This window comes from Streptomyces sp. NPDC088553, from assembly GCF_044752965.1.
Lineage (GTDB): Bacteria > Actinomycetota > Actinomycetes > Streptomycetales > Streptomycetaceae > Streptomyces.
The window spans coordinates 1-201,611 of sequence record NZ_JBIVMG010000008.1 but is presented as its reverse complement, the minus strand read 5'-3'; the positions used below and the strand labels follow the sequence as shown (position 1 = coordinate 201,611).

Sequence of the window (201,611 nt, the reverse complement as noted above, 5' to 3'; positions counted from 1 at the left end):
CGCAGGCCGGGCCCGGGCGTTCACCCCGCAGGCCGGGCCCGCGTCAGGGACAGCAGGTCGCGGGCCGGGCCCGTCGGGCGGTGGCCGGTGGGCCAGACCGCGCGGAGGTCGCGGCGCAGCTCGACCCCCTCGACGGGGATGGCCACCAGCCGCCGCGAGGCCAGTTCCTCGGCGATCGCGAGTTCGCTGAGGACGGCCGGCCCGGCCCCGCTGACCGCGGCGGCCTTCACCGCCGTCGTGGAGGCGAGTTCGAGGAGCGGTCGCGCGAGCCCGCCGTGGCCCGAGAGCGCCGCGTCCAGGACCTGCCGGGTGCCCGAGCCCCGTTCCCGCAGGACCAGCGGGGTCGCCGCCAGCTCCGCCGGGTCCAGCGGGCCGCGGCGGCGGGCCCACGGGTGCGAGGGCGCCGCGACGATCACGAGCCGGTCGTGCGCGACGACCACCCCGTCGAGGCCGTCCGGCACCGCGAGCCCCTCCACGAAACCCATGTCCGCCTCGCTGGCGAGGAGCCGCTCCGCGACGACCGCCGAGTTCCCGGCCTGGAGCGACACCGCCGTGTCCGGACGCTCCGCGCGCAGCGCGATCAGCCAGCCCGGCAGCAGGTACTCGGCGATCGTCATCGACGCGGCCACCCGCAGCCGGGAGTCCCGCCGCCCGCGCAGCGCCTGAGCGCCCGCGTCGAAGGCCTCGGCGGCCTCGACGATCCGCCGCGCCCAGTCGGTGACGAGCGCGCCCGCGTCGGTGAGCCGCGAGCCGCGCGGCGAGCGGTCCACCAGGGCCACGCCGAGCTGCCGCTCCATCGAGCGGATCCGGCTGCTGGCGGCGGGCTGGGTGATGCCGACCTCGCGGGCGGCCGCGCCGAGGCTCCCGTGCCGAGCGACGGCGAGGAGCAGTTCGAGCGCCCCCAGATCCGGGACCCGGTGATGGAGCTGGGCCCTGACGTCGGAGCCGTACGCCTCGGTCCGGCGCCCGCCCGCGTGCTGCTCCTCGTGCCGCTCCCCGCGATGCTCCCCGTTGCTGCCCATAAAGCCAGCTTATGACGTCATAGCCGCAAGATCCCTGGTGGGGGCGGGGGAATCGGACGACGGTGGAGTCATGGCAAGCCTCGCACCTCCCCTTCCGGCCGTCCGCGCCACCACCCCCGGCGCCCGGCCGGCCGCCTCCCCGGCCCGTTCCGTCCGTCACCTCGGACCCAACTGGTACGCCTCCGTGATGGGTACCGCCATCGTGGCCAACGCCGGCGCCGGGCTCCCGCTCGGCCTCCCCGGCCTCCGCACCGCCTGCGCCGCGGTCTGGTCGCTGTCCCTCGCGGTGCTGCTCGTCCTGCTCACCGCCCGCACCGCGCACTGGATCCACCACCGCGACCAGGCCCGCGCCCACCTCCTCGACCCGGCCATGGCGCCGTTCTACGGCTGTCTCTCGATGGCGCTGCTCGCGGTCGGCGGCGGCGCCATGATCGTGGGCCGGGACTGGATCGGCCTCCCCGCCGCCGTCGCGCTCGACACCGTCCTGTTCACCGCCGGCACGCTCGTCGGTCTGGCGGCCGCGGTCGGCATCCCGTACCTCATGGTCGTGCACCACAAGATCGAGAACGCGTCCCCGGTGTGGCTGCTGCCGGTCGTCGCCCCCATGGTCTCCGCCGCCCTCGGCCCCCTGCTCGTGCCCCATCTGCCCGCGGGACAGGCCCAGGAGACGCTGCTCCTCGCCTGCTGGGCGATGTTCGGCGTGAGCCTCCTCGCGACCCTGGTCATGCTGCCGCTGATCTTCGGCAGGCTCGTGACCGGCGGCCCGCTGCCCCTCGCGCTCACCCCCACCCTCTTCCTCGTCCTCGGCCCCCTCGGCCAGTCGACGACCGCCGCGAACAAGTTCGCCGACGTCGCACCGGGTGTGCTCCCCGCCCCGTACGCCCACGGCTTCGCCTCCTTCGCCGTCCTCTACGGCGTGCCCGTCATGGGCTTCGCCCTGCTGTGGCTGGCCCTCGCCGGGGCGATGGTGCTGCGGGCACGCCGGCAGGGCATGGGCTTCGCGATGACGTTCTGGGCGTTCACGTTTCCCGTCGGGACCTGCGTGACCGGCGCCGAGGGACTCGCCCAGCACACCGGGCTCGCCGCCTTCCGGTGGCTCGCGATCGGCCTGTACGTGGCCCTCGTCGCGGCCTGGCTGGTCGCCGGGACCCACACCGTCCGCGGCCTCTTCAGCGGTGCGCTGCTCGCAGGGCCCGCGCCAGCACCCGCGGCGCCTCGACGAGAGACGGCCCGTACCAGGTGAGGTGACGCCCGTCGACGAGCGCGGCGACGGTCCCGGGGAACGCCTCGGGACCGTCGTCGCGCGTGAACCGGTACGGCTCGTCGGGCAGCACGACGAGGCCGGGCGCCGCGGCACGGAGCTCGTCGAGCGACAGCCGCGGATAGCGCTCCGGATGGTCGGCGTACAGGTTGCGGACCCCGAGGCGGGCCAGCAGATCACCGGCGAAGGTGTCACGGCCCAGAACCATCCAGGGGCGCCGCCAGATCGGCACGACCGCCGTGTACTCCTCCTCCGGGGTGACCGCCGCCCACGCCGCCTCGGCCTCGTCGAGCCAGCGGGGCCGCCGGGGCGCGCCGCACGCGGCGAGGACCCGCTCCAGCTCGCTGAGGCCCTGGTCGAGGGTGCGGATCTCGGTGACGAGGACGTCGAGGCCGGCGGCCCGCAGCTCGGCGAGGTCGGCAGCGCGGTTCTCCTCCTCGTTGGCGAGGACGAGATCGGGGCGGAGCGCGGTGATCGCGCGGACGTCGGGGTTCTTGGTGCCGCCGATCCGGGCCACGTCGAGGTCGGCCGGGTGGGCGCACCAGTCCGTGGCCCCGACGAGGAGGCCCGGCGCGGTGACGGCGACGGCCTCCGTCAGGGACGGCACGAGGGAGACGATCCTCCTGACCGTGCCCCTGGCCGCGCCCCGTCCCGCGCTCATTCCTCCTCGGCCTCGACGTGCTCGGCGACCGCGACGACGAGCAGTCGGGTGCCCGCCTCGGTGGCGCGCCAGCGGTGGCGCACCCCGCCGGAGAGATACAGCGTGTCGCCGCGGCCCAGCCGGTACGCGCGGCCCTCGGCCTCGACCTCGGCGGCCCCGTCGGCCACGTACAGCAGCTCGTCGTTCCGGTGCTGGAACTCGCGGCCCGCGTCCTGCTCGCCGGTGAACTCCAGCGCGTGCAGCTGATGGCGTCCCCGGACGATCGCCCGTACGCCGGGGGGCAGCACCGGGGAGGCCTCGTCGGCCCGTACGACATCGACGGTACGGGAGGCCTCGGCGGCGGCCAGGAGGTCGGCGGCCGTGGTCTCCAGGGCGTCGGCGACCAGTTCGAGGGAGCGGTGGCTGGGACGCGCGCGGTCGTTCTCGACCTGGCTGAGGAAGGGCACGGAGAGACCGCTGCGCGAGGAGACGACGGCCAGGGTGAGCTGGAGCGCTCTGCGTCGCCTCTTGACGGCCGCGCCCACGCGGGGTGCTTCCTTCTCGTCCATGTCGGCTCCCTCCCTCGTGCCTCGTGCGTACCCGTACCGGGCGGTTACCTGAACCTTACGCAGCTTTGGGGCGGGGTTTCGCGTCGTGACGAAAAGGGGTGGCCGCCGAACACGTTCGGCGACCACCCCTTTTCGGACAGGAACCGTTTCACCGGTCGCTGTCCGTCGCCCGGAGGCTCGGCCGGGTGAGGCCGCGCTCCTGCCGGGCCACCGGCGGGCTACTGCGGCGCGAGCTTCTCCGCCAGGCCCGGGTTGCTGTCCAGCCAGCTGCGGACGGCCTGCTGCTCCTTGCCCTTGCCGGTCTTCTGGATGACGGCTTCGAGATCCGTGAGCTGCTTCTCGGTCAGCTCGAAGTTCTTCAGCCAGGCGCCGACCTCGGGGTTCTCGGCGGCGAATCCCTTGCGGGCCAGGGTGTGGACGCCGTCGCCCTTGCCCCAGGAGCCCTTGGGGTCGGCGAGCTTCTTCAGGTCGTGCGCGGAGTAGGCCCAGTGCGGCGACCAGAGGGTCACGACGACCGGCTCCTTGCGCTCGTAGGCGCGCTTCAGCTCGGCGAGCATGCCGGGCGTGGAGCCGTCGACGACCTCGTACTCGCCCTCCAGGCCGTACTCCTTGAGGACCTTGTCCTTCAGGATGCCCATCATTCCGGCGCTGGGCTCGATGCCGACGATCCGGCCCTTGAACTGTCCGGCCTTGCCCTTGAGGTCGGCGAGCGAGTCGACGCCCTTCACGTACGAGGGGACGGAGAGCTCCAGGGAGGTGGGGCCGTACCAGGATCCGAGGTCCTCCAGCTTGTTCTTGTACTTCTCCCAGTACTGGGCGTGGGTGACGGGCAGCCAGGAGTCGGTCTGGAAGTCGAGCTGGCCGCCGGCCAGGCCGGTGTAGAGCGCGCCGGCCTCCAGCTGCTTGGTGTCGACCTCGTACCCCCGGCGCTCCAGGAGTTCCTTCCACAGGTACGTGGAGGCGATGCCCTCGTCCCACGGGATGTAGCCGATGCTGATCTTCTTGCCGTTGCCGCCGTTCGCTCCCGAGGCGGTGGCGTCCCCGGAGCCGCCGAGGAAGCCCGTACCGCCGGCGACGAGGGCGAGCACGACGACACCGACGAGCGCGGTGACGGGCTGCGGACGGTGGGCCCAGAGCTTCGCCCCGGGACGCCGGGCGCTCAGCGCGGCGCGGGCCTTGGCGGCGGCGCGGCGGCCCAGCGGGGAAACCTGGCGGCCGAGGGCGCTCGTCATCCGGTCGAGGTACATGGCGAGGACGACGATGGACACGCCGGCCTCGAAGCCGAGACCGATGTCGACGTTGCCGATGGCGCGGTAGACGGCGCCGCCGAGCCCGCCGCCGCCGACCATGCCGGCGATGACGACCATGGACAGGCCGAGCATGATGACCTGGTTGACGCCGGCCATGATCGTCGGCAGGGCCAGCGGGAGCTGCACGCGCAGCAGCGTGTTGCGCGGGGTGGTGCCGAACGCCTCGGCGGCCTCGACGAGTTCACCGTCGACCTGCCGGATGCCCAGCTCGGTCATGCGGACGCCCGGGGGCAGCGCGAAGACGATGGTGGCGATGATGCCGGGGACGACACCGACGCCGAAGAAGATGATGCCGGGGATGAGGTAGACCATCGCCGGCATGGTCTGCATGAAGTCGAGGACCGGCCGGAGCACGGCGCTGACGGACTTCGAGCGGGCCGCCCAGATGCCGAGCGGTACGGCGATCACCAGGGTGACCAGGGTCGCGACGAGAACGAGCGACAGGGTCGCCATGGCCTCGTCCCACAGCTGGACCGAGTCGACGAGCGCGAACCCGGCGAAGGCGAGCACGCCGGCGGCGAGCCCGCGCAGCCACCAGGCGACGACGGCAAGGATGCCGGCGAAGAGCAGCGGCTGGGGCGCGGACAGGACGGCGTCGATGCCGTCGTAGAGGCCGGTGACACCGGTGGTCACGGCGTCGAAGAGCCAGGAGAACTGGGCCTGGAGCCAGTCGACGGAGCTGTCGACCCACTCACCGAGGGGAAGCCTAGGCACGGGCGGTCAGCTCCTTCTTCGGCTGGATGGCGGGCTCGGTGGCGTTCGGTACGTCGACGGGGGCGCGGTCCGGGTCGCCGGCGTCCCTCGCGCCGAGTCCGCCCATGACGGCGAGCAGGCGCTCCGTCGGTACGACTCCGAGGACGGCGCCCTCGGAGTCGCGGACGGTCACGGGGTGCGGGGCGCGGGCGGCGACGGCGCACAGGTCGGCGACGAGCGTGTCCGGTCCGACGGCCTGGCAGGCGCAGCGGGCGGGGCAGTCCGCCGGGGCGGCGCCGGCCGTCATGACGGCGGAGGCGGTGAGCACCCGGGAGCGGTCCACGTCCTGGATGAACGAGGCGACGTAGTCGTCGGCGGGGCGGACCAGGATGTCCTCGGCGGTGCCGAGCTGCACGATCCTGCCGTCGCGCATGACGGCGATCCGGTCGCCGAGGCGCATGGCCTCGTTGAGGTCGTGGGTGATGAAGACGATGGTCTTCTTCAGCCGCTGCTGGAGGACGAGGAGCTGGTCCTGCATGTCGCGGCGGATCAGCGGGTCGAGCGCGCTGAAGGACTCGTCCATGAGCAGCAGGTCGGCGTCGGTCGCGAGCGCGCGGGCCAGGCCGACGCGCTGCTGCATGCCGCCGGAGAGCTCGTCGGGCCAGGACTTCTCCCAGCCGGCGAGGCCGCACAGTTCGAGGGCCTCGGTGGCCCGGCTCTCGCGCTCGGCGCGCGGGACGCCCTGGACCTCCAGGCCGTAGGCGGCGTTCTCCAGAACGTTTCGGTGCGGGAACAGAGCGAAGTGCTGGAAGACCATGCTGATCTTGGTGGAGCGGACCGTGCGCAGATCACGGGGGGACAGCGCGGTGAGGTCACGTCCGTCGAAGAGGACCCGGCCGGCGGTGGGCTCGAGCAGGCCGTTGAGCATGCGGAGCAGGGTCGACTTGCCGGACCCGGAGAGGCCCATCACGACGAAGATCTGGCCGGGCTCGACGGTGAATCCGGCGTCCACGACGGCTGCCGTCGTCCCCTCGGCGCGCAGCTCCTCGCGGTCGGTGTCGCCGGCGGCGAGCCTGCGTACGGCCTCGTCGGGTCGTCTGCCGAACACCTTGAACAGGTGGTCTGCCTGGAGCCTTGACACATGAACCTCACGGGTAGCGACGAAAACGGCCCTCGCCACCCCCGCGTGGTCGGGCCGTGGAGCGGGCGGGATCGGCCCGCGGGCCCGTCGCGTACGGGGATCCTTTTGTTGAATCCCGTACCGGGTTCCGCTCCGGGCTCGCGCCTGCCCTGCTTCACAGGGTGCAAACGCAAAGGTGACGGGGGTCACGTGCGGGGGATCGAACCGCCGGCCCGGCGGAAGCGTCCCCGGGCGCTGCGGGGGATGCGGGCGTACGCGTCCCCGGACGGCGGGGGGCGGCCGGCGAACCCGTCCCGCGGACCCTGGCGGGCGGGCGGCGAAAGGCGTCCCGCGGCCCCCGAGCCCTAACATCGAGCAGGTGACTCGACGCCTCATGCTTCTCGACACCGCCAGCCTCTACTTCCGCGCCTACTTCGGCGTGCCGGACTCCGTGCGGGCCCCCGACGGCTCCCCCGTGAACGCCGTGCGCGGACTGCTCGACTTCATCGCCCGGCTCGTCCAGGACCACCACCCGGACGACCTCGTGGCCTGCTGGGACAACGACTGGCGGCCGCAGTGGCGGGTCGACCTGATCCCCTCGTACAAGGCGCACCGGGTCGCCGTCGAGACGGAGACCGGCCCGGACGAGGAGGAGATCCCGGACACCCTGTCCCCGCAGGTGCCGGTGATCGAGGAGGTCCTGGCGGCGCTCGGCATCGCCCGGATCGGCGCGGCCGGCTACGAGGCGGACGACGTGATCGGGACCCTCGCGGGGCGCGCGCCGGGGCCGGTGGACATCGTCACGGGCGACCGGGACCTCTTCCAGCTGGTGGACGACGCGCGGGGCGTCCGTGTGCTGTACCCGCGCAAGGGCGTCGGCGACTGCGACCTGGTGGACGCCGAGCTGATCCGCACCAAGTACGGCGTGCGCCCCGACCAGTACGCGGACTTCGCGGCGCTGCGCGGTGACGCCAGCGACGGCCTCCCCGGGGTGAAGGGCATCGGCGAGAAGACGGCCGCGCAGCTGATCACGGAGTACGGGGACCTGGCGGGCGTACGGGCGGCGGCCGAGGACCGGACGTCGAAGCTGACGCCGGCCAAGCGGCGCGGCATCGTGGAGGCGGCGGCGTACCTGGACGTCGCGCCGACGGTGGTGCGCGTGGCCGGAGACGTACCGCTGCCGGAGTTCGACGCGACCCTGCCGAAGGCTCCCCGTGACCCGGCGGCCCTCGACGCCCTCGCGAAGCGCTGGGGTCTCGGCGGGGCCGTGGGCCGGCTGCTTCCGGTCCTGGCACGCTGACGAAATCCGGCCACACTGGGTCGACCGCACCTCGGGATGCTAGCTTAGGCATACCTAAGTACCTCGTACGTCGAGTGACGTCTTACGTCGAGTCAGGAGAGCCACTCGTGGCGGAGCAGCCCCGCAAGGCACCGAAGGCCACCGAAGCGCGTGTGGTGCGCACGGAGCGCATCACCCCGCACATGGTGCGGGTCGTCCTGGGCGGCCCCGGTCTCGACGCCTTCGAGGTCGGCGAGTACACCGACCACTACGTGAAGCTGCTCTTCGCCCCCGAGGGCGTCGCCTATCCGGAGCCGTTCGACATGGACCGGATCCGGGAGGAGTTCCCCCGGGAGCAGTGGCCGACGACGCGGACGTACACCGTGCGGGCCTGGGACCCGGTCCACCGCGAGCTGACCATCGACTTCGTGGTCCACGGCGACGAGGGCCTCGCGGGTCCGTGGGCGGCGCGGGCGCAGGCGGGCGAGACGGTGCGCTTCCTCGGCCCCGGCGGCGGCTACACGCCGGACCCGGCGGCGGACTGGCACCTGCTCGCGGGCGACGAGAGCGCGCTGCCGGCGATCGCGGTGGCCCTGGAGCGGCTGCCCGCGGGGGCGCGGGTGCACGCGTTCGTGGAGATCTCGGACGCCGACGAGGAGCAGAAGTTCGCGACGGAGCACGGCATACACGTCACCTGGCTGCACCGGGGTGACCGCCCGGCGGGCGAGGCGCTCGTCGAGGCCGTCCGGACCCTGGACTTCCCCGCGGGCGACGTGCACGCCTTCGTCCACGGCGAGGCGGGCTTCGTGAAGGACCTCCGCCGCCATCTGCGGCTGGACCGCGAGATCCCTCGCGAACGGCTGTCGATCTCGGGCTACTGGCGCCAGGGCAAGTCGGACGAGGCGTGGCGCGCGATCAAGCGCGAGTGGAACGACCAGGTGGAGCGCGAGCAGGAGAGCTGAGCAACGGGCCGGACAGCCGGCTCACGGCGCGGGGCCCGGGGGCGATCCCCCGGGCCCCGCGCCGTTGCCGAGCGTGACGCCGGCCCGGGCCAGGGGCCCTGGCAGTACCGGCGCCAGGCACCACGAGCCCGGCCTGATCGGCGGGACATCCCCTTGGGCCCAGGGACGGGCCGATCAGGGGCGGATACGCCGCGGCCCCGGCCATGACCGGCAGAACACCCGCTAGGTCGCCTGCCCGTACATGCGGTCCGACGTGTCCGTCTGGGCCATCCGCCGCAGCGCCGAGAAGATCGCGTCGCCGATGACCGTGCCGACGACCACGCTCTCCACCAGCTCCTCGCGCGCCACATTGCGCGCCACGAAATCCAGGTCGGCCCGCGCCACCCGCTCCGCCGCGTCCGCGTACGTGTCCAGGACCTCGGTGAACGACCCGTGGCCCGCCTCGTCGACCGCCGCGAGGGCCACGGCGAGCGCCTCCGAGGCCGGGTTGCCCTGGTGCACCCGCCAGCCGCGCGCGGCGATCAGCGCCGCGACCTGCTTCCGCGCGTCCTCGATCCCGGCGTGCGACTCACGGTCGTAGCGCGGCACCAGCCCCGAGGCCACCGTGCCGAGCAGCTTGTGCACCGACCGCTCGGGGTCGTCGATCGCGACGATCACCTCACGGATCGCCGCCACCGACAGGCCGCCCACGTCGAGGAGCGCCCGGATCAAGCGGAGGCGCTGCACATGCGTCTCCCCGTACGAGGCCTGGTTCGGGCTCGTCAGTTCCCCGGCCGGCAGCAGTCCTTCCCGTACGTAGAACTTGATCGTCGGGATGGACACCCCGGTCCTGCGACTCAACTCTCCGATGCGCACCGCGTGTTCACCTTCCTGGTCTTGCTTCGGCCTTGCCGACCGACACCCCCATCATAGATAGTGGCGCTATCGGATAGCGGCTAGTTCCACTATCCATACATCCCACGGGGGGATCCGTATGTCTTCACCGCACAACAACCCACTCCTGCGGCTCCACCGACCGCTGGTCTGGTTCGCCGTCTCCATGGGCGTCCTCGCCCTGGTCTCCGCCGTCGGCATCTACGTCGACGACCGCGTCCTGGTCGGCGTACCGATCTGGACCAAGCCGTTCAAGTTCTCGGTCTCGTTCCTCGCGTACACACTCTCGCTCGCCTGGATGCTCTCCCTGCTGCCCCGCGGCCGCCGGGTCGGCTGGTGGGCCGGAACCGTGGTCGCCATCACCGGCGCCGCCGAGATGGTGCTCATCACCCTCCAGGTGATCCGCGGCAAGCGGAGTCACTTCAACCACGCCACTCCCTTCGACGACGCCGTCTTCCAACTCATGGGCGCCACCGTCCTGGTGCTCTGGCTGGGCGCGCTCGTCATCGCGGTGCTCCTCCTGCGCGCCAAGATCCTCGACCGGGCGATGGCCTGGGCCGTCCGGCTGTCCTCGCTGATCGCCCTGGCGGGCGCCGCGGTGGGCTTCCTGATGGTCCGTCCGACCCCGGAGCAGCTGGAGGTCGACGAGTCGCCCATCGTCGGCGCCCACTCCGTCGGCGTACCGGACGGCGGCCCTTCGATGCCGCTGACCGGCTGGGCGAGCAACGGCGGCGACCTGCGCATACCGCACTTCTTCGGCATGCACGCCCTGCAGCTGCTCCCGCTGCTTCTGCTCGTCCTGGCCGCGCTCGCACCGCGCTTCGCCCGCCTCGCGGACGAACGGGTACGGCTCCGGCTCACCCTCACGGCCTCGGCCGCCTACACGGCGACCTTCGTCCTGCTGACCTGGCAGGCCCTGCGCGGCCAGGCCCTGTTCGCACCGGACGGCGCGACGCTGGCGGGGGCGGGGGCGATCGTCCTACTGGGCGGGGCGGCCGCGGCACTCTCCCTCCGGGGGGCCTCCCCCACCCCCTCCCCCTCCTCCCCTCCCTCCCCGTCCTCGCCCGCCCCCGCCCCCGCGTCCTCCGAGAAAGAGGTCACCTCATGACGGGCTTCCTCTTCGAGCTGACGTTCCTGCTCGCCGCGCCCGTGTGGCTCATGATGATCTTCGCGCCGGCGTGGCGGATCACCGAACGCGTCGCGGCCTCGCCCCTGACCGTGCTGCCGCTCCTGGTGGTCTGGGCGGTCCTGGCCGCCCCGGTCGCAGCGGAGCTGTGGACGGCGGTCAGCAGCCCCGACATCGACACGTTCCGTGACCTCACGGCACTCGCGAACGGTGCCGGTGCGATCTGGGCCCAGGTCATCGCCTGGGACCTGCTGCTCGGTCAGTGGATGTACCGGGAGGCCCGTCGCCTCGGCGTACCGCCCCTTCTGATGGGTCCTCTGCTGATACTGACGATCCTCCTCTCCCCTCTCGGGCTTCCCTTGTTCCTGGTGGTCCGCGCGGTGTGGTCGTCCAGGGCACCGCGGGGACGGACCGAGCCCGCACTACCCTGACCGGATGCGAGCCACCGAACGTTCCGTGGGCGCCGTCCTCGGCTCCGCCGTCGGCGACGCCCTCGGCGCCCCCTTCGAGTTCAGGCTCCCGGGAGCCTTCCGGGAGCAGTTTCCCGACGGCGTCGGGGAGTTGTGCGGGGGCGGCGGCTGGGACCCCGGCGAGGCGACGGACGACACGCAGATGGCTGTCCTCGTCGGCGAGTCGCTCCTCGAACGGGGTGGCCTCGACCTGCCGGACGTCTTCGAGCGGTTCCGCCGCTGGGCGCTGGCCGAGCCCAAGGACATCGGTCTCCAGACCGAGCAGGTCCTGCTCGGCGGGGACCCCTGGGACCTGGCCGCCGCGACGCACTTCCAGATCAACACGCGGGCCGCGGGCAACGGTTCGCTGATGCGCGCCTCGACCTCCGCCGTGTACTTCGCGGCCCGCGGGCGGGCGGAGACGATGGACGCCGCCCGGCGGATCAGCGCCCTCACCCATGGCGACGGGGCGGCCTGGGAGGGTACGGCGATTCTCCACGAGCTGATCCGTGTCGCCCTCCTCGGCGAGGACCCGCTCGCCGCCCTGCCCGCGACCCTCGCCGAGGTGGCCCCGGAGCACCGGGAGCGCTGGGCCACGGTCCTGGCTCCGGGCTGGCACCCGGACGAGGCCACCGAGTTCAACGGCGCGGTGTGGCCCTGTCTCGGTTCGGCCGTGTGGGCGCTCCGTACGACCGGCTCCTTCGAGGAGGCGGTGGCCGCGGCGGTCGACCTGGGCGGGGACACCGACACGGTCGCGGCCGTGACCGGGATGCTCGCCGGCGCCGTGCACGGCGTCGGCGCGATCCCCGCCCGCTGGACGGCGACCCTCCACGTCCCCCTGCCCGGCTTCGGCGACCGGGTGCTGTCCGCCGATGATCTCCGGGACCTGGCGACGGCCCTGACGACAGCTCTGGCGCCCGGACGCCCGCCCGTCTGACCGACCTCCGCCCTGACGTCAGCCCTGGCGTCCGTGCGCCCGCCCGCCTGACCAGTGGCGGCTCAGCTTCGCCCGAGCCCCGCCTCAGGCCGCTTCCGCCGCGCCTGCCGGCCCGGCCGTGCTCCCGTCCCGGCCTCAGCCCCGTGCCCGCACCGTCGCCAGGACGTCGCGGTCCGGCTGGAGGGTGAGGCTCGGGACCGGCAGGATCTGCTCGGTGGTGACGTCGAGGTGGAAGCGTCGGGCCAGGACCGCGAGGATCAGGACCGCCTCCACGAGGGCGAACCGGGTGCCGAGGCAGACGCGGGGGCCGCCTCCGAAGGGGAACCAGGCGTACTCGGGTATCTCCTCGGCGGGTTCGCCGTCCCGTTCGATCCAGCGCTCGGGGCGGAAGGCCTCCGCGTCGCCGTACCAGCGGGGGTCACGGTGGGTGGCCCACTGGCTCGACCAGACACGGGTGCCGGCCGGAACGGCCGCGCCGCCGAGCGTGGCGCCCTCCTTCGCGAGGCCGGTGATCAGCCAGATCGTGGGGTAGAGGCGGAGGGTCTCCTTGATGACCGCCTGGGTGTAGGTGAGGGAGGCGTAGTCGTCGTAGCCGGGTTCGTGGTCGGCGAGGACCCGGTCGAGTTCTTCCGCGAGGGCGTCGCGGACCCGCGGGTTGCGGGAGAGCAGGTACCAGGCCCAGACGAGTGTGGAGCTCGTGGTCTCGTGGCCGCCGATGTAGAGGGTGACGGTCTCGTCGCGTATCTCCTGGTCGGAGAGGGGCGCTCCGGTCTCGTCGCGGGCGGCGAGGAGGCGGCTGAGGAGGTCGGGGCGTTCGGTGTCGCCGTCGCGGTGGCGGGAGACGACGCGGGAGACCTCGGCGTCGATGACGGCGGTGGCGCGCTTGATGCGGGCACGGCCGGGGGTCGGCAGCCAGTCGGGCAGCACTGCTCCGATGCCGCTGAACTCGGCGCCGATCTCCTTCTGCGCGACGTCCATGGCCTGTCCGATGGCTTCGGCGTCGGCGGCGGTGTCGACGCCGAAGATGGTGCGGACGGCGACGAGTTGGGTGAGGGCCGCCATCTCCTTCTTGATGTCGATGTGCTGTCCGTCGGTCCATCGGTCCGCGAGGGCGACGGCGCATTCGGACATGGTCGCCGCGTAGGAGCGGACTTGTTTGGGGCGGACGGAGGGCTGCACGAGGGAGCGCTTGCGTCGCCAGTCGGCTCCCTTGGAGACGATGACGCCGTTGCCGAGGAGGGTGCGGAAGGCGATGCCGAGGTCGGGCTGGTCGAAGGTGCGCTCGACCTCGGTGAGGAGTTCGCCGACGGTGTCGGGGTGGGCGATGAAGAGGGAGGGTTTGCGGCCGAAGCGCCAGCGGACGATGTCGCCGCGGTCCCGGAGCTGTTCGAAGAAGGCCAGTGGGTTCTTTCCGAAGGCGGGCAGGCTGCCGAGGAGGGGCATGCCTCGTGGCCCGTCGACGACAACCGGAACCGCGGTTCGAGCTGCCGTCGGCGTTTCCGACGGTGTCTCTGCCGGTTGCCCTTCGGTGTGCGTCCCGGTGTGGGATCGCCCTTCGTCCTGCGCCCCCGCGTGCGAATGACCGGCTTGCGTGGTCATGTACGTCCCCTCCCCAACTGGCCTTTCCTGCTTGTGAGTCCATGCAATCGGAACGGTCTCGCCCGCGCCACCCCTGTGGATGACGGCCTGTGGACAACTGCTGCGCCGACGACTGGAGTATGACCATCGGATGTCCGGAAAAGGCCGAGTGCCCGTGGCGTGATCGCCACGGGCACTCGGCCTCGTACGGGACGGGCGGGGCCGTCAGCCCACCGAGCTGTAGGCGACGACGCCCCTCAGGAGCGCGTCCACGGCCTTGCGGGCGTTCTTGGCGACGGTGCTGTTCTCCTTGGGGGCCGCTGCCGCGATCTGTCCGAGGACGTCGATGACCTGCTTACACCAGCGGACGAAGTCGCCGGCCGGCATCTCGGCTTCGCGCAGCACCTCGTCGAGGCTCTTGTCGGAGGCCCACTGGTAGGCGGCCCAGGCGAATCCGAGGTCGGGTTCGCGCTGGCCGACCCCCTCCGCCTGGTTGATCTTGAATTCCTCTTCGAGAGCGTCGAGTCGGCCCCAGATCTTGACCATCTCGCCGAGCGCGGCCTTGGCGTTCCCCGCGGGCAGCTTGGGTGCGACGGCGTCGTCGGACTGACGCGCCTCGAAGACCAACGCCGAGACGCAGGCGGCGAGTTCGGCCGGGGTCAGGCCCTCCCAGACGCCGTCGCGGAGGCATTCGCTGGCCAGCAGGTCGAGTTCGCCGTAGAGCCGGGCGAGCCGCTTGCCGTTCTCCGTGACCTCGTTGCCGCGCAGGTAGTCGAGCTCGGTGAGGAGCGCGACGATCCGGTCGAAGGTGCGGGCGATGGTGTTGGTGCGGCCCTCGATGCGCCGCTCCAGCTGCTGGGTGTCGCGCTGGAGACGGTGGTAGCGCTCGGCCCAGCGGGCGTGGTCCTCGCGCTCGTCGCAGCCGTGGCAGGGATGGGCGCGGATCTCGGTGCGCAGCCGGGCGATCTCGCGGTCGTCGGCGGCGGCGGAGCGCTGCTTGTGGTGGCGCTCGGGGTTGATGTGTCCGGCCTTGCTCCGCAGGGCGGAGGCGAGATCGCGACGGGACTGCGGGGAGCGCGGGTTGAAGGACTTGGGGATCCTCATCCGCTCCAGGGCTTCGACCGGGACGGGGAAGTCGATGGAGGCGAGCCTCTTGACCTGCCGCTCGGCGGTGAGGACGAGGGGGCGGGGCCCGTCGTGGTGTTCGAAGCCGCGGTGGCCGTTGGTGCGGCCGGCCGGGATGCCCGGGTCGAGGACGAGGGCGAGTCCGGCGAACTTGCCGGTGGGGACGTGGATGACGTCGCCGGGCTTGAGCTTCTCCAGGGATCCGGCGGCCTGGGCTCGGCGCTGGGCGGCGCCCTGGCGGGCCAGTTCGGTCTCGCGGTCCTTGAGGTCGCGGCGGAGCCGCGCGTACTCCTCGAAGTCACCGAGGTGGCAGGTCATGCCCTCGCGGTACCCTTCGAGGCCCTCTTCGTTCTTCTGCACCTGCCGGGAGATGCCGACGACGGAGCGGTCCGCCTGGAACTGGGCGAAGGACGTTTCGAGGAGCTCGCGGGAGCGGTGCCGGCCGAAGCCTTCGACGAGGTTGACCGCCATGTTGTACGAGGGCTTGAAGCTGGAGCGCAGCGGGTACGTGCGCGTGCCGGCGAGTCCGGCGAGGTGGTCCGGGTCGAGGCCGCGCTGCCAGAGGACGACGGCGTGGCCCTCGACGTCGATGCCGCGGCGGCCGGCACGGCCGGTGAGCTGGGTGTACTCGCCGGGGGTGATGTCGGCGTGCTGCTCGCCGTTCCACTTGACGAGCTTCTCCAGGATGACGGTTCGCGCGGGCATGTTGATGCCCAGGGCGAGCGTCTCGGTGGCGAAGACGGCCTTGACGAGGCCCTTGCCGAAGAGGTCCTCGACGACCTCCTTGAAGGTCGGGAGCATGCCGGCGTGGTGGGCGGCGATGCCGCGCTCCAGCGCTTCGAGCCATTCGTAGTAGCCGAGGACGTGGAGGTCCTCGGTGGGGATGGCGGCGGTGCGCTCCTCGACGATCTCGCGGACGCGGCGGCGTCCCTCGTCGTCGTTGAGCCGGAGTCCGGCGTAGAGGCACTGCTGGACGGCGGCCTCGCAGCCGGCGCGGCTGAAGATGAAGGTGATGGCGGGCAGGAGCCCTTCCGCGTCGAGGCGCTCGATGACCTCGGGGCGGCCGGGGGTCCAGATGCGGGAGCGCTGGCGCCGCTCGCGCTCGCGGTCGGCTTCGCGGACCATCTTGCCGCGCCGCCGGTCGCGCGGGTTGTACGTGCGCGTGTTCTCGGTGCGGGCGAGTCGCTGGAGGTCGGGGTTGACCTCGCGGCGGGAGGCGCCGCGGCCGCCGTGGTCTGTCTCCTCCTCGAAGAGGTCGTACATCCGGCGTCCGGCGAGGACGTGCTGCCAGAGGGGGACGGGGCGGCTCTCCGAGACGATGACCTCGGTGTCACCGCGGACGGTGTCGAGCCAGTCGCCGAACTCCTCGGCGTTGGACACGGTCGCGGAGAGTGAGACGAGGGTGACCGATTCGGGGAGGTGGATGATCACTTCCTCCCAGACGGCGCCGCGGAAGCGGTCGGAGAGGTAGTGGACCTCGTCCATGACCACGTAGCCGAGGCCGGAGAGGGCCTGGGATCCCGCGTACAGCATGTTGCGGAGGACTTCGGTGGTCATGACCACGATCGGCGCATCGCCGTTGACGCTGTTGTCGCCGGTGAGCAGGCCGACCTTGTCGTTGCCGTACCGCCTGACGAGGTCGGCGTACTTCTGGTTCGACAGCGCCTTGATCGGGGTCGTGTAGAAGCACTTGCGGCCCTGGTCGAGGGCGAGGTGGACGGCGAACTCGCCGACGATGGTCTTGCCGGAGCCCGTGGGCGCGGCGACGAGTACGCCCTTGCCCGCTTCGAGGGCCTGGCATGCCTCGATCTGGAAGGGGTCCAGACCGAACTCGTACATCTCGCGGAAGGGGGCCAGCGCGGTGGCCGCATCGGCGTTGCGGGCACGGGCGGCCGCGTACGCCTCGGCTGGGGTGAGGTCCTCTGTCATCTTGTTCTCGAGCCTACCCGCCCCCTGTGACAGTGACGCGATCTTTATCGAGGGGATGTGGAGGGGCCCGTTCCGGGCTCTTCGCCGGGTGTCGGGGCGAGGACGCGCAGGGCGCCGGTGAGGCGGCTCACGGTCACGGGGGGCTGCCGTGGGGCTCGCCGTCGGCGTACCCGGTGGCGCCGGGGCGTCGAGGGTGGTGTCGGTCTCGGTGACCGGCCCGTCGTCGAGGGTGAGGGTGACGAAGCGCGTGAGATCGCTGGTCATGGGTGTCCCCCCGGACGGAGTCCGGGGGGACCTGCAAGATCAGGTGATGTCGTCGTAGCCGTTCGCGCGCTGTACGCCGGCACCGCCCGGTTCGCCGGTGGCCTGCTCGGGCAGGGCGCGGGAGGCGCCGACCGGCTCGATGGCCCCGACGGCCTGCGGGGTCAGGTCCAGCGCCGAGGCCTCGTCGTCGTCGAGCTCGGCGTCGGGGTTGTTGCGCCTGCGTCGCCGGTCGTTGAGGAGGGAGAAGCCGACGGCCCCGAAGTACAGGACGGTGATGGGTCCGGCGAGGGCGATCATGCCGACGGGGTCGGTGGTCGGGGTGATGACGGCGCCGAAGACGAAGACGCCCATGATCACGCCGCGCCACCAGCCGGCCATCCGGCGTCCGGTGAGGACACCGGTGAGGTTGAGCATCACCAGGACCAGCGGCAGCTCGAAGGCCAGGCCGAAGACGAGCACCATGCGCAGGGTGAAGTCGAGGACGTCACCGAGCGAGAGGATGTTCGCGGAGCCCTCGGGCGTGAGGCTGATGAGGACCTTCACGCTGATGGGGAGGATCAGGTACGCGAGGTAGGCGCCGGCGGAGAAGAGCGGCACGGCGGCGCCGACGAAGGCGTACGTGTACTTCTTCTCGCTCTTGTGCAGGCCGGGCGCGACGAAGGCCCACAGCTGGTAGAGCCAGATGGGGCTCGCGACGACGAGGCCCGTGGTCAGCGACAACTGGATCGTCGTGCTGAACGGGGCCATCAGCGTGTTGAAGGAGACGATCGCGCAGTTGCCACCGTTGCTGGTGACGTTCGGGCCGCAGGTGGGCACCGACTTCGTCAGGAACTGCATCAGCTCCTCGCTGTACACGAGGGCCACGATCGTCACCGCTGCGACGGCGAGGAGACCTTTCGCCAGTCGGTTGCGGAGTTCACGCAGGTGCTCCACGAGGGGCATCCGGCCCTCGGGATCCTTCTCCTGCTTGCGGGCAGACTTGGGCAACCCACGTCCTCATCTCGTGCGGCAGGCCGCCGCACGGTGCGGCGGCCGCGGCGGACCGGGTCAGCGCTTGGTGGTGTCCGAGGGCTCGGTCACGGGACGCGCGCTGGTCACGTCACCGGGAGCGGCCTGGATGGTGCGCGGGGCGGGCTCCGGGGCGGCGGTGCCGGCGACGGGCGGGTCGGCGGGGGCGCTCTGCTGGTCGTCGGACTTCATCGCCTTGGCCTCGCTCTTGAGGATGCGGGCCGACTTGCCGAGCGAGCGGGCCATGTCCGGGAGCTTCTTGGCGCCGAACAGCAGGATGATGACGACGAGGATGAGAATGATCTCGGTGGGGCCGAGCCTACCCATAGCTGTTTACCTTCTTCACCGAGGCGACATGGAGTGCGGTGCCCGGCGGGTCGGACAGGTGTCCGGCCACCGCGCTGTCTGCGATCGTAACCCGCAGGAGTAAACGCAGGGCAATGCCCTTGCATACTCCCGATTGCGTCCCGCGCGCCCGGTTCAGGGCCGCTTCACGCAGCGTACGGCACGGACTCAGCGCAGGGACTCGCCCGTTCGGGCCAGACCGACGGCGGCCGTTTCGAGGTCGTCGGCGGCCTGACTGATCCGCTGTGTGGTGTGGGCCACTTGACGGCCGAGGCGCTGGACCTCGAGGAAGACCCTGACGGCGAGGACGCCGAGGACGGCGAGGCCGAGGAAGCCGAGGGCGATGGCGAGCATGGGCCAGAACATGTGCTGAGCCTAGACGTTGGACGCGGCGACCCCGGCGGCCGGGCCGCGCCCCGGGGCCCGACGGCCGTGTCGAGCTCCGGGCTCGGACCGACGTGTCGGGCCGCGGGCTAGGAGGGTCTCGCCGCGCCCCTGGCTCAGACGGTCGTGTGGAGCCTCAGGGTCCGGACGCCGCCGCCGGTGAGGAGTTCGACGATGCGCTCGCCGGCGGGCTTGCGGACGGAGCTGCCGCACTCGGGGCAGGTGAAGGAGTAGAAGGTGGTGCGGCGGCTGGCCCCGATGGCGAGGCGCAGGGCGCTCGCGGAGAGTTCGAAGCGGGAGCGGCAGTCGGGGCAGGCGGCCTTGAAGAGGACCGGGGCCACCGTCGCCGTAAAACCGTGCATCACGGACATTTCCCTCATCTCTCGACTCCCGCACCCCACGCACCACGCGACGCGCGGCACATCCGTCCGCATCCGCCTCGGCGCGCCGTGTCCGTCACCCCGCCGGTCACCACCTCGGTCACCTCAGCAAGGCCACCGCGTCGGTCACGTCACCACGTCAGTAACAGCGTCCCCCGGGCGGGGAACGTCACTCGCCCTCGTACGCGGCGAGCGCCGCGGCCGCCGCCGCCCTGGCGTTGTCGGCGAGCTCCTGCGGCGCGACGATCCGCCCGTCGCTGCCCAGCCGCAGCCCGAGCCGGCGCAGCGAGGCCGGGTCCGGCGTCCGCAGGGTGATCCGCAGCCCGCCGTCGGGCAGCTCATCGGCCCGGTCGTGCGGGTAGTACTCGGCGACCCAGCGCCCGCCGGGACCGACCTCCACGACGACCTCGGGGTCGTCGGCGGAGGGCTGGACCAGACCCGCGGAGAGGTCGCGCAGCTCCAGCTCGGGCGGCGCCGCGTGCTCGTCGAGGATGCGGATCTCGGCCACGCGGTCGAGCCGGAAGGTGCGGCGCGCCTCGGAGAGCCGGCACCACGCCTCCATATAGGTGTGGCCGACGGCGAAGAGCCGGATCGGGTCGACCTCGCGCTCGGTGAGCTCGTCGCGGGCGGGCGAGTAGTAGCGCACCCAGAGCCGGCGGCGCTCGGAGATCGCCCGGTCGACCTCGGCGAAGACGCCGCCCTCGGACTCGAAGGTCACCGAGAGCCGGGAGCTGGCCCCGGCGGCCTCGCCGGCGGCGGCCTCCAGCTTGGCCGTGGCGCGGAGCAGCGCCTCGCGGTCGCTCTCCCGGAGCCCGGGGAGGGTGGCGACGGCGCGGGCGGCGACCAGGAGGGCGGTCGCCTCGTCGGCGGCGAGCCGCAGCGGCGCGGCGACGTCGTCCGGGTTGTGCCACCAGATCCGGTCGCCGTCGGTGTCGATGTCGAGGAGGTCTCCGCCGCGGAAGCTGGTGCCGCACATGGGCAGCACGTCCAGGTCGGAGATCAGCTCGTCCTCGGTGATCCCGAAGGCGCGGGCGACATCGGCGACGTGGGCGCCGGGGCGCTCACGGAGATAGGTGACGAGCGAGAGCATCCGCCTCGTCTGGTCGATCGCGTTGGCAGCCATGCGGTACGTCTCCCCCTCAGCCCTTGGCCACGGCGCGCAGCCGGTCCACCACGTCGGCCCGCAGATCGGCCGGTTCCAGTACGACGACATCGGGTCCGAACTCGACGAGCCAGGCGTCGAGGCCGTGCCCGTACGGGATCTCCAGCTCGTCCCAGCCGCCGGCACCCTCGGTCACGGACTGTGCGCGGGCGCGCAGCGGGTAGCCGCAGCCGGTGCGCAGCCTGATCCGCGCGGAGCGGGTGGCGGTCTCGCCGGCCCAGCTCTCCACGGTCTCGCGGACGGTGACGACGTCGGGCACGGGCGCGGTGAAGGCGCCGGCGCGGGAGCGGACCTTGCCGGTGATGCGGGAGAGACGGAAGACGCGCTCGGCGCCGCGGTCGCGGTCCCAGCCGGCCAGGTACCAGTGGCCGCGCCAGCATTCGAGGGTCCAGGGTTCGACCTGGCGGGCCTCGGGGCGGGCGGCGTTGGCCTTGCGGTAGTCGAAGGACACGGGCCGGCGGTCGCGGCAGGCGAGCATCAGCGGTTCGAAGGCGGTCTCGTGGACGGGGATCCGCGGTTCGAGGGCGCTGGGCTGGGTGTCGTACGAGTCCTCCGCCTCCGGCATGCCGGCGGCGCGGAGCTTCTGCAGGGCGCCGCTGGCGGCCCCGGCGAGGCGGGCCTGCTGCCATACCTTGGCGGCGAGGCCGAGTGCGGCGGCCTCCTCGGCGTCCAGGGTGATGGGCGGCAGCCGGTTGGAGTCGCGGCGGGCGAGGTAGCCGGTCTCGCCCTCCAGGTTCTCGACGGTCTCGATGACGAGGCCGAGCTCGCGGAGGTCGTCCTTGTCGCGCTCGAACATGCGGTTGAAGGCGTCGTCGCCGCTGGCTTCGAGGTAGGCCTCGATGGAGCCGCGGAGCTCCCGCTTGCTCAGGGGCCGGCGTGTCCCGAGCAGGCACAGCGCGAGATTCATCAGCCGCTCGGACTTGGCAATCGCCATCGACGCCCCGCACCCCTTCGCCGGTTCCACTTCTCGGACGTCCGACCGTACCGCCCCGGGGTGTCGGGACCAAAGCCGGGACCGGAGCCCGGACCGGAGCCCGGACCGGAGACGGACCGGAGACGGACCGGAGCCCGGACCGGAGCGGGGACCGAGCGGGGGCCGGGCCGGGAGCACGGCCGAGGGCCCCCGCCGGGGATGGCGGGGGCCCTCGGAGCGACCGGAACCCCGGTCGGGGTGCGCGGGTCAGCGCTTGGTGACGCCCACGAGGTCGCAGACGAAGATCAGCGTCTCGCCCGGGGCGATCTTGCCGCCGGCGCCGCGGTCGCCGTAGGCGAGGTGCGCGGGGATGACCAGCTGGCGGCGGCCGCCGACCTTCATGCCCTGGACGCCCTGGTCCCAGCCCTGGATGACCTGACCGGCACCGAGGTGGAAGTCGAGCGGGGCGCCGCGGTTCCAGGAGGCGTCGAACTCCTCGCCGGAGTCGAAGGACACACCGACGTAGTGGACCTTCACGAAGTCACCGGCTTCGGCGAGGTCGCCGTCGCCCTCCCAGATGTCCTTGATCTCCAGGTCCTTCGGCGGCTCGCCACCCGGGAAGTCGATCTCGGGCTTCTCGATGCTCACTGAACTGCTCCTCATGCTGATGAACTGCGTGATCGGGACAGTCTTACATCTTCGCCAGGATGTCCACGGCGAACACCAGCGTGGAGTTCTTCGGGATGCCCTGCTGCTCCTGGTCGCCGAACGCCTCGGACGGCGGGGCGACGATGAGGACGCGGCTGCCGACCGTCTTGCCGACCAGACCGTTCTTGAGGCCCTTCAGCGTGAGCTGCGAGAGCGGGAAGTTCGCGGGCTTGCCCGAGGTGTACGTCGAGTCGAAGACCTTGCCGTCCTTCCACAGGGCGGCGACGTAGTTCACGACGACCGTGTCGGTGGCCGTCACGGCCTCGCCCTTGGCCTCGAGCACGTAGTTCGAGACGAGCTTGGTCGGCGGGTCGACCTTGGGGACCGTCAGCGAGGGGGCCTTGCCGTCGGTGTTCGTGCCGACCTTCGGCAGGTCCTTGTTGTCCTGGGCGACCGGGGTGCCGGTGGCGGACTTGGGGATCGTGATGGCCTTCAGGATGTCCACGACGAAGACGAGGGTGGCGTTCGGCTGGATGCTCGGCGGCGAACCCTTCTCGCCGTAGCCGAGCTCCGGCGGGATGCCGACCTCGATGCGGCTGCCGACCTTCTGTCCTTCGAGGGCCTGCTCCCAGCCCTTGATGACCTGGCCCTCGCCCAGCGTCACGCTGAAGGGCTGGCCGCGGTCGAAGCTGTTGTCGAAGGGGGTGGTGGAGTCCCAGGCCTGACCCAGGTAGTTCACCGAGAGGGCGTCGCCCTTCTTCGTCACCGCGCCCTTGCCCTCGCTGATGACGTTGACCTTGAGTTCCTTGGGCGGGTCGCCCTCGCCCTTGGCGAGGGTCGGCTTCTCGCCGAACTTGGCCCCCGCGGTGATGGCGGGCAGCCCGTTCGTCATCGAAGCGGAATCGGAGCCCTTGTCGTCGCTGCCGCACGCCGCTGTGGAGAGCAGCAGCAGCGGGACGACGAGAAGGCCGGCAAGTCGGCGCACGTGTTCCTCAGATCTCAGACGGCACAGTAGTTGTCCCGACACTCTAGGGGACCCTCCTGTCACGTCGAGGGCCCCGCACGCCAAACGTGCGGGGCCCACATCACCGGTGCGACCGGCCTACATTCCGGCGATCAGCTTTTCGACGCGGTCGTCGACGGAGCGGAACGGGTCCTTGCACAACACCGTCCGCTGTGCCTGGTCGTTCAGCTTGAGGTGGACCCAGTCGACGGTGAAGTCCCGTCGCTGCTCCTGGGCGCGGCGGATGAAGTCGCCGCGGAGCCGGGCCCGAGTGGTCTGCGGGGGCACCGATTTGCCCTCGAAGATCTTCATGTCGTTGCAGATCCGTGCCGCCTGACCGTTCTTCTGCAGCAGGTAGTACAGCCCACGACGGCGGTGGATGTCGTGGTAGGCGAGGTCTATCTGCGCGACCCTCGGGTTCGACATGGTCATGTTGTGCTTGGCCCGGTAGCGCTCGATGAGCCGGTGCTTCATGACCCAGTCGATCTCGGTCTCGATCCGGTCGAGCCGCTCGCTCTCGATCGCGTCGAGCGTGCGGCCCCACAGCTCCAGGACCTGGGCGACCGTGCCGTTCCGGATCCCGCGGCGGTCGACGAAGTCGACGGCCTTCTCGTAGTACTCGCGCTGGACCTCCAGGGCGGAGGCCTCGCGGCCGCTGGCGAGCCGGACCTTGCGCTGCCCGGTGATGTCGTGGCTGACCTCGCGGATGGCCCGGATCGGGTTCTCCAGGGTCAGGTCGCGCATCACGGTGCCGGCCTCGATCATGCGGAGGACGAGGTCGGTGGCGCCGACCTTGAGGAGCATGGTCGTCTCGGACATGTTCGAGTCGCCGACGATGACGTGCAGCCGGCGGTAGCGCTCGGCGTCGGCGTGCGGCTCGTCACGGGTGTTGATGATGGGGCGTGAGCGGGTGGTCGCGGAGCTGACGCCCTCCCAGATGTGCTCGGCGCGCTGGGAGACGCAGAACACCGCGCCGCGCGGGGTCTGGAGGACCTTTCCCGCGCCGCAGATGAGCTGCCGGGTGACGAGGAACGGAATGAGGATGTCCGCGAGCCGGGAGAACTCCCCGTGGCGGGCGACGAGATAGTTCTCGTGGCAGCCGTAGGAGTTTCCGGCCGAGTCGGTGTTGTTCTTGAAGAGGTAGACGTCGCCCGCGATTCCCTCCTCGTGCAGGCGGCGTTCGGCGTCGACGAGCAGGCCCTCGAGAATGCGCTCACCGGCCTTGTCGTGGGTGACCAGTTCGGTCACGTTGTCGCATTCCGGTGTGGCGTATTCCGGATGCGATCCCACGTCGAGGTACAGGCGGGCGCCGTTCCGCAGGAAGACATTGCTGCTGCGGCCCCATGACACGACACGGCGGAAGAGGTAGCGCGCCACTTCGTCAGGAGACAGTCGGCGCTGTCCCCTGAACGTGCACGTGACGCCGTACTCGTTCTCCAGCCCGAAAATGCGGCGGTCCATGTCTGAACATTACGCCTGACGGCCTGTGCTGAAACCGGGTTGGACGTTCCCGTTTCGATCATTTTCCGATCAGTGCGTGTTCTTTTCCGTGTGTACGGAGGTGGGGGCGCCCGCGGCGACGGCGTGTCGCGGCTCGGCCCCGGGGGTGTCGGGGGCCGTGGGCACGTGGAGGACACGGCCGGTGGCGAGCAGGACGAGGAGGGCGATCAGGCCGCCGGCCCCGGCGACGGCGAATCCGGCGACCGTCCCGGCGAGTTCGATGGCGGGTCCCGCCACGGCGGAGCCGAGGGCCGAACCGACGCCGAAGGTGGTGACGAGCCAGGAGAAGGCCTCGGTGACCGTGCCGCGCGGCGCGTGCCGGTCCACGACGATGAACGCGCAGGCGAGGACCGGCGCCAGGAAGACGCCGGCGAGGGCCGCGAGGCCGCTCATGGCGACGGGGCCGGGGGTGAGCACCAGCGGCAGGTAGCAGACGGCGAGGAGCAGCACGAGGACGCGGAGTCGCCGTTCGGGGGCGCCCGACCACTGCCGGGCGCCGTAGGTGACGCCGCCGACGAGGGCGCCGAGGCCGAGCGCGGCCATCAGCCAGCCGTAGACGGACGGGGTGCCCCGGTCGTCGGCGTACGCGACGGCGGCGACGGTGATGGAGCCGAGCGCGAGGCCGACGAAGAAGAACGAGCCGAGGAGGGCGAGGAGGCCCGGGGAGCGCAGGGCGCCCAGCCAGTGGGCCTCGCGGGGCGCGGAGCGCCAGGTGCGGGAGGGCTCGGAGAGGACGACGGCGAGGGCGCCGAGGACGCCGAGGAGGTTGATGACCAGGAGCGCGGCGGCGGGCGACCAGAGGGAGACCAGGAGGGTCAGCAGCAGCGGGCCGACGGTGAACATGACCTCCTGCGCGACCGCGTCCATGGCGTACGCGCGGTGGACCCGGTCCTCTCGGCCGAGGACGCTCGGCCACAGGGCCCGCAGCCCGCCCTCCAGGGGCGGTGTGAAGAGTCCGGCGAGGACGACGGCCGCGTAGGCGAGGCCGAGGTGGCCGATGCCGGTGAGGGCGAGCAGGGCCATGCCGAGGGCGGAGAGGGCGGCGGCGGGCAGCTGGACGCGGGGCTGGCCCTTGAGGTCGACGGCGCGGCCGAGGAGGGGCTGGCCGATGGCGGTGGCGACGCCGTAGGCGGCGATGAGGCCGCCGGCCAGGGTGTAGCTGCCGCCCTGGTCGCGGACGAAGAGAGTGAGGGCGATGGGGCCGACGCCGTTGGGCAGGCGCCCCACGAGGGTGCCGGCGAGCAGCCGGGCCGCGTGCGGCGCCCGGAGTATGTCGAGATAGCCGCCTCGTGCCGGGGCCTCGGTGGCCATGTGGTCTCCCCTCGCCTCGGACCGCGCCGAGGTTTTACGTATAACTTCCGTGGTCATACGTACCATGTCGCCAGCGCGCGGGTCCACCCCGCGCGCGGTGACCGGTTCGTGGACCGTCCGACGCGGAGGCTTGTGTGCAGACCCCGGAGCCGCTCGGCGGCACCCGCCCCACCAGCCGGGACGTCGCCCGGATGGCGGGCGTCTCCCAGGCCACCGTCTCCCTCGTGCTCGGCGACAAGTGGCGCGGCCGTGTGTCGGAGCGCACGGCCGAGGCGGTGCGCGGGGCCGCCCGGGAGCTCGGCTACCGGCCCAACCTGGCCGCCCGCAATCTGCGCCTCGGCCGCACCCGTACCGCCATGCTCGTCGTCCCGGCCCTCACCAACGAGTTCTTCGCGCACGTCTACACGGGAGCGGCCGCCGCGGCGGCCCGGCACGGCTTCGGCGTGGTCCTCTACCCGTCCCCCGACGGGCTCGGCCCCGCGCGGGACCCCTTCGCGTCGGCACAGGCCGCCCTCGACGGGGTGATCGCCTCCTCGATGGCGACCGGCGCCCTGGAGGCCTTCCGGGGCACCGACCTCCCGCTCGTCATGCTCGACAGCGACCCGGCCGACACCGGGGCAGCCGCCCATGTGAACCTCGACGTCGCCGACGGCATGCGCCGGGTGACCGGCCACCTCCTCGGCCTCGGCCACCGCCGCTTCCTGCACCTGGCCTCCGCGGCCCCGTCCTGGACCTTCGACGTGCGGGCCGCCGTCCTCGCCCACGCCCTGCGCGGCACCGAGGTGCGCACCGTGCGGTCGCCGCTGAACGTCGCGGACGCGTGGGAGGCCGCGGGCCGGGCGCTCACCGCGCCCGGGCCCCGGCCCACGGCGGTGATCTGCGACGACGACATCCTCGCGGCCGGCGTCTGCAAGGCCGCGCGCCGGCTCGGACTGCGGGTCCCCGAGGACCTGTCGGTGACCGGCTTCGACGACATGGCCCTGGCGACGGTGGTCGATCCGGAGCTCACCACCGTGCGGCTGCCCGCCGAGGAGTTCGGCCGGCGGGGCATGGAGGCCCTCCTCGCCGTCCTCGCGGGCGAACGGCCCCGGCCGGACATCCTTCCCGTCTCCCTGGTCCCCCGGGGCTCCTCGGGGCCCGCACCGGCCGTCTGAGGGCGGACACGCCGGAGGGGCCCCGGTCCGCGCGCGGCGACCGGGGCCCCTCCGGGCCGTGCCGACTACTCCTCGGGAGCCTCGTCCGAGGGCTCGTCCGTCTTCGCCACCGCCGCGTCGTCCGCCTCCAGGAGGCGGGACAGCTGACGGCCGACGATCCGCTTGAACTTGCGCTGCTGCGGCCGCGTACGGTCCAGGACCGCCACCTCCAGGCGCTCCGCGGGGATCTCCCGCTCGCTGCCGTTGGTGTCCCGCGAGAGCGCCTGCACGGCCAGCCTCAGGGCCTCGGCCAGGGACATGCCGTCCCGGTGCCGCTGGTCCAGGAAGGAGCCGATCTGCTCGGCGTTCCCGCCGACCGCGACCGAGCCGTGCTCGTCCACGATCGAGCCGTCGTGCGGCAGCCGGTAGATCTGGTCGCCCGACGCCTCGGTGCCGACCTCGGCGACGACCAGCTCCACCTCGTACGGCTTCTCCCCCGCGCTGGAGAAGATCGTGCCGAGCGTCTGGGCGTAGACGTTGGCCAGGCCGCGCGCGGTGACGTCGTCCCGGTCGTAGGTGTAGCCCCGCAGGTCGGCGTAGCGGACGCCGCCGATCCGGAGGTTCTCGTACTCGTTGTACTTGCCGGCGGCCGCGAAGCCGATCCGGTCGTAGATCTCGCTGAACTTGTGGAGCGCGCGGGACGGGTTCTCACCGACGAAGACGATCCCGTCGGTGTACTGGAGGACGACAAGGCTGCGGCCTCGGGCGATGCCCTTGCGGGCGTACTCCGCCCGGTCGGCCATGGCCTGCTGGGGTGAGACGTAGAACGGAGTGGACACCGGCGGTCCGTCCCTTTCTTCTGGGCTTCAGTCGGGCGACGAGTGGTCAGAGCAGCGCGGCGCGGGGCCCGTCGGGCTCCTCGAGACGCCGCTCGGTGACCGACCGGGCCAGCGCGGAGGACTCGGCCTCCGTGAGCCTGCGGTAGCCCTCGTCCGTGATGACCGTGACGATCGGGAAGATCCGGCGTGCCATGTCCGGGCCCCCGGTCGCCGAGTCGTCGTCCGCCGCGTCGTAGAGCGCCTGCACGACCAGCGTGGTGGCCTCCTGCTCGGTCAGGTCGGCGCGGTAGAGCTTCTTCATCGAGCCGCGCGCGAAGATCGAGCCGGAGCCGGTGGCGGCGTACCCGTGCTCCTCGGAGCGGCCGCCGGTCACGTCGTAGGAGAAGATCCGGCCCTTCTCCTTGCCCTCGTCCCAGCCCGCGAAGAGCGGCACGACGGCGAGGCCCTGCATGGCCATGCCGAGGTTGCCCCGGATCATGGTGGAGAGACGGTTCGCCTTGCCCTCCAGGGAGAGCGTGACGCCCTCCACCTTCTCGAAGTGCTCCAGCTCCAGCTGGAACAGCTTGACCATCTCCACGGCGAGGCCGGCGGTGCCGGCGATGCCGACGGCGGAGTACTCGTCGGCAGGGAAGACCTTCTCGATGTCCCGCTGCGCGATCATGTTGCCCATGGTGGCCCGCCGGTCACCGGCGAGCACGACCCCGCCGGGGAACGTGGCCGCCACGATGGTCGTCCCGTGCGGGGCCTCGACGGCCCCCTGGGGCAGCTTCCGCCCGCCCGGCAGCATCTCCGGCGAGTGGTCCGCCAGGAAGTCGATGAACGAGGACGAGCCCGGCGTCAGGAAGGCCGCCGGCAGACGCCCGGTGCTACGAGGGTTGGCTTCCACGCGATTCCTTCCGGGTGGGAGAGTCGGCCCGCCGTGGGAAGCGCCGGCCGATCTTGCTTGCTGTGCACGGACCTTACCCGTGCCACCGCTTGTCATCCGTCCCCGGGCCCACGGCTTTCGCCGGGGCTCCGGGGACGGGGACGACAGACGCGCCGAGCGGCTACTCGCCGCCCTTCTGCACAAATGACCGAACGAAGTCCTCGGCGTTCTCCTCCAGGACGTCGTCGATCTCGTCCAGGACGGAGTCCACGTCGTCGCTCAGCTTCTCCTGGCGCTCCTGGAGGTCGGAGCTCGCCTCCGTGGTGGTCTCCTCGACCTCCTCCGTGGAACGCGTCGCCTTCTGCTGTCCGCCGCCGGTGTCCTTGGTCGCCATATCCCTCACCCCGCTCGAATCGGCCCGCTCGGTTGAGTCCGTACAAGATCAGACCCTATAGGGCGGGTCCGACTTCGGCCCCGCAGTTTCGACAACGCCCGGGCACTGATTCCATGATTCCCAGTGCCGGGGTATTTCAGGCCCCCGCGGGGCCTCCGATCAGCCGCCGGACAGGACCCGCACCAGTTCCTCCGCGGTCCTGCAGCGGTCCAGCAGCGACTTCACGTGGGCTTTGGTGCCGCGCAGCGGCTCCAGGGTGGGGACGCGCTGCAGCGAGTCCCGGCCGGGCAGGTCGAAGATCACCGAGTCCCAGGAGGCCGCCGCGACGTCGTCGGCGTACTGCTCCAGACACCGGCCCCGGAAATAGGCCCGGGTGTCCTCCGGAGGCGCCGTCTCGGCCCGCTCCACCTCGGTCTCGTCCAGGAGCCGCTTCATGCGCCCGCGGGCCGCCAGACGGTTGTAGAGGCCCTTCTCGGGGCGCACGTCCGCGTACTGGAGGTCGACCAGGTGCAGCCGGGCGGCGTCCCAGTCCAGGCCGTCCCGGCGCCGGTAGCCCTCCATGAGCTCCCGCTTGGCGATCCAGTCGAGCTCGCCGGCCAGGCTCATGGGGTCGTTCTCGAGCCGGTTGAGCGTGTCCTCCCAGCGGATCAGGACGTCCTTGGTCTGCTCGTCGGCGTCCGCCCCGTACCGCTCCTCCACGTACTTCCTGGCCAGCTCGAAGTACTCCATCTGGAGCTGCACCGCGGTGAGTGTCCGGCCGCTGCGGAGCGTGACCAGGTACTGGAGGGACGGGTCGTGCGAGACCTGGTGGAGGGTCCGTACCGGCTGGTCGACGGCGAGGTCGACGGTGATGAACCCGTCCTCGATCATCGAGAGGACCAGGGCGGTGGTGCCCAGCTTGAGGTAGGTGGAGATCTCCGAGAGGTTCGCGTCGCCGATGATCACGTGCAGGCGGCGGTACCGCTCGGCGTCGGCGTGCGGCTCGTCCCGGGTGTTGATGATGGGCCGTTTGAGGGTGGTCTCCAGGCCGACCTCGACCTCGAAGTAGTCGGCGCGCTGGCTGATCTGGAAGCCGTTCTTCCGGCCGTCCTGGCCGATGCCGACCCGTCCCGCGCCGGTCACGACCTGGCGGGAGACGAAGAAGGGCGTCAGGTGGCGCACGATGTCCGAGAAGGGGGTCTCCCGCTTCATCAGGTAGTTCTCGTGCGTGCCGTAGGAGGCGCCCTTGTTGTCGGTGTTGTTCTTGTAGAGGTGGATCGGCTGGGCCCCGGGGAGCTGCGCGGCCCGCTCGGCGGCCTCCGCCATGATCCGCTCGCCGGCCTTGTCCCAGCGGACGGCGTCGAGCGGGTTGGTGACCTCGGGCGAGCTGTACTCGGGGTGGGCGTGGTCCACGTAGAGGCGGGCCCCGTTGGTGAGGATCACGTTGGCCAGGCCGATGTCCTCGTCGGTGAGCTGGCTGGAGTCGGCGGCCTCGCGGGCGAGGTCGAAGCCGCGGGCGTCCCGCAGCGGGTTCTCCTCCTCGAAGTCCCAGCGGGCGCGGCGCGCCCGGTGCATCGCCGCCGCGTAGGCGTTGACGATCTGGGACGAGGTGAGCATGGCATTGGCGTTCGGGTGTCCCGGGACGGAGATCCCGTACTCCGTCTCGATGCCCATTACTCGCCGTACGGTCATGCGGCCCTCCTTGCCCGGCGGCGCTCACTGTGCGCGACTCGGCGGTACCGATGAGCCTAGAGCGGCTCCGCGCTGGTGGGGAGATCAGTTGCGTATTTCCCTGTGATGCCGGGGGAAATGCTGGATGGAATGCGTCGGCTGCGGATGCCCGGTTTCCGGACATCCGCAGCCGGGGGCGTTTTACAGGTACTGACCGGTATTGGCCACCGTGTCGATGGAGCGCCCGGTGTCCGCGCCCTGCTTTCCGGTGACGAGGGTGCGGATGAACACGATCCGCTCGCCCTTCTTTCCGGAGATCCGAGCCCAGTCGTCGGGGTTGGTGGTGTTGGGCAGGTCCTCGTTCTCCTTGAACTCGTCCACGCACGCCTGGAGGAGGTGGGAGACCCGGATGCCCTTCTGGTTGTGGTCGAGGAAGGCCTTGATGGCCATCTTCTTGGCCCGGTCGACGATGTTCTGGATCATCGCGCCGGAGTTGAAGTCCTTGAAGTAGAGGACTTCCTTGTCGCCGTTGGCGTACGTGACTTCGAGGAAGCGGTTCTCCTCGGATTCGGCGTACATCTGCTCGACGACGGACTGGATCATTCCGTGGGCCGCCGCCGCCTTGGATCCGCTGTGCTCGGAGATGTCGTCCGAGTGGAGCGGCAGGGTGGCGGTGAGGTACTTCGCGAAGATGTCCTTCGCGGCCTCGGCGTCCGGACGCTCGATCTTGATCTTGACGTCGAGCCGGCCGGGTCGCAGGATCGCGGGGTCGATCATGTCCTCGCGGTTGGAGGCGCCGATGACGATGACGTTCTCCAGGCCCTCCACACCGTCGATCTCGGCGAGCAGCTGGGGGACGATGGTGTTCTCCACGTCCGAGCTGACACCGGATCCGCGGGTGCGGAAGAGGGATTCCATCTCGTCGAAGAAGACGATGACGGGGGTGCCCTCGCTCGCCTTCTCCCGGGCACGCTGGAAGACGAGGCGGATGTGCCGCTCGGTCTCACCGACGTACTTGTTGAGGAGCTCGGGGCCCTTGATGTTGAGGAAGTAGGACTTCCCCGCGGGCTGGCCGGTCACCTCGGCGACCTTCTTGGCCAGGGAGTTGGCCACGGCCTTCGCGATCAGCGTCTTTCCGCAGCCGGGCGGGCCGTAGAGCAGGATGCCCTTGGGCGGCCGCAGTTCGTGCTCCTTGAAGAGGTCCGGGTAGAGGTAGGGCAGCTCGACCGCGTCCCTGATCAGCTCGATCTGGTTGCCCAGGCCGCCGATCTTGGTGTAGTCGACGTCCGGGACCTCTTCGAGAACGAGCTCCTCGACCTCGCTCTTGGGGACCACTTCGTACACGTAGCCGGATCTGGAGTCGAGCAGCAGGGCGTCGCCGGGGCGGATGGTGACGTCCAGCAGAGGCTCGGCGAGCCTCACCACCCGCTCCTCGTCGGTGTGCCCGACCACCAGGGCGCGCTCGCCGTCCTCGAGGATCTCCTTGAGGGTGACGATGTCCCCGGCGCGCTCGAACTCCATGGCCTCGACCACGTTGAGCGCTTCGTTGAGCATGACTTCCTGGCCGCGCTTGAGCTCTTCGAGCTCGATGCTCGGGCTGACGTTCACCCGGAGCTTGCGGCCCCCGGTGAAGATGTCGCACGTGCCGTCCTCATTGGCCTGCAGGAAGACACCGAAGCCGGCCGGCGGCTGCGCGAGCCGGTCGACTTCCTCCTTGAGGGCCACGATCTGGTCGCGGGCCTCACGGAGCGTGTTCGCCAGTCGTTCGTTCTGCGCGGACACGCCGGCCAGGCTGGTCTGCAGCTCGACGATCCGCTCTTCGAGAATCCTCGTGTGTCGCGGAGAGTCGGCGAGCTTGCGGCGCAGGACGGCGATTTCCTGCTCGAGATAGGCAACCTGACCGGCGGGGTCTTCAGACCCCCGCCCCGGCCGGATGCCGCGGTTGATGTCGTCGTCGTGGGCTGCCACGGTCCTCACCTCCTCCAAGGGGAGCTGGACGCTTCCTGACCCTACCTGCGTGGGTGGTGATTGAAACCCCTAGATCAAAAAGACTCCGAGGTGTGTCCGATCTTCACCCTTGCGCTTCCCCTGTCGACAGGGGAATACCCACCCTTCGCGGCTTGAAAGCGGACGGTTGTATCGTCGTCGTGGGTCAACACCCGTCAGGGGTGGCCCGACTTACCCGCGAGAAGCGACACGAGAAGCAGAAACGGCAGGAGATATGACCGTGCAGCACGAGGCTCCGTCCACGGGCGCCGCAGAGGCGCTGGAGGTCTGGATCGACCAGGACCTGTGCACCGGGGACGGGATCTGCGCGCAGTACGCTCCCGAGGTCTTCGAGCTGGACATCGACGGGCTCGCTTATGTGAAGAGCGCCGACGACGAGCTCCTCCAGGACACCGGTGCCACGACGCCGGTCCCGCTGACGCTGCTCCAGGACGTGGTGGACTCGGCGAAGGAGTGCCCGGGCGACTGCATCCATGTGCGCCGGGTCGCGGACAAGGTCGAGGTGTACGGCCCCGACGCGGAGTGACGGGTCAGGCGCCGCGCGCTTCGGCCTGTCCGGTGCGTACGAAGGCGCCGCCCTTCCAGTGCCAGCTGACCTGCTCCTTCTCGTCGGGGCAGCAGCTGGGGACGTCGGGGGACGAGTAGCCGAGCAGGGTGGCGTGCACCGCTCCGTCGTGTACGGAGAAGTCGGTGACGGTCTTGAGGAGCTCGGGCGCGACGAGGGTGGCCACCACGCGCGCGGGTGCGCCGGCCGGCTTGCCCCGGGTGAGGACGTAGACGCCGCTCGGCGGGGTGCCGGAGCCGGCTTCGCAGTGCACGACCGCAACGGTCTCGGGGTTCCCGTCTCCGTCGAGGTCTCCGGAGGCCCGCTTGGCGACCTTGTGGGGCGCTCCCGCGCAGTCCAGGGGGTAGGCGGCGCCGGTGGCTTCGGGAGCCGGGGCGGGGCCCGGTGCCGCGGCCGGGGTCGCGGTGGCGTCGGCGGGGCCGGGCTGGAGCAGGCCCGCGAGGGCGACGACCGCGGCGGTCGCGGTCGCGGTGGCGAGCCAGTGGGCCGGCCGGGCGTGGGTGTGTGCGAGGTCCGCGAGGTCCGGGGCGGCGGAGGGCTGCACGCGAGACGTCTCCTGTGGGGGTGGTGCGGCGGGTTTCCGGCATCGTGCCACACGTCACAGGGGGACGGAACAGTCGGGGTCGGCCTCGTCGGGGGCCGGGTGTTCGCCGAACATGAGGACGCCGCCGTCGAGTTCCCCGCCGTGGCGGGGAAGTCGGCGGCGGCGCACCGTGGGTGTCGGGACGTCAGCCCTTGTTGGGGCCTTCGTAGTCCTCGCCGTAGGCGCCCTTGGCGGGGCGGCGGCGGCGCATGGGGGGCTCGACGCCGTCCGCGAGGCGGCGGGCGGTGACGAGGAAGCCGGTGTGGCCGATCATGCGGTGATCGGGGCGGACGGCGAGGCCCTCGACGTGCCAGTTGCGGATCATGGATTCCCAGGGCTGCGGCTCGGCGTAGCAGCCGAACTCACGGATGGATTCCACGGTGCGGGCGAGCTGGGTGGTGGTCGCCACGTAGCAGCAGAGGATGCCGCCGGGGACGAGGGCCTTGGAGACGGCCTCCAGGCACTCCCAGGGGGCGAGCATGTCCAGGATGACGCGGTCGACGTCGGTGTCGGACAGGTTGTCCTGGAGGTCGCCGACGGTCAGCTGCCACGCGGGGTGGGGGCCGCCGAAGTAGCGTTCGACGTTGCCCTTCGCGATCTCGGCGAAGTCCTCGCGGCGCTCGTAGGAGTGCAGCATGCCGCTGTCTCCGATGGCGCGCAGGAGGAAGCTGCTCAGCGAGCCCGAGCCCACTCCCGCTTCCACGACGCGGGCGCCGGGGAAGATGTCGGCGAAGGCCAGGATCTGCCCCGCGTCCTTGGGGTAGACCACGGCGGCGCCGCGGGGCATGGACAGGACGTAGTCGGGGAGCAGGGGGCGCAGCGCGAGGTAGGCGACGTTTCCGGTGGTGCGGACAACGCTGCCCTCGGGGGCGCCGATCAGTTCGTCGTGCGGGAAAGAACCCTTGTGGGTGTGGAAGTTCTTTCCCTCTTCGAGCGTGAACGTGTAGTGACGGCCCTTGGGGTCGGTCAGCTGAACCTGGTCCCCGACCTTGAAGGGCCCGCGTCGGCGGGCGGCACCGGTCGGTTCGGACATGTGACCAGAGTACAAGGACTACGAGGAGGGTCGTGCCATGGCCCGGACGAAGGCGCGCTCGACGTCGGTGGTGGAGAGGACTCCGTAGATCTCGCCGGTGTCCTCGACGACGAGGTACTCGGTGGCCGGGCTGGCGCGGAGGTGGTCGAGGAGGGGCTGGCCGGTGAGTTCGGCGGGGACCCGCATGCCGTCGGTGAGGTCCTGGGCGAGGGTGCTGACGGCGACCCAGGGGCGGCGGTGTTCGGGGACGGCGGCGATGGCGGTCTCGCGGACGATGGCGGTGGGTTCGCCGTGGCCGTCGACGACGACGAGGGCGCGGGCGCCGGCCTCGTTGGCGCGGCGGAGGGCCTCGGAGAGGGGGGTGACGGGCTCGACGGGGACGGCGCGGCGGGTGAGGCTGCGGGCGCGGAGCTCGGGGAGGTGTTCGCGGAGGCGGGCCATGCGGAGGCTGTTGCCGGCGCCGGTCCAGATGATGGCGGCGAGGATCGCGGCGAGCAGGGCGTCGGTGACGGTGTTGAGGCCGCTGATGTCGTCGGTGGAGTTGCCGAGGAAGCCGGTGCGGGTGAGCAGGGGCAGCCCGACGAGGACGAGGACGGCGAGGGCGCGGCCGACCCAGGCGGCGGCGATGGTGCCGCTCATGGGCTTGCCGGTGATCTTCCAGACGACGGCGCGGAGCATGCGGCCGCCGTCGAGGGGGAGCCCGGGGAGCAGGTTGAAGATCGCGACGATGAGGTTGGAGATCATCAGGCCGGCGAGGAGGACGCCGGGGACCGTGCCGGGCTCGACGGCGTACATCGAGAGATAGAACACGCCGGCGAGGACGAGGGAGAGGAGGGGGCCGACGAAGGCGAGGACGAACTCGCGGCCGGGGGTCTCGGTCTCCTTCTCGATCTCGGAGACGCCGCCGAAGAACTGGAGCTGGATGCGGCGCACGGGGAGCTTGAAGCGGAGCGCGGCGATGGTGTGGGCCAGTTCGTGGACGAGTACGGAGGCGTAGAAGGCGACGGCGAAGAAGAGGGAGACGAGGTAGCGGGCGGCGCCGAGTTCGGGCAGGACGCGCTCGATCTGGTCGCCGAAGACCCAGGTGATGAGGGCGGCGACGAGGAACCAGCTGGGGGCGACGTAGACGGGCACGCCGAAGGGGCGGCCCATGAGGATGCCGCCGCCGGGCTCCTCGGTCCGCTGCGGCTTGGGCTCGTCCTGGTTCACGGGTTCCTTTCGTCGCGGAGGGTGACCCACGTCGGTGTGTCACGGTTCGATCATGCAGTGCGACGGGGTCCCAGGTCGATGGTATTCCGCTCGCTGTCGGTGGCGGGTCGTAGGGTCTTCGTCATGAGTACGAGCGAGCAGGTGCCGGCGGAGCCCCGGGCGCCCATGTCGTTGTCGCCGTCGCGGGCGAGCGATTTCATGCAGTGTCCGCTGCTGTACCGGTTCCGGGTGATCGACCGGCTGCCGGAGAAGCCGAGCGAGGCGGCGACGCGGGGGACGCTGGTGCACGCGGTGCTCGAGCGGCTCTTCGACGATCCGGCGGTGGAGCGGACGGCTCCGCGGGCGCGGGCGATGGTTCCGGGGCAGTGGGACCGGCTCCTGGAGTCGAAGCCGGAGCTGGGTGAGCTGTTCGCGGAGGATCCGGAGGGCGAGCGGCTCGCGGGCTGGCTGGGTGAGGCGGAGCGGCTGGTCGAGCGGTGGTTCACGCTGGAGGACCCGACGCGTCTGGAGCCCGCCGAGCGGGAGCTGTTCGTGGAGACGGAGCTGGATTCGGGGCTGCGCCTGCGCGGGGTGATCGACCGGATCGACGTGGCGCCGTCGGGTGAGGTGCGGATCGTCGACTACAAGACGGGCAAGGCGCCGCGGCCGGAGTACCGGGACGGCGCGCTGTTCCAGATGACGTTCTACGCGCTGGTGGTGTGGCGGCTGCGGCAGGTGATCCCGCGGCGGCTGCAGCTGGTGTATCTGGGCAGCGGGGAGGTGCTGACGTACGACCCGGTGGAGGCGGATCTGCTGCGGGTGGAGCGGAAGCTGCTGGCGCTGTGGGACGCGATCCGGCTGGCGACGGAGACGGGCGACTGGCGGCCGCGGCCGACGAAGCTGTGCGGCTGGTGCGATCACCAGGCGGTGTGTCCGGAGTTCGGGGGGACTCCCCCGGTCTATCCGCTGAAGATCGTTCCCGCGCGCCCGCCGGAGTCGGGCGATTCGGGGCAGGGCAGAATGGGCCTGGCCCCGCCGGCGCCGTAGTGCCGGTGTACCTCGTGAGCTCAGCCCCGTGAAGGAGCCCTTGTGACGATCCGCGTCCTCTTGGTCGACGATCAGCCGCTGCTGCGCACCGGCTTCCGGATGATTCTGGAGGCGGAGCAGGACATCGCGGTGGTGGGTGAGGCCGGGGACGGTCTCCAGGCGCAGGACCAGGTGCGGGCGCTGCAGCCGGACGTGGTGCTGATGGACATCCGGATGCCGCGGATGGACGGGGTGGAGGCGACCCGGCAGATCACGGGTCCCGGCCGGGACGGGCCGGCGAAGGTGCTGGTGCTGACGACCTTCGATCTCGACGAGTACGTGGTGGAGGCGCTGCGGGCGGGGGCGAGCGGTTTCCTCCTGAAGGACGCCCCGGCGAACGAGCTGGTGCAGGCGATCCGGGTGGTGGCGGCCGGTGAGGCGATGCTGGCGCCGTCGATCACGCGCCGGCTGCTCGACAAGTACTCGGCGCACCTGCCGACGGGCGAGGAGCAGGTGCCGGACACGCTGAACACCTTGACGGACCGTGAGGTCGAGGTGCTGAAGCTGGTGGCGCGGGGCCTGTCGAACGCGGAGATCGCCGCGGATCTGTTCGTCAGCGAGACGACGGTGAAGACGCACGTGGGCCATGTGCTGACGAAGCTGGGCCTGCGGGACCGGGTGCAGGCCGCGGTGTACGCGTACGAGAGCGGTCTGGTGCGGCCGGGGGCCAACGGGCAGTAGCCCCGTCGGACACGACGGGAGCGGGTCCGACGGCTGCGGGCTCGGGTACGACGGAGGGGCCCGGTGCGCGTGACGCGCGCCGGGCCCCTCCGTCGTGTCCGGGGGGCGGGTCAGCCCTTGCGGATCTCCCAGAAGCGGAAGACCGTCGAGGCGTCGAGGGTCCATTCGAGGCCCGTGACGTCCTGGCGGGCGACGGCGTACTGCTTGCCCTGCCAGAGCGGCAGGAGGGGCAGCTGCTCGGCGACGAGGTCCTGGAGCGTGCCGTACTCGTCGGCGGTGGCGGCGCGGTCCGGGGCGGCGGCGGTCTTGGGGAGGAGGCTGCCGGTGATGGTGGCGTTCTCGTAGTGGTTGCCGAGGACGTTGCCCTCGCCGAAGAACGGGGTGGTGAAGTTGTCGGCGTCGGGGTAGTCGGGGACCCAGCCCTTGACGTAGACGCCGTACTTGCCGGCCGCGATGTCCTTCTCGTACTGGTCGTAGGCGACGGACTTGACGTCGGCGTCGAAGAGACCGCTGGCGTTGAGCTGCTCGGCGATGGCCTTGAGCTCCTGGTCGGTGGACGGGCCGTAGCGGCTGGGCGTGGACCAGAGGGTGAGCTTCACCTTGTCGGTGATGCCGGCGGCGCGCAGGGCCTTCTTCGCCTTGGCCTTGTCGGGGGCGCCGTAGGTGTCGAAGAAGGCGGTGTTGTGTCCGGCGATGCCGGCCGGGACGATCGAGTACAGCGGCGTGGCCGTCGACTTGTAGACGCCTTCGACGAGGGCCTCGCGGTCGACGAGGTGCGCGATGGCCTGGCGGACGCCGAGCTTGCCCGCGACCGGGTCCTTCATGTTGAAGACGAGGTGCTGGACCTCGGCGCTGCTGCCCTGGACGACCTCGATGCCCTTGTCGTCCGTGGTCTCGGAGGTCTCGAGGGTCGCGATGTCCTCGGCGGAGAGACCTCGGTAGGCGACGTCGATCTCTCCGTCGGTGAGGGCCTTGGAGAGGGCGGAGCGGTCGCCGCCGTAGAGCTTGAGGGTGACGGCGTCGTTCTTGCGCTGCGCGGTGCCCTGGTAGCCGGGGTTGGCGGAGAAGGTGGCCTCGGTGGCGCTGAAGGAGTCCAGCTTGTAGGGGCCGGAGCCGGTGGCCTTGCCGTCGGTGCGCAGGGCGTCGGCGGGGTACTCGCGGTGGTCGACGATGGAGCCGGCGCCGGAGGCGATCTTGCTGGGGAAGGTGGCGTCGGGGACCTTGAGGTGGAAGACGACGGTCTTCTCGTCCGGGGTCTCGATGCTCTTGATGGTGGCCAGCAGCGGCGCGGGGCCCGAGGGGTCGGCGATCTTGAGGGCGCGCTCGAAGGAGAACTTGACGTCCTCCGAGGTGAGCTTGTTGCCGTTGGAGAAGGTGAGGCCGTCGCGCAGGGTGCAGCTGTACACGGTGCTGCCGGTGGCGAAGCCGCACCTGTCGGCGGCCTCGGGCTCGGGCTCGGAGCCGCCCTTGGGGAAGGCCATCAGGGACTGGAAGACGTTGTTGAACAGCAGCCAGGAGCCGGGGTCGTAGCCGGCCGCCGGGTCGGTGGCGACGATCTCGTCGGACATGCCGACGCGTATGCCGTTGCCGGAGTCGCCCGAGCCGCCCTGCTCGGTGCCGCAGCCGCTGAGGAGGGCGGCGGACAGACCGGCGGCGAGGGGGGCCGTCAGCCACTTGTTGTGCGTCTTCACAGAACGTGCCTCGTGATCTCTTGTCAGGCCGGCCGCGCGCGGGTGCGCGGCCGGTGTAACCGATCCAGTCGACGGGGTGGTTATGCGGTACCGCGGCCCAGTTCCCAGAGCAGGAGGTCGGAGGACGTGTTGAGGGCGTACTCGACTCCGTTGAGGTCGTCGCGCGCGGCGACGTACTGCTTGCCCTGCCACAGCGGCAGCACGGGTACGTCCTCGGCGACGATCTTCTGGATCTGGTTGAAGACGGGGCTCGCGGCGGTGCGGTCGGCCTGGCGGCGCGAGCGCGGGATGAGCTGGTCGCGGACGACCTTGTTCACGTACGGGGTGTTGAGGAAGTTGTCGCTGTCCAGGAACGGCGCGATGTAGTTGTCCGGGTCCGGGTAGTCCGGGAACCAGCCGAGTCCGTAGACGGCGTAGTCGCCGCGCTTCTGGGCGGTGCGGAACGTCGACCACTCGGCGCCCTGGACGGTGACGTCGAAGAGCTCGCTGGAGACGAGCTGCTTCTTGAGCGCCTCGAACTCCTCGGCGGTCTCGGCGCCGTAGTGGTCGGTGGTGTAGTTCAGCGTCAGCTTGACCGGGGTCTTGACGCCGGCGTCCTTGAGGAGCTTGGCGGCGCGGGCCTGGTCGGGCTCGCCGTACGTGTCGAAGAAGGGGGTGGCGTGGCCGGTGATGCTGGAGGGGATCAGCGAGTACAGCGGCTCGGCGGTGGTGCCGTAGACCCGGTTGACGAGGGCGCCGCGGTCGACGACGGCGGCCATGGCCTGGCGGACGGCCTTCTCCTGGACGGCGGGGGCCTTGGTGTTGAAGCCGAGGTAGCGGATCTCGAGGCCGGGGACCTCGATGACCTCGATGCCGTCCTTGGGCGTCTCGGTGAGGGCCTTGATCTGCTGCCGGGACAGGGAGCGGGCCATCATGTCGATGTCGTCGCTCTCCAGGGCCCGGCCCATGGTGTTCGCGTCGGCGTAGGGGCGCAGCTCGACCTTCTCGTTGCGCAGGGTGATGTCGCCCTTGTAGGCCGGGTTCTTGGTGAAGACGAAGCGGGTGGCCTTGTCGCCGTCCCGCTCGACCTTCATGGTGTACGGGCCCGAGCCGTCGACGTCGAAGCCGTCGCGGAGCTTTCCGGCCTCGTACTTGTCCTTGCTGAGGATGCCGGCGACCGGGGTGGAGAGCTTGTACGGGAAGGTGGCGTCGGGGGTCTTCAGGTGGAAGACGACCTCGTCGGCGCCCTTGGTCTCGACGGTGTCGATGTTCGAGAGGAGGGCGGCGGTGCCGTTGTCCGACTTGATCTTCAGTACGCGCTCGATGGAGAACTTGACGTCCTCGGCGGTGATCGGGGTGCCGTCGGCGAAGGTGAGACCGGAGCGCAGCTTGCAGCGGTAGCTCTCGCTGGCCTTGTCGGAGAATCCGCAGGTCTGGGCGGCCTCGGGGACGGGCTCGCCGCTGTCGCGGGGCACGTGCATCAGGGTCTGCACGGTCTGCCGCAGGATGTTCCACGCGCCGGTGTCGTAGGCGAAGGCCGGGTCGAGCGGTGCGGGGGCGTCCGCGGTGGCGATGAACTGGTCCGTGGTGCCGACGACGATCGCTCCGCCTTCCTCCGCACCGCCGCAGGCGGCGAGCAGGGGGGCGAGCAGTCCGGCCACGGCCGGCAGCACCAGGGTCTTGCGGTTCATCAGGGACGATCTCCTCATCCGGCACTGGGATACAGCGGTCAGTGGAACTCCGCCGCCGGCCGCCCGGTCTGGGCGGGAGCGATCGGGCCGGGTGTTGCGATCGGTCCTGTGTTCACGGCGACTTGGGTGTGCGCCGGTGCACGCGGGTTATGCGGCGAAGTACTCGCGAAAGATTAGTGGGCGGCGTCGCTATTGCCTGACCACGGACGGCCGTGGGGGTAATCGCACAGTGATCATGAATACGAGGGGCTCGATAGTCATGCGCCGGATGATGCGGACGGCGGCGACCCAATCGGGACACAGGGGGCACCGAAACTCGCACCAATCGGACAGGGGACGCACGAAGGCCACCCGCCGTCCGGCACTCTGCGTGACCAACGTCACGCGGGGGCCTTTTCGGCGAATGGCCTGATCGTTTTCTCCGGGCGTTCCCCGGGTGCACCGCGGGTGTCCCTGGGGTGCTCCCCGGGGGTGCCTCCCGGGGAAATCGCATTCCGCCCGGGAGGAAGCTCAGATAAGGCTCAGATTCCGGTGATCAATGTGCGGAGGAAGGGCACGTCGACCTCTTCGAGGGAGCGCACGACGACCCGGCCCGGGGAGGGTGCGATCGGGGCGACCGAGGGCACCGCGACGACCCGGCAGCCGGCCGCCTCGGCGGCCGCCACACCGGTCGCGGTGTCCTCGATGACGGCACAGAGCAGGGGGTCGGCCCCGACCCCCTGGGCGGCCGTCAGGTACGGCTCCGGGTGCGGCTTGGTCCGTACGACCTCGTCGCCCGCGACGGTGAGCGCGAAGCGGTCGCGGCCCAGCGAGTGGAGGACCTTGTCGATGATCCGCCGGTGCGAGGCGGAGACCAGCGCGGTCGGGATGGAGTGCCGGGCCAGCTCGGCGAGGAGCCGCTCGGCGCCGGGCATGAGGGGCACACCGCGCTCGATGCGCTGCTCGAACTTCTCGTTGAGCAGGACGGTCAGCTCGGCGAGGGTGATGTCGGCGCCGGTGGACTCGATGAGGTAGCCCGCGCTGCGCGTCATCGGGCCGCCGACGACGATGTCCCGCCAGGCCTCGTCCAGCCGGTGCCCGAGGTCGGCGAAGACCTCGACCTCCGCGTCCCACCAGAAGCCCTCCGTGTCGACGAGGGTCCCGTCCATGTCGAGGAAGACCGCCTGCAGGGCGGAGCTTCCGTTGGTACGGATCAGGGACGCGGGGACCGTACTGGTCATCCGGCACACCTCCATGGAGGGACGAGAAGGCCGGCCCCCTCCCCGGTACGGGGAGGGAGACCGGCCTGCACTGGACCGACAAGTGTACGTCCGGATCACCGAAAGGGCGCGGATTTACCCTGGTGGTCCCCCCGGACGGCGTCCGGGGGTGTCCGCCCGGTCACCGAGCGTTGAAGTACTTCGCCTCGGGGTGGTGGATCACGATGGCGTCGGTGGACTGCTCGGGGTGGAGCTGGAACTCCTCGGAGAGGTGCACGCCGATCCGCTCCGGGCGCAGCAGCTCCGCGATCTTCGCGCGGTCCTCCAGGTCGGGGCAGGCGCCGTAGCCGAGGGAGAAGCGCGCGCCGCGGTACTTGAGGTCGAACATGTCCTCGACGGCGTCCGGGTCCTCGCCGCCGAAGCCGAGCTCGGCGCGGACGCGGGCGTGCCAGTACTCGGCCATGGCCTCCGCGAGCTGGACGGAGAGGCCGTGCAGCTCCAGGTACTCGCGGTAGGAGTCGGACTCGAACAGCTTGGCGGTGGCCTCGCCGATCTTCGAGCCGACGGTGACGACCTGGAGGCCGACCACGTCGGTCTCGCCGGACTCCTCCGGGCGGAAGAAGTCCGCGAGGCAGAGGCGGCGGCCGCGGCGCTGGCGCGGGAAGGTGAAGCGGGTCCGCTCGTTGCCGGCCTCGTCGAGGATGATCAGGTCCTCGCCCTTGGAGACGCAGGGGAAGTAGCCGTAGACGACGGCCGCCTCGAGCAGGTTCTCGGTGTGCAGCTTGTCGAGCAGGCCGCGCAGCCGCGGCCGGCCCTCGCTCTCGACGAGCTCCTCGTACGTGGCGCCGCCGACGCGGGCCTGCTTGAGGCCCCACTGGCCCTTGAAGAGGGCGCCCTCGTCGAGCCAGGAGGCGTAGTCCTTGAGCGGGATGCCCTTGACGACGCGGGTGCCCCAGAACGGCGGGGTGGGGACGGGGTTGTCGACGGCGACGTCGGAACGGCCGCCGGGCTCGTCCGCCTCCTCCACCGGGGGGACCGGGGTGTCCCGCTTGGGGACCCGGCGCTGCTTGAGCTCGGGGAGCTTGGCGCCGGGGACGCCGCGCTTGACGGCGACGAGGGCGTCCATGAGGCGCAGGCCCTCGAAGGCGTCGCGGGCGTAGCGGACCTCGCCCTGGTAGATCTCGTGGAGGTCCTGCTCGACGTACGCCCGGGTGAGGGCGGCGCCGCCGAGGATCACGGGGTACTTGGCGGCCAGCTCGCGCTGGTTCAGCTCCTCCAGGTTCTCCTTCATGATCACGGTGGACTTCACGAGGAGGCCGGACATGCCGATCACGTCGGCGCTGTGCTCCTCGGCGGCCTCCAGGATCGCGGAGACGGGCTGCTTGATGCCGATGTTGACGACGTTGTAGCCGTTGTTGGAGAGGATGATGTCGACGAGGTTCTTGCCGATGTCGTGGACGTCGCCGCGGACGGTGGCCAGGACGATCGTGCCCTTGCCGTCGGCGTCCGTCTTCTCCATGTGGGGTTCGAGGTAGGCGACCGCGGTCTTCATGACCTCGGCGGACTGCAGCACGAACGGCAGCTGCATCTGGCCCGAGCCGAACAGCTCGCCGACCGTCTTCATGCCGTCGAGCAGGATCTCGTTGACGATCTCCAGAGCGGGCCGGATCGTCAGGGCCTCGTCGAGGTCGGCCTCCAGGCCGTTCTTCTCGCCGTCGACGATCCGGCGCTTGAGGCGCTCGTCCAGGGGCAGGGCGAGGAGCTCTTCGGTCTTGCCGGCCTTCATCGACTTGGTGTTGACGCCCTCGAAGAGGGCCATCAGCTTCTGCAGCGGGTCGTAGCCCTCGGCGCGCCGGTCGTAGATCAGGTCGAGCGCGGTGGTGACCTGCTCGTCGTCGAAGCGGGCGATCGGCAGGATCTTCGAGGCGTGGACGATCGCCGAGTCGAGGCCGGCCTTGACGCACTCGTCGAGGAAGACGGAGTTGAGCAGGATGCGCGCGGCCGGGTTCAGGCCGAAGGAGATGTTGGAGAGGCCCAGGGTGGTCTGGACGTCCGGGTGGCGGCGCTTGAGCTCCCGGATCGCCTCGATGGTGGCGATGCCGTCCTTGCGCGACTCCTCCTGACCGGTACAGATGGTGAAGGTCAGGGTGTCGATGAGGATGTCGGACTCGTGGATGCCCCAGTTCCCCGTGAGGTCCTCGATGAGGCGTTCGGCGATGGCGACCTTGTGCTCGGGGGTACGGGCCTGTCCCTCCTCGTCGATGGTGAGGGCGATGAGCGCGGCGCCGTGCTCCTGGGCGAGACGGGTGACCTTGGCGAAGCGGGAGTCGGGGCCGTCGCCGTCCTCGTAGTTGACGGAGTTGATGACGGCCCGGCCGCCGAGCTTCTCCAGACCGGCCCGCAGGACGTCGACCTCGGTGGAGTCGAGGACGATCGGCAGGGTGGAGGCGGTGGCGAAGCGGCCGGCGAGCTCCCGCATGTCGGCGACGCCGTCGCGGCCCACGTAGTCGACGCAGAGGTCGAGCATGTGCGCGCCCTCGCGGATCTGGTCGCGGGCCATCTCGACGCAGTCGTCCCAGCGGGCCTCCAGCATGGCCTCGCGGAACTTCTTCGAGCCGTTGGCGTTGGTCCGCTCGCCGATCGCCATGTACGCGGTGTCCTGGCGGAACGGCACGGTCTGGTAGAGCGAGGCGGCGCCGGGCTCGGGGTGCGGCTCGCGCACGGCGGGGGTGAGGTCGCGGACGCGCTCGACGACCTGGCGCAGGTGCTCGGGGGTCGTACCGCAGCAGCCGCCGATCAGGGAGAGGCCGTACTCGCGGACGAAGGTCTCCTGGGCGTCGGCGAGCTCGGCGGGGCTGAGCGGGTAGTGGGCGCCGTCGGAGGTGAGGACGGGCAGGCCGGCGTTGGGCATGCAGGAGAGCGGGATGCGCGAGTGGCGGGCGAGGTAGCGGAGGTGCTCGCTCATCTCGGCGGGGCCGGTGGCGCAGTTCAGGCCGATCATGTCGATGCCGAGCGGCTCCAGGGCGGTCAGGGCCGCACCGATCTCGGAGCCGAGGAGCATGGTGCCGGTGGTCTCGACGGTGACGGAGACGATGAGCGGCACGTCGGCGCCGAGGGCGTCGAGGGCGCGGCGGGCGCCGATGACGGAGGCCTTGGTCTGGAGCAGGTCCTGGGTGGTCTCGACGAGCAGGGCGTCGGCGCCGCCGGCGAGGAGGCCCTCGGCGTTCTGCTGGTAGGCGTCGCGCAGCAGGGTGTACGGGGCGTGGCCGAGGGTCGGCAGCTTGGTGCCGGGGCCGATGGAGCCGAGGACCCAGCGCTGGCGTCCGGTGGAGGCGGTGAACTCGTCGGCGACCTCGCGGGCGATGCGGGCGCCGGCCTCGGAGAGCTCGTGGACGCGCTCGGGGATGTCGTACTCGCCCAGGGCGGCGTGGTTGGCGCCGAAGGTGTTGGTCTCGACGCAGTCGACGCCGGCGGCGAAGTACTCCTGGTGGACCGATCGGACGATGTCGGGCCTGGTGATGTTCAGGATCTCGTTGCATCCTTCGAGGTTCTGGAAGTCCTCGAGGGTGGGGTCCTGTGCCTGGAGCATGGTGCCCATGGCGCCGTCGGCGACGACCACTCGGCTGGCGAGTGCCTCGCGGAGGGCTGCGGCGCGGTTCCGGCTGTCTGCGGAAGGGGTCGGCAACGAGGCCATGGATGAGCTCCCTGGGATGCGACGGCTGTCGGCTTTGCACCTTCGGAGGAGGGTGCACGGGGCCAGCGTAACCGCGCTCCGGCCGGGGTGGACACGGCGTCTCGCGGGGCGGACGGCATCCTGTGTGCGGGGACTCCCGGTTCTGACCGTTCTTGACCGACACTGTCATGTGTCACGCAAGGTCGGCATCGACCGATAGTGTTCAGCATTGTCGAACAGCGTGAGAGGGAGAAGGGGTCGGGCGATGGCGAAGAACATCCAGTCGCTTGAACGGGCGGCTGCCATGCTGCGACTGCTCGCGGGCGGCGAGCGCCGGCTGGGCCTGTCCGACATCGCATCCTCACTGGGACTCGCCAAGGGCACCGCCCACGGCATCCTGCGCACGCTCCAGGCGGAGGGCTTCGTGGAGCAGGAGGCGGCCTCGGGTCGCTATCAGCTCGGCGCGGAGCTGCTGCGGCTCGGCAACAGCTACCTCGACGTGCACGAGCTGCGCGCGCGGGCGCTGGTCTGGACGGACGACCTGGCGCGGTCCAGCGGCGAGAGCGTGCACCTGGGGGTGCTGCACCAGCGGGGCGTCCTGATCGTGCACCACGTCTTCCGGCCGGACGACAGCCGCCAGGTCCTGGAGGTGGGGGCCATGCAGCCGCTGCACTCCACGGCGCTGGGCAAGGTCCTCTCGGCGTACGACCCGGTGGCGCACAGCGAGGTCCTGGAGGTCGAGCGGGAGCCGTTCACCCCTCGTACGACCACGGAGCTCGGGGAGTTCGAGTCGCTGCTCGACATGACGCGGGCCAAGGGCTGGGCGGCGGACGTGGAGGAGACCTGGGAGGGCGTCGCCTCGGTGGCGGCGCCGATCCACGACCGGCGGCGGATGCCGGTGGGCGCGGTGGCGGTGACCGGCGCCGTGGAGCGGCTGTGCCCGGCCGGGGAGCTGCGCCCCGAACTCGTCGCGGCGGTTCGGGACTGCGCCCGCGCGGTCTCGCGGGACCTGGGGGCCGGGCGCTTCTGACCCTGCGCCACCGCGCCCCCCGACCTGAGTGAACCCGCCGGTAACGATCGCGTTATCGGCGGGTTTTTCGCTTCCCGGGGCCTTGACGTGCTGTTAACCCGGGGGCAAAACTTCCGTTCATCGGTCGGCAATGCCGAACACCTAACGGCAATACGCGCTAAGGTGTGGCAGTGCCAAGGGCCGGAAACAGCCCTCACACGAGGGTGCGGACCTCCGGAGGGACCCGGAGTCCGCCGTTCCCCTGGACGAAGGACAAAGGAGTCGCGGGTGTCCAGCTCCGACATCTTCCTCGGCGAGACCATCGGTACCGCCGTTCTGATTCTGCTCGGCGGCGGCGTGTGCGCCGCCGTCACGCTCAAGGGCTCCAAGGCCCGCAACGCGGGCTGGCTCGCGATCACCTTCGGGTGGGGCTTCGCCGTCATGACGGCCGTCTACATGACGGCTTCCCTCTCGGGTGCCCATCTGAACCCCGCCGTCACGGTCGGAATCGCGATCAAGGACGGCGAGTGGGGCGACGTCCCCGTCTACATCGCCGGCCAGATGCTCGGCGCCATGATCGGCGCGGTGCTGGTCTGGGTGGCCTACTACGGCCAGTTCCAGGCGCACCTCGACGACCCCGAGGCCTCGGGCAAGAAGCCGGTCGAGGGCCCCGGCCCGGTGCTCGGCATCTTCTCCACCGGCCCCGAGATCCGGAACACCTGGCAGAACCTGGCCACCGAGATCATCGGCACCGTCGTGCTCGTCCTGGCCGTGCTCACGCAGGGCCTCAACGACAGCGGCAAGGGCCTCGGCGTCATAGGCGCCCTGATCACCGCGTTCGTCGTGGTCTCCATCGGCCTCTCGCTCGGCGGCCCGACCGGCTACGCGATCAACCCGGCCCGTGACCTCGGCCCGCGCATCGTGCACGCCCTCCTCCCGCTGAAGCACAAGGGCACCTCCGACTGGAGCTACGCCTGGATCCCGGTCGCCGGTCCGCTGATCGGTGGAGCCATCGCCGCGGGTATCTACAACATCGCGTTCGCCTGAGCCGTCCTTCTTCCAGACCTCCCTTGGAGCCAACCGTGACCGACGCACACACCTCCGGCCCGTTCATCGCGGCCATCGACCAGGGCACCACCTCCTCCCGCTGCATCGTCTTCGACAAGGACGGCCGGATCGTCTCGGTCGACCAGAAGGAGCACGAGCAGATCTTCCCGAAGCCGGGCTGGGTCGAGCACGACGCCGCCGAGATCTGGACCAACGTCCAGGAGGTCGTCGCCGGCGCCCTGACGAAGGGCGGCATCGCCGCCGCCGACGTCAAGGCCATCGGCATCACCAACCAGCGCGAGACCACGCTGCTCTGGGACAAGAACACCGGTGAGCCCGTCCACAACGCCCTCGTCTGGCAGGACACCCGCACCGACGCCCTCTGCAAGGAGCTCGGCCGCAACGTCGGCCAGGACCGCTTCCGCCGCGAGACCGGCCTGCCGCTGGCGAGCTACTTCGCCGGCCCGAAGATCCGCTGGATGCTCGACAACGTCGAGGGACTGCGCGAGCGCGCCGAGGCCGGCGACATCCTCTTCGGCACCATGGACTCGTGGGTCATCTGGAACCTCACGGGTGGCACCGACGGCGGCGTGCACGTCACCGACGTCACCAACGCCTCCCGCACCATGCTGATGAACCTGCACACCCTGGCCTGGGACGAGAAGATCGCGGAGTCGATGGGGGTCCCCCTCAACGTGCTCCCCGAGATCCGGTCCTCCGCCGAGGTCTACGGCCACGTCAAGGACGGCGCCCTCGCCGGCGTCCCGGTCGCCTCGGCGCTCGGCGACCAGCAGGCCGCCCTCTTCGGCCAGACCTGTTTCGCCGAGGGCGAGGCCAAGTCCACGTACGGCACCGGCACCTTCATGCTGATGAACACCGGTGACAAGATCATCAACTCCTACAGCGGCCTGCTGACCACGGTCGGCTACCAGATCGGCGACCAGAAGCCGGTCTACGCCCTGGAGGGCTCCATCGCCGTCACCGGTTCGCTGGTGCAGTGGATGCGCGACCAGATGGGCCTCATCAAGTCCGCCGCGGAGATCGAGACCCTCGCGTCCTCGGTCGAGGACAACGGCGGCGCCTACTTCGTGCCGGCCTTCTCCGGCCTGTTCGCCCCGTACTGGCGCTCCGACGCCCGCGGTGTGATCGCCGGCCTCACCCGGTACGTCACCAAGGCGCACATCGCCCGCGCCGTCCTGGAGGCCACCGCCTGGCAGACCCGCGAGATCACCGACGCCATGACGAAGGACTCCGGCGTCGAGCTGACCGCGCTCAAGGTCGACGGCGGCATGACCTCCAACAACCTGCTGATGCAGACCCTCTCGGACTTCCTGGACGCGCCCGTCGTGCGTCCGATGGTCGCCGAGACCACCTGCCTCGGCGCCGCCTACGCCGCCGGCCTGGCCGTCGGCTTCTGGCCGGACACCGACGCGCTGCGCGCCAACTGGCGCCGGGCGGCGGAATGGACCCCTCGCATGGACGCCGACAGGCGCGACAGCGAGTACAAGAGCTGGCTCAAGGCCGTCGAGCGGACCATGGGCTGGATCGAGGACGAGGAGTAATTCGACATGACCACCCTGCAGAGCGTCCCTGCCCTTGGGACGCACCCGGCGTCCGGCTCCCTCCCGAGCCGCGCCGAGACCCGGGACCAGCTTTCCAAGGCGACGTACGACCTCCTGGTGATCGGCGGCGGCATCCTGGGCATCTCCACCGCCTGGCACGCCGCGCAGTCGGGCCTGCGGGTGGCCCTGGTGGACGCCGGCGACTTCGCCGGCGCCACCTCCTCCGCCTCCTCGAAGCTGCTCCACGGCGGTCTGCGCTACCTGCAGACCGGCGCGGTGAAGCTGGTCGCGGAGAACCACTTCGAGCGGCGTGCGGTCTCCCGTCAGGTGGCACCGCACCTCGCCAACCCCCTCACGTTCTACCTGCCCGTCTACAAGGGCGGCCCGCACGGCGCGGCCAAGCTCGGCGCCGGTGTCTTCGCCTACAGCGCCCTCTCGGCGTTCGGTGACGGCGTCGGGCACCTGCTCTCCCCCGCCAAGGCCGCGCAGGACGTGCCGGAGCTGCGCACCGACAACCTCAAGGCCGTGGCCGTCTACGGCGACGACCAGATGAACGACGCCCGCATGGCGCTGATGACGGTCCGCGCCGCCGTCGACGCCGGCGCCACCGTCCTCAACCACGCCGAGGTCACCGGGCTGCGCTTCACCAAGGGCCGGGTCACCGGCGCCGAGCTCAAGGACCGCACCAGCGGCGACGAGTTCGGCGTCACCGCCCGTCTCGTGCTCAACGCCACCGGCCCCTGGGTCGACCACCTGCGCAAGATGGAGGACCCGAACGCGGCCCCCTCCATCCGCCTCTCCAAGGGCGCGCACCTGGTCCTCAAGCGGACCTCGCCGTGGAAGGCCGCCCTGGCCACCCCGATCGACAAGTACCGGATCACCTTCGCCCTCCCCTGGGAGGACATGCTGCTCCTCGGCACCACCGACGAGGAGTACGAGGGCGACCCCGGCCAGGTCGAGGTCACCGAGAAGGACACCGCCCAGATCCTGGACGAGGCCGCCTTCTCCATCCGCGACCAGCAGCTGTCGCGCGATCTGATCACCTACGCCTTCGCCGGTCTGCGGGTGCTCCCGGGCGGTCCCGGCGACACCTCGAAGGCCAAGCGCGAGACGGTCGTCACCGAGGGCCGCGGCGGCATGCTGTCGGTGGCCGGCGGCAAGTGGACGACCTTCCGCCACATCGGCCGTACGGTGATGAGGAAGCTGGAGCAGCTCCCCGGCCACCCGCTCGGCGAGGACTACGAGTCGGTGTCGACGCTGCCGAAGCGGCTGCCGCTGCCCGGCATCGCCAACCCGAACGCCGTCGCGCACCGGCTGCTCGTCGACGGTCCCGCGCCGGGTCCCCGCATGGCCGCCGACACCGCCAAGCACCTGGCGACGCACTACGGCTCGCTCTCCTTCGACATCGCCCGCATGGCGAACGAGAACCCGGAGCTGGCGCGGCGCATACACCCGGACGCGCCGGAGATCTGGGCGCAGGTCGCCTACGCCCGCGACCACGAGTGGGCCGAGACCGCCGACGACGTGCTGCGCCGCCGCACGACCCTGACCATCCGCGGCCTCGCGACGGACGAGATCCGCGCGGAGGTCGAGAAGATGCTCGACAAGTAACGCCGGGAAGCAACTCCCGTACGCACAGGGGCGGTTCCTCTCCGGAGGACCGCCCCTGAGGCGTGCCACACGCCGTCCACACCGCCGCAACACTCGGCGCGCAGAGTGGAGCGCATGAAATTCCAGGTGCTCTCGATCGTCCACCACTCCCCGCACCCGCTCACCGGCGAACTCCTGTCCGCCGCCGACCGGTTGGAGCAGGTCGTCGCGCTCGGCGAGACCGCCGAACGGCTCGGCTTCGACGCGTACGCCGTCGGTGAGCGGCACGCCGGCCCGTTCCTCTCCTCCGCCCCGACCGTGCTGCTCGCCGCGCTCGCCGCCCGCACCACCCGCATCAGGCTGCTCACCGGTGTCACCGTCGTCGCGATCCTCGACCCGGTCCGGGTCGCCGAGGACTACGCCACCCTCGACCAGCTCTCCCGCGGCCGGCTCGAACTCGTCGTCGGCAAGGGCGCGGAAGCCGGCCACTTCGACCTCTTCGGCCTGGACGAGGAACGGCAGTGGGACCTCCAGAAGGAGAAGTACGAGCTGCTCCGGCGGCTCTGGACGGAGGAGGGCGTCGACTGGGAGGGCGAGTTCCGGCCCCCGCTGAAGAACGTGACCACGGTGCCGCGGCCGTACGCGGGACCGCCCCGGATCTGGCACGGCTCGGCCACCAGCCTCAACTCCCCCGAACTCGCGGCGAAGCACGGCGATCCGCTCTTCACCGCCAACGCGATCCAGCCCCGTGAGGCGTACGCGCGGCTCATCGCCCACTACCGGGAGAAGTTCGAGGAGTACGGCCACGACCCGGCGCACGCGCGCGTGGCGGCCGGTTCCGGCGGCCTGCTCATCGCCGACACCACCGAGGAGGCGATCGCCCGCTACAAGGACCTGTACGAGGCGAAGGTGCGGCAGAGCTTCAAGCCGCATCTGGAGGGCAAGGCCGGTTACAACACCCCGTTCCGCACGATCGAGGACGCCGTCGCGGACGGCCCCCAGCTGATCGGCTCCCCGCAGCGGATCATCGACAAGATCCTCGGCTACCACGCCCACTACGGGCACGACCTGCAGTCCGTCACCGTCGACACCTTCGGCCAGTCGACGGCCGAGCAGATCGAGACGCTCCAGCGCTTCGCCGAGGAGATCGCGCCGGTGGTCCGGAGGGAGGCGCCGAGCACGCTCTGGGAGGAGTGAGACCGCCGTGTGCGGAGGCGAGTTCCTGGGTAGTCGATCAAGGCCGCACGGGCTTTCGGGGATGTCCGGGGGCTGCGGACGGACCTGGAGAAAGCCGTAAGGTTGGTCCGTACGACAGGAACTTCGAAAAGGAGGCGCTGGGTGATCGAGCTCGAGGGGGTACCCGAGCTGATCGACCCGGTCATGGTGGCCGCGTTCGAAGGCTGGAACGACGCCGGCGACGCCGCCTCCACCGCGGTCGCCCATCTGGACCGGGAATGGAAGGGCGAGGTCTTCGCGGCGCTCGACGCCGAGGACTACTACGACTTCCAGGTCAACCGGCCCACGGTCTTCCTGGACAACGGCGTCCGGAAGATCACCTGGCCGACGACCCGGCTCTCCGTGGTCCGGGTCGGCGGCGAGAAACCCCGTGACCTGGTGCTCGTGCGCGGGATCGAACCGTCGATGCGCTGGCGCTCCTTCTGCAACGAGATCCTCGCCTTCGCCCACGAGCTGGGCGTGGAGATGGTCGTGATCCTGGGCGCGCTGCTCGGGGACACCCCGCACACCCGGCCGGTCCCGGTCAGCGGTGTGACCTCCGACCCGGACCTGGCGCGCACGATGGACCTGGAGGAGACCCGGTACGAGGGCCCGACGGGCATCGTGGGCATCCTCCAGGAGGCGTGCACCCACGCGGGCGTGCCGGCGGTGAGCCTGTGGGCCGCGGTGCCGCACTACGTGTCGCAGCCGCCGAACCCGAAGGCGACGCTGGCGCTCCTCAACCGCCTGGAGGACCTGATCGGGCTGCGCATCCCGCTGGGCGAGCTGCCCGAGGACGCGCGGGCCTGGCAGGTGGGCGTGGACCAGCTGGCCGCCGAGGACAGCGAGGTCGCCGAGTACGTGCAGACCCTGGAGGAGGCCCGGGACACGGCGGAGCTGCCGGAGGCCTCGGGCGAGGCGATCGCCCGCGAGTTCGAGCGGTATCTGCGGCGGCGCGAGCCGGGCACGGGTCCGGGCGGCGGCCCCGGGGTGGCGATGGAGGGCGGCGACGCGCCGTTCCTCCGGGACACCGGCGGCGGCCGGACGCGTCCCCCGAAGCCGGAGCAGCCGGGACCGGAGGCGGTCCCCGGTGCGGAGTCCGCCGAGGGGGCCGGGGAGCCGGACGCTCCCGAGGCGCCGGAGGGGTCCGCAGACGGTTCGCCGGACACCGCTCCTGATGCGGGCACGGACACCGACGCGGACACGGACGGCGACACGGATCGCGACACGGACACCGACACGGACGGCGGGTCCGCCAAGTAGCCGCCTCCGCCGCGGAGTCGGGACGGAACGGAACGGGAGGGGCGCCCGAGGGCGCCCCTCCCGTCGTCGTGTCGGCCGCGGATCAGATCACGCGTCAGGCACAGCCGAACCGGGCCGCCGCCCAGTCCCCGTGGTCGCCGCTCTTGGACCCGTTGGTGTCCGTGATCCGCAGCCGGACGTGCCGCGCCCCGGTCACGTCGACGTTCACGGGCAGGGTCGCGGAGGCGCCGGTGAGCCGGGGCGAGGTCCACAGGACCCTGCCGTCGGCCTCGACGGAGAAGGCCACGTCGCCGTAGCCGTTGATCTCGTCGTCGATGCCGATGTCGGCGGTGAAGGTGGTGCAGCGGCCGCCGAGGTAGACCTCGATGTCGGAGTCGGCGTGGGCGCCGATGCCCTTCTCGTAGGTCGTGCCGGCCAGGGTGAGGGTCCGGCCGTCGGTGGCGCCGGACTCGCCGTTGGAGCGGTCGCGTTCGGGCGGGCCCCAGCCGTTGGTGGAGCGCAGCCAGACGAGGTCGCTCGCCCAGGCCTCGCCGGTCGGCGGCGGGGGCATCACGCCGACCGCGAACCGCTGGGTGGCGGTGCGGTCGGTGCCCGCGGCCCGGTGCCGGGCGGTGGCGGTGAGGGTGGCCTCGCCGGGCTTGGCGTCTGCGGCGGGGGTGACGGTGACCTCGACCCGGCGGGTGGTTCCGGCCGGGACGCGGTCGATCGGGGCGGCCGGGGTGACCTGCCAGCCGGCCGGGGCGGCCAGGGAGACCCGTACGTCGGTGGCGTCGCGGGTGCCGGCGGTGACGTCGACGGCGACGGTGCCGGGCGCCCCGGCGCCGAGCTCCTGCGCCGTGGGGACGGCGAGGGTGGCGGAGGCGCCCGGTACGGCGCCGCCGACCGCGCTGGTCCCGCTCAGCCGCAGCTCGAAGTCGCGGGCGGTGGAGAGGGCGGCCGTCTTGACCCGGACCACTCCCCCGCGCTCGTCGCGGTCGTACCACCAGCCCTGGGCGGCCGCGTCGAAGGCGGCGCGGGAGGTGAGGGCGGGCAGCTTGCGGCCGTCGAGCCGGACGGCGCCGGGGGCGTCGCCGGTGTGGACCGTGAAGGCGTACGGCCGGGCGGCCGCCTTTCCGGTGTACGTGCCCTTGCTCGCGCCGATGCGGACGGTGATGTCGCCGGCGCCGCGCTGCGGGGCGCGGACCTCGGCGCGCTGGGTGGCGTACCGGCCGGCGCGGTGTTCGCGGGTGACGCCGTCGTCCTCGTACAGCTCGAAGGAGGAGTCGCCCTTCGGGTAGATGTCCCAGGCGATCGGGTCGCCGGGGGCGCGGTCGGTGTACGAGCGGATGTCGCCGGGCCACATCGGGACGGTCGCCCCGGCCCGTACGAAGAGGGGCAGGGTGTCGAGCGGGGCGCTGTAGTCGTCGACGGTGACGGGGCCTTCGTAGGTGCGGCCGCTCCAGTAGTCGATCCAGGTGCCCTTGGGGAGGTAGATGCCGTCGCGCTCCACGGCGTCCTGGTAGACGGGGGCGACCAGGAAGTCCTCACCGCTGAGGAACTCGTACTTCGCGGCCTCGGTGGCGGCCCTGGGGTCGTCCGGGTACTCCAGGGCGAGCGGCCGGGCGAGGCCGACGCCGGTCCTGGTGGCCTGGTGGGCGTGGCTGTAGATGTACGGGAGGAGGGCCTCGTGGAGCTTGAGGGAGGCGCGGTTGACGCTGGTGTAGGGCTCGCCGTAGCGGAAGGGCTGCTTGTCGCTGGCGGCCCAGCCGTCCATGGTCATGGTGACCGGAAGGAAGGTCTTCCACTGCAGGTCGCGGGTGTAGGTCTTGGCGCTGCCGCCGAAGATGCCGTCGACGTCCCCGGTGGTGTAGGCGAGTCCGGACATGGACGCGCCCGCGTAGGTCGGGATCTGCCAGCGGATGTACTCCCAGCTGCCGGACTGGTCGCCGGACCACTGGACGCCGCAGCGCTGGGCGCCGGACCAGCTCTCGGGGGCCCAGGTGAAGCCGCGGGCGTCGCTGTGGGCCTCGATGCCGGCGTGGGCGTCCTTGCAGCCGTCGAGGGCGAACTTGTAGCCCTCACCGACCCAGGCGACGTCGAGCTTGGCGACCCGCTGGCCTGCCTTGACCTGCTCTTCGAGCTTGTCGATGCCGTCCTCGGTCCAGAGGCCGAGCTTCATGCCGCGCTCGCCGAGTCCGGCGGAGGCCTCGGCGAGGTTCTCGTAGCCGCAGCCGTAGCCGTCGTTGACGAGCATCCAGCCGTTGGGCATGTCGTTCTCGACGTAGCCGTCGGCGACCTTCAGGGCGTCGAGGGTGCGGCGCTCGCCCCGGTTGGCGTTGTGGAGGTAGCAGTCGGCGTCGCCTATCTCCAGGCCGTACACGGGCGGCAGGAAGGGCTTGCCGGTGAGCCGGGTGTACTGGCCGATGACGTCCTTGGCGGCGTCGCCGCCGGTGCCGGCGAAGTAGTAGGCGTCGAAGCGCCGTTCCTGGGCGCTGGTGGTGACGGGTTCGGTGAAGGCGTAGGTGTTCGGCGCGTAGGTGTTGCGGTAGACGCCGTATCCGGCGGAGGAGAGGTAGAAGGGGACGGAGTTGGGGTGGCCGCCGTCGTTCCAGTTGTAGTCGACGCCGACCTCGACGGTCTTGTCGCGGTGGGAGGTGTTGCCGCGGCCGTTCTGCATGCCGGCGCCGTAGAACTGCTCGGTGGCGCCGCGGGCGAGGGTCTGGGTGGTGCGGTCGGCGGTCCAGCTGAGGCCGCGGGACTCGCTCCAGAGCGGGGTGCCGTCGGCGCGCAGGGCGGCGAAGCGGAGCGGTGACTTGTAGGCGCGCAGGGTCACCTGGGAGCTGCTCAGTTCGTAGCGGTCGCCCAGGTCACGCCAGCGGGTGGCCGGGGGCGGGCCCTGGGGCAGCGTGATGTCGCCGCCGGTGGGGTCGGTGAACGTGCCGTCGGGGGCGAGTTCGATGCGGAAGGTGTCTGCGGTGACGAAGCTGACCCGGGCCTGGGCCTGGCCGGCGGTCAGCCGGTAGACGGATCCGGCGGCGGCGAACCCGGTGAGGTCGCCGACCGTGGTGCCGGGCTCCTGTGCGGTGGTGCCGACCGTGTCGGCGCTGTCGGTGGGGAGGGCCGACGCGGTGGTGCCGGGTCCCGCGAAGGCCGCCAGGAGCCCAAGGGCGGCTCCGGCAAGTGCAACTTTCATGCGTGATGATGATTGCATGGAGCTTATTTAGCGCAGGAACGAGCATGGCCGCCAGGACAAAACGGAACCGCCCTCGGACTTCGGCGAGAAGTCCAAGGGCGGTTGCCTGAAAGAGAGTTGTACGGTCCTGCTTGTTACAGGGCCACACCGAGCAGTGCGTCGACAGCGCGGGAGACGAGACCGGGAGCGGAGTCGTCGGTGCCGCCCTCGGCCGTCTGGAGCGCGGCCCAGCGGTCGACCGCGGCGAGCGCGGTGGGCGTGTCGAGGTCGTCGGACAGGGCCTCGCGGAGCTCCTCGACGAGCGCGTCGGCGGACGGGCCGTCGGGGCGCGACACGGCGGCGCGCCACCGGCCGAGGCGCTCCACGGCGTCCTGGAGGACCCGGTCGGTCCACTCCCAGTCGTCGCGGTAGCGGTGGGAGAGCAACGCGAGCCGGATGGCGGCCGGGTCGACGCCGTCGCGGCGGAGCTTCGAGACGAAGACCAGGTTGCCCCGGGACTTGGACATCTTCTCGCCGTCGAGGGCGACCATGCCGGCGTGGACGTACGCCTTCGCCATGGGGAACTCGCCGGTGAGGGTCTGGGCGTGGGAGGCGCCCATCTCGTGGTGCGGGAAGATCAGGTCGGAGCCGCCGCCCTGCACGTCGAAGCCCATGCCCAGGTGGTCGAGGGCGATGGCGACGCACTCGATGTGCCAGCCGGGGCGGCCGGCGCCGAGGCTCGCGCCGTCCCAGCTCGGCTCGCCCTCGCGGGCGGCCATCCAGAGCATCGGGTCGAGCGGGTTCTTCTTGCCCGGACGGTCCGGGTCCCCGCCGCGCTCGGCGGAGAGGTGACGCATCAGCTCGGTGGTGTAGTTCGAGACCTGCCCGAAGTGCGGGTCGGCGTCGACGGAGAAGTAGATGTCTCCTTCGAGCTCGTAGGCGGCTCCGGAGTCCCGGAGGCGCTCGACGAGCGGGACGATGCCGGGTATGGCCTCGACCGCGCCGATGTAGTGCTGCGGGGGCAGCATCCGCAGGGCGGTCATGTCCTCGCGGAAGAGGGCGGTCTCCCGCTCGGCCAGGCCGACCCAGTCGATGCCGTCGCGGATCGCGCGCTCCAGGAGCGGGTCGTCCACGTCCGTGACGTTCTGGACGTAGTGCACCTGCCGCTTGGTGTCGAGCCACACGCGCTGAACGAGGTCGAACGCGTTGTAGGTCGCCGCGTGACCCATGTGGGTCGCGTCGTACGGCGTGATGCCGCAGACATAGATACGGGCGACGGGGCCGGGGGCGAGGGTCACTCGTCCGCCGGTCGCGGTGTCGTGGATCCGGAGGTCGCGGCCCTTGCCGGGAAGGGCGGGGACCTCAGAAGCGGGCCAGGCATGCATGACCCGAGCGTAACCGGACAGGTGTTCCGGATACGAACCGGATCCGGGATCTTGACCTATTAGGCACTCTTGCGGGTCGGAGGCCTGCGTGCATACCCCCCAGGGGTGCACGGCCCCCAAGAGGCCGTGCACAGGGATGGCCGAAACCTTTCGGTCCCGTCAGACGGGCGGCCAGGGGATCGCCGGCCACTGTCCCGAGGGCTCCGGGTGCCGTCCTGTCGTCCGCAGCGCCTCCACGCGGGCGCGTACGGCCGCCACCTCGGCATCCGTGAGCAGTTCCGCCAGACGGGCGGCGAGAGGCTCTCCCGGGGCCAGGGAGCGGCCGAGGGCGTCGAGCACTCCGGCCGCCTCCGCGGGCAGCTCCTCGCCCGCCCAGCCCCACAGGAGGGTGCGCAGCTTGTCGTCGACGTGGAAGGTGACCCCGTGGTCGATCCCGTAGAGGTGGCCGCCGGGGGCGGGCAGCAGGTGTCCGCCCTTGCGGTCGCCGTTGTTGATGACGGCGTCCAGGACGGCCAGCCGCCGCAGGTCGGGGGTGTCCGCGTGGACGAGGAGCGCGGTGCGGTCCTCGGCGACCTGGGCGGGACCGACGGCCTTCCAGCCCTCGCCCGCCTCGTCGTCCTCGGTCAGGGCGAGCAGCCGCGCCCCGGGATCGGCCTCGATCCACAGCTGGACCATGCCCTCGCCGTACGGGCCGTCGCGGAGCACGGTCGGCGGGACCAGGCCCCAGCCGGTGGCCTCGGAGATCTCGTACGCCGCGACCTCGCGCTGGGCGAGCGTGCCGTCGGGGAAGTCCCACAGCGGCTGCTCCCCCGCGACCGGCTTGTAGACGCAGGCCGCTTCCCGTCCCTCGTACGCGACGGAGCAGTAGAGCACGGCGTTGGAGGCCTCGCGGACCTGGCCACGCACGGTCAGCTCACCGTGGGCCAGCAGCTCGGCGTCGGGCGGCGTCGGGGGGCTGCTGCTCATGCTCCGCGGCGGTATCCGTTCTGGCGCGGGCAGACATGGCCCTCGGGGTCGAGCGGCAGGCTGCACAGCGGGCAGGGCGGGCGGCCGGCGTTGACGACGTCGAGGGCCCGCTTCGCGAAGGCGCGGGCCTGGGCGCCGCTGAGGCGGACCCGGAGCATCGGCGGGCCGTTCTCCTCGTCCTGGAGCAGCCGCTCCTCGGCCTCGGCGAGGTCCTCCTCGGACTCCACCTCGAGTTCGACGAGCGCCTGCGCCTCGACGATCATGCGCTGCTCCTCGCCGTCCCAGGCGAGCGCCATGGTGCCGACCCGGAACTCCTCCTCGACGGGTACGTCGAGGGGGGCGGTGTCGGCGACCTCGGCGGGCGCGACGGCGGGCACCGGGGCGTTGCCCCCGGTGCGGCGGACGACCTCGTCGAGGAGTTCGTCCATGCGCTCGGCGAGCGCGGCGACCTGGGTCTTCTCCAGGGCGACGCTGGTGACCCGGCCGGCGGCGGACGCCTGGAGGAAGAACGTACGGCGGCCAGGCAGCCCGACCGTACCGGCCACGAAACGCTCCGGTGGGTCGTAGAGGAACACCTGACGGGACACGTTTCCCGGCTCCCTTGCGTCTCGACAGTCGTACTACAGCGGCGCGTCCACCCTACTGCGCGAAGGGATCACGGTGCGCCCGCACCGCCCCCGACCTCAGCGGTCCCGCTGCTGTCGGGGTTCTCGCGCGGGGCGAAGCCGGCGAAGTCCCCGGTGTCGCCGAGGCGGACGAGGAAGGGACGCAGGCGCGTGTAGCGGATGACGGTGACCGAGCACGGGTCGACGTGGAGGCGCTGGAAGAGGTCGAGGTGGAGGCCGAGCGCGTCCGCCACGATCGACTTGACGATGTCGCCGTGCGAGCACATGACGTAGGCGGCGTCCTCGCCGTACTCGGCCTCGATCCGCGCGTTCCAGTCGTGCACGGCGTCGACGGCGCGGGCCTGCATCGCGCGCATGGACTCGCCGCCGGGGAAGGCGGCGGCGGAGGCGTGCGCCTGGACGACCTCCATCAGGGGTTCGTCGTTGAGCTCGGCCAGCTTCCGGCCGGACCAGTCGCCGTAGTCGCACTCGTTGATCCGGTCCTCGACGTGCAGCGGGAGGTCCGGGCGGGCGTCGAGGAGGGGCCGTACGGTCTCCCGGCACCGCTGGAGGGGGCTGGAGACGACGGCGGCGAGCGGGACGTCCGCCAGTCGCCCGGGGAGCGCGGCGGCCTGCACGGCGCCCCGCTCGTCGAGGGAGATCCCGGGGGTGCGCCCGGCGAGGACCCCGGAGGTGTTGGCGGTGGAGCGTCCGTGCCGGACGAGGATCAGCGTGGCCATGGCGGCCAGCCTAGGCGGTGCCCGGAGGTGTCCGGCGGGTCCGGGCCGATGGCGCCGGAGGCCCCGGGCGGATCCACGCGTGCGTCGCGAGGCCGTTCGATGGAGAATACGGCGCGTGATCGTGGACTCAGCCATCTACCGGGACGGGCGCCGTACGGACGGACCCGCCGACCTCTCCGACGCGCTCGACGAGGCGCGGGCCGCCGGGGACGCCTTTCTGTGGGTGGGGCTCCACGAACCCACGGAGGCGGAGTTCGACCATGTCGCCTCGGAGTTCGCGCTGCACCCGCTGGCCGTCGAGGACGCGCTGAAGGCCCACCAGCGGCCCAAGCTGGAGGTCTACGACGACTCGCTGTTCGCGGTGCTCAAGCCGGTCGACTACGAGCCGGAGAGCGACCGGGTCTCCTCGGGCGAGCTGATGCTGTTCATGGGCGACTCCTTCGTGGTGACCGTCCGGCACGGCGAGGGCGCCCCGCTCGCGCAGGTGCGCCGGCGGCTCGAAGCCGACCCGGAGGTCCTGAAGCACGGGCCGACGGCGGTGCTGTACGCGGTGAGCGACGCGGTCGTGGACCATTACCTCGATGTGGCGGGCGAGCTCCAGGTGGACCTTGAGGAGCTGGAGGCGGACGTCTTCGCGCCCACCGGCGGCAATCCCGCGAACACGGCGGAGCGGATCTACACGGCGAAGCGGCAGGTCCTGGAGTTCCGCCGGGCCAGCGGTCCGCTGGCCGGGCCGATGGCCCGGCTCACGGGCGGTTCGGTGCCCTTCGTGAACGAGCGGTCGCAGCCCTTCTTCCGGGACGTCAACGACCATCTGCTGCGCGCCAACGATCAGGTGGAGGGGCTCGACCGGCTCCTGTCCGACGTGCTGTCGGCCCACCTCGCGCAGATGGGGGTGCGGCAGAACGACGACATGCGGAAGATCTCGGCGTGGGCGGCCATGGCCGCCGTCCCCACGATGGTCGCGGGCATCTACGGCATGAACTTCGACCACATGCCGGAGCTGCGCTGGGTGGCGTCGTACCCGGTGGTGCTCGTGGCGATGGCCGGCATCGTCCTCACCCTGTACCGGATGTTCAAGCGGCGCGGCTGGATGTGAGCCGCGGGCCGGCGGTCACCCCGGAGCGGGCCCGCCGCGCCGGGGCCGAAGGAGGGGGCGGTCAGAAGGCCGGGGCGGGGGTCGCGGGCCCGCCGAGGGCGTCGAGTCGCTCGGGCATCTTCAGGCCGACCATCCGGTGCCAGCCCGCGGCGCGCTCGTACGCGTACATCCCTCGGATGCCGGCGGCGAGGACGGCCGCCTTGGGCTTGGGCCAGCGCAGGATCCGTCCCATGTGCCCCATCACGGCGAGGCTGACGTCGCGGTAGACCTGGATCTCGACGAGGGCGGACTCGCGCAGGGTCCGCTGGATGAGGCGGCCGTGTCCCGCGCGCGCGAGGCGGAGCAGTTCCTCGTGGCAGTAGGCGAGGTGGTTCGCCTCGTCGTTGTCGATCATGTGGATGGCCTTGCCGAGTTCGGGATGGCTCCCGAAGTACGTGACCAGCATGTCCATCTGGTCGGCGGCCCGCTGCTCGGTGACCCTGCTGTGGGCGAGGTAGACGATGATGTCCTGCTCGCTCAGCGGCTCGTCGCGGCGCAGCTTGTCGTGCGCGAGGCCGATGCCGCGCTGTTCGAGCAGCATCGTGTAGTCGGTGTCGGGCGGCACCGGGACGGGTTCGAGGCCGCGCTTCTTCATCAACGCGTTGAAGATCCGGCCGTGCTTGTCCTCGTCGGCGCCGTGCCGGGTGATCTTGGGGGTGAGATCCCTCATCCCGGGGGCGACGAGCGCCGCGATCCGGGCGTTCTCCCAGCCGCCCTGGGTCTCACCGCTCGCCGCTATCGAGCAGAAGAGCGCGAAGGACTCGTCGTTGTCGATGATTTCCTGGAACAGGCCCTTGGCCGTGAGCATCGCCGCCACCTCCGTGCGCATGTCCGCACTCCGTCCGGCCCCCGGGAGATCGAGTCAAGTGCGGTACGCGGCGAGGGGCAACAGGAGGGCCGGACGGCTCGGCCGAAAGAGTGAGTCCCGAGGGCGTAACCGAGGGCCCCGTGAAGCCGTTGTGCAGCGTGACGGCCGTGGCGGGGAAGACCCCCGAGCCCCCACCACGGCCGCAGAACCTCTGTGTGACGGCGCCCCTCGGGGTCACGCCAGTCCGGCTCGCTCCATCGCCTCGACGCCCGCCCGCAGCGCCGCCACCCGCTCGTCCAGGGTGAAGCCGGCCGGGGCGAGGGTCAGGGTCGTGACGCCGGCCTCCGCGTAGGCCGTCATCCGCTCGGCGATCCGCTCGACGGAACCGAGCAGCGAGGTCTGGTCGATCAGGCTCTGCGGTACGGCCGCGGCGGCACCCGCCTTGTCGCCGGCCAGGTACTTGTCCTGGATCTCGGCGGCTTCCTTCTCGTAGCCCATGCGCTGCGCGAGCTGGTTGTAGAAGTTCTGCTTGCGGCTGCCCATGCCGCCGACGTACAGCGCGGTGTACGGGCGGAACACGTCGGCGAGGGCGTCGACGTCGTCCCCCAGGGCGAGCGGCACGGTGGGACAGACGTCGAAGCCGTCCATCGTCAGCCCGGCCTTCTCGCGGCCCGCGCGGATGTGCCGGAGCGCGGTCTCCTCCAGGTGGGCGGCGGAGGGGAAGATCAGCAGGGCGCCGTCGGCGATCTCGCCGGTCTGCTCCAGATTCTTGGGGCCGATGGCGGCGATGTAGAGCGGGATGTGCTCGCGCTCCGGGTGCACGGTGAGCTTGATCGGCTTGCCGGGGCCGCCGGGGAGCGGCAGGGTCCAGTGCTCGCCCTCGTAGCTGAGGCGCTCCCGGGTCATCGCCTTGCGGACGATCTCGACGTACTCGCGGGTCCTGGCCAGCGGCTTGTCGAACTTCACGCCGTACCAGCCCTCGGAGACCTGCGGTCCGGAGACGCCGAGGCCGAGGCGGAAGCGGCCGCCGGTGAGCGAGTCGAGGGTGGCGGCGGTCATGGCCGTCATCGCGGGCTGTCGGGCCGGGATCTGCATGATCGCGGAGCCGACGTCGATCCGCTCCGTCTTCGCCGCGACCCAGGCGAGCACGGTGGGGGCGTCGGAGCCGTAGGCCTCGGCGGCCCAGCAGACGTCGTAGCCGAGGCGGTCCGCCTCCTGGGCGACGGCGAGGTTGTCGCCGTCCATGCCCGCACCCCAGTAGCCGAGGTTGATGCCGAGCCGCATGTCCACGCACCCCTTACCCATCGGTAACGTCCTTGTGGGCGGGACTCTAGCGCGCGGTCGGGGCATCCGTCAGGACGCGGTTGTCCACAGGCTCTCTCCGCGTGGTGCCCTGGCCAGTAATCTCGCGCCCATGGAGCAGAGGCATCTCGGACGTACCGGCCTGCGTGTGTCGCGCATCGGACTCGGCACCCTCACCTGGGGCCGGGACACCGACGAGCACGACGCCGCCGAGCAGTTGAAGTCGTTCTGGGACGCGGGCGGCACGCTCGTGGACACCGCCGACGTGTACGGCGGGGGCGAGGCGGAGTATCTGCTCGGCCGTCTCATGGAGCGGCTCGTGTCCCGGCAGGACCTGGTCCTGTCCACCAAGGCGGGCAGCGTGCCGGACCCCGACCGGCGTACGGACGGCTCGCGCGGCCATCTGCTCGCCGCGCTCGACGCCTCCCTCGCCCGGCTCGGCACGGACCACGTGGACCTGTGGCAGCTGCACGCCTTCGACCCGTACACACCCCTGGAGGAGTCGCTCCAGGCGCTCGACATCGCGGTACGCAGCGGGCGCGCGCGGTACGCGGGCGTGGCGAACTTCTGCGGCTGGCAGCTCGCCAAGGCGGGCACCTGGCAGCTCGGCGGGGACCGGACCCGGCTCGCGGGGGCGCAGCTGGAGTACTCGCTGCTCCAGCGGGGCGTCGAGCGCGAGGTGCTGCCGGCGGCGCAGGACCTCGGGATAGGCCTGCTGCCCTCCTCCCCGCTGGGGCGCGGGGTCCTGACGGGCAAGTACCGCGGCGGGACCCCGTCCGACTCGCGCGGCGCCTCGGAGACGATGGCGCCGTTCGTGGAGCCGTACCTGGACGATGCCGCGAGCAGGATCGTGGACGCGGTCGCGACGGCCGCCGACGGGCTCGCGACGACCCCGCTGCACGTGGCGCTCGCCTGGGTCCGCGACCGGCCCGGGGTGACCGCTCCGATCGTCGGCGCGCGCACGGCGCGCCAGCTCACGGCCGCGTTGTCGGTGGAGACCCTTAGTCTTCCTGACGAGATCTGTCGGGCGCTGGACGATGTGTCGGCGCCCGTGCACCGCTATCCGGATCACGACTGGAGCACCTTGTGACCGAGCCTTCCGGGGAGACCGCGCCCGAGGCACCCGAGGACGTGGCACCCACCGAGGACGTCCAGGAGGACGTACGACAGGGAGCCGCCGAGCCGGAGGAGCCGGGGACGGCCGAGGAGTCGGCGTCGGCCGAGGGGCCCACGACCGACGAGGAGCCGCCGCCGGCCGAGGAGCCCACGCCGGCTCAGGAGCCCGCCACGGCCGAGAAGTCGGACGAGCCCGCCGAGGTCGACGCGGCAGAGGAGTCGGACGCGCCCGACGGGGCCGAAGCGTCCCGGGAGTCCGCGGGCACCGAGCCCGCCGAGTCCGCCGAGCCCGCGTCCGAGGCCTCCGAGGAGCCCGGCGCGGAAGGCGGCGCCGCCGCCGAGGCCGCCGGCACGCCCGAGTTGAGCGACGCGCAGGCCGAGCTCGCCGCGCAGCGGGAGCTGCGGGCGAAGATCGAGGCGCGCAAGGCCGAGAAGGAAGGGCCCCTGGCGAGCGGCGCCAAGCTGAGCGGCACGGCCGCCGATCTCCTCGCGGCCGTCCGGGCGGTGGAGGGCGGCGCGGCCGCCGGCAGCGCGTTCTACGAGGCCCCCGAGCCCGCGCCCCGCCGGCCCACCCCCGAAGCCGCCCCCGCCATGACGGTGCGGCCCCCCGTACCGGCGCAGGCGTCCGCCCCGGCGCCCGGCACCACCGCCGCCGTGCGCGAGGTCCTGGCCAAGGGCGGCGCCCCCGAGGCGCTGGCCGGCCAGGTCGCCGCCGCGCTCGGCGAGGGCGCGGCCCAGGCCCTGCTCGACGACCCCTGGCAGCTGCTCGCGGTCTCCGGGGTCCGCCCGGAGCAGGCCGACGGCTTCGCGCGGGCGCTGCTCGGCGCCGCGTGCGGCCCCGACGACCCGCGCCGGACGGTCGCCCTGACGGTGTGGCTCCTGGAGCGGGCCGCGCTCCAGGGACACACGGCGCTGGAGATCGACACCGTGCGCGCCGGGCTCGCGGGGCACGCGGTGCCCGATCCCGGGTCGGCCGTGGAGGAGGCGGTGTCCGCGGGCGCGGTCCTCGTCTTCCAGGAGGAGGAGACGGCCGAGGAGGAGCCCGAGGAGGACGAGGAGTCGCCGGAGGAAGCGGAGGCCGCCCCCGAGGAGCCGGCCTCGCCCGTGCTGCTCGGACTCGACCGGTACGCGCTCGCGGAGGAGAGCCTCGCGGACGGCCTCGCCCGGCTGGTCAAGACGGCGACGGCCGACACCTGGGAGGGCTCCGAGCTCGAACGGGCCGCCGGGGCGCACGGCCTCGTCCTGCACACGGGCGGCGAGGCCTCCCGCGCCGAGCCGGTCGCCCTCGCCGCGGCCGCCCGCGAGCGCGGGCTGCGCACCCTCGTCGCCGTCCACGCGGACGGCGGCCGGCGCGCGCTCGGCCCCGCCGGGGCGGACGCGGTGACGGTCGCCGCGCTGCTCTCCGGAGCGGCCGGGCCCGGCCGCGACGAGGACGGGGCCTTCGCCCTGGACGTCCTGGTGGTGCTCGACGCGCCCCAGCTGGACGTGGAGACCGCCGCGATGCTCGTGGAGTCGCTGCCCGACGGCTGCCGGCTGGTGCTCAGCGGCGACCCCGCCGTGCTCGGCGCGCCGGGGGCCGGCCAGGTCTTCGGCGACGTGATCGCGGCCCGGGTGTGCCCGCGGATCGCCTCGCGCGTGCCCGACCCGGGCCCGCTCGGCGAGCTGGTCTCGGGCATCGGCGCCGGCGAGCTGAACCAGGTCGAGGCGCCCGGCAAGGAGATCGTGATCGTCCCCGTGCGGGACGCCGGCGAGGCCGTGCACCGTACCGTCCAGCTGGTGGCCGACTCGGTGCCGCGGGCGATCGGCGTACCGGCCGAGCAGACGCAGGTCGTCACGGTCGGCCACGGCGGCTCGGCGGGTACGCGCGCGTTGAACGCCGCGCTCAAGCAGCGGCTCAACCCCGGTCCTGGCCGGTTCGGCGGCTACGACCCCGGGGACCGGGTGGCGTACGCGCCCGTGCCGGGGCGGACGGTGACGGGCACGGTCCTGTCGGCCGACGCCGAGGGGCTGCGGCTGCGGTGCGGCGACGAGGAGCTCCTCGTACCGAAGGAGCGCGTGGAGTCGGCGCTGCGGCACGGCTGGGCGCTCACCGCGCACCAGGCGGCCGGGCTGCGCTGGCCCGCGGTGGTCGTGGTGCTGCCGGGCGACGCCGCCGGGGGCCTGAGCAGGCCGTGGGTGTACACGGCGTTCGGCCGCGCGGAGCGTCATCTGTCCGTCGTGCACGGCGTGGACCAGGCGCTGCCCCGCGCGGTGGCCGAGGGCGTGGCCCCGGAGCGCACGACGCGACTGCGGCCGCTCCTGGAGGCGCTGCTCGCCGTGCCCGAGGAGTAGGGGTGAGGCGCAGGCACCCTGAGGAAGGGGCCTGAACGCGGAACGACGGAGGGCCGGAACACCACGATCGGTGTCCCGGCCCTCCGCCGTCTCCCCGCGACTCGCGCGCCCCCGGGTCTCCCTCAGGGGGCGGAGCCGCCGGCCCCCTCCTGGTCATCGTCGTCGCCGTCGTCATCGGCGTCCTCGTCGAAGACGGAGCTGACGTCGAAGCGGCAGACGATCCGCTCCGGATCGGCGTGCTCGAAGGGGGCGTTGAGCCACTCCCCCGGTTCCGGGAGCTCCTCGGCGGCGGTGACCCAGAGCGTGGAGTCGCCCTCCTCCAGGCCGAACTCCTTGTGCCGGGAGGCGATCTCGTCCGGTTCGAACTCGCCGAAGAGCACGCCGAGCGCGGCGAGCGGCGAGACTCCGGCCCGGGCGCCGGGACCGGTGGCGTCCGCCTCGCCGTCGATCTCGGCGATGCGGCGGGCCTGGGCGAGCAGCCGCTTGGGTTCCGCCACGGCGTAGTCGCGGCGGATCAGGAGGCTGAGCGCATGCGGTTCGTCGGGCCCGGCGTACGGCGGCAGCGAACCGTCCGCTCCGGGGATCTCGAAGGGAGTGACCTCGTCGTAGCGGTCGTAGAGGAGTTCGTCGTACGCCTCGGCCGCCCCCGCGAGGGCGTTGAAGGCTTCGTAGACGGCCGGGTCGTCGTCACCCGTGCGGCGTTCGACCGCCGTGAGGTGACGGTCCAGTGCGGCTTTGACCGCCTCGGCGGCGGCACGTACCTCGGCAGCGGTGGGCTGCGCAGCATCAGACATGGGACGCACGCTATCCGTAGCGGGCCGGTGCCCGCACAATAGATGCGATGCCGGAATACGAATTTGTCGACGTGTACGTGCCGCGCGGTGTCTCCCGCAAGGAGGCGACGCGGCTGTTGACCGACCATGCCGAGTACGGACACTGGGAGTTGGACCGTCTGAGCCTGCACCGGGACGGGAGCCGCAGAGTGCGGCTGAAGCGGCGGATCATCCGCCAGGTACGAGCGACCTGGTAGAGCGACGAGAAGGGGCCCCGCGGTCTGCGGGGCCCCTGTGCGTGGTGCGTCGCGGGTCAGGCGGCGCTGCGGGACCGGCGGTAGATCAGCGAACCGGCGAGCAGCAGACCGGCCCCGGCGGGGACGATCACGCCGAGCGGACCTGAGCCGGTCTCGGCGAGCTCCTCGACGGCACGGGGCGGCGTGACGCTGTGCTCACCCGGGGTGTTCGGCCCACCCTCGCTGCCGGGGGTGCCGGGCGTGCCCGGGTTGCCCGGGGTCCCAGGAGTACCGGGGTTGCCCGGATTCCCAGGGTTGCCGGGGTTGCCGGGGTTACCAGGGTTCCCGGGGTTCCCCGGATTTCCGGGGTTGCCGGGGTTCCCCGGATTTCCGGGGTTGCCGGGGTTCCCCGGATTTCCGGGGTTGCCGGGGTTCCCAGGGTTACCCGGATTGCCCGGGTTTCCAGGGTTCCCGGGGTTGCCCGGATGCGTCGGCTCGATGCCGTTGCCGCAGCTGTTGCCCGCGGCGGCGTTGCCCAGGCCGATGCCCGTGACGCTGTTGCCGCACACGTTGACCGGGACGTCGACGGGCACCTGGACGGTGTTGCCGGAGCCGACGCCCGGGGAGTTGCCGGTGTGCCCGCCGGCGGAGGAACCGCTGCCCGGCTTGCCTGGCTTACCCGGCTTGGAGATGTTGGCGCACTTGTTGCCCATCGCCGGATTGAGCAGTCCGACGACGTTGACGGTGTTCCCACAGGCGTTCACCGGGACGTGCACCGGGACCTGGACGGAATTTCCGGACGCGACGCCCGGGGAATTCGTGGCCGCACCGTACGCACCGGAATCGGCGTGCGCATAACCGCCGCCGACGGCGGCGAAAACGCCTCCGGCTGCCGCAACGGTGACAAGACCCTTGCGCGTGACCTGTCGCATAGCTTGTTCCCTGCCTGCTCGGCTTCGAAAGAGTGCCACCGGGTGGAACACCCGGGGCGGAAATGGCCACCGGCCCCGGAGTGCATGGCACGCACTCCGGGGCCGGACCGGCTCACACCCTCACGGGGCGAGGCACAACGTCAGGCGTTGACGCAGGTGTTGCCGAAGGCGGGGTTCAGCAGCCCGATCACGGAGACCGTGTTGCCGCACACGTTCACGGGGACGTGAACCGGCACCTGGACGACGTTGCCCGAGAGGACACCGGGGGAACCGATGGCCGCACCCTGGGCACCCGAGTCGGCAACGGCCATGCCCGCGCCCGCGAGAACCAGACCGCCAGTGGCAGCCGCAGCAGCGACGACCTTCTTGATCATTATTCCTCCTAGTTGGAAATGCGGCCCCAGCCGCGGACCGCACCACCTGTAACGAGGGGGAATGGTGGGGGCTACGAGCCCCCGAGTTCATTCACTCTTTCCGGTCACATGCAAACGCGCGGACGAATACCGACGGACGCCGCGCGCCGACGTCGCGATCGGCGTCAGCAGGCGTCGATGAAACGGTCCAGGACACGGGCGCCGAACTTCAGGCCGTCCACCGGCACCCGCTCGTCCACGCCGTGGAACATGCCGGCGAAGTCGAGCTCCGGCGGCAGCTGGAGCGGGGCGAAGCCGAAGCAGCGGATGCCGAGGTCGTCGAAGGACTTCGCGTCGGTGCCGCCGGACAGCATGTACGGCACGGCGCGGGCGATCGGGTCCTCGGCACGCAGCGCCAGCTGCATGGCGTCGACCAGGGCGCCGTCGAAACTGGTCTCCAGGGCCTTGTCGCCGTGGACGTCCTCCCGCTTCACGTTCGGACCGAGGATCCGGTCGAGGTCGGCGAGGAACTCCTGCTCGTAGCCGGGCAGGAAGCGGCCGTCGACGTGCGCGGTGGCCTGGCCGGGGATCACGTTCACCTTGTAGCCGGCGCCGAGCATGGTCGGGGCGGCCGAGTTCCGCAGGGTGGCGCCGACCATCTTGGCGATGCCGCCGAGCTTGGCGAGGGTGCCGTCCATGTCCTCGGGGTCGAGCGGGGTGCCCAGCGCGTCGGAGAGCTCGTCGAGGAAGGAGCGGACCGTCTTGGTGACCCGCACCGGCCACTGGTGGCGGCCGAGCCGGCCGACGGCCTCGCAGAGCTCGGTGATGGCGTTGTCGTCATTGGTCATCGAGCCGTGGCCGGCCGTGCCCTCGACGGTCAGCCGCATCCAGTGCATGCCCTTCTGGGCGGTCTCGACCAGATAGAGCCGCAGGTTCTCGTTCACGGTGAAGGAGAAGCCGCCGACCTCGCCGATGGCCTCGTTGACCCCGTCGAAGAGGTCCCGGTGCTTGTCGACCAGGTGCCGGGCGCCGTAGGTGCCGCCGGCCTCCTCGTCGGCGAGGAAGGCGAGGACGATGTCGCGCGGGGGCTTGCGGCCGCTGCGCAGCCGGTCCCGGACGACCGCGAGGGTCATCGCGTCCATGTCCTTCATGTCGACGGCGCCGCGGCCCCAGACGCAGCCGTCGGCGATCTCCCCGGAGAAGGGGTGGTGGGTCCAGTCCTCGGCGTTGGCCGGGACGACGTCGGTGTGGCCGTGGATGAGCAGGGCCGGCCGCGACGGGTCCTCGCCCTCGATGCGGGCGACGGTGGAGGCCCGGCCCTTGTGCGACTCGATGATCTTCGGTTCGAGTCCGACCTCCGCGAGCTTCTCGGCGATGTACTCCGCCGCCGCCCGCTCACCCGGCCCGGAGTGGTCGCCGTAGTTGCTGGTGTCGATGCGGATGAGGTCGCGACAGAGGTCCACGACCTCGTTCTCGGCGGTCTCGGCGTTGCCGCTTCGACCCGTGTTCGACTCGCTCACGCTGCTTCCTCCCACTACGTGCCCCACGTGATTGCTTCGGTCCTCGTCCCATCCTCCCGCGTGCCCCCCTCCCCGCCCAAGGGCGGCCCTCGGCCGACACGCGGCTGTCACATGACGGGGGCGACCAGGGGTGGTGATCGGCCACCCCGAATGTTTGCTATGGTTTTCCTCGTCGGAAGGGCCCAGCGGCCAGGAAGACAGACACCTTGTCCGGGTGGCGGAATGGCAGACGCGCTAGCTTGAGGTGCTAGTGCCCTTTATCGGGCGTGGGGGTTCAAGTCCCCCCTCGGACACCACACGAAGTCCCGGTCGATCTCATCGACCGGGACTTTCGGCATGAGTACGTGCAGGCGCAGTCACGAGGCGGAGCCGTGAGACGGAGAGCGAAGGCGCCGGTCGCGCCGTTGCCGCAGCGGAACGGGATCGACCCCGTGCGGCTGCGGCTGCCGGAGGACCCGGACGGGGCCTGGGGGACCGTGCGGGAGCATCTGCTCGACCGGTACGGGGTGGCCGTCGGGGCCGGGCGGGTCGAGGAGATGCTCGCTGAGGGCCGGTTCGTCGGGGTCGACGGGCCGGTGGCCGGGGACGATCCGTACACCGTGGGCCGGTATCTCTGGTTCCACCGGGACTTTCCCGTGGAGGAGCCGGTGCCGTTCCCCGTCGGGGTGGTGCACCGGGACGAGCGGATCGTCGTCGCGGACAAGCCGCACTTCCTCGCCACGATGCCCCGGGGGCGGCATGTCACGGAGACCGCGCTCGCGCGGCTGCGGCGGGAGCTGGGGCTGCCGTCGCTGCAGCCCGCGCACCGGCTCGACCGGCTGACGGCGGGCCTGGTGCTCTGTGTCGTACGGCCGGAGGACCGGGGGGCGTACCAGACGCTGTTCCGGGACCGGCTGGTGCGCAAGGAGTACGAGGCGGTGGCGCCGTACGACCCGGGGGTGCGGCTGCCGGTGACGGTGCGGAGCCGGATCGAGAAGGAGCGCGGGGTGATGGCCGCCCGGGAGGTGCCGGGCGAGCCGAACAGCGAGAGCCGGATCGCGCTCGTGGAGCGGCGGGGCGGGCTCGGGCGGTACCGGCTGGTGCCGGAGACCGGGCGGACGCATCAGCTGCGGGTGCACATGAACGCGCTGGGGCTGCCGATCCTGCACGATCCGATCTATCCGGTGGTCCGTGAGGACGGGCCGGAGGACTTCCGGCGTCCGCTGCAACTGCTGGCGCGGACGCTGGAGTTCACCGACCCGTTCACGGGTGCGCGGAGGCGCTTCGAGAGCCGGCTGGCTCTCAGTGGCCTCGGTTGATCCATTCCTGGAGGTGCGGGGCCTCGGCGCCGATCGTGGTGCTGTCGCCGTGGCCGGTGCGGACCACCGTCTCCGGCGGGAGGGCGAGGAGCTTCTCGCGGATCGAGTCGACGATCGTCGGGAAGTCCGAGAAGGACCGGCCGGTGGCGCCGGGGCCGCCCTGGAAGAGGGTGTCGCCGGTGAAGACCGTGCCCAGGTCGGGGGCGTACAGGCAGATGCCGCCGGGGGCGTGACCGGGGGTGTGCAGGACCGTGAGGTCGGTGCCGGCGATGGTGAGGACCTGGCCGTCGGCGAGTTCGCCGTCGGGGCTGTGGTCGGGGTGGGTCTGCTTCCACAGCGGCTGGTCGGCGGGGTGGAGCAGGATGCGGGCGCCGGTGGCGGCCGCGAGCGCCGGGGCCGCGTCGATGTGGTCGTTGTGGGCGTGGGTGCAGACGATGGCGCGCAGGGCGCGGCCGTCCAGGGCGGCGAGGATGGCCTCGGCGTCGTGGGCGGCGTCGATGACGATCGCCTCGCTGTCGTCGCCGACGATCCAGACGTTGTTGTCGACGTCCCAGGTGCCGCCGTCGAGGCTGAAGGTGCCGGAGGTGACGAGGTGGTCGATGCGGGCGGCCATCAGAAGACCACCACCGAGCGCAGGACGTCGCCCTCGTGCATGCGGCCGAAGGCCTTCTCGACGTCGCCGAGGCCGATGGTCTCGGTGACGAAGGCGGCGAGGTCGATGCGGCCCTGCTGGTGCAGGTCGACGAGCATCGGGAAGTCGCGGGAGGGCAGGCAGTCGCCGTACCAGGAGGACTTGAGCGCGCCGCCGCGGCCGAAGACGTCGAGGAGCGGGAGTTCGAGCTTCATCTCGGGGGTGGGGACGCCGACGAGGACGACGGTGCCGGCGAGGTCGCGGGCGTAGAAGGCCTGCTGGTACGTCTCGGGGCGGCCGACGGCCTCGATGACGACGTCGGCGCCGAAGCCGCCGGTGAGCTCGCGGATCGCTTCGACGGGGTCGGTGGAGCGGGAGTTGACGGTGTGGGTGGCGCCCATCGTCTTCGCCGTCTCCAGCTTCCGGTCGTCGATGTCGACGGCGATGATCTTCGCGGCTCCGGCGAGGCGGGAGCCGACGATCGCCGCGTCGCCCACGCCGCCGCAGCCGATGACGGCGACGGTGTCGCCGCGGCCGACGTTCCCGGTGTTGATGGCGGCGCCGATGCCGGCCATCACGCCGCAGCCGAGGAGGCCCGCGACCTCGGGGGCGACGGCGGGGTCGACCTTGGTGCACTGGCCGGAGGCGACGAGGGTCTTCTCGGCGAAGGCGCCGATGCCGAGGGCCGGGGACAGCTCCGTGCCGTCGAGCAGGGTCATCCGCTGCTTGGCGTTGTGGGTGTCGAAGCAGTACCAGGGGCGGCCGCGCAGACAGGCGCGGCACTGGCCGCACACCGCGCGCCAGTTGAGGATGACGAAGTCGCCGGGCTCGACGTCGGTGACGCCCTCGCCGACGGACTCGACGATTCCGGCGGCCTCGTGCCCGAGCAGGAAGGGGAACTCGTCGTTGATCGCGCCCTGCTTGTAGTGGAGATCGGTGTGGCAGACGCCACAGGCCTGGATCTTCACGACGGCCTCACCGGGGCCCGGATCGGGGATCACGATCGTCTCGACCCGTACCGGTTCGTTCCTGCCGGGGGCGATGACCCCCTGGACGTGCTGCGGCATCGCGAACTTCCCTTCCTCCGACCGGATCTTGTAAGGCTCTTGCGTACCACTATCTCCTGACAAAAGGCGAGACCCCCGCAGGCCGTGCCTGTGGGGGTCCCGCCGTTCCCGTGGGGGGGGGGGAGGTCAGCCGCGGTTCGCCGCGGCGGTCGTACGGACCCGCTTGCGGACGAGGAACCAGCCGCCGACGAGAGCCGCCGCGATGAGCGGCAGGCAGTTGACGGTGGTGCGGCTGATGCCGCCGTCCATCCACATGAGGACGAGGACGGAGCCGAGGAAGACGAGGGTCACGATCTGGGTGTACGGGGCCCAGGGCAGGTTGTAGCCGGGGCGGGTCAGCTTGCCCTCCTGGGCGTTGCGCCAGAACAGCAGCGAGCAGACCATGATCATGGCCCAGGTGCCGATGATGCCGATGGAGGCGAAGTTGAGGACCAGTTCGAAGGCCTCGCCGGGCATCACGTAGTTGAGCGCGACTCCCATGACGCCGAAGGCGGCGGTGAGCAGGATGCCGCCGTAGGGGACGCCGCCCTTGTTCATGACGCCGGTGAACTTCGGCGCGGAGCCGGAGAGCGACATGGAGCGCAGGATGCGGCCGGTGGAGTAGAGGCCCGAGTTGAGGCTGGAGAGCGCGGCCGTGAGGACGACCAGGTTCATCACGCCGGCGGCGCCGGGGATGCCCAGCTTGTCGAAGACGGTGACGAAGGGGCTCTGGTCTCCGGAGTACGCGGTGTACGGGAGGATCAGCGCGAGCAGGACGACGGAGCCGACGTAGAAGAGGCCCACGCGCCACATGATCGAGTTGATCGCCTTCGGCATGATCTTCTCGGGGTTCTCGGTCTCGCCGGCGGCGACGCCGCAGAGCTCGACGGAGGCGTAGGCGAAGACGACGCCCTGGATGAGCAGCAGCATCGGCATCGCGCCGTTGGGGAAGATGCCGCCGTTGTCGGTGATGTTGGCGAGGCCCGGGGTGCTGCCGCCGACGTCGTGCGAGGTCACGACGAGGAAGATGCCGATCAGCATGAAGGCGACGAGGGCGCCGACCTTGATGATCGCGAACCAGAACTCCATCTCGCCGAAGTACTTCACGGAGATGAGGTTGGCGGCGAGGACGACCGCGAGGGCGATCAGGGCGAGGATCCACTGCGGGACGTCGCTGAACATCGACCAGAAGTGGGCGTAGGTCGCGGCCGCGGTGATGTCGGCGACGGCGGTGGTCGACCAGTTGAGGAAGTACAGCCAGCCGGCCGTGTAGGCGCCCTTCTCGCCCATGAACTCACGGGCGTAGGAGACGAAGGCGCCGGACGAGGGGCGGTAGAGCACGAGCTCGCCGAGGGCCCGCACGACGAAGAAGGCGAAGACGCCGCAGACCGCGTACGCGATGAAGAGAGAGGGGCCCGCCTGGGACATCCGGCCGCCGGCGCCCAGGAAGAGGCCGGTGCCGATCGCGCCGCCGATGGCGATCATGTTGATGTGGCGGGACTTGAGGTCCTTGCGGTATCCGGCGTCGCCGGCGTCGACGTGGGGGGCGGCCGGGTTCGCCGTGGCGGCGGACAGCGGGTCGGCCGCGGTGACGCGGTCACTCATGGAGTTGTTCGCCTTCGTGAGGGGGCTGTGCGGTACCCGGCCGTGCCTGGTGGGGGGTCACCCCGGCACGGCCAGCGCACATCCTCACGGCAAGGAGCCGCAAATGACTGTGACGCATGTCACTGAACGCCCGTATTTGAGCTAGTTCAGAGCTTGACGGCGCCTGTACGGGACCTTACGGAGCGAGGACGTCCAGTTCCTGGAGGGCGCCGACCGCGATCTGGCGGGTGAGCTCCTCGGCGCGCGCCGCGTCCCGCTCCCTTACGGCCTCGGCGACCTGGACGTGGAGGGTGACGGCGGCGGGGTCGGGGTCCTCGAACATCACATGGTGGTGGGTGCGGCCGGTGAGGACCTCGGCGACGACGTCGCCGAGGCGGGCGAACATCTCGTTCCCGGAGGCGTTGAGCACGACCCGGTGGAAGGCGATGTCGTGGACGAGGTACTCCTCCAGGCGCCGGCCCCGCGAGGTGGCGACCATGCCGAGGGCGTGCTCGGTGAGTTCGCGGCACTGCTCGGGGGTGGCGTTCTCGGCGGCCAGGCCGGCGGCGACGGGTTCGACGGCCGAGCGGAGCACGGTCAGCGAGCGGAGCTGGCGGGGGCGGTCGGCGCCGGCCAGGCGCCAGCGGATGACCTGGGGGTCGTACACGTTCCAGCCGGCGATGGGGAGGACGGTCACGCCGACGCGGCGGCGTGACTCGACGAGGTGCATGGACTCCAGGACGCGGACGACCTCGCGGACCACCGTCCTGGAGACGTCGAAGCGCTGGGCGAGCTCGTCGGTGCGCAGCACGGTGCCGGGCGGGTACTCCCCCGCGGTGATCGCGAGGCCCAGGGTGGCGAGGACGTGCGAGTGAAGCCCCTGGGCCGGTGTCGTCATGGTGGCAAGCCTATGCGCGCTCGCACGGATGATCACGTCGGGAATTAAAAGTACTACTTTTATGTCACAGCCTCTTGAATACGTCGTACCCAATGGGTTTCATGGGCGCGACGGATCGATGTCGAAGAAGACAGCGAGGCACCACCCATGAGCACCACCCCCCAGCCCGGGACGAGGGCAGTCGTCGTCGTGATGGGCGTCGCCGGGACCGGCAAGACCACGATCGGTCCGCTGGTCGCCGAAGCCCTCGGCCTTCCCTACGCCGAGGGCGACGACTTCCACCCGGCGGCGAACGTGGCCAAGATGGCGGCCGGCACCCCCCTGGACGACAGCGACCGCGAGCCCTGGCTGGACGCCATCGGCTCCTGGGCGCACGACCGGGCCGGGCTCGGCGGTGTGGTGAGCAGCTCCGCGCTGAAGCGCAGCTACCGGGACCGGCTGCGCGCCGCGGCCCCCGGTGTGGTCTTCCTTCATCTGACCGGTGACCGGGAACTGATCGAGCGGCGCATGAGGGCCCGCAAGGGCCACTTCATGCCGACGGCGCTCCTCGCCTCCCAGTTCGCCACCCTGCAGCCGCTGCAGGAGGACGAGGCCGGCGTCGCCGTCGACGTCTCCGGCACCCCCGAGGAGATCTCCGCCCGGGCCGCCGCAGCGCTGCGCGGCCTCGCCGGCTGATCCCTCCCCGTTCCCCGTCCCCTTCCCCCGCTCGTACGAAGGACACCACCGTGCCCAGTCTCAGCGTCGAGATCCTGGCAGCGGACGCCGCCGAACCGATCACCTCGGCAGGCAACGCCCAGCTCGGCATCGCCGTACTCGCCGGCATCGCCGTCATCGTCGTGCTCATCACCAAGTTCAAGCTGCACGCGTTCCTGGCGCTGACCATCGGGTCGCTCGCCCTCGGCGCGTTCGCCGGTGCGCCGCTCGCGGACACCATCAAGTCGTTCACCACCGGCCTCGGCAACACCGTCGCCGGCGTGGGCGTCCTGATCGCGCTCGGCGCGATCCTCGGCAAGCTGCTCGCCGACTCGGGCGGCGCCGACCAGATCGTCGACACCATCCTGGCGAAGGCGAGCGGCCGGGCGATGCCCTGGGCCATGGTCCTGATCGCCTCGGTGATCGGCCTGCCGCTCTTCTTCGAGGTCGGCATCGTGCTGCTGATCCCGGTGGTGCTGCTCGTCGCCAAGCGCGGCAACTACTCCCTGATGCGGATCGGCATCCCGGCCCTCGCCGGCCTCTCCGTGATGCACGGACTCATCCCGCCGCACCCCGGCCCGCTCGTCGCGATCGACGCGGTCGGCGCCAACCTGGGCGTCACCCTGGCCCTCGGCCTCGTCGTCGCGATACCGACCGTGATCATCGCCGGTCCGCTGTTCTCCCGGTACGCGGCCCGCTGGGTCGACATCCCGGCCCCCGAGAACATGATCCCGACGCGTCCCTCCGAGGACCTGGACAAGCGCCCCGGCTTCGGCGTCACCGTCGCGACCGTCATGCTGCCCGTCGTCCTCATGCTGGTGAAGGCGCTCGTCGACATCGTCGTGGACGACCCGGAGAACGGCGTCCAGAAGGTCACCGACGTCATCGGCTCCCCGCTGATCGCGCTGCTCGCGTCCGTCATCGTCGGCATGTTCACCCTGGGCCGCGCGGCCGGCTTCAGCAAGGAGCGGCTGTCCACGACCGTCGAGAAGTCCCTCGCCCCGATCGCGGGCGTGCTGCTGATCGTCGGCGCGGGCGGCGGCTTCAAGCAGACCCTGATCGACATCGGCGTCGGCCAGATGATCCTGGAGTTCTCCGAGAACTGGTCCATCCCGGCCCTGCTGCTCGCCTGGCTGATCGCCGTCGCGATCCGGCTGGCGACGGGCTCCGCGACGGTGGCGACGATCTCGGCGGCGGGCCTCGTGGCGCCCCTGGCGGCGGGCATGTCGACGACCGAGACGGCGCTGCTCGTCCTCGCGATCGGCGCGGGTTCGCTCTTCTTCAGCCACGTCAACGACGCCGGGTTCTGGCTGGTGAAGGAGTACTTCGGCATGAGCGTCGGCCAGACGATCAAGACGTGGTCGGTGATGGAGACGATCATCTCGGTCGTGGGCATCGGGTTCGTGCTGCTGCTGTCGCTGGTGTTGTAGCCCGGCTCCTCGCGTACGGCTCCGAGGGCCGGTCGTGACTGACAGACTGTCGGCCATGACCGGCCCTCACGCGCTCAAGCCCTTCCTCCTCGCGTTCCCCGGCCCCCTGCGGGACCGGCTCGTCGCGGCGGTCCTCTCCGGCGAGAAGGTCGCCACGACGGGCCTCCTCGTGGAGTACGAGGTGGAGGACGAGGAGCTGCCGGAGGCGGGCGAGCGGTCGGCGCTCATCGACTCGGACGGTCGCGAGGTGGCCGTCGTCGAGATCACGGAGGTCGAGGTCCTGCCCCTGGGCGAGGCGGACCTGCGGCTCGCGCTCGACGAGGGCGAGGGCTTCCTGTCGGTCGCGGACTGGCGCGAGGCGCACGAGCGCTTCTGGCACAGCGCGGAGATGCGGGAGGGGCTGGGGGACCCCGGGTTCGTGGTGGACGACTCGACGATGCTGGTGGTGGAGCGGTTCAGGGTGGTGGAGCGGCTGGGGGTGGCTCAGGGGGACTGAGGGGCGAGGACGGCGAGGAGGGCCGCGGCGCGGTCGCGGATCGCCTGGGCATCACTCTCCACGGTTCGGCGGAGAAGGGCGAGGAACGCGGGGTCGTCGCGGCGGAGGTCGGCCAGGAAACGGAGGGCGGCGAGCCGGACCTTCTCGTCGGGGTCGTGGTCGAACCGGTCCTGTGCCATGGCCGCGAGTTCCGGGCCGCGGGAGTGACCCGGGACCGCTTCGACGAGATCCTGGAGGGCGATGAGCCGGACCTCGGAGCTCTCGTCGTGCACGGCGCGGTCCAGGACCACGCCCGTGGTCTCGGGATCGTCGCCGTATCTGGACAGGAGCAAGAAGAACGTCCCGGCTCTGGCGTCAGCATCCGGGTGGTTCACCGCCCGGTCGATGAGCAGGTCCCGTGCGGGGCCTGGATCCAGCTCAGTCAGCATGTACAGGGCGTGGTCCTGCACCACCTCGCTCGGATCGTTCCGGAGCCGCTCGACGAGGATGTCCCGCTTCGCCGGGAGGTCGTCCGCGAACTGGACGGCGAACGACAGCGCGTGCTCCCGGACACCGTCGTCCTCATCGAGCACCAAGCGGTTCGCCACCCGTTCGGAGACCTCCCCGCCGCGGTCGTCCTTCGCCAGACAGCACAGCGCGGCCACTCTGACCTCGGGGGCCGGATGTCCCGTGAGTTCTTCCAGGAGGGCGTGTGTGCCGGGTTCGTCCGAACCGATCGAACCGACGGCATCGATGGCGGCGGCCACGACCAGAGGACTCTCCTCGGAGACCAGCCGCTCCCACACGAGCGCCCGGGCGGCCGGGTCGTCGGCTCCGACCTGGGCCAGAGCGGACAGTGCGCTGACACGCGTGTCCGGATCCTCGTCCCGGAGCCCCTCTCGCACCAGCGCCATGGCCCGCGGCGCGCCTTCGGGCTGTGCGAGAAGCCGGCCCATCGCCTGCTGACGCACGTCGGGGTGGGGGTCGCCGAGGGCTCGCTCGAACGCGTCGGGAACGTCCCGCACGTGGTGGGTCAGGCACTGGAGCGCCGCGAGTCTCACCCGGGGGGAGCCGTCATGGGCCAGTCGCTCGGTCGCCAGCCGGACCAGCCATCCGGGGTCGATGTCAGGGTCGTACCCCAGCTGCGCCAGAAGTCCCGCCCGTACGGTGGCGCTCACGTCCTCGCGTACGCAACGGGCGATCGTGTCCAGAGCCCCATGTACGCCGCCCCTCCGCCGGAGGAGCAACTGGGCGGCCGCGATCCTCGCCACGGGGTCGTCACTGCTCCGCGCCGTCTCGGCCAGGTGTACGGCGTGCGGCGTACCCTCCGGCGTACCCAGGAAGAGGCAGATCTCCACGGCCAGCTGCACCGTGGAGTTGACGGACGGAAATCTGTCCCCGTCGGTCAGCTCGGTGCGGCTCCGGCTCCCGAGCCACCGCAGGTACTCGTCCCTGCCTGACCAGTTTCCGCCGAGGGCCATCAGTTCCGGCCCCAGGGCGCCCACCACGTCGTACGGATAGAAGAAGGTGACCCCCAGCACTCCGGCGAGGTCAAAGAGCCGGATCACCGCCCTCACCATGGCCGTGCTCTGCGGGGCGAGCGCCCCGAGCCGTCGCACCTCCGCCAGGCACCGGGCCACGAAGAGCACCTCGACGAACGCACGGTCGCCACGACCGCCCAGAGGCACCGCAATCGCACGCGGCCCCAGCAACCGGTCGATCACCCCCGCCACGAACCGCTCGTCCAGCAACCCCACCAGCAGCAGCAGGATCTCGTGCCACGTCGGGTCGTGGACCTTCGCCGCGAAGAGGTCCTGGAGGTCCTCCTCCGACAGGCTTCGCTCGTGGTTGAAGCGGTGTGCCAGGTCCGTCGCCGCCAGGTACTCAAGGAACGTGCGGTGGACGAAGCCATAGATCTCGCCGCCGTAGCGGCTGAGGATGAAGTTGCGGTGACGGAACTGGTCCAGCATCACGCGGGCCGCCGTCGCCGCGCGGTCCGGCGGGAGGGCGTAGCGGTCCTTCACGTACTCCTCGAAGCTCTTGAGGAGGTCCGGGCCGGCGATGTGGTTGCCGGAGATGCCGCCGTGACCCTCCTGCATCTGGCGTGCGATGAGGCGCAGGAGTTCCCGTTTGTCCTCGGGGCCGAGGTACGGGAGGTGTTCCTCGACCTGACGGTCCCTGAGGTACTTGCTGGGATCCCAGTGCTCCACCAGGACGTCGACGGCGTGCTCGTACACCGTCCGCCGGTCGCGCGGGAGTTCACGGCGGCGGCCGATGATCGCCAGGATCGTGAGGATCAGGGGGTTGCCCGCGAGCTCCCGGACAGAGGTCGACGCGTCGACGGCCGCCGTGACGCGTTCGATCAGCTTCCGCGCCTGGTCCGGGTCGTCCGGGCACGCCAGCGCGAACCACTGCTCCGCGAACGCGCCTATCTGTTCCCGGTCGAGGTCCTGGAGCATGAAGTTGGTGAAGCCCGCACCGTCCAGAACGGCCCGCTGGTAGCCGTAACCGCGTGAGGTGACGACGATCCTGGCCCGCGGATGGCGGGCGGCGAAGCCCGCCACGCGGCGGGTGACCGCGTCCCTGACGTCCTTCTCGAAGAGCTCGTCCAGACCGTCGAAGACGATGAGGGCGGAGTACGGACCCTCCCCCGCCAAGAGCGCGGTCAGCGTCTCCGGCGGCAGTCCGAGGCCCTCCGCCGCGTACTGGTGGGCCAGGTAGTCCTCGAAGGTTCGCTCGCGCCAGGCCGGCTGCGCGTACTCCCGGAGTTCGACGATCAGCGGGAGGGTGCCGTGCAGTGCCGCGAGGCCCGGAGGAGGCTCGCGGGAGGTGAGGACGAGTGCCAGGTAGCGGGCCAGGGTGGACTTGCCGGAGCCCGGGTGGCCGAGCAGGACCACACGGTCGTGCTCGGGCAGGGGCAGGACGTCGAGCACGGGCAGCGGTGGCCGCTCCTGGTAGGCGCGGCGCACGCGGTCGACCGTCTCCCGGTCGATGCCGGGCGGCAGGTCGTGGAGCTCTGCCTCGGCCGGGTCCATGAGGCGACGCAGGAGCTCCTGGGGCAGTTCCACTGGCGGCGGGTCGGCCCGTACGGACTGGGGGACGAAGACGTCCCTCAGGTGCAGGACCGGGCGCTCGTCCTGTTCCCGGAGCGGGGTGAGGACCTCCAGGTCGAGGCGGCCGTAGCGCTGGCGGACGCGGGTGGCGTAGGCCTCGCGGGCCGACTCGATCTCCGGCGATCCGTGCTGGGGCGGGACGGGTACGAGCGTGACGTGGACATCGCCCTGGACGCCGCTGATCTGGGTGAGGGGGCCCTGGACGGTGGCTCCCGGCGCCGACTGGCGCGCCGTCCAGCGCTTGAAGAGACCCTTCATGGCGTCGGGGACGTCGGCGGTTCGACGCGGACCGAGCCGCCCACCCCGTCGATCTGGTGCAGGTCCCCCGCCGTCCGGGCTCCGTGGGCCGACTGCGTTCCGCCGCCCTGCCCCTCCGTGGGGGTGGTAGGGGTCGGCGGGGTGCCCGTACCGCCGCCGGCCCTGATCACCACGTCGCCCGTGACGTTCCTGATCTGGTGCAGCGATCCTCCGGTCGAGGCCTGGTCCGCCGACTGGGCGGAGAGGCGGTTGAACAGGCCCACCGCGGTCAGCGCGAAGCCCGCCACCGTGAAGAACAGGCTCAGGACGCTGCTCCACTTGTCGGCGGCGTCCAGACCCTGGAGGACGAGGAAGGCTGCCAGGCCGCCCAGGGCCAGGGTCCCGCCGACGGCGGTGAGCATCACACGTTTTGTCACACCGTCATCTTGCCCCCGCGGGGAGTCCTCCGTCAGCTCACCGCCCTGGCCGCCGCCCTGCCCGCCGCGCGGCCCGAGAAGATGCAGCCGCCGAGGAAGGTGCCCTCCAGGGAGCGGTAGCCGTGGACTCCGCCGCCGCCGAAGCCGGCCGCCTCGCCCGCCGCGTAGACGCCCTCCAGGGGCTCGCCGCCCTCCGTGAGGACGCGGGAGTCGAGGTCGGTCTCCAGGCCGCCGAGGGACTTGCGGGTCAGGATGTTGAGGCGGACGGCGATGAGTGGGCCCGCCTTCGGGTCGAGGACGCGGTGCGGGGCGGCCGTGCGGATCAGCTTGTCGCCGAGGTACTTGCGGGCGCCCCGGATCGCCGTGACCTGGAGGTCCTTGGTGAAGGGGTTGGCGATCTCGCGGTCGCGGGCGGTGATCTCGCGGCGCAGGGCGGTCTCGTCGATCAGGTCCTCGCCGGTGATCCGGTTCATGCCCCGGACGAGGGCCGAGAGGTCGTTCTCGACGACGAAGTCGACGCCCTTGTCCATGAACGCCTGGACCGGGCCCGGTACATCGGCGCGGGCACGGCCGATCACGTCGCGGACGGACTTGCCGGTGAGGTCGGGGTTCTGTTCGGAGCCGGAGAGGGCGAACTCCTTGCCGATGATCCGCTTGTCGAGGACGAACCAGGTGTGGTCGTGGCCGGTCCGCATGATGTGTTCGAGGGTGCCGAGGGTGTCGAAGCCGGGGAAGAGCGGGACGGGCAGCCGCTTGCCGGTCGCGTCCAGCCAGAGCGAGGACGGTCCGGGGAGGATGCGGATGCCGTGCTCGGCCCAGATCGGGTTCCAGTTCTCGATGCCCTCCGTGTAGTGCCACATCCGGTCGCGGTTGATGTGGTGGGCGCCGGCCTTCTCGGCGATGCCGAGCATCAGGCCGTCGACGTGGGCGGGGACGCCGGACAGCAGCTTGGCGGGCGGGGTGCCGAGCCGCTCGGGCCACTGGGCGCGGACGAGCTCGTGGTTGCCGCCGATGCCGCCGGAGGTGACGATCACGGCCTGGGCGCGCAGTTCGAAGGCGCCGGTGGCCGTACGGGTGCTCGCGGTGCCGCGCTCGGCCGTGGACGGTTCGAGGATCTCGCCGGTGACGGTGTCGAGGGCTCCGGCGGTGCGGCCGAGGGCGGTGACCCGGTGGCGGAAGCGGAGCTGGACGAGGCCGCGGGCGACGCCCTCGCGGACCTTCCGCTCGAAGGGGGCGACGAGGCCGGGGCCCGTACCCCAGGTGATGTGGAAGCGGGGGACGGAGTTGCCGTGGCCGTTGGCGTCGTAGCCGCCGCGCTCGGCCCAGCCGACGACGGGGAAGAACCGCACCCCGCGCGCGTGGAGCCAGGAGCGCTTCTCGCCGGCGGCGAAGTCGACGTACGCCTCGGCCCACTTCTTCGGCCAGTGGTCCTCGGTGCGGTCGAAGCCGGCGGTGCCGTACCAGTCCTGGAGGGCGAGGGCGTGGCTGTCCTTGACGCGCATCCTGCGCTGCTCGGGCGAGTCGACGAGGAAGAGACCGCCGAAGGACCAGTGGGCCTGGCCACCGAGGGACTGTTCGGGTTCCTGGTCGAGGAGGATCACGGTGCGGCCGGCGTCGACCAGCTCGGCGGTGGCGACGAGGCCGGCGAGGCCCGCCCCGATCACGATCACATCTGCGTCGTAGGACATGGACCGCATCTTGGATACACGGATGTATCGAGTCAACCGTTTCGCCGTTCCCACGTGACTCCCACCCCTTTCCCGTTTTCTAATGTCGAGCATTAATATGAATGCATGGCGAGGACATCGGGGCCCGAGACCCGGGACAGACTGATCCGCGCGGCGGAGGAGCTCTTCGCCGCCCAGGGCGTCCACGGCGCGCAGCTGCGGGACATCGTGAGCCGCGCGGGGCAGGCGAATCCCTCCGCGGTGCAGTACCACTTCGGCTCGCGCGCCGGGCTGCTCGACGCCGTGATGGCCGGCCGCCAGGCCCGTACGGAGGGCGTGCTCGCCCCGCTTCTCGCGGCCGCCCCCGACGCGACGCACGCCCTGGTCGGCGCTCTCGTCACGGCCGAGGCCAGTGAGCTGCGCACCGACCGGGGCCGCCGCTGCCTGCGGATCTCCGCGCAGCTCAGCCACGAGAGCGGCGTGCGCGGCCGGACGCCCCATCCCACGCTCGCCGGCACCGCGTACTGGCGGCTGATCGAGCGGATCGCGGACCGGCTCTCCGCCGACGGCCTGCCCGAGCCCCTGCTCCTGGAGCGCCTCGACCTGGCGCTGACCGTGGTGGGCGCCGCGATGGCGGACCGGGCCCGGCAGTACCTCGACGGCACCGAACCCCTCACCGGTGAGGCGCTCTTCCTCGCCGATCTGGTCGAGACCACCACCGCCCTGCTGCGTGCCGCACAGCCGGAGCAGGCGCACCTCCCCCGAAAGGACCTTTCATGAACGACCTCACCGGCAGGACCGTCCTCATCACCGGCGGCGCCCGCGGTCTCGGCGCGGAGGCCGCCCGGCAGGCGGTCGCGGCCGGCGCGAACGTCGTCGTCACCGACGTGCTCGACGAGGACGGCAGGGCGACAGCCGAGGCGCTCGGCGAGCGGGCGCGGTTCCTCCACCACGACGTGACCTCCGAGGAGGAGTGGGCGGCGGCCGTCGCGTACGCCGTGGCGGAGTTCGGCGGGCTGCACGGCCTGGTGAACAACGCGGGCATCTCCACGGGCGCGTTCCTGGAGACCGAGTCCGTGGAGCACTTCCGCAAGGTCCTCGACATCAACCTGACCGGTGTCTTCATCGGCATGAAGGCCGCGATACCGGCGATGAAGGAGGCCGGCGGCGGCTCCATCGTCAACATCTCCTCGGCGGCGGGCCTGATGGGCCTGGCGCTGACCGCCGGTTACGGCGCCTCCAAGTGGGGTGTGCGCGGGCTGACGAAGATCGGCGCCGTGGAACTCGGCACGGCGGGGATCCGCGTCAACTCGGTCCACCCGGGCATGACGTACACCCCGATGACGGCGTCCGTGGGCATCGAGCGCGGCGAGGGCAAGTACCCGAACACGCCGATGGGCCGGGTCGGCGAGGCCGACGAGATCGCCGGCGCGGTCGTCTTCCTGCTGTCGGACGCCGCCTCGTACGTGACGGGCGCGGAGCTGGCGGTGGACGGCGGCTGGACCACCGGGCCGACGGTGAAGTACGTGATGGGGCAGTGAGCCGGGCGGCGCGGCCCCGCGGTCCCGGCGGTTTGCTTGGATGGCGGGATGAGCGCCGCTGAAGAGATTCTCGATGTCGTCGACGAGCATGACCGGGTGATCGGGCAGGCCCCGCGCGGTGAGGTGTACGCGCGGGGCCTGATCCATCGCTGCGTCTTCATCCGGGTCCGGGACGCCGAGGGCCGGATCTTCGTGCACCGCAGGACGCCGACCAAGTTGGTCTTCCCGTCGATGTACGACATGTTCGTCGGCGGGGTCGTCGGCGCGGGCGAGTCCTACGACGAGGCCGCGCTGCGCGAGGCCGAGGAGGAGCTCGGGGTACGCGGCCTGCCTCGGCCCGAGCCCGTCCTGACCTTCTTGTACGACTCCGCGGGCGTGGCCGGCAAGTGGTGGTCGGCGGTCTACGAGGTGCGGTGCGAACTGCCGGTGGACCCGCAGGTGGAGGAGGTCGCCTGGCACGCCTTCCTGACGGAGGAGGAGCTGGCGGCGCGGCTCGGTGACTGGGCGTGGGTGCCGGACGGGCTCGCGGCGTACGAACGGCTGCGGGAGCACCGGGCGGGCGAGGGGCGCCCGGCGGGCTGATCATTCGAACGTTAGGGTGCGCGTGTGAGCGATTTCGTACAGAGCCTGCGGATGTGGTTCGCCCCGCAGCGGATCCGGGACGAGGGAGACACCCCGGACTACCGGTTCTCCCTCGCCAACGAGCGGACGTTCCTGGCCTGGATCCGGACCGCGCTCGCCCTCGTCGGCGGCGGTTTCGCCGTCGACCAGTTCCTGCCGGACCTGCGCTGGGGCGTCCGGGTCGGGCTCGCGCTCGCGCTGCTCGCGGCCGGGGTGCTGTGCGCGCTGCGAGCGGTGAACCACTGGGTGCGCTGCGAGCGGGCCATGCGGCGCGGCGAGGATCTTCCGGGGTCCCGCTTCCCCGCGGTGCTGAGTCTGGTCGTGGCGGTGGTGGCGGTCGCGATGGTGGTGGTCGTGCTCTTCGGCTGGGCGGGGCGGTGACGGTGACCGCCTCCGGGATCGACGCGCGTGATCCCGGACTCCAGCCGGAGCGGACCCGGCTCGCCTGGCGGCGGACGACCCTGTCGTGCACGGTCGTGGCGGTGCTCGCCGTCAAGCTGGCCGTGAGCGACGAGATCACGGCCGTGGGGATCACCGGGCTCGCGCTGTCGGCGCTCGTCTGGATCGGGTTCCTGGCCGTCGCCCACCGCCGTATCGGCTCCCTGAGCCCGGCCAGGCCGCAGCCGCTCTCCCACCGGGGCGCGCTGCTCGCGGCCTGCTGCACGATTGCGCTCGCCGTCTTCGGGGCGGCGATGATCTGGTGAGCCGTCGGGGTCCTCTCAGGGGACGGTGACGACGACCTTGCCGTTGAGGCCACCCGCGGCGTTGGCGCGCTGCGCGTCCGCCGCCTGTTCCAGGGGGAACGTCCTGGCCACCCGTACGGAGAGCACGCCGTCGTCGACCAGGTCCGCGAGCGCGGCGAGGTCGACCGGGTCGGGGCGGACCCAGAAGTAGCGGCCACCGAGGGCGAGGACCTCGCCGTCGGCGATGGAGGCGAGCCGGCCGTCGGTCGCGAGCAGCCCGGCGGAGATCCGCAGGAACGGTCCGCCGATGGTGTCGAGGACGGCGTCGACGCCCTGCGGAGCGAGGGTGCGGACCTGGTCGGCGAAGGTCGCCTCGTCGTAGACGACGGGTTCGGCGCCGAGCTCCGCGACCCGTTCGAGGCCGGCCTCGCGCGCCGCGCCGATCACCCGGCAGCCGAGGTGGCGGGCGATCTGCACGCTCATGGAGCCGACCCCGCCGGCGGCCGCGTGCACGAGGACGGTGTCGCCGGGGCCGACCGCGAGGGGCTGGTGGAGCGCCTGGTAGGCGGTGAGGCCGGCGAGCGGCAGGGCGGCGGCCTCCTCGAAGCCGACCGAGCGCGGCTTGCGGGCGAGGGTACGGACGGGGGCGGCGACGTACTCCGCGAAGGTGCCCCGGGAGAGGAAGTCCTCGCGGACGTAGCCCATGACCTCGTCGCCCTCGGCGAACTCGGTGACGGAGACCCCGGGCCGTACGACGACACCGGAGACGTCCCAGCCGGGGATCACGGGGAAGACCGCGTCCAGCATCCCGTCGAGGTATCCGGCCTGGCACTTCCAGTCGACCGGGTTGACCGCGGCGGCCCGCACCCTGACAAGCACCGCGTCGGGGCCGATCTTGGGGTCGGGCAGCTCGCCGTACTCCAGGACCTCGGGGCCGCCGTACCGGCGGTAGCTGATCGCCTTCATACTCCGACCCTCGGTGCGGCGCTGCCGGCCCGCAAGCCGGGGAGACTCTTCCCTGTCCGATCGGGCGCTCACGCCTCTCAACCGGGGGAATCCCTGTGTCTGCCACCGCCACCCACGACGCCTACGCTCCCCACGTGGTCACGCTCGCGCCGAACGTCCACGCCTTCCTCCAGCCCGACGGCGGCTGGTGTCTGAACAACGCGGGCTTCCTCGGCGACGCGCGCGAGTCGCTGCTCGTCGACACCGCCGCCACCGAGCGCCGGGCGCGGCTGCTGCGGGAGGCGGTCCTCGCGGCGGGCCTTCCGCTGCCGGGGACGATCGTCTCCACCCACCACCACGGCGATCACACGTACGGCAACGGGGTGTTCCTGCCGGAGGCGAGGATCGTCGGCCACGAGAACTGCCGGAGCGAGCAGCTCGCGGCCGGGCACCAGCTCCATCTGCTCTGGCCGCGGACCGACTTCGGGGAGATCGACATCGTGGCGCCGTCCGTCACGTACCGCGAGGGCATGACGCTGTACTCCGGCGGGATCGAGGTGCGGGTCATCCACCCGGGGCCCGCGCACACCACGGGCGACTCGATCGTCCACCTTCCCGAGCAGGGCATCGTCTTCACGGGTGACCTGGTCTTCCACGGCGGGACGCCCTTCCTGCCGATGGGTTCGCTGGCCGGGTCGCTGCGGGCGCTCGACCTGCTGCGCTCGCTCGACGCGCCGACGGTGGTCCCGGGGCACGGCCGGGTGACCGACCCCTCGGCGTACGACGCGACCGAGCGGTACCTGCTCTGGGTGCGGGAGATCGCGGCGGAGGGGTACGCCAAGGGGGCGACGCCGCTGGAGACGGCGCGGCGGGCCGAGCTCGGCGAGTTCGCCGCGTGGCGGGAGAGCGAGCGCCTGGTGGCCAATCTGCACCGGGCGTACGCGGAACTGGCGGGGCTGCCGGAGGCGTCGCCGCTGGATCCGGTGGGGGTGTTCGGGGACATGGCGGCGATGAACGGGGGCGTGCCGGTGGCTTGCCACGCGTAGCCCTTGGGCGGCCGCACCCGTTGTGGGCTGCGCCCCCGCCGCTCCCACGTTGTGGGCATCCGTTCCGCTGGGGCGTGGGGGTCCCCCCGGACGGAGTCCGGGGGGAGGGTGGGCACAACGGACGGCACCCTATGCCGGGCCTGGGCTTCCGCGCCTGAACCCGCACCCCGTGTGCACCGAGCTAGGGGTGCGGGCCGGGGCGCAAGTGGCGGCGCCGCCCAGCGCGCCGTCCCGTGTGCCCACCCGCCCCGCGCGGTGGGGGGCCTCGGCATCACCAGGTGTGGGGGGTCCAGTTCGGGTGCGCCGTTCGCATCGCCGCCGCGTCGTCGCGGTTCCGGTACCTCCCGTCGTCCTCCCGCCAGCGGCGGTGCAGCGTCGCCAGCGCCTCGCGGTCGAGTTCGACACCCAGGCCGGGCGCGTCGGAGACCGTGAGGCGGCCCTCGCGGAAGACGGGACGGGTGGTGACGACGTCCTCGGTCTGCCACGGGTAGTGGGTGTCGCAGGCGTGGTGCAGTTCGGGCAGGGTGGCCGCGACCTGGGTCATGGCCGCGAGGCTGATGCCCAGGTGGGTGTTGGAGTGCATGGAGAGCCCGACGCCGTACGTCCGGCAGAGCGCGGCGAGTTCGCGGGTGCGCCCGAGGCCGCCCCAGTAGTGGTGGTCGCAGAGGACGATCCGTACCGCCCCCTTCGCGAAGGCCTCCGGGACCTCCTCGAAGGTGGTCACGCACATGTTGGTGGCGAGCGGGACCTCGGTGCCGGCGGCGATCTCGGCCATCGCGCCGGTGCCGCTCGCCGGGTCCTCCAGGTACTCCAGTACGCCCTTGAGTTCGCGCGCGACGGAGAGGGACGTCTCCACGGACCAGGCGCCGTTGGGGTCGAGGCGGAGCGGACGGCCGGGGAACTCCTCGGCGAGCGCGCGGATCGCGGCGATCTCCTGCTCCGGTGCGAACACCCCGCCCTTGAGCTTGAAGGACCGGAAGCCGTACGCGCGGTCGAAGCGGCGGGCCTGGGCGACGATGCCGGCGGGGTCGAGGGCCGCGCCCCAGTCGTCGACGGGGCCGCCGGCGGGGTGGGTGGCCCAGCGGTGGAAGAGGTAGGCGCTGAACTCGACGGAGTCGCGGACCTTGCCTCCGAGGAGGGCGTGGACGGGCAGGCCGAGGGTCTTGCCGAGGGCGTCCAGGCACGCGGTCTCGAAGGCGGAGACGACGGAGAGGCGGAGCTTCTCGGCGGTGCGGACGCCGCGCAGACCGCTCGCGTCGACCCCGGCTTCCTCGGCGGCTTCGGCGGCGGCTTCGGCGCCCGAGCCGGAGCCCGGGTCGCGGCCCGGATCCGTGGCCTCCGCAAGCGCGAAGAGAGCGTTCACATCTGTGACCGACCGCCCCGGAAGCGCCTCCGCCAGCGGGCGGGCCAGGTCCAGGTAGACACCGTCGCCGTACGTCTCCCCCAGGCCGCTCACGCCGCCCCGGGTGATCACCTCGACCACGAGACGGGGCGTGTACGGCTGGTGAACCCCCTGGACATTGAGGAGAGGCGGGTCGGAGATGAGGATCGGGGTCAGCCGGACTTCGTCGACGATCAGCTTCGCATCCATATGTGAACCCTATTCACGGATGGGATCGGTGACCAGAGGGCGTAGGACGGTTTCACGACGCCCCCCTGGACGACATACCGACTGGTCGGTCATCATGAACGCCGACCGAAGCCGATCCGGAGGTACGCACGTATGAGTTCCGCCCCGCCACCAGGCCTCGACCCCGAGCAGCTGCGCCGCTTCCTCGACCGCGAGCGCCCCGGCCTGGTGTCCGGCCCCCTCGAAGCCCGACTGATCGAAGGCGGCCGGTCGAACCTGACGTACGTCGTGACCGACGGTGCGGGCCGCTGGGTCGTCCGCCGGCCGCCGCTCGGCCACGTCCTCGCCACCGCCCACGACATGCGCCGCGAGCACCGCGTCATCAGCGCCCTGCACACCACGGACGTGCCCGTGCCCGAGACGCTGCTGCTCTGCGAGGACGACTCCGTGCTCGGGGCGCCGTTCTACGTCATGGAGTTCGTCGACGGGACGCCGTACCGCTCGGCGGCGGAACTCGCCCCGCTCGGCCCCGAGCGCACCCGCGCCGCCGTCCTCGGCCTGGTCGACACCCTCGTCGATCTGCACGCCGTGGACCCGGCGGCCGTCGGGCTCGCCGACTTCGGGCGCCCCGAGGGCTTCCTCGACCGGCAGCTGCGCCGCTGGGGCAAGCAGCTCGACGCCTCGCGCGGCCGTGAGCTGCCCGGGATCGACGAGCTGCACGCCGCCCTCGGCCGCTCGCTGCCGGACTCGCCGGAGCCGACCGTGATCCACGGCGACTACCGGCTCGACAACGTCCTCATCGACGGGGACGACCGCATTCGGGCCGTCCTCGACTGGGAGATGTCGACGCTCGGCGACCCGCTGACCGACCTCGGTCTGCTCGTCATGTACAGCACGCCGCTCGACCTCCCCGACTCCCCCATCTCCACCACCGCCACGGCCCCCGGGCACCCGACCGCCGCCGAACTGGTCGAGCGCTATGCCGCCCGCTCGGGCCGCGACACCTCCGCCCTCGCCTGGTACACCGCCTTCGCCTGGTTCAAGCTCGCCGTGATCCTGGAGGGCATCCACTACCGCTGGACCCTCGGGCAGACCGTCGGCGCGGGCTTCGACCGCATCGGCGAACTCGTCCCCGTCTTCATCGAGCACGGCCTGACCACCCTTCAGGAGGGCTGAACCATCATGGACTTCGCCTACGACGCGCGCACCGAGGAACTCCGCGAGAGGCTCCTCGCCTTCATGGACGAGCACGTGTACCCGGCCGAGCGGACGGCCGAGGAGCAGCGCGCCCTGCTCGCCTCGCCGTGGGACACCCCGGCGGTCGTCGAGGAGCTGAAGGCCGAGGCCAAGCGGCAGGGCCTCTGGAACCTCTTCCTGCCGGACGCGGAGTACGGCGCCGGGCTGACGAACCTCCAGTACGCGCCGCTCGCCGAGATCACCGGCCGCAGCCCGCAGCTGGCCCCGACCGCCCTCAACTGCGCCGCCCCGGACACCGGGAACATGGAGCTGCTCGCCCAGTTCGGCGACGAGGCGCAGCGGAAGCAGTGGCTGGAGCCGCTCCTCATGGGCGAGATCCGCTCGGCGTTCGCGATGACGGAGCCGGAGGTCGCCTCCTCCGACGCGACGAACATCGAGACCCGGATCCGGCGGGACGGCGACTCCTACGTCGTCGACGGCCGCAAGTGGTACATCTCCGGGGCCATGAACCCCGACTGCAAGATCTTCATCGTGATGGGCAAGACCGACCCCGACGGGGCCGACCCCCGCCGTCAGCAGTCGATGATCCTGGTGCCGCGCGACACCCCCGGCGTGGAGGTGCGGCGCGCGATGCAGGTCTACGGGTACGAGGACCACTCCCACGGCGGCCACGCCGAGGTGGTCTTCGACGACGTCCGCGTCCCCGCCTCGCACCTCATCGGCGAGGAGGGCGGCGGCTTCGCCATCGCGCAGGCCCGGCTCGGCCCCGGCCGCATCCACCACTGCATGCGGCTCATCGGCATGGCCGAGCGGGCCGTCGAGCTGATGTGCCGCCGGGCCGTCTCCCGTACCGCCTTCGGCAAGACGCTCGCCCAGCAGGGCGTCGTGCAGAACTGGATCGCGGACGCCCGGGTGCAGATCGAGCAGCTGCGGCTCCTCGTCCTCAAGACGGCCTGGCTCATGGACACCGTCGGCAACCGGGGTGCCCACACCGAGATCCAGGCCATCAAGATCGCGACCCCGCGCGCGGTGGTCGACATCATCGACAAGGCCGTTCAGGCGCACGGGGCGGGCGGCGTCTCGCAGGACTTCCCGCTGGCCGAACTGTGGGCGGCGGCGCGGACGCTGAAGCTCGCGGACGGCCCGGACGAGGTGCACCAGCGGTCGCTCGCGCGCCGGGAGCTCAAGAAGTACCTGTAGAGCCCGAGCGGTCTCGGCTGCTCCGGGTGCGCGTGCCTCAGGGCCGCAGGGCCCGGAGCAGGAGGTCGGCGAGGTGGCCGGCGACCTGCTCGGGGGTGAGCGGGCCGTCCGGGCGGTACCAGGTGGAGAGGTGGTGCACCGAGCCGAAGTGGTAGTCGACGACCAGGTCGGCGGGGGTCGCCGAGGAGAACACCCCGGCTCGCTGCCCCTCCTCGATCAGGGCGCGGAACCGCTCGTGGTAGCGGCGCCGCTCCGACCTGACCTGCTTGTTCTTCTCCGGGCTGAGATGGTGCATGGAGCGGAAGAAGATGGCGGCGTCGTCGAGGTTCTCGATGGTGGTGACGACGACGTCCGCGGCGGCGTCGCGCAGCCGGTCCTCGATGGGCGCGTCGGCGTCCGCGAAGCCGTCGAGGCGCTCCTGCTGGAGGCGCAGGACGCGGGAGTAGACCTCCTGGAGGAGGTCCTCCTTGGAGCCGAAGTAGTGGTAGAGCGCGCCCTTGGTGACCCCGGCGGCCTCGACGATCTCCTGGACGGAGGTGCGGTCGTACCCCTGCTCCGCGAAGAGCCGGGTGGCGGCGGCGAGGAGCCTCTGGGGGACGGGTGTGCCGCTCCCGTCCGTCGTCCTGGCCATGCTCCGCCGCCTTCCTGGTGGTCGTTCTCGGTGGTCGTTCTCGATGATGTTTTTCGGTCAGGGGAACGCGTTCCCGCCGGTAGATCTTCGCATCCGATCGGACCCGGTCAACGCGTACCCGTCTCCCAGGTCTGCTGGACGTGGTTCATCGTGCCCAGCCAGCGCTCCGGGTCGGTGGCCCGGTTGCGGTAGTAGCCGGCCACCTCGGGGTGCGGCAGGACGAGGAAGCGGTCGGCGGAGATCGCGTCGAGGAGGGCGTCGGCGACGTCCTCGGGCTCGATGGCGGTGGGGGCGAGGACGAGTTCACCGGCCGTCCCGGCGGCCGTGAGCATGTCCGTACGGACGCCCTGCGGGCAGATGGCGTGGACGGCGAGGCCGCGGTGCCGGTAGGTGAGGGAGAGCCATTCGGCGAAGGCGTACGCGCCGTGCTTGGAGACGCTGTACGGAGCCGCGCCGATCATGGTGAGGAGTCCGGCGGCGGAGACCGTGGAGACGAAGCGGCCGCTGCCGCGCTCCAGCCAGTCGGGGAGCAGGGCGCGGGCCGCGCGGACGTGGGCCATGACGTTGACGTCCCAGGCGGCGGCCCAGACGTCCTCGTCGGCGAAGGCGTCGCCGGGCGAGGAGAGGCCGGCGTTGGCGCACCAGATGTCGACGGTGCCGCCGAGGGCCTCGCGGGCCTCGTCGACGACGGCGGAGGCGTCACCGGGGACGGCGAGGGCGCCGATCTCCTCGGCGACCGCCTTGGTGCGGACGGGGTCGAGGTCGTTGACGACGACCCGGGCTCCCTCGGCCGCGAACCGGCGTGCGAGGGCGGCGCCGATGCCGCCGCCCGCTCCCGTGACGACGACTCCGGCGCCCTGGACCTGGTTCGTGCCCTCGCTCATGGACCCACCTCTCCGCTCGACGGCCTGTGACGACCCGTGATGACCTGTGATGACCTGGGGGACGCGGACAGACTAACCAGTCGGTATGGAAAGACGGAAGAGTGTCGGCCGCTTGCCTCGTTCCCGTGGGCGATCAGGACCGCTAGCGTGCGTGCCCATGTCACCCGCCCCGGCCGGGGACGGCGATCGAGGAGGTTTCGCATGGGCCTGTCGCGACGGAGTCTGCTGGCCGCCGGGGGCGCCCTCGGGGCGGTGGCGGCCGCCGCGCCCACCGCTGCGGCCGGCGCGCCCACCGCCCCGGCGGCGGGGCGACCGCACGGACACGCGCGCGTACGGACCGGATTCGAGCGCCTCGCCGACGACGGGTACGCACTGCTCGCCGGGGAGCGCGTCGGCATCGTCACCAACCCGACCGGCATCACGTGGGACGCCCGGCACATCGTCGATGTGATGCACACCGACGAGCGGGTGGACCTGGTGGCCGTCTTCGGCCCGGAGCACGGCTTCCGGGGCACCGCGCAGGCGGGCGGCTCCGAGGGGCGGTACGACGACCCGGCGACCGGGCTGCCCGTCTACGACACGTATCTGAAGAGCGGGCAGCCACTCGCGGACGTCTTCACCGCCTCCGGCGTGGACACGGTCGTCTTCGACATCCAGGACGCCGGCGCCCGCTTCTACACCTACATCTGGACGCTGTACGACTGCATGGTGGCCGCCGCGCTCGCCGGGAAGCGGTTCGTGGTCCTGGACCGGCCGAACCCGGTGACCGGGCGGGCGGCGCTGGGCCCCGTCCTGGACCGGGCGTTCGCCACCTTCGTCGGACGCGAACCGATCGCGCAGGCGCACGGCATGACGGTGGCCGAGCTGGCCCGCCTCTTCAACGGCGAGTTCCTCGCGTCGCCGGTCGCCCTGGAGACCGTACGGATGACGGGCTGGCGGCGGACGGACTTCTTCGACGCGACCGGGCTGCCCTGGGTGCCGCCCAGCCCCAACATGCCGACGCCGGATACCGCGCTCGTCTACTCCGGCACCTGCCTCTTCGAGGGGACGAACCTCTCCGAGGGCCGGGGCACCACCCGCCCCTTCGAACTCCTCGGCGCGGAGGGGATCGACCGGCGGTGGGCGGAGGCGGCGAACGCGCTCGGCCTGCCCGGCGTCCGGTTCCGCGAGGCGTACTTCGCACCGACCTTCTCCAAGTTCCAGGGGAAGACCGTCGGCGGCGTGCAGCTGCACGTCCACGACCGGGAGTCCTTCGATCCGGTACGGGCCGGGATCGGGCTCCTGGTCACCGCCCGGAGCTCCTGGTCCGGCTTCGCCTGGCGGGCGGACAACTGGATCGACAAGCTGACGGGTTCGACGCGGGTGCGGACACTGATCGACGCAGGCGCCGGGGTGGACGAGGTCGTCGGGGCGTGGCAGGCGGACCTGGCGGCGTTCCGGGCGGTGCGGAGGGAGTATCTGCTGTACCACTGAGGGCCGTCGCCGCGAGGCCGGCCCGGGCGGCGGGCAGGGCGAGGGTGGGGGAGGGGGTGGGGTTTTCCCCATGATCGACAGGGGTGCAGAGGGTATGTCCGCAGCGTGCCCCGCCGACCAGGCTTGACCCCATGAACCTCTCCGGCACCTCCCTACGACGTCGCCTGCCCCTCGTGGGGCTCCTCCTCGCCGCCTGCCTCGGCTCCCTGGCGCCCGCCGCCGGGGCCGCCGGGCCCCCGGCCGCTCCCGATCCCGCGCGCGAACTCGCCCGCACCGCAAAGCCGTTCACCGATCTCCGGCCGCTCGACCGGATGATCGGCTCCGCCAAGGTCGTCGGCATCGGCGAGGCCACCCACAGCTCGGCGGAGTTCTTCACCGCGAAGCACCGGATCTTCGAACACCTCGTGGAGCGGAAGGGCTTCACCACCTTCTCCCTGGAGGCCACCTGGTCCACCGGGCTGCTCGTCGACGAGTGGGTGCGCACGGGCCGCGGCGACATCAGGGCGATCATGCGCGACGAGTTCCAGGAGTCGTACCGCCTCTGGAACACCGAGGAGTACCTCGACCTCTTCCTCTGGATGCGGCGGCACAACCAGCTCCACCCCGACCACCAGGTCCGCTTCATGGGCAACGACCTCGGCTACGCGGGCGCGAACCTCTTCGACCGCGTGACCTCGTACGTGGCCCGCACCCGTCCCGCGCTCCTCCCCCGCTTCGAGGAGCTGTACCGGAGCTCGCGCCCCACGGGCGGGGTCGAAGAATGGATGAAGGGGTACATGGCCAAGCCGCGCCCCGAGCGGCAGCGGATGGCCTCCGACGTGAACGCGGCGCTCGCCCTCCTGGAGCGGCAGCGGCCCGAGAAGGACCCCCACGCGCGTGAGGCGGCCCGGTGGGCGGTGCAGCACGCGCGCGCCATCGCCCAGGTCGGCACCGAGTACGCCCACGACATGGAGACGCAGGCGGGCGTCGCCGCGGCGATGCTCTACCGCGACCGCGTCATGGCCGAGAACACCGTCTGGTGGCAGCGGCAGACCGGCGACCGGATCGTGCTCTCCGCGCACAACGGCCACGTCGGCTACGAGAGCCCGAAGCCCGACCACTACCCGCGGATCCAGGGCGCCTTCCTGCGCGACGCGCTCGGCCGGGACTACGTGAGCGTCGGCGCCTCCTTCGGGCAGGGGTCGTTCAACGCGCACGACACCGAGGCGCCCGGTGAGCCGCTCCGCCCGTTCACCGTCGGCACACTCGGCCCGGACAGCAACGCCCACACCCTGGACCGGGTCGCGCCGACCGCCTTCTACCTGGACATGCGGCGCGCGACGCCGGCCGCACGGGACTGGCTCGCCACCCCCCGGCCGACCCGGGGCATCGGAACGGCGTACCCCTGGTCGGGCACCGTGCACCAGGCACGCCTCTCCACCGGGTACGACCTGCTGATCCACTTCCCGCGTATCACGGCGGCGCGCATCCGCTGAGGCGGGAGACACGGACGGGCCGACTGTGACGGTACGGGAGTCGGCCACGGTCCGTCCGAAAAGGTACGCCTCCCGGTCGAGGTCTGGCCGGGGCCACGCGCGGGCATGCTGGCCCTTGAGCCGCCGCCCGCGCTTGGCGCGTCCGGGTGCGACGGCCACCTCGACGGAGAGGGCCGGGCCGTGACCGGGATGAGTGTGGAGCCGTACCGGGAGATCACCTTCGACAAGGAGGGTGACGGGCCCGCGGGACAGCCCGCGGCCCTCGCCGCACTGGCCCGGCAGGGCCTCACCGACCTGGTGGTGCTCGCGCACGGGTGGAACAGCTCCCCGGCCGGCGCCACCCGGCTCTGCTCCGACTTCTTCGAGCCGTTCCCCGGTCTGCTCGCCCCCGGCGTCGAGGCCGGGTACGCGGGCGTGATCTGGCCGTCGATGATGTTCACCGGCGAGCCGGTCCCCGACTACCGGGCCCTCGTGACGGTCCTCCCGGAGAAGGAGCCGGTCCTCGACCGGCTCACCGAACTCCTCGTGACGGCGCCGGCGGACGAGGCGGCGTTCGCCGAGTTCGGCGCGCTGCTGCGGGAGCTGACGGACGTGGCCGCCCGTGCGGACGGCCGGGCGGGCGCCGCCGGGCCCCGGGAGCCGGTGCCGGAGTTCCTGGTCGCGGACCCGGTGGAGGTGTGCGCCCTGTTCACCGAGGCGCTGGAGGCGGACGCCGGCCCGACGGAGGACCTCGGCACCGCGCGGGGCTCCGGTCCCGCGGCGGGCTTCGGTCCCGCGGCGGGCTTCGGTCCCGCGGCGGGCTTCGGGGAAGGGCTCGGGCGGTACTGGAAGGGGGCCCGGGAGGTCCTCCGGCAGGCCACCTACTACGTGATGAAGAAACGGGCCGGTCGGGTCGGCGAGTTCGGCCTCGGGCCGCTGCTCGGCGAGGTCGCCCGCGCCGCCCCCCGCCTCCGCGTCCACCTGGTCGGCCACAGCATGGGCGCCCGGCTCGTCGCGTACGCGCTGAGGGGGCTGCCGTCGGGGGCGCGTCCGGTGGCCTCCGTGACCCTCCTCCAGGGCGCCTTCTCGCACTACGCGTTCGCGGCCCGGCTGCCGCACGACTCCGGGCGCTCGGGCTCGCTGCGGGACCTGCAGAACCGGGTCAGGGGGCCCGTGGTGGCCTGCTACTCGCGGCACGACACGGCGCTCGGCGTGTTCTACCCGCTGGCGTCCCGGCTCGCGGGCGACTCGGCGTCGCTGACCCCCGCCGCCGGGCTGCTCGGCTCGGACGACCCGCGCTGGGCGGCGATCGGGCACGACGGCGTCCAGGCGGTCCCCGGGACGGTCGTACGGCCGCTGGCGACGGTGCTGCGCGAGGGAGTGCCGCCTTCGGGGTGCGTGAGCGTCGACACGGCGGACGTGGTCCGCTCCCACAGCGACATCTGCCGCGCGGAGCTGGCCCGGGTGGTGGTGTCGGCGGCGCGAACGGGCAGGTAGCGGGGGGCGCTGGCCCCTTCCGCGTCTCGTCGGCGGCTCTCCCCCGGCTGTTCCGCGCCTCGCCGGACTCCTCCGTTCCGCCCTTCCCCGGAGGCCCCTCCGTCACCGCTGATGGCTGCCATCCGAATTTCGATGGAACACGGCGGGGCGCTCGTTCGTCCCTCTGATATCGCGGAATGACCAGCGACGGAGGTGGCGGGAGATGGCCGGTTTCCGGAGTCTCGCGAGACAGGTGCGCGATCCGGGGTGCGACACGGCCCTGCGCAGGTACTCGCTGCGCAAGTGTCTGGAGCGGTTCGCGCCGTACGGGCACCGGGCTACGTGGGACCACTTGTGCCGCAGGCACAGGTTCGGACCCGAGGACCGGGAGCTCGACCCCGGGCGGCTGATCGCCGCGCTCGACGAGCTGGAGGAGGCGCGGGCCGTGTGGCTCGCGTACGAGGAGGAGTTCGCCGCCCGGCGGCGGCGCGAGAAGCACGAGGGGCTGCGCGGGCTCGGCGCCCTCGACGACTGGCACCGGCGGGTCTGGGGCGGCAACGGCGTGGTGCGGTGCGGCGATCCGGCCGTGCACCCGTCGGACCCGCTGCCCGAGGTGCTGCGGCGGCTGATCACGGCCCTGGAGGGCGACCCGGGCGAGCGGTGCCCGGTGTGCGCGGGGCCGCGCATCGAATGGGCCGGTCCCGGCGACACGTACGAGCCGTGGCTCGGCCCGGTCTGCGGGGACTGCGGGGTGGGTGTGCCGCGCGCGGTCCTCACCTCGGGGGCGCTGGCCCGCGCCCGTGGGGAGCGGAACCGCTCGCTGGCGCCGGCGGCGTGAGCCTTCGGGATCCCGGCGTGCCGCGGGTTCCACCGGGGGCTCCGGTGCTTCAGGTCTGTCTCAACGGGACACGGGGGCCCGGGGATTCGGCGTCGGTGCCGATGTCGCCCGAGTCGCTCGCGGAGTCCGCCGCGCGGGCGGTGGCGGCGGGTGCCGGGGAGGTGCGGGCGCATCCCCGGACGCCGTGCGGAGGTACCTCGCTCTCGCCCCGGGTGCTCGGCCCCGTCTTGAGCTCGGTCCGGGCGGCGGTGGCAAGGACGGCGGTCGTCAGGACGGCGGCGGGCGGGGCTGTGGGGGTCACTGTCGCCGCGGCCGCCGAGCCCGACGGGGGGCGCCGGGTGGAGCGGATCCGGTCCTGGGCGCTGCTGCCCGACCTGGTGTCGGTCGACTGGCACGAGTCCGGGGCGGAGGAGGTGGCGGGGGCGCTCCTGGAGCGCGGGATCGGGGTCGAGGCCGGGCTGTGGGCCCGTACGGACGGGCCTGAACGCTTCGCCCGCTCGCCGCTCGCACCCCGCGTACGACGGGTCCTCGTGAAGGTCCCGTACCCGCCGGCCGGGAGCGGGGCCGAGGATGCCTCGCGCTCCTTCCTGTCCGGGCTCGAACTGCCGCCGGGCATCCCCGTGTTGCTGCACGGCGAGGACGGCAGCGCCTGGCCGGTGCTGCGGCTCGCCCTGCGGCTGGGCCTCGTCGCCCGGATCGGCGTCGAGGACACCGTGCTGCTGCCGGACGGCGCCCGGGCGGGCTCCAACGCGGAGTTGGTCGCCGCGGCCCTCGCGGGCTAGGGAGTGCCTTGTCGGTCACGCCGCGAGCCCGGCCTGATCGGCGAGCGCCTATTCTTCGTCGCCGGCCGCGGCGGGGTTGCGTACCGGCAGCAGGCGGGAGCCCGCCATCCGCTCGCCGAAGGCGTCGTCGGGGTTGGACAGCACGCAGGTCTCCAGGGAGAGACAGCCGCAGCCGATGCAGTCCGTCAGGTGGTCGCGGAGCCGGCCGAGCTGCTTGATGCGCTCGTCCAGCTCGGTACGCCAGGCCGCGGAGAGCCGGGCCCAGTCCTCGTTGGTGGGCGTGCGCTCCTCCGGGAGCTGGGCGAGGGCCTGGCGGATCGTCGCCAGCGGGATTCCCACGCGCTGCGCGGCGCGGACGAAGGCGACCCGGCGCAGGGTGTCGCGGCCGTAGCGGCGCTGGTTGCCGGTGGTGCGGCGGCTGCTGATGAGCCCCTTCGCCTCGTAGAAGTGGAGGGCGGAGACGGCGGCCCCGCTACGGGCGGAGAGCTGGCCGACGGTGAGCTCGTGGATCTTCTCTGGAATCTGCGGCACCCCGCGACCCTACTGGTCCGTTGACAGCGGACCGCTCACCCCACATGCTGAGCAAGCGCTTAGATACCGACCGTTGGGTATGCCGTACCACGTGGGGTATGCCGGACCAGAAGGGACCAGGAACATGGCCGAGCCGAGGATCTTCACCTCCGCCGAGGAGCTGCGCGCGGGGGTCGGCGAGCAGCTGGGGCACAGCGACTGGGTGGAGATCGACCAGAAGCGGATCGACCTCTTCGCCGAGGCGACCGGGGACCACCAGTGGATCCACGTGGACCCGGAGCGCGCGGCCACCGGCCCGTTCGGCACGACCATCGCGCACGGCTATCTGACCCTGTCGCTGCTCCCGCTGTTCGTCCCGCAGGTGCTGCGGGTCGAGGGCATGAAGATGGGCCTCAACTACGGCACGGAGAAGGTGCGTTTCCCCGCGCCCGTGCCGGTCGGCTCGCGACTGCGCGCCACGGCCGTCCTGACGAAGGTCGAGGAGGCCGGCGGCGGTGTGCAGGTGACGGCGGCCGTGACGGTGGAGCGCGAGGGCTCCGAGAAGCCGGTCTGCGTCGCCGAGTCGGTCTCCCGCTACTACTTCTGAGCGCCGACCATCCTGAGGACGAGGTCGGCGTAGAGCGCGCCGACCTCGTCGGGCGACCGGCGTCCCTGGGCGTTGAACCAGCGCGAGACGTCGATGCAGAGCGAGAGCACGGCGACCGTGGTGCCGGCGACGTCCGGCACGTCGAACTCGCCCGCCGCCACGCCCTCGTCGATGATGCCGCGCACCGCCGCGTCGGACTGGCGGCGCAGCTCCACGATCTCGGCACGGTGCTCGGGGCCGAGGGCGTCGAGCTCGTACTGGACGACCCGCGCGGTGGTGTGGCGCTCGGCGTGCCAGCGGACGAAGGAGCGCACGGCGTCGGCGAGGCGCTCGGCGGCCGTGCCGTCGCCGGCGGCCGCGGCGCGGAGGATCTCCAGGGCCTTGTCGTGACCGATGCGGCTGATCCGGTGGAGCAGCTCTTCCTTGGTCTTGTAGTGGATGTAGAGCGCGGCCGGGCTCATCCCCGCGCGGCCGGCGATGTCCCGGGTGGTGGTGGCGTGGTAGCCGCGCTCGGCGAACGCCTCGACGGCGGCCACCAGCAGTCGCCGGGCCGCCTCGGGCGTGACCTCGCCCCAGGGCATGTCCTCGCCCCCGGGCGTCTCCTCCGCCGCGCTCATCCCATACTCCCTCTCGGACCCCGTCAGGACGCTCACCATACCAACGAGGGTGAGCAAGCGCTTAGAGACCGAGGGTGGCAGCTCGGGGCCCGCCGGGCGGTCAGAGCTTCTGGAAGGGGTCGTGCTCGGCGAGCAGCTTCTCCAGCCGGGCCTGGTCGACCCGGCTGACGATCTGCCCGGCCTCCTGGCGGTCGCGGACGACCTTGGCGAGCGTGAAGGCCGAGGTGGTGAGGTAGAGGACCGCGACGGCGAGGAAGGCGCGGACCCAGGCGCTGGCCTCCAGCTGGTAGATGCCGATGGCCACGGCGCCGAGGGCGAGCGAGAAGGAGGCGACGGCCTGGGCGTAGTAGGCGGCGGTGTTCTGCTGCTTGACCGGTGTGTCACTCATGGGCACAGCATCGGCCGGATGTGGCCGGCGCCACATCCGTCCTCGTACTCAGTGGGGTACTCAGAAGGGCGGCGCGGCGGCCCCGGACGGGGTCAGAACGCGGAGACGCCCGTCAGCGCCCGGCCGATGATGAGCTTCTGGATCTGGCTGGTGCCCTCGTAGAGGGTCATCACGCGCGCGTCCCGGAGGAGCTTGCCGACCGGGTACTCGTCGATGTAGCCGTAGCCGCCGAAGACCTGGAGGGCGTTGTTCGCGGCGCGGACCGCGGCCTCGGAGGCGTACAGCTTGGCCTTGGAGGCCGCCGTCGCGAAGTCCTGGCCTCGGTCGATCAGGTCGGCCACCCGCCAGGTGAGCAGCCGGGCGGCGTCCACGTCGACGGCGATGTCGCTGATCAGCTCCTGCACGAGCTGGTACGAGGCGATGGGCTTGCCGAACTGCTCGCGCTCCCCGGCGTACCGGACGGCCGCGTCGAGCGCGGCCTGGGCGATGCCGACGCAGCCGGCGGCGACGGACATCCGGCCCTTGGCGAGGGCCGACATGGCGACGGTGAAGCCCTTGCCCTCGGGGCCGAGCATCGCGGCGGCGGGGACGCGGACGTCCTCGAGGACGAGTTCGGCGGTGGCCTGGCCGCGCAAGCCGAGCTTGCCGTGGATGGCGCGGCGGGTGAGGCCGGGGGTGTCGGTGGGGACGAGGAAGGCGGAGACGCCCCTGTGGCCGGGGGTGTCGTTGGTGCGGGCGAAGAGCAGCACGACGTCGGCCCAGGTGCCGTTGGTGATGAACATCTTGGTGCCGCTGACGCGGTAGTCGTCACCGTCGCGCACGGCCCGGGTGGCGAGGTTCCCGGCGTCGGACCCGGTGCCGGGCTCGGTGAGGCCGAAGCAGCCGAGCGCCTCGCCGGACGCGAGCCGGGGCAGCCACTCCCGCTTCTGCTCCTCACTCCCCCAGGCGGCGACGGTCTTGGCGACCAGGCCGAGGGAGACGGAGACGATGCCGCGCACGGAGGAGTCGCCGCGGCCGAGCTCCTCGGTGACGAGGCAGTACGCGAGGTGGTCGCCGCCGGAACCGCCGTACTCCTCGGGGACCGTGAGCCCGAGGAAGCCGACGGCGCCGAGCTTCTTCACGATCGCCCGGTCCACCTCCTCGGCGCGGTCCCACGCCACGGCGTGCGGGGTGACCTCGCGCGCCACGAAGTCCTCGGCGAGCCGCCGTACGGCTTCCTGCTCCTCGCTGAGTTCCAGATTCATGCGGCGCCCACCTCACCCGACCGTTTAATTACCACTGCTAGTTTTCCTGGTGCAGGCCTACTATGTGCGCCATGGCCCGACCGCGCAAGCCCCTGCTCAGCCGAGACCGCATCGTCGAGACGGCGGGCGCGCTCGTGGACGCGGAGGGCCTCGACGCGCTCTCGACCCGGCGGCTCGCGGCCGAACTCGGGGTCAGCGGACCCTCGCTCTACAACCACTTCCGCACCAAGGACGAGATCCTCGACGCCGTCGCCGACGCGGTGAGCGCGAAGATCGATCTGTCGATGTTCGCGGAGGACGACGGCCGCGACTGGCAGACCGCGCTGCACGACTGGGCCGTCTCCTACCGCGCCGCCCTCGCCGACCACCCGCACATCGTCCCGGTCCTCGCCCGGGGCCCCGGCCGCCGCCCGGCCGGCCTGCGCGTCGCGGACGCGGTCTTCGGCGCGATGGTCCGCGCGGGCTGGCCACCGGCCCAGGCCACCTCCATCGGCGCGCTGATGCGGTACTTCATCACCGGCTCGGCACTCGGCTCCTTCGCGCGCGGCTTCGTCGACGACGAGACGGCCTACGACCCGGCCGACTACCCGCACCTCGGCCAGGCGCACCGCCTCGCCGAGCACCGCCAGAAGGTCGACGAGGGCGCCTTCACCACGGGCCTGCGGGCACTGCTCGACGGACTGCGGATCCAGTACGAGGCCCAGGTGCGCGAGTCCCCGGCGCGGCCCGCGGCCCGTCCCTCCGCCTCATAGGACGGTTCGGACCGGCGCGGCCCGCGGCCCGTCCCTCCGCCTCATAGGACGGTTCGGCCACCACCGAAGTGTGAGTGCGGGAGGCTGGACGCATGGCAGCCAGTGACCTCGCCGCGCTCGCGGCGCTCTTCGCGGACGAGACCCGCGCCGCGTTCCTGCTCGCCCTGCTCGACGGGCGTGCCTGGACCTCCGGGGAGCTCGCCCGGCACGCGGGCGTGGCCCCGTCCACCGCCAGCGAACACCTCGGGAAGCTCGTCACCGGCGGGGTGCTCACGGAGGAACGGCAGGGCCGCCACCGGTACGTGCGCCTCGCCGACCCCGGGATCGCGCATCTCGTCGAGGACCTGGCCGGCCGGTCCGAGCCGGCGGTGCCCCCGCCGCCCCGCTCGCTGGGCGCCGCGAGCGCCGGACGGGCGATGGCCCGGGGCCGGACCTGTTACGACCATCTCGCCGGGCGGCTCGGCATCGCGATCACCGAGGCGATGACGGTCCGCGGGCTGCTGCGCCAGGACGCCGGGCTCGCGCTCACGGACCGGGGTCTGGCCTGGTTCGACGAGCTGGGCATCCCGCTCGTACGCCGGGGGCGGCGGCCCGTCGCACGCGGCTGCCTCGACTGGACCGAGCGCCGGCCGCACCTCGCGGGGCTCGCGGGCGCCGCGCTGTGCCGGCACGCGCTGGACGACGAGTGGTGCGTACGGATCGGGTCCGAGCGGGCCGTGAAGGTGACCGGGCGGGGCGAGCGCGCGCTGTACGCGAAGCTGGGCATCGCCCCGGAGGAGCTGCGATGAGGCCGCTGCCGCAGGGCGGCCCCGGGCCGGCCGACGGCTCCGGGTACAGCCCTGCCCCTGGCTCCGGGAATATTGCGGTGAGCGCCGAAGGGTCCACGTCCTACGGTCGGGCCATGCAGAAGCATTCCTCGCGGCTCGCCCTCGCCGCCGCCGGTGTCACGGTCGTCCTGTGGGCCTCGGCCTTCGTCTCCATCCGCAGCGCGGGAGCCGCCTACTCCCCCGGCGCGCTCGCGCTCGGGCGGCTGCTCGCCGGCAGCCTGGTCCTGGGCGCCGTCCTCCTGGTCCGGCGGGAAGGGCTGCCGCCCCGGGCGGCCTGGCCGGGGATCCTGGTCTCGGGCCTGCTCTGGTTCGGGGTGTACATGGTGGTGCTCAACTGGGGCGAGCAGGAGGTCGACGCGGGCACGGCGGCGATGGTGGTGAACATCGGTCCGATCCTGATCGCGCTGCTCGGCGCCCGCTTCCTGAGGGAGTCCCTGGCGCCGCGGCTGCTCGCGGGCATGGCGGTCTCCTTCGCGGGCGCGGTGGTCGTCGGCCTCTCCATGTCCCGTGCCTCCTCCGGCGCGCACGCCTCGCTGCTCGGCGTCCTCCTGTGCGTCCTGGCGGCGATGGCGTACGCGGGCGGGGTCGTGGCGCAGAAGCCGGCGCTCGCCCACGGCAGCGCGCTCCAGGTGACGACGTTCGGGTGCCTGGTGGGGGCGGTGGCCTGCCTGCCGTTCGCCGGGCAGCTGGTCGACGAGGCGGGCCGGGCCCCGCTGTCGGCGACCCTGAACATGGTCTATCTGGGGGTGTTCCCGACCGCGCTCGCGTTCACGACCTGGGCCTACGCCCTGGCCCGGACGACCGCGGGGCGGATGGGCGCGACGACGTACGCCGTGCCCGCCCTGGTGGTGCTCATGGCATGGCTGTTCCTCGGCGAACTGCCGGGGCCGCTCACGCTCGCCGGGGGCGCGCTGTGCCTGGCGGGTGTGGCCGTATCCCGCTCACGCGCGCGGACGTCCGCCGGCGCCGGAACGGCTGAATCCACCTGACAGGGCATGGCTCCGGTTCCGGTCACTTCACACGCCCTCGGCATCGGGTGTGCGCCCGCGACCTGGAAGGGAGATGCCCGTCAAGCCCCAGTTTCGGCCGATGGAGCGAGAGGGCACGTTTCGTGGCCCCCCGGCCGGATAGTTTCGAGTCGGTCACAGGCGCGGGCCGGAACATAACGCTCCGGCACCTTCTCGCAAGCCGACGGGGGAGCTCATGGCGATTCAGCAGAGGGCGGAACGTACGAGACAGGAAATCCTGTCCGCGGCCGCAAGGGTGTTCGACAGGCACGGGTACGAGCGGGCCTCGCTCGCCAGGATCGCGGGCGAGGCCCGGGTCACCACCGGCGCGCTCGTCTTCCACTTCGCGACCAAGGCGGAGCTGGCGACGGCGGTGCACGGGCGGGCCCACGCGGCCACCCGGATCACGGTCGAGTCGGCCTGCCTGTCCACGGAGGGCGTCGGCGGCACGGCGATCGACAAACTGGTGATCGCCACGCACGCGCTCATACGGCTCTTCGAGACCGACCCGACGGCGCGGGCCGGTGAACGCCTCGCGCGGGAACTGCAATTAGCCGACCCGGGGTTCTCCCGGGACTGCCCCTGGCGGCGCGAGGTGGCGCGCCTGGCACGCTACGCGGAGGCCGAGAAGGCCCTGCGTCCCGGCGTGGACGCGACGGCGGTCGCCGCGCTGATCGGCTATGTGATCACCGGCGTCGAGCTGGAGATGCGCTGTCCGAACGGCCCGTCCGACGAGTGCTGGCCCGCCGACGACCCGAGAGGCTCCGACAGCGGCGCCCTGCACGGTCCCGCCGAGCAACGGCTCGACCGCATCTGGAAGTTGATCCTCCCCGGCCTGGTCCACCCGGCCGGGAGACGGCCCGGCGCCTAGCCGCGCGGCCCCCCAGAGCGGCGCCGGCGGCCCGCCGGCGCCGCATACCGCCCCGCCTCACTCCCCCGAACGCAGCAGCTGGCGCGCGAAGTCCGCGAGGGAGCGGCCGACGCGTTCGGTCGACAGGCCGAGTTCATGCCGCTGGAACTGGTAGAGCTCGGGTGACAGCGGGCTGAGCGCGATGTCGATCAGCGGGTCCGGGTCCTGGATCCCGTGGTCGACGAGCAACGTGCGGACGTGCACGCGCCAGAAGCCGTACGCGCCCGTCCGGAAGCGCGCGGGGCCCGTCTCCGCGCCGAGGGCCAGCGGCAGGTGCCGTTCCAGGAGATCGAGCATCGCCAGGTAGAACGCCGCCAGCCGCTCCCCCGCCGGTGCGCCGGGGCCGAGCGGCGGAGGGCCGTAGATGAGCTGGCCCTGGAGCCGGCGCTCGTGCTCGTCGAGCAGCGCGACGGCGACCGACGAGGGGTCGGGGAAGCTCCGGTAGAGGGTGGCCCGGCCCACCCCCGCGGCCTTGGCGATCCGGTCCATGGTGACCGTCCGCGGATCCTGCTCGGCGAAGAGCTTCTCGGCCGCGGCCAGGATCTGGGCACGGTTGCGCTCCGCGTCCGCGCGTCTGCGCGGGGCGACCGGCTGGTCGTCCGCGGCCTGAAGATCGCCGAGGAGCCCGCCGACCCGGTGGACGGAGGAGGCTCCACGACCCCGCTGCTCGTCGTCGCTCATGGACCAGACCTTACTTCCCCTGGGGCTAAGTGGACACCTTGTCCGTTTGCCATGTCTCGTGGCATGCTAAACGGACTCAGTGTCCACTTATCCGCTCGCCATCCCGCCCCAGGGAGATCCAGATGCACACCGCGCTCCTCGCCGCGGCCCTGCTGGTCGGCTGCCTCCTGGCCGTCCAGGCCTCGGTGAACCTCCAGCTCAACTCGGCCGTCGGCACTCCGTACGGCGCCTCGACCATCCAGCTCGGCGTCGCGACCGGTCTGCTGACCGTGCTCGCGGTGGCGGCCGGCGCACTCGGCGCGCTCGGCAAACTGCCCGACGTAGAGCCCTGGCAGCTGCTCGGCGGACTCGCCAGTCCGCTCTACATCACCAGCGGCATCCTGCTCTTCCCACGGCTCGGCGCCCTCGCCGCCGTCGGACTCTTCGTCACCGGCCAGATGTTCGCCTCGCTCGCGCTCGACCTCTTCGGTCTGCTCGGTCTGGAGCAGCAGGACCTGAGCGCCGGGATCGTCATCGGCGCCGTGGCCGTGCTCGCCGGCATCGTCGTGATCATCCGGGGCATGAAGGCGGCGGCCCCTCCCGGCGCCCCCAAGATGTCGAGCGCCGGCCGCGCCGGCTGGCTCGCCCTCGGTGTCGTAGCCGGAGCCGTGCTGCCCGTGCAGGGCGCGGTCAACGCCCAGCTGCGCGCCCAGCTCAAGCAGCCCGTCACCGTCGCCGTGATCAGCTTCGCCGTGGCGACCTTCACCATCGCCGTCGTCCTGCTCGTGCTGTACGCGACCCGGAAGACGCCGAAGCCCAAGATCGCCCCGCTGAAGAAGATGCCCTGGTGGGGCTGGCTCGGTGGCGCCTGCGCCGCCGCCTACGTCACCGGGACCTTCCTGCTCATCCCCGAGATCGGGGCCGCGGTGACCATCGCGCTCACCGTGACCGGGCAGCAGCTCACCTCGGCCCTGATCGACCACAAGGGCCTCTTCAAGCTCCCCCAGCGCTCCCTCACGAAGCCGCGCGCCCTGGGTCTCGCCCTGCTGATCGCCGGCTCGCTGACCATCCAGCTCGTCTGACCGAGGCCGGCACTCCCCCGGGGCCCCGCCCGGGGGCCACGGCCCGCACGGTGCGTCATGAAAGGTGTGTCATGAAAGCGTCCTACACCGCCGGGCCGGACCTCCACGTCCTCCCCTCGGCACTGCCCATCCCGGGCCTCGGCGACCAGCCGGTGAACGCCTTCCTCCTCCGGTCCGGCCAGCCGATCCTCGTGGACACCGGCATGCCCGTCGACCGGGAGGGTTTCCTGGACTCCCTCTGGTCGCTGATCGAGCCGGCCGATCTGCGCTGGGTCGTCGTCACCCACGACGACCGCGACCACACCGGCGCCCTCGCCCGGATCCTGGAGGCCGCGCCCAACGCGAAGGTCCTCGCCAACGCCATATCGCTGACGCGAATATCGGAAGAGTTCAGCATTCCGCAGGACCGGGTCGTCACCGCGAACCCGGGAAGCCGCGTGAAAGTCGGCGACCGTGAGCTGAGTTTTCACCGGCCGCCCACTTTCGATTCACCCGGAACTCTCGCCGTGTTCGACCATTCCGATGGAACCCTCTACAGCTCCGACAGTTTCGGGACCGTGGTCGAGGAAATCAGCCACGAGTTCACCGACCTTTCCGAGGACGAATTCTTCCACGGCTTCGAGGTCCTGAACCGGGCGATAGCCCCGTGGACCGCGCTGGTCGACGAGACGAAATTCCTCCGGCCGGTGCACGAGCTGGCCGCCCTGCGCCCCGCGAAGCTGCTGAGCGCCCATGGGCCGACCGTCCGCGAGGCCGCCGTACCGCGGCTCTTCGAGGCGATGGCCCGTATCCCCTCCCTGCCCGCCTGGCTGCCCGGCGCCGACCTCGACCTCGAGGCAGCGCTCGACGCGGTCGAGCCCCCCGCCGCCTGAGAACCCGCACGAACCGAGGAGAACCATGTCCGACCCGACCACCGCCGACCTGACGCCGCCGCGCGGAGTCGTCACCGTCTTCTCCGACATCTGGTGTTCCTTCGCGCACATCGCGATCCACCGGCTGCACACCACCCGGGCCCGTCTCGGCCTGGAGGAGCAGGTCTCCTTCGACCTGCGCGCCTTCCCCCTCGAACTGCTCAACGACGCCCCGAGCCCGCGCCCCGGCACGGACAGCGAGGTCGCCCGGATGGCCAGCCTGGAGCCGGCCGCCGGCTGGCAGCTGTGGCAGGCCAAGGACTGGCTCTACCCCTCCACGACCCTGCCCGCCCTGGAGGCGGTGCTCGCCGCCAAGGAGCAGAGCCTGCGCGCCTCGGAACAGCTCGACCTCGGGCTGCGCCGGGCCTTCTGGGCCGAGTCGCGCTGCATCAGCCACCGCAAGGTGATCCTGGACGTGGCCGCCGAGACCGGCGCCGTCGACGTCGACGCCCTCGCCGATGCCCTGGACGACGGGCGCGCGCGCCGGTCGCTCGCGGACCAGACGGCGCTCGCCCAGAGCGACCGGGTGAACTGCAGCCCCCATCTGTTCCTGCCCGACGGCTCCGACCACGCCAACCCCGGCATCGAGGTGGGCTGGGAGGGCGCCTACGGCATCGGCTGGCCGGTGATCGGCTCGGACGACCCGAAGGTGTTCGAGGACATCCTGCTGAAGGCCGCCACTGAATAGTTGAATACGCCGCCAAAAGCGGCCGCACCACCGGAACGACGGCCAGGCATTCCTTTTCGAGGAATGCCTGGCCGTCGTTCCTTTTTTTCGCCGGCAGAACATCGCGGTGATTATTAATTGCGTGACCCGGCCGTTATTCGCAAGGCCGCTCGAAGCTCCTACAGTCATTCACGCCGCCGGAATTCCGGACGGAGATTCGTATCGACAGCGGGAGTTCTTCATGTCGTTGACCGACAAGGCAGACGTCAGCACGTTCGTCGACCTCACCCAGCACGAGATCGAAGCCCTGAAGACCCGGTTCAACCTGGCCGACGCGCACACCCACCAGCGTCAGTCCACCTCCCAGGAGCGGATCGTCTCGCGGCTTCCCGAGCTGTGGCACGAGTCCGAGTCGAAGCAGCAGGCGCACTTCGAGCAGCAGTTCCTGGACGCCTTCTTCCGGCTGCACCAGCAGCCCACCGCCCGTGCGATGGGCCGCACGCTCCTTTCGTACTCCGCGAGCGTGTCGACCATGGTCGCCGGCATGTTCCTCAAGCAGCGCGGGATGTCGGTGCAGTTGGTCGAGCCCTGCTTCGACAACCTGGTCGACCTGCTGCGCAACATGCAGGTGCCGATCGCCCCGTTCGCCGAGTCGGCGCTGCACGACAAGGACGCCATCTACGAGCGTCTCGTCGAGGAGATCACCGCGGACGCGATCTACCTCGTCGACCCCAACAACCCCACCGGGTTCACCCTGCTCGCCGAGAAGCTGGAGGGCTTCCGCGAGGTCGTCCGCTACTGCGTGGACCACGACAAGGTCCTGGTGATGGACTTCTGCTTCGCCTCCTTCGCGCTCTGCGACGAGGGCATCGGCCGGGTGGACATCTACAAGCTCCTGGAGGAGTCCGGCGTCACGTACATGGTCATGGAGGACACCGGCAAGACCTGGCCGATCCAGGACGCCAAGTGCGCCATGATCACGGCCAGCCAGAACATCCAGGAGGAGGTCTACAACCTCCACACCAGCGTCCTCCTGAACGTCTCGCCGTTCGTCCTCAACATGGTCACGCAGTACGTCGAGGACTCCATCACCGACGGTTTCGCCTCCGTCCGCGACATCATCCGCACCAACGGCGAGGCCGCCCGCAACGCCCTCAGCGGCACCATCCTGGAGTTCCAGGAGCCGGTCGTCGGCACCAGCGTCGCCTGGTTCCGCATCAAGCCGGAGCACCTGACCGCCACCCAGCTCCAGGCCGTCCTCTTCGACGAGGAGGTGTACGTCCTGCCCGGCACGTTCTTCTACTGGAACACCAAGGAGAAGGGCGAGCGCTTCGTGCGCCTGGCCCTGGCCCGCGAGCCGGAGCTGTTCGCCGGCGCGATGGAGCGGATGCGGAAGGTGCTCGAGCGCTATGCCGGCTGACACCGACCCGGTGGTGTTCATCGACGCCACCACCTTCATGGGCATGCACAGCAAGGACGACGCGGTCCGTGTGGCCGCCAAGGCCTTCTTCGCCGGCCGGCTGGCCGCGGGAGAAGCGGGCGGGGTCGTCATGAGCTGGGAGCAGGTCGGCCGCTGCGACGACCTCGTGTGGGGCTACGAGCGGGAACTGCAGGACGAGTACTACCCGTTCATGGACGTCCTCCACACGGACCTGGCCATCGACCGGATCGCCTACGCCGAGGACGAGGTCGGCCGGGCCTTCACCGAGCCCGCGCTCGACGGTCTGCCCACCCATGAACGTCTGCTGCTCGCCCAGGTCATCGCCCGCGGGGGCGTGCTCCACACGGCGAGCCCCCGGCTCGTCCGGGCGGCGGCCGGCCTGCCCGTCGTACCGCTGGCCCCGGCCGACGCTCCCGCCCTCGGTGAGGAGCCGTCGTTCCCCGCGTACCTGGAGGACCTCTACCAGCGGTCGCTGGTCCTGAAGGTCGTCTCCGAAACCCTCTGAAGTCGTTCCGAAGGGCACCCCACTCATGCCTGGCACCTACTCCGGGACCGTCGTCCCGCTGATCACCCCCTTCGACGAGCACGGCGTCGTCGACGAGCCGAGCGTCGTCCGTCTCCTGGACCACATCCGCGCCGAGGTCAACGGCTTCATGCCGGCCCTGACCTCCGGCGAGGGCTGGAAGCTCGACGCGCGGCAGTGGCAGGACGTCGTCACGTACACCGTCCGGCACGCGGGCGGTCTGCCCGTCCTCGCCGGCATCCAGCTCCCCGACACCGCCGCGGTGATCGACCGGGCCCGTACGGCGGCCGCGATCGGCGCCGACGCCGTCGTCGTCACCACGCCGTTCGGCGCCGAGGTGACGCAGGACGACATCGTCGAGCACTACAAGGCGATCCGCGCGGCCCTCGACATCCCGATCTTCCTCTACAACGAGGAGGCGCTCTCGGGCAATCGCATCGAGTTCGACACCCTCATCCGGATCTGCAAGGAGATCCCGGGGATCGTCGGCATCAAGGAGTCCAGCGGCGACGCCGCCTTCACCCGGAACATGGCCGAGGCCGGCACCGGCATCCCGGTCTTCGAGGGCTGGGAGAACCTCCTCGTCGACGCCCGCGGCATCGACGGCTTCATCGGCCCGCTGGCCAACCTCGAACCCTCGCTGTGCAACGCGATGCTGGTCGACCCGACCCCCGACCGGCAGGCGGAGATCAACACCGTCTGCGAGCGGTACGGCGTCTTCAAGGACGACTGGTACCGCTGGGTCAAGAAGGAACTGCACCAGCGCGGTGTGATCGCCTCCCCGACCGTGCACGAGGAGGCGAAGGCGGCATGAGCACCACCCCCGCCGCTCCCTCCGCGTCCGCCGTCCCGGTGGCCGCGCACTCGATCACCGCCCCGGCCGCGACCTCCCAGCGCGAGCTGCACAGCCTCTACCGGCGGGTCCCCAACCTCGGCGACTACGGCTCGATGACCGCGATCGAGGAGCGCTGGATCCTGCCCAAGGCGCGGGCGTACGAGGCCTCCGCGCCCCGGTTCGGCTCGCCCGGCGAACTCCTCCAGGCCCTCAAGGAGTTCCTCGCCGAGGAGGAGGCGTCGCTCCCGGAGAGCGCCACCTTCCTGGCCGAGCACGCCACGCTCGATCAGTTCAAGGTCGTGGTCCGGCAGTTCGCGCTGGACGGTCTCACCGAGTCGGAGTCGCTGCTCCCGGTCGTGCCCCGGCTGCCGTACCGCTCGGCGATGGCGGTCTTCCGCGTCCTCATCGACGAACTCGGCTGCGGCAACGAGGAGAAGGCGCACTCCCAGCTCTACCGCGACCTGCTCACCGAGCTCGGCATGAGCCTCCGGCTCGACGACTACCTCGACGAGACGGTCCCGGAGTGTTTCGCCTACGTCAACATGTTCCACTGGCTGGCGAGCCGGGCCCCCTCGCCCCAGTACTTCCTGGGCGCGTACGCCTACTTCGAGACCAGTGTGCTGTTCGCCTTCCAGAGCTTCGCCCGGGCGGCGCGGCGGCTCGGGATCACCCACGACGCCTACTACACCGAGCACCTCTACATCGACTCGTACCACAGCAGTCACATGCGCACGGCGATCCGCGCGCTGGAGGAGCCGGACCTGGCGAAGATCTGGGCGGGCGTACGGCTGGCCTCCGACATCGTCGGCACGGCCACGGAGGCGGCCGTCGCGCGAGCCCGGGAGACCGTCGCATGACGGCCGTGCCGGCGGGGCGGCGGCGGGGCTCCGACGAGCCCACCGTCCGCCAGGTGACCGAGGACCTGGTCCTCGTCGAGGTCGGCGGCCGCAAGGTCCTCGCGGCCGCCGTCTGCCCCCACCGCGGGGGCCGGCTCAAGTACGGCAGGGTCGACGGGGACAGGCTGCGCATCACCTGCCCCCTGCACCACACCACCTTCGACCTGACCAGCGGGGAGCGCCTGGCGGGAGCGGCGTGCGCGGACATCCGCGTGGTGGACGTACTGCCCGGGGACCTCAGTGTCCCCGAGCAGCGCGACCCCGCGCACGACAGCTACGCGGCCGCCCCCACCGAGGCGGCCGCTCCCGGGGCCGCCCCGTCCGGGGGCGCCTCATGACCACCACACCGACCGGGGCGGCGTCCACCGCGACGCCGCCCCGTGCGGCGGTCGACCACGACGGCATCGCGCCGGTGCCCGAGGCCGAACGCACCTCGGCCCCGGGCGACTTCGGCTGGATCTGGCCCTCCGCCCAGTTCTCCTTCGGCACGGTCGTGCTCGGCGCGCTGCCCGTCGTCTTCGGGCTCGGCTGGTGGGCCTCGGCGAGCGCCATCGCCGTCGGCGTGGCCGTCGGCACGGCGCTGCTCGCGCCGCTCGCCCGCTTCGGCGTCCGGACCGGCACCAACGATCCCGTTTCGAGCGGCGCGCACTTCGGCGTGCGGGGCAGGGTCGTCGGCAACGTCCTCACGGTGGTGACCGCGCTCGGCTTCTTCGCCATCGCCGTGTGGACGGGCGGCACCGCCGTCATGGTCGCCGGCCACCGGCTGTTCTCCACCCCCACGGGCCCCGGCGCGCTGACCGCCGCGATGTTCGTGACGGCGGCGGCGGTCGCGCTGGTCGCCGTCCGCGGCCACGAGACCCTCGTCCGTACGTACAAGGTCACCGCGGTCACCGGCGGCGCGGTCCTCCTCGGCACCGTGCTCGTCCTCGCCCCGGACTTCGACGCGGGCTACGCCGGCGGGACGCTCGCGCTCGACAGCACCCTGCACACCTGGCTGCTCGCGGCGACCGCCTCGGCCACCGTGCCCCTGTCGTACGCCACCTTCCAGGGCGACTACACCCGCTACATGCCCGCCTCCACGCCCACCGGCCGGGTCGTGCGGGCCAGCGGGATCTCCATGTTCCTCAGCAGTCTCGCCGCGCTGCTCACCGGCGCGTACGTGACGACCCTCTTCCCCGTCCCCGACGAGCCGTGGCTCCAGGGCCTGACGGACGCGGTGCCCGGCTGGTTCGCGGTCGCGGTGGTCGTGTTCGGCTTCGCGGGCACCCTGCCGCAGGCCGGACTCTGCCTGTACGCGGCCGGGCTCTCCGCCAACTCCGTGTTCTGGCGCTCCTCGCGGGCCGCCGTCACCACGGTGGTCGCGGTGCTCGCGGCGGCCGTGCTGTACCTCGGTGCGGTCGTCTACGACGCCATGGACGCGATGTCGGCGTTCGTGACGCTGCTGCTCACCGTCGTCGCCCCGTGGGCGGCGGTGCTCTTCGTCGGGTACGTGCTCCACCGGGGCAGGTACGACGCGGAGGCGCTGCGCGCGTTCACCACGGGCGGGGGCGGCCGGTACTGGTACACCGGCGGGGTCAACCCGCGGGCCGCCACGGCCTTCGCGCTCGGCTCGGTCGTCGGGGTCCTCTGGGTCAACAACCCCCTGTACACGGGTCCGTTGACCGATCTCACGGGCGGGGTCGACCTGAGCCTGCCGGCCTCCTTCGCGGTCGCCGCCGTGCTGTACGGGGTGCTGTGCCGGGTGTGGCCGGAGCCGCTGCTGCCGCCGACACGAGTCTCGAGGTGACGATGTCCACCACAGTCCCGCTCACCGCCCGGCTCACGGTCCGGTCGGTCGTCCCGGAGGCCGAGGGCGTCCTGGGGCTCGTACTCACCGACCCCACGGGCGCCGAGCTGGCCCCGTGGGAGCCCGGCGCCCATCTGGAGGTGACGCTGCCGTCCGGTGCGATCCGGCACTACTCGCTCTGCGGGGATCCCGCGGACCGGAGCACGTACCGGCTCGGGGTGCTGCGGGAGCGCGACGGCCGGGGCGGATCGGAGGAGGTCCACACCGCCGTCGGCGCGGGCACGGTCCTCGGGGTGCGGGGCCCGTTCAACCGCTTCCCGCTGGTGCCCGCCGAGCGGTATCTGTTCATCGCGGGTGGCATCGGCATCACCCCGCTGCTGCCGATGCTCCGCTCGCTTCCGCCGGGGTCGTGGTCCCTGCTGTACGGGGGCCGGAGTCTGCCGGCCATGGCGTACCGCGAGGAACTCGCCGCGCTCCCCGGGGTCACGCTCGTCCCGCAGGACACGGCGGGGCTGCCCGACCTGGACGGCGTCCTGGCGGGGCTGCCCGCGGAGACGGCCGTGTACTGCTGCGGGCCCGAGGGGCTGCTGCGGGCGGTGGAGGAACGGTGGCCGGGTCCGCTGCACACGGAGCGGTTCGGGGCGGCGCCGGCCTCGACGCCGGACTCAGGGGCGAACTCCGGAGAGGTCTCCGGGGCCGATGACGGTTTCGAGGTGGAGCTGCGGCGGAGTGGGCGGACCGTGCACGTCCCGCCCGGCCGCACCCTGCTCGACGCCGTGCGCGAGGTGGTCCCCGGTGTCGCGTACTCCTGCGAGGAGGGCTTCTGCGGCACCTGCGAGACGAAGGTGATCGCCGGGACGCCCGAGCACCACGACTCCGTCCTCGGCGAGGACGAGAAGGCCTCGGGGACGACGATGATGATCTGCGTGGGACGCTCGCGCGGCGCCCGGCTCGTGCTGGACCTGTGAGGCGAGGCCGGTCCGTGAGACGTGGGGAGCCGCGCCGCTCGGTGAACCGCGCCGCCCGGTGGGCCGTGACGCTCGGTGAGCCGTGACGCGACCTGGTCCCCGACGCGCGGAAGCCCGTACCGATACGTCGGTACGGGCTTCCGCGCGGGCGTGGCCGCCCGGTGTCAGGGGAAGACCACCAGGGCCCGGCCGCCCTTGCCCGCGAGCATGTTCTCGAAGGCGCCCGGGATGCCGTCCAGGGTGATCCGCTCGGTGACGAGCGCGCTCAGGTCGAGCCGCCCGGCGCGGATGTGCCCGGCGAGGACCGGCAGGTCGACGGCCGGGTTCGAGTTGCCGTAGACGCAGCCCGCGAGGGTGCGGCCCCAGTGGAAGATCTCCAGGGCGTTGAAGGTGACCTGCTGGTCCTTGCCGCCGATGCCGACGACCGTGGTGCGGCCGCCGCGCCGGGTGGAGTCCCAGGCGGTGCGGATGGTGACGGCGCGGCCGACGCACTCGACGGCCACGTCGACGCCCTGGCCCCCCGTCAGCTTCCGGATCTCCTTCGCGGTGGTCTCGGAGGCGACGACGTACTCGGTGGCCCCGGCCGCCCGCGCGAGCGCCTCCTTCTCCGGGGAGACGTCCACGGCGACGATCGTCGAGGCGCCCGCGATCCGGGCGGCCTGGAGCGTGGCGAGCCCCACCCCGCCGACGCCGAACACCGCGACCGTCTCGCCCTCGCGGACCCGGGCGGAGTGGTGGACCGCGCCCCAGCCGGTGAGGACGGCGCAGCCGAGGAGGGCGGCGTCGGTGAGCGGCACGCCGTCGGGGACGGGCAGGACGCAGTTCGCGGCGACGACCGTCTCCTCGGCGAAGGCGGCGACGTTGAGGCCGGGGTGGAGGTCCGTGCCGTCCTGGGTGCGGGCGTGGATGTTCGCGGCGCCGGTCAGGGCGTTCGCGCAGAGCCAGACCTCGCCGAGCGAGCAGGGGTGGCAGCTGCCGCAGGAGGGCGCCCAGTTGAGGACGACGCCGTCGCCGGGGGCGAGATGGGTGACGCCCTCGCCGACGGAGACGACGGTCCCCGCGCCCTCGTGGCCGAGGACGGCGGGCACCGGCACGCGCATGGTGCCGTTGGAGAGCGACAGGTCGGAGTGGCAGACGCCGGCGGCCGCGAGCCGGACCCGGACCTGGCCGGGGCCGGGCTCGGGGAGTTCGATGCCGGTCACCTCCAGCGGGGAGCCGACGGCGGGCAGGACGGCGGCGCAGATCAGGCTCACGTGCGGTGCTCCTCGGGAGTCGCGTGGACGGGTCGGAACGGCGGGGCCGGCGCGGTCGGTGGCGCCGGTGGGGCCGGCGCCACCGGCGGGGCCATGGGGGTCGGTGGCGCCAGTGGGGCCCGGCGGGGCCGGTGGGGGCTGTGGCGCCGGTGGGTGGCTCAGAACTGAAGGGACTTGGTCTGCAGGTACTCGGTGAGGCCGTGCGCGCCGAGTTCCCGGCCCACGCCGGACTGCTTGTACCCGCCGAAGGGGGCCAGCGGGTTGAACCGGCCGCCGTTGATGTCGACCTGGCCGGCCTCCATGCGGCGGGCGAAGGCGACGGCCTCCTCGGGGTCGCCCCAGACCGCTCCGGCGAGGCCGTACACGGTGCCGTTGGCGATGGCGATGGCCTCCTCCTCGTCCTCGTACCGGAGGAGCGAGACGACCGGTCCGAAGATCTCCTCCTGCGCGATGGTCATCTCCGGGGTGACGTCGGCGAAGACGGTCGGGGAGACGTAGTAGCCGGTCTCCAGCGGGGCCTCGGCGCCGCCGGCGACGAGCCGGGCACCCTCCTCGACGCCCTTCTCGATGTAGCCGCGGACGCGCTCCAGCTGCTTGGCGTTGACCAGGGGGCCGAGGCGCTCGCCGGGGACGTACTTGGCGACGGCCTCGGCGGCGAGCGCCACCGCCTCCTCGTACCGGTCCGCGGGGATCAGCATCCGGGTCCAGGCGCTGCACTTCTGGCCGGAGTTGGACATCACGTTGGCGACGCCGACGGAGACGGCCTGGGCGAGGTCGGCGCTCGGCAGGATGACGTTGGCGGACTTGCCGCCGAGTTCGAGGGCGACCCGCTTGACGGCGCCGCCCGCGAGGGCGCCGATGCGGCGACCGACGGCGGTGGAGCCGGTGAAGGAGACGAGGTCCACGTCGGGGTGCTCGGCGAGGGCCTGCCCCGCGACCGGGCCGAGGCCGGTGACCAGGTTGAAGACGCCGGCCGGCAGGCCCGCCTCGTGCACGGCCTCGGCGAAGAGCTGGGCGGTCAGCGGGGTGTCCTCGGCGGGCTTGAGGACGGTCGTGCAGCCGGCGGCGAGGGCCGGGGCGACCTTGGCGACGACCTGGTGGAGCGGGAAGTTCCAGGGAGTGATCGCGGCGACGACGCCGACGGGCTCGGCGTAGACGGTGGAGTTGCCGACCTTCTCCTCGAAGGAGTGGGTGGCGGCGAGGTCCGCGTACGTCCCCGCCACGGCGATCGGCAGTCCCGCGTGCACGGCGGCGGCGAGCTGCGGCGGAGCGCCGAGCTCGGCGGTGACGGTGGCGGCGATCTCCTCCGCGCGGGCGGCGAGCGCGTCGCGCAGGGCGGCGATCCGGGCGCCGCGCTCGGCGGGCGGGGTCGCGGCCCAGCCCGGCAGGGCGGCGCGGGCGGCGCGTACGGCCGCGTCGACGTCCTCGGCGGTGCCGGCCGGGACGTGGGCGATGACCTGCTCGTCCGCCGGGTTGAGGACGGCGATCGTGTCGGGACCGGCGGCGGGCCGCCACTCTCCGCCGATGTACATCGCGTCGTGCGCCTTCATCCGATGTCTCCTCACACTACCGACCGGTTCGCCACCCAAACTAGCGCTGTTAGTTTTTGGGCGCCAGGGCCTCCGGACGTGCCCCCGGTCTCAGTCCCGAGCCGATCGTCCCGCTCCCGCGCACCCCCTGTCCACGGCAGGACCGGACAGACGCGGCGCCCCGGAACTGGCCCCCGACTCCTGGACAGGCCGCCGCACGGGTCCCGGACGGGTGTCCCCGACCTGCGGGATTCACCACCTACCGGATTCACGACCTGCCGGATTCACGACCTGCCGGGGTCGCGCCGCGCGAGGGGTCCGCACCGCGCAGGGCCCGGCACAGCGCCGCGTCCGGCGGGCGCGCACCGGCTGGTGCGGCCCGCCGGACGCGGCGGGGAGGGGGCCGACGGAGCGGCTGGGATCCGTCGGAACCCCTGTTCAGATCTCCCGGGCGATGTCCGAGAGATGAGCGAAGACGACGATGTTCGCGTCGTAGCCGCCCGCACTGCGGTCGAAGGCTCCGCCACAGGTGAGCAGCCGGAGCTCGGGCCGCCCGGTGGAGCCGTACACCTCCTTGTCGGGGAACTCGGCCTTGGCGTACGTGACGACGCGGTCGACCGTGAAGACGGCGACCCTGCCGTCGGCGCGGGCGACCCGGACGGTGTTGCCCGCACTGAGCGAGTCGAGGCTGACGAAGATGGCGGGTCCGGTACGGGTGTCACGGTGGCCGACGACGACGGCGGTCCCGAGCTCCCCCGGGGTGACTCCCTTCGCGTACCAGCCGACGACCTCGGGATTGTCGATGGGCGGTGTGGCGAGCCGCCCTTCGCCGTCGAGACCGAGGTCCATCACAGGGGCCTCGATGGTGATGGCGGGTACGGCGACGGTGAGGGGACGTGAACGGGCCAGCGGCGCGGGCGGGGGCGCCGGACGGGGCGCCGGTACGGCCTTCGGCTTCGCCCGGGGCGCCGCCCTGGGCTTCGCCTGCGGTTTCACCGTGGATCCCGCCTGCGGCTTCCCTTCGGCCTTCACCTCGGGCTTCGCCTCCGGCTTGGCCTCGGGCTTCGTCTCGGGCTTCGCCTTGTGGTCGAGGGCCGCCGACGCGCCGACCGCCGCGCCCGCCCCGCCGGGCGCGGCCGGGGCGGCGGCGAGCGCCGGACCGTCCGGGTCCTCGTCACCGGCCCACCAGACGCCGCCGGTCACCAGGACCACGGTGACCGTCACGGTCCTGGCGAGCCGGAACAGGCGCCGTTGGCGGCGCGAGCGGCGCGAGAACCTACGCGGCGCCATTGTCGCGGCGGCGCGAGCGGCGGATCATGACCAGTCCGGCCGTACCGGCGAGGCCGGCGGCGACGGCCGCCCCGATGCCGAAGCCGGAGGAGTCGTCGGCGGCGACCTGCGCACTGCCGCCGCCACCGGCGCCGACGGGTCCGTGCGGGGGCTTGTGGTGACCGTAACCGCCGTTGCCGTTACCGCCGTTGCCATTGCCTCCGTTTCCGTTCCCGCCGTTGCCGTTGCCTCCGTTGCCGCCATCCGGGCAGTTGACCCGGAAGACCTTCGACTTGGCCGCGCCGTTCTGACCCACCCACGTCCATTCGACCTTGTACATGCCGGAAGCCAGGCCGGTGATGTCGTCGGTGTGTCCGTCACCGTTGCTGTCGACGGCGATGCTGCCGTTCTTCAGCGACGGGTCCTGGTTGCCTGGCTGGCCCGGCTGCTCGTAGATGTTCCACTGGATGCTCTGCAGGCCGTCGAAGTTGAAGGCCGCGAAGCGGAAGACGCAGCCGACCTGGGGGTGGTTGACCTGGCTGGTGTCGGGGGTGCCCTGCCGATGGACCTTGACGTCACCGTTGTCGCCGGGCGCGGCGAAGGCGGCCGGGGCACCGGCGAGGGTCACGCCGCCGAGCGCCAGGGTGGCGAGCGCCGCGCGGAACAGGGGGCGGGTGGGGAGGTTCGCCATGAGGGAGGTTCTCCAGTCGTGAGTGAACACAGCGGACGGATATTTCGATAATCCGACTATCTGTCACGACTTCGACACAGAGGGCGACGGCGCGGCCGGATCGGCCCCCGTCTCCACCCGTCCGGCCCACTCCCCCTCGCCTCCCACCAGCGCGGCCCGGTCGGGGTCGGGTCGGGTCAGGCCGCGTCGGGAGCCGAGGAGCGGCTCAGATGATGCCGAAGAGGATCCCCGACGCGAGCACGACCAGCGAGGTCAACGCGGCCCACTTCACCGTGAACCTGGTGTGGTCGCCGAACTCCACCTTCGCCATGCCGACGAGGACGTAGACGGCGGGGACCAGCGGGCTCGACATGTGCAGCGCCTGGCCGACCAGGGAGGCCCGCGCGATCTCCAGGGGCGGGACTCCGTGGGCGGCGCCCGCCTCGGCGAGAACCGGCACGACGCCGAAGTAGAAGCCGTCGTTCGACATGAAGTACGTGAGCGGGATGCTGAGCACACCGGTGACCAGGCCCATGTGCGGGCCCATGCCCTCGGGGATGGCACCGACGAGCCAGTCGGCCATGTGCTTGACCATGCCCGTGCCCGTGAGGACGCCGGTGAAGACGGCGGCGGCGAAGACCATGCCGGAGACGTTGAGGACGTTGTCCGCGTGGGCGGCGATCCGCGCCTTCTGCTCCGCCATCTTCGGGTAGTTGACCGTCAGCGCGAGCGCGGCGCCGAGCAGGAACAGCACCGGGATCGGCATCAGTTCGAGGATCATCGCGGCGAGCAGCGCGACCGTCAGTCCGGCGTTGAACCAGTACAGCTTGGGGCGCAGGGTCGCGCGGTTCGGGTCGAGCCCCTGGAACTCCTCGTCCGCACCGGAGCCGGAGCCCGGGACCGCGCCCGGCGCGCCCCCGGCACCACCGACGGGCTTCTTGGTCAGGTCCACGGCACCACCTGCACCACCAACAACACCGGCAACATCAGTGCCACCGTTGCCACCACCGGCACCCGCCGCGACGAGGACCGTGTCGGTCTCGGGCACCAGGACCTCGTCGAGCGAGAGGTAGCCGATGCGCTTCCGCTCGCGGCGCCCGAGGACGTACGCGAGGACGAACACGAAGAGCAGGCCCGTGCCGAGCGCGGGAATCATCGGCACGAAGACATCGCCGGCGTCCAGCTTCAGCGCGGTCGCGGCGCGGGCCGTGGGACCGCCCCAGGGCAGGGTGTTCATGACGCCGTTCGCGGTGGCGGCGACACCCGTCATGACCACCAGGCTCATGCCGAGCCGCTTGTAGAGCGGATACATCGCGGAGACGGTGATCATGAACGTGGTCGAGCCGTCGCCGTCCAGCGACACGATCGCGGCGAGCACCGCCGTACCCACGACGATCCGTACGGGGTCGGCCTTGCAGAAGCGCAGGATGCCCCGGACGATCGGGTCGAAGAGGCCGACGTCGATCATCACGCCGAAGTACACGATGGCGAACATCAGCATCGCCGCCGTCGGTGCCAGCTTGCCGACGCCTTCGATGACGTAGTCGCCGAGCTGGGCTCCCTGCCCGACCGCCACGCAGAACAGCGCGGGGATCAGCACGAGTGCCGCGATCGGCGACATCTTTTTCATCATGATCAGGACCAGAAAGGTCGCGATCATGGCGAAGCCGAGGACGGTCAGCATGGAGGACACCTCACGTTCACCCTTGAACTCCCGCCGAGCGGCGGTCCGGATGACGGTAGGTGCCTCCTTCTGCCGTTAACAAGACGTCGACGCGTGAGCAATACGAGCAAAACCCCAGGTCACGGCAGGGGTCACGGCCGGCATCACGGCCGGGGCCGGGCCAGGGGTCACGGCAGGGGCGGGCCAAGGGTCACGGCGGGGGTCACGGCAGGGGCGAGACCTGGACCGGGAAGCCGTTCAGGACGGCCGTGCCCGACAGGGGGTCGAGCCGGGAGCCGTCGAGCAGCTGGTTGACGTTGACTCCGGGGCGCGCGGACGCGACGGCCAGCCGGGTGCCCGGCCGGTCGTGACCCCAGCCGTGCGGCAGGCTCACCACCCCCGGCCGTACCCCGTCGGTCACCTCGACCGGCACCTCCAGCTCGCCGCCCTCGCCCTTGACCCGCGCGAGGCCGCCGTCGGCGAGCCGCAGCCGGGCCGCGTCGTCGGGGTGCACCTGGAGGGTGCACCGGTTCGTACCGCCGCCGAGCGCGGGGGTGTTGTGCAGCCAGCTGTTGTTCGAGCGCAGGTGGCGGCGCCCGACGAGCTGGACGCTGCCGGAGTCGGGTACGGCGTCGAGCGCGGCCCGCAGCCGGGGCAGGTCGGCGGCGAGCGGCGCGGCGAACAGCTCGATCCGTCCGCTGCGGGTCTTGAGGACCTGCGGGACGCGCGGCTTGAGCGGGCCGAGGTCGATGCCGTTCGGGTGGGCCCGCAGCTCGTCGAGGGTGAGCCCGTACGGGCCGAGGCGCAGCATCATGTCGAGCCGGCGCTCGGGCCCGGTGTCCCCGGTGAGCCCCGCGGCGAACTCCTTGGGGTCCGCCCCGTACGCCGGCGAGTGCTCCTGGGTCACCGCCTTGGCGAGTGTGGTGTCGATCGCGAGCTGGTCGACGGCGGACGGCGGGGCGCCGTGCATCCCGGAGACGGCGAGGATCAGCCGGGCGTGGATCTCGCACTCGTCCATCCGGTCCGCCTCCAGGGGGACGGCGGCCGGGGTGTAGCGGGCCTGGTCGCGGACGGCGAGGGCGTTGAAGGCGAAGTCGAAGTGGGCGCTCCTGGAGGGCGGGGGCGGCGGCAGCAGGACGTCGGCGTGGCGGGTGGTCTCGTTGAGGTACGGGTCGACGGCGACCATCAGGTCGAGGGAGCCGAGGGCCGCGTCGAGGCGGTCCCCGTCGGGCGCGGACAGGACGGGGTTGGACGCGACGGTGATCAGCGCCCGGACGCGGCCCTCCCCCGGGGTCTCGATCTCCTCGGCGAGCGCGACCATCGGCAGCTCCCCCTTGACCTCCGGGTGGTGCGAGACCCGGCTGTGCCGACGGCCGAGGGCGAAGCCCCTGCCGGGTCCCGCGGGGCGCGGGGCGGGCGCGGTGGCGGAGAGCGGGAAGAGGGCGCCGCCGGGCCGGTCGAGGTTGCCGGTGAGGATGTTGAGGACGTCGACGAGCCAGTTGGCGAGGGTGCCGTACGCCACGGTGGAGCTGCCCATCCGCCCGTAGACGGCGGCGGTGGGCGCGGCGGCGAGCTCCCGGGCGAGGGCCCGGATGGTGTCCGCGTCCACGTCACAGGCGTCGGCGACCGCCTCGGGGCTGAACTCCCGTACCGCGGCCCGTACCTCCTCGACCCCCTCCACATGGGCGGCGAGCGGGCCGAGGTCGGTGAGACCCTCCTCGAAGAGGGTGTGGACGAGCGCGGCGAGGAGGAACGCGTCGGCGCCGGGGCGGATGGCGACGTGCCGGTCGGCGAGGCGTGCGGTGCGGGTGCGCCGGGGGTCGACGACGGTGAGGGTGCCGCCGCGCCGGCGCAGTGCCTTGAGCCTGCCGGGGAAGTCGGGGGCGGTGCACAGGCTTCCGTTGGAGTCCAGCGGGTTGGCTCCGAGGATCAGCAGGTGGTCGGTGCGGTCCAGGTCCGGCACGGGGATCGCGAAGGGGTCTCCGAACAGCAGGCCGCTGGAGACGTGCTTGGGCATCTGGTCGATCGTCGACGCGGTGAAGAGGTTCCGGGTGCGCAACGCGCCGATCAGCAGGGGCGGGTAGAGGGCGCCGGCGATCGTGTGCACATTGGGGTTGCCCAGGACGATACCCACGGCATCTGGCCCGTACTCCTCGATCAGCGGACGGATTCTCGCCGCGATCGTGTCGAACGCCTCCTCCCAGGTCGCCTCCTGGAGCCGCCCGTCCTTCCTGACCAGCGGGGTGCGGAGCCGGTCGGGGTCGGCGTCGATCCCGGGGAAGGCGGCCCCCTTGGGGCAGATGAACCCCTGGCTGAACACGTCCTCGCGGTTTCCGCGCGCCCCGGTGACCCGGGACCCGTCGATCGTCAGGGTCAGTCCGCAGGTCGCTTCACAGAGGGGGCAGATGCGCAGGGCGGTGGACATGGCGTCTCCCTGGGGCAGCGTCGGGTCGGGGCCGAGGCTCGGCCCGCCGCGAGCATACCGACCGGTAGGCACGCCCGGGAGGGTTACGACAGGGAGGGCGAGAGATAGGCGTGAAGGAGTTGCCGGGTCTCGTCGATGACGGCCGGGTCGCCCTCGGGGGCGGCACGGAAGGCGAGCCGGACGAGGGTGTCGGCGGTCTCGACGCCGACCCGGACCTTGCGTCGCAGCGCCTCGTCGGCGGGACGGCCGAGGTGCGCGGCGAGCAGATCGCAGATCCGCTCGGCGACCAGACCGTTGGGGTCCTCGCCGGCCTCCTCGGCGGCGGGCACGCCGAAGTCGACGAGGGCGAAGCCGGGGACCGTCCGCTTCATGGCGATGAACTCGTCGAGGACACCGTCGATGGCGGCGTGGGGGTCGGGGTCGGCGGTGGCGTCGAGGTGGGCGGCGATCCGCTCGGCGTACCGGTCGAGGTTCCGGTGGGCGAGCGCGGCGACCATGGCCCGCTTGTTGTCGAAGAAGCGGTAGACGGAGCCGATGGGGACTCCCGCGCGGGCCGCGACGGCTCGGGTGCTCAGCTGCTCGTAGCCGGTCTCGTCGAGCAGTTCGGCGCAGGTGTCGAGGATCCGGGCGAGCCGCTCGGCGCTCCGCTGCTGCACGGGGGCCCGGCGCAGTGTGGACGGGGTCTGGGCGTGGGACTGGGGCACGGGGTCCATGATGCCGCTCCGGCCGTCCCGCCGGCCCGGCAGGACGCGGAACCGTCCGGGACGGCGGTGCACGGTCGGACCACCTTGATCGAGCGACACCGTGGAGCGCGTTCCGGCGGGGGCGACGGGAGCGGCGCGCGCACGCGGTCAGGCGATCAGCAGGCCGATGCCGCCGAGGGTGTACGCGATCATCAGCGCGAACAGCGGGAGTTGGCCGGCGACCGCGCGGTCGGGCGGGAAGAGGCGCACGGACCGGTCGTGGGCGGCGACGACACCGAGGACGTGGCCGGTGACGATCGCGGCGACCTGAAGCGTGGCGAGGCCTGCGGGACCCAGGAACGGGGCGGGTGCGAGGGCGTTGTCAGTGCCCCCTGCCATCATGACGGTGCGTGGTCCTTCGGTGACGAAAAGTGAGAAGTAGTGCGCGACGAGATAGCCGAGGGCGATGGGCAGGAGCGAGTGGGCGAAGGAGGTGAGCGGGGTGGTGAGAGCGCGGTTCATCAGGCGGAGGGCGCCCGCGCAGAGTCCGTAGCAGGCGGCGACGAGGGCGACGGCGGCGAGCAGGCCGAGCGTGGCGGTGGGGACGGGGCCGAGGGGTGAGGTCTGGAGGGTGGTGATCCAGCGGGGGTTGTCGGAGAGGCCGTCGTAGGCGGTGGAGCCGAGGAGGACGCAGACGGTGGCGACGAGACCGGGGGTCTGCGGGGTGGCGTCGAGGCCGTGGAAGGGGGAGCGGAGGACGAGCCGGCCGTCGGCGCGGCGGCCGAGCGGGGAGAGCCGGGCGAGGAGGGAGGAGTACACCTCGAAGGGGTCGGCGTGGGCGAACCACCGGTCGCCGTAGCGGGCGGCGCCGATGAGCTGGACGCCGGTGTGGACGGCGAGGGCGATCAGGAGGGTGGTGGTGGAGGTGTTGTCGGGGACGACGAGTTCGAGCCAGGTGAAGAGGAGGAGCCCGAGGGCGGCCGGGCGGATGCCGACGGCGGCGGGCAGCGGACGGGGGTGCCGCGGCGGGTGCAGGGAGTGGGCGGCGCGCAGGGGGTTGAGGAGGCGCCAGACGGGGCCGAGGAGGAGGGAGGCGGGGACGAGTCCGACCCAGAGCAGGACGTAGAGGGCGCCGGGTGCGGGGTTGCGGTCGGGGTCGTCGGGCCCGAGAAGGAGGTGGAGGAGGAGGACGAGGGCGGCGACGGCGCCGAGGAGCCGGAGCGCGGTGCGGGTGGCGGGGGCGTCGGCGACCCGTTGCAGGGCGGCGGGGAGCGGGCGTCCCGACAGGTCGCCGCGGAAGCGGGAGGTGGACCAGAGCAGCCCGAGGGCGAGGAAGGAGAGGAGGAGCGCGGCGAAGGCGCCCGCGTAGGCATAGAAGGGCGAGAGGGGGAGGTCGTGCCGGGAGCCCACGCCGTGGGCGAGCGGAAGGCCGGGACCGGGGCCGGGATCGGGGGTGAGGGCGTGGGCTTCGGCTTGTGCTCGGGCGTGGGCGAGTCGGGCGGCGTGGGTGAGCGTGCCGGTCATCGGACGACGAGTTGGGTCAGCAGGAGTCCGGACTCGTGGGTCTCCACCTCGAAGAGACCGGTGCGGTCCGCGGTGAGGGTGAGGGTGGCGGGGGTGCCGGGAGAGAGGGGGAGTTCGCGGTCGTAGCCGTGCACATGGAGGGTGTCGGCGCGGTCGCTGGTGACACGGAGGGTGAGACGTTCACCCTTCTTCAACTCGACGCGGGAGGGGGGTGGTTGGACGGTCGATCCGGAGACGGTGATGTCGACGGTGCGGTCGGTGGCGGTCGGCCGGGGTTTCGGTGCCGGGCTCGGGGGCGCGGCGCCGTCCAGGCGGACGGTGGCCTGGACGGGGGCGCCGGCGACGGCCCAGGCGGTGTGGTCGTCGGCGTGGAGGCGGACGGTGAGGGTACGGGTGCCGGCCGGTACGTATCCCCACGGGCTGTAGAGGCGGCCGGCCTCACGGCCGTCGGTCAGGAGGCGGGCGTGGCCGCGGCCCGGGAGGGCCGCGCCGCCGGTGCTGTCGGGGGTGAAGCGGAACCTCTCCACCGTGAGGTGGACGTTCCAGCCGCCCTCGGCGTCGGGGCGGGTCTCGACGCGGACGGTGGGCGCCTCCGCCGCGGGGAGCTCGCGGAGCCGGTGCCCGCGCTCGTCCCGCGCGGTGAGCAGGGTGCCGGTGTCGCCGGTGGCCTCCTCGTGGCTGGTGCCGGGCTTGTGGTGGGTGGTGGCCCGGCCGCCGCAGCCGGTGAGGAGCAGGGTGGCGGCCAGGGCGGCGGCCAGGGCCGCGACGAGGCGCGGGCGGGTGACGCCGACGCGTGGCCGCCTCATGCCGTGGCCTCGCCGTGCGGCCGGGTCTCGGCCGGGGCGGCACCCGCGCCGGGGGCCGCACCGGGGGCTGTGCCGGGGGCGGCACTTGAGGCCGTGCCCTCCCGTGGGCCCGCCTCCGGGCCCGCCTCGGGGTCGGGCCCGGGTGCCGCGTCCCCCGGGGCCGCGTCCGACGGGGCCCGGCCGGGGGCTCCCGCGGCCACGACCGCCCACAGGACCCAGATCACGCCCAGCAGCAGGCGGAGCCAGGCCGGGCTCAGGGGGATGCCGGGGACCATCAGGATCGCCTTGTCGAAGGCGTCGAGGAGGGTGAGGGCGCCGAGGACCACGGTGGTCCAGGCGAGGACGGGGCGGGTGGGGCGCAGGGCGAGGCCGAGGAGGGTCCACCAGACGCCGGTGAGGAGCAGCGCGAGGGCCGGGACGACGGTCGGGGTGAGGGCGAGGGTCGAGCCGGCGACGTCGAGGGCGAGGCCCGCGAGGCCGATGAGGGTGGCGGCGCCCGCGAGGCGGTTGCCGCGCAGGCGGCGCCACCAGAGGGCGAAGCCGGCCAGGGCGAGGACGAGGGAGCCGCCGAGGGCGAGCTGGGTCTCGACGCGCTGGAGGCCGCGGGCGCCGTACCAGTCGCAGCCTGCCGGGAGGCGGCGCGCCTGGACGTTGTAGTCGGCGCAGACGAGGAGTTGGGCGAGTTTGACGGGTTCACCGATGAGCCGGTCGGTGTCGCCGGAGACGTCGCCGCGGCGCGCCCCGCAGCCGGGCAGGGCGCCGGGGCTGGCGGCGCCGGTGTCGGACTGCCAGCAGTTCCCGCTGCCCTGGCCGTCCCACCAGACGTCGGTGCGGTTGGGGCGGGCGGTGCCGGACTTGTCGACGCCGAGGTGGTTGCCGGCGTAGCGGTTGTGGTGGGAGGTGTCGGTCTGCTTGCCCCAGGCGGATTCGCCGCGGATGAAGGCGGGCACGGCGTTGAGGTAGAAGGCGGTGCGCTGGTGGCCGTAGACCCAGTTGTTCTCGTAGAGGTTCCAGTTGCCGCCCGCGGTGATGATGCCGGTGCCGGGGGGCATCGAGATCTGGGGGCAGACGACGCCCTGTTCGTAGCCGCGCTCGACGGGCGGTCTGGCGCAGGTGCCGTCGGCGACGTACGGGTAGTAGTTCTGGTTGTTGTCGTGGATCAGGTTGCGTTCGAAGCGGGCGTGGTTCTGCGGCAGTCCGGGGTGGCCGGGGAAGGCGGAGTCCATGGAGGCGCCGCCCATGTTGTGGTCGAACTCGTTGTCGTGGACCCAGACGGAGTCTCCGGCGGTGCCGGAGTAGCCGACCATGTTGTGGTGGCTGCGGCAGCCGGTGATCTCGATGGAGTAGCGGGGGACGTCGTAGCCGCGGCCGTCGTTGATGTCGGAGGCCGAGCCGGGGTAGATGCCGGAGTCGCCGTTGCCGTAGGACTCGCAGTTCTTGTAGAGGCCGTGGTCGGAGGCGAAGGTGAGGAAGCCGTACTCGTCGTTCCAGCGGGTGAGGACGTCGTCGATGACGAAGCCGTCGGCGGCGAGCACGTACAACGAGTTGAACGTGGTGCGCTGGGCGGTGAAGTTGCGGAAGTAGACGCCGTCGGTGCCGTCGGCCCGCAGGGCGTTGAGCTTCTGGTACTTGGCGTCGATGACGACGTCGAGGCGGGAGGCTCCGGTGCCCTCGATCTGGAGGTTCTTCTTGCCGAGGATGGCGACGAGGTTCTGGTTGTGCGGGCACTGCCGCTGCTGCTCGTAGCTGAGGATCTGGTACCCGAGCGAGGACCTGGGCGCGTCGAGCGTGGCGCAGGCCCCGGTGGGCGGGGTCAGCGAGGGCTCCTCCTCGTACAGGCCGGGGAGGATCGCGATGGTGAGGCCGGGCCGGTCGACGGCGTCGACGGCCTGCTGGAGGTGGCGGTAGCCCTTGCGGGCGCAGCGCTCGTAGAGGGTGCGGTTGCGGGCCTTGAGGGGGGCCGGGAACCGGGAGATCCGGCTTTCGAACGCGGTCCGGTCGGTCTTGCAGACGAGGAGGTCGGGCTCTCCGGTGCGGAGCTTCGGCACGGTGCCGGAGCCGTCGGGGAAGGTGACGGGCCGCTCCTCGTGGGCCTGGGCCCCGGGGGCGGTGAGCAGGGCCGCGGCGAGGGCCGCGAACACGACCGAGAGCGCGAGGACGAACCTTCGGGTCCAGGACATGCGCGTGAGAGTAGAGCATTGTTCATCTTTTTTGACCCCCTCGCGCAGCGCTCGTTTCACCGCCGCCCCGACACCGGAGGCCGACGTGCCGTTTCGGCCACCGGCTTCCGCCACCCCGTTGACGTGAGCCGCGCGGAATCCTACGGTCATGCATAGGATTCCCTTGTGGGCTTCCCTTGTGGGCTCAGGACAGGAGCGGGCGATGACCACGGAGCAGGCCGAGAAGCGCGAGCAGGCCAGGAAGACGGCCGAGGCGCTCGGCTACAGCACCGGTTTCGGCAACGAGCACAGCTCGGAGGCCATCCCCGGCGCGCTGCCGCACGGCCGCAACTCACCGCAGCGGGCGCCCCTCGGCCTGTACGCCGAGCAGCTCAGCGGCAGTGCGTTCACCGAGCCGCGGGCGCACAACCGCCGCTCCTGGCTCTACCGGATCCGCCCCTCCGCGGCCCACCCGCCGTTCACCCGGATCGACAACCGCGACGTCCGCTCCGCGCCCTTCGACCAGACCGTGCCGGACCCCAACCGGCTGCGCTGGAACCCGCTGCCCGACCCGGCCCCCGGCACCGACTGGCTGGCCGGCCTGTGGACCCTCGGCGGCAACGGCGACGCGACCCAGCGGGCGGGCATGGCCGTGCACCTGTACCACGCGAACGCCTCCATGGAACGGGTCTTCGGCAACGCGGACGGCGAACTGCTGATCGTCCCGGAGCGCGGCGGCCTGCTCCTCCGCACCGAGCTGGGCCTGCTCGCCGTCCACCCCGGTGAGACTGCGCTGATCCCGCGCGGGGTCCGCTTCCGCGTGGACCTGCTGGAGGAGACCGCCCGCGGCTACGTCTGCGAGAACTACGGGGCTCCTTTCCAGCTCCCCGACCTCGGCCCGATCGGCGCCAACGGCCTCGCCAACGCCCGTGACTTCCGGGCGCCGGTCGCCGCCTACGAGGACGTCGAGGGTCCGGTCGAGGTGGTCAACAAGTACTGCGGCAACCTCTGGTCGGCGACGTACGGCCACTCGCCGCTCGATGTCGTCGCCTGGCACGGCAACCACACCCCGTACGTCTACGACCTGCACCGCTTCAACGTCATCGGGACGATCTCGTACGACCACCCCGACCCGTCGATCTTCACGGTCCTCACCTCGCCCTCCGACACCCCGGGGCTGGCGAGCGTGGACTTCGTGGTCTTCGCCCCGCGCTGGCTGGTCGGCGAGGACACCTTCCGGCCGCCGTACTTCCACCGCAATGTGATGAGCGAGTACATGGGCCTCATCGAGGGCGCGTACGACGCGAAGGCGGAGGGCTTCGTGCCGGGCGGCGGTTCGCTGCACAACATGATGTCCGCGCACGGCCCCGACCGGGAGACCTTCGACCGGGCGAGCGCCGCCGAGCTGAAGCCGCAGAAGATCGACGACGGTCTCGCGTTCATGTTCGAGACCCGCTGGCCGGTGACCGCGACCCCGCAGGCCGCGGGCGCCGACCACCTGCAGAAGGGGTACGACGACGTATGGCAGGGTCTTGAGCGCCACTTTCGGCCGTAGTGTCTCGGCCGTAAGCCCGTAGCCTTCGTACGGAGATCCCGTGACCGCCTTCGCACCCGACTCGCTGGTCCTGAACCGCAAGCTGCCGCTCTGGTATCAGGTCTCGCAGTCGCTGCGCGCCTCGATACTGGGCCGCACGCCCGACGCCTCGCTGCGGCTGCCCACCGAGGAGCAGCTCGCGGCGCACTACGGCGTCAGTGTGCTCACGATGCGCCAGGCCCTCAAGGAACTGGAGGAGGAGGGCCTGATCAGCCGGCACCGGCGGCGCGGGACCTTCATCGAGCCGGGCGCCCGGCGCTCCACCCCGCGCCGGCTGCTCGGCTCGATCGACGCGATCGTGGCCCAGCAGTCGGGCGAGCGGACGACGGTCCTCGGGCACGGCAGCGAGGCGGTGCCGGGTGAGCTCGCCGAGCATTTCCCCGATCTGACGGAGATCGTCGCGTACCGGCGGCTGCGCCGCGACGGGGAGAGCGGCGAGCCGACCAACTGGGCGGAGAACGCGGTGCGTCCCGAGCTCGCGGCCGCGATCGACCCGGCCGATCTGGAGCGCTGGCCGATGACGAAGGTGCTGCGGGACGTCGTCGGGGTGCGGATCAGCCGCATCACGGACACGGTCGAGGCCCGTCTCGCCGACCCGGAGACGGCGGCGCTCCTGGAGGTCCCGCTCCTGTCGCCGATCCTCCACTACACGGGCGTGACCTACGACGAGGAGGGCAGGGTCGTCGACGTGGCGCGCATCCGGTACCGGGGCGACCGCTTCTCCTTCACGGTCACGGTCGAGGCCCAGTGACGGTCACGGCCGAACCCCCGTGACGGTCAGCGACCGAGACCCGGTGACGGTCACCGCCGAAGCCCCGTGACGGTCCAGGCCGAGACCTCGTGGCGGTCCAGGCCGCGACCCCGTGACGGTAAAGGCCGAGGCCTCATGACGGTCCAGGCCGAAGTCCAGCGTCAGAGGGGCAGGGCCGCCGGGCAGTGGAGACCCGCGGACGGCGGTCGTTAGCATGCGGGGCGTGACGGAAGCCCCCGGAGCGAACAACGCCGATCTGCCTCCCCTCGCCGACGCGCCGCCCGTCGCCGACCTCCCCCTGCTCGACGACCTCATGCCGTGGTCCGTCGCGCCGCTGCGTTTCGGCCGCTCGTGGATCGTGGCGCCGGACGCGCGGACGCTGCGGGCCCGCTGGGACCGCCTGGCGGCCGCCGAAGGGGCCGAGCGCGAGGCCCTGTTCCGCCCCAGCCGGGCGCGGACCCCGTCGACCGCGGTCGCCGCGCTGCCGGGCCGGCGGACCGGGACCGTGCGCTGGGCCCGCGAGCCCGGGCCGTGCCCGGAGCCGGTACGGGTCGCGTGCGGGCCGTTCGACGAGCAGCTGCTGCTGCCCGACCACCGGCTGATCGACGCCGCGCGGCCGGAGCTGTGGCGGGTCGTCGGCGGGCCGCAGCTCTTCGCGGTCGAGCAGGGTCACGTGCCCGGGGCGGCCGGCCCCGCGCTCCTGGTGACGGCGGCGCTGCCCGAGGGCCGCTCCCCCGCGGGCCGACCGGGCCGGATCCGTCCGCTGTTCCGGCGTCCCGGTGGCCTGGAGCCGAACCTCGCCCCCGGCCTCCTCGGCTTCCTCGGCGAGCGGTACGGGCACGAGGTCGACGCCCTGGAGTGGCTCGCGTGGACGGTGGCGGCGGCCCGTCCCTCCCCCGCCGGATGCCGGGTGCCGCTCCCCGGGGACGCGGAGGTCTGGGCGGCGGGCGTGGCACTCGGCCGGGACCTCGTCGACATCCAGGTGCGGGGCGCGCTGACCGGGACGAAGCCTCGGCTGCCGGGCGGGCGTCGTCCGTACGTGCGGGCGGCGGTGCCGCCCCGCCCCGGGGCGTTGACGTACGACGCGGCCGACGAGGCCCTGTGTCTCGACGAGGGCCGCGTCTCGCCCGTACCGGCGGAGGCCTGGGAGTTCAGCGTCGGCGGGGCGCGAGTCCTGGAGCAGTGGTTCGCGCGCCGGACCGCCCCGGCGGAGCCCGGGTCGCTCGACGCGATCGGGCCGGCGGCCTGGCCGCAGGAGTGGACCTCGGAGCTGCTCGACCTGGTCACGGTGCTCGCGCTGCTCGGCGCGCGGGAGCCGGAGCGGACGGCCCTCGCCACGGAGGCGGCCGGGTCCGCGGACCGTGAGGAGCTGCGGGCGGCGGGCGTCCTGCCTCCGCCGACCGGGTCCCGCCGGCCGGCCTCCGTGCTCGACCATCAGGAGGAGGGCCCGGAGGGCCAGTTCATGCTGGTGTGACAGGACCCTCCGGCGGCGCGAACGAGTCGAGGAGGCGCCTGATGGTCAGGGCGAAGATCTCGTCCGGGTCGACGGGAGCGGCGGGGGCCTCGGCGAGCAGTCCGGCGAGGTGCGGGTACTTCCCGCTCGCCACCTGCCCCATGAGGTAGGCACCGCGGACCGCCTGCTCCTCCTCCTCGGACCAGGGAAGGCCGCGGGCCCGTTCGGCGATGGCCTGTTCGTTGGCGACGGTCGCCATCACCGTGCCGTTGACCATGGCGATCAGCTGCATCTTCTGCCCCGGGGGGACGTCGAGCGGGGCGAGGCAGCCGAGGCACCACTCCAGGAAGCGCAGGGCGTTGGGGCTGAATCCGTAGGCGGTGGTCATCACCCGGGCCAGCCAGGGGTGGCGGTACATGATCGCGCGGCTCTGGTACGCGATCCCGGTCATGTCGGCGCGCCAGTCGCCGCTGGGCTCCTCGGGGAGCACGTACTCGCCGCTGACGGCGTCGACCATCAGCTCGTACAGGTCCTCCTTGCGGGGGACGTAGTTGTAGAGCGACATGGTGCCGCAGCCGATCTCGGCGGCGATCCGCCGCATGGAGACCGCGTCGATGCCGTCCGTGTCGGCGACGCGCACGGCGGCGTCCACGATGTCCCGGCGGCTGTACGCCGGTTTCGGGCCGCGGCCCGCGCGTTCGGGCCGCGCCCAGATCACTTCCGGTTCGGCCGCTCGGCCCGCCATGGATCATCACCTCGCTCCCATCGTAGTTACGTACGCCGTACGTAGTGCGGTATGGTCGCGCCATGACGACTACGTACGCTGTACTTAGTGAGGGCCTTCAGAAGCGGTACGGCGATGTCCACGCCCTCCGCGGCCTCGACCTCGCCGTCCCCGAGGGCTCGGTCTGCGGCGTCCTCGGCCCCAACGGGGCCGGCAAGACCACCGCCGTCCGGGTCCTGACGACCCTGGTGAAGCCCGACGCGGGCAGCGCGCTGGTGGCCGGCCACGACGTGGTGCGCGACCCGGCGGGGGTACGGAAGCGGATCGCGGTCACCGGGCAGTACGCCTCCGTCGACGGGGACCTGACAGGCGCCCAGAACCTGCGGCTCTTCGCCCGGCTGCTGCGCGCCCCGCGCGCCCGCGCCGACGAGCTCCTGGAGCAGTTCGGCCTCACGGCGGCCGCCGGGCGCCCCGCCCGCACCTACTCCGGCGGCATGCGGCGCCGGCTCGACCTGGCCGCGAGCCTGCTCGTACCGCCGCGGGTCCTCTTCCTCGACGAACCGACGACCGGGCTCGACCCGCACAGCCGCAACGGGATCTGGGACGCCGTACGGGGGTTGGCGTCCCGGGGCACCACGGTGCTGCTGACCACGCAGTACCTGGAGGAGGCCGACCAGCTCGCCGACGACATCGTCCTGATCGACGAGGGCCGCGTGGCCGAGCGCGGCACCCCGGCCGAACTCAAGGCCCTCGTCGGCAGCTACGCCGAGATCGTCGTCGCCGACCCCTCCGCCCTCGAAGCGGCCGCGGCCGTCCTCGACCGGCTGACCGGCTCGGCCCCGGTCCTGGACGCCGGGCGCCGCACGGTCGGCTCGGTGAGCACGGACGGCACGCTCACCCTCCCCCGGATCGTGCGCGAGGTCGACGCGGCCGGGGTCCTCGTCGTCGACGCCTCACTGCGCCCGCCCACCCTCGACGAGGTGTTCCTGCGCCTCACCGACCGGAAGGACCTCGTCGCATGAGCACCGCTCTCGTCCAGGAGCAGGGAACCCGCCCGGTGAGCACCGCTCTCGTCCACGACGGAGCGGCCGTCCTCGGCCGCCACCTCCTCCGCATCCGGCACGCGCCGGCGATCACCGTGATGACCCAGACGATGCCGATCGTGTTCCTGCTGTTCTTCGGGTACGTGTTCGGCAGCGCGCTCGCCATGCCGGGCGCCGAGTACCGCTCCCACCTGGTGCCGGGCCTGCTCGTCGCGACGGCGGCCGGAGGCCTGATGACCGGCATGTTCCAGGCCGCCCAGGACGCCCACCGAGGCGTCATGGACCGCTTCCGGACCATGCCCGTGAGCCGGTCCGCCGTCCCGCTCGGGCAGGCCCTCGCCGACCTCGTGACCAGCGCCGTCGGCACCGTGCCGCTCCTCCTGGTCGGGCTCGCGATGGGCTGGCGGATCGAGGGGACGGCGCCGGAGGCCCTGGGCGCCTTCGGTCTGCTGCTGCTCTTCCGCTTCGCGACGACCTGGGTCGGCATCCTGCTCGGCCTCGCCTCGAAGAGCGAGGAGGCGGCGGGCCAGCTCGGCAGCGCCACCTTCATGCTGCCGCTGCTCTCCAACGCGTACATCCCGACCGACAACCTGCCGGGCCGGCTGCGGACGGTCGCCGAGTGGAACCCGATCTCGGCGGTCACGACGGCGGTGCGGGTCCTCTTCGGCAACGCGCCCATCCCGGCGGACGCGGCCTGGCCGGTGGCCCACCCGGTCGCCGGGGCGCTGCTCTGGTCTCTCGGCCTGATCGCTCTCTTCGCCCCGCTCGCGGTCCGCCGCCACACCCGGGGCTGACGCTCCCCGTCCCCCACCGGGGGTGACATGTCCCCTGGTGACAAGGACCGGCCCCGCAGGGTAGGCAGGGCTTTCATGAGCACTCAGCCACTCCCCCTCGAAGGCATCACGGTCGTCGCCGTCGAGCAGGCCGTCGCCGCCCCCTTCGCCACCCGGCAGCTCGCCGACCTCGGCGCCCGCGTCGTCAAGATCGAGCGCCCCGACGGCGGGGACTTCGCCCGGGGGTACGACACGGCCGCGCGGGGCCTCGCCTCCCACTTCGTGTGGTGCAACCGCGGCAAGGAGTCCGTGGCGGTCGACCTCAAGGACCCGCGCGGTCTCGCCCTCGTACGGCGGCTGGTGGCCGGCGCGGACGTCTTCGTGCAGAACCTCGCCCAGGGAGCGGCGGCCCGGCTCGGTCTCGACGCCGCCGCGCTGTGCGCCGCGCACCCCCGGCTGATCGCGGTGGACGTCTCGGGGTACGGGGCGGAGGGACCGTACGCGCACAAGCGGGCGTACGACATGCTCGTCCAGTGCGAGGCGGGTCTGGTGTCGGTGACCGGGACGCCGGAGCGGCCGGTCAAGTCCGGGATCCCGGCGGCGGACATCGCCGCCGGGATGTACGCCTTCTCCGGCGTCCTCGCCGCGCTCGTACGGCGTGGCACGACCGGCCGGGGCGGCCCGGTGGAGGTCTCCCTGCTCGACTCGCTCGCCGAGTGGATGGGGCACCCGTTGCATTACGGCATGCATGGGGGTACGCCCCCGGCGCGAACGGGGCTCGCGCACGCGGTGATCGCTCCGTACGACGCCTATCCGACGGCGGACGGCGGCCTGGTGCTGCTCTCCGTGCAGAACGACCGGGAGTGGCGGCGGCTCGCCGGACAGGTCCTCGGCCGGCCCGACCTCGCCGACGCCCCGGACTTCGCGACGAACACGGCGCGGGTGGCCGGGCGGGCGGCGACGGACGCGGTGGTCGCGGCGGCGCTGGCCCCGCTGACGGCGCCCGAGGCGCTGGCCAGGCTCGACGCGGCGGGCATCGCCTGCGCCCGGCTCAACTCGGTCGCGGAGCTCGCGGACCATCCCCAGCTGACCGCCCGTGACCGCTGGCGGGAGGTCGAGTCGCAGGCCGGGCCGCTGCGTTCGCTGCTGCCGCCGATCGTGTTCCCGGACGCGCCCGAGCCGCGGATGGACCGGATCCCGGCCCTCGGGCAGGACACGGACGAGGTCCTCGGGGAGCTCGGGGTGCCCGAGGCGGAGGTGAAGGAGCTGCGGGGTGCGGGGGTGATCGCCTGAGACCGTACGGGCCCGGCACCGCTCACGGGGGCCGGGCCGCGCACGGGGATGGGCCTCACGCTCGGGGACGGGCGTCACTCACAGGTGCGGGCGCCACTCACGCGCTCGGGCCCGTGGCCGGGCACGACTGATCGCCGGACGGGCGGGGACACGTCCGGCGATGTCGCAGTCATGCGGTCGGAGTCGTACGGGCCACCGGGCGGAAGCGGGCGGGAACCTCGGGGTCGCTCGGCCCGGTGCGCCCGGCTCCTAGTGGCGCGTTCCGAAGAGGGAGCGGCGCAGGCGGCGGAGCGGGGCGAAGAGCGAGACCCGCGCGCTGCGGCTGCGGTGACCGTGCACCGGAACCTCGGGCGTACGCGACGTCAGTTCACGCATCAGCAGCGTCGCCTCGGCCACCTCTCGCTGGGGCACGGCGGGACCGCCGAGCACCGCGAGATGACGGTCGAGCCGCGAACTCGTCGCGCTGCTCCCGCAGGTGATGGCAGGCACTCGCGGCCTGCTGCGCATTGCTATCTGTTCCATGTCACTCCCCACCCGTACAAGGGCACCCGACCCAGGGCAGGTTAACCCTATCGCCCCGCGGTGACACCCGTGTATCCCGGCGACGGGATCCACGGCACTCGTACGGGGGTTGACGGTCACCGTCCGAATCCGTCTGATTCCAGGGCGAGTTGGACAGGATTCGAACACCTGCCGAACCGTCACGAACCATCCTGCCCTCCGGACCCGCGTGCCCGCGCACCCGGACCGGTGTGATCTCCACCACCAAGATCGTTCCAGTCGCGCGGCGCGCGGTCCTGGCACCGCGCCGGCGACGGACCCGGGCCGGACCGGGGCCGGGAGGACACCCCTCGGCTACCGTGGATCCATGACGGTGATCGCGGGTCGTTACCGGCTTCTGGACGTGCTCGCCGAAGGGGCGACGGGCACCGTCTGGCGCGCCCTCGACGAGACGGACCGCCACGAGGTGGCCCTCAAGGAGCTCCGGGCCCCGGACGGGCTTCCGGCGGACGAGGTGCCCCTTCTGTACGCGCGGCGCGAGCGCGAGGCGCGGGCCGCCGCCCGGATCTCCCATCCCGCGGTCGTACGGGTCCTCGGCGTCGCCACGGAGGACGGCCGGCCCTGGGTCGCCATGGAGCTCGTCCGGGGCCTCAGCCTCGCCGAGACCCTTGAGGCGGCCGGGCCGCTGCCGCCGCGCGAGGCCGCCCGCGTCGGGGCGGAGGTCCTGGCCGGACTGCGGGCGGCGCGGGAGGCGGGCGTCCCGCACCGGGAAGTGGATCCGGGGCACGTCCTCCTCGCCAACGACGGACGGATCGTCATGACCGGCTTCGGTACGGCTCCGGAGGACGATCCGGGGCCGGCGGCGGAGCTGCGCGCCCTGGGAAGGCTCGTCGACGAGACGGTGTCGGCACGACCGTCGCCGCTGCCCGCGAAGGACGACCGGGCCGGGGAGCTCCGTGCTCTCGTCGAGGGGCTGTCGGACGAGGACCCTGAGCACCCCCTGACGGCGGACCAGGTCGAGCGGGAGCTGCGGCGGGTGGCGGCGGGCGGGGCGCGGCCCGCCCGGGGGGAGTCGAGCCGGGTCGAACCGGGCCGAGCCCCGGGGGGACCGTCCGCCGGAGCGTCCGCCGCTGCCACGGAGGGCGAGCCGGGTGGGCGGACCGGGAGCCCGCACGCCACCGTCTCCGCGGCGTCCGGGGGTCCGGGGCCGGAACCCCGCGGGCCGAAGTCGCCGCGTCGCGCCCATGTCCTGCTCGCCGGACTGATCGGCGCGCTGCTCATCGCGGGAGCCCTGGTGTACCACCTGGTCCGTGACGACGAGCGTGGCGCCGGGCCCGGGCCGGACGGTGTCACGAGCACCGCCCCGGCCGGCCCCGGCGCCACGGACGGCGCGGGCGGCGGTCCGGTTACACCACGTTCCTGAAGCTGGGCAGGTATCCGCCGGACTGACCGGCGGCCGTCGGGTGGTAGGACTCCCCGATGTTGAGCCAGTTGACGCTGTGCAGCCAGGAGGAGCTGGAGCAGATCTCGTGCCCGGTGAAGGACGGCACGACGCTGGAGAAGGTGTAGCCGTGGTCGGCGGCGCGCTTGGCCACGGCGGCGTTGAGGTAGTCGGAGGCTCCGTTGATGGCGCTGCGCTCGTTCTCGCTGAGGCCGGCGATACAGCTGCCGCCCAGCTGGTAGAAGCGCGGGTAGCCGAGGACGACCACGTGGGCGGCGGGTGCCTTGTTCCTGATCGCCGTGTAGACGGAGTCGAGCTTGCCGGGCAGCGTCGTGTCGACGTAGCTCTTGGCCTGATTCACTCGGCTGATGCAGGTGGCTTCGGACTGCAGCACACAGGTCGTCATGACGTCGGCGAAACCGGCGTCATTTCCCCCGATCGTGACGGAGACCAGGTCGGTGGCGGCCGAGAGCGGACCGAGCTGATTCGCGGTCACATCACCCGTTCGGGCGCCCGAGCAGGCGGTGAACGCGAAGGAGGAGGGGGCGTTCGCGTTCTTCCACAGCACCGGATACGCCTTCGTGGAGCGCTTGCAGTCGCCGCTGGCGCTGTCGTAACTCCCCGAGCCGACGCCGGAGGAGTACGAGTCACCAAGGGCCACATAGTCGAGTGCGGCGGTCTCGGCGGCCTGGGCGGCGCCCGCCCCGGTGAGGGCGAGGACGGCACCGAGCAGGAGCGAGGACGAAACGGCGGCAAAGCGGGACAGTCTCATGGAACCTCCCTTTAGCAGGATCTCTGCGCTACCAGGTAGTAGCATCGGATCCGCCGCACCGGAAGTGTTCATGTCAAAACTGGGGACGAACGTCAGCCGAGCCTCCGCCGGCGACCGTCGAGTTCCAGCCATGAACGACAGGCGGTCGGCGGGCGATCGGAAGAGAACAGGAAGCGGAAGCTCCGGTCCCGCTGAACGGTCGAACGGGAACACGACACATTCGCACAACAAAGCACAGAAGCCTGATCCCGCATCACTGTTCTCTGCATGCAAACGGATTGACCGAATCCGATCGGGACGGTTGCGCATCTGACCGTCGAAGCTTCGCCAAACTACGGAAAAGCGGGCCACAGATCAGGGACTTGCCATACAGTCCCATTCATCAATACCGTCGTACATCTCACCCGCACCGATCCATCACGCAAAGCGGCTCAGGGGAGGGCTCTAGCGTCGCTGATGGTCCCGGGGCGGGGCGCGGTAGGGGGGTGCCGTGCTCGGTGTTCGAACGTGCGACGCCGAGTCGCGGGTACCGCGCGGCCAGACATGCCAACTCGCCGATCCCGCAAGGTGATCGTTCTGTGCGGGATGGCGAGAACCCCCCTTTCGAACCGGACACACCATCGGGCCGCCCAAGGGGTGGGCGGCCCACCGGACGAGAGGGAAACCAGACCCATGAGCTCGTTCCTGCGCCCATCCGTCTCGGGCCAAGAATTGACCGAGCCGAGTCGAATAGCCGCCCAGTACCGGGCGATCACCTCACATCTGGCGATCACTCCGCCGGTGAGCGTTGTCATTCCCGCGATGAACGAAGCCGAAAATCTTCCGTACGTGTTCAAGACACTGCCGGAATGGATTCACGAAGTCGTCCTCGTCGACGGAAATTCCACGGACAACACGGTGGACGTCGCCCGTGAACTGCGGCCGGACGTCAAGGTGGTCAAGCAGGTCGGCAAGGGCAAGGGCGACGCGCTGATCAGCGGCTTCGCGGCCTGCACCGGCGACATCATCGTGATGGTCGACGCGGACGGCTCGGCGGACGGCCAGGAGATCGTCTCGTACGTCTCCGCCCTCGTCGGCGGTGCCGATTTCGCGAAGGGCTCCCGTTTCGCCAACGGCGGCGGCACGGACGACATGACGACCATTCGCAGACTGGGCAACTGGGCCCTCTGCTCGCTCGTCAACCGCAAGTTCGGCGCCCGGTACACCGACCTCTGCTACGGCTACAACGCCTTCTGGCGGCACTGCCTCGACAAGATCACCCTCGACTGCACCGGCTTCGAGATCGAGACCCTCATCAACATCAGGGTCGTCACGGCCGGCCTCAAGGTGCAGGAAGTCCCGAGCCACGAATACAACCGCATCCACGGCGTCAGCAACCTCAACGCCGTGCGCGACGGCATCCGGGTCCTGAAGGTCATCCTCAAGGAGAAGGCCGTCAGCAAGGCCGCCCGCCGTCGGCCGGCCCCGTTCTCGGTCAACGTCCCCCGGGGAGAGGCGTCTTGAACGACCGCACGTCCCCGCACGGCTTCTCGGTGGTGATCTGCGTCTACACGGAAGAGCGGTGGGAGGACATCCTCGCCGCCGTCGACTCCGTACGGAAGCAGTCACTGCCCGCCCTGGAGACCCTGCTCGTGGTCGACCACAACGAGCGGCTCCTCTCCCGGCTGACCGAGGAGTACGCGGAACAGCGGCTGACCGAGGAGGTGCGGGTGCTCGCCAACGCGGGCCCCCGCGGCCTCTCCGCCGGCCGCAACACCGGAATCGCCGCCGCCCGCGGCGAGTTCGTGGCCTTCCTCGACGACGACGCCGTCGCCGAGCGGGATTGGCTCCACCACTTCTCGGCGGCCTACGACGACCCGCGCGTCATGGCCGTCGGCGGCCGGACGCTGCCCTCCTGGGCCTCCGGCCGCCGCCCGGCCTGGTTCCCCGAGGAGTTCGACTGGGTCGTCGGCTGTACGTACCTGGGCCTGCCCCCGGGCCGCGTCCCGGTGCGCAACGTGCTCGGCGGCAACGCCTCCTTCCGCCGTACGGCCTTCGACGCGGCCGGCGGATTCGCCACCGGCATCGGGCGGGACGGCGACCGGCGGCCCCTCGGCGGCGAGGAGACCGAGCTGTGCATCCGGCTCTCCAAGGCACTGCCCGAGGCGATCATCCTCATCGACGACCGGGCCGTCATCCACCACAAGGTGCCCGCCGTCCGCGAGCGCTTCGGCTACTTCCGCACCCGGGTCTACGCCGAGGGACTCTCGAAGGCGCTCGTCGCCCGCAGCGTCGGCGCGCAGAAGGGCCTGGAGTCCGAACGGCGCTACACGACACGGGTGTTGCCCGCCGGCGTCCTGCGCGGCATGCGCGACGCACTGCGCGGGCGCTCCGGCGGCGCGGGCCGCGCCGGGGCGATCGTCACCGGGGTGACGGTCGCGGCCGGCGGCTACGCGCTGGGGACGCTGCGGGCCCGGCGGAGCGGAACGACGTTCTCCTGGGGTCCGATCGAGCGCCACGACGCCGTGGCCTCCGAGGGAGGTGTCCGGTGACGGACAGCACCGCCGACACCGCCGGCACCAGCGCCGCCGTGCCCGTCCCCATCCTCATGTACCACGCCGTCGACCCCGCCCCCGCTCCCGCGACCCTCGGGCTCTCCGTCACCCCCGAGGCCTTCGCGACGCAGATGGACGTGGTCGCCGAGCGGGGCTTCACCCCGCTGACCACCGCCGCGCTCGCCGCCGCCTGGCGCACCGGCGGCCCGCTGCCCGCGCGGCCGCTCCTCGTCACCTTCGACGACGGGTACGAGGGCGTCCACCGGCACGCCCTCCCCGTGCTCGCCAAGCACTCCTTCGCGAGCACCGTCTTCGTCTCCACCGGCTGGCTGCGCGGCCCGCACGACACGGGCGGCGCGCTCGACACCATGCTCGACTGGGCGCAGGTGCGGGAACTCGCCGACGCCGGCACGGAGATCGGCGGGCACAGCCACACCCACCCCCAGCTGGACCAACTCGACGCGGAGCGGCTCCGGTTCGAGACGCTGCGCTGCCGGGAGATCGTCGGCGAGGAGCTGGGGACGGCGCCGGTCTCCTTCGCGTACCCGTACGGATACTCCAGCCGCCGGGTCCGCCGTACGGTCCGGGAGGCCGGCTTCACCCAGGCGCTCGCCGTCGGCAACGCGCTGGCCAGACGCCGCCAGGGGCCGTACGCCCTGGAGCGGGTGACCGTGCGCCGGTCCACCGGCGTCGAGGAGTTCACGCGGCTCGTGGAGGGGCGGGCGATCGCCCGTACCTTCGCCGCTGACCGCGTCATGACGAAGGGGTACGCGCTCGCGCGGCGCGCCCGGGGCGCGGCGCGGGGTCACTGGATCTGAGCCCCAGGTCCGGCTCCGGGAGCCGGACGTCCGCGGAATCGTCCCGTTCAAAACCCGGTGCACGGAATGCCCGGTTGCCCGATCATGGGCCCATGGCTGACACCCCACCGGTACCGTCCGAACCGCAGCGGTCGCTGCCGATCCGGCTCACCCTCGACGACAGCGACTCGCCCGCCGACGTCGTGGACGCGCTGTTCCTCGGCCGCTTCGCGACCGGGGAACAGCCGCACGCGCACAGCACCACCGTGGACCGGGTCAGGCCCGAGGCGACCCTCCTCCCCGTCGGCGCCACCGTGCTGCGGGCCGCGAAGGACGACGACCGCAGCGCCGTGCTCGCCGAGGGCGAGGGATGGACGCTGCTGATCTCCCGCTGGAACCGGGGTGCCGACGTCACCGTCACGGCCACCGACGCCGACCTCGCCGAGCGGGTCCTGAAGGAGGCGACCGACGGGGCGAAGGACGAGCCGGAACCCCAGCCGGAGAACGTGACGATGGGGTTCTGGTACGTGTCCCCGCGCCGCGGCCCGCACCGGACGACCCGGCAGATCAGCGCCGGGACCTGGGACGAGGTCCGGCCCAACTACTCGGCGCCGGTGGCCGAGTCGATGGACCGGCTGATGAGGGTGACACCCGAGTCGATCTCGGGCCGCCTCCTGCTGCTGCACGGCCCGCCCGGCACGGGCAAGACGTCCGCGCTGCGCACCCTGGCCCGGTCCTGGCGGGACTGGTGCCAGGTGGACTGCGTCCTCGATCCGGAGCGGCTCTTCAACGACGTCGGCTATCTGATGGACATCGCCATCGGGGAGGACGAGGGCACGGCGAAGGGGCGCTGGCGGCTGCTGCTCCTGGAGGACTGCGACGAGCTGATCCGGGGCGAGGCGAAGCACACGGCGGGGCAGGCCCTGTCGCGGCTGCTCAACCTGACGGACGGTCTGCTCGGCCAGGGGCGCAACGTCCTCGTCGGCGTCACCACCAACGAGGACCTGGAGCGGCTCCACCCGGCCGTGGTCCGGCCGGGCCGCTGCCTGGCCCGCATCGAGGTGGGCCCGCTGAGCCGGGCCGAGTCCGTGGAGTGGCTCGGGCGCGCGGACGACGTGCCGCGCGAGGGCGCGACGCTGGCGGAGCTGTTCGCCCTGCGGCGCGGCACGCCCCCGGCGGAACTCCCGGAACCCCGCACGGCGGGGGCGGGGATGTACCTGTAGTCCCTCGCGTCGGGGTCAGCTGTCGTAGGCCGCGCGCAGGGCCTCGTTCATCGCGGCCTCCGCCGCCTCGCGGCTCAGACCGAGCCGCCGGGCCTCCTCCGCGTACTGGGCGGCGGCGGTGGCGGCCCGGCGGGTGGCCGCGTCGCCCGCGGCGGCGACGAAGGTGCCGTGACGCCCGCGCGTCTCGATCACCCCGTCCGCCTCCAGCGCCTTGTACGCCTTGGCGACCGTGTTCGCGGCGAGGCCCAGCTGCTCCGCGAGTCCTCGTACCGTCGGCAGCTTGTATCCGACCGGCAGTCTGCCCGACCGGGCCCGCTCCGAGATCTGGGCACGCAGTTGTTCGTACGGAGCGGTGGTGGATCCGTGGTCCACGGCGATGGTGAGTGTCACCCCGCCGATTCTGCCCCCACCCCACCGGAAAATGGGAGGCGGCGGTGCGACCCGTGCCCGTAGCGTGCGACCCCATGACTGTGATCGTCCGTGATGTACACGCCGAGGACGCCGCGGGTTTCGCCCAGGTGCGCCGGGCGGCCCTCCCCTACATGCTCTCCACCGCCGAGCAACTCGTCTTCGACTGGGCGCACGCACATCCCGACAGCCACTACCGCCCGCTCGTCGCCGTGACCGAGTCCGGCCGGATCGTCGGAACCGCCCAGGTCGGCATCGCGTACGACGCGGCGGAGCCCGGGATCGGCTACGCGAACGTGTACGTGGACCCCGCGTACCTGGGGCAAGGCGCGGGGACGCTGCTGTTGCGCGCCGCCGAGGAGCACCTGGCCGAGCGGGGCGCGCGGACCCTGTACAGCTGGGTCCTGGACGCGCCGGAGAACCTCGCCTGGGCCCAGCGGCGGGGGTACTCCCCCAGCCGTTCCGCGTACTTCCTCCGGCTCGACCTCACCACCGCCGAACTGCCGCCGCTCCAGGCTCCGCCGGCCGGTGTCGAGCTGCTGACGGCCGAGGACTTCGCGGCCGACCCCCGGCCGCTGTTCGAGCTGGACGCGCTGACGACGGCCGACGAGCCGGGCGACGTGAGCGCGGAGCTCGACGACTACGCGCACTGGCTGGCGACCCTCTGGGAGCACCCGCTCTTCGACCGGGCGCTGACGACGGTCGCGGTGGTGGACGGCGTACCGGCGGCGTTCAGCGCGGCGCAGACGGACGGTCTCGGCCGGTACAACTCGGGAATGACGGGCACCGGTCCCGGCTTCCGGGGCCGCGGGCTCGCGAAGCTCGCCAAGAACACGTCGCTGCACCGGGCCCGCGCCGCGGGCTGCACGGAGGCGTTCACCGGGAACGACACCGGGAACGAGCCGATGCTGGCGATCAACAAGTGGTTCGGTTACGAGGTCGGAGCGCGGGAGGTACGGCATGTCCGGACGATCGGTTGAGGTCACCCTGACGAAGGCGGGCCGGACGAAGATCCGCTACCCGGCGGAGGTGCTCACGGAGGACGGTGCCCGGCTCTCGGTGCGTGCCCCGTGGGCGGCCGAGGGGGTACGGGACTTCGGTTTCGTGCGGTTCGAGCCGGGCGACGTCTTCGTGGAGCACTACTGGCGCGACCGCTGGTTCACGGTCAAGGAGGTGTGGTCCGCCGACGGCGCGCTCAAGGGCTGGTACTGCGACATCACCCGGCCGGCCGTGATCGACGGCTCCGGGGTGGTGATCGAGGACCTGGACCTGGACCTGTGGGTGTCGGCGGACGGCAGCGAGGTGCTGCGGCTCGACGAGGACGAATTCGCGGCGAGCGGGCTCACCGCCTCCGATCCGGAGGCGGCGGCGTGCGCCGTGGTCGCCCTCGACGAGCTGGAGGTCCTGGGGCGCGAGGGCCTGATCGAGCTGCTGCGCTAGCGCGGAGGTGCGGCGCGGCGGCCGGACGTCCGCGCGTCCGCAGGTCCGCGCGTCCGCAGGTCCGCGCGTCCGCGCGTCGTCAGCGGAGTTCGACGGCCGCGTCCTCGGCGGCGAGGAAGCCGGGCGTCGGCAGGCCCGTCTCGCCGGCCGTGAGCTGCATCAGGGTGGCGCGCACCCTGGCGGCGCCCGGCCGGTAGGCGGGGTCCTTCACGACGGAGGTGTTGACCCACTCGTGGAGGTGTCCGTCGCAGACGGCCTGGGTGCCGCCGATCCCGGCGGAACGGTTCCCCTGGACGAGGGTGGAGCTGACGAAGACGGGGCCGGCGCTGTCGTCCAGGCAGCGGTACATGCCGGAGAGCGTCACCGTGCTGTCGTCGCCGACGGTTCCGTAGCCGTAGACGGAGAGGTCGTCGGCCGCGCGGTTGCCGGGCGCCTGACCGTTCAGGACGGGGTTGTTCAGGACCGGGTTGTTCAGGAGGGGGCCGTCGAGGGCGGGCCCGGCGGAGAGGCCGTCGGCCCCTCCCGCGTGGGCGAGAGGGGCGACGGCGGCGGAGGCGAGCAGGACGCCTGCGGCGAGGACGAGTCGGACGCGCATGAGCGTGGGTCCCTTCGGGGTGGGGGGAAGGTACTGCCCGCCAGGGATACCGGATCCGGCCTCCAGTTGGCCGAAACTCACCCTATTGGGGGCGAGTTGAGCAACTTTCGGTAGTGAATACGGTCGTACGGTCCGTCCACGCGCCGCTCGACGACCTCGTAGCCGTACCGCTCGTAGAGCTTCTGGTTCTCCCACATCATCGCGTCGGTCAGCAGCCTGACCTCCGGAAGCCCGAGCTCGCGCGCCCGGGACTCCACGAAGCCGAGCAGCCGCCGGCCCAGGCCGGTGCCCTGGGCGTCGGGGTGGACGGCGATGTTGTCGAGATAGAGGTGGTCGGCCTCGGTCCTGAGGACCACCAGGCCGACCACCGGGTCACCGGCGACGAACACCCTCCCGGCGGCCACGTCCGCCGCGTGGTCCGCCTCCATCGGGGCCGGTACGAGACCGATGCGGTCGATGTAGTGGTGATAGGCCGCGTCGGTCACGGCCTTCACCCTCGGCACGTCGGTGCTCACCGCGAGACGCATGTCCTCTGTCATGCCGCCACGTTACGACGCCGGACCACCACCTTCCTCAGCAGCGGCCAGGTGAGCAGGAGGACGACGACCGCGTACACGGTGATCGAGAACGGCGTGTTCACCAGACCGGTCACCGAACCGTCGCTGATCTGCAGGGCGCGGCGCAGCTGCTGTTCGGCGGCCGGGCCGAGGATGACCCCGATGACGGCCGGCAGGACCGGGAGGCCGTACCTCCGCATGCCGAGTCCGATCAGGCCGATGACCAGCAGGATGACCAGGTCGAGGGCCTCGCCGCCCACCGCGTACGCGCCGACGGCGGCGAAGAAGAGGATGCCGGCGTAGAGGTACGGGCGCGGGATGCGCAGCAGCTTGGCCCAGACGGGGGCGAGCGGCAGATTGAGCGCGAGCAGCAGCACCATGCCGACGAACAGCGAGGCGATGAGCCCCCACACCAGGTCGGGCTCCCGCTCGAAGAGCAGCGGGCCGGGCTGGATGCCGTACTGCTGGAACGCGGCCAGCATCACGGCGGCGACGGCCGTCGTCGGCAGTCCGAGGGTCAGCATCGAGACGAGCGTCCCGGCCGCCGAGGCCGAGGCCGCCGACTCGGGTCCGGCCACGCCCTCGATGGCGCCCTTGCCGAACTGCTCCTGGTGCTTCGAGAGCCGCTTCTCCGTCACGTACGACAGGAAGGTCGGGATCTCCGCGCCGCCGGCCGGGATCGCGCCGAACGGGAAGCCGATGAGGGGGCCGCGCAGCCAGGACTTCCAGGTGCGCCTCACATCGTCCCCGCCCAGCCAGGGGCGGCCGACCGGGATGGCCTCCCCCGCCGTGCGGCGCAGGTGCGCCGCGACCCAGAGGGCCTCGCCGATGGCGAAGAGGCCGACCGCGACGATGACGACGTCGACGCCGTCGGCGAGCTGGAGCGAACCGAAGGTGAGGCGCTGCTGCCCGGTCATCTGGTCGAGTCCGACCAGACCGATCGTGAGGCCGATGAGGAGGGAGGCGAGACCGCGGATGCGGGAGGAGCCGAGGACCGAGGTCACCGCGATGAAGGCGAGGACCATCAGGGCGAGGTAGTCGGGGGCGCCGATGTCGACGGCGAGCGCGGCGACCGCCGGGGCGAGGACGACGAGCAGGATCGTGCCGATCATGCCGCCGGCGAAGTGGCCGATGGCGGCCGCGGCGAGCGCCTGCGCGCCCCGGCCCGCCTTGGCCATCGGATTGCCCTCGATGGCGGCGACGACGGCCGCGCTCTCCCCGGGGGTGTTGAGGAGGATCGAGGTGGTGGAGCCGCCGAACATCGCGCCGTAGTAGATGCCGGCGAACATGATGAACGCGCCGGTCGGTTCGAGGCCGTACGTCACCGGGAGCAGCAGGGCCACGGCCATGGCGGGGCCGATGCCGGGCAGGACGCCGATGGCGGTGCCGAGGAGCACGCCGATGGCGGCCCACAGCAGGTTCATCGGGGTGAGGGCGGTGCCGAAGCCGTCGATGAGGGAGTTCAGGGAATCCATGGGTCAGATCACTCCCATCAGCGGACCGCCGGGCAGCGGGACGCCGAGCAGCTTGTCGAAGACGGCGTAGGTCAGGAGCGAGAGGGCGGCCGCGATCAGCGGGTCGCGGTGGAAGTGGCGGCTGCCGAGGGCGTACGCCGCGCCCCAGAAGAGGAGCGCTCCGGCGACGGGGAAGCCGACGGGGCCGATGAGGACGGCGAAGGCGAGGAAGACACCGGCGAGGAGCAGGACCGTGCGCCAGTCGGCGGGCTCCGTCAGATCGACGTCCTCTCCGGCCTCGGCCTCGCCGCGGCCGCCGCGCAGGACGTCGACGGAGAGGAGGACGGCGACGACGAGCAGTCCGCAGCCGACGACGAGGGGGACGGTGGCGGGGCCGACGGGGCCGCGTCCCGCGAGGTCGGCCCGGAGGGTGAGGGCGTCGGTGAGGACGAGCACGCCGAGGACGAACAGCAGGACGCCGACGCCGAGTTCGGAACGCTCCCGCCACCAGGAGGCGAGGTCGCCGCTCGTGCCGCTCTTGTCGTTCGCAGTCGGGACGGACTCGGATTCGGTGCTCACAGTCCGAGCTCCTTCAGTACGGAACCGACGCGGCGGTCCTGCTCGGCGAGGAAGGTGCCGAACTCCTCGCCGGGCAGGAAGGCGTCGTTCCAGCCGTGGGTCTTCAGCGACTCGCGCCACTGCGGGGAGTCGTGCAGCTCGGTCACCAGGGTGACGAGCTTCTCGCGCTCGGCGTCGGAGAGGCCGGGCGGGGCGACGATGCCGCGCCAGTTGGTGAACTCGGTGTCGAGACCGGCCTCGCGGAGGGTGGGGGCGTCGAGTCCTGGGACGCGCTTCGCGCCGGTCACGGCGAGGAGCCGCAGCTCCCCGGCCTTGATCTGGTCGAGGTACTCGCCGACGCCGGAGACGCCGAAGGCGACCTTGTCGCCGAGGATGGAGGCGAGGAGCTCGCCGCCGCCGTCGAAGGGGACGTAGTTGACGTCCTTGGGGGCGATGCCGGCGGCCTGGGCCATCAGCATCGGGGCGAGGTGGTCGGGGCCGCCGGGCGAGGAGCCGCCGCCGACGGGCAGCTTGCCGGGGTTCTTCCTCCAGGCGGTGAGCAGCTCGTCGATGGTCTTGTACGGGGAGTCCTTGCCGACCACGACGATGTCCTGCTCCTCGGTGAGCCGGGCGATCGGGGTGGTGTCGGCGAGGGTTCTGGGGGTCTCGTTGGTGTGGACGGCGCCGACGACGCCGAGGCCCATGGACATGGCGAGCCGGCCGTTGCCGCGTTCGCCGACGAGCCGGGTGAGGCCGACGGTGCCGCCCGCGCCGGGCAGGTTGAAGACCTCGATGTCGCCGGTGAGGTCCGCCTCCTCGGCGTTCTTGGCGGCGGTGCGGGCGGTGATGTCGTAACCGCCGCCGGGAGTGTTGGGGACCATGAGACGCAGGCCGGGTATCCGGGTGCCGGTGTCGGAGCCGCTGCCGGGACTGAGCAACGGCGGACCCAGCAGCACCAGGAGAGCGGCCCCGAGGAGGGCGAAGGGGGTGCGCAACCGCATGTGTGCCGCCTCTCAGCTGTAGGGGAAAGGGGATGTGAGGTGGCCCACATGTTGCCCGCGCGTTAAGAAGCTGTCTCTCTTCCGCAATCAACGGACGTTGTGGTCGTTGTGGTCGGGACCTAGCGTGGGTCGTCGTGACGAACGTGCTGGTGGTGGACGACGACTTCATGGTCGCCAAGCTGCACTGCCGCTATGTGTCGGCGGTGGCGGGCTTCACGGTGTCCGGGGTCGCGCACAGCGGCGCCGAGGCGCTGCGCGCGGCCGAGCGGCTCAGGCCCGACCTGGTGCTCCTCGACGTGTTCCTGCCGGACATGGACGGCATCCAGGTGCTGCGGGAGCTGCGCGCGGCGGGCCTGGGCACGGACGCGCTCTTCATCACGGCGGCCCGGGACGTGGGCACGATCCGCGAGGCGCTGCGGGCGGGGGCGCTGCACTATCTGATCAAGCCGTTCAGCCAGGCGGCGCTGCACGAGCAGCTCCGCCACGTGGCCTCGCTGCGCAGCCGCCTCGACGAACTCGACGAGGCCCGCCAGGAGGACGTCGACCAGATCTTCGGCACCCGCCCCCGCGGCTCCCGGGAACTCCCGAAGGGCCTCGCCGCCCACACGGCCGACCTGGTCGACTCCGTCCTCCGCGCCCACCCGGAGGGCCTCTCGGCCACGGAATGCGCGGAAGCCGGCTCCCTGTCCCGGGTGAGCGCCCGCCGCTACCTGGAGTACTTCGCGGAGACGGGCCGGGCGGAGATCACACTGCGGTACGGGGGGACGGGGCGACCGGAGCGGCGGTACCGGCGGTTGGGGTGACGCCTTCGGCGCCGGAGGTTCCTCAGCCGCCGCTTAGAGCTTCCTTAAAGCGGTCCTAAGGATCGTCGTCTCCGGCTCTCCGGCGGGTTTTTCGGGGATCCGGGCGGCTAGCTTTCTGGGCATCCCCCCACCTCACCCTCGTGAAGGAGCTGTCCCCCCATGACTTCTCGCCGTACCGCCGCCGTCACCGCCACCGCGGTTCTGGCTCTCTCCGGGGTCGCCTCGGCGCCCGCGTTCGCGCATGGGTCGATGACCGATCCGGTGAGCCGGGTCTCGGCCTGTTACGCGGAGGGGCCCGAGTCGCCGAAGTCGGCGGCCTGCAAGGCGGCCGTGGCGGCGAGCGGGACGCAGGCGTTCTACGACTGGAACGCGGTGAACATCGCCAACGCCGCCGGGAAGCACCGTGAGCTGATCCCGGACGGCAAGCTGTGCAGCGCGGGGAACGACAAGTACCGGGGGCTCGACCTCGCGCGGGCCGACTGGCCGGCGAGTCCGATGACCTCCGGGGCGCACACCTTCCGGTACAAGGGGACCGCGCCGCACCGGGGTTCGTTCGCGCTGTACGTGACGAAGGACGGGTACGACCCGTCGAAGCCGCTGAAGTGGTCGGACCTGGAGGACAAGCCGTTCGCCACGGTGACCGACCCGCGGATGGAGAGCGGCGACTACGTCTTCCAGGGCACGGTGCCGAACAAGTCCGGCCGCCACCTGATCTACTCGGTCTGGCAGCGCTCCGACTCCCCCGAGGCCTTCTACACCTGCTCGGACGTGGTGTTCGGGAAGGACAGCGGCGGCGGTACGGCCCCGGCGCCGACCGCCTCCGCACCGAGCGACGAGCAGATCGAGGACGGTCAGGACGAGTCCTCGGTCGAGCACGGCGGGCACGGGGACGCCGACGCCTCCACGGGCGCGGAGGAGACCGCGGCCGCCCCCGAGCCGAGCCAGGAGGCGAGTCACGGGGCGGGGCACGAGACGAAGACCGCCCCTGACGGCGAGGCTTCCTCCGCCGCGCCCAACGCGCCCGCTCCCGCCGCCGGTTCGGGCTCCGGTTCCGGTGAGGTGCTCGCCGAGACCGGTGGCGACGCCACCACCCCGTATCTCGCGGTCGGTGGCGCCGCCGTGCTCGCGGTCGGCGCGGCCGTGCTCTTCGGGTCGACGCGCCGGCGGCGTACCCAGGGCTAGAGGGACTAGCCGATCACCGAGAGGCAGGTGGTCGGGGTCGCGTGGGCCGGGTCGAGGGCGTTCTCCACCTCGTGGAAGGTGACCCGGTCCACCGTGCCGATCGCCACGTGCTCGGACAGGTCGAGCGCGCACTTGTCCTGGATCAGGACGTTGGTGACGTTCGGGCCGCTCAGGAACTGCGAGCGGTACGGGGTGACCACCTCGTCGTACTGGGTCGCGATGACGTGGTAGCGGACCCCGGGCACGGTGTCGCCGCCCTGGTTGAGCTTGGTGATGAACGGTGAGCCGGCGATCTGGTCGGCGAGCCCCGGGGTGTTGGCCTTGATCAGGTCCTCGGCTCCGGGGAAGTACGGCAGGAGCTTGGTGAGGCCGAGCAGGGTGGTGCCGTGGTTGTCGGGGGCGATCCCGACGAGCGCGTTCACCTTCGCGGCCCCGCCGAGGAACTTGAGGTACCAGCGCGGCATCATGCCGCCCTGCGAGTGTCCGACGATGTCCACCTCGGGGGCGCCGGTGGCGGCGAGGACGCGGTCGACGTAGGTGTCGAGCTGTCCGGCGGAGGCCTCGATGGGGCCGAGGCCGTGGAAGAACGGCACGTTCGGCAGCTGGCCGTAGTCGAGCGAGAAGACGCAGTATCCGCGGTTGACCAGGTACGGCGCGAGGACGAGCCAGTTGTCGACGGAGTTCCCGAGGGTTCCGTGGACGAGGACGACGGGCCGCGGGTGCGCGGCGGAGGGCTTGCAGGAGTAGTCGTTCCAGCCCCGACTGGTGGTGGCGGTCTCGGTCTGCGCCGAGGCGGCGGCGGTCGGCGCGAGGGTGGCGGCGGCGGTCAGCAGCAGGACGGACAGCGCTCTGACGGCGTGTTTCCAGGGCAGCATCGGGCGATCTCCTTGCGGCTCAAGGGGATGGTGGGGGTGCTACGCCCTGCGGTCCGGACCACAAGTGGGGATGCGCGGTGGGGATGCGCTTCAGCCAAGCTACGCACGGGTAGCCATGGCTGGGAAGTTACGCGTCGGTAAAAAGTGATGTGTCGTCATAGACGCCTGGTAGAAGGGCAGTCAGGCCGCCAGCGATCCCGGCAGTACCGCCCGCGGACCGAATTTCGCCCGTGCCTTGTCCGCCACCGCCTCGATCCGCCGGGCCTTCTCGTCCGCCGGGTCCAGGGACAGCTGGTGCGCCGCGCCCTCCGCGTCCGCGAGCCCCTCGGCACGCAGGGCGATGCCCCGCACCCGGGCCCGCTGGAGGCCGAAGGAGTCGTGGACGGCGTACGCGAGGGCGGTGAGCGCCGCCGAGTGGGCGGTGGGTTCGGGCAGCGTACGGCTCCGGGTGGTCGTGGTCCGGTCCGCGTACCGCACGGTGACGGCGAGCGCGCGGCACACCTGCCCCTCCGTGCGCAGCCGGGTGCCCAGTTCCTCGGCGAGGGAGAGGAGGGCCCGGCGCTGCCGCGTCCGGTCGGTCTCGTCGCGCGGGAAGGAACGTTCGGCCGCGACCGACCGGGAGGCCGCGTGCGGGACGACGGGGGTGCGGTCGATGCCCCGGGCCCGTTCCCACAGCTCGCGGCCGGTCTTCGCGCCGACGAGACGCTGGAGCACGGCGAGCGGCGCGTCCGCGACGCGGCCGACGGAGTCGAGTCCGTAGCCGCAGAGGGTACGGGCGGTGGCGCGGCCGACGCCGTCGAGCGCGACGACCGGCCGGTCGCGCAGGAAGGCCGCGGGGTCGTCGACGACCAGCGTGACGCCGGGCCGGGCCTCGCTCGCGGCCATCCGGGCCAGCATCGGGTTGGGGCCGGCTCCGATGACGCAGTCGACGCCGTACAGGGCGAGGGCCCTGACCCGGATCACCGAGGCGAGTTCGGCCGGGCTCCGGTCGAAGTAGCGCAGCGCACCCCGCACGTCGGCGAGCGCCTCGCAGGGCGGGGCCGCCTCGACGACGGGGGTGAACTCGGCGAGCAGGTCGATCAGCGGGGGAAGCAGGGCCTCCGCCCCGGCCCTCCCGGAAGTGCCGGAAGCGGGCGGTTCGAGCCGGAACCGTACACAGAGGATCATGTCGCTCCCCTCCGTCTCATGTCCCGTTTGTCCCTGAACGCCCCCTCCCGCTTTCCCAGCGTAGAGCATGTTCGAATATTTGTGCGAGTCGTTTGAGTGTCAACCAGGGTTGACGCGAGGATCTCTGTCAACGTAAGTTGACACCATGACCGATGCGACCGATCTCGCCGCACGGGCGGGCGACCGCGACCCACGGGTCGGACTACGGGCCGTCTCCGCCCTGCGGCGACTGCTCGAACAGCTGGAAGCCGTCCAGGTGCGCAGTGCGCGCAACCAGGGATGGTCGTGGCAGGAGATCGCGACCGAACTGGGTGTCAGCCGGCAGGCCGTCCACAAGAAGTACGGGAGGCAGTGATGTTCGAACGGTTCACGAAGGCCGCGCGCACCGCGGTGAAGGGCGCGGTCGAGCACGCGGAGCGGGGCGGCGCGACGGTCGTCACCCCGGAGCATCTGCTCCTCGCCCTGCTCGACGGGGAGGGCACCCGGGCGGCGGGCGCGCTGCGCGCGCTGTGCCCGCCGGAGCGCCGGCCCTCCCTGGTGGCCGCGCTGAGCGACGCCCGGCGCCGGGCGGGGCTCTCCCGCGCGGACGAGGAGGCCCTGGCGGACCTCGGCATCGATGTCGGCGCGATCGTGGCGCGGGTGGAGGAGACCCACGGCGAGGGCGCGCTGGCGGGCGACCGCAAGGACTCCGGATGGTGGTCGGGCCGCCGGTCCTTCTCGCGGGAGGCCAAGACCGTCCTGGAGAAGTCCCTCCGGGTGGCGCTGGCCCGCAAGGACCGGGAGATCGGCGACGAGCACATCCTGCTCGCGCTCACCACGACCGGCGGGGTCGTCGCGGAGGTCCTGGCCGACCACGGGGTGACGTACGCGTCCGTCGACACGGCGGTCTCCGGGGCGGCGACCGCCTGACACGCGCGGGCTCAGCCCGCCGAGCCCGGGCTGCTGTGCCACAGCTTCCTTCCGCTCGGGGTCCCTTCACCCGCCGGCTTGAGGTCGGCCCAGGGGTTCATCTCGTAACCGGTGGACATGGTGATGCGCCGGCCGGAGTCGCCGTTGCCTCCGGCGGGTGCGGCCGGGTCGGCCGGGGTCGCCGGCTCGGCGGGTTCGGCGAGGCGCTCCCCCACCGCGTCCAGGCCGCCGGACGCCCGGAGTTCGACGAGTTCGGCGAGGTTCCAGGCGGCGGCGCCGACCACGCTGACGCTGCGCGGGCCGCGCCGCTGCACCACTCCACGGACCAGCAGCAGCCAGGAGTGGAAGACGGTGTGGGCGCAGCGCTCGTGGGCGTCGTCGAAGAAGGCGAGGTCGACCAGGCCGGTGCCGTCGTCGAGGGTGGTGAAGATGACGCGCTTGCCGGAGCGGATCGGCGGGGTCTGAGTGGCGGCCTTGGCGCCCGCGACGAGGACGGTCCTGCCGTGCGGGGTCTCGCGGAGGCGCTGGGCGGAGACGACGCCGAGTTCGCGGAGGAAGGCGTGGTGGTCGCCCATGAGGTGGCGGGAGGCGTCCATGCCGAGGATGCCGAGCTCGGCGCTGAGGCGTTCCGTCTCGTCGAGGTCGGGCAGGCCGACGGGGGCGGTCTTCCCGCCCTGCGCGAGCGGGAGTTGACCACCGTGCGAGGCGGCTCCCCGCTGGATGCGGCGGAGTTCGGTGAGGTGGAGGAGGAGGTCGCGGCGGTTGGCGCCGAAGGCGTCCAGCGCGCCGACCTGGGCGAGCCGTTCGGCGACGGGGGTGCGGGGGCGGGCCCGTTCCCAGAAGTCGAGGAGGGAGACGTACGGCTGCCCGGCCTCGATCCGCGCGCCCTCGGCCTCGCTGATGCCGTGGACGTCGGTGAGTCCCAGCCGGAGTCCCCACCGCTCCACAGATTCAGACACCAGTTCGATACGGTGAGCGACCGCCGAACGGTTCACATCCAGCGGCAGCACCGGCACCCCCCGCCGCCGCGCGTCCGCGAGCAGCAGCCGCTTGGGGTACATACCGGGGTCATGGGTGAGCAGCCCGGCGTAGAAGGCGGCCGGGTGGTGCGCCTTGAGCCAGGCGGACTGGTACGTCGGTACGGCGAAGGCCACCGCGTGCGCCTTGCAGAAGCCGTACGAGCCGAAGGCGGCCACGATCTCCCAGGTGCGGGCCACGACCTCGTCCGCGTATCCGCGCGCCGAGGCCTCCCGGGCGAACCAGAGCTTGATCCGGCCCTGCGACTCCGGGTCCGAGAGCCCGCGCCGCACCTGGTCGGCCTCGTCGCGGCCGCAGCCGGTCATGATCCGTACGATCTCGATGATCTGCTCGTGGAAGACGACCACGCCGTACGTCTCCCGCAGCGTCTCCTCCAGGTCGGGGTGCGGGTAGCGGACGGGCGCGCGGCCGTGCCGGGCCTCGATGAAGGGGCGGACCATGTCGGCGGCGACCGGGCCCGGCCGGAAGAGCGAGATGTCGACGACGAGGTCGTGGAAGGTGGCGGGCTGGAGCCGGCCGACCAGGTCGCGCTGGCCCGGCGACTCGATCTGGAAGCAGCCGAGGGTCTCGGTGGAGCGGATGAGCCGGTAGGTCTCGGGGTCGCCCTCCGGGACCGCGTCGATGTCCGGGCGGGTGCCGGTGGCCCGCTCGACCTCGGCGACGGCGTGGGCCATCGCGGACTGCATGCGGACCCCGAGGACGTCGAGCTTGAGCAGTCCGAGGTCCTCCACGTCCTCCTTGTCGAACTGGGACATGGGGAACCCCTCGCCGCTGGTGGGCACCACGGGGGTGCGGGCGAGCAGCGAGGCGTCCGAGAGCAGGACCCCGCAGGGGTGCATGGCGGTGCCGCGCGGCAGCGCGTCAAGGGCCTCGACCAGCTCCCAGAGCCTCCCGAACCTCTGCCGTTCGCCCGCGAGTTCGCGCAGTTCGGGCAGTTCGTCGAGGGCGGCGAGGGCGTCGCGGGCGCGGATGTGCGGGAAGGCCTTCGCGATCCGGTCGATCTCGGCCGGATCCATGGAGAGGGCCGCGCCCACGTCCCGTACCGCGTGGCGGACCCGGTAGGTCTCGGGCATGGAGACGGTGGCGACGCGTGCGGTGCCGAAGCGGTCGATGATCGCCCGGTAGACCTCCAGCCGACGGGCGGACTCCACGTCGATGTCGATGTCGGGCAGGGCGGTGCGGCGCTTGGAAAGGAAGCGTTCCATCAGGAGGCCGTGCTCGACCGGGTCGGCGTGCGCGATGCCGAGGAGGTGGTTGACGAGGGAGCCGGCGCCGGAGCCACGGGCGGCGACCCGGATGCCCATCTTCCGGACGTCGTCGACGACCTGGGCGACCGTCAGGAAGTAGGGGGCGAAGCGGTGGTGGGCGATGACGTCCAGCTCGCGGTGCATCCGGTCCCAGTAGGCGCCCCGTTTCTCGTACCCCTTGAGGATCATGCCGGCGGCGGCGCGGGAGGTGAGGACGCGCTGGGCGGTGCGGTGCTCGGCGCCGACGAGGTGGGGTTCGGGGAAGTGCGCGGAGCCGATGCCGAGGTCGTCCTCGGGGTCGACCAGGCAGGCGGCGGCGACCGTCGCGGTCTGTTCGAGGAGCCGGTGGGCGGTGTCCCGGCGGAAGCCGGCGGCCTCGACGATCCGTTCGGCGGCGGCCAGCATGCCGTCGGCCCCCTTGAGCCAGGCGGCGCCGCTGTCGAGCTCCTTGCGGGGGTCGACGGGGACGAGGCGGCGGGCGGAGTCGAGGACGTCGGCCACCGGGCCCTGGCCGGGGTCGGCGTACCGGACGGCGTTGCTGAGGACCGGCCGGACGCCCTGCTCGGCGGCGAAGCCGACGGTACGGGCGGCGAGCCGCAGGGAGCCGGGCCCGGTGCCGGAGCGCCCGTGGTCGACGGCCGCGAGGCGCAGCGCGTCGCCGTACCGGTCGCGCCAGGGCGCGAGCAGCCGGACGGCACGGTCGGGGCGGCCGGCGGCGAGGGCCTGTCCGACGTCGGAGTCGGGGCCGAGGAGGACGAAGACGTCGTCGTCGCACAGGGCGGACCAGGGCAGCAGGGGCCGCTCCCCTCCCCCGGCGTGGGCGGCGGTGATCATCGCGCAGAGCGAGGCCCAGCCGGTACGGGAGCGGGCGAGGAAGAGGGCGCGGGGCTCGGACTCGTCGACGAAGGCGCCGCCGCGGACGGGGACCCGCCGGATGTCCTGCGGACCACGGCCGGAGGTCCGTCCGGCGCCCCGCGGGCCGCCGGACGCGGACGACGGCGCCCGCCCCGCGCCCGCTCCGGGCCGTCCCGGCCCGGGCGTCGTCGCCTCATAGGCGAGGTCCACGCCGAACAGGGGGCGGACCCCCGCCTTCGCGCAGGCCTTCGCGAAGCGGATCGTGCCCGCGAGGGTGTCGCGGTCGGTCAGGGCGAGTGCGTCCATGCCGCGCTCGGCGGCACGCGCGGCGAGCCACTCGGGGTGGGAGGCGCCGTAGCGCAGGGAGTAGCCCGACGCGGTGTGCAGATGCGTGAACCCCGGCATGGCGCACCTCCCGGCTCCCGCATCGAAATCGTACGTACGTTCCCACCCCCTTGTTCCTCACCTTAGCTCATTTCGAACGTCCGTACGATAAGCGCGCCGGGTCGTCCTCCGGTCAACCATTCGGGCGCATCCCACCTGCGGAAACACCCCCTGCCCCGGAGCGTGGGGGCATGAGCCTCGTCGACGAACTGAAAAGCGCCGTCACCCCCCGAGCCGCCCTCCTCGTCATCGGCGTCTTCGCCCTCCAGCTGCTGTTCATCACCTCGTACGTCGGGGCCCTGCACCACCCCAAGCCACGGGACGTCCCCTTCGGCGTCGTCGCACCGCAACGGGTCTCCGCACAGCTCGTCGGACAGCTGGACCAGCTCCCCGGCGCCCCGCTCGCCCCCCGCTCGGTCGCCGACGAGGCCACGGCACGGAACCAGATCCTGAACCGGGACATCGACGGCGCGCTGATCGTCGACCCCGCCGGCCGCACCGACACCCTGCTCGTGGCCTCCGGCGGCGGCACCGTGCTCTCCTCGGCCCTGGAGACGATCCTCACCCGGGTGGAGGCGACCCAGCAGCGCACCGTACGGACCGTCGACGTGGCCCCCGCCTCGTCGGAGGACTTCGACGGGCTCTCGGCCTTCTACCTCGTCGTCGGCTGGTGCGTCGGCGGCTACATCTGCGCCGCGATCCTGGCGATCAGCGCGGGCTCCCGGCCCGCGAACCGGGAACGCGCGATCATCCGCCTCGGGGTCCTCGCGATCTACTCGGTCCTCGGCGGGCTCGGCGGCGCGGTCATCGTCGGCCCGATCCTGGGCGCCCTGCCCGGCAGCGTCGCCGCCCTGTGGGGGCTCGGGACACTGGTCGTCTTCGCCGTCGGCGCCGCCACCCTCGCCCTGCAGTCGGTCTTCGGGATCGTCGGCATCGGCCTGGCGATCCTGCTCATCGTGGTCGCGGGCAACCCCAGCGCGGGTGGCGCCTTCCCGTTGCCGATGCTGCCCCCGTTCTGGAACGCGATCGGCCCCGCCCTGCCACCGGGCGCCGGTACCTGGGCGGCGCGCTCGATCGCGTACTTCAAGGGCAACGACATGACGAGCTCGATGCTGGTCCTCTCGGCCTGGGCGGTCGTCGGCGTGGCCGTCACCCTGCTGATGTCCTCCCTGAAGCGCGAGCCCGAGTCGGAGCCGATCGCGGACGAGGTCGACACCGCCGGCGGGGTGCGGACCACCCCCTGAAGCCCAAAACCCCTGGCACGCCCGCACATCGGCCGTTACGTTCGCGGGGCAGCACCGACCGTCCCCGAACCGACAAGGCTCTCCGTGACTTCTGTTCGCCCCGCCCGTCCCGACGAACTCCCCGCCCTGGTCGAGCACCCCGGCGACCCCGAGCGCAACGCCGCCACCCGCGCGTACCTCGCCCAGCTCCTCGACAGCGCGTGCACCCGGCCCGAGTGGTGCCTGGTCGCCGAGGACGGCGACGGCCGGCTCACCGGCAGCGTGGTGCTGTGGACCATGCCGGGGCACGAGGTCCCGCTCGCGCTGGTGCTGTTCGAGGCGCCGGAGGACGCTCCGGAGACCGCTGCCGCGCTGCTCGACGCGGCCGCCGTCAAGGCCCGGGAGCTGGGCGCGACGGAGCTGGAGCACGTCGTCGACTCCCCCGCCCAGGCCCCGCAGTTCCAGCGGAGCCCGGAGCACCGGGGCGAGCTGCTGCGGGCGTCCGGGTACGCCGTGATCCGCGACGGCCGCAGGTTCAGCCTCCGGGTCCCCGCCGCGACCGGAACCGGTGACGGCGGACCGGAGGCGACCGCGACCGGTGGCACCGGACCGGCGTCCGGAGCGCCGGACGGGCTGCCCGCCGACGACCCCCGGCTGACCTTCCGCTCGCTCGCCGAACTCGGCCCCGAGCCCTTCGTCGCGGTCCTCGCCGAGCTGCTCGCCGACACCGCCGACGCCCGCCTCGCGGCCGACGTACGGCAGCACGGCGCCCGGCGCGCGGCCGAGCTGCTCTTCGAGGAGACGGCCGAACTGAAGCACGAGCCCGCGTGGTGGGAGCTCGGCTACGACGCGGACGGCACCGTCGCCGTGATCAGCCTGCCCGCCGAGAATCCCATCGTTCCGGTCATCGGCTTCGTCGGCGTCGCCCCCGCCCACCGGGGCAAGGGGTACGCCACCTCCGTCGTGGTCCGGGGCACGCGCGTCCTGGCGGGGGCCGGGGCCACCGAGATCCGCGGGGACTGCGACGCCGCGAACGTGGCGATGGCCAAGGCCTTCGAGCGCGCCGGGTACGTGAACTTCGCCGACCGGCTGGAGTTCGCCCGCGCCCTCTGACGCGGCCCCCGCACAAGGCGGTGCCGCCCCGTGCTTCCTCGCACGGGGCGGCACCTTCGTACGGCGGCGGACCACCGCCCCCAGTACGCCCGGGTCGTCAGGTCCCTCATCTCGTCGGTCATCGGCGTCCGGGGGGCCGTGGCCCGCGTCCCGGGTCGGCTAGAAGACGCTGACCCCGTACGCGCTCAGCGCCTCCGTCACGGGCTGGAAGAAGGTCGTCCCGCCCGTGGAGCAGTTGCCGCTGCCGCCCGAGGTGAGGCCGACGGCGCGGCTGCCCGAGTAGAGCGGGCCGCCGGAGTCGCCGGGCTCGGCGCAGACGTTCGTGCGGATCAGGCCGGAGACGATGTCGCCGCCGCCGTAGTTCACGGTGGCGTTGAGGCCCGTCACGGAGCCGCTGTGGATGCCGGTGGTGGAGCCGCGGCGGGTGACGGACATGCCGACGGTGGCGTTGACGGCGCTCGTGATGTCCACGTTGCCGACCGTGCCGGACTTGGTGACGGAGGCGTTGGTGTAGCGCACCAGGCCGTAGTCGTTGCCCGGGAAGCTGGACCCGGCGGTGGTGCCGAGGACGGTGGTCCGGGAGGAGTTGGAGTACCAGGTGCCCGCGCCGTCGGTGCAGTGCCCGGCGGTCAGGAAGTAGTAGTTGCCCGCGCCGTCCCGGACGTTGAAGCCCAGCGAGCAGCGCCAGCTGGTGGCGTAGATCGCGTCGCCGCCGGATATCAGCTTGCTGAACTTTCCGGGGGTGCGCTCGACCCGGATGGCGTCCGCGTTCGCGCCGGCCCGCCGCTTGATCTTCGCGAGTTCGGCCTGGCTGACGGTGGAGTCGGCGGTGACGACCAGCTTGCCGGTGGCGGTGTCGGCGTACCAGGCGGTACCGGCCACGTCCGCGGCGCGGACGGCGTCGCCGGTCGCCGAGAGGGCGGCGGCGTCGAAGGTGCGGGTGCTCTGTGCGGTGTCGGCGGTGCCCGCGCTCGCGGTGGGCGTGGCGAGCGCCGCGGCGGCGGCGAGGCCTGCCGCGACGGCGAGGAGCCGGACGGTTCTCGTGGGGGTGGTGCGCGTGGTCCTCACTTCTGTTCCTCCCGAGGGGAATCGGGGGCCCGCCGTGGGGTGCCGGGCCCGTGAGGCGCGGCCTGGGGCCGGCGCTGTGGGGGAGTCTCGGGCCGTACGACTTCACGCCGCAAGGGCGCGATTCGGCCGTACGGCCCTCGACTTCCCACCGATTCACCGGAGTTGAGGCGTCACACCTCGTTCAGCCGCCGCTCCCCCGCCGCGACGGCGGTGTCGAGCGTGTTCCCCGGCGGCGGGAAGGGGCAGATGAAGTGGTCGGCGAAGGCGCACGGCGGCAGCAGCGCGCGGTTGAGGTCGACCGTCACCGAGCCGTCCGCCGTCGGGGCCGGCGGGCGCAGGAAGCGGAAGCGGTAGCTGTCCCGGCCGCTGGTGGCGTCCGCGAAGACCGCCCACAGGGAGCCGTCGTCCTCGACGGCCACCTGGAGGGTGTGCTCGCCGCCGTGCAGTTCGAAGACCAGCTCCCCGGCGAGCCCGAGACCGCGCTCGCGGCCGTCGGCGTTCTCCACCCGTACGCTGCGCGTCCGCTCGTACGGCCGGAAGACGCCGGGCACCACCCAGCGCTCGTCGTACGGGGTGGCCTCGATGCCCCGGAAGGCGGTACGGGCCTCGGAGCCGGGGTCGAAGTCCCGTACGGCCCAGAGCCCTTCGCGCCGCAGCACCACGAGCCGCCGGCCCGCCGACTCGACGCGGGACTCGTGGATCGGGCCGTGGTCGGCGGTGAGCCGGACCGTGCCGGTGAAGGGCTTGCCGTCGACGGTGATCCCGTCCTCGGCGCGGGCGCTGAGGAGCACCTCGTCGCCGTCCTCCCGCCACTCCCCCGGAACGGCCGGAATTCGCCCCTCCGGGAAGTCCGAGAGCCAGTGGGTGCCCGTGAGGGAGAGCGGACCGTACGAGGAGGAGACCGCGGCCTCCCGCTGCTCGTGCCAGTGCCGCCACTCCTGCCGGGCGTCGGCCCCCGCGTCCGTGCCGCTGTCGTTGTCCGTGCTCATGGTGCTCAACCCTTCCATACGGGCTCGGGAAGCCCGAGGTGCGACCGGAGCGTCGTCCCCGAGTACTCCGTACGGAAGACGTCCCGCTCCTGGAGCAGCGGGACGACCCGCTCGACGAAGTCGTCGAGGCCGCCGGGGGTGAGGTGGGGGACGAGGATGAAGCCGTCGGCGGCGTCCGTGGCGACGAACTCCTCCAGGGCCGCCGCGACCGTCGCCGGGCTGCCGACGAAGGACTGCCGGCTCGTGGACTCGACGACCGTCTGACGGATCGACAGGCCCTTGGCCTCGGAGAGCTCCCGCCACTTCCTGGCCACCCCGACCGGGTCGGCGACCCGGACCCGCCCCTGGACCAGGGTCGAGTCGGGATCGGGGTCGACGTCCGGGAGCGGTCCGTCCGGGTCGTAGCCGGACAGGTCGCGGCCCCAGATCTGCTCCAGCGCGAGGATCGCGTTCTGCGGGGAGACCTGCTGGCGGCGGATCTCGCCGGCGCGCTCCTGCGCCTCGGCGTCGGTGTCCCCGAGGACGTAGGTCACCCCGGGCATGATCTTCAGATCGCCGGGCTCCCTCCCGTACCGGGCGAGCCGCCCCTTGACGTCGGCGTAGAACTCCCGGCCGGCCTCCAGGGCCGAGTGCCGGGTGAAGATCACGTCGGCGGCCGAGGCCGCGAACTCCCGGCCCTCGGCGGAGTCTCCGGCCTGGATGACGACCGGGTGTCCCTGCGGGGAGCGCGGGACGGTGAACTCGCCCTCGATCCCGAACTGCGGGCCGCTGTGGACGAAGGGCCGCTGCCGTCCCTCCGGGGTCCAGGAGTCCCACAGCTCCCGGGCCGTGGCGAGGAACTCGGCGGCCCGGGTGTACCGGTCGGCCCGGTCCAGGTAGCCGCCGCGCCGGAAGTTCTCGCCGGTGAAGGCGTCCGAGGAGGTGACGACGTTCCAGGCGGCCCGGCCGGCGCTGAGGTGGTCGAGCGAGGCGAGCCGCCGGGCCAGTTCGTACGGCTCGTTGAAGGTGGCGTTGACCGTACCGGCCAGGCCGAGCCGGTCGGTGACGGCGGCGAGCGCGTTCAGGACGGTGATCGACTCGGGCCGGCCGACGACGTCGAGGTCGTGGATGCGGCCGTTGTGCTCGCGCAGCCGCAGCCCCTCGGCCAGGAAGAAGAAGTCGAAGAGGCCGCGCTCCGCGGTCCTGGCGAGATGCTCGAAGGAGGAGAAGTCGATCTGTGAACCGGAGCGCGGATCGGCCCAGACGGTGGTGGAGTTGACGCCGGGGAAGTGCGCGGCGAGATGGATCTGCTTCCGGCCCGGAGCCGTACTCATGCGCGTGCTCCCGTCGTCACCCGTGCTTCGGCGGCGTACTGGCTGACGGGGCGGGCGAGCCCCAGGTGGTCGCGGAGGGTGGCGCCCTCGTAGGCCGTACGGAAGAGTCCCCGGTCGCGCAGCCGGGCGACGGTGCCGGCGGTGAACCGCTCCAGGTCGCGCTCGGGCGCGGCCGGCACGAGGTGGAAGCCGTCGATGGCACCGCCGCCGTGCCAGCCGGCGATCAGTTCGGCGAGCGCCCCGGGCCCGCCCTCGTACGCGTCGAGGTCGACGGTCGCCGAGAGCAGGACGCGCAGCTGTCCGGGGTCCCGGCCGTGGGCGCGGGCCGCCTGCCGCAGTTCGGTGCGGAGGGCGGCGGCCTCCTCTGCGGAGGAGGCCCTGATCAGGGCCACGTCGGCATGGTGGGCGGCGGTGTCGCGGGCGGCGGGGCGGGTGGCGTCGACGACGGTCACCGGGTTGCCCTGCGGGGGCCGGGGGACGATCGAGGGGCCCGTGACCGAGAAGGTCGCGCCCTGGAAGTTCACGTGGTGCAGCTTGCGGCGGTCGACGAACCGGCCGGTCACCACGTCCCGTATCTCGGCGTCGTCCTCCCAGCTGTCCCACAGTTTGCGGGAGACCTCGGCGACCTCGCCCGCCTCCTGCCAGAGCTCGGCGGTGGGCGGGACCGGCCGGCGGCCGAAGAGCCTGGCCTCGGCCCCGGTCGGGGAGACGGCGATCCGCCAGCCCGCCCGGCCCCGGCTCACCCAGTCGAGGGTGGCGACGGCGGCCTGGACGTGGAAGGGCTCGGTGTGGGTGGTGGTCACGGTCGGCACGAGACCGATGGAGCGGGTCTCGGGGGCGACCCGGGCCAGGACGGCGAGCGCGTCCAGGCCGGGCCGGGTGAAGGAGTCGTCGTGGGTGAGGAGGTCGAGCCCGGCGGCCTCGGCGAGCCGGGCGAGCGCGACGGTACGGGCGGCGGTCCCGGCGACGGCGGATGCGGCGGTACGTGTGGCGGCGGAGGCGAGGGCGCCCGGGGAGTCACCGGCGCCCGGGGCGAGTTCGGCGGCGAGATGGAGGGTTCGGCTGCTGGTCATGCGGTCTCTCTCGAAGCGTGGAGCGGACGGAGCGCGGTCAGTTCTTGGTGCGGGGCAGCCCGGGCGGGTTGATCTCCGACTTCGTCACGGCCTCGCTGTCGAGGCCCCAGCGCTTGAGGACCTGGGCGTAGGTGCCGTTCTCGACGATGTGGTCGATCGCGGCGGCGTAGGCGGCGACGAGTCCGCTGTCCTTCTTCGTGGTGGCCGCGATCTTGCCCTGGAGTCCGGCGCCCGCGCCGGAGAACTTGCCGACGATCTCGGTCTGTCCGGCGGAGAGCACGTGGTAGGCGGCGACGGGGTTGGGCCCGAGGTAGCCGTCGATCCGGCCGGACTGGAGCGCCAGGTAGTAGTCCGAGGTGTTCTGGTAGTACTTGATGTCGACCGGCTTGCGGCCGGCCTTCTCGTTCTGCGCGGACCAGTCGACGAGGATCTTCTCCTGGTTGGTGCCGGAGCCGACGGCGATCGCCTTGCCCGCCACGTCCTCGGGGCCCTTGACCGTCCAGCCGGAGCCCTTCTTCGCCTCGAAGGCGAGGTCGTCCAGGCGGTAGGTGGCGAAGTCGTACTTGTCCTTGCGCTCCTCGGTGACGGTGACGTTGGAGAAGACGGCGTCGTACTTGCCGCTGTCGAGGCCGACGAAGAGGTTCTCCCAGGAGACCGGGTTGAACTCGGGCTTCAGACCGAGGGCGTCGGCGACCAGGGTCGCGAGGTCGACCTCGACGCCGATCAGCGTCTTGTCGTCGGTGGCGTGGAAGGCGAGCGGCGGATTGCTCGTCGCGGAGACGCCGAGGATCAGGGTGCCTCTCTTGCGGACGGCCTCGGGCAGCTTCGCGGCGAGCGCGTCGACCTTGGGGGTGTGGACGCGGTCCTGCTCGGGGCTGAGGTTGATGCCCTCGGCGGCCTTCTTCGCCTCGGGCTTGGCCGCGTCGAGGGCGGCGTCACCCGAGCCGCAGGCGGTGAGGACGCCGAGGGCGGTGAGCGAGGCGAGGGCGGTGAGGACGGTGCGACGGGTCTTCATGGCAGTACTCCTGAGAGGGAAGGGACGGGAGGGAAGAGGCAGACGGTCAGAGGACCTTGGAGAGGAAGGCGCGGGTGCGTTCGTGGCGGGGGCTGTCGAGCACCTCGGCCGGCGGCCCCTGCTCGACGATCCGGCCCTCGTCCATGAAGACCACGGTGTCGGCGACCTCGCGGGCGAAGCCGATCTCATGGGTGACGACGATCATGGTGGTGCCGGAGGCCGCCAGGTCCTTGATGACGTCGAGGACCTCGCCGACCAGCTCGGGGTCGAGCGCGGAGGTCGGCTCGTCGAAGAGGAGCAGGCCGGGTTCGAGGGCGAGCGCACGGGCGATGGCGACCCGCTGCTGCTGTCCGCCGGAGAGCTGCTTGGGGTAGGCCTCCGCCTTGTCGGCGAGTCCGACGCGTTCGAGGAGCGTCCGGGCCGCGGCCTCGGCCTCCTTGCGGGGGCGCTTCAGGGCCGAGACGGGGGCCTCGACGATGTTCTCCAGGACGGTGAGGTGCGGGAAGAGGTGGAAGTTCTGGAAGACGAAGCCGATCCGGGTGCGCTGCTTGAGGATGTCCCGCTCGCGCAGCTCGTAGAGCTTGTTGCCGGAGCGGCGGTAGCCGACGAGGGTGCCGTCGACGCTGACGGTGCCGCTGTCGACCTTCTCCAGGTGGTTGATGGTCCGCAGGAGGGTGGATTTGCCGGAGCCCGAGGGTCCGAGGACGACGGTGACCTCGCCGGCGCGGACGTCGAGGTCGATGCCGCGCAGGACGTGGAGGGGGCCGAAGTTCTTGTGGACGGCCCGGATCTCGACCTTGGCGGTGGTGGCGGCCCGGTCTTCGGCGGTCGGGTCGACGGTGACGGAGCTCATCGGACGCTCCCCTTCGCGTAGTGGCGTTCGACGTAGTGCTGGACGACGGAGAGCGCGGTGGTGAGCAGGACGTACCAGGCGGTGGCGACCATCAGGAGCGGGACGACCCGCCCGTTGCGGCCGTAGACGACCTGGACCTGGTAGAAGAGTTCGCCGATCGCCATGACGGAGACGATCGAGGTGCCCTTGAAGAGCGAGATGATCTCGTTGGCGGCGTTGGGCAGGATCGAGCGCATCGCCTGCGGCAGGACGATCCGCCGCACCTGCCGGAACCGCGGGATGCCGAGGGAGGCCGCGGCCTGCAACTGGCCCTCGTCCACGGCGAGTACACCGCCGCGGACGATCTCCGCCGCGTAGGCCGCCTGGTGCAGGGCGAGCCCGAGGACGGCGGCGCTCATCTCTCCGACCAGGCCCATCGTGTCGAAGGAGAGGAAGCTCGGCCCGAAGGGGATGCCGATGCTCAGCTCCTTGTAGAGATAGGCGAGGTTGAACCAGAAGAGCAGCTGGACGATGAGCGGGATCGAGCGGAAGGCCCAGATGTAGCCGAAGGCGACGGACCGCAGGAACGGACTGGCCGACAGGCGCATGAAGGCGAGCACGATGCCGATCGCGAAGCCGAGGGCGGTGCCGTAGAAGGTGAGCTGGAGGGTGACCCAGACGGCCCGGAGGACCGTCTCGGTGGTGAAGAAGGCGGCGAAGACGTCCCACTCCCAGCCGGGGTTGGTGACGAGCCCGTGGACGAACTGGACCAGCAGGACGGCGGTGACGACGACGGCCACCCAGTGCCAGGGGTGCCGCACGGGGACGACCACGAGCTCAGGGGCCGCCGCCGGTTCCTTCACGACGGTTCTGGTGGCGGGCAGATCGCTGGTGAGAGACATGGCGGTTCCTCGGAAAGGGGTCGGGCGGCGGGAGGGGAGGAGAGGGGGATCAGGCGCTCAGCGGGGCCGGGAGCCGACACGCCCGGTCGCGCAGGAACGTCAGTGCCGCCCGCGCGGTGACGTCGTTCTGCCGGAAGGCGACCCCGCCGGTACGGGGCCGGGTGAAGGCGCTGTCGGTCCGCGCGGTGGTGTGCGGACCGAGCGCGAAGCGGCGCGGGTGCGGACGTCCGTCGAAGTCGAGGACCCGGCTGTCGACGGGGTCGACGACGAGGAGGCCGCTGGCGGTGGCCCGGGCGCCCTCCTCGTGCAGGGCGCGCAGGAGCGGGCTGCTGGTGAGTTCGAGCGAGGGGTCGGGGAGCCGGGCCTCGACCAGGGCGCGTGCCTCGGTCCACTCCCCGGGCACGGCGGCGGACGCGGCCCGGAAGACTCCGCGCTCCTCGTCGGCCTCGACGGTGACCTGCGGGCCGAGGAAGTGGACGATGCCGGCGCGGGAGAGGGCGAGGAGCTGGCGCAGCCGGGGGCCGGGCGGTCCGGAGGCGAGGTAGCTGAAGAAGCCGTGCCACCAGTCGCCGGTGTCGATGCGGTTGCCGAGCCGGAGGAGTTGTCCGTAGACGGAGAGCAGGCCGGCGAAGACGGCGGCGTCGGAGCTGTGGGCGGGGTCGTGACGGCGGGTCAGGTCGTCGGTGATGTAGTCGCGCAGACCGTGCTGGAGGGCTTCCTTCGAGGCGAAGCGGATGCCGTCCAGGGGGTGGTCGAGGGCGTCCAGGTCGAGCCGGTCGGCCGGGTCGGGGACGGCCGCGGCGACGACGGCGGCGAGTTCGGCGCCGCGCGGCGGCGCCGCCGCGTAGGCCGGCTCGAAGTCCTCCCAGGCGAGCGCGGTCCGCTCGGGGTGGGTGGAGAAGAGCCGGTGGTAGTGGGCCCAGCCGAGTTCCTTGTCGACCAGCGGCCACACATCGCGCCGGAAGTCGATGGGCCCGTTCCTCCGCAGCAGGGCGTCGGTCTGCTCGGGGCCGAAGAAGCGGGGCAGCGGGGGCCGTTCGCCGTCGAGGGCGTAACCGATCTTCGAGTGGTACGGGACGCCCCGGCGCGATCCGACGTGCAGCACCGGTTCCTTGCCGGAGGGCACGTAGACCAGCGCGTCGCCCTCGCCCTCGTACCGTCCGCCGCGGCCCTCGGTGAGCAGCACCATCAGGTCGACGAAGGCGAGGCCGAAGCCGCGGACGAGGACGGCCTCGCCGGCGGGCAGGGCGGTCAGGTCGGTGTCGGCGGTGAAGTCGGGCGGCAGGTGGACGAGGTCGTGGCGGGCGGCGAAGCCGGCGAGGGCCCGCTGCTCCGGGTCGGGTTCGGCGTCGAGGTGGCCGACGGTGAGGACGACGAGGTCGGCGAGGAGGGGTGCGGCGGAGCCGTCCAGCCAGACCCGCTGGCGCCCCTCGCGCGGGCCGCCGATCCGCAGGGCGCTGGTGCGGTGCTCGTGGACGGAGACGGAGGCGGGCAGCGCGGCCCGGGCCCGCTCGAACACCCAGCGCAGGTAGGCGCCCTGCTGGGGGCGGGTGGGGAAGCTCCGGCCCTCGATGCCGGCCCATTCGGCGATGGTGGGGCCGGGGCGGACGGGGCCGGCCAGGTCCACGGTCTCGTCGGTGAACATGGTGACGTCCTCGGCTCGGGAGTTCATCCAGAGCAGCGGGGACTGCGCGGTGCGCCAGATCCGGCCGGGGCCCGGCGGGTGCGGGTCGACGAGGTGGAGGTCGAGGGGGCGGTCGCCGTAGAGCTCGGGCAGGTTGGCGGCGAGCCGTTCGAGGAAGCCGGTCCCCCGCGGACCGGCGCCCACGATCACGATCGAGGCGTTCGCGCTCATCGCGCACCCGCCGTACCGCGGGCGTAGTGACGCTCGACGTAGTACTGGCCGAGGCTGAGGACGGAGGTGACGGCGACGTACCAGAGGGTGGCCACGAGCAGCAGCGGGATGACCTCGTACGTGCGGTGGTAGACGAGCTGGGTCGAGTAGAGCAGGTCCTGGACGGCGATCACGGAGACGATCGAGGTGCCCTTGAGGGTGCCGATCAGCATGTTCCCGGCCGGCGGGACGATCGCCCGCATGGCCTGCGGCAGCACGATCCGGGAGAGGCGGCGCCACCGGCCGAGGCCGAGGGACTGGGCGGCCTCCAGCTGGCCGCGGTCGACGGAGAGGATGCCGCCGCGCACGACCTCGGCGGCGTAGGCGGCCTCGTGCAGGGTGAGGCCGATGACGGCGACGGACACGGGGCCGAGGAGGTTGACCGTGCTGACGCCGAGGATCTGCGGGTAGAGCGCGCCGATGTTGAACCAGAAGAGCAGCTGGACCAGGATCGGGGTGGACCGGAAGAACCAGACGTATCCCCAGCTCACCGCGCGCAGCACGGGGTTGGCGGAGAGTCTGAGCACGGCGAGCAGGGTGCCGAGGACGAAGCCGAGCGCCATGACGAGGGCGGTCAGCCACAGCGTGAGGCCGAGTCCGCGCAGGACGGACGCGGAGGTGAAGTACTCGGCGACCACGTCCCACTGGAAGGCCTTGTTGCGGACGACCGAGACCAGGCCGAGGGCGAGCAGGACGAGGACGAGGCCGGCGGCGGTCCACTGCCCGGCGCGGCGGGCGGGGACGATGCGGGGTGGTGGTTCGGCCGGCGGGGCCGTGGAGGGGGTTTTGACCAGGGTCGCGGACATACGAAGACTCCGTGGATGCCAGAGGCGGATCGAACACGGGGGTGCGCCTTCACACGCGGTGAGCACGGAACCGGGCCCCTCAGCCCGTATCCGCCCTTCGAGGCTATGCGGTCAACAGGCCCCGCTGTCAAGGGTGTCCGCACTGTGAGCTGTACGTCTCATCCCGGTTGACGCGGGAACGGATGCCTGTTCCACTGTGGCCATGCATTCGCAGCAGCTGGTCACGCGCTCCCACATCGACTTCGGTCGCGTGTGGTCCTCCTCCTGTTGAGCCGACCCTCTGCTCGGTGAGCCGTCCTGCGGCTCCGCCCCGTCCGCGTGCTGTTCTCCGCGGCGCCTTCACATCCAGGCCCCTCGTGGTGCCTGAGCTCTCCCCTCCCCTCGTTCTGCCGCGCCGCCCTCCTTCGTTCTGAAGGGCTGCCTCGCCTTGCCCTGCCTCGCCCCGCCTTGCCCTGCCCTGCTCTCCTTCGCCCTGAAGGACCGTCATGACCTTCGCGTTGTCCGTGCACCGGACCACGACCACCGACCCTCTGGCGCGCCCGCTCCTCGACGAGCTGGCGCACGAGTACACGACCCGGTACGGCTCCGCGCACGATCTGAGCCGCTACCCGGCGGAGGAGTTCGCCCCGCCCCACGGTGCCTTCCTGCTCCTGCTCGAGCAGGGCCGGCCCGTCGCGGGCGGCGCCTACCGCCGCTACGACGACGACACCGCCGAACTGAAGCGGATCTGGACCGACTCGGCGCACCGCAGGCGCGGACTCGCCCGCCGGGTCCTGACCGTGCTCGAACGGGAGGCCGCCACCCGCGGCTACTCCCGCCTCTATCTCACGACCGGACCGCGCCAGCCGGAGGCCAGGGGCCTCTATCTGGCGAGCGGCTACCGCCCGCTCTTCGACGTGTCCGCCGATCCCGAGTCGATCGGCCCGCTGCCGTTCGAGAAATTCCTGGAGAACCCGAAGCCATGACCACGCGCACGCGTCCCGGCACCGCACGCACCGCCCTCGTCTTCGCCCTGATCACGGGCGCCGCCCTCACCCTGACCTCCTGCGCGGGCGGCGATCCCGCGACGACCCCGGCCGGGGCCTCGGGCGCGCCGGGCGCCGCGAAGGGCGCGCTCCCGACCGAGGACGTGGTGTCGGCGGTGAAGAGGAACGAGGCGGCGGTGAAACTGCTGCCCGCCGACGTCCGGCAGCGGGGCGGCTTCACGATCGCCTCGTCCGTCGCCACCCCGCCCAGCTCGGCGTACCTGCCCGACGGGAAGACGGTCGTGGGGGTCGACGCCGACTTCGCCGCGGCCGTGGCGAAGGCCCTCGGTCTGGAGCTCAAGCGCGAGGTGGTCGGGTTCGAGGCGATCCTGCCGGCGCTCGGCAGCGGCAAGTACGATGTCGGGACCGGGAACTTCGGGGTGACCGAGGAGCGGCGCAAGGCCATCGACTTCGTGACCTACATCAACGACGGCCAGGGCTTCGCGAGCCGTGCGGACAGCCCGCTGAAGGCGGTCACCGACCTCACGCAGCTGTGCGGTCTGAAGGTGGCCGTGAACGCGGGCACCACGTTCGAGCGGACCCTGGAGCAGAACAAGGGCCGGTGCGCGGAGGCGGGCAAGAAGCCGTACGAGGTGAACGTCTACAGCGAGACCGGGGCGATCTGGATGTCGCTCCAGCAGGGCCGCAGCGATGTCGTGATGAACACGATCAACGGGGTGCGGTACGCGGTGACGCAGCAGAAGAACGTGAAGTTCCTCAACGAGTACCGGCGGCTCGACGTCGGTTTCGCCTTCAAGAAGGGCACGCCGCTCGCGCCCGCCTTCCAGGCCGCGGTGAACGGCCTGAAGGCGGACGGGACGTACGACAGGATCCTGCGGAAGTGGGGCGTGACGGGGTCGGGCATCGCCACGTCGCAGATCTCCCCGCCGGAGCTCCCCGCACCGAAGAAGTAGGGGCGGGGCGCCGGCGTCCGACGGGTCGTCAGCAGTCGCAGCCGCAGCCGCAGTCCCCGCAGCAGCCGTCCCCCTCGCAGCAGGAGGAACAGTTGCTGCAACAGTCACAGCAGTCGCAGCAGCTGCCGGGGTCACACTGCTGGCAGAGGCCCTCGCGCCGCTGGCGACTCCAAGGGTCCTCGAATGTGCCACAGCACATCTGGCAGGTGCAGGCGAGGCCCACCCAGAGGGCGCATCCGGCGATCAGACCGCGCCGGTTCGGCGGCCCGGGCGGGAACGGTCCCCCTGGCCCGCCGGGGCCGCCGGGACCGGGGGCGTAGGGGCCACCCGGGCCGCCGGGGCCGCCGGGACCGGGGGCGTAAGGGTTCCCCGGCACCGGACCGTGGGCGCCGTGCGCGTGGCCCCCGGGTCCGTGGCCGTGGCCGCCCGGCATGGCCTGCCCCGCCCCCGGCGCCCCGTGCGCGCAGGTCGTGGTGCCGAAGGCGCGGTCCACCGAGGTGCGGAGTTCGTGGGCGAGCAGGACGTGCGCCAGCTTGCCGTCGGCGAACTCGGCGTCCTTCAGCGCGAGGCGGATGCCGTACAGGGCGTCGTCGGCGAGCCGGCGGGCCTCCTCGCGGGAGGTGCCGGTCGCGGTGAGCGGGTTCCAGGCGCCCTTCTCCGCGTCGGCGGTCTGGTCCTCGACGGCGTCGAGGAGGTGGGCGAGGCGGCCGAAGAGCCGGCCCGCCTCGGCGAGCGGCTCCGCGTTCCCGGGCCGTCCGGCGAGGACGGCGGTGTGGGCGAAGGCGGCCGCGGTGGCGGTCTCGGTCGGTTCGGTGACGGCGAGCAGTGAGGTGCCGGGGCCGGCGAGGGCCTCGATCCCGGTCTGGCGGTCGACGGCGTCGACGAGGACGGCGGTGTCGAAGCCGAGGGCGCGGCCGGTCCTGGCCCCCGCCCTGTCCCAGGAGCGGGCGACGCGGCGGGCCGCGGCGGCGGCGGGCCGCCGGGCCAACAGCCCGTCCCGGTCGGCGACGTGGTCCCGTATCTTCGCCGAGGCGAGGACCAGCGAGACGGCGGCGGCGAGACGGGCGCCCTCGCCCCTGGCGACGGGGGCGGTCCGCATGGCGCGTAGCGCGCAGGGCCCGGCCGTGCGACGGCCCGCCTCCGTGACGCCGGTCTGAGCCTCCGTCAGAACCGAGACGATGAGCCCGTCGTAGTTGGTGACGACCCGGGCGAACTGGCCGTGGTCGGCGCGAAGTGCCAGGCAGAGGCCGCAGAGATGGGCCATCCACTCGGTCTTGAGGCCGTCGGTGAGCCGATGGGTGCAGGGTCTGACGATTCCGAACATGGACTCCCCCGTGAGTCGTGGATCTGGGCCGGGCTATGGACCGCCGGACGGCCTCGCGGCATCGTAGCGAGCGGGCCCGTTCACCCGTACGCGCCCACCGTCACCCTTGTGGCCCGACTTTCATATTTTCAGCTGCATGGCCCTCCCCCAGGCCCCGCATACCGCACGTTTCCTGACGAATCGCCAGGAAGCGGTGCTCACGTTCTGCACCAGTACCGTCACGAATCCCCTGCGCGCCGACTATCCACTTGGCGCGCGATCCGCATCATGAAGGACGATAGGGAAATGCGGAACCACAAGTGACCGCGTGAAAGGAGGCGTCCATGGGATCGGTGCGCAAGGCGAGTGCCTGGCTGGGCCTCGTCGAGGACAACGACGAGCGTTACTACGACGACGAGTACGCCGACGGTGCCGAGGGCGGCGACGCCTGGGTGACGGACCCCCGGGTCCGGGTGGCCACGGACACCGCCGAGGACCGGGGCCGGCGGATCGCCACCGTCTCCCCCGACGGCTTCCGGGACGCCCGGGGCATCGGCGAACTCTTCCGGGACGGCGTTCCGGTGATCGTGAACCTGACCGCGATGGAGCCGAACGACGCCAAGCGCGTGGTCGACTTCGCCGCGGGTCTCGCCTTCGGTCTGCGCGGTTCGATCGAGCGCGTGGCGACGCGGGTCTTCCTGCTGACCCCCGCCGACACCCAGATCGTCACCGGTGAGACGGGCCGGCGTCAGCAGGACGGTTTCTTCAACCAGAGCTGAGCGGGTCCGCCGGCCGGCCGGACACCCCGAAGGATCGGGTCAGTGCGCCGGACGCCCCGAGCCGGCGGGCTCGATCGCTTCCCGGGTCGCGGGCACCCGCGGCTCGGACGGGTCGGCGAGCTCCCGTGCCTCGGACGGCTCCGAGGACCGCACGGACCCCGTCGGCCTCGACGGCACCGGCACGGACCGGACGGGCTCGGACCCGGCCGCCTCGGTCAGGGCCGCCTCGGTCAGGGCCGCCTCGGTCAGGGCCGGTTTCGACAGCACCGGCGGCTCCGCCTCCGGCACACCGGCGGACACCGTCTCCTCCGGATCCACCGGGCACTCCATCACCCGGGGCAGGCGCCGGGCCATCGCCGCGCCGAGCAGCAGCAGCCCCGCGCTCACGAAGAGCGTGATGTGCAGACCGTTCACGAAGGCGTGCCGGGCGGCCTGGTGCAGCGCGCCGCCGGCCGCGCCGCCGAGCTGGCCGGCGACCTGATAGGCCTCGCCGAGCGAGTTCGCGGCGGCCCGGCTCGCCTCCGCGGGCACCCCGGGGACGGCGGCGAGCCCGGGGGCGTACGCCGCGTTCATCACGCTGCCGAGCAGTGCCGTGCCCATGCCCGCGCCGAGCTGGTACGAGGTCTCGCCGATCGAGGCAGCCGCGCCCGCGCTCCGCTGCGGCGCCTCGCTGAGCATCGACTCGTACGCCGAGAAGAGCGTGGTCTGCAGGCCGAAGCCGAGCAGCACGAAGCCCACCGTGAGCAGCAGCGGCCGGTCGTGCTGACCCATGAAGGTGAGCAGCAGCACGGCGGCGGCGGTGAGGACGAAGCCCCAGCCGACCATCCGCCGCGGTCCGATCCTGCGCAGGGTGTACGAACCGGTGGCGCCGGCGGCCATCGCGGCGAAGGTGAGCGGCAGCAGCCGCAGCCCGGTCTCCAGCGGGCTGAGGCCGAGCACCAGCTGGAGGTACTGGACGGCGATGAGCTGCAGGCCGACCAGGGCCAGCATCGCGAGCACGATGCAGCCGACCGAGGTGGTGAAGGCGGCCCGGGAGAAGAGCCGCATGTCGATCAGCGGGTGGGGCCGTCGCCTCTGACGCCGTACGAAGAGGACGAGGAGCGTGGCGCCGAGCAGCAGCGGCCCGGCGGTCGGGAGCGCGAGGAGCGGTTCGCCGGCACCGGCGCGCTTGACCCCGAGGACGCAGCCGAGCACGCCGGCGGCGGCCATGAGCGCGCCGAGGACGTCCCAGGGTCCGTCGGCGGCTCCCCGGGACTCGGGGAGGAGGCGGCGGCCGAGCGGCAGGATGAGCGCCATCAGCGGAATGTTGATGAGGAAGACGGAGCCCCACCAGTAGTGCTCGACCAGGAAGCCGCCGAGCACGGGTCCGGTGGCGGCCCCTATCGCGGCGACCGCGGTCCAGACCCCGATCGCGGTGGCGCGCTCCCGCCGGTCGGGGAAGACCGCCCGGAGGATGGAGAGCGTGGCGGGCATGATCATGGCGCCGCCGACGCCGAGGAGCACCCGGGCCCCGATGAGGACCGAGGGTTCGGTGGCGAGCGCGGCGACCGCCGAGGCGATGCCGAACAGCGCGTATCCGAGGAGCAGGATTCTGCGCCGCCCGACCCGGTCCCCGAGGGTGCCGAAGAGGATCAGGAGCGAGGCGCAGATCAGCGGGTAGGCGTCGACGATCCAGAGCAGCGACGTGGAGCTGGGGCGCAGGTCCTCGGTGAGCGAGGGGATCGCGACATGGAGGATGGTCGCGTCGAGGGCGACCACGAGAAGACTGACGCAGAGGACGACGAGGACGACCCAGCGGTTGGTTCCGCCGTCGGCTGCGGCACGGGGTCGTGCTGGGGCCGTGTTCGTCCGCGACATGTACGTACCTCCCAGTGAAGCTCTCGCGCTCGGCGGGCCCCGACCAGGGCTTATGCCCCTGGGGCGGCCCGGCATCGACGGGCGAGTGAGCCGTCAGCGTACGCGAGTTCAAGGCCCGAGCGCGTGGTGCAGCTCTCACCCCGGCGGGCCGCGCGGTGTGGCGTACGCCACTCGGGGCGGCCCGCGCGTCGCATGGAATTCCGTACGGACACCTGTTTGAAGCAATTCCCGCGCACTCAAACACTCTTCCGGAAACGGCTCCATGACAATAGGGCGGAAGGTCATCGGATTTCCCGACGGACGGCCGGAATAGGTCACCGACTGAGACCTACTCCACATCACATCAACATCACGAACAGACCGGAACGACCGGGTCTGCTACTCACTCCCTGTAACGTCGATTGGGTGCGTACCGACATCTTTGCCCGGCTGGACCGGGAGCCGGAACCGCCGAAGATAGAGGTCCCGCGGATGACCCGCACGCGTCTCGCCCTCTTCGGCGGGACGTCGGCGTTCTATCTCGCCATGGTCGTCGCCGTGCTGCTCTCGACGTGGCTGGTGACCCTCGACTGGAAGATCATGCTCTTCCGGCCCTATCAGCAGTGGCCGGAGATCCACGGCTTCCTCGACTACTACGTCGTCCTCGGCCAGCGCGGCCCCACGGCCGTCATGGTGGCCGCCTGGCTGGGCTGGCGCTCCTGGCGCCAGCACACCCTGCGGCCCCTGCTCTGCCTCGGCGCCGCCCTCCTGCTGCTCAACGTCACGGTCGGCGCGGTCAAGCTCGGGCTCGGCCGTCTCGGACCCCACTACGCGACCGAGGTCGGCTCCGCCGAGCTCTTCGCGGGCGGCGACATATTTCCCTCGGGTCACACCGCCAACGCGGTCGTGACCTGGGGCATCCTCGCCTACCTGGCGACCACCCCGCGGGCCAGGCGCTACCTGTCGGCGCTCTCCGCCGTGGTCGCGCTCGGCGTCGGACTCACCACGGTCTATCTGGGCACGCACTGGCTGAGTGACGTCCTCCTGGGCTGGGCCGCCGGGCTGCTGATCCTGCTCGCCCTGCCCTGGTGCGAGCCGGTCCTCGCCGTGGCGGAGTCCTGGATCCTCGCCCTGCGCGACCGGGTACGCGACCGGCTGCGGGACCGTCGCCGTCTGGTCCCCTCGCTGCCCGTGGCCTCCGGAGGGCCCCGCCCGGGGTACTTCCCACAGCGTCCGCCCGGGTCCGAGGAGCCGGTCCGCGGGCCGGCCGGAGTGGCCGGCGGCCGCGCCCCGGCGACCCGCGCGGGAGTGGCCGGCGGCCGCGCCCCGGCGACCCGCGGCTGACCGCGAGCACTCGCCCCATGCGTACGGAAGGGCCCCGGCCGACGGGATCGGCCGGGGCCCTTCCGCATGCCGGGGCCCTTCCGCGTGCCGGGGCCCTTCCGTGGGCCCGGGTACGGACGCACCGAGCGCGCCCCGTGCGCCGGCGCCGGTCTCTCAGCCGAGCCAGCAGCGGGTGACCCTGCCGTCCTCGACCTCGAAGTTGATGCGTCCGGCGAGGTACTCCATGGTGATGATCGAGCCGGGGGGGAGCGACCTCACGGTGCTCCAGCCCCGCGTCCTGGCGAGCCGTGCGGCGCCGTCCGCGTCGAGGCCCACATAGGACTCGGGGGCGTCGCGGGGCGGTTCGGGAGTGCGCGATGTGGGTGCCATGGCCCTCACGTTAGTCCCTTGGCGGTCACGCTTGTGTCACAAGTTCTCGACATATGTTTGGCATGATCCCGGTCACTCCACGACACGGATTCCGGCCGTTTCTCCAGCAATTCCGAAGGGCATCCGGCAGTTCACACCAAGGGGCCGGAACTGCCGATGGAACGCGGGTAATTCAGCTCTTCCCGCTCCGCCCGTCCCGAATTGTCTCGGCGACGCGCACGCGAGCCGCTCACTGTTCCCTTACACAATGCTTACGCTGTCCGAACGCCCGGAGACGCGGAGCCGGGACGACGGCGAACCGGAGGCAGCGGATGGGCAACGGGACAGCGACCGCGACCGTCGAATCGAGCCGCGAGCGGCACGGCCGCATCCTGATCGACTGGCTCACCACCACCGACCACAAGAAGATCGGCCACCTCTATCTGGTGACCGCGTTCGTCTTCTTCCTCGTCGCCGGACTGATGGCGATGCTGATGCGGGCGGAGCTGGCCCGCCCGGGACTCCAGCTGCTCACGAACCAGGAGTTCAACCAGGCCTTCACCCTGCACGGCACGATCATGCTGCTGCTCTTCGCCACGCCGACCTTCGCCGGCTTCGCCAACGAGCTGGTGCCGCTGCAGATCGGCTCGCCCGACGTCGCCTTCCCGCGGCTGAACATGTTCTCGTACTGGCTGTTCCTCTTCGGCAGCCTGATGGTGATCGGTTCGCTGCTCACCCCGACCGGTCCGGCCGCCTTCGGCTGGACCGCCTACGCCCCGCTCAACAGCCTGGAGCGGTCCCCCGGCGTCGGCATCGACCTGTGGATCATGGGGCTCGCGCTCTCCGGCTTCGGCACCATCCTGACCTCGGTGAACTTCCTCGCGACCATCATCGGGATGCGGGCGCCCGGCATGACCATGTTCCGGATGCCGATCTTCACCTGGAACGTGCTCTTCACGGCGGTGCTGGTGATCGTCGCCTTCCCCGTGCTCGCCGCGGCCCTGCTCGTCCTGGAGGCGGACCGGCGCCTCGGCTCGGTGGTCTTCCAGCCCGAGAACGGCGGCGCGCTGCTCTGGCAGCACCTCTTCTGGTTCTTCGGCCACCCCGAGGTCTACATCATCGCGCTGCCGTTCTTCGGGATCGTCAGCGAGATCATCCCGGTCTTCGCCCGCAAGCCGATCTTCGGCTACACCACCCTGATCGCCGCCACCATGGCGATCACCGGCCTGTCGGTGGTCGTCTGGGCGCACCACATGTTCGCGACGGGCGCGGTGCTGCTGCCGTTCTTCTCGCTGCTCTCGTTCCTCATCGCGGTGCCCACCGGGGTGAAGTTCTTCAACTGGACCGGGACGATGCTGCGGGGCTCGCTCTCCTTCGAGACCCCGATGCTGTGGTGCGTCGGCTTCCTGGTGTCGTTCCTCTTCGGCGGCCTCACCGGGGTCATCCTCGCCTCGCCGCCGATGGACTTCCAGGTCACCGACTCGTACTTCGTCGTCGCCCACTTCCACTACACGGTCTTCGGCACGGTCGTCTTCGCCACCTTCGCCGGCTTCACCTTCTGGTGGCCCAAGTTCACCGGCCGGATGCTCGACGAACGGCTCGGGAAGATGCACTTCTGGACCCTCTTCACCGGCTTCCACCTGACCTTCCTGGTGCAGCACTGGCTCGGCGCGGAGGGCATGCCCCGGCGGTACGCCGACTACCTGGACGCGGACGGCTTCACCGCCCTCAACACCGTCTCCACCATCGGCGCCTTCCTGCTCGGCGCGTCCACCCTGCCGTTCCTCTACAACGTGTGGCGGACCACGCTGTACGCGCCGAAGGTCGAGGTCGACGACCCGTGGGGCTTCGGCCGCTCCCTCGAATGGGCCACCTCCTGCCCGCCGCCCCGGCACAACTTCGACGCCGTCCCCCGGATCCGCTCCGAGGCTCCGGCCTTCGACCTGCACCACCCCGAGTTCGCGGCCTACGAACGGATGCGGATCACGAGCCCTCCGCCGGAGCGGAGGCCGACCGGTCGAGGGACCGGGACAACAGGTCCCTGAGCGCCCGCACCCGTTCGACCAGCTCCGGCGGGTCGAGCACCTCGAACTCGAAGCCGATCAGCGACACGTGGATCACCATCACATCGAGGCTGTGGGCCCCGGTCCGGAGCAGGCAGGCGTCCTCCCCGTCCGCCGTCAGGACGCCGTCGGCCGCGCCGACGGCCGCGGCGGCCTCGGCCAGCGGCACATGCAGCCGGATCGTCGCCTCGGTCGCGTACGCCGAGGTGGACACGCCCTTCGCCACATACGCGGCCAGATCCTCGGCGGGCGGCTCGCGGGGCGGGAAGCGGGGCCCGTGCGGCGGCGTCGGCACGATCCGGTCGGCGCGGAAGGTGCGCCAGTCGGCCCGGTCCACGTCCCAGGCGACCAAATACCAGCGCCGCTCGCTGCAGACCAGACGGTGCGGCTCGACGTTCCTGCGGGTGCTGGCCCCGCCGTGGTCCCGGTACTCGAACCGCAGCCGCTCGGTGTCCCGGCAGGCGTTGGCGAGTTCGGTGAGGACGGCCGGGTCGATCCGCTCGCGCGGGGTGCGCAGCATCGGGACGGTGAAGGCGTTCAGGGCGCTCACCCGGCGCCGCAGCCGCCCCGGAAGCACCTGCTCCAGCTTGGCCAGGGCACGTACGGAACTCTCGCCGATGCCCTCGACTCCCTGCCCGGCGGCGGCGCGCAGGCCGACGGCGACCGCCACGGCCTCCTCGTCGTCGAGGAGCAGCGGCGGCAGCTCGGCCCCGGCGCCCAGCTGATACCCGCCGCCGGTCCCGGGGCTCGCGTTGACCGGGTAGCCGAGCTCGCGGAGCCGGTCGACGTCCCGCCGTACGGTGCGGGGCGTGACCCCGAGCCGGTCGGCGAGGTCGGCACCGGACCACTCGCGGTGGGCCTGGAGCAACGAGAGCAGACGCAAGAGCCGTGCGGAGGTCTCCAACATGGCCCCGAGTCTGCCAGCCCTCGCGGACGACTTCTGTCCTCGATGAACGGGCGGCAGGGAAGCGGGGCGGTCAGCGGAAGCGGCGGACGAGCCTGCCCACCCGCGCCTTCAGACCGTAGACCGCGTCGATCACCCGACCGGTCCCGGCGTGCCACGCCACCCGGCCCCGCGGGTGGCTGCGCAGGCTCGCGCCCCGCTCGACGAGCTCCCTCCACAGCGCCTCGTGCCGGGCGGCGATCCGCACCGGGTCGAACCGCTCGGACGCGTCGAGCGCCGCCCGTGCCGTCTTGGCCCGCAGCTCGTCGTCCTCGACGAGCCGGCGCAGCGCCCGCGCGAACGCCGCCTCGTCGTCGACCGGCACCAGGAACCCGTCGACGCCGTCCTCGATGATCTCGCCCGGCCCGTGCGGGCAGTCGGTGGAGACCACCGGGAGTCCGCAGCGCATCGCCTCGACGATGGTCATGCCGAAGGACTCGTGCCGCGAGGTCACCGCGGCGATCGAGCCCTTGGCCAGCTCCGGTTCCAGCGGGGTCACCGAACCCATGAGGAAGACCTGCTCCCCGAGGCCCCGGTCCTTGATCTGCCGGGTCAGCGGACCCTTGAGGTTCTGGACGGCGTCGCCGCTGCCGTAGATCCGCAGCTTCCATTCGGGGTGGTCGGCGGCCACCTCGGCGAAGGCGTCGATCAGCAGGTCGTACCGCTTGACGCGGGTGAGCCGGCCCGCCGCGACGACGGTTTTGGCCGCGGGGTCGGCGGGCGGCCCCGGGGGCGCGGGCACGCTGTTGGGCACGGACTCGATGTGGACGCCGGGCAGCCCGAGCTTCCGGTAGGCGCGGGCGTCCGCCTCGGTGACGGTGGTGACGGCGTCGAGGAGCGCGTACTCGTGGCCGATGTCCCGGCGCAGCCGGAAGCTGTGGCCGTCGAGGATCAGGTGCTCCTGCCCGACGAGGACCGGCCCCCGCCGGGCCTGCCGGACGAGCTGCACGTTGAGCCCGGGGCGGGTGCCGACGAGGACGTCCGCCTCGACGCCGCGCAGGTGCTCCCCGATCCGGGCGTCGGTGAGCGCGCTGTACTGCTTCCAGCGTCCGTCGCCGCGCGGGAAGACCTCGGCGGGCCGGTGGAAGTCGGGGTGGTCTCCGTCGTATCCGGGGCTGTCCTCGCGCAGGTCGACGAGGTGGCGCAGGGTCACCCCGGAGGGCAGGCCGAGGAGGGGGCGGTCGCGGTGGCGGAACACCGAGACGATCTCGACCTCGTGACGTTTCGCCAGTTCCTCGGCGAGGGTGAACGTCGTCCGGATCGTGCCGCCGTAGTGGTAGCCGTTGTGGAGCAGAAAGGAGATACGCATCGCGCTGCCGGTTCCCCCCGGTTGATCGGTCGTCCGACTGTACTGCCGGCGAAGGGGGGCCGTTCACGGCCCGTGGCCGAGGAGGGTCATGGGCGGTAGCCGAGCTGGGGCACGATCGCGCAGTTCTCCGTCATCTCCCCCTGGCTCACCCAGCCCCGGCCGTCCTGCCAACGGGCCACGGAGAGACAGGTGTTCCGGGTCGCCGGCGGTCGCGCGAGACGCTCGAAGCGGACGGGGAGCAACAGCCCCCGAGCGGTGTACGCCTCCGGACGGTTCATGTACGCCTCCACGCACGCGCGAGTGAGCCCGCCGCCGGCACTCTCCCCGCCGCCACCGCTCTCCCCGTCGCGCCCGGCGAGACAGGAGCGGGCCGCGTCGGTGAACCACATCGCCGCCGCCCATCCCTCCAGCTGCCACTGCGACAACGGCCGGTCCCCCATCGCGTCCCGGAACTCACGCACCGCCGGATGCCCGGTGTCCTGGTGGTTGCGGCTCGCGCCGGTCACCCGGAGGGCGTCCCGGCAGCCGGGCGCGCGGGCGTAGTCGCGGGCGACGGACGAGGACCAGTTCTGCACGTTGGTGACCTTGGCGTCGACCCGTACGCCGAGGGTCTCCATCGCCTCGCACAGGCGCACGTTGCCGTGGGTGTCCATGGCGTCGAAGAGGACGTCGACGTGCTGGGCCCGCAGATCGGCCGCGACCGCGCGGAAGTTGGGCAGGGCGAAGTCCACCTGTTCCTCGACGACCCGGTAGCCCTCGGCGCGCAGCCCCCGGGTCATCAGCCGGGCGTACGCGGCGGACGCGCTCTGGTTGTAGGAGACGACGGCGGCGGTCCGCGCCCCGTCCTCCCGCTCGAACCAGCGGTAGACCTCGGTCCCGCCGTACAGGACCCCGCCCCAGCCGGGTTCCTTGCCGGTGCGCGGGGCGGAGCTGCCGTAGATCCCGTACAGGTGCGGATAGGTGTCGTACGCGGGGGTGAGCGGCTGGCCGCCGATGTCGGGCACTCCGGCCCGGGAGACGAGGGGCGCGCCCGCGTAGTCGAGGGCGGTGGTGGCGACCAGGGCGAAGACCCCGCGCTCGTCGATCAGCCGGTGCACGCACGCGTTGTTGCCGACACCGCTGCCGCCGTCGTCGCAGGTCTCGACCTCGATCCGGCGCCCGTCCAGGCCACCGCGCGCGTTGAGGGCGTCGAAGTAGGCGCGGGCTCCGTCGCGCGTGCCCGTGAAGGCCTGTCCGCCGACGGGGCTGGTGACGCTGGTGATGATCCCGACGCGGAGCGGCTCACCGCCGGAGGGGTTGGCGGTGGGCCGCGTCTCGAAGGCACGCTCCGGGAGCCGGCTGCCGCAGGCCGTGAGGAGAAGGAGCAGCAGGCCCAGGAGCAGCGCCGCTCCCGCCTCAGCAGCCCGGAACGGTGACACCGCTCAGCTGGACCAGGCCGCACAGGGTCTTCACGGTGACCTTCCAGGTGTCGTTCTGGAGGACGGACGTGCCCTGCGAGCCGGTCAGCGCGGGATTTCCGCCGACGAGCAGGTCGTAGGTCACGTCGGCCTCGGTGGCGGAGGTGAACGCGACGCCGGTGACCTTCGCCGAGGTCATGGCGGCGTTCTTGTCACCGCCGAAGGCGCCGAGGACCTCCTGCATCTGCTCCCCGTTCTCCAGGAGCCCCACCCGCTCGGCGGCGGGGGTCGCGGGGTCGAAGAACGCCGTCCAGTTCCTGGTGATCTCCGCCTTGGCGGCGGCGGGGTCGTCGGGTTCGCCGGCCCCGGTGGGCGCGGCGGTCGCGGTGGCGGTCCGGGTGTCGTCGGCGCGGCCCTCGCCGCCGCCGGCGCCGTCGTCGGAGCAGCCCGCGACGACGGGGGTGAGCACCAGCACGGCGGCGGCCGCGAGGGCGGCGAGCCGGGGGCGTCTGCCGAGTCGTGCGAAAACCATCTGGCTCACCACCGGGTGTCCCTCCGGGCCGTACGGCCCGATGCTTCCAGGGTGGGACGAATCGGGGCATAGTGCAAGATCAGGGCAGAGTGTGAGGACAAGCCGAGGGAGGTCGCCGTGCCGGCATCCCGGATCCTGCTGTGGAGCGGTCTGGTGGCGGCCGCCGGGGGCGCGGTGCTGTGCGTGCTCGGCTGGTACGGGATCTCCGGCGAGCGGTTCGCGGAACGGCAGCTGCCCTATCTGGCCTCGTGCACGGTGCCCGGCGCGGCCCTGATCGTCGCGGGCGCGATCCTCGTGGTGGCGTCGTACGCCCCTCCCGTACGCCCCCCGGAACCGCGCGGCCCGGGGACGGCGGCGGAGGGGCCCGCGACGGAGGGCGGCCCCACGACAGCGGAGGGCCCCGAGGCGGCGGACGGCCCGGAGACTCCCCCGCCCTCCTCCGACGGCCCGCCGCTCCGCGTCCCGGGCGGAACGCTCGCGCACCGCCCGGACTGCCCGCTGATCGCGGGCAAACCGGAGGCCACGGAGGTGGGGGACGCGGCTCTGGCCCCCTGCCCGGTCTGTGAGCCCTGGCCGCCCTGATGGCCTCCCTGACCTACGACTTGACGCTCGCCGGCCTCGCGGTCGGCAGCGCCGCCGCGCTCACCGGGATCGGACTGATCGTCACCTACCGGGCGACCGGCGTCCTGAACATGGCCCAGGGCGCGGTGGCCATGATCTGCGCGTACGTGCTCCGCCAGCTGGTGGTCGTCTGGGGCTGGCCACTGCCGGTCGGCGCCCTCGTCACCCTTCTCGTCGTCGCCCCCGGCGTCGGACTCGTCCTGGACCGCGGGGTGTTCAGGCCGCTCGCCCGGCGGGAGGCGAACCCGGCGCGGTCCCTGGTGGCCTCCATCGGCGTCTCCGTGCTGCTCGTGGGCGTGGCGGTGCTGGTGTGGGGACCCGGGGCACGCGACGACGTGCCCGTGCTCCTCGGCGACGACCCCTGGGCCCAGCTCGGCGCGGTGGTGGCGCTCGCCGGCCTGGTGGGGGCGGTGACCCGGTGGACCCGGTTCGGGCGGGAGCTGCGGGCCGTGATCGACAACCGGCCGCTCGCCGTGCTCTCCGGGATCGACGCGGACCGGGTCGCGGCGGCCGGCTGGGCCTTCGGCTCGTTCACCGCCGGGCTCACCGGGGTGCTCCTCGCCCCGTACGTACGGCTCGACCCGTACGGGATGCCGCTGCTCGTCATGGAGGTGATCGCGGTCGCCGTCATCGCCCGGATGCGGTCCCTGCCGGTCGCGGTCCTGGCCGCGCTGGCCATCGGCGTCGCCCAGGCCCAGCTCACCCGGCTGCACCCGGAAGGATGGGCGGGACCACTGGTCCAGGCCCTCGGGGCGAACCTGTTCGTGGTGGCGCTCCTGGTGGCCGCGCTCGTCCTGCCGGGGATCGGCGGCAAGGGCCGGGACGCCCTGCCGCCGCCGGTGCGCTCGGGACGGGTGCCGGGGGCCGTGTGGCTCGTCGTGGGCGTGCTCTTCCTGCTCCCGCTCGGCTTCGCGGGCTCGGACCTGCACACGGCGATCCAGGTCCCGGCGCTCGCGGTGATCCTGCTGTCCCTGGTCGTGGTGGCGGGGCGGGGCGGCCAGATCGCGCTGGGGCAGGCGGCGTACGCGGGCCTGGGCGCCCTGTTCACTGCGCTGCTCACGGCACGCGGGGTCCCGGGCCTCCTGGCCCTCGGTCTGGCGGTCCCGCTGGTCGGGGCGGCGGGCCTGCTCACGGGCTGGCCGGCGATCCGCCGGCACGGCCTGGCGCTGGCGCTCGTGACGCTGGCGACGGGCGTGGCGGTGAGCCGCTTCGTCCTCACCCAGCCGTACGCGACGGCCGGCCTGTCCCTCGGCCGCCCGGCGGGCTTCTCCGACGACCGCGCCTTCTACGCCCTCGAACTCGTCGTCCTCGCGGGCTGCCTCGCCCTGGTGGCGGCACTCCGCCGGGGCCGCACGGGCCGGGCGCTCGCGGCGCTGCGGGACCACGAGCCGGGCGCGGAGGCGGCGGGCGTCGCGGTCCCCGGCCTGAAACTCCTCGCGTTCGTCCTGGGCGCGGCCCTTGCGGCCCTGGGCGGCGGCCTGCTCGGCATGGGCCTGCGCGCCTTCGACCCGGAGGCGTACGACCCGGTCCGCGGCCTGCTGTGGTTCGCAGCGGTCCTGGTCCTGGGCGCGGACAGCCTCCTGACCCCGCTGGTGGCGGCGGCCCTCCTGACGACGCTGGACGCGGGCGGGTACGCGGGCACCGCGGCACTGGTCCTGGGCCTCCTGGCCGCCCTGACGGCCAGGATCCCGCCGCTGCTGGACCTGCTCCCGCGGAAGACCCACGCACGGGAGACCGCGGGCGCCACTCAGGGGCACCACGGTCCCGCCGAAGGCCCCGAGGGCCGGACGCGCCCCCGCCGGCCCGCCCCCGCCCCCGCCCGGCCACCGGCAGCCGCCCGCGCACCGGCGCCCGTCCCCCGCCTCCACGCCCACGGCCTCACCCTCACCCATCCCGGAGGGGTCACCGCCCTCGACCGCGTCACCCTCGACCTCGCCCCCTCCCGCATCACCGCCCTCGTCGGCCCCAACGGCGCCGGCAAGAGCACCCTCTTCGACTGTCTCGCCGGCACCCTCCACCCCCGCGAGGGCCGGATCACCCTCGACGGCGCCGACATCACCCACCGCTCGGCCCACGCCCGCACCCGCCTCGGCGTCGCCCGGACCTTCCAACGCCTCGCCGTCTTCCCGTCCCTCACCGTCGAGGAGAACGTCCGCATCGGCGAGGAGCAGGGCCATGTCCGGAAGGACCCCGCCGCGGTCGAGCGGAGCCTCCGCCTCCTGGGCCTCGCCGGATCCGTACGGCACGCCGCGGCGGCGGACCTGCCCACCGGGACCCTGCGCCGGGTCGAGCTGGCCCGCGCGCTCGCGGGGCAGCCGCACACCCTGCTCCTCGACGAGCCCGCCGCCGGTCTCGACGCCGCCGAGACGGCCGCGCTCGCCCGGGTCCTCGCCGCGCTGGCCGCGGACGGCCTGACCGTCCTGGTCGTCGAGCACGACCCGGATCTCGTCGCGGGCATCGCCCACACCGTGCACACCATGGAAGGCGGCCGGATCGTGTCATGAGCGTCGAGATCGCCCTGCGCGCCGCCCGGGTCCGCTACGGCCCCCTGGAGGCCCTGCACGGCGTGGACCTGCCCGTCCCGGCCGGCACGGTCACCGTCCTCCTGGGCCGCAACGGCTCCGGACGGACGACGGCCCTGCGCGCCCTCGCCGGCACGGCACGGCTCTCCGCCGGCCGGGTCCTGTGGCGGGGCGCCGACGTGACCCGCCTCCCGGCGCACGAACGGGCCCGCCGCGGGCTGTGTTTCGTACCGGACCTGCAGGCGGTGTACGCGGGCCTCACCGTCGCCGAGAACCTCGCGCTCACGCTTCCCGGGGCCCTGCCCCCGTACCCCGAGCTCGTCCCCCTCCTGGACCGCGCCGCCGGGACCCTCTCCGGCGGCGAGCGCCGGATGCTGGCCCTCTCCCGAGCCCTTCTCCCCCGCCCCGCGCGCGTGGTGCTGGTCGACGAGCCGTCGCTCGGCCTGGCCCCGCCGGTCGCCGCCCGCACGTACCGAGCCCTGGTCGCGCTCGCCGTGGAGGACGGCTCCGCCGTGGTCCTGACGGAGCAGCGGCTCCCGGACGGGCTGCCGGCCGGGACCCTCGTCCACGAGCTGCGGCGCGGCTCCCTCGCGTTCAGCGGGGAGCCGGCCGAGCTGGCGTGACGGCCCCTCGACCCGTCAGATCGGGGCGATCCGCAGCATCGTCCCGACGACGACCCGGTTCGGATCGGGCCCGACGAGGCTCCGGTTCGCCGCGTACAGCGCCTTCCAGCCGCCCTTGATCCCGAAGCGGCGCGCGATGGAGCTGAGGGTGTCGCCGGGCTGGACGACGTGCGCGCGCCCGCTCAGCCCGTACCGCTTGGAGCAGACCGGCCAGGCCGCCCAGCCCTGGGTGCGGAGCACCTCCTCCGCGACGGCGATCTGCTGGGGGCGGGTCGCCAGGTCGGCGCGGGGCGCGTACCGCAGTCCGCCGTGCTCGACCCAGGTCGGGTGCCAGAACTGGAGCCCGCCGTAGAAGCCGTTCCCGCTGTTGATGTGCCAGTCCCCGCTGCTCTCGCACTCGGCGACGCAGCCCCACGGCCACTGGTCCTTGGCGCAGGGGTAGGCGGGCACGGCGGCGGCCGCCCGAAGCCCGTCGGCCACGTCCCGGAGCACGGCGGACGCGTTCCGGGGCCCGGCCGGCACGTCCCGGGCCAGGGCGGGTGCCGGGGCCAGGGTCAGGAGCGTGGCGGCGGCCGCCGCCACGAGCGAACCCGTCGTCCAAAATCGGATCTTCGACATCGGGGCAGGCTAGGCAGCACCCCGCCGCCCGCGGCCCGTGCCGCGCGGAACACTGTGCACACCCCACCCGGTCGGAGTCACCCCTCGTTCCGGGTCTCCCCGGCGCCCCGCTCACCCGCTTCCGCACGAGCCGGTGGCAAGTTGCCTCGCTTCCACGCGTGACCCCGGCCGAGCCTGACCCGTTGAACTCGGCATGAGACGACCGGGAACGGCCCGGCGTCCCCCCGTACCGAGTCCAGGGAGCCCCCCGTGCCGCGCATGCTCGACGTCAGCGAGGACGTACGCGCCGAGATCGGCGACGAAGAAGCGGACCGGCTGCTCGCCGGCGACAACGCCCCGGGCAGCTACGACTGCACCTCCTGCCGCACGCCGGGGGACTCCGAGCAGGAGCGCACCAGCACGGTGCTGTTCGTCGGCGACGAGACCGCGGTCCTCGCGTTCGCCCACGCCAGCTGCATTCCGTCGCAGGTCGTCCGGGTCGCCGAGGAGCAGCTCCAGGGCGCCGTCGCCTCCATCACCGCCTCGGACACCGCCGACGCGCTGTCCGCCGCCCACCCCGAGCAGGCCGTGCTCGGCGTCACCAGCGGTCTCGTCCTGATCCAGGGCGAGCTCCACCCGGCCCTCGTCGTGGAGCCGACCGCGCCGGTGGCCCGTCCGGGTTCGGACGGTCTCACCGACGAGTTCCTGCCGCTCCTGGCCGACCAGGGCTTCCACCAGGTCATGAACCTCGACGAGAAGCCGGCGGCGCTGCCGGGCTGGTCGGTCCTGGTCGCCATGGGCCAGCTGCACTCCGTCCTCCAGCCGGGCCCCGGCGGCGCCGGGCAGGCCGCCTGGTGGCAGGCGCACCAGCCGCTCCAGGTCACCGAGGGCTGGCGTGCGGCGGCCAACAAGTCGCACACGGTGCTGGTCTTCGCCGCCCCGGTCGGCTCGATCGGCCAGCAGCCGCGCGAGGACCTGCTGCGCGACGCGCTGGAGAAGGCCGCGGCGAACGGGCGCCTGGTCGCCGCCGCGATGCCGCTGGCCGGCACCTGATGGAGGACGGCCGACCGGGCATAGGGTGGGCGCGGGTCCACGGCGTACCGACGGGGCCGACGGGCTCCGCCGGTCCGGCTGCCCCGACCGTGCCGCGTCCCCGGCGTGCGCCCCTTTCGGAGAGCCGCCCGCATCCGACGGGCGGCGGGGTCGTTGGCACCTACGTGCACGCATACGACCCCTTCCTCCAGCCGTATCCGAGTCAGATCCCGTCGATGCGCCCCGCGCAGGACGTCACGGCGGGGGCCTCGCCCACACCGATCTACGACGCCCTGTACTCGGAGTACCGAAGGTCGTTCCGCACGCTGCCGGGTGACCGCAGCGGCGAGGAGGAGCTGACGTTCCGGGCGTTCGGTACGGCGGTGAGCACGGGCGTGTACGGACACGGGCAGGGCCACCGGTACGGGTCGGCGTATCCGGCGGCGTGGTCGACGACCTCGTACCCGCCGGCGCCCACCCACACGCAGGCCGCCCTGCCACCGGGGCCCCGCAGGGGCCTGTAGGGCACACGGCGGACCGGGGGAACGGCGGAGGGCCGGGGCGCGATCGCCCCGGCCCTCCGCCGTGTCCTCGGTCCGTCGCCGGTGCGGCCGGACTACTTCTTGCGGCCGCGCTTCTCGCGCACGCGCACCGAGATGTGGATCGGGGTGCCCTCGAAGCCGAACTCCTCGCGGAGGCGGCGCTCGATGAAGCGGCGGTAGCCCGCCTCCAGGAAGCCGGAGGCGAAGAGCACGAAGCGGGGCGGCTTGGTGCCGGCCTGCGTGCCGAAGAGGATGCGGGGCTGCTTGCCGCCGCGGATCGGGTGCGGGTGGGCCGCGACGATCTCACCGAGGAAGGCGTTGAGCCGGCCGGTGGGGACACGGGTCTCCCAGCCTGCGAGGGCGGTCTCGATGGCCGGGACCAGCTTCTCCATGTGGCGGCCGGTCTTGGCGGAGACGTTGACGCGGGGGGCCCAGGAGACCTGCTGCATCTCGGTCTCGATCTCGCGCTCGAGGTAGTAGCGGCGCTCCTCGTCGAGCTCGTCCCACTTGTTGTAGGCGATGACGATGGCGCGGCCCGACTCGACCGCCATCGTGATGATGCGCTGGTCCTGGACCGAGATGTTGTCGGTGGTGTCGATCAGGATGACGGCCACCTCGGCCTTCTCGACGGCGGCGGCCGTCCGCAGGGAGGCGTAGTAGTCCGCGCCCTCCTGGAGGTGGACCTTCTTGCGGATGCCGGCGGTGTCGACGAACTTCCACGTCACGCCGCCGAGCTCGATCAGCTCGTCGACCGGGTCGCGGGTGGTGCCGGCCAGCTCGTTGACGACGACGCGGTCCTCGTTCGCCACCTTGTTGAGCAGCGAGGACTTGCCGACGTTCGGGCGGCCGATGAGGGCGATGCGGCGCGGGCCGCCGACGGCGTTGCCGAAGCGCTGCTCGGGGGCCTCGGGCAGCTTCTTCAGGACCTCGTCGAGGAGGTCGCCGGTGCCGCGGCCGTGCAGCGAGGAGACGGGGAACGGCTCGCCGAGGCCCAGGGACCACAGCGTGGCCGCGTCGGCCTCGCCGGACTGTCCGTCGACCTTGTTGGCGGCGAGGACGACCGGCTTCCCGGCGCGGCGCAGCAGCTTGACGACGGCCTCGTCGGTGTCGGTGGCGCCGACGGTGGCGTCCACGACGAAGAGACAGGCGTCGGCGGCCTCGATGGCGAACTCGGCCTGGGCGGCGACGGAGGCGTCGATGCCGAGGACGTCCTGCTCCCAGCCGCCGGTGTCGACGACCTTGAAGCGGCGCCCGGCCCATTCGGCCTCGTAGGTGACGCGGTCGCGGGTGACGCCCGGCTTGTCCTCGACGACGGCCTCACGGCGGCCGATGATGCGGTTCACCAGGGTCGACTTGCCGACGTTCGGACGGCCGACGACGGCGAGGACGGGGAGGGGGCCGTGGCCCGCCTCCTCGATCGCGCCCTCGACCTCTTCGACGTCGAAGCCTTCTTCGGAGGCGAGCTCCATGAACTCCGCGTACTCGGCGTCGCCAAGTGCCCCGTGGTCGTGCTGGTCGTTCATGAAGTCCGTTCCTTGATCATTCGTGGTCGGTGGGTCCCCGGGCCGCGGGGCCCACTACTGAAAGTCTCGCTCAGCGCCCGGTGAGGCGCCTGGCGTTTTCCAGGTGGTCGGTGAGCTTCCCCTGGATCCGTACGGTGGCCTCGTCGAGTGCCTTGCGCGTGCGGCGGCCGGAGCCGTCACCCGCGTCGAAGGCGTCACCGAAGACGACGTCGACGCGGCCGCGCAGCGGAGGCAGTGCCTTCACCAACCGTCCGCTGCGCTCGGTGCTTCCCAGGACGGCCACCGGGACGATCGGCGCGCCGCTGCGGACGGCGAAGTACGCCAGGCCCGAGCGGAGCGAGGCGAAGTCGCCGTCGCCCCTGGTGCCCTCGGGGAAGATCCCGAGGACGCCGCCCTGCTCCAGGACGCCCAGGGCGTTTCCTATCGCCGTGCGGTCGGTGCTGTCGCGGTCCACCTTGAGCTGCCCGATGCCCTCAAGGAAGCTGCCGAGCGGGCCGACGAACGCCTCCTTCTTGATGAGGAAGTGCACGGGGCGCGGTGCGGTGCCCATGAGCATGGGGCCGTCGATGTTGTGCGCGTGGTTGACGGCGAGGATGGCGGGGCCGGTGGCCGGCACCTTCCAGGCGCCGAGGACGCGCGGCTTCCAGAAGCCGTACATCAGTCCGATGCCGATGCGTCGGCCGACGGCGGCGCCCTTCTCTGAGGGCACGGTCACTTGGCGGCCGTCCTCTTCTCGTCCACCAGGGTGACGACGCACTCGATGACCTGGTCGAGGGTGAGCTCGGTGGTGTCGACCTCGACGGCGTCGTCGGCCTTGGCGAGCGGCGAGGTCTTCCGGCTGGAGTCGGCCGCGTCCCGCTTGACCAGGGCCTCCTTCGTCGCCTGTACGTCGACGCCCTTGAGCTCGCCGGAGCGGCGGGCGGCGCGGGCCTCGGGCGAGGCGGTGAGGAAGATCTTGAGGTCGGCGTCGGGCAGGACGGTGGTGCCGATGTCCCGGCCCTCGACGACGATGCCGTGCTCGGAGCCGCGGGCGATGGACCGCTGGAGCTCCGTGATCAGGCTCCGTACCTCGGGAACGGCGCTGACGGCGCTGACCTTGGAGGTGACCTCCTCGGTACGGATGGGGCCGGCGGCGTCGGCGCCGTCGACGGTGATGGTGGGCCGCGCCGGGTCGGTGCCGGAGACGATGACCGGCTTGGCGGCGGCGTTGGCGACGGCCTCGGCGTCGTGGACGTCCACACCGTTGCTGATCATCCACCAGGTGATCGCCCGGTACTGGGCGCCGGTGTCCAGGTAGCGCAGGCCCAGCTTCGCGGCGACCGCCTTCGAGGTGCTGGACTTGCCCGTGCCGGAGGGCCCGTCGATGGCGACGATCACGGATTCCACGGTGGGAACACCTTCCTGGGGTGAGTGTCTGGACCCGGCGGAGATGCGGGGGACCTCCACAAGGTTACCGAGTCCCCGACCCCCACCCGGCCCGGCCCGTGGGGTCCCCGTGCCTTGGCCCCACCGAGGCGGCACCCACCCCTGCATCGGCCCTCCGCTCCGCCGGGCCGACGCCCACCCCGTTGTGGGCAACTGTTCCGCCGGGGCGTGGGGGTCCCCCGGACGGAGTCTGAGGGGAGGGACGATTGCCCACACGGAGGCGGGCGGGGGTGGCGGGCACGGCCCACACGGAGGTGGCGAGGGCGCGGGCGCAGCCCGCACGGTGCGGGGTGCGGCGTGTGCCACGCGGTGAGTGGGCCGGGCGGCCGGCGCGGCCCGCGCGGAGGTGACGGGGGCGCGGCCCTCACGGCGCGGGGCCGGCACGGCGGGCGGGAAGCGCACCGGCCGGGTCACGCCCGGGGCGGGTCAGGTGGTGCGGAGTGACCAGCCTCGTTCCTGCAGCGCCGCCCCCAGCCCCGGCGCCGCCGAAGGCTCCACCATCAACTGGACCAGACCCGCCTGCTGCCCCGTCGCGTGCTCGATGCGGACGTCCTCGATGTTGACCCCCGCCCGGCCCGCGTCGGCGAAGATCCGGGCCAGCTCGCCCGGCTGGTCGCTGATGAGGACGGCGACCGTCTCGTACACCGTGGGCGCGGCACCGTGCTTGCCCGGGACGCGGGAGCGGCCGGCGTTGCCGCGGCGCAGCACGTCCTCGACGCCCGAGGCACCGTCCCGGCGCTTGTCCTCGTCGGCGGACTGCAGGGAGCGCAGCGCGCGGACGGTCTCGTCGAGGTCGGCGGCGACGCCGGAGAGGACGTCGGCCACGGGCCCCGGGTTCGCGGAGAGGATCTCGACCCACATCCGCGGGTCCGAGGCCGCGATCCGGGTGACGTCGCGGATGCCCTGCCCGCAGAGGCGTACGGCCGACTCGTCGGCCTCCTCGAGGCGCGCGGCGACCATCGACGACACCAGCTGCGGGGTGTGCGAGACCAGGGCGACCGCGCGGTCGTGGGCGTCGGCGTCCATGACGACGGGGACGGCCCGGCACAGCGCGACGAGCTCCAGGGCGAGGTTGAGGACCTCGGTGTCGGTGTCCCGGGTCGGGGTGAGCACCCAGGGGCGTCCCTCGAAGAGGTCGGCGGTCGCGGCGAGCGGGCCGGAGCGCTCCTTGCCGGACATGGGGTGGGTGCCGATGTACGCGGTGAGGTCGAGGCCCAGGGCCTCCAGCTCGCGCTTGGGGCCGCCCTTGACGCTCGCCACGTCGAGGTAGCCGCGTCCGAGCCCGGCGGTCATGGCCCCGGCGAGGGTGGCGGCCACGTGCGCCGGGGGTACGGCGACGATGACGAGGTCGACGGGCCCGTCGGGCTCCTCGTCGGTGCCGGCGCCGAGCGCGGCGGCCGTGCTGGCGCGCGCCGGGTCGTGGTCGCGCAGATGGACGGTGACGCCCCGGCCCGCGAGGGCGATCGCGGCGGAGGTGCCGATCAGTCCGGTGCCGATGACGAGCGCTGTTCTCACTGGGCGATGTCCTTGCGCAGAGCGGCCGCGGCGCCGAGGTAGACGTGCGCGATCCGGGACTTGGGAAGGTCGGTCTCGACGTGGGCGAGGAGCCGGACGACCCTCGGCATCGCTCCCTCGATGTCGAGTTCCTGCGCGCAGATCAGGGGGACGTCGACGATGCCGATGCGGCGGGCCGCGGCGGCGGGGAAGTCGCTGTGGAGGTCGGGGGTGGCCGTGAACCAGATGCTGATGAGGTCGTCGGCGTCGAGTCCGTTGCGTTCGAGGACGGCGGTGAGCAGCTCTTCGACCTGCTCGCTCATGTGTCCGGCCTCGTCCCGCTCGAGCTGGACGGCTCCTCGGACCGCTCGTACCGCCACGTCGTGCTCCTTCGCCTGCGTCAGTGCTCCGTTCAGCCTAGTCAGGGGCGGGAGGGCGTGCCGGGGCGCCCGCCCTCCGAGACGGAGGGAGGGCGCCCGCGCGGCCTTCGGCGTGCCGGAAGGCCGGGAATCCGGTCCGTCAGGGGGATACCGGTCTCCGCGCGTCCGGTCAGAGCTTCTGCTCGCGGATGATGTCCTCCAGGGAGCCCTGGGGCATCGATCCGGTCGGCGTCAGCTTGTCGACGGCCTGCGGCAGCGACTGCGCGATCTGGTCGGCGGCCTCCTGCGGGCTGACGCCGGCGTCCTGGGCGACCTTCCGCAGGGTCTCGTCCGGGAGGGCCTCGGCGATCTGGGCGCCGCTCACGGACTGGTTCTCGCCGGTGCCGACCCAGGACCGGGTCTGGTCGGTGAGGCCCGACTTGGTCAGCATGTCGAGGAGTCCGCCGAGCGGGTTCGACGCACCGCCCGATCCGCCCCCGCCCTGGCCGCCCGCGAGCGCGCCGATCAGGGAGCCGAGGATGCCGCCGGCACCGCTGCCGCCGCCCTGTCCGCCGGCACCTCCGAGGAGACTCCCGAGGAGACCGCCGAGGTCGTTTCCCGCCATGGTCCTGCCTTTCGTCCGGTTCGGAACACGCCCAATGTCACCCGGACCGGGGTGCTCCGCCACTCGGGGTACAGGCCTCGCCCGAAGGATCCGCGGGGTAGAACTGTCGACATGTTGCTGCACGTCGTACCGCTGGCCGACTGGTCCGCCGCCCCCGATGCCCCGTACGCCCCGGCGTCCCTCGCCGCCGAGGGTTTCGTCCACTGCTCGCCGGACGAGGCCGCGGCCCTCGTGATCGCCGACGCCCGCTACCGGGACGTGCCGGGCCCGCTCCTGGTGCTGGTGATCGACGAGGAGCGGCTGGCCGGGGAGGTCCGCTGGGAGGGCTCGGGAGGGACGCTCTTCCCGCATGTGTACGGGCCGGTCGAGCGGGACGCGGTGACCTCGGTCCTGGAGGTGCGGCGGGACGCGGACGGCCGTGCGAGGGAGCTGACACCCCGGGTGTAGGCGTGTTGCGGGACCCGGCGGCCCGGCGGCGCCAAGGTGGCCGTATGACTTCACGCGTCACGAACCCGACCTCACGCGCCACGAGCCGCCGTACCGTCCTGGTCGCCGCCGCGGCTCTGACGGCGGGCTGCGGCTCGGACGACGGAGGCGACGGCGGTACGGCCACCAGCGCGCTGGCCACCCCGGGCGACACCGCGGGCACGAGCGCGCCGGCCACCCCGGGCACCCCCGCCGGGACGAGCGCCTCCGCCGGCGCTCCCAGCGGCAACGCCCTGGCCAGGACCGCCGACATCCCGGTCGGCGGCGGCAAGGTCTTCGCCGCGGAGAAGGTGGTCGTCACCCAGCCCACGCCCGGTGAGTTCAAGGCGTTCTCCGCCGTCTGCACCCATCAGGGGTGCCTGGTGAACAAGGTCGCGGACGGCACCATCGACTGTCCCTGCCACGGCTCCAAGTTCCGCGTCACCGACGCCGCGGTGGTGGCGGGGCCGGCTCCGCGCCCGCTGCCGGCCGAGCAGATCACCGTCTCGGGGGACTCGATCTCCCTGGCGTAGCCCTGTCATAGCCCTGCCGTAGCCTGACCGGCATGACTCCGGACGACCTGGTGCGCGACCACACGATCTACTCCTGTGTGATGGGCTCGCGCGCCTTCGGTCTCGCGACCGAGGGCAGTGACACGGACGTCCGGGGCGTGTATCTCGCCCCGACGCCGTTGTTCTGGCACTTCGACAAGCCTCCCGCGCATGTCGAGGGGCCGGGCGAGGACCAGTTCAGCTGGGAGCTGGAACGCTTCTGCGAGCTGGCCCTGCGCAACAACCCGAACGTGCTGGAGTGCCTCCACTCCCCCGTGGTCGAGCACGTCGACGAGCTCGGCCGCGAACTGCTGTCGCTGCGCGGCGCCTTCCTCTCCCGGCAGGCCCATCAGACCTTCGTCCGTTACGCGGGCGGGCAGCGCCGCAAGCTCGACGCGGACGTGCGCCAGTACGGCCACCCGCGGTGGAAGCACGCCATGCATCTGCTGCGGCTGCTGACCAGCTGCCGGGACCTGCTGCGCTCGGGCGAGCTGCGGATCGACGTCGGCGAGGAGCGCGAGCGCCTTCTCGCGGTCAAGCGCGGCGAGGTGGCCTGGGCCGAGGTCGAGTCCTGGATGAACCGCCTCCAGGAGGAGGCCGACCACGCCCTGACCGTCTCCCCGCTGCCGCCCGGTCCCGACACCGCACGCGTGGAGGACTTCCTGATCCGCGCCCGCCGAGCGGCCGTCTGAACGCGTCCGCGCGGAAGCGGCGGCCGGGACCCCTGAAAAGAATCCCGTGAGCCACTCGGCCGGAATTCACCGAATGGGCAAATCGAAGATACTTCGACATCCCGGACACGCCCGCCCTGTGCGACATGACGGATTAATATTTCCCAAGTTTCACATGATCATGAAATGTTAATCTGCGCCCCGTCGATTCCTTCGTCATACAGGGGGCGGGACGTGAAACGTCTTCATATACGTGGATTGCCGGTGGCCTTGGCCGCCGCGATCCTGGCCGGAGCACTGCCCGGCACAGCCGTGGCAGCCGAGGCAAAGGGGGGACCTCGGCTTCCCGAACTGCAGCAGCCGCCGTCAGTCGCGGTATCCGCGGCAAAAATAGGCGGCACGAGAAAACCCGACGCGGCGAGCGTCTTCCCGGCAGAGCGGAAAAGAGAGGTTCACTGGCCTTCCGCCGGTTCTGCCCAGATTTCCCTGAACAATGGCGGCGGCCGGGTCGGCGGGCTTCCGGTGAGCGTTCGTCCCCGGACCACGACCACCGCCCGCACGGACGGAGCGCCGCCCCTACGGCTCGGCCAGGACGACGCTCCTCCGACCATGCGGGTGTCGGTCGCCGACCGGAACGCGACACGCAAGGCGGGCGTCAGCGGTCTGCTGATGTCGCTGGGCGGCGCCGACGGCGGACCGGTCGCCGGCCCCGTAGAGGTCGAGGTCGACTACAACGCCTTCCGCCACGCGTACGGGGGCGACTACGCCGCCCGCCTGCGCCTCGTGGAACTGCCGGCCTGCGCGCTGACCACTCCGGACGCGGCGCGGTGCCGTGTCCAGAAGCCGCTGAAGACCCGTAACGACCTGCGGTCCGGCACGCTGTCCGCCGAGGTGCGGCGGCCCTCCGGCCCCGTCTCGGCCGCGTCCGGCGGACCGGCCGGGGTGAGCGCGAGGACGGCGTCCTCCGCCACCGTGCTGGCCGCCACGGCGAGCGCGGAAGGGCCCACCGGTGACTTCAAGGCGACCTCGCTGCAGCCGTCGGGCTCGTGGAGCGCCGGGGATTCCACCGGCTCCTTCTCCTGGTCCTACCCCATCGACGTACCCGGGGTTCCGAGCGACCTGAAGCCGAGCGTCGCCCTGCAGTACGACTCGCAGAGCGTCGACGGCCTCACCGCGGCCTCCAACTCCCAGGCGTCCTGGATCGGTGACGGCTGGAACTGGCAGCCGGGCTTCATCGAGCGCCGCTACAAGGCGTGCGACGACGACAAGACCAACGGCACCAACACCACGCGTGTCGGTGACCTGTGCTGGTTCAACGACAACGCCGTCCTCAATCTCGGCGGGAAGTCGACGGAGCTGGTCTTCGAGGCAGGCAAGGGCTGGCATCCGGCGGCGGACTCGGGTGAGACGGTCGAGAAGCTGACCGGCGCGGCCAACGGCGACGGCGGCTCGGACGGCGTCGACGGCAAGGGTGAGCACTGGAAGGTCACCACGACCGACGGCACCCAGTACTTCTTCGGCCGGAACCGGCTTCCGGGCTGGAAGGACAACGGCACGGCCGCCGACGACCCGGTCACCAACTCCACCTGGACGGTGCCGGTCTTCGGCAACCAGAC

Annotated in this window: 186 protein-coding genes, 1 tRNA gene and 1 pseudogene; 86 read left to right on the top strand and 102 right to left on the bottom strand. The window is 72.2% G+C overall.

Translation table 11 applies throughout. The features are described from left to right. Positions 1–20 precede the first annotated feature (20 nt). On the bottom strand, positions 21–1,022 hold the full coding sequence (locus ACIP8Z_RS27250) for a LysR family transcriptional regulator (RefSeq protein WP_402087875.1): 1,002 nt from the start codon (positions 1,020–1,022) through the stop codon (positions 21–23). Between the two features lie 70 nt (positions 1,023–1,092). Here ACIP8Z_RS27250 and ACIP8Z_RS27245 point away from each other — a divergent pair, with 70 nt between their 5' ends. Next, positions 1,093–2,265 carry a TDT family transporter gene (locus tag ACIP8Z_RS27245; protein WP_402087873.1) on the top strand — a complete coding sequence of 391 codons (1,173 nt, stop codon included), beginning with the start codon at positions 1,093–1,095 and terminating at the stop codon, positions 2,263–2,265. Here the strand turns inward: ACIP8Z_RS27245 and ACIP8Z_RS27240 are convergent. The 4 genes from ACIP8Z_RS27240 to ACIP8Z_RS27225 all read right to left on the bottom strand — a co-directional run bounded on the left by ACIP8Z_RS27240 (position 2,192) and on the right by ACIP8Z_RS27225 (position 6,636). Beyond that, positions 2,192–2,944 carry a helical backbone metal receptor gene (locus tag ACIP8Z_RS27240; RefSeq protein WP_402087871.1) on the bottom strand — a complete coding sequence of 251 codons (753 nt, stop codon included), beginning with the start codon at positions 2,942–2,944 and terminating at the stop codon, positions 2,192–2,194. The genes ACIP8Z_RS27245 and ACIP8Z_RS27240 overlap by 74 nt on opposite strands. After that, entirely contained in the window at positions 2,941–3,492 is a 552-nt protein-coding gene (locus ACIP8Z_RS27235) for a cupin domain-containing protein (RefSeq protein WP_355960963.1), read from the bottom strand. Before ACIP8Z_RS27235 ends, ACIP8Z_RS27240 begins: the two co-directional genes overlap by 4 nt. A 218-nt stretch (positions 3,493–3,710) precedes the next feature. Next, positions 3,711–5,516: an ABC transporter permease/substrate binding protein gene (locus ACIP8Z_RS27230; protein WP_319318297.1), complete on the bottom strand. Its 1,806-nt coding sequence runs from the start codon at positions 5,514–5,516 to the stop codon at positions 3,711–3,713. After that, positions 5,509–6,636, bottom strand: coding sequence for a glycine betaine/L-proline ABC transporter ATP-binding protein (locus ACIP8Z_RS27225; RefSeq protein WP_402087868.1), 1,128 nt, complete (start codon positions 6,634–6,636; stop codon positions 5,509–5,511). Before ACIP8Z_RS27225 ends, ACIP8Z_RS27230 begins: the two co-directional genes overlap by 8 nt. A 373-nt stretch (positions 6,637–7,009) precedes the next feature. Here ACIP8Z_RS27225 and ACIP8Z_RS27220 point away from each other — a divergent pair, with 373 nt between their 5' ends. Together ACIP8Z_RS27220 and ACIP8Z_RS27215 are read left to right on the top strand one after the other, a co-directional pair. Beyond that, the gene (locus ACIP8Z_RS27220) at positions 7,010–7,915 is read left to right on the top strand and encodes a 5'-3' exonuclease H3TH domain-containing protein (RefSeq protein WP_402088324.1); all 906 of its coding nucleotides are present in this window, start codon (positions 7,010–7,012) and stop codon (positions 7,913–7,915) included. A gap of 107 nt (positions 7,916–8,022) precedes the next feature. Continuing rightward, on the top strand, positions 8,023–8,856 hold the full coding sequence (locus ACIP8Z_RS27215; RefSeq protein ID WP_402087865.1) for a siderophore-interacting protein: 834 nt from the start codon (positions 8,023–8,025) through the stop codon (positions 8,854–8,856). A 222-nt stretch (positions 8,857–9,078) separates the two neighbouring features. Here ACIP8Z_RS27215 and ACIP8Z_RS27210 read toward each other — a convergent pair whose 3' ends face one another. After that, positions 9,079–9,711 carry a MerR family transcriptional regulator gene (locus ACIP8Z_RS27210; protein ID WP_402087862.1) on the bottom strand — a complete coding sequence of 211 codons (633 nt, stop codon included), beginning with the start codon at positions 9,709–9,711 and terminating at the stop codon, positions 9,079–9,081. Positions 9,712–9,895: 184 nt separating this feature from the next. On the opposite strand from ACIP8Z_RS27210, the gene ACIP8Z_RS27205 reads away from it, so the two are divergent. From ACIP8Z_RS27205 to ACIP8Z_RS27195, 3 genes are read left to right on the top strand one after another with little or no spacing between them, the layout of a single operon-like run. Beyond that, complete coding sequence (locus ACIP8Z_RS27205; RefSeq protein ID WP_402088321.1) at positions 9,896–10,837, top strand: hypothetical protein; 942 nt, start codon at positions 9,896–9,898, stop codon at positions 10,835–10,837. Next, positions 10,834–11,286 carry an ABA4-like family protein gene (locus ACIP8Z_RS27200; protein WP_402087860.1) on the top strand — a complete coding sequence of 151 codons (453 nt, stop codon included), beginning with the start codon at positions 10,834–10,836 and terminating at the stop codon, positions 11,284–11,286. Before ACIP8Z_RS27205 ends, ACIP8Z_RS27200 begins: the two co-directional genes overlap by 4 nt. A 4-nt stretch (positions 11,287–11,290) precedes the next feature. Then, positions 11,291–12,241, top strand: a complete 951-nt coding sequence (locus tag ACIP8Z_RS27195; protein WP_402087858.1) for an ADP-ribosylglycohydrolase family protein — start codon at positions 11,291–11,293, stop codon at positions 12,239–12,241. Positions 12,242–12,376: 135 nt separating this feature from the next. On the opposite strand, the gene ACIP8Z_RS27190 is transcribed toward ACIP8Z_RS27195, so the two are convergent. The 12 genes from ACIP8Z_RS27190 to ACIP8Z_RS27135 form a co-directional block, all read right to left on the bottom strand. Continuing rightward, the gene (locus ACIP8Z_RS27190; RefSeq protein WP_402087856.1) at positions 12,377–13,684 is read right to left on the bottom strand and encodes a cytochrome P450; all 1,308 of its coding nucleotides are present in this window, start codon (positions 13,682–13,684) and stop codon (positions 12,377–12,379) included. 360 nt (positions 13,685–14,044) lie between these two features. Continuing rightward, entirely contained in the window at positions 14,045–16,873 is a 2,829-nt protein-coding gene (locus ACIP8Z_RS27185) for a DEAD/DEAH box helicase (protein ID WP_402087854.1), read from the bottom strand. Between the two features lie 303 nt (positions 16,874–17,176). Then, the gene (tatC, locus tag ACIP8Z_RS27180) at positions 17,177–18,079 is read right to left on the bottom strand and encodes a twin-arginine translocase subunit TatC (RefSeq protein WP_402088318.1); all 903 of its coding nucleotides are present in this window, start codon (positions 18,077–18,079) and stop codon (positions 17,177–17,179) included. 105 nt (positions 18,080–18,184) lie between these two features. Continuing rightward, positions 18,185–18,472, bottom strand: a complete 288-nt coding sequence (gene tatA, locus ACIP8Z_RS27175; RefSeq protein ID WP_402087851.1) for a Sec-independent protein translocase subunit TatA — start codon at positions 18,470–18,472, stop codon at positions 18,185–18,187. A 186-nt stretch (positions 18,473–18,658) separates the two neighbouring features. After that, complete coding sequence (locus tag ACIP8Z_RS27170; protein ID WP_402087848.1) at positions 18,659–18,856, bottom strand: hypothetical protein; 198 nt, start codon at positions 18,854–18,856, stop codon at positions 18,659–18,661. Positions 18,857–18,990: 134 nt separating this feature from the next. Then, entirely contained in the window at positions 18,991–19,254 is a 264-nt protein-coding gene (locus tag ACIP8Z_RS27165; protein ID WP_055598400.1) for a hypothetical protein, read from the bottom strand. Positions 19,255–19,423: 169 nt separating this feature from the next. Continuing rightward, positions 19,424–20,377 (bottom strand): helix-turn-helix transcriptional regulator, encoded by a 954-nt coding sequence (locus ACIP8Z_RS27160; protein ID WP_402087846.1) that lies wholly within the window; start codon positions 20,375–20,377, stop codon positions 19,424–19,426. Between the two features lie 16 nt (positions 20,378–20,393). Continuing rightward, positions 20,394–21,350, bottom strand: coding sequence for a helix-turn-helix transcriptional regulator (locus tag ACIP8Z_RS27155; RefSeq protein WP_402087843.1), 957 nt, complete (start codon positions 21,348–21,350; stop codon positions 20,394–20,396). 246 nt (positions 21,351–21,596) lie between these two features. After that, on the bottom strand, positions 21,597–21,977 hold the full coding sequence (locus ACIP8Z_RS27150; RefSeq protein WP_030316009.1) for an FKBP-type peptidyl-prolyl cis-trans isomerase: 381 nt from the start codon (positions 21,975–21,977) through the stop codon (positions 21,597–21,599). 43 nt (positions 21,978–22,020) lie between these two features. Next, positions 22,021–22,962, bottom strand: coding sequence for an FKBP-type peptidyl-prolyl cis-trans isomerase (locus ACIP8Z_RS27145; protein WP_319318336.1), 942 nt, complete (start codon positions 22,960–22,962; stop codon positions 22,021–22,023). A 117-nt stretch (positions 22,963–23,079) separates the two neighbouring features. Then, complete coding sequence (pafA, locus tag ACIP8Z_RS27140; RefSeq protein WP_055598404.1) at positions 23,080–24,441, bottom strand: Pup--protein ligase; 1,362 nt, start codon at positions 24,439–24,441, stop codon at positions 23,080–23,082. 69 nt (positions 24,442–24,510) lie between these two features. After that, positions 24,511–25,791 (bottom strand): MFS transporter, encoded by a 1,281-nt coding sequence (locus ACIP8Z_RS27135; RefSeq protein WP_402087839.1) that lies wholly within the window; start codon positions 25,789–25,791, stop codon positions 24,511–24,513. Positions 25,792–25,925: 134 nt separating this feature from the next. Here ACIP8Z_RS27135 and ACIP8Z_RS27130 point away from each other — a divergent pair, with 134 nt between their 5' ends. Next, complete coding sequence (locus tag ACIP8Z_RS27130) at positions 25,926–26,945, top strand: LacI family DNA-binding transcriptional regulator (protein WP_402087836.1); 1,020 nt, start codon at positions 25,926–25,928, stop codon at positions 26,943–26,945. Positions 26,946–27,010: 65 nt separating this feature from the next. On the opposite strand, the gene prcA is transcribed toward ACIP8Z_RS27130, so the two are convergent. The 5 genes from prcA to arc form a co-directional block, all read right to left on the bottom strand. Next, complete coding sequence (prcA, locus tag ACIP8Z_RS27125; protein ID WP_319318346.1) at positions 27,011–27,763, bottom strand: proteasome subunit alpha; 753 nt, start codon at positions 27,761–27,763, stop codon at positions 27,011–27,013. Positions 27,764–27,809: 46 nt separating this feature from the next. Continuing rightward, positions 27,810–28,649 (bottom strand): proteasome subunit beta, encoded by an 840-nt coding sequence (prcB, locus tag ACIP8Z_RS27120; RefSeq protein ID WP_402087833.1) that lies wholly within the window; start codon positions 28,647–28,649, stop codon positions 27,810–27,812. Positions 28,650–28,809: 160 nt separating this feature from the next. Next, complete coding sequence (locus tag ACIP8Z_RS27115; RefSeq protein WP_030315996.1) at positions 28,810–29,022, bottom strand: ubiquitin-like protein Pup; 213 nt, start codon at positions 29,020–29,022, stop codon at positions 28,810–28,812. Between the two features lie 159 nt (positions 29,023–29,181). Next, a complete protein-coding gene (gene dop / locus ACIP8Z_RS27110; RefSeq protein WP_402087830.1) occupies positions 29,182–30,693 on the bottom strand; it encodes a depupylase/deamidase Dop in 1,512 nt (503 codons plus the stop codon). Between the two features lie 180 nt (positions 30,694–30,873). Continuing rightward, positions 30,874–32,640 carry a proteasome ATPase gene (gene arc / locus ACIP8Z_RS27105; RefSeq protein ID WP_030315993.1) on the bottom strand — a complete coding sequence of 589 codons (1,767 nt, stop codon included), beginning with the start codon at positions 32,638–32,640 and terminating at the stop codon, positions 30,874–30,876. Positions 32,641–32,893: 253 nt separating this feature from the next. Here arc and ACIP8Z_RS27100 point away from each other — a divergent pair, with 253 nt between their 5' ends. Next, positions 32,894–33,205: a ferredoxin gene (locus ACIP8Z_RS27100; RefSeq protein ID WP_073915064.1), complete on the top strand. Its 312-nt coding sequence runs from the start codon at positions 32,894–32,896 to the stop codon at positions 33,203–33,205. Positions 33,206–33,209: 4 nt separating this feature from the next. Here the strand turns inward: ACIP8Z_RS27100 and ACIP8Z_RS27095 are convergent, their stop codons facing one another. The 3 genes from ACIP8Z_RS27095 to ACIP8Z_RS27085 all read right to left on the bottom strand — a co-directional run bounded on the left by ACIP8Z_RS27095 (position 33,210) and on the right by ACIP8Z_RS27085 (position 36,012). Then, positions 33,210–33,788, bottom strand: a complete 579-nt coding sequence (locus ACIP8Z_RS27095; protein ID WP_402087826.1) for a hypothetical protein — start codon at positions 33,786–33,788, stop codon at positions 33,210–33,212. A 184-nt stretch (positions 33,789–33,972) separates the two neighbouring features. Continuing rightward, a complete protein-coding gene (locus ACIP8Z_RS27090; protein ID WP_015032448.1) occupies positions 33,973–34,860 on the bottom strand; it encodes a tRNA (adenine-N1)-methyltransferase in 888 nt (295 codons plus the stop codon). An 18-nt stretch (positions 34,861–34,878) separates the two neighbouring features. Next, complete coding sequence (locus ACIP8Z_RS27085; RefSeq protein ID WP_402088315.1) at positions 34,879–36,012, bottom strand: site-2 protease family protein; 1,134 nt, start codon at positions 36,010–36,012, stop codon at positions 34,879–34,881. Between the two features lie 180 nt (positions 36,013–36,192). On the opposite strand from ACIP8Z_RS27085, the gene ACIP8Z_RS27080 reads away from it, so the two are divergent. Both ACIP8Z_RS27080 and ACIP8Z_RS27075 read left to right on the top strand, forming a co-directional pair. Then, on the top strand, positions 36,193–37,095 hold the full coding sequence (locus ACIP8Z_RS27080; RefSeq protein ID WP_319318368.1) for a PD-(D/E)XK nuclease family protein: 903 nt from the start codon (positions 36,193–36,195) through the stop codon (positions 37,093–37,095). 42 nt (positions 37,096–37,137) lie between these two features. Continuing rightward, positions 37,138–37,815 (top strand): response regulator transcription factor, encoded by a 678-nt coding sequence (locus ACIP8Z_RS27075; RefSeq protein WP_073915076.1) that lies wholly within the window; start codon positions 37,138–37,140, stop codon positions 37,813–37,815. A 110-nt stretch (positions 37,816–37,925) separates the two neighbouring features. Here the strand turns inward: ACIP8Z_RS27075 and ACIP8Z_RS27070 are convergent, their stop codons facing one another. The 4 genes from ACIP8Z_RS27070 to metH all read right to left on the bottom strand — a co-directional run bounded on the left by ACIP8Z_RS27070 (position 37,926) and on the right by metH (position 46,069). Continuing rightward, the gene (locus tag ACIP8Z_RS27070; RefSeq protein ID WP_402087823.1) at positions 37,926–39,506 is read right to left on the bottom strand and encodes an ABC transporter substrate-binding protein; all 1,581 of its coding nucleotides are present in this window, start codon (positions 39,504–39,506) and stop codon (positions 37,926–37,928) included. An 80-nt stretch (positions 39,507–39,586) separates the two neighbouring features. Continuing rightward, positions 39,587–41,176: an ABC transporter substrate-binding protein gene (locus ACIP8Z_RS27065; protein ID WP_402087821.1), complete on the bottom strand. Its 1,590-nt coding sequence runs from the start codon at positions 41,174–41,176 to the stop codon at positions 39,587–39,589. Between the two features lie 521 nt (positions 41,177–41,697). Then, entirely contained in the window at positions 41,698–42,396 is a 699-nt protein-coding gene (locus ACIP8Z_RS27060; protein ID WP_402087819.1) for an HAD family hydrolase, read from the bottom strand. Between the two features lie 160 nt (positions 42,397–42,556). Beyond that, entirely contained in the window at positions 42,557–46,069 is a 3,513-nt protein-coding gene (gene metH, locus ACIP8Z_RS27055) for a methionine synthase (protein WP_402087816.1), read from the bottom strand. Between the two features lie 244 nt (positions 46,070–46,313). Here metH and ACIP8Z_RS27050 point away from each other — a divergent pair, with 244 nt between their 5' ends. From ACIP8Z_RS27050 to ACIP8Z_RS27025, 6 genes are all read left to right on the top strand, one after another. Continuing rightward, positions 46,314–47,078: an IclR family transcriptional regulator gene (locus tag ACIP8Z_RS27050; RefSeq protein ID WP_402087814.1), complete on the top strand. Its 765-nt coding sequence runs from the start codon at positions 46,314–46,316 to the stop codon at positions 47,076–47,078. A gap of 267 nt (positions 47,079–47,345) precedes the next feature. Continuing rightward, complete coding sequence (locus tag ACIP8Z_RS27045) at positions 47,346–48,104, top strand: MIP/aquaporin family protein (protein WP_319318390.1); 759 nt, start codon at positions 47,346–47,348, stop codon at positions 48,102–48,104. Positions 48,105–48,139: 35 nt separating this feature from the next. Continuing rightward, a complete protein-coding gene (gene glpK, locus ACIP8Z_RS27040) occupies positions 48,140–49,666 on the top strand; it encodes a glycerol kinase GlpK (RefSeq protein ID WP_073915098.1) in 1,527 nt (508 codons plus the stop codon). Between the two features lie 6 nt (positions 49,667–49,672). After that, positions 49,673–51,277: an FAD-dependent oxidoreductase gene (locus ACIP8Z_RS27035; protein WP_402087811.1), complete on the top strand. Its 1,605-nt coding sequence runs from the start codon at positions 49,673–49,675 to the stop codon at positions 51,275–51,277. Positions 51,278–51,391: 114 nt separating this feature from the next. Next, positions 51,392–52,453, top strand: coding sequence for an LLM class flavin-dependent oxidoreductase (locus tag ACIP8Z_RS27030; protein ID WP_402087808.1), 1,062 nt, complete (start codon positions 51,392–51,394; stop codon positions 52,451–52,453). A 141-nt stretch (positions 52,454–52,594) separates the two neighbouring features. Next, on the top strand, positions 52,595–53,734 hold the full coding sequence (locus ACIP8Z_RS27025) for a PAC2 family protein (RefSeq protein ID WP_402087806.1): 1,140 nt from the start codon (positions 52,595–52,597) through the stop codon (positions 53,732–53,734). Between the two features lie 94 nt (positions 53,735–53,828). Here the strand turns inward: ACIP8Z_RS27025 and ACIP8Z_RS27020 are convergent, their stop codons facing one another. The 5 genes from ACIP8Z_RS27020 to ACIP8Z_RS27000 all read right to left on the bottom strand — a co-directional run bounded on the left by ACIP8Z_RS27020 (position 53,829) and on the right by ACIP8Z_RS27000 (position 60,581). Continuing rightward, positions 53,829–56,924: an NPCBM/NEW2 domain-containing protein gene (locus ACIP8Z_RS27020; RefSeq protein WP_402087804.1), complete on the bottom strand. Its 3,096-nt coding sequence runs from the start codon at positions 56,922–56,924 to the stop codon at positions 53,829–53,831. A gap of 116 nt (positions 56,925–57,040) precedes the next feature. Beyond that, positions 57,041–58,270, bottom strand: coding sequence for a cysteine--1-D-myo-inosityl 2-amino-2-deoxy-alpha-D-glucopyranoside ligase (gene mshC / locus ACIP8Z_RS27015; protein WP_402087801.1), 1,230 nt, complete (start codon positions 58,268–58,270; stop codon positions 57,041–57,043). Positions 58,271–58,429: 159 nt separating this feature from the next. Then, positions 58,430–59,269 (bottom strand): SCO1664 family protein, encoded by an 840-nt coding sequence (locus ACIP8Z_RS27010; protein ID WP_402088313.1) that lies wholly within the window; start codon positions 59,267–59,269, stop codon positions 58,430–58,432. Then, positions 59,233–59,823 (bottom strand): DUF3090 domain-containing protein, encoded by a 591-nt coding sequence (locus ACIP8Z_RS27005; protein ID WP_319318413.1) that lies wholly within the window; start codon positions 59,821–59,823, stop codon positions 59,233–59,235. Before ACIP8Z_RS27005 ends, ACIP8Z_RS27010 begins: the two co-directional genes overlap by 37 nt. A 68-nt stretch (positions 59,824–59,891) precedes the next feature. Next, on the bottom strand, positions 59,892–60,581 hold the full coding sequence (locus tag ACIP8Z_RS27000; RefSeq protein ID WP_402087796.1) for a histidine phosphatase family protein: 690 nt from the start codon (positions 60,579–60,581) through the stop codon (positions 59,892–59,894). A gap of 106 nt (positions 60,582–60,687) precedes the next feature. Between ACIP8Z_RS27000 and ACIP8Z_RS26995 the strand changes: the two genes are divergently transcribed. Then, a complete protein-coding gene (locus tag ACIP8Z_RS26995; protein WP_402088310.1) occupies positions 60,688–61,680 on the top strand; it encodes a magnesium and cobalt transport protein CorA in 993 nt (330 codons plus the stop codon). Between the two features lie 61 nt (positions 61,681–61,741). Here ACIP8Z_RS26995 and ACIP8Z_RS26990 read toward each other — a convergent pair whose 3' ends face one another. Continuing rightward, positions 61,742–62,527 carry a ferritin-like domain-containing protein gene (locus ACIP8Z_RS26990; RefSeq protein WP_402088307.1) on the bottom strand — a complete coding sequence of 262 codons (786 nt, stop codon included), beginning with the start codon at positions 62,525–62,527 and terminating at the stop codon, positions 61,742–61,744. Between the two features lie 234 nt (positions 62,528–62,761). Then, on the bottom strand, positions 62,762–63,811 hold the full coding sequence (locus ACIP8Z_RS26985; RefSeq protein ID WP_030315937.1) for an LLM class F420-dependent oxidoreductase: 1,050 nt from the start codon (positions 63,809–63,811) through the stop codon (positions 62,762–62,764). A 130-nt stretch (positions 63,812–63,941) separates the two neighbouring features. Between ACIP8Z_RS26985 and ACIP8Z_RS26980 the strand changes: the two genes are divergently transcribed. Both ACIP8Z_RS26980 and ACIP8Z_RS26975 read left to right on the top strand, forming a co-directional pair. Next, entirely contained in the window at positions 63,942–64,919 is a 978-nt protein-coding gene (locus tag ACIP8Z_RS26980) for an aldo/keto reductase (RefSeq protein WP_266964253.1), read from the top strand. Next, on the top strand, positions 64,916–67,276 hold the full coding sequence (locus ACIP8Z_RS26975) for a helix-hairpin-helix domain-containing protein (RefSeq protein ID WP_402087793.1): 2,361 nt from the start codon (positions 64,916–64,918) through the stop codon (positions 67,274–67,276). The genes ACIP8Z_RS26980 and ACIP8Z_RS26975 overlap by 4 nt, the downstream gene beginning before the upstream one ends. 122 nt (positions 67,277–67,398) lie before the next feature. Here ACIP8Z_RS26975 and ACIP8Z_RS26970 read toward each other — a convergent pair whose 3' ends face one another. Further along, the gene (locus ACIP8Z_RS26970; protein WP_402087791.1) at positions 67,399–68,070 is read right to left on the bottom strand and encodes a hypothetical protein; all 672 of its coding nucleotides are present in this window, start codon (positions 68,068–68,070) and stop codon (positions 67,399–67,401) included. Between the two features lie 47 nt (positions 68,071–68,117). On the opposite strand from ACIP8Z_RS26970, the gene ACIP8Z_RS26965 reads away from it, so the two are divergent. Then, the gene (locus tag ACIP8Z_RS26965; RefSeq protein ID WP_015032473.1) at positions 68,118–68,306 is read left to right on the top strand and encodes a DUF5703 family protein; all 189 of its coding nucleotides are present in this window, start codon (positions 68,118–68,120) and stop codon (positions 68,304–68,306) included. Positions 68,307–68,362: 56 nt separating this feature from the next. On the opposite strand, the gene ACIP8Z_RS26960 is transcribed toward ACIP8Z_RS26965, so the two are convergent. The 3 genes from ACIP8Z_RS26960 to ACIP8Z_RS26950 form a co-directional block, all read right to left on the bottom strand. Beyond that, complete coding sequence (locus ACIP8Z_RS26960) at positions 68,363–69,217, bottom strand: chaplin (RefSeq protein WP_402087788.1); 855 nt, start codon at positions 69,215–69,217, stop codon at positions 68,363–68,365. 140 nt (positions 69,218–69,357) lie between these two features. Beyond that, the gene (gene chpH, locus ACIP8Z_RS26955) at positions 69,358–69,591 is read right to left on the bottom strand and encodes a chaplin ChpH (RefSeq protein WP_030315925.1); all 234 of its coding nucleotides are present in this window, start codon (positions 69,589–69,591) and stop codon (positions 69,358–69,360) included. A 164-nt stretch (positions 69,592–69,755) separates the two neighbouring features. Then, a complete protein-coding gene (locus ACIP8Z_RS26950; protein WP_402087785.1) occupies positions 69,756–71,090 on the bottom strand; it encodes a M20/M25/M40 family metallo-hydrolase in 1,335 nt (444 codons plus the stop codon). A 208-nt stretch (positions 71,091–71,298) separates the two neighbouring features. Here ACIP8Z_RS26950 and ACIP8Z_RS26945 point away from each other — a divergent pair. Both ACIP8Z_RS26945 and ACIP8Z_RS26940 read left to right on the top strand, forming a co-directional pair. Continuing rightward, positions 71,299–71,386: transfer RNA gene (locus tag ACIP8Z_RS26945), tRNA-Leu, on the top strand. Positions 71,387–71,461: 75 nt separating this feature from the next. After that, positions 71,462–72,388: a pseudouridine synthase gene (locus tag ACIP8Z_RS26940; RefSeq protein ID WP_402087783.1), complete on the top strand. Its 927-nt coding sequence runs from the start codon at positions 71,462–71,464 to the stop codon at positions 72,386–72,388. Here the strand turns inward: ACIP8Z_RS26940 and ACIP8Z_RS26935 are convergent. The 4 genes from ACIP8Z_RS26935 to ACIP8Z_RS26920 form a co-directional block, all read right to left on the bottom strand. After that, positions 72,372–73,001 (bottom strand): MBL fold metallo-hydrolase, encoded by a 630-nt coding sequence (locus ACIP8Z_RS26935; RefSeq protein ID WP_402087780.1) that lies wholly within the window; start codon positions 72,999–73,001, stop codon positions 72,372–72,374. The genes ACIP8Z_RS26940 and ACIP8Z_RS26935 overlap by 17 nt on opposite strands. Further along, entirely contained in the window at positions 73,001–74,086 is a 1,086-nt protein-coding gene (locus tag ACIP8Z_RS26930) for an S-(hydroxymethyl)mycothiol dehydrogenase (RefSeq protein ID WP_402087777.1), read from the bottom strand. Before ACIP8Z_RS26930 ends, ACIP8Z_RS26935 begins: the two co-directional genes overlap by 1 nt. Positions 74,087–74,212: 126 nt before the next feature. Then, complete coding sequence (locus ACIP8Z_RS26925; protein WP_402087774.1) at positions 74,213–75,670, bottom strand: amino acid permease; 1,458 nt, start codon at positions 75,668–75,670, stop codon at positions 74,213–74,215. 175 nt (positions 75,671–75,845) lie between these two features. Next, positions 75,846–76,547, bottom strand: coding sequence for a FadR/GntR family transcriptional regulator (locus ACIP8Z_RS26920; protein WP_209493970.1), 702 nt, complete (start codon positions 76,545–76,547; stop codon positions 75,846–75,848). 147 nt (positions 76,548–76,694) lie between these two features. On the opposite strand from ACIP8Z_RS26920, the gene ACIP8Z_RS26915 reads away from it, so the two are divergent. From ACIP8Z_RS26915 to ACIP8Z_RS26905, 3 genes are read left to right on the top strand one after another with little or no spacing between them, the layout of a single operon-like run. Continuing rightward, on the top strand, positions 76,695–77,222 hold the full coding sequence (locus tag ACIP8Z_RS26915; RefSeq protein WP_402087772.1) for a gluconokinase: 528 nt from the start codon (positions 76,695–76,697) through the stop codon (positions 77,220–77,222). 50 nt (positions 77,223–77,272) lie between these two features. Continuing rightward, complete coding sequence (locus ACIP8Z_RS26910; protein WP_402087769.1) at positions 77,273–78,670, top strand: gluconate:H+ symporter; 1,398 nt, start codon at positions 77,273–77,275, stop codon at positions 78,668–78,670. Positions 78,671–78,725: 55 nt separating this feature from the next. Continuing rightward, the gene (locus tag ACIP8Z_RS26905) at positions 78,726–79,166 is read left to right on the top strand and encodes an ASCH domain-containing protein (RefSeq protein ID WP_402087766.1); all 441 of its coding nucleotides are present in this window, start codon (positions 78,726–78,728) and stop codon (positions 79,164–79,166) included. Here ACIP8Z_RS26905 and ACIP8Z_RS26900 read toward each other — a convergent pair. Genes ACIP8Z_RS26900 through ACIP8Z_RS26890 form a run of 3 tightly spaced genes read right to left on the bottom strand, consistent with a single transcriptional unit; the run spans position 79,154 to position 84,620 of the window. After that, a complete protein-coding gene (locus ACIP8Z_RS26900) occupies positions 79,154–82,516 on the bottom strand; it encodes a HEAT repeat domain-containing protein (RefSeq protein ID WP_402087763.1) in 3,363 nt (1,120 codons plus the stop codon). The two genes, ACIP8Z_RS26905 and ACIP8Z_RS26900, sit on opposite strands and share 13 nt — an antisense overlap. Beyond that, positions 82,513–82,932, bottom strand: coding sequence for a hypothetical protein (locus tag ACIP8Z_RS26895; RefSeq protein ID WP_402087760.1), 420 nt, complete (start codon positions 82,930–82,932; stop codon positions 82,513–82,515). The genes ACIP8Z_RS26900 and ACIP8Z_RS26895 overlap by 4 nt, the downstream gene beginning before the upstream one ends. A 32-nt stretch (positions 82,933–82,964) precedes the next feature. Then, entirely contained in the window at positions 82,965–84,620 is a 1,656-nt protein-coding gene (locus ACIP8Z_RS26890) for an FAD-binding dehydrogenase (protein ID WP_402087757.1), read from the bottom strand. 105 nt (positions 84,621–84,725) lie between these two features. On the opposite strand from ACIP8Z_RS26890, the gene ACIP8Z_RS26885 reads away from it, so the two are divergent. Genes ACIP8Z_RS26885 through ACIP8Z_RS26865 form a run of 5 tightly spaced genes read left to right on the top strand, consistent with a single transcriptional unit; the run spans position 84,726 to position 87,465 of the window. Beyond that, positions 84,726–85,379 (top strand): TetR/AcrR family transcriptional regulator, encoded by a 654-nt coding sequence (locus tag ACIP8Z_RS26885; protein WP_402087754.1) that lies wholly within the window; start codon positions 84,726–84,728, stop codon positions 85,377–85,379. Then, the gene (locus ACIP8Z_RS26880; RefSeq protein ID WP_402087751.1) at positions 85,376–86,140 is read left to right on the top strand and encodes a glucose 1-dehydrogenase; all 765 of its coding nucleotides are present in this window, start codon (positions 85,376–85,378) and stop codon (positions 86,138–86,140) included. The genes ACIP8Z_RS26885 and ACIP8Z_RS26880 overlap by 4 nt, the downstream gene beginning before the upstream one ends. A gap of 48 nt (positions 86,141–86,188) precedes the next feature. Next, positions 86,189–86,722, top strand: a complete 534-nt coding sequence (locus ACIP8Z_RS26875; RefSeq protein WP_402087749.1) for an NUDIX hydrolase — start codon at positions 86,189–86,191, stop codon at positions 86,720–86,722. A gap of 51 nt (positions 86,723–86,773) precedes the next feature. After that, positions 86,774–87,142, top strand: a complete 369-nt coding sequence (locus tag ACIP8Z_RS26870) for a YidH family protein (protein ID WP_402088304.1) — start codon at positions 86,774–86,776, stop codon at positions 87,140–87,142. Next, positions 87,139–87,465 carry a DUF202 domain-containing protein gene (locus tag ACIP8Z_RS26865; RefSeq protein ID WP_402087747.1) on the top strand — a complete coding sequence of 109 codons (327 nt, stop codon included), beginning with the start codon at positions 87,139–87,141 and terminating at the stop codon, positions 87,463–87,465. Before ACIP8Z_RS26870 ends, ACIP8Z_RS26865 begins: the two co-directional genes overlap by 4 nt. A gap of 15 nt (positions 87,466–87,480) precedes the next feature. On the opposite strand, the gene ACIP8Z_RS26860 is transcribed toward ACIP8Z_RS26865, so the two are convergent. Beyond that, positions 87,481–88,410, bottom strand: coding sequence for an NADP-dependent oxidoreductase (locus tag ACIP8Z_RS26860; RefSeq protein ID WP_402087745.1), 930 nt, complete (start codon positions 88,408–88,410; stop codon positions 87,481–87,483). Positions 88,411–88,505: 95 nt separating this feature from the next. On the opposite strand from ACIP8Z_RS26860, the gene ACIP8Z_RS26855 reads away from it, so the two are divergent. Then, a complete protein-coding gene (locus ACIP8Z_RS26855; RefSeq protein ID WP_402087742.1) occupies positions 88,506–89,435 on the top strand; it encodes an MBL fold metallo-hydrolase in 930 nt (309 codons plus the stop codon). A 271-nt stretch (positions 89,436–89,706) separates the two neighbouring features. On the opposite strand, the gene ACIP8Z_RS26850 is transcribed toward ACIP8Z_RS26855, so the two are convergent. Next, positions 89,707–91,026, bottom strand: coding sequence for an enolase C-terminal domain-like protein (locus ACIP8Z_RS26850; RefSeq protein ID WP_402087740.1), 1,320 nt, complete (start codon positions 91,024–91,026; stop codon positions 89,707–89,709). 132 nt (positions 91,027–91,158) lie between these two features. Between ACIP8Z_RS26850 and ACIP8Z_RS26845 the strand changes: the two genes are divergently transcribed. Together ACIP8Z_RS26845 and ACIP8Z_RS26840 are read left to right on the top strand one after the other, a co-directional pair. After that, positions 91,159–92,181 (top strand): phosphotransferase, encoded by a 1,023-nt coding sequence (locus ACIP8Z_RS26845; RefSeq protein ID WP_402087737.1) that lies wholly within the window; start codon positions 91,159–91,161, stop codon positions 92,179–92,181. A gap of 6 nt (positions 92,182–92,187) precedes the next feature. Next, positions 92,188–93,402, top strand: a complete 1,215-nt coding sequence (locus tag ACIP8Z_RS26840; protein WP_402087735.1) for an acyl-CoA dehydrogenase family protein — start codon at positions 92,188–92,190, stop codon at positions 93,400–93,402. A gap of 37 nt (positions 93,403–93,439) precedes the next feature. On the opposite strand, the gene ACIP8Z_RS26835 is transcribed toward ACIP8Z_RS26840, so the two are convergent. Together ACIP8Z_RS26835 and ACIP8Z_RS26830 are read right to left on the bottom strand one after the other, a co-directional pair. After that, the gene (locus ACIP8Z_RS26835; protein WP_319318494.1) at positions 93,440–94,033 is read right to left on the bottom strand and encodes a TetR/AcrR family transcriptional regulator; all 594 of its coding nucleotides are present in this window, start codon (positions 94,031–94,033) and stop codon (positions 93,440–93,442) included. Positions 94,034–94,140: 107 nt separating this feature from the next. Continuing rightward, the gene (locus ACIP8Z_RS26830) at positions 94,141–94,917 is read right to left on the bottom strand and encodes an SDR family oxidoreductase (protein ID WP_355959327.1); all 777 of its coding nucleotides are present in this window, start codon (positions 94,915–94,917) and stop codon (positions 94,141–94,143) included. A 201-nt stretch (positions 94,918–95,118) separates the two neighbouring features. On the opposite strand from ACIP8Z_RS26830, the gene ACIP8Z_RS26825 reads away from it, so the two are divergent. The 5 genes from ACIP8Z_RS26825 to ACIP8Z_RS26805 all read left to right on the top strand — a co-directional run bounded on the left by ACIP8Z_RS26825 (position 95,119) and on the right by ACIP8Z_RS26805 (position 100,940). Continuing rightward, positions 95,119–96,390 (top strand): exo-beta-N-acetylmuramidase NamZ domain-containing protein, encoded by a 1,272-nt coding sequence (locus ACIP8Z_RS26825; RefSeq protein WP_402087731.1) that lies wholly within the window; start codon positions 95,119–95,121, stop codon positions 96,388–96,390. A 131-nt stretch (positions 96,391–96,521) separates the two neighbouring features. Then, positions 96,522–97,865: an erythromycin esterase family protein gene (locus tag ACIP8Z_RS26820; protein WP_402087729.1), complete on the top strand. Its 1,344-nt coding sequence runs from the start codon at positions 96,522–96,524 to the stop codon at positions 97,863–97,865. 189 nt (positions 97,866–98,054) lie between these two features. Beyond that, positions 98,055–99,341 (top strand): serine-threonine protein kinase, encoded by a 1,287-nt coding sequence (locus ACIP8Z_RS26815; protein WP_402088302.1) that lies wholly within the window; start codon positions 98,055–98,057, stop codon positions 99,339–99,341. Between the two features lie 202 nt (positions 99,342–99,543). Next, positions 99,544–100,158, top strand: coding sequence for a hypothetical protein (locus ACIP8Z_RS26810; RefSeq protein ID WP_319318505.1), 615 nt, complete (start codon positions 99,544–99,546; stop codon positions 100,156–100,158). 44 nt (positions 100,159–100,202) lie between these two features. After that, positions 100,203–100,940, top strand: coding sequence for a 3-keto-5-aminohexanoate cleavage protein (locus ACIP8Z_RS26805; RefSeq protein WP_402087727.1), 738 nt, complete (start codon positions 100,203–100,205; stop codon positions 100,938–100,940). A gap of 48 nt (positions 100,941–100,988) precedes the next feature. Here ACIP8Z_RS26805 and soxR read toward each other — a convergent pair whose 3' ends face one another. After that, positions 100,989–101,471: a redox-sensitive transcriptional activator SoxR gene (gene soxR, locus ACIP8Z_RS26800; protein WP_402087724.1), complete on the bottom strand. Its 483-nt coding sequence runs from the start codon at positions 101,469–101,471 to the stop codon at positions 100,989–100,991. A gap of 124 nt (positions 101,472–101,595) precedes the next feature. Here soxR and ACIP8Z_RS26795 point away from each other — a divergent pair, with 124 nt between their 5' ends. Beyond that, on the top strand, positions 101,596–102,057 hold the full coding sequence (locus ACIP8Z_RS26795) for a MaoC family dehydratase (RefSeq protein WP_055601811.1): 462 nt from the start codon (positions 101,596–101,598) through the stop codon (positions 102,055–102,057). Here ACIP8Z_RS26795 and ACIP8Z_RS26790 read toward each other — a convergent pair. From ACIP8Z_RS26790 to ACIP8Z_RS26780, 3 genes are all read right to left on the bottom strand, one after another. Next, entirely contained in the window at positions 102,048–102,674 is a 627-nt protein-coding gene (locus ACIP8Z_RS26790; protein ID WP_187622801.1) for a TetR/AcrR family transcriptional regulator, read from the bottom strand. The genes ACIP8Z_RS26795 and ACIP8Z_RS26790 overlap by 10 nt on opposite strands. A gap of 100 nt (positions 102,675–102,774) precedes the next feature. After that, positions 102,775–103,062 carry a YiaA/YiaB family inner membrane protein gene (locus ACIP8Z_RS26785; protein ID WP_073915196.1) on the bottom strand — a complete coding sequence of 96 codons (288 nt, stop codon included), beginning with the start codon at positions 103,060–103,062 and terminating at the stop codon, positions 102,775–102,777. Positions 103,063–103,154: 92 nt separating this feature from the next. Then, positions 103,155–104,306 carry an acyl-CoA dehydrogenase family protein gene (locus ACIP8Z_RS26780; RefSeq protein WP_402087720.1) on the bottom strand — a complete coding sequence of 384 codons (1,152 nt, stop codon included), beginning with the start codon at positions 104,304–104,306 and terminating at the stop codon, positions 103,155–103,157. A 71-nt stretch (positions 104,307–104,377) separates the two neighbouring features. On the opposite strand from ACIP8Z_RS26780, the gene ACIP8Z_RS26775 reads away from it, so the two are divergent. From ACIP8Z_RS26775 to ACIP8Z_RS26760, 4 genes are all read left to right on the top strand, one after another. Next, positions 104,378–105,058 carry a TetR/AcrR family transcriptional regulator gene (locus ACIP8Z_RS26775; RefSeq protein ID WP_402087717.1) on the top strand — a complete coding sequence of 227 codons (681 nt, stop codon included), beginning with the start codon at positions 104,378–104,380 and terminating at the stop codon, positions 105,056–105,058. Between the two features lie 92 nt (positions 105,059–105,150). Further along, positions 105,151–105,846, top strand: coding sequence for an ArsR/SmtB family transcription factor (locus ACIP8Z_RS26770; protein WP_402087715.1), 696 nt, complete (start codon positions 105,151–105,153; stop codon positions 105,844–105,846). 113 nt (positions 105,847–105,959) lie between these two features. Continuing rightward, positions 105,960–106,874, top strand: a complete 915-nt coding sequence (locus tag ACIP8Z_RS26765) for a DMT family transporter (RefSeq protein WP_402087713.1) — start codon at positions 105,960–105,962, stop codon at positions 106,872–106,874. Positions 106,875–107,088: 214 nt separating this feature from the next. Further along, entirely contained in the window at positions 107,089–107,763 is a 675-nt protein-coding gene (locus tag ACIP8Z_RS26760; protein ID WP_402087710.1) for a TetR family transcriptional regulator, read from the top strand. A 57-nt stretch (positions 107,764–107,820) separates the two neighbouring features. Here ACIP8Z_RS26760 and ACIP8Z_RS26755 read toward each other — a convergent pair whose 3' ends face one another. Then, positions 107,821–108,483, bottom strand: a complete 663-nt coding sequence (locus ACIP8Z_RS26755; protein WP_402087708.1) for a TetR/AcrR family transcriptional regulator — start codon at positions 108,481–108,483, stop codon at positions 107,821–107,823. Between the two features lie 122 nt (positions 108,484–108,605). Here ACIP8Z_RS26755 and ACIP8Z_RS26750 point away from each other — a divergent pair, with 122 nt between their 5' ends. The 10 genes from ACIP8Z_RS26750 to ACIP8Z_RS26705 all read left to right on the top strand — a co-directional run bounded on the left by ACIP8Z_RS26750 (position 108,606) and on the right by ACIP8Z_RS26705 (position 117,571). Further along, positions 108,606–109,544 (top strand): DMT family transporter, encoded by a 939-nt coding sequence (locus ACIP8Z_RS26750; RefSeq protein WP_383587114.1) that lies wholly within the window; start codon positions 108,606–108,608, stop codon positions 109,542–109,544. A gap of 71 nt (positions 109,545–109,615) precedes the next feature. Next, entirely contained in the window at positions 109,616–110,416 is an 801-nt protein-coding gene (locus ACIP8Z_RS26745; protein WP_402087705.1) for an MBL fold metallo-hydrolase, read from the top strand. Between the two features lie 25 nt (positions 110,417–110,441). Further along, a complete protein-coding gene (locus ACIP8Z_RS26740) occupies positions 110,442–111,143 on the top strand; it encodes a DsbA family protein (protein WP_402087702.1) in 702 nt (233 codons plus the stop codon). 220 nt (positions 111,144–111,363) lie between these two features. Beyond that, a complete protein-coding gene (locus ACIP8Z_RS26735; protein ID WP_402087699.1) occupies positions 111,364–112,542 on the top strand; it encodes an aminotransferase class I/II-fold pyridoxal phosphate-dependent enzyme in 1,179 nt (392 codons plus the stop codon). After that, positions 112,532–113,068 (top strand): DUF6190 family protein, encoded by a 537-nt coding sequence (locus tag ACIP8Z_RS26730; RefSeq protein WP_402087697.1) that lies wholly within the window; start codon positions 112,532–112,534, stop codon positions 113,066–113,068. Before ACIP8Z_RS26735 ends, ACIP8Z_RS26730 begins: the two co-directional genes overlap by 11 nt. A 25-nt stretch (positions 113,069–113,093) precedes the next feature. Then, on the top strand, positions 113,094–113,900 hold the full coding sequence (locus tag ACIP8Z_RS26725; RefSeq protein WP_402087694.1) for a dihydrodipicolinate synthase family protein: 807 nt from the start codon (positions 113,094–113,096) through the stop codon (positions 113,898–113,900). Next, entirely contained in the window at positions 113,897–114,778 is an 882-nt protein-coding gene (locus ACIP8Z_RS26720) for an iron-containing redox enzyme family protein (protein WP_402087692.1), read from the top strand. The genes ACIP8Z_RS26725 and ACIP8Z_RS26720 overlap by 4 nt, the downstream gene beginning before the upstream one ends. Then, a complete protein-coding gene (locus ACIP8Z_RS26715) occupies positions 114,775–115,155 on the top strand; it encodes a Rieske (2Fe-2S) protein (protein ID WP_402087689.1) in 381 nt (126 codons plus the stop codon). Before ACIP8Z_RS26720 ends, ACIP8Z_RS26715 begins: the two co-directional genes overlap by 4 nt. After that, positions 115,152–116,603 carry a purine-cytosine permease family protein gene (locus tag ACIP8Z_RS26710; RefSeq protein ID WP_402087686.1) on the top strand — a complete coding sequence of 484 codons (1,452 nt, stop codon included), beginning with the start codon at positions 115,152–115,154 and terminating at the stop codon, positions 116,601–116,603. Before ACIP8Z_RS26715 ends, ACIP8Z_RS26710 begins: the two co-directional genes overlap by 4 nt. Positions 116,604–116,605: 2 nt before the next feature. Then, positions 116,606–117,571 carry a PDR/VanB family oxidoreductase gene (locus ACIP8Z_RS26705; RefSeq protein ID WP_402087684.1) on the top strand — a complete coding sequence of 322 codons (966 nt, stop codon included), beginning with the start codon at positions 116,606–116,608 and terminating at the stop codon, positions 117,569–117,571. A 164-nt stretch (positions 117,572–117,735) separates the two neighbouring features. Here the strand turns inward: ACIP8Z_RS26705 and ACIP8Z_RS26700 are convergent, their stop codons facing one another. From ACIP8Z_RS26700 to ACIP8Z_RS26655, 10 genes are all read right to left on the bottom strand, one after another. Beyond that, a complete protein-coding gene (locus tag ACIP8Z_RS26700; RefSeq protein WP_402088299.1) occupies positions 117,736–118,818 on the bottom strand; it encodes a Zn-dependent alcohol dehydrogenase in 1,083 nt (360 codons plus the stop codon). A 164-nt stretch (positions 118,819–118,982) separates the two neighbouring features. Next, positions 118,983–120,374, bottom strand: coding sequence for an aldehyde dehydrogenase family protein (locus tag ACIP8Z_RS26695; protein WP_402087681.1), 1,392 nt, complete (start codon positions 120,372–120,374; stop codon positions 118,983–118,985). Between the two features lie 417 nt (positions 120,375–120,791). Then, the gene (locus tag ACIP8Z_RS26690) at positions 120,792–121,643 is read right to left on the bottom strand and encodes a class F sortase (protein ID WP_402087678.1); all 852 of its coding nucleotides are present in this window, start codon (positions 121,641–121,643) and stop codon (positions 120,792–120,794) included. Then, positions 121,630–122,313 carry a hypothetical protein gene (locus tag ACIP8Z_RS26685; RefSeq protein WP_402087676.1) on the bottom strand — a complete coding sequence of 228 codons (684 nt, stop codon included), beginning with the start codon at positions 122,311–122,313 and terminating at the stop codon, positions 121,630–121,632. Before ACIP8Z_RS26685 ends, ACIP8Z_RS26690 begins: the two co-directional genes overlap by 14 nt. Before the next feature lie 205 nt (positions 122,314–122,518). Beyond that, complete coding sequence (locus ACIP8Z_RS26680) at positions 122,519–123,976, bottom strand: CitMHS family transporter (protein WP_402087673.1); 1,458 nt, start codon at positions 123,974–123,976, stop codon at positions 122,519–122,521. Between the two features lie 202 nt (positions 123,977–124,178). Then, positions 124,179–126,380, bottom strand: a complete 2,202-nt coding sequence (locus tag ACIP8Z_RS26675) for a molybdopterin oxidoreductase family protein (protein WP_402087670.1) — start codon at positions 126,378–126,380, stop codon at positions 124,179–124,181. 83 nt (positions 126,381–126,463) lie between these two features. Then, the gene (locus ACIP8Z_RS26670) at positions 126,464–127,093 is read right to left on the bottom strand and encodes a TetR family transcriptional regulator (RefSeq protein ID WP_402088296.1); all 630 of its coding nucleotides are present in this window, start codon (positions 127,091–127,093) and stop codon (positions 126,464–126,466) included. Positions 127,094–127,231: 138 nt separating this feature from the next. Next, positions 127,232–128,587, bottom strand: coding sequence for a hypothetical protein (locus tag ACIP8Z_RS26665; RefSeq protein WP_402087668.1), 1,356 nt, complete (start codon positions 128,585–128,587; stop codon positions 127,232–127,234). Continuing rightward, positions 128,584–129,393: a hypothetical protein gene (locus tag ACIP8Z_RS26660; protein WP_402087665.1), complete on the bottom strand. Its 810-nt coding sequence runs from the start codon at positions 129,391–129,393 to the stop codon at positions 128,584–128,586. The genes ACIP8Z_RS26665 and ACIP8Z_RS26660 overlap by 4 nt, the downstream gene beginning before the upstream one ends. Continuing rightward, complete coding sequence (locus ACIP8Z_RS26655; RefSeq protein ID WP_402087663.1) at positions 129,390–131,573, bottom strand: right-handed parallel beta-helix repeat-containing protein; 2,184 nt, start codon at positions 131,571–131,573, stop codon at positions 129,390–129,392. The genes ACIP8Z_RS26660 and ACIP8Z_RS26655 overlap by 4 nt, the downstream gene beginning before the upstream one ends. A gap of 202 nt (positions 131,574–131,775) precedes the next feature. Between ACIP8Z_RS26655 and hmgA the strand changes: the two genes are divergently transcribed. The 3 genes from hmgA (at position 131,776) to ACIP8Z_RS26640 (ending at position 135,371) form a co-directional block, all read left to right on the top strand. Continuing rightward, positions 131,776–133,107, top strand: coding sequence for a homogentisate 1,2-dioxygenase (gene hmgA, locus ACIP8Z_RS26650; protein WP_402087660.1), 1,332 nt, complete (start codon positions 131,776–131,778; stop codon positions 133,105–133,107). Between the two features lie 40 nt (positions 133,108–133,147). Next, on the top strand, positions 133,148–133,897 hold the full coding sequence (locus ACIP8Z_RS26645; protein WP_389035669.1) for a GntR family transcriptional regulator: 750 nt from the start codon (positions 133,148–133,150) through the stop codon (positions 133,895–133,897). Between the two features lie 214 nt (positions 133,898–134,111). Next, positions 134,112–135,371 (top strand): type ISP restriction/modification enzyme, encoded by a 1,260-nt coding sequence (locus ACIP8Z_RS26640; protein ID WP_402087657.1) that lies wholly within the window; start codon positions 134,112–134,114, stop codon positions 135,369–135,371. On the opposite strand, the gene ACIP8Z_RS26635 is transcribed toward ACIP8Z_RS26640, so the two are convergent. Beyond that, entirely contained in the window at positions 135,358–136,095 is a 738-nt protein-coding gene (locus ACIP8Z_RS26635) for a TetR/AcrR family transcriptional regulator (protein WP_402087654.1), read from the bottom strand. The two genes, ACIP8Z_RS26640 and ACIP8Z_RS26635, sit on opposite strands and share 14 nt — an antisense overlap. 62 nt (positions 136,096–136,157) lie before the next feature. Here ACIP8Z_RS26635 and ACIP8Z_RS26630 point away from each other — a divergent pair, with 62 nt between their 5' ends. The 3 genes from ACIP8Z_RS26630 to ACIP8Z_RS26620 all read left to right on the top strand — a co-directional run bounded on the left by ACIP8Z_RS26630 (position 136,158) and on the right by ACIP8Z_RS26620 (position 139,183). Next, a complete protein-coding gene (locus ACIP8Z_RS26630; protein ID WP_402087652.1) occupies positions 136,158–137,096 on the top strand; it encodes an ATP-binding cassette domain-containing protein in 939 nt (312 codons plus the stop codon). Then, positions 137,093–137,911 (top strand): ABC transporter permease, encoded by an 819-nt coding sequence (locus tag ACIP8Z_RS26625; protein WP_402087650.1) that lies wholly within the window; start codon positions 137,093–137,095, stop codon positions 137,909–137,911. The genes ACIP8Z_RS26630 and ACIP8Z_RS26625 overlap by 4 nt, the downstream gene beginning before the upstream one ends. A 75-nt stretch (positions 137,912–137,986) precedes the next feature. After that, positions 137,987–139,183: a CaiB/BaiF CoA transferase family protein gene (locus ACIP8Z_RS26620; RefSeq protein WP_402087647.1), complete on the top strand. Its 1,197-nt coding sequence runs from the start codon at positions 137,987–137,989 to the stop codon at positions 139,181–139,183. Between the two features lie 249 nt (positions 139,184–139,432). On the opposite strand, the gene ACIP8Z_RS26615 is transcribed toward ACIP8Z_RS26620, so the two are convergent. Further along, positions 139,433–139,705 (bottom strand): hypothetical protein, encoded by a 273-nt coding sequence (locus tag ACIP8Z_RS26615; protein WP_030315798.1) that lies wholly within the window; start codon positions 139,703–139,705, stop codon positions 139,433–139,435. Between the two features lie 346 nt (positions 139,706–140,051). On the opposite strand from ACIP8Z_RS26615, the gene ACIP8Z_RS26610 reads away from it, so the two are divergent. Further along, positions 140,052–141,107, top strand: coding sequence for a serine/threonine-protein kinase (locus ACIP8Z_RS26610; protein ID WP_402087644.1), 1,056 nt, complete (start codon positions 140,052–140,054; stop codon positions 141,105–141,107). Here ACIP8Z_RS26610 and ACIP8Z_RS26605 read toward each other — a convergent pair. Next, positions 141,091–141,897 (bottom strand): SGNH/GDSL hydrolase family protein, encoded by an 807-nt coding sequence (locus ACIP8Z_RS26605; protein ID WP_402087643.1) that lies wholly within the window; start codon positions 141,895–141,897, stop codon positions 141,091–141,093. The two genes, ACIP8Z_RS26610 and ACIP8Z_RS26605, sit on opposite strands and share 17 nt — an antisense overlap. 672 nt (positions 141,898–142,569) lie before the next feature. On the opposite strand from ACIP8Z_RS26605, the gene ACIP8Z_RS26600 reads away from it, so the two are divergent. From ACIP8Z_RS26600 to ACIP8Z_RS26585, 4 genes are all read left to right on the top strand, one after another. Then, entirely contained in the window at positions 142,570–143,400 is an 831-nt protein-coding gene (locus ACIP8Z_RS26600; RefSeq protein ID WP_187622833.1) for a glycosyltransferase family 2 protein, read from the top strand. After that, entirely contained in the window at positions 143,397–144,428 is a 1,032-nt protein-coding gene (locus ACIP8Z_RS26595; protein WP_402087640.1) for a glycosyltransferase family 2 protein, read from the top strand. The genes ACIP8Z_RS26600 and ACIP8Z_RS26595 overlap by 4 nt, the downstream gene beginning before the upstream one ends. Before the next feature lie 56 nt (positions 144,429–144,484). Further along, positions 144,485–145,249 carry a polysaccharide deacetylase family protein gene (locus ACIP8Z_RS26590; RefSeq protein ID WP_402088293.1) on the top strand — a complete coding sequence of 255 codons (765 nt, stop codon included), beginning with the start codon at positions 144,485–144,487 and terminating at the stop codon, positions 145,247–145,249. A 92-nt stretch (positions 145,250–145,341) separates the two neighbouring features. Continuing rightward, entirely contained in the window at positions 145,342–146,451 is a 1,110-nt protein-coding gene (locus tag ACIP8Z_RS26585) for a DUF5925 domain-containing protein (RefSeq protein ID WP_402087638.1), read from the top strand. 15 nt (positions 146,452–146,466) lie between these two features. Here the strand turns inward: ACIP8Z_RS26585 and ACIP8Z_RS26580 are convergent, their stop codons facing one another. Continuing rightward, the gene (locus tag ACIP8Z_RS26580; RefSeq protein WP_402087636.1) at positions 146,467–146,841 is read right to left on the bottom strand and encodes a GntR family transcriptional regulator; all 375 of its coding nucleotides are present in this window, start codon (positions 146,839–146,841) and stop codon (positions 146,467–146,469) included. A 74-nt stretch (positions 146,842–146,915) separates the two neighbouring features. Between ACIP8Z_RS26580 and ACIP8Z_RS26575 the strand changes: the two genes are divergently transcribed. Next, the gene (locus ACIP8Z_RS26575; protein WP_402087633.1) at positions 146,916–147,839 is read left to right on the top strand and encodes a GNAT family N-acetyltransferase; all 924 of its coding nucleotides are present in this window, start codon (positions 146,916–146,918) and stop codon (positions 147,837–147,839) included. Next, positions 147,820–148,299, top strand: a complete 480-nt coding sequence (locus tag ACIP8Z_RS26570; RefSeq protein ID WP_319318627.1) for a DUF402 domain-containing protein — start codon at positions 147,820–147,822, stop codon at positions 148,297–148,299. The genes ACIP8Z_RS26575 and ACIP8Z_RS26570 overlap by 20 nt, the downstream gene beginning before the upstream one ends. 79 nt (positions 148,300–148,378) lie before the next feature. Here the strand turns inward: ACIP8Z_RS26570 and ACIP8Z_RS26565 are convergent, their stop codons facing one another. From ACIP8Z_RS26565 to ACIP8Z_RS26545, 5 genes are all read right to left on the bottom strand, one after another. Then, positions 148,379–148,894 (bottom strand): DUF6299 family protein, encoded by a 516-nt coding sequence (locus tag ACIP8Z_RS26565; protein WP_402087631.1) that lies wholly within the window; start codon positions 148,892–148,894, stop codon positions 148,379–148,381. Positions 148,895–148,971: 77 nt separating this feature from the next. Then, on the bottom strand, positions 148,972–149,433 hold the full coding sequence (locus ACIP8Z_RS26560; protein ID WP_402087628.1) for a GNAT family N-acetyltransferase: 462 nt from the start codon (positions 149,431–149,433) through the stop codon (positions 148,972–148,974). After that, complete coding sequence (locus ACIP8Z_RS26555; protein ID WP_402087625.1) at positions 149,430–150,926, bottom strand: tripartite tricarboxylate transporter permease; 1,497 nt, start codon at positions 150,924–150,926, stop codon at positions 149,430–149,432. Before ACIP8Z_RS26555 ends, ACIP8Z_RS26560 begins: the two co-directional genes overlap by 4 nt. A 3-nt stretch (positions 150,927–150,929) precedes the next feature. Next, a complete protein-coding gene (locus tag ACIP8Z_RS26550) occupies positions 150,930–151,379 on the bottom strand; it encodes a tripartite tricarboxylate transporter TctB family protein (RefSeq protein WP_402088290.1) in 450 nt (149 codons plus the stop codon). Between the two features lie 101 nt (positions 151,380–151,480). After that, positions 151,481–152,464, bottom strand: a complete 984-nt coding sequence (locus tag ACIP8Z_RS26545; RefSeq protein ID WP_402087623.1) for a Bug family tripartite tricarboxylate transporter substrate binding protein — start codon at positions 152,462–152,464, stop codon at positions 151,481–151,483. Between the two features lie 134 nt (positions 152,465–152,598). On the opposite strand from ACIP8Z_RS26545, the gene ACIP8Z_RS26540 reads away from it, so the two are divergent. Both ACIP8Z_RS26540 and ACIP8Z_RS26535 read left to right on the top strand, forming a co-directional pair. Next, the gene (locus tag ACIP8Z_RS26540) at positions 152,599–153,267 is read left to right on the top strand and encodes a response regulator (protein ID WP_402087621.1); all 669 of its coding nucleotides are present in this window, start codon (positions 152,599–152,601) and stop codon (positions 153,265–153,267) included. Between the two features lie 159 nt (positions 153,268–153,426). Next, the gene (locus tag ACIP8Z_RS26535; RefSeq protein ID WP_402087618.1) at positions 153,427–154,449 is read left to right on the top strand and encodes a lytic polysaccharide monooxygenase; all 1,023 of its coding nucleotides are present in this window, start codon (positions 153,427–153,429) and stop codon (positions 154,447–154,449) included. 5 nt (positions 154,450–154,454) lie between these two features. Here the strand turns inward: ACIP8Z_RS26535 and ACIP8Z_RS26530 are convergent, their stop codons facing one another. Together ACIP8Z_RS26530 and ACIP8Z_RS26525 are read right to left on the bottom strand one after the other, a co-directional pair. After that, positions 154,455–155,324, bottom strand: coding sequence for an esterase/lipase family protein (locus ACIP8Z_RS26530; protein WP_402087615.1), 870 nt, complete (start codon positions 155,322–155,324; stop codon positions 154,455–154,457). Positions 155,325–155,504: 180 nt separating this feature from the next. After that, positions 155,505–156,491: a DNA polymerase thumb domain-containing protein gene (locus tag ACIP8Z_RS26525; protein ID WP_402087612.1), complete on the bottom strand. Its 987-nt coding sequence runs from the start codon at positions 156,489–156,491 to the stop codon at positions 155,505–155,507. Between the two features lie 145 nt (positions 156,492–156,636). On the opposite strand from ACIP8Z_RS26525, the gene ACIP8Z_RS26520 reads away from it, so the two are divergent. Further along, positions 156,637–156,846, top strand: a complete 210-nt coding sequence (locus tag ACIP8Z_RS26520; protein WP_030315760.1) for a helix-turn-helix domain-containing protein — start codon at positions 156,637–156,639, stop codon at positions 156,844–156,846. Continuing rightward, on the top strand, positions 156,846–157,400 hold the full coding sequence (locus ACIP8Z_RS26515) for a Clp protease N-terminal domain-containing protein (RefSeq protein ID WP_402087609.1): 555 nt from the start codon (positions 156,846–156,848) through the stop codon (positions 157,398–157,400). The genes ACIP8Z_RS26520 and ACIP8Z_RS26515 overlap by 1 nt, the downstream gene beginning before the upstream one ends. An 11-nt stretch (positions 157,401–157,411) precedes the next feature. Here the strand turns inward: ACIP8Z_RS26515 and ACIP8Z_RS26510 are convergent, their stop codons facing one another. After that, the gene (locus tag ACIP8Z_RS26510; protein WP_402087606.1) at positions 157,412–160,945 is read right to left on the bottom strand and encodes a DNA polymerase III subunit alpha; all 3,534 of its coding nucleotides are present in this window, start codon (positions 160,943–160,945) and stop codon (positions 157,412–157,414) included. Between the two features lie 170 nt (positions 160,946–161,115). Between ACIP8Z_RS26510 and ACIP8Z_RS26505 the strand changes: the two genes are divergently transcribed. Beyond that, on the top strand, positions 161,116–162,168 hold the full coding sequence (locus ACIP8Z_RS26505) for a DUF3533 domain-containing protein (protein ID WP_402087603.1): 1,053 nt from the start codon (positions 161,116–161,118) through the stop codon (positions 162,166–162,168). A gap of 84 nt (positions 162,169–162,252) precedes the next feature. Continuing rightward, a complete protein-coding gene (locus ACIP8Z_RS26500) occupies positions 162,253–163,260 on the top strand; it encodes a GNAT family N-acetyltransferase (RefSeq protein ID WP_402087601.1) in 1,008 nt (335 codons plus the stop codon). A 159-nt stretch (positions 163,261–163,419) separates the two neighbouring features. Here the strand turns inward: ACIP8Z_RS26500 and ACIP8Z_RS26495 are convergent, their stop codons facing one another. From ACIP8Z_RS26495 to ACIP8Z_RS26455, 9 genes are all read right to left on the bottom strand, one after another. Continuing rightward, the gene (locus tag ACIP8Z_RS26495; protein ID WP_402087598.1) at positions 163,420–164,328 is read right to left on the bottom strand and encodes a S1 family peptidase; all 909 of its coding nucleotides are present in this window, start codon (positions 164,326–164,328) and stop codon (positions 163,420–163,422) included. A 170-nt stretch (positions 164,329–164,498) separates the two neighbouring features. After that, positions 164,499–165,317, bottom strand: a complete 819-nt coding sequence (locus ACIP8Z_RS26490; RefSeq protein WP_402087595.1) for a DUF1684 domain-containing protein — start codon at positions 165,315–165,317, stop codon at positions 164,499–164,501. Between the two features lie 5 nt (positions 165,318–165,322). Continuing rightward, entirely contained in the window at positions 165,323–166,630 is a 1,308-nt protein-coding gene (locus ACIP8Z_RS26485) for an NtaA/DmoA family FMN-dependent monooxygenase (protein WP_402087592.1), read from the bottom strand. Next, complete coding sequence (locus ACIP8Z_RS26480) at positions 166,627–167,703, bottom strand: LLM class flavin-dependent oxidoreductase (protein ID WP_402087591.1); 1,077 nt, start codon at positions 167,701–167,703, stop codon at positions 166,627–166,629. The genes ACIP8Z_RS26485 and ACIP8Z_RS26480 overlap by 4 nt, the downstream gene beginning before the upstream one ends. A 37-nt stretch (positions 167,704–167,740) precedes the next feature. Beyond that, entirely contained in the window at positions 167,741–168,718 is a 978-nt protein-coding gene (locus tag ACIP8Z_RS26475) for an ABC transporter substrate-binding protein (protein WP_402087589.1), read from the bottom strand. A 46-nt stretch (positions 168,719–168,764) separates the two neighbouring features. Further along, positions 168,765–169,571 (bottom strand): amino acid ABC transporter ATP-binding protein, encoded by an 807-nt coding sequence (locus ACIP8Z_RS26470; RefSeq protein ID WP_319318680.1) that lies wholly within the window; start codon positions 169,569–169,571, stop codon positions 168,765–168,767. Further along, entirely contained in the window at positions 169,568–170,452 is an 885-nt protein-coding gene (locus ACIP8Z_RS26465) for an amino acid ABC transporter permease (RefSeq protein ID WP_402087587.1), read from the bottom strand. The genes ACIP8Z_RS26470 and ACIP8Z_RS26465 overlap by 4 nt, the downstream gene beginning before the upstream one ends. Positions 170,453–170,501: 49 nt before the next feature. Next, positions 170,502–172,307, bottom strand: a complete 1,806-nt coding sequence (locus ACIP8Z_RS26460; RefSeq protein ID WP_402087584.1) for an FAD/NAD(P)-binding protein — start codon at positions 172,305–172,307, stop codon at positions 170,502–170,504. Beyond that, the gene (locus tag ACIP8Z_RS26455) at positions 172,304–173,152 is read right to left on the bottom strand and encodes an amino acid ABC transporter permease (protein ID WP_402087582.1); all 849 of its coding nucleotides are present in this window, start codon (positions 173,150–173,152) and stop codon (positions 172,304–172,306) included. Before ACIP8Z_RS26455 ends, ACIP8Z_RS26460 begins: the two co-directional genes overlap by 4 nt. Positions 173,153–173,637: 485 nt before the next feature. On the opposite strand from ACIP8Z_RS26455, the gene ACIP8Z_RS26450 reads away from it, so the two are divergent. Together ACIP8Z_RS26450 and ACIP8Z_RS26445 are read left to right on the top strand one after the other, a co-directional pair. After that, the gene (locus ACIP8Z_RS26450) at positions 173,638–174,117 is read left to right on the top strand and encodes a GNAT family N-acetyltransferase (protein ID WP_402087579.1); all 480 of its coding nucleotides are present in this window, start codon (positions 173,638–173,640) and stop codon (positions 174,115–174,117) included. Next, positions 174,114–175,091, top strand: a complete 978-nt coding sequence (locus ACIP8Z_RS26445) for an ABC transporter substrate-binding protein (protein ID WP_402087576.1) — start codon at positions 174,114–174,116, stop codon at positions 175,089–175,091. The genes ACIP8Z_RS26450 and ACIP8Z_RS26445 overlap by 4 nt, the downstream gene beginning before the upstream one ends. Positions 175,092–175,119: 28 nt before the next feature. Here the strand turns inward: ACIP8Z_RS26445 and ACIP8Z_RS26440 are convergent, their stop codons facing one another. Next, positions 175,120–176,415, bottom strand: a complete 1,296-nt coding sequence (locus ACIP8Z_RS26440; RefSeq protein WP_402087573.1) for a DUF5685 family protein — start codon at positions 176,413–176,415, stop codon at positions 175,120–175,122. A gap of 323 nt (positions 176,416–176,738) precedes the next feature. Between ACIP8Z_RS26440 and ACIP8Z_RS26435 the strand changes: the two genes are divergently transcribed. Beyond that, complete coding sequence (locus ACIP8Z_RS26435) at positions 176,739–177,173, top strand: cell division protein SepF (protein ID WP_030315727.1); 435 nt, start codon at positions 176,739–176,741, stop codon at positions 177,171–177,173. Between the two features lie 39 nt (positions 177,174–177,212). Here the strand turns inward: ACIP8Z_RS26435 and ACIP8Z_RS26430 are convergent, their stop codons facing one another. Beyond that, positions 177,213–179,030 carry an MFS transporter gene (locus tag ACIP8Z_RS26430; RefSeq protein ID WP_402087570.1) on the bottom strand — a complete coding sequence of 606 codons (1,818 nt, stop codon included), beginning with the start codon at positions 179,028–179,030 and terminating at the stop codon, positions 177,213–177,215. Between the two features lie 405 nt (positions 179,031–179,435). Here ACIP8Z_RS26430 and ACIP8Z_RS26425 point away from each other — a divergent pair, with 405 nt between their 5' ends. After that, positions 179,436–180,353, top strand: a complete 918-nt coding sequence (locus ACIP8Z_RS26425; protein WP_319318701.1) for a phosphatase PAP2 family protein — start codon at positions 179,436–179,438, stop codon at positions 180,351–180,353. Between the two features lie 153 nt (positions 180,354–180,506). Here ACIP8Z_RS26425 and ACIP8Z_RS26420 read toward each other — a convergent pair whose 3' ends face one another. Continuing rightward, positions 180,507–180,722, bottom strand: a complete 216-nt coding sequence (locus tag ACIP8Z_RS26420; protein WP_402087567.1) for an I78 family peptidase inhibitor — start codon at positions 180,720–180,722, stop codon at positions 180,507–180,509. A 311-nt stretch (positions 180,723–181,033) separates the two neighbouring features. On the opposite strand from ACIP8Z_RS26420, the gene ctaD reads away from it, so the two are divergent. Continuing rightward, the gene (gene ctaD, locus ACIP8Z_RS26415) at positions 181,034–182,746 is read left to right on the top strand and encodes a cytochrome c oxidase subunit I (protein ID WP_402087564.1); all 1,713 of its coding nucleotides are present in this window, start codon (positions 181,034–181,036) and stop codon (positions 182,744–182,746) included. Here ctaD and ACIP8Z_RS26410 read toward each other — a convergent pair. The 4 genes from ACIP8Z_RS26410 to ACIP8Z_RS26395 all read right to left on the bottom strand — a co-directional run bounded on the left by ACIP8Z_RS26410 (position 182,685) and on the right by ACIP8Z_RS26395 (position 186,945). Further along, positions 182,685–183,671 (bottom strand): helix-turn-helix transcriptional regulator, encoded by a 987-nt coding sequence (locus ACIP8Z_RS26410; RefSeq protein WP_402087561.1) that lies wholly within the window; start codon positions 183,669–183,671, stop codon positions 182,685–182,687. The genes ctaD and ACIP8Z_RS26410 overlap by 62 nt on opposite strands. A 70-nt stretch (positions 183,672–183,741) precedes the next feature. Then, the gene (locus ACIP8Z_RS26405; protein ID WP_402087558.1) at positions 183,742–185,016 is read right to left on the bottom strand and encodes a glycosyltransferase family 4 protein; all 1,275 of its coding nucleotides are present in this window, start codon (positions 185,014–185,016) and stop codon (positions 183,742–183,744) included. 86 nt (positions 185,017–185,102) lie between these two features. Then, positions 185,103–186,434 carry an ABC transporter substrate-binding protein gene (locus tag ACIP8Z_RS26400; RefSeq protein WP_402087555.1) on the bottom strand — a complete coding sequence of 444 codons (1,332 nt, stop codon included), beginning with the start codon at positions 186,432–186,434 and terminating at the stop codon, positions 185,103–185,105. Beyond that, positions 186,412–186,945, bottom strand: a complete 534-nt coding sequence (locus ACIP8Z_RS26395; RefSeq protein ID WP_402087552.1) for a hypothetical protein — start codon at positions 186,943–186,945, stop codon at positions 186,412–186,414. The genes ACIP8Z_RS26400 and ACIP8Z_RS26395 overlap by 23 nt, the downstream gene beginning before the upstream one ends. A 117-nt stretch (positions 186,946–187,062) precedes the next feature. On the opposite strand from ACIP8Z_RS26395, the gene ACIP8Z_RS26390 reads away from it, so the two are divergent. Genes ACIP8Z_RS26390 through ACIP8Z_RS26380 form a run of 3 tightly spaced genes read left to right on the top strand, consistent with a single transcriptional unit; the run spans position 187,063 to position 190,711 of the window. Then, the gene (locus ACIP8Z_RS26390) at positions 187,063–187,527 is read left to right on the top strand and encodes a hypothetical protein (RefSeq protein WP_402087549.1); all 465 of its coding nucleotides are present in this window, start codon (positions 187,063–187,065) and stop codon (positions 187,525–187,527) included. After that, positions 187,527–190,070, top strand: a complete 2,544-nt coding sequence (locus ACIP8Z_RS26385) for an ATP-binding cassette domain-containing protein (RefSeq protein ID WP_402087547.1) — start codon at positions 187,527–187,529, stop codon at positions 190,068–190,070. Before ACIP8Z_RS26390 ends, ACIP8Z_RS26385 begins: the two co-directional genes overlap by 1 nt. Continuing rightward, on the top strand, positions 190,067–190,711 hold the full coding sequence (locus ACIP8Z_RS26380; protein ID WP_402087544.1) for an ATP-binding cassette domain-containing protein: 645 nt from the start codon (positions 190,067–190,069) through the stop codon (positions 190,709–190,711). Before ACIP8Z_RS26385 ends, ACIP8Z_RS26380 begins: the two co-directional genes overlap by 4 nt. 15 nt (positions 190,712–190,726) lie before the next feature. Here ACIP8Z_RS26380 and ACIP8Z_RS26375 read toward each other — a convergent pair whose 3' ends face one another. Continuing rightward, the gene (locus tag ACIP8Z_RS26375; protein WP_402087542.1) at positions 190,727–191,329 is read right to left on the bottom strand and encodes a transglycosylase family protein; all 603 of its coding nucleotides are present in this window, start codon (positions 191,327–191,329) and stop codon (positions 190,727–190,729) included. 249 nt (positions 191,330–191,578) lie between these two features. On the opposite strand from ACIP8Z_RS26375, the gene ACIP8Z_RS26370 reads away from it, so the two are divergent. After that, a complete protein-coding gene (locus ACIP8Z_RS26370; RefSeq protein WP_266964477.1) occupies positions 191,579–192,361 on the top strand; it encodes a hypothetical protein in 783 nt (260 codons plus the stop codon). Between the two features lie 164 nt (positions 192,362–192,525). Continuing rightward, positions 192,526–192,864 (top strand): hypothetical protein, encoded by a 339-nt coding sequence (locus tag ACIP8Z_RS26365; protein WP_402087539.1) that lies wholly within the window; start codon positions 192,526–192,528, stop codon positions 192,862–192,864. Positions 192,865–192,956: 92 nt separating this feature from the next. Here the strand turns inward: ACIP8Z_RS26365 and der are convergent, their stop codons facing one another. The 6 genes from der to ACIP8Z_RS26335 form a co-directional block, all read right to left on the bottom strand. Further along, positions 192,957–194,405 carry a ribosome biogenesis GTPase Der gene (der, locus tag ACIP8Z_RS26360; RefSeq protein ID WP_319318741.1) on the bottom strand — a complete coding sequence of 483 codons (1,449 nt, stop codon included), beginning with the start codon at positions 194,403–194,405 and terminating at the stop codon, positions 192,957–192,959. 70 nt (positions 194,406–194,475) lie between these two features. Beyond that, complete coding sequence (locus ACIP8Z_RS26355) at positions 194,476–195,063, bottom strand: lysophospholipid acyltransferase family protein (RefSeq protein WP_402088288.1); 588 nt, start codon at positions 195,061–195,063, stop codon at positions 194,476–194,478. 53 nt (positions 195,064–195,116) lie between these two features. Beyond that, the gene (gene cmk, locus ACIP8Z_RS26350) at positions 195,117–195,782 is read right to left on the bottom strand and encodes a (d)CMP kinase (protein WP_402088285.1); all 666 of its coding nucleotides are present in this window, start codon (positions 195,780–195,782) and stop codon (positions 195,117–195,119) included. Between the two features lie 474 nt (positions 195,783–196,256). After that, positions 196,257–197,345 (bottom strand): prephenate dehydrogenase, encoded by a 1,089-nt coding sequence (locus ACIP8Z_RS26345; RefSeq protein ID WP_402087536.1) that lies wholly within the window; start codon positions 197,343–197,345, stop codon positions 196,257–196,259. Beyond that, a complete protein-coding gene (aroH, locus tag ACIP8Z_RS26340) occupies positions 197,342–197,704 on the bottom strand; it encodes a chorismate mutase (protein ID WP_187622885.1) in 363 nt (120 codons plus the stop codon). Before aroH ends, ACIP8Z_RS26345 begins: the two co-directional genes overlap by 4 nt. Positions 197,705–197,873: 169 nt before the next feature. Beyond that, entirely contained in the window at positions 197,874–198,371 is a 498-nt protein-coding gene (locus ACIP8Z_RS26335) for a YidB family protein (RefSeq protein ID WP_402087533.1), read from the bottom strand. Between the two features lie 48 nt (positions 198,372–198,419). On the opposite strand from ACIP8Z_RS26335, the gene ACIP8Z_RS26330 reads away from it, so the two are divergent. The 4 genes and pseudogenes from ACIP8Z_RS26330 to ACIP8Z_RS26315 form a co-directional block, all read left to right on the top strand. Then, positions 198,420–198,755: a DUF952 domain-containing protein gene (locus tag ACIP8Z_RS26330; RefSeq protein ID WP_319318756.1), complete on the top strand. Its 336-nt coding sequence runs from the start codon at positions 198,420–198,422 to the stop codon at positions 198,753–198,755. Between the two features lie 44 nt (positions 198,756–198,799). After that, positions 198,800–199,306 carry a Rieske (2Fe-2S) protein gene (locus ACIP8Z_RS26325; RefSeq protein ID WP_402087530.1) on the top strand — a complete coding sequence of 169 codons (507 nt, stop codon included), beginning with the start codon at positions 198,800–198,802 and terminating at the stop codon, positions 199,304–199,306. Positions 199,307–199,338: 32 nt separating this feature from the next. Beyond that, the gene (locus ACIP8Z_RS26320) at positions 199,339–200,016 is read left to right on the top strand and encodes a DNA polymerase beta superfamily protein (RefSeq protein ID WP_402087527.1); all 678 of its coding nucleotides are present in this window, start codon (positions 199,339–199,341) and stop codon (positions 200,014–200,016) included. A 501-nt stretch (positions 200,017–200,517) separates the two neighbouring features. Continuing rightward, positions 200,518–201,611, top strand: a pseudogene (locus tag ACIP8Z_RS26315) (hypothetical protein); the annotation flags it as partial.

Bases quoted from the DNA above. Each gene is read 5' to 3' on its own strand.
- ACIP8Z_RS27250 (WP_402087875.1), bottom strand. From the start codon at position 1,022: ATGGGCAGCAACGGGGAGCATCGCGGGGAGCGGCACGAGGAGCAGCAC.
- ACIP8Z_RS27245 (WP_402087873.1), top strand. From the start codon at position 1,093: ATGGCAAGCCTCGCACCTCCCCTTCCGGCCGTCCGCGCCACCACCCCC.
- ACIP8Z_RS27240 (WP_402087871.1), bottom strand. From the start codon at position 2,944: ATGAGCGCGGGACGGGGCGCGGCCAGGGGCACGGTCAGGAGGATCGTC.
- ACIP8Z_RS27235 (WP_355960963.1), bottom strand. From the start codon at position 3,492: ATGGACGAGAAGGAAGCACCCCGCGTGGGCGCGGCCGTCAAGAGGCGA.
- ACIP8Z_RS27220 (WP_402088324.1), top strand. From the start codon at position 7,010: ATGCTTCTCGACACCGCCAGCCTCTACTTCCGCGCCTACTTCGGCGTG.
- ACIP8Z_RS27205 (WP_402088321.1), top strand. From the start codon at position 9,896: ATGGGCGTCCTCGCCCTGGTCTCCGCCGTCGGCATCTACGTCGACGAC.
- ACIP8Z_RS27200 (WP_402087860.1), top strand. From the start codon at position 10,834: ATGACGGGCTTCCTCTTCGAGCTGACGTTCCTGCTCGCCGCGCCCGTG.
- ACIP8Z_RS27195 (WP_402087858.1), top strand. From the start codon at position 11,291: ATGCGAGCCACCGAACGTTCCGTGGGCGCCGTCCTCGGCTCCGCCGTC.
- ACIP8Z_RS27190 (WP_402087856.1), bottom strand. From the start codon at position 13,684: ATGCCCCTCCTCGGCAGCCTGCCCGCCTTCGGAAAGAACCCACTGGCC.
- ACIP8Z_RS27185 (WP_402087854.1), bottom strand. From the start codon at position 16,873: ATGACAGAGGACCTCACCCCAGCCGAGGCGTACGCGGCCGCCCGTGCC.
- tatC (WP_402088318.1), bottom strand. From the start codon at position 18,079: ATGCCCCTCGTGGAGCACCTGCGTGAACTCCGCAACCGACTGGCGAAA.
- tatA (WP_402087851.1), bottom strand. From the start codon at position 18,472: ATGGGTAGGCTCGGCCCCACCGAGATCATTCTCATCCTCGTCGTCATC.
- ACIP8Z_RS27170 (WP_402087848.1), bottom strand. From the start codon at position 18,856: ATGTTCTGGCCCATGCTCGCCATCGCCCTCGGCTTCCTCGGCCTCGCC.
- ACIP8Z_RS27165 (WP_055598400.1), bottom strand. From the start codon at position 19,254: ATGAGGGAAATGTCCGTGATGCACGGTTTTACGGCGACGGTGGCCCCG.
- ACIP8Z_RS27160 (WP_402087846.1), bottom strand. From the start codon at position 20,377: ATGGCTGCCAACGCGATCGACCAGACGAGGCGGATGCTCTCGCTCGTC.
- ACIP8Z_RS27155 (WP_402087843.1), bottom strand. From the start codon at position 21,350: ATGGCGATTGCCAAGTCCGAGCGGCTGATGAATCTCGCGCTGTGCCTG.
- pafA (WP_055598404.1), bottom strand. From the start codon at position 24,441: ATGGACCGCCGCATTTTCGGGCTGGAGAACGAGTACGGCGTCACGTGC.
- ACIP8Z_RS27135 (WP_402087839.1), bottom strand. From the start codon at position 25,791: ATGGCCACCGAGGCCCCGGCACGAGGCGGCTATCTCGACATACTCCGG.
- ACIP8Z_RS27115 (WP_030315996.1), bottom strand. From the start codon at position 29,022: ATGGCGACCAAGGACACCGGCGGCGGACAGCAGAAGGCGACGCGTTCC.
- dop (WP_402087830.1), bottom strand. From the start codon at position 30,693: ATGACCGTACGGCGAGTAATGGGCATCGAGACGGAGTACGGGATCTCC.
- ACIP8Z_RS27100 (WP_073915064.1), top strand. From the start codon at position 32,894: ATGACCGTGCAGCACGAGGCTCCGTCCACGGGCGCCGCAGAGGCGCTG.
- ACIP8Z_RS27090 (WP_015032448.1), bottom strand. From the start codon at position 34,860: ATGTCCGAACCGACCGGTGCCGCCCGCCGACGCGGGCCCTTCAAGGTC.
- ACIP8Z_RS27085 (WP_402088315.1), bottom strand. From the start codon at position 36,012: ATGGGCCGCCCCTTCGGCGTGCCCGTCTACGTCGCCCCCAGCTGGTTC.
- ACIP8Z_RS27080 (WP_319318368.1), top strand. From the start codon at position 36,193: ATGAGTACGAGCGAGCAGGTGCCGGCGGAGCCCCGGGCGCCCATGTCG.
- ACIP8Z_RS27065 (WP_402087821.1), bottom strand. From the start codon at position 41,176: ATGAACCGCAAGACCCTGGTGCTGCCGGCCGTGGCCGGACTGCTCGCC.
- ACIP8Z_RS27060 (WP_402087819.1), bottom strand. From the start codon at position 42,396: ATGACCAGTACGGTCCCCGCGTCCCTGATCCGTACCAACGGAAGCTCC.
- metH (WP_402087816.1), bottom strand. From the start codon at position 46,069: ATGGCCTCGTTGCCGACCCCTTCCGCAGACAGCCGGAACCGCGCCGCA.
- ACIP8Z_RS27050 (WP_402087814.1), top strand. From the start codon at position 46,314: ATGGCGAAGAACATCCAGTCGCTTGAACGGGCGGCTGCCATGCTGCGA.
- ACIP8Z_RS27035 (WP_402087811.1), top strand. From the start codon at position 49,673: ATGACCACCCTGCAGAGCGTCCCTGCCCTTGGGACGCACCCGGCGTCC.
- ACIP8Z_RS27030 (WP_402087808.1), top strand. From the start codon at position 51,392: ATGAAATTCCAGGTGCTCTCGATCGTCCACCACTCCCCGCACCCGCTC.
- ACIP8Z_RS27020 (WP_402087804.1), bottom strand. From the start codon at position 56,924: ATGCAATCATCATCACGCATGAAAGTTGCACTTGCCGGAGCCGCCCTT.
- mshC (WP_402087801.1), bottom strand. From the start codon at position 58,270: ATGCATGCCTGGCCCGCTTCTGAGGTCCCCGCCCTTCCCGGCAAGGGC.
- ACIP8Z_RS27000 (WP_402087796.1), bottom strand. From the start codon at position 60,581: ATGGCCACGCTGATCCTCGTCCGGCACGGACGCTCCACCGCCAACACC.
- ACIP8Z_RS26990 (WP_402088307.1), bottom strand. From the start codon at position 62,527: ATGCTCACGGCCAAGGGCCTGTTCCAGGAAATCATCGACAACGACGAG.
- ACIP8Z_RS26985 (WP_030315937.1), bottom strand. From the start codon at position 63,811: ATGCGGCTCGGCATCAACCTCGGCTACTGGGGTGCGGGCATGGACGGC.
- ACIP8Z_RS26980 (WP_266964253.1), top strand. From the start codon at position 63,942: ATGGAGCAGAGGCATCTCGGACGTACCGGCCTGCGTGTGTCGCGCATC.
- ACIP8Z_RS26970 (WP_402087791.1), bottom strand. From the start codon at position 68,070: ATGTCTGATGCTGCGCAGCCCACCGCTGCCGAGGTACGTGCCGCCGCC.
- ACIP8Z_RS26965 (WP_015032473.1), top strand. From the start codon at position 68,118: ATGCCGGAATACGAATTTGTCGACGTGTACGTGCCGCGCGGTGTCTCC.
- ACIP8Z_RS26960 (WP_402087788.1), bottom strand. From the start codon at position 69,217: ATGCGACAGGTCACGCGCAAGGGTCTTGTCACCGTTGCGGCAGCCGGA.
- chpH (WP_030315925.1), bottom strand. From the start codon at position 69,591: ATGATCAAGAAGGTCGTCGCTGCTGCGGCTGCCACTGGCGGTCTGGTT.
- ACIP8Z_RS26935 (WP_402087780.1), bottom strand. From the start codon at position 73,001: ATGGCCGCCCGCATCGACCACCTCGTCACCTCCGGCACCTTCAGCCTC.
- ACIP8Z_RS26930 (WP_402087777.1), bottom strand. From the start codon at position 74,086: ATGCCGCAGCACGTCCAGGGGGTCATCGCCCCCGGCAGGAACGAACCG.
- ACIP8Z_RS26925 (WP_402087774.1), bottom strand. From the start codon at position 75,670: ATGAGTGACCGCGTCACCGCGGCCGACCCGCTGTCCGCCGCCACGGCG.
- ACIP8Z_RS26920 (WP_209493970.1), bottom strand. From the start codon at position 76,547: ATGACGACACCGGCCCAGGGGCTTCACTCGCACGTCCTCGCCACCCTG.
- ACIP8Z_RS26915 (WP_402087772.1), top strand. From the start codon at position 76,695: ATGAGCACCACCCCCCAGCCCGGGACGAGGGCAGTCGTCGTCGTGATG.
- ACIP8Z_RS26905 (WP_402087766.1), top strand. From the start codon at position 78,726: ATGACCGGCCCTCACGCGCTCAAGCCCTTCCTCCTCGCGTTCCCCGGC.
- ACIP8Z_RS26900 (WP_402087763.1), bottom strand. From the start codon at position 82,516: ATGAAGGGTCTCTTCAAGCGCTGGACGGCGCGCCAGTCGGCGCCGGGA.
- ACIP8Z_RS26890 (WP_402087757.1), bottom strand. From the start codon at position 84,620: ATGTCCTACGACGCAGATGTGATCGTGATCGGGGCGGGCCTCGCCGGC.
- ACIP8Z_RS26885 (WP_402087754.1), top strand. From the start codon at position 84,726: ATGGCGAGGACATCGGGGCCCGAGACCCGGGACAGACTGATCCGCGCG.
- ACIP8Z_RS26880 (WP_402087751.1), top strand. From the start codon at position 85,376: ATGAACGACCTCACCGGCAGGACCGTCCTCATCACCGGCGGCGCCCGC.
- ACIP8Z_RS26875 (WP_402087749.1), top strand. From the start codon at position 86,189: ATGAGCGCCGCTGAAGAGATTCTCGATGTCGTCGACGAGCATGACCGG.
- ACIP8Z_RS26870 (WP_402088304.1), top strand. From the start codon at position 86,774: ATGTGGTTCGCCCCGCAGCGGATCCGGGACGAGGGAGACACCCCGGAC.
- ACIP8Z_RS26860 (WP_402087745.1), bottom strand. From the start codon at position 88,410: ATGAAGGCGATCAGCTACCGCCGGTACGGCGGCCCCGAGGTCCTGGAG.
- ACIP8Z_RS26850 (WP_402087740.1), bottom strand. From the start codon at position 91,026: ATGGATGCGAAGCTGATCGTCGACGAAGTCCGGCTGACCCCGATCCTC.
- ACIP8Z_RS26845 (WP_402087737.1), top strand. From the start codon at position 91,159: ATGAGTTCCGCCCCGCCACCAGGCCTCGACCCCGAGCAGCTGCGCCGC.
- ACIP8Z_RS26840 (WP_402087735.1), top strand. From the start codon at position 92,188: ATGGACTTCGCCTACGACGCGCGCACCGAGGAACTCCGCGAGAGGCTC.
- ACIP8Z_RS26835 (WP_319318494.1), bottom strand. From the start codon at position 94,033: ATGGCCAGGACGACGGACGGGAGCGGCACACCCGTCCCCCAGAGGCTC.
- ACIP8Z_RS26830 (WP_355959327.1), bottom strand. From the start codon at position 94,917: ATGAGCGAGGGCACGAACCAGGTCCAGGGCGCCGGAGTCGTCGTCACG.
- ACIP8Z_RS26825 (WP_402087731.1), top strand. From the start codon at position 95,119: ATGGGCCTGTCGCGACGGAGTCTGCTGGCCGCCGGGGGCGCCCTCGGG.
- ACIP8Z_RS26820 (WP_402087729.1), top strand. From the start codon at position 96,522: ATGAACCTCTCCGGCACCTCCCTACGACGTCGCCTGCCCCTCGTGGGG.
- ACIP8Z_RS26815 (WP_402088302.1), top strand. From the start codon at position 98,055: ATGAGTGTGGAGCCGTACCGGGAGATCACCTTCGACAAGGAGGGTGAC.
- ACIP8Z_RS26810 (WP_319318505.1), top strand. From the start codon at position 99,544: ATGGCCGGTTTCCGGAGTCTCGCGAGACAGGTGCGCGATCCGGGGTGC.
- ACIP8Z_RS26795 (WP_055601811.1), top strand. From the start codon at position 101,596: ATGGCCGAGCCGAGGATCTTCACCTCCGCCGAGGAGCTGCGCGCGGGG.
- ACIP8Z_RS26790 (WP_187622801.1), bottom strand. From the start codon at position 102,674: ATGAGCGCGGCGGAGGAGACGCCCGGGGGCGAGGACATGCCCTGGGGC.
- ACIP8Z_RS26785 (WP_073915196.1), bottom strand. From the start codon at position 103,062: ATGAGTGACACACCGGTCAAGCAGCAGAACACCGCCGCCTACTACGCC.
- ACIP8Z_RS26780 (WP_402087720.1), bottom strand. From the start codon at position 104,306: ATGAATCTGGAACTCAGCGAGGAGCAGGAAGCCGTACGGCGGCTCGCC.
- ACIP8Z_RS26775 (WP_402087717.1), top strand. From the start codon at position 104,378: ATGGCCCGACCGCGCAAGCCCCTGCTCAGCCGAGACCGCATCGTCGAG.
- ACIP8Z_RS26770 (WP_402087715.1), top strand. From the start codon at position 105,151: ATGGCAGCCAGTGACCTCGCCGCGCTCGCGGCGCTCTTCGCGGACGAG.
- ACIP8Z_RS26765 (WP_402087713.1), top strand. From the start codon at position 105,960: ATGCAGAAGCATTCCTCGCGGCTCGCCCTCGCCGCCGCCGGTGTCACG.
- ACIP8Z_RS26760 (WP_402087710.1), top strand. From the start codon at position 107,089: ATGGCGATTCAGCAGAGGGCGGAACGTACGAGACAGGAAATCCTGTCC.
- ACIP8Z_RS26755 (WP_402087708.1), bottom strand. From the start codon at position 108,483: ATGAGCGACGACGAGCAGCGGGGTCGTGGAGCCTCCTCCGTCCACCGG.
- ACIP8Z_RS26750 (WP_383587114.1), top strand. From the start codon at position 108,606: ATGCACACCGCGCTCCTCGCCGCGGCCCTGCTGGTCGGCTGCCTCCTG.
- ACIP8Z_RS26745 (WP_402087705.1), top strand. From the start codon at position 109,616: ATGAAAGCGTCCTACACCGCCGGGCCGGACCTCCACGTCCTCCCCTCG.
- ACIP8Z_RS26740 (WP_402087702.1), top strand. From the start codon at position 110,442: ATGTCCGACCCGACCACCGCCGACCTGACGCCGCCGCGCGGAGTCGTC.
- ACIP8Z_RS26735 (WP_402087699.1), top strand. From the start codon at position 111,364: ATGTCGTTGACCGACAAGGCAGACGTCAGCACGTTCGTCGACCTCACC.
- ACIP8Z_RS26730 (WP_402087697.1), top strand. From the start codon at position 112,532: ATGCCGGCTGACACCGACCCGGTGGTGTTCATCGACGCCACCACCTTC.
- ACIP8Z_RS26725 (WP_402087694.1), top strand. From the start codon at position 113,094: ATGCCTGGCACCTACTCCGGGACCGTCGTCCCGCTGATCACCCCCTTC.
- ACIP8Z_RS26720 (WP_402087692.1), top strand. From the start codon at position 113,897: ATGAGCACCACCCCCGCCGCTCCCTCCGCGTCCGCCGTCCCGGTGGCC.
- ACIP8Z_RS26715 (WP_402087689.1), top strand. From the start codon at position 114,775: ATGACGGCCGTGCCGGCGGGGCGGCGGCGGGGCTCCGACGAGCCCACC.
- ACIP8Z_RS26710 (WP_402087686.1), top strand. From the start codon at position 115,152: ATGACCACCACACCGACCGGGGCGGCGTCCACCGCGACGCCGCCCCGT.
- ACIP8Z_RS26705 (WP_402087684.1), top strand. From the start codon at position 116,606: ATGTCCACCACAGTCCCGCTCACCGCCCGGCTCACGGTCCGGTCGGTC.
- ACIP8Z_RS26695 (WP_402087681.1), bottom strand. From the start codon at position 120,374: ATGAAGGCGCACGACGCGATGTACATCGGCGGAGAGTGGCGGCCCGCC.
- ACIP8Z_RS26690 (WP_402087678.1), bottom strand. From the start codon at position 121,643: ATGGCGCCGCGTAGGTTCTCGCGCCGCTCGCGCCGCCAACGGCGCCTG.
- ACIP8Z_RS26685 (WP_402087676.1), bottom strand. From the start codon at position 122,313: ATGGCGAACCTCCCCACCCGCCCCCTGTTCCGCGCGGCGCTCGCCACC.
- ACIP8Z_RS26680 (WP_402087673.1), bottom strand. From the start codon at position 123,976: ATGCTGACCGTCCTCGGCTTCGCCATGATCGCGACCTTTCTGGTCCTG.
- ACIP8Z_RS26675 (WP_402087670.1), bottom strand. From the start codon at position 126,380: ATGTCCACCGCCCTGCGCATCTGCCCCCTCTGTGAAGCGACCTGCGGA.
- ACIP8Z_RS26670 (WP_402088296.1), bottom strand. From the start codon at position 127,093: ATGGACCCCGTGCCCCAGTCCCACGCCCAGACCCCGTCCACACTGCGC.
- ACIP8Z_RS26665 (WP_402087668.1), bottom strand. From the start codon at position 128,587: ATGACCGGCACGCTCACCCACGCCGCCCGACTCGCCCACGCCCGAGCA.
- ACIP8Z_RS26660 (WP_402087665.1), bottom strand. From the start codon at position 129,393: ATGAGGCGGCCACGCGTCGGCGTCACCCGCCCGCGCCTCGTCGCGGCC.
- ACIP8Z_RS26655 (WP_402087663.1), bottom strand. From the start codon at position 131,573: ATGTCCTGGACCCGAAGGTTCGTCCTCGCGCTCTCGGTCGTGTTCGCG.
- hmgA (WP_402087660.1), top strand. From the start codon at position 131,776: ATGACCACGGAGCAGGCCGAGAAGCGCGAGCAGGCCAGGAAGACGGCC.
- ACIP8Z_RS26640 (WP_402087657.1), top strand. From the start codon at position 134,112: ATGCGGGGCGTGACGGAAGCCCCCGGAGCGAACAACGCCGATCTGCCT.
- ACIP8Z_RS26635 (WP_402087654.1), bottom strand. From the start codon at position 136,095: ATGGCGGGCCGAGCGGCCGAACCGGAAGTGATCTGGGCGCGGCCCGAA.
- ACIP8Z_RS26630 (WP_402087652.1), top strand. From the start codon at position 136,158: ATGACGACTACGTACGCTGTACTTAGTGAGGGCCTTCAGAAGCGGTAC.
- ACIP8Z_RS26625 (WP_402087650.1), top strand. From the start codon at position 137,093: ATGAGCACCGCTCTCGTCCAGGAGCAGGGAACCCGCCCGGTGAGCACC.
- ACIP8Z_RS26620 (WP_402087647.1), top strand. From the start codon at position 137,987: ATGAGCACTCAGCCACTCCCCCTCGAAGGCATCACGGTCGTCGCCGTC.
- ACIP8Z_RS26615 (WP_030315798.1), bottom strand. From the start codon at position 139,705: ATGGAACAGATAGCAATGCGCAGCAGGCCGCGAGTGCCTGCCATCACC.
- ACIP8Z_RS26610 (WP_402087644.1), top strand. From the start codon at position 140,052: ATGACGGTGATCGCGGGTCGTTACCGGCTTCTGGACGTGCTCGCCGAA.
- ACIP8Z_RS26605 (WP_402087643.1), bottom strand. From the start codon at position 141,897: ATGAGACTGTCCCGCTTTGCCGCCGTTTCGTCCTCGCTCCTGCTCGGT.
- ACIP8Z_RS26600 (WP_187622833.1), top strand. From the start codon at position 142,570: ATGAGCTCGTTCCTGCGCCCATCCGTCTCGGGCCAAGAATTGACCGAG.
- ACIP8Z_RS26590 (WP_402088293.1), top strand. From the start codon at position 144,485: ATGTACCACGCCGTCGACCCCGCCCCCGCTCCCGCGACCCTCGGGCTC.
- ACIP8Z_RS26585 (WP_402087638.1), top strand. From the start codon at position 145,342: ATGGCTGACACCCCACCGGTACCGTCCGAACCGCAGCGGTCGCTGCCG.
- ACIP8Z_RS26575 (WP_402087633.1), top strand. From the start codon at position 146,916: ATGACTGTGATCGTCCGTGATGTACACGCCGAGGACGCCGCGGGTTTC.
- ACIP8Z_RS26570 (WP_319318627.1), top strand. From the start codon at position 147,820: ATGTCCGGACGATCGGTTGAGGTCACCCTGACGAAGGCGGGCCGGACG.
- ACIP8Z_RS26565 (WP_402087631.1), bottom strand. From the start codon at position 148,894: ATGCGCGTCCGACTCGTCCTCGCCGCAGGCGTCCTGCTCGCCTCCGCC.
- ACIP8Z_RS26560 (WP_402087628.1), bottom strand. From the start codon at position 149,433: ATGACAGAGGACATGCGTCTCGCGGTGAGCACCGACGTGCCGAGGGTG.
- ACIP8Z_RS26555 (WP_402087625.1), bottom strand. From the start codon at position 150,926: ATGGATTCCCTGAACTCCCTCATCGACGGCTTCGGCACCGCCCTCACC.
- ACIP8Z_RS26545 (WP_402087623.1), bottom strand. From the start codon at position 152,464: ATGCGGTTGCGCACCCCCTTCGCCCTCCTCGGGGCCGCTCTCCTGGTG.
- ACIP8Z_RS26535 (WP_402087618.1), top strand. From the start codon at position 153,427: ATGACTTCTCGCCGTACCGCCGCCGTCACCGCCACCGCGGTTCTGGCT.
- ACIP8Z_RS26530 (WP_402087615.1), bottom strand. From the start codon at position 155,324: ATGCTGCCCTGGAAACACGCCGTCAGAGCGCTGTCCGTCCTGCTGCTG.
- ACIP8Z_RS26525 (WP_402087612.1), bottom strand. From the start codon at position 156,491: ATGATCCTCTGTGTACGGTTCCGGCTCGAACCGCCCGCTTCCGGCACT.
- ACIP8Z_RS26520 (WP_030315760.1), top strand. From the start codon at position 156,637: ATGACCGATGCGACCGATCTCGCCGCACGGGCGGGCGACCGCGACCCA.
- ACIP8Z_RS26515 (WP_402087609.1), top strand. From the start codon at position 156,846: ATGTTCGAACGGTTCACGAAGGCCGCGCGCACCGCGGTGAAGGGCGCG.
- ACIP8Z_RS26510 (WP_402087606.1), bottom strand. From the start codon at position 160,945: ATGCCGGGGTTCACGCATCTGCACACCGCGTCGGGCTACTCCCTGCGC.
- ACIP8Z_RS26505 (WP_402087603.1), top strand. From the start codon at position 161,116: ATGAGCCTCGTCGACGAACTGAAAAGCGCCGTCACCCCCCGAGCCGCC.
- ACIP8Z_RS26490 (WP_402087595.1), bottom strand. From the start codon at position 165,317: ATGAGCACGGACAACGACAGCGGCACGGACGCGGGGGCCGACGCCCGG.
- ACIP8Z_RS26485 (WP_402087592.1), bottom strand. From the start codon at position 166,630: ATGAGTACGGCTCCGGGCCGGAAGCAGATCCATCTCGCCGCGCACTTC.
- ACIP8Z_RS26480 (WP_402087591.1), bottom strand. From the start codon at position 167,703: ATGACCAGCAGCCGAACCCTCCATCTCGCCGCCGAACTCGCCCCGGGC.
- ACIP8Z_RS26475 (WP_402087589.1), bottom strand. From the start codon at position 168,718: ATGAAGACCCGTCGCACCGTCCTCACCGCCCTCGCCTCGCTCACCGCC.
- ACIP8Z_RS26470 (WP_319318680.1), bottom strand. From the start codon at position 169,571: ATGAGCTCCGTCACCGTCGACCCGACCGCCGAAGACCGGGCCGCCACC.
- ACIP8Z_RS26465 (WP_402087587.1), bottom strand. From the start codon at position 170,452: ATGTCTCTCACCAGCGATCTGCCCGCCACCAGAACCGTCGTGAAGGAA.
- ACIP8Z_RS26460 (WP_402087584.1), bottom strand. From the start codon at position 172,307: ATGAGCGCGAACGCCTCGATCGTGATCGTGGGCGCCGGTCCGCGGGGG.
- ACIP8Z_RS26455 (WP_402087582.1), bottom strand. From the start codon at position 173,152: ATGTCCGCGACCCTGGTCAAAACCCCCTCCACGGCCCCGCCGGCCGAA.
- ACIP8Z_RS26450 (WP_402087579.1), top strand. From the start codon at position 173,638: ATGACCTTCGCGTTGTCCGTGCACCGGACCACGACCACCGACCCTCTG.
- ACIP8Z_RS26445 (WP_402087576.1), top strand. From the start codon at position 174,114: ATGACCACGCGCACGCGTCCCGGCACCGCACGCACCGCCCTCGTCTTC.
- ACIP8Z_RS26440 (WP_402087573.1), bottom strand. From the start codon at position 176,415: ATGTTCGGAATCGTCAGACCCTGCACCCATCGGCTCACCGACGGCCTC.
- ACIP8Z_RS26435 (WP_030315727.1), top strand. From the start codon at position 176,739: ATGGGATCGGTGCGCAAGGCGAGTGCCTGGCTGGGCCTCGTCGAGGAC.
- ACIP8Z_RS26430 (WP_402087570.1), bottom strand. From the start codon at position 179,030: ATGTCGCGGACGAACACGGCCCCAGCACGACCCCGTGCCGCAGCCGAC.
- ACIP8Z_RS26420 (WP_402087567.1), bottom strand. From the start codon at position 180,722: ATGGCACCCACATCGCGCACTCCCGAACCGCCCCGCGACGCCCCCGAG.
- ctaD (WP_402087564.1), top strand. From the start codon at position 181,034: ATGGGCAACGGGACAGCGACCGCGACCGTCGAATCGAGCCGCGAGCGG.
- ACIP8Z_RS26410 (WP_402087561.1), bottom strand. From the start codon at position 183,671: ATGTTGGAGACCTCCGCACGGCTCTTGCGTCTGCTCTCGTTGCTCCAG.
- ACIP8Z_RS26405 (WP_402087558.1), bottom strand. From the start codon at position 185,016: ATGCGTATCTCCTTTCTGCTCCACAACGGCTACCACTACGGCGGCACG.
- ACIP8Z_RS26395 (WP_402087552.1), bottom strand. From the start codon at position 186,945: ATGGTTTTCGCACGACTCGGCAGACGCCCCCGGCTCGCCGCCCTCGCG.
- ACIP8Z_RS26385 (WP_402087547.1), top strand. From the start codon at position 187,527: ATGGCCTCCCTGACCTACGACTTGACGCTCGCCGGCCTCGCGGTCGGC.
- ACIP8Z_RS26380 (WP_402087544.1), top strand. From the start codon at position 190,067: ATGAGCGTCGAGATCGCCCTGCGCGCCGCCCGGGTCCGCTACGGCCCC.
- ACIP8Z_RS26375 (WP_402087542.1), bottom strand. From the start codon at position 191,329: ATGTCGAAGATCCGATTTTGGACGACGGGTTCGCTCGTGGCGGCGGCC.
- der (WP_319318741.1), bottom strand. From the start codon at position 194,405: ATGAACGACCAGCACGACCACGGGGCACTTGGCGACGCCGAGTACGCG.
- ACIP8Z_RS26355 (WP_402088288.1), bottom strand. From the start codon at position 195,063: ATGTACGGCTTCTGGAAGCCGCGCGTCCTCGGCGCCTGGAAGGTGCCG.
- ACIP8Z_RS26330 (WP_319318756.1), top strand. From the start codon at position 198,420: ATGTTGCTGCACGTCGTACCGCTGGCCGACTGGTCCGCCGCCCCCGAT.
- ACIP8Z_RS26325 (WP_402087530.1), top strand. From the start codon at position 198,800: ATGACTTCACGCGTCACGAACCCGACCTCACGCGCCACGAGCCGCCGT.
- ACIP8Z_RS26320 (WP_402087527.1), top strand. From the start codon at position 199,339: ATGACTCCGGACGACCTGGTGCGCGACCACACGATCTACTCCTGTGTG.